Annotated in this window: 200 protein-coding genes, 1 other RNA gene and 4 pseudogenes (2 of these 205 only partly in view); 100 read left to right on the top strand and 105 right to left on the bottom strand. The window is 66.0% G+C overall.

Annotation, left to right across the window (positions count from 1 at the left end; translation table 11 throughout):
- From QE444_RS03505 to QE444_RS03530, 6 genes are all read left to right on the top strand, one after another.
- Positions 1-862: the 3' portion of an ABC transporter permease subunit gene (locus tag QE444_RS03505; RefSeq protein ID WP_309737360.1), read on the top strand. Its footprint begins 1424 nt before the window's first position; the window shows 862 of its 2286 coding nt (coding positions 1425-2286); its start codon lies beyond the left edge, outside the window; it ends in the stop codon at positions 860-862.
- Positions 849-2561: a phosphate ABC transporter permease PstA gene (gene pstA / locus QE444_RS03510; RefSeq protein WP_309737361.1), complete on the top strand. Its 1713-nt coding sequence runs from the start codon at positions 849-851 to the stop codon at positions 2559-2561. The genes QE444_RS03505 and pstA overlap by 14 nt, the downstream gene beginning before the upstream one ends.
- Positions 2562-2761: 200 nt before the next feature.
- A complete protein-coding gene (gene pstB, locus QE444_RS03515) occupies positions 2762-3589 on the top strand; it encodes a phosphate ABC transporter ATP-binding protein PstB (RefSeq protein ID WP_133860362.1) in 828 nt (275 codons plus the stop codon).
- A gap of 58 nt (positions 3590-3647) precedes the next feature.
- Positions 3648-4373: a phosphate signaling complex protein PhoU gene (gene phoU, locus QE444_RS03520; protein ID WP_007161478.1), complete on the top strand. Its 726-nt coding sequence runs from the start codon at positions 3648-3650 to the stop codon at positions 4371-4373.
- Between the two features lie 72 nt (positions 4374-4445).
- Positions 4446-5366, top strand: a complete 921-nt coding sequence (locus QE444_RS03525) for a response regulator (protein WP_309737364.1) — start codon at positions 4446-4448, stop codon at positions 5364-5366.
- Positions 5367-5443: 77 nt separating this feature from the next.
- Positions 5444-6343, top strand: a complete 900-nt coding sequence (locus QE444_RS03530; RefSeq protein ID WP_273862596.1) for a M23 family metallopeptidase — start codon at positions 5444-5446, stop codon at positions 6341-6343.
- Between the two features lie 9 nt (positions 6344-6352).
- Here the strand turns inward: QE444_RS03530 and QE444_RS03535 are convergent, their stop codons facing one another.
- Positions 6353-7153: an AraC family transcriptional regulator gene (locus tag QE444_RS03535; RefSeq protein WP_133860365.1), complete on the bottom strand. Its 801-nt coding sequence runs from the start codon at positions 7151-7153 to the stop codon at positions 6353-6355.
- A gap of 348 nt (positions 7154-7501) precedes the next feature.
- Here QE444_RS03535 and QE444_RS03540 point away from each other — a divergent pair, with 348 nt between their 5' ends.
- Entirely contained in the window at positions 7502-8389 is an 888-nt protein-coding gene (locus QE444_RS03540) for a M23 family metallopeptidase (RefSeq protein WP_263259655.1), read from the top strand.
- A 188-nt stretch (positions 8390-8577) separates the two neighbouring features.
- Positions 8578-10479, top strand: a complete 1902-nt coding sequence (locus QE444_RS03545) for a diguanylate cyclase (protein ID WP_309737365.1) — start codon at positions 8578-8580, stop codon at positions 10477-10479.
- 12 nt (positions 10480-10491) lie between these two features.
- On the opposite strand, the gene QE444_RS03550 is transcribed toward QE444_RS03545, so the two are convergent.
- Both QE444_RS03550 and glcC read right to left on the bottom strand, forming a co-directional pair.
- The gene (locus QE444_RS03550) at positions 10492-11856 is read right to left on the bottom strand and encodes a hemolysin family protein (protein WP_133860368.1); all 1365 of its coding nucleotides are present in this window, start codon (positions 11854-11856) and stop codon (positions 10492-10494) included.
- Positions 11857-12002: 146 nt separating this feature from the next.
- Positions 12003-12770, bottom strand: coding sequence for a transcriptional regulator GlcC (gene glcC / locus QE444_RS03555; RefSeq protein ID WP_183631932.1), 768 nt, complete (start codon positions 12768-12770; stop codon positions 12003-12005).
- A gap of 208 nt (positions 12771-12978) precedes the next feature.
- Between glcC and glcD the strand changes: the two genes are divergently transcribed.
- The 8 genes from glcD (at position 12979) to QE444_RS03595 (ending at position 22573) form a co-directional block, all read left to right on the top strand.
- Positions 12979-14478, top strand: coding sequence for a glycolate oxidase subunit GlcD (gene glcD, locus QE444_RS03560; RefSeq protein ID WP_133860601.1), 1500 nt, complete (start codon positions 12979-12981; stop codon positions 14476-14478).
- Positions 14478-15524: a glycolate oxidase subunit GlcE gene (gene glcE / locus QE444_RS03565; protein WP_187980846.1), complete on the top strand. Its 1047-nt coding sequence runs from the start codon at positions 14478-14480 to the stop codon at positions 15522-15524. The genes glcD and glcE overlap by 1 nt, the downstream gene beginning before the upstream one ends.
- A 12-nt stretch (positions 15525-15536) precedes the next feature.
- The gene (gene glcF, locus QE444_RS03570; RefSeq protein ID WP_187980847.1) at positions 15537-16787 is read left to right on the top strand and encodes a glycolate oxidase subunit GlcF; all 1251 of its coding nucleotides are present in this window, start codon (positions 15537-15539) and stop codon (positions 16785-16787) included.
- Complete coding sequence (locus QE444_RS03575; protein ID WP_133860372.1) at positions 16784-17188, top strand: heme-binding protein; 405 nt, start codon at positions 16784-16786, stop codon at positions 17186-17188. The genes glcF and QE444_RS03575 overlap by 4 nt, the downstream gene beginning before the upstream one ends.
- Before the next feature lie 37 nt (positions 17189-17225).
- Positions 17226-19400: a malate synthase G gene (locus tag QE444_RS03580; protein ID WP_309737366.1), complete on the top strand. Its 2175-nt coding sequence runs from the start codon at positions 17226-17228 to the stop codon at positions 19398-19400.
- A gap of 154 nt (positions 19401-19554) precedes the next feature.
- Entirely contained in the window at positions 19555-19827 is a 273-nt protein-coding gene (gene rpoZ, locus QE444_RS03585) for a DNA-directed RNA polymerase subunit omega (protein ID WP_007161465.1), read from the top strand.
- Between the two features lie 3 nt (positions 19828-19830).
- A complete protein-coding gene (spoT, locus tag QE444_RS03590) occupies positions 19831-21990 on the top strand; it encodes a bifunctional GTP diphosphokinase/guanosine-3',5'-bis pyrophosphate 3'-pyrophosphohydrolase (protein ID WP_187980850.1) in 2160 nt (719 codons plus the stop codon).
- A gap of 202 nt (positions 21991-22192) precedes the next feature.
- Complete coding sequence (locus QE444_RS03595; protein ID WP_309737367.1) at positions 22193-22573, top strand: RidA family protein; 381 nt, start codon at positions 22193-22195, stop codon at positions 22571-22573.
- 189 nt (positions 22574-22762) lie between these two features.
- On the opposite strand, the gene katE is transcribed toward QE444_RS03595, so the two are convergent.
- Positions 22763-24892: a catalase HPII gene (katE, locus tag QE444_RS03600; RefSeq protein WP_133860375.1), complete on the bottom strand. Its 2130-nt coding sequence runs from the start codon at positions 24890-24892 to the stop codon at positions 22763-22765.
- Between the two features lie 285 nt (positions 24893-25177).
- Here katE and QE444_RS03605 point away from each other — a divergent pair, with 285 nt between their 5' ends.
- From QE444_RS03605 to QE444_RS03620, 4 genes are all read left to right on the top strand, one after another.
- Positions 25178-26185, top strand: a complete 1008-nt coding sequence (locus QE444_RS03605; protein WP_309737368.1) for a methionine ABC transporter ATP-binding protein — start codon at positions 25178-25180, stop codon at positions 26183-26185.
- Complete coding sequence (locus tag QE444_RS03610) at positions 26185-26850, top strand: methionine ABC transporter permease (protein WP_017639302.1); 666 nt, start codon at positions 26185-26187, stop codon at positions 26848-26850. The genes QE444_RS03605 and QE444_RS03610 overlap by 1 nt, the downstream gene beginning before the upstream one ends.
- Before the next feature lie 51 nt (positions 26851-26901).
- A complete protein-coding gene (locus QE444_RS03615) occupies positions 26902-27684 on the top strand; it encodes a MetQ/NlpA family ABC transporter substrate-binding protein (RefSeq protein WP_371913873.1) in 783 nt (260 codons plus the stop codon).
- Positions 27685-27752: 68 nt separating this feature from the next.
- Complete coding sequence (locus tag QE444_RS03620; protein ID WP_068384577.1) at positions 27753-28529, top strand: MetQ/NlpA family ABC transporter substrate-binding protein; 777 nt, start codon at positions 27753-27755, stop codon at positions 28527-28529.
- Positions 28530-28594: 65 nt separating this feature from the next.
- On the opposite strand, the gene QE444_RS03625 is transcribed toward QE444_RS03620, so the two are convergent.
- Entirely contained in the window at positions 28595-29743 is a 1149-nt protein-coding gene (locus QE444_RS03625) for an MFS transporter (protein WP_280309988.1), read from the bottom strand.
- A gap of 173 nt (positions 29744-29916) precedes the next feature.
- Here QE444_RS03625 and QE444_RS03630 point away from each other — a divergent pair, with 173 nt between their 5' ends.
- Positions 29917-30084: a rubredoxin gene (locus tag QE444_RS03630; protein ID WP_007161456.1), complete on the top strand. Its 168-nt coding sequence runs from the start codon at positions 29917-29919 to the stop codon at positions 30082-30084.
- A gap of 92 nt (positions 30085-30176) precedes the next feature.
- Here QE444_RS03630 and QE444_RS03635 read toward each other — a convergent pair whose 3' ends face one another.
- From QE444_RS03635 to QE444_RS03645, 3 genes are all read right to left on the bottom strand, one after another.
- The gene (locus QE444_RS03635; RefSeq protein ID WP_017639309.1) at positions 30177-30452 is read right to left on the bottom strand and encodes an HU family DNA-binding protein; all 276 of its coding nucleotides are present in this window, start codon (positions 30450-30452) and stop codon (positions 30177-30179) included.
- A 412-nt stretch (positions 30453-30864) separates the two neighbouring features.
- Positions 30865-32424, bottom strand: coding sequence for a SulP family inorganic anion transporter (locus QE444_RS03640; protein WP_273862593.1), 1560 nt, complete (start codon positions 32422-32424; stop codon positions 30865-30867).
- Positions 32425-32635: 211 nt separating this feature from the next.
- On the bottom strand, positions 32636-33343 hold the full coding sequence (locus tag QE444_RS03645; RefSeq protein ID WP_133860378.1) for a carbonic anhydrase: 708 nt from the start codon (positions 33341-33343) through the stop codon (positions 32636-32638).
- 660 nt (positions 33344-34003) lie between these two features.
- Here QE444_RS03645 and QE444_RS23505 point away from each other — a divergent pair.
- Positions 34004-34774: pseudogene (locus QE444_RS23505) on the top strand (MCP four helix bundle domain-containing protein); the annotation flags it as partial.
- On the top strand, positions 34766-35629 hold the full coding sequence (locus tag QE444_RS23510; protein WP_405046458.1) for a methyl-accepting chemotaxis protein: 864 nt from the start codon (positions 34766-34768) through the stop codon (positions 35627-35629). The pseudogene QE444_RS23505 and the gene QE444_RS23510, both read left to right, overlap by 9 nt.
- A gap of 42 nt (positions 35630-35671) precedes the next feature.
- On the opposite strand, the gene QE444_RS03655 is transcribed toward QE444_RS23510, so the two are convergent.
- The 3 genes from QE444_RS03655 to gloA all read right to left on the bottom strand — a co-directional run bounded on the left by QE444_RS03655 (position 35672) and on the right by gloA (position 38299).
- Positions 35672-35794, bottom strand: coding sequence for a hypothetical protein (locus QE444_RS03655; protein ID WP_007161451.1), 123 nt, complete (start codon positions 35792-35794; stop codon positions 35672-35674).
- A 155-nt stretch (positions 35795-35949) separates the two neighbouring features.
- The gene (locus QE444_RS03660) at positions 35950-37578 is read right to left on the bottom strand and encodes a methyl-accepting chemotaxis protein (protein WP_309737369.1); all 1629 of its coding nucleotides are present in this window, start codon (positions 37576-37578) and stop codon (positions 35950-35952) included.
- 196 nt (positions 37579-37774) lie between these two features.
- Positions 37775-38299, bottom strand: coding sequence for a lactoylglutathione lyase (gloA, locus tag QE444_RS03665; protein WP_133860381.1), 525 nt, complete (start codon positions 38297-38299; stop codon positions 37775-37777).
- A 246-nt stretch (positions 38300-38545) separates the two neighbouring features.
- Between gloA and QE444_RS03670 the strand changes: the two genes are divergently transcribed.
- Positions 38546-38737, top strand: a complete 192-nt coding sequence (locus tag QE444_RS03670) for a CsbD family protein (protein ID WP_026083651.1) — start codon at positions 38546-38548, stop codon at positions 38735-38737.
- 51 nt (positions 38738-38788) lie between these two features.
- On the opposite strand, the gene QE444_RS03675 is transcribed toward QE444_RS03670, so the two are convergent.
- Positions 38789-39520, bottom strand: coding sequence for a glutathione S-transferase (locus QE444_RS03675; protein ID WP_273862592.1), 732 nt, complete (start codon positions 39518-39520; stop codon positions 38789-38791).
- 187 nt (positions 39521-39707) lie between these two features.
- On the opposite strand from QE444_RS03675, the gene QE444_RS03680 reads away from it, so the two are divergent.
- From QE444_RS03680 to QE444_RS03695, 4 genes are all read left to right on the top strand, one after another.
- Positions 39708-40784, top strand: coding sequence for a glycosyltransferase (locus QE444_RS03680; RefSeq protein WP_309737370.1), 1077 nt, complete (start codon positions 39708-39710; stop codon positions 40782-40784).
- 7 nt (positions 40785-40791) lie between these two features.
- The gene (locus QE444_RS03685) at positions 40792-41829 is read left to right on the top strand and encodes a hypothetical protein (protein ID WP_273862590.1); all 1038 of its coding nucleotides are present in this window, start codon (positions 40792-40794) and stop codon (positions 41827-41829) included.
- Positions 41826-42668 (top strand): galactosyltransferase-related protein, encoded by an 843-nt coding sequence (locus QE444_RS03690; protein ID WP_309737371.1) that lies wholly within the window; start codon positions 41826-41828, stop codon positions 42666-42668. Before QE444_RS03685 ends, QE444_RS03690 begins: the two co-directional genes overlap by 4 nt.
- A gap of 126 nt (positions 42669-42794) precedes the next feature.
- A complete protein-coding gene (locus QE444_RS03695) occupies positions 42795-43784 on the top strand; it encodes a YihY/virulence factor BrkB family protein (protein WP_273862588.1) in 990 nt (329 codons plus the stop codon).
- Positions 43785-43928: 144 nt separating this feature from the next.
- Here QE444_RS03695 and gpmA read toward each other — a convergent pair whose 3' ends face one another.
- The 3 genes from gpmA to QE444_RS03710 all read right to left on the bottom strand — a co-directional run bounded on the left by gpmA (position 43929) and on the right by QE444_RS03710 (position 46382).
- Entirely contained in the window at positions 43929-44675 is a 747-nt protein-coding gene (gene gpmA, locus QE444_RS03700; RefSeq protein WP_309737372.1) for a 2,3-diphosphoglycerate-dependent phosphoglycerate mutase, read from the bottom strand.
- A 128-nt stretch (positions 44676-44803) separates the two neighbouring features.
- Positions 44804-45031 (bottom strand): hypothetical protein, encoded by a 228-nt coding sequence (locus QE444_RS03705; RefSeq protein WP_059316634.1) that lies wholly within the window; start codon positions 45029-45031, stop codon positions 44804-44806.
- Positions 45032-45392: 361 nt separating this feature from the next.
- Positions 45393-46382, bottom strand: a complete 990-nt coding sequence (locus QE444_RS03710) for an aldo/keto reductase (protein ID WP_309737373.1) — start codon at positions 46380-46382, stop codon at positions 45393-45395.
- 102 nt (positions 46383-46484) lie between these two features.
- On the opposite strand from QE444_RS03710, the gene QE444_RS03715 reads away from it, so the two are divergent.
- Positions 46485-47399: a LysR family transcriptional regulator gene (locus QE444_RS03715; RefSeq protein ID WP_309737374.1), complete on the top strand. Its 915-nt coding sequence runs from the start codon at positions 46485-46487 to the stop codon at positions 47397-47399.
- 8 nt (positions 47400-47407) lie between these two features.
- Here the strand turns inward: QE444_RS03715 and QE444_RS03720 are convergent, their stop codons facing one another.
- Genes QE444_RS03720 through QE444_RS03730 form a run of 3 tightly spaced genes read right to left on the bottom strand, consistent with a single transcriptional unit; the run spans position 47408 to position 51281 of the window.
- Positions 47408-48751 (bottom strand): cytochrome c, encoded by a 1344-nt coding sequence (locus QE444_RS03720; protein WP_309737375.1) that lies wholly within the window; start codon positions 48749-48751, stop codon positions 47408-47410.
- A gap of 11 nt (positions 48752-48762) precedes the next feature.
- Positions 48763-50550 (bottom strand): GMC family oxidoreductase, encoded by a 1788-nt coding sequence (locus QE444_RS03725; RefSeq protein WP_309737376.1) that lies wholly within the window; start codon positions 50548-50550, stop codon positions 48763-48765.
- Complete coding sequence (locus QE444_RS03730; RefSeq protein ID WP_187980865.1) at positions 50550-51281, bottom strand: gluconate 2-dehydrogenase subunit 3 family protein; 732 nt, start codon at positions 51279-51281, stop codon at positions 50550-50552. Before QE444_RS03730 ends, QE444_RS03725 begins: the two co-directional genes overlap by 1 nt.
- Before the next feature lie 564 nt (positions 51282-51845).
- Here QE444_RS03730 and gabP point away from each other — a divergent pair.
- Both gabP and QE444_RS03740 read left to right on the top strand, forming a co-directional pair.
- Positions 51846-53234, top strand: coding sequence for a GABA permease (gabP, locus tag QE444_RS03735; RefSeq protein ID WP_187980866.1), 1389 nt, complete (start codon positions 51846-51848; stop codon positions 53232-53234).
- A 354-nt stretch (positions 53235-53588) separates the two neighbouring features.
- The gene (locus tag QE444_RS03740) at positions 53589-53798 is read left to right on the top strand and encodes a DUF1127 domain-containing protein (protein ID WP_133860393.1); all 210 of its coding nucleotides are present in this window, start codon (positions 53589-53591) and stop codon (positions 53796-53798) included.
- A gap of 124 nt (positions 53799-53922) precedes the next feature.
- Here QE444_RS03740 and QE444_RS03745 read toward each other — a convergent pair whose 3' ends face one another.
- The gene (locus QE444_RS03745; protein ID WP_133860394.1) at positions 53923-54150 is read right to left on the bottom strand and encodes a hypothetical protein; all 228 of its coding nucleotides are present in this window, start codon (positions 54148-54150) and stop codon (positions 53923-53925) included.
- A 307-nt stretch (positions 54151-54457) separates the two neighbouring features.
- Here QE444_RS03745 and QE444_RS03750 point away from each other — a divergent pair, with 307 nt between their 5' ends.
- From QE444_RS03750 to garD, 10 genes and pseudogenes are all read left to right on the top strand, one after another.
- The gene (locus QE444_RS03750) at positions 54458-55561 is read left to right on the top strand and encodes an efflux RND transporter periplasmic adaptor subunit (RefSeq protein WP_133860395.1); all 1104 of its coding nucleotides are present in this window, start codon (positions 54458-54460) and stop codon (positions 55559-55561) included.
- A pseudogene (locus QE444_RS03755) lies at positions 55558-56630 on the top strand (efflux RND transporter periplasmic adaptor subunit). Before QE444_RS03750 ends, QE444_RS03755 begins: the two are co-directional and overlap by 4 nt.
- On the top strand, positions 56627-59680 hold the full coding sequence (locus QE444_RS03760) for an efflux RND transporter permease subunit (RefSeq protein WP_309737377.1): 3054 nt from the start codon (positions 56627-56629) through the stop codon (positions 59678-59680). The pseudogene QE444_RS03755 and the gene QE444_RS03760 overlap by 4 nt, the downstream one beginning before the upstream one ends.
- Positions 59681-59899: 219 nt before the next feature.
- Complete coding sequence (locus QE444_RS03765; RefSeq protein ID WP_218568699.1) at positions 59900-60841, top strand: LysR family transcriptional regulator; 942 nt, start codon at positions 59900-59902, stop codon at positions 60839-60841.
- 118 nt (positions 60842-60959) lie between these two features.
- Entirely contained in the window at positions 60960-61130 is a 171-nt protein-coding gene (locus tag QE444_RS03770) for a hypothetical protein (RefSeq protein ID WP_309737378.1), read from the top strand.
- Positions 61131-61250: 120 nt separating this feature from the next.
- On the top strand, positions 61251-63062 hold the full coding sequence (locus QE444_RS03775; protein WP_309737379.1) for an aminopeptidase P family protein: 1812 nt from the start codon (positions 61251-61253) through the stop codon (positions 63060-63062).
- Entirely contained in the window at positions 63059-64099 is a 1041-nt protein-coding gene (locus QE444_RS03780; protein ID WP_309737380.1) for a low specificity L-threonine aldolase, read from the top strand. Before QE444_RS03775 ends, QE444_RS03780 begins: the two co-directional genes overlap by 4 nt.
- 485 nt (positions 64100-64584) lie before the next feature.
- Positions 64585-65622, top strand: a complete 1038-nt coding sequence (locus tag QE444_RS03785) for a LacI family DNA-binding transcriptional regulator (RefSeq protein ID WP_309737381.1) — start codon at positions 64585-64587, stop codon at positions 65620-65622.
- 166 nt (positions 65623-65788) lie between these two features.
- Positions 65789-67147, top strand: coding sequence for an MFS transporter (locus QE444_RS03790; protein ID WP_133860401.1), 1359 nt, complete (start codon positions 65789-65791; stop codon positions 67145-67147).
- A gap of 21 nt (positions 67148-67168) precedes the next feature.
- Positions 67169-68725: a galactarate dehydratase gene (gene garD / locus QE444_RS03795; RefSeq protein WP_309737382.1), complete on the top strand. Its 1557-nt coding sequence runs from the start codon at positions 67169-67171 to the stop codon at positions 68723-68725.
- Between the two features lie 69 nt (positions 68726-68794).
- Here the strand turns inward: garD and QE444_RS03800 are convergent, their stop codons facing one another.
- The 3 genes from QE444_RS03800 to rph form a co-directional block, all read right to left on the bottom strand.
- Positions 68795-70087 (bottom strand): hypothetical protein, encoded by a 1293-nt coding sequence (locus QE444_RS03800; RefSeq protein WP_273862578.1) that lies wholly within the window; start codon positions 70085-70087, stop codon positions 68795-68797.
- Positions 70088-70371: 284 nt separating this feature from the next.
- A complete protein-coding gene (locus QE444_RS03805; RefSeq protein ID WP_187980873.1) occupies positions 70372-70734 on the bottom strand; it encodes a DUF4870 domain-containing protein in 363 nt (120 codons plus the stop codon).
- Positions 70735-70744: 10 nt separating this feature from the next.
- Positions 70745-71467 (bottom strand): ribonuclease PH, encoded by a 723-nt coding sequence (rph, locus tag QE444_RS03810; RefSeq protein ID WP_133860404.1) that lies wholly within the window; start codon positions 71465-71467, stop codon positions 70745-70747.
- Positions 71468-71639: 172 nt separating this feature from the next.
- Here rph and QE444_RS03815 point away from each other — a divergent pair, with 172 nt between their 5' ends.
- From QE444_RS03815 to QE444_RS03835, 5 genes are all read left to right on the top strand, one after another.
- Complete coding sequence (locus tag QE444_RS03815; protein ID WP_133860405.1) at positions 71640-72500, top strand: YicC/YloC family endoribonuclease; 861 nt, start codon at positions 71640-71642, stop codon at positions 72498-72500.
- 10 nt (positions 72501-72510) lie between these two features.
- On the top strand, positions 72511-73131 hold the full coding sequence (gene gmk / locus QE444_RS03820; protein ID WP_133860406.1) for a guanylate kinase: 621 nt from the start codon (positions 72511-72513) through the stop codon (positions 73129-73131).
- Between the two features lie 598 nt (positions 73132-73729).
- On the top strand, positions 73730-74224 hold the full coding sequence (locus QE444_RS03825; RefSeq protein WP_273862575.1) for a hypothetical protein: 495 nt from the start codon (positions 73730-73732) through the stop codon (positions 74222-74224).
- A gap of 12 nt (positions 74225-74236) precedes the next feature.
- Entirely contained in the window at positions 74237-74842 is a 606-nt protein-coding gene (locus QE444_RS03830; protein WP_309737383.1) for a hypothetical protein, read from the top strand.
- 262 nt (positions 74843-75104) lie between these two features.
- A complete protein-coding gene (locus tag QE444_RS03835) occupies positions 75105-76157 on the top strand; it encodes a hypothetical protein (RefSeq protein ID WP_309737384.1) in 1053 nt (350 codons plus the stop codon).
- A gap of 42 nt (positions 76158-76199) precedes the next feature.
- Here the strand turns inward: QE444_RS03835 and QE444_RS03840 are convergent, their stop codons facing one another.
- From QE444_RS03840 to QE444_RS03940, 21 genes and pseudogenes are all read right to left on the bottom strand, one after another.
- The gene (locus QE444_RS03840) at positions 76200-77693 is read right to left on the bottom strand and encodes an aldehyde dehydrogenase (protein ID WP_309737385.1); all 1494 of its coding nucleotides are present in this window, start codon (positions 77691-77693) and stop codon (positions 76200-76202) included.
- 103 nt (positions 77694-77796) lie between these two features.
- On the bottom strand, positions 77797-78408 hold the full coding sequence (locus QE444_RS03845; protein WP_133860411.1) for a hypothetical protein: 612 nt from the start codon (positions 78406-78408) through the stop codon (positions 77797-77799).
- Between the two features lie 80 nt (positions 78409-78488).
- Positions 78489-79859 (bottom strand): exopolysaccharide Pel transporter PelG, encoded by a 1371-nt coding sequence (pelG, locus tag QE444_RS03850; RefSeq protein ID WP_273862571.1) that lies wholly within the window; start codon positions 79857-79859, stop codon positions 78489-78491.
- Position 79860: 1 nt separating this feature from the next.
- Positions 79861-81384: a GT4 family glycosyltransferase PelF gene (pelF, locus tag QE444_RS03855; RefSeq protein ID WP_133860413.1), complete on the bottom strand. Its 1524-nt coding sequence runs from the start codon at positions 81382-81384 to the stop codon at positions 79861-79863.
- The gene (locus QE444_RS03860) at positions 81381-82370 is read right to left on the bottom strand and encodes a HEAT repeat domain-containing protein (protein ID WP_133860414.1); all 990 of its coding nucleotides are present in this window, start codon (positions 82368-82370) and stop codon (positions 81381-81383) included. The genes pelF and QE444_RS03860 overlap by 4 nt, the downstream gene beginning before the upstream one ends.
- Positions 82348-83721 carry a PelD GGDEF domain-containing protein gene (locus QE444_RS03865; protein WP_309737386.1) on the bottom strand — a complete coding sequence of 458 codons (1374 nt, stop codon included), beginning with the start codon at positions 83719-83721 and terminating at the stop codon, positions 82348-82350. The genes QE444_RS03860 and QE444_RS03865 overlap by 23 nt, the downstream gene beginning before the upstream one ends.
- Positions 83721-84236: a penicillin-binding protein activator LpoB gene (locus tag QE444_RS03870; RefSeq protein ID WP_133860416.1), complete on the bottom strand. Its 516-nt coding sequence runs from the start codon at positions 84234-84236 to the stop codon at positions 83721-83723. Before QE444_RS03870 ends, QE444_RS03865 begins: the two co-directional genes overlap by 1 nt.
- A gap of 22 nt (positions 84237-84258) precedes the next feature.
- On the bottom strand, positions 84259-87855 hold the full coding sequence (locus QE444_RS03875; protein WP_309737387.1) for a tetratricopeptide repeat protein: 3597 nt from the start codon (positions 87853-87855) through the stop codon (positions 84259-84261).
- A complete protein-coding gene (locus QE444_RS03880; RefSeq protein WP_309741916.1) occupies positions 87836-90592 on the bottom strand; it encodes a bifunctional glycoside hydrolase 114/ polysaccharide deacetylase family protein in 2757 nt (918 codons plus the stop codon). Before QE444_RS03880 ends, QE444_RS03875 begins: the two co-directional genes overlap by 20 nt.
- Before the next feature lie 330 nt (positions 90593-90922).
- Complete coding sequence (locus QE444_RS03885; RefSeq protein ID WP_133860417.1) at positions 90923-92035, bottom strand: polysaccharide biosynthesis/export family protein; 1113 nt, start codon at positions 92033-92035, stop codon at positions 90923-90925.
- Positions 92036-92320: 285 nt separating this feature from the next.
- Entirely contained in the window at positions 92321-93355 is a 1035-nt protein-coding gene (locus tag QE444_RS03890) for a glycoside hydrolase family 5 protein (protein WP_133860606.1), read from the bottom strand.
- Positions 93356-93412: 57 nt separating this feature from the next.
- Complete coding sequence (locus QE444_RS03895; protein WP_309737388.1) at positions 93413-94372, bottom strand: flippase; 960 nt, start codon at positions 94370-94372, stop codon at positions 93413-93415.
- A gap of 142 nt (positions 94373-94514) precedes the next feature.
- Positions 94515-94685: pseudogene (locus QE444_RS03900) on the bottom strand (oligosaccharide flippase family protein); the annotation flags it as partial.
- Between the two features lie 55 nt (positions 94686-94740).
- Positions 94741-96018 (bottom strand): hypothetical protein, encoded by a 1278-nt coding sequence (locus QE444_RS03905; RefSeq protein WP_133860418.1) that lies wholly within the window; start codon positions 96016-96018, stop codon positions 94741-94743.
- Positions 96019-96102: 84 nt separating this feature from the next.
- The gene (locus QE444_RS03910) at positions 96103-96843 is read right to left on the bottom strand and encodes a WecB/TagA/CpsF family glycosyltransferase (protein WP_158889710.1); all 741 of its coding nucleotides are present in this window, start codon (positions 96841-96843) and stop codon (positions 96103-96105) included.
- On the bottom strand, positions 96836-97711 hold the full coding sequence (locus tag QE444_RS03915) for a glycosyltransferase family 2 protein (protein ID WP_133860420.1): 876 nt from the start codon (positions 97709-97711) through the stop codon (positions 96836-96838). Before QE444_RS03915 ends, QE444_RS03910 begins: the two co-directional genes overlap by 8 nt.
- A gap of 201 nt (positions 97712-97912) precedes the next feature.
- Complete coding sequence (locus QE444_RS03920) at positions 97913-100129, bottom strand: polysaccharide biosynthesis tyrosine autokinase (protein WP_133860421.1); 2217 nt, start codon at positions 100127-100129, stop codon at positions 97913-97915.
- 15 nt (positions 100130-100144) lie between these two features.
- Positions 100145-100585: a low molecular weight protein-tyrosine-phosphatase gene (locus QE444_RS03925; protein WP_133860422.1), complete on the bottom strand. Its 441-nt coding sequence runs from the start codon at positions 100583-100585 to the stop codon at positions 100145-100147.
- 154 nt (positions 100586-100739) lie between these two features.
- On the bottom strand, positions 100740-102149 hold the full coding sequence (locus QE444_RS03930; RefSeq protein WP_133860423.1) for an undecaprenyl-phosphate glucose phosphotransferase: 1410 nt from the start codon (positions 102147-102149) through the stop codon (positions 100740-100742).
- Positions 102150-102619: 470 nt separating this feature from the next.
- Positions 102620-102832 carry a hypothetical protein gene (locus QE444_RS03935; RefSeq protein ID WP_133860424.1) on the bottom strand — a complete coding sequence of 71 codons (213 nt, stop codon included), beginning with the start codon at positions 102830-102832 and terminating at the stop codon, positions 102620-102622.
- Between the two features lie 138 nt (positions 102833-102970).
- Complete coding sequence (locus tag QE444_RS03940) at positions 102971-104179, bottom strand: methyltransferase (protein WP_309737389.1); 1209 nt, start codon at positions 104177-104179, stop codon at positions 102971-102973.
- Positions 104180-104467: 288 nt separating this feature from the next.
- Between QE444_RS03940 and QE444_RS03945 the strand changes: the two genes are divergently transcribed.
- Positions 104468-105331 (top strand): oxaloacetate decarboxylase, encoded by an 864-nt coding sequence (locus QE444_RS03945; RefSeq protein ID WP_133860426.1) that lies wholly within the window; start codon positions 104468-104470, stop codon positions 105329-105331.
- Between the two features lie 3 nt (positions 105332-105334).
- On the opposite strand, the gene QE444_RS03950 is transcribed toward QE444_RS03945, so the two are convergent.
- The 17 genes from QE444_RS03950 to QE444_RS04030 form a co-directional block, all read right to left on the bottom strand.
- Positions 105335-106534 (bottom strand): glycosyltransferase family 4 protein, encoded by a 1200-nt coding sequence (locus QE444_RS03950; RefSeq protein WP_309737390.1) that lies wholly within the window; start codon positions 106532-106534, stop codon positions 105335-105337.
- Between the two features lie 45 nt (positions 106535-106579).
- A complete protein-coding gene (locus QE444_RS03955) occupies positions 106580-106897 on the bottom strand; it encodes a hypothetical protein (RefSeq protein WP_133860428.1) in 318 nt (105 codons plus the stop codon).
- Positions 106898-106934: 37 nt separating this feature from the next.
- A complete protein-coding gene (locus QE444_RS03960; RefSeq protein ID WP_309737391.1) occupies positions 106935-108023 on the bottom strand; it encodes a glycosyltransferase family 1 protein in 1089 nt (362 codons plus the stop codon).
- Between the two features lie 31 nt (positions 108024-108054).
- The gene (locus QE444_RS03965; protein ID WP_133860430.1) at positions 108055-109302 is read right to left on the bottom strand and encodes a glycosyltransferase family 4 protein; all 1248 of its coding nucleotides are present in this window, start codon (positions 109300-109302) and stop codon (positions 108055-108057) included.
- A complete protein-coding gene (locus QE444_RS03970) occupies positions 109299-110297 on the bottom strand; it encodes a glycosyltransferase (RefSeq protein WP_282284339.1) in 999 nt (332 codons plus the stop codon). The genes QE444_RS03965 and QE444_RS03970 overlap by 4 nt, the downstream gene beginning before the upstream one ends.
- 35 nt (positions 110298-110332) lie before the next feature.
- On the bottom strand, positions 110333-110863 hold the full coding sequence (gene rfaH / locus QE444_RS03975) for a transcription/translation regulatory transformer protein RfaH (protein ID WP_133860432.1): 531 nt from the start codon (positions 110861-110863) through the stop codon (positions 110333-110335).
- A 47-nt stretch (positions 110864-110910) separates the two neighbouring features.
- On the bottom strand, positions 110911-113124 hold the full coding sequence (locus QE444_RS03980) for a polysaccharide biosynthesis tyrosine autokinase (RefSeq protein WP_158889728.1): 2214 nt from the start codon (positions 113122-113124) through the stop codon (positions 110911-110913).
- Positions 113125-113181: 57 nt separating this feature from the next.
- Positions 113182-114117, bottom strand: a complete 936-nt coding sequence (locus tag QE444_RS03985) for a glycosyltransferase (RefSeq protein WP_133860434.1) — start codon at positions 114115-114117, stop codon at positions 113182-113184.
- A gap of 1 nt (position 114118) precedes the next feature.
- Entirely contained in the window at positions 114119-115654 is a 1536-nt protein-coding gene (locus tag QE444_RS03990) for an oligosaccharide flippase family protein (protein ID WP_309737392.1), read from the bottom strand.
- Positions 115655-115673: 19 nt separating this feature from the next.
- Complete coding sequence (locus QE444_RS03995; protein WP_133860436.1) at positions 115674-116846, bottom strand: DegT/DnrJ/EryC1/StrS aminotransferase family protein; 1173 nt, start codon at positions 116844-116846, stop codon at positions 115674-115676.
- A gap of 44 nt (positions 116847-116890) precedes the next feature.
- Entirely contained in the window at positions 116891-118270 is a 1380-nt protein-coding gene (locus QE444_RS04000; RefSeq protein ID WP_280309853.1) for a pyridine nucleotide-disulfide oxidoreductase, read from the bottom strand.
- Between the two features lie 963 nt (positions 118271-119233).
- Positions 119234-119938 (bottom strand): HAD family hydrolase, encoded by a 705-nt coding sequence (locus QE444_RS04005; RefSeq protein ID WP_187980888.1) that lies wholly within the window; start codon positions 119936-119938, stop codon positions 119234-119236.
- Positions 119935-120828 carry a tyrosine recombinase XerC gene (gene xerC, locus QE444_RS04010; RefSeq protein ID WP_133860439.1) on the bottom strand — a complete coding sequence of 298 codons (894 nt, stop codon included), beginning with the start codon at positions 120826-120828 and terminating at the stop codon, positions 119935-119937. The genes QE444_RS04005 and xerC overlap by 4 nt, the downstream gene beginning before the upstream one ends.
- 15 nt (positions 120829-120843) lie before the next feature.
- Positions 120844-121530 carry a DUF484 family protein gene (locus QE444_RS04015; RefSeq protein WP_007161381.1) on the bottom strand — a complete coding sequence of 229 codons (687 nt, stop codon included), beginning with the start codon at positions 121528-121530 and terminating at the stop codon, positions 120844-120846.
- A complete protein-coding gene (gene dapF, locus QE444_RS04020) occupies positions 121527-122357 on the bottom strand; it encodes a diaminopimelate epimerase (protein WP_309737393.1) in 831 nt (276 codons plus the stop codon). The genes QE444_RS04015 and dapF overlap by 4 nt, the downstream gene beginning before the upstream one ends.
- A gap of 10 nt (positions 122358-122367) precedes the next feature.
- Complete coding sequence (gene lysA, locus QE444_RS04025; protein ID WP_309737394.1) at positions 122368-123615, bottom strand: diaminopimelate decarboxylase; 1248 nt, start codon at positions 123613-123615, stop codon at positions 122368-122370.
- Positions 123616-123624: 9 nt separating this feature from the next.
- Entirely contained in the window at positions 123625-123750 is a 126-nt protein-coding gene (locus QE444_RS04030) for an LPS translocon maturation chaperone LptM (RefSeq protein ID WP_007161378.1), read from the bottom strand.
- A 169-nt stretch (positions 123751-123919) separates the two neighbouring features.
- Here QE444_RS04030 and cyaY point away from each other — a divergent pair, with 169 nt between their 5' ends.
- Together cyaY and rnk are read left to right on the top strand one after the other, a co-directional pair.
- Complete coding sequence (cyaY, locus tag QE444_RS04035; protein WP_309737395.1) at positions 123920-124249, top strand: iron donor protein CyaY; 330 nt, start codon at positions 123920-123922, stop codon at positions 124247-124249.
- 351 nt (positions 124250-124600) lie between these two features.
- On the top strand, positions 124601-124984 hold the full coding sequence (rnk, locus tag QE444_RS04040; protein ID WP_007161376.1) for a nucleoside diphosphate kinase regulator: 384 nt from the start codon (positions 124601-124603) through the stop codon (positions 124982-124984).
- Here the strand turns inward: rnk and QE444_RS04045 are convergent.
- Positions 124981-125259 carry a hypothetical protein gene (locus tag QE444_RS04045; protein ID WP_187980891.1) on the bottom strand — a complete coding sequence of 93 codons (279 nt, stop codon included), beginning with the start codon at positions 125257-125259 and terminating at the stop codon, positions 124981-124983. The two genes, rnk and QE444_RS04045, sit on opposite strands and share 4 nt — an antisense overlap.
- A gap of 55 nt (positions 125260-125314) precedes the next feature.
- On the opposite strand from QE444_RS04045, the gene QE444_RS04050 reads away from it, so the two are divergent.
- Positions 125315-126298: a magnesium transporter CorA family protein gene (locus tag QE444_RS04050; protein ID WP_133860443.1), complete on the top strand. Its 984-nt coding sequence runs from the start codon at positions 125315-125317 to the stop codon at positions 126296-126298.
- A 36-nt stretch (positions 126299-126334) separates the two neighbouring features.
- Positions 126335-127210, top strand: a complete 876-nt coding sequence (locus QE444_RS04055; protein ID WP_309737396.1) for an NAD(P)-dependent oxidoreductase — start codon at positions 126335-126337, stop codon at positions 127208-127210.
- A gap of 8 nt (positions 127211-127218) precedes the next feature.
- Here the strand turns inward: QE444_RS04055 and QE444_RS04060 are convergent, their stop codons facing one another.
- Positions 127219-127983: an endo alpha-1,4 polygalactosaminidase gene (locus tag QE444_RS04060; RefSeq protein WP_280309842.1), complete on the bottom strand. Its 765-nt coding sequence runs from the start codon at positions 127981-127983 to the stop codon at positions 127219-127221.
- A 294-nt stretch (positions 127984-128277) separates the two neighbouring features.
- Positions 128278-129672: an argininosuccinate lyase gene (argH, locus tag QE444_RS04065; protein WP_273862559.1), complete on the bottom strand. Its 1395-nt coding sequence runs from the start codon at positions 129670-129672 to the stop codon at positions 128278-128280.
- A gap of 128 nt (positions 129673-129800) precedes the next feature.
- Here argH and QE444_RS04070 point away from each other — a divergent pair, with 128 nt between their 5' ends.
- From QE444_RS04070 to rsd, 8 genes are all read left to right on the top strand, one after another.
- Complete coding sequence (locus QE444_RS04070) at positions 129801-130877, top strand: sensor histidine kinase (protein ID WP_133860446.1); 1077 nt, start codon at positions 129801-129803, stop codon at positions 130875-130877.
- Between the two features lie 4 nt (positions 130878-130881).
- A complete protein-coding gene (locus QE444_RS04075; protein WP_007161369.1) occupies positions 130882-131628 on the top strand; it encodes a LytTR family DNA-binding domain-containing protein in 747 nt (248 codons plus the stop codon).
- 100 nt (positions 131629-131728) lie between these two features.
- A complete protein-coding gene (hemC, locus tag QE444_RS04080) occupies positions 131729-132667 on the top strand; it encodes a hydroxymethylbilane synthase (RefSeq protein WP_133860447.1) in 939 nt (312 codons plus the stop codon).
- A complete protein-coding gene (locus QE444_RS04085) occupies positions 132664-133422 on the top strand; it encodes a uroporphyrinogen-III synthase (RefSeq protein WP_309737397.1) in 759 nt (252 codons plus the stop codon). The genes hemC and QE444_RS04085 overlap by 4 nt, the downstream gene beginning before the upstream one ends.
- Positions 133423-133439: 17 nt before the next feature.
- Positions 133440-134606, top strand: coding sequence for a uroporphyrinogen-III C-methyltransferase (locus tag QE444_RS04090; protein ID WP_273862556.1), 1167 nt, complete (start codon positions 133440-133442; stop codon positions 134604-134606).
- Positions 134603-135811, top strand: coding sequence for a heme biosynthesis HemY N-terminal domain-containing protein (locus QE444_RS04095; protein WP_133860450.1), 1209 nt, complete (start codon positions 134603-134605; stop codon positions 135809-135811). The genes QE444_RS04090 and QE444_RS04095 overlap by 4 nt, the downstream gene beginning before the upstream one ends.
- A gap of 88 nt (positions 135812-135899) precedes the next feature.
- Complete coding sequence (locus tag QE444_RS04100) at positions 135900-136385, top strand: disulfide bond formation protein B (protein ID WP_133860451.1); 486 nt, start codon at positions 135900-135902, stop codon at positions 136383-136385.
- Positions 136386-136686: 301 nt separating this feature from the next.
- On the top strand, positions 136687-137163 hold the full coding sequence (gene rsd, locus QE444_RS04105) for a sigma D regulator (RefSeq protein WP_133860452.1): 477 nt from the start codon (positions 136687-136689) through the stop codon (positions 137161-137163).
- Here rsd and QE444_RS04110 read toward each other — a convergent pair.
- Complete coding sequence (locus QE444_RS04110) at positions 137160-137624, bottom strand: TIGR02444 family protein (RefSeq protein ID WP_309737398.1); 465 nt, start codon at positions 137622-137624, stop codon at positions 137160-137162. The genes rsd and QE444_RS04110 overlap by 4 nt on opposite strands.
- Before the next feature lie 47 nt (positions 137625-137671).
- Here QE444_RS04110 and QE444_RS04115 point away from each other — a divergent pair, with 47 nt between their 5' ends.
- The 3 genes from QE444_RS04115 to rhtB are packed head-to-tail and all read left to right on the top strand — an operon-like array spanning position 137672 to position 140797.
- Positions 137672-139579, top strand: a complete 1908-nt coding sequence (locus tag QE444_RS04115; protein ID WP_309737399.1) for an ATP-binding cassette domain-containing protein — start codon at positions 137672-137674, stop codon at positions 139577-139579.
- Positions 139579-140157: a mechanosensitive ion channel family protein gene (locus tag QE444_RS04120; RefSeq protein WP_133860455.1), complete on the top strand. Its 579-nt coding sequence runs from the start codon at positions 139579-139581 to the stop codon at positions 140155-140157. The genes QE444_RS04115 and QE444_RS04120 overlap by 1 nt, the downstream gene beginning before the upstream one ends.
- Positions 140158-140161: 4 nt before the next feature.
- Positions 140162-140797 carry a homoserine/homoserine lactone efflux protein gene (gene rhtB / locus QE444_RS04125; protein WP_184289770.1) on the top strand — a complete coding sequence of 212 codons (636 nt, stop codon included), beginning with the start codon at positions 140162-140164 and terminating at the stop codon, positions 140795-140797.
- A 9-nt stretch (positions 140798-140806) separates the two neighbouring features.
- Here rhtB and QE444_RS04130 read toward each other — a convergent pair whose 3' ends face one another.
- Positions 140807-141571 carry an SDR family NAD(P)-dependent oxidoreductase gene (locus QE444_RS04130; protein WP_309737400.1) on the bottom strand — a complete coding sequence of 255 codons (765 nt, stop codon included), beginning with the start codon at positions 141569-141571 and terminating at the stop codon, positions 140807-140809.
- Positions 141572-141672: 101 nt separating this feature from the next.
- Between QE444_RS04130 and QE444_RS04135 the strand changes: the two genes are divergently transcribed.
- Positions 141673-142134, top strand: a complete 462-nt coding sequence (locus tag QE444_RS04135) for a YaiI/YqxD family protein (RefSeq protein ID WP_158889768.1) — start codon at positions 141673-141675, stop codon at positions 142132-142134.
- A 14-nt stretch (positions 142135-142148) separates the two neighbouring features.
- Here QE444_RS04135 and QE444_RS04140 read toward each other — a convergent pair whose 3' ends face one another.
- Both QE444_RS04140 and QE444_RS04145 read right to left on the bottom strand, forming a co-directional pair.
- Complete coding sequence (locus QE444_RS04140; protein WP_309737401.1) at positions 142149-144269, bottom strand: EAL domain-containing protein; 2121 nt, start codon at positions 144267-144269, stop codon at positions 142149-142151.
- Positions 144270-144386: 117 nt separating this feature from the next.
- Entirely contained in the window at positions 144387-144941 is a 555-nt protein-coding gene (locus QE444_RS04145) for a DedA family protein (protein WP_133860460.1), read from the bottom strand.
- Between the two features lie 263 nt (positions 144942-145204).
- On the opposite strand from QE444_RS04145, the gene hemB reads away from it, so the two are divergent.
- Together hemB and ppk1 are read left to right on the top strand one after the other, a co-directional pair.
- The gene (hemB, locus tag QE444_RS04150; protein WP_158889772.1) at positions 145205-146227 is read left to right on the top strand and encodes a porphobilinogen synthase; all 1023 of its coding nucleotides are present in this window, start codon (positions 145205-145207) and stop codon (positions 146225-146227) included.
- A 9-nt stretch (positions 146228-146236) separates the two neighbouring features.
- Positions 146237-148465: a polyphosphate kinase 1 gene (gene ppk1, locus QE444_RS04155; RefSeq protein ID WP_309737402.1), complete on the top strand. Its 2229-nt coding sequence runs from the start codon at positions 146237-146239 to the stop codon at positions 148463-148465.
- A 946-nt stretch (positions 148466-149411) separates the two neighbouring features.
- Here ppk1 and ppx read toward each other — a convergent pair.
- From ppx to QE444_RS04180, 5 genes are all read right to left on the bottom strand, one after another.
- On the bottom strand, positions 149412-150911 hold the full coding sequence (gene ppx / locus QE444_RS04160) for an exopolyphosphatase (RefSeq protein WP_133860463.1): 1500 nt from the start codon (positions 150909-150911) through the stop codon (positions 149412-149414).
- Between the two features lie 112 nt (positions 150912-151023).
- Positions 151024-151755 (bottom strand): amino acid ABC transporter ATP-binding protein, encoded by a 732-nt coding sequence (locus QE444_RS04165; RefSeq protein ID WP_309737403.1) that lies wholly within the window; start codon positions 151753-151755, stop codon positions 151024-151026.
- Entirely contained in the window at positions 151742-152392 is a 651-nt protein-coding gene (locus QE444_RS04170; RefSeq protein ID WP_178083884.1) for an amino acid ABC transporter permease, read from the bottom strand. The genes QE444_RS04165 and QE444_RS04170 overlap by 14 nt, the downstream gene beginning before the upstream one ends.
- Positions 152389-153054, bottom strand: coding sequence for an amino acid ABC transporter permease (locus tag QE444_RS04175; RefSeq protein ID WP_133860466.1), 666 nt, complete (start codon positions 153052-153054; stop codon positions 152389-152391). Before QE444_RS04175 ends, QE444_RS04170 begins: the two co-directional genes overlap by 4 nt.
- 13 nt (positions 153055-153067) lie before the next feature.
- A complete protein-coding gene (locus QE444_RS04180; RefSeq protein WP_133860467.1) occupies positions 153068-153850 on the bottom strand; it encodes a transporter substrate-binding domain-containing protein in 783 nt (260 codons plus the stop codon).
- Positions 153851-154117: 267 nt separating this feature from the next.
- On the opposite strand from QE444_RS04180, the gene QE444_RS04185 reads away from it, so the two are divergent.
- The 5 genes from QE444_RS04185 to QE444_RS04205 all read left to right on the top strand — a co-directional run bounded on the left by QE444_RS04185 (position 154118) and on the right by QE444_RS04205 (position 159421).
- Positions 154118-154813, top strand: coding sequence for a FadR/GntR family transcriptional regulator (locus tag QE444_RS04185; RefSeq protein ID WP_309737404.1), 696 nt, complete (start codon positions 154118-154120; stop codon positions 154811-154813).
- A gap of 227 nt (positions 154814-155040) precedes the next feature.
- A complete protein-coding gene (gene trxA, locus QE444_RS04190; protein WP_017639417.1) occupies positions 155041-155367 on the top strand; it encodes a thioredoxin TrxA in 327 nt (108 codons plus the stop codon).
- A 226-nt stretch (positions 155368-155593) separates the two neighbouring features.
- Positions 155594-156856, top strand: coding sequence for a transcription termination factor Rho (gene rho / locus QE444_RS04195; protein ID WP_133860469.1), 1263 nt, complete (start codon positions 155594-155596; stop codon positions 156854-156856).
- Between the two features lie 118 nt (positions 156857-156974).
- Positions 156975-158441: a 4-hydroxy-3-polyprenylbenzoate decarboxylase gene (ubiD, locus tag QE444_RS04200; RefSeq protein WP_187980904.1), complete on the top strand. Its 1467-nt coding sequence runs from the start codon at positions 156975-156977 to the stop codon at positions 158439-158441.
- A gap of 11 nt (positions 158442-158452) precedes the next feature.
- Positions 158453-159421: a CDP-6-deoxy-delta-3,4-glucoseen reductase gene (locus QE444_RS04205; RefSeq protein WP_309737405.1), complete on the top strand. Its 969-nt coding sequence runs from the start codon at positions 158453-158455 to the stop codon at positions 159419-159421.
- A gap of 147 nt (positions 159422-159568) precedes the next feature.
- Here the strand turns inward: QE444_RS04205 and glpT are convergent, their stop codons facing one another.
- Positions 159569-160909 carry a glycerol-3-phosphate transporter gene (gene glpT, locus QE444_RS04210; protein WP_133860472.1) on the bottom strand — a complete coding sequence of 447 codons (1341 nt, stop codon included), beginning with the start codon at positions 160907-160909 and terminating at the stop codon, positions 159569-159571.
- A gap of 190 nt (positions 160910-161099) precedes the next feature.
- On the opposite strand from glpT, the gene QE444_RS04215 reads away from it, so the two are divergent.
- Both QE444_RS04215 and QE444_RS04220 read left to right on the top strand, forming a co-directional pair.
- Entirely contained in the window at positions 161100-162125 is a 1026-nt protein-coding gene (locus QE444_RS04215) for a DUF5924 family protein (RefSeq protein ID WP_133860473.1), read from the top strand.
- A 45-nt stretch (positions 162126-162170) separates the two neighbouring features.
- Positions 162171-162578, top strand: coding sequence for a flagellar basal body-associated protein FliL (locus QE444_RS04220; protein WP_309737407.1), 408 nt, complete (start codon positions 162171-162173; stop codon positions 162576-162578).
- 9 nt (positions 162579-162587) lie between these two features.
- Here the strand turns inward: QE444_RS04220 and QE444_RS04225 are convergent, their stop codons facing one another.
- On the bottom strand, positions 162588-163043 hold the full coding sequence (locus tag QE444_RS04225) for an EVE domain-containing protein (protein ID WP_309737408.1): 456 nt from the start codon (positions 163041-163043) through the stop codon (positions 162588-162590).
- A gap of 182 nt (positions 163044-163225) precedes the next feature.
- Here QE444_RS04225 and QE444_RS04230 point away from each other — a divergent pair, with 182 nt between their 5' ends.
- Positions 163226-163393, top strand: a complete 168-nt coding sequence (locus QE444_RS04230) for a hypothetical protein (RefSeq protein WP_166655883.1) — start codon at positions 163226-163228, stop codon at positions 163391-163393.
- On the opposite strand, the gene QE444_RS04235 is transcribed toward QE444_RS04230, so the two are convergent.
- The 4 genes from QE444_RS04235 to QE444_RS04250 all read right to left on the bottom strand — a co-directional run bounded on the left by QE444_RS04235 (position 163360) and on the right by QE444_RS04250 (position 164779).
- Positions 163360-163989, bottom strand: coding sequence for a 5-formyltetrahydrofolate cyclo-ligase (locus tag QE444_RS04235; protein ID WP_309741918.1), 630 nt, complete (start codon positions 163987-163989; stop codon positions 163360-163362). The genes QE444_RS04230 and QE444_RS04235 overlap by 34 nt on opposite strands.
- Positions 163990-164005: 16 nt before the next feature.
- Positions 164006-164183, bottom strand: a non-coding RNA gene (ssrS, locus tag QE444_RS04240) — 6S RNA.
- A gap of 60 nt (positions 164184-164243) precedes the next feature.
- Positions 164244-164552 (bottom strand): cell division protein ZapA, encoded by a 309-nt coding sequence (locus tag QE444_RS04245; protein ID WP_133860477.1) that lies wholly within the window; start codon positions 164550-164552, stop codon positions 164244-164246.
- Positions 164549-164779, bottom strand: a complete 231-nt coding sequence (locus QE444_RS04250; protein WP_007161334.1) for a TIGR02449 family protein — start codon at positions 164777-164779, stop codon at positions 164549-164551. The genes QE444_RS04245 and QE444_RS04250 overlap by 4 nt, the downstream gene beginning before the upstream one ends.
- Before the next feature lie 98 nt (positions 164780-164877).
- On the opposite strand from QE444_RS04250, the gene QE444_RS04255 reads away from it, so the two are divergent.
- The 4 genes from QE444_RS04255 to QE444_RS04270 are packed head-to-tail and all read left to right on the top strand — an operon-like array spanning position 164878 to position 169205.
- Entirely contained in the window at positions 164878-165432 is a 555-nt protein-coding gene (locus tag QE444_RS04255; RefSeq protein WP_309737409.1) for a UPF0149 family protein, read from the top strand.
- 6 nt (positions 165433-165438) lie between these two features.
- Positions 165439-166788, top strand: a complete 1350-nt coding sequence (gene pepP, locus QE444_RS04260) for a Xaa-Pro aminopeptidase (protein ID WP_263259093.1) — start codon at positions 165439-165441, stop codon at positions 166786-166788.
- A complete protein-coding gene (gene ubiH / locus QE444_RS04265; protein WP_309737410.1) occupies positions 166775-167956 on the top strand; it encodes a 2-octaprenyl-6-methoxyphenyl hydroxylase in 1182 nt (393 codons plus the stop codon). The genes pepP and ubiH overlap by 14 nt, the downstream gene beginning before the upstream one ends.
- A 19-nt stretch (positions 167957-167975) precedes the next feature.
- Positions 167976-169205, top strand: coding sequence for a 2-octaprenyl-3-methyl-6-methoxy-1,4-benzoquinol hydroxylase (locus QE444_RS04270; protein WP_309737411.1), 1230 nt, complete (start codon positions 167976-167978; stop codon positions 169203-169205).
- Between the two features lie 4 nt (positions 169206-169209).
- Here QE444_RS04270 and cysQ read toward each other — a convergent pair whose 3' ends face one another.
- Complete coding sequence (gene cysQ, locus QE444_RS04275) at positions 169210-170052, bottom strand: 3'(2'),5'-bisphosphate nucleotidase CysQ (RefSeq protein ID WP_309737412.1); 843 nt, start codon at positions 170050-170052, stop codon at positions 169210-169212.
- Positions 170049-170615, bottom strand: coding sequence for an ADP compounds hydrolase NudE (gene nudE / locus QE444_RS04280; RefSeq protein ID WP_309737413.1), 567 nt, complete (start codon positions 170613-170615; stop codon positions 170049-170051). The genes cysQ and nudE overlap by 4 nt, the downstream gene beginning before the upstream one ends.
- Before the next feature lie 63 nt (positions 170616-170678).
- On the opposite strand from nudE, the gene yrfG reads away from it, so the two are divergent.
- From yrfG to QE444_RS04300, 4 genes are all read left to right on the top strand, one after another.
- Complete coding sequence (gene yrfG, locus QE444_RS04285; protein ID WP_187980916.1) at positions 170679-171338, top strand: GMP/IMP nucleotidase; 660 nt, start codon at positions 170679-170681, stop codon at positions 171336-171338.
- A 72-nt stretch (positions 171339-171410) separates the two neighbouring features.
- A complete protein-coding gene (locus QE444_RS04290) occupies positions 171411-172304 on the top strand; it encodes a LysR family transcriptional regulator (RefSeq protein WP_309737414.1) in 894 nt (297 codons plus the stop codon).
- A gap of 94 nt (positions 172305-172398) precedes the next feature.
- Complete coding sequence (fdhD, locus tag QE444_RS04295; protein ID WP_093253409.1) at positions 172399-173214, top strand: formate dehydrogenase accessory sulfurtransferase FdhD; 816 nt, start codon at positions 172399-172401, stop codon at positions 173212-173214.
- 16 nt (positions 173215-173230) lie between these two features.
- The gene (locus tag QE444_RS04300) at positions 173231-175555 is read left to right on the top strand and encodes an FdhF/YdeP family oxidoreductase (protein WP_309737415.1); all 2325 of its coding nucleotides are present in this window, start codon (positions 173231-173233) and stop codon (positions 175553-175555) included.
- 57 nt (positions 175556-175612) lie between these two features.
- Here QE444_RS04300 and QE444_RS04305 read toward each other — a convergent pair whose 3' ends face one another.
- Genes QE444_RS04305 through QE444_RS04315 form a run of 3 tightly spaced genes read right to left on the bottom strand, consistent with a single transcriptional unit; the run spans position 175613 to position 178821 of the window.
- Positions 175613-176014, bottom strand: a complete 402-nt coding sequence (locus QE444_RS04305; RefSeq protein WP_133860491.1) for a phosphate ABC transporter substrate-binding protein — start codon at positions 176012-176014, stop codon at positions 175613-175615.
- Between the two features lie 11 nt (positions 176015-176025).
- Entirely contained in the window at positions 176026-177147 is a 1122-nt protein-coding gene (locus QE444_RS04310) for a hypothetical protein (protein ID WP_133860492.1), read from the bottom strand.
- Positions 177148-177198: 51 nt separating this feature from the next.
- Positions 177199-178821, bottom strand: coding sequence for a methyl-accepting chemotaxis protein (locus QE444_RS04315; RefSeq protein ID WP_309737417.1), 1623 nt, complete (start codon positions 178819-178821; stop codon positions 177199-177201).
- Positions 178822-179082: 261 nt separating this feature from the next.
- Between QE444_RS04315 and QE444_RS04320 the strand changes: the two genes are divergently transcribed.
- On the top strand, positions 179083-179658 hold the full coding sequence (locus QE444_RS04320; protein ID WP_309737418.1) for a nucleotidyltransferase family protein: 576 nt from the start codon (positions 179083-179085) through the stop codon (positions 179656-179658).
- A gap of 482 nt (positions 179659-180140) precedes the next feature.
- On the opposite strand, the gene QE444_RS04325 is transcribed toward QE444_RS04320, so the two are convergent.
- Entirely contained in the window at positions 180141-180404 is a 264-nt protein-coding gene (locus tag QE444_RS04325; RefSeq protein ID WP_309737419.1) for a hypothetical protein, read from the bottom strand.
- A gap of 490 nt (positions 180405-180894) precedes the next feature.
- On the opposite strand from QE444_RS04325, the gene QE444_RS04330 reads away from it, so the two are divergent.
- Both QE444_RS04330 and putA read left to right on the top strand, forming a co-directional pair.
- Positions 180895-181884 carry an LLM class oxidoreductase gene (locus QE444_RS04330; protein WP_187980921.1) on the top strand — a complete coding sequence of 330 codons (990 nt, stop codon included), beginning with the start codon at positions 180895-180897 and terminating at the stop codon, positions 181882-181884.
- A 259-nt stretch (positions 181885-182143) separates the two neighbouring features.
- Positions 182144-186113, top strand: a pseudogene (gene putA / locus QE444_RS04335) (trifunctional transcriptional regulator/proline dehydrogenase/L-glutamate gamma-semialdehyde dehydrogenase).
- A 173-nt stretch (positions 186114-186286) separates the two neighbouring features.
- On the opposite strand, the gene QE444_RS04340 reads toward putA, so the two are convergent.
- Both QE444_RS04340 and QE444_RS04345 read right to left on the bottom strand, forming a co-directional pair.
- Positions 186287-188635 carry an FdhF/YdeP family oxidoreductase gene (locus QE444_RS04340; protein ID WP_405046403.1) on the bottom strand — a complete coding sequence of 783 codons (2349 nt, stop codon included), beginning with the start codon at positions 188633-188635 and terminating at the stop codon, positions 186287-186289.
- Positions 188636-188711: 76 nt separating this feature from the next.
- Positions 188712-189179, bottom strand: a complete 468-nt coding sequence (locus QE444_RS04345; RefSeq protein WP_133860498.1) for a tRNA (cytidine(34)-2'-O)-methyltransferase — start codon at positions 189177-189179, stop codon at positions 188712-188714.
- A gap of 72 nt (positions 189180-189251) precedes the next feature.
- Between QE444_RS04345 and QE444_RS04350 the strand changes: the two genes are divergently transcribed.
- Positions 189252-189809, top strand: coding sequence for a hypothetical protein (locus tag QE444_RS04350; protein ID WP_309737420.1), 558 nt, complete (start codon positions 189252-189254; stop codon positions 189807-189809).
- Positions 189810-191011: 1202 nt separating this feature from the next.
- Here QE444_RS04350 and ntrC read toward each other — a convergent pair.
- The 5 genes from ntrC to glnA form a co-directional block, all read right to left on the bottom strand.
- Positions 191012-192442, bottom strand: a complete 1431-nt coding sequence (gene ntrC / locus QE444_RS04355) for a nitrogen regulation protein NR(I) (RefSeq protein WP_017639445.1) — start codon at positions 192440-192442, stop codon at positions 191012-191014.
- A gap of 12 nt (positions 192443-192454) precedes the next feature.
- The gene (gene glnL, locus QE444_RS04360; protein WP_133860500.1) at positions 192455-193519 is read right to left on the bottom strand and encodes a nitrogen regulation protein NR(II); all 1065 of its coding nucleotides are present in this window, start codon (positions 193517-193519) and stop codon (positions 192455-192457) included.
- A gap of 171 nt (positions 193520-193690) precedes the next feature.
- Positions 193691-194329 (bottom strand): DUF4124 domain-containing protein, encoded by a 639-nt coding sequence (locus QE444_RS04365; protein WP_309737421.1) that lies wholly within the window; start codon positions 194327-194329, stop codon positions 193691-193693.
- The gene (locus tag QE444_RS04370; RefSeq protein ID WP_158890157.1) at positions 194329-194847 is read right to left on the bottom strand and encodes a DUF4124 domain-containing protein; all 519 of its coding nucleotides are present in this window, start codon (positions 194845-194847) and stop codon (positions 194329-194331) included. Before QE444_RS04370 ends, QE444_RS04365 begins: the two co-directional genes overlap by 1 nt.
- 160 nt (positions 194848-195007) lie before the next feature.
- The gene (glnA, locus tag QE444_RS04375; protein ID WP_017639449.1) at positions 195008-196414 is read right to left on the bottom strand and encodes a glutamate--ammonia ligase; all 1407 of its coding nucleotides are present in this window, start codon (positions 196412-196414) and stop codon (positions 195008-195010) included.
- Between the two features lie 385 nt (positions 196415-196799).
- Here glnA and thiI point away from each other — a divergent pair, with 385 nt between their 5' ends.
- The 4 genes from thiI to QE444_RS04395 all read left to right on the top strand — a co-directional run bounded on the left by thiI (position 196800) and on the right by QE444_RS04395 (position 203397).
- Positions 196800-198254 (top strand): tRNA uracil 4-sulfurtransferase ThiI, encoded by a 1455-nt coding sequence (thiI, locus tag QE444_RS04380; protein WP_309737423.1) that lies wholly within the window; start codon positions 196800-196802, stop codon positions 198252-198254.
- Positions 198255-198411: 157 nt separating this feature from the next.
- Positions 198412-200229: a translational GTPase TypA gene (gene typA, locus QE444_RS04385; protein ID WP_133860504.1), complete on the top strand. Its 1818-nt coding sequence runs from the start codon at positions 198412-198414 to the stop codon at positions 200227-200229.
- A 146-nt stretch (positions 200230-200375) separates the two neighbouring features.
- Complete coding sequence (locus QE444_RS04390; RefSeq protein ID WP_309737424.1) at positions 200376-200765, top strand: lysozyme inhibitor LprI family protein; 390 nt, start codon at positions 200376-200378, stop codon at positions 200763-200765.
- Between the two features lie 694 nt (positions 200766-201459).
- Entirely contained in the window at positions 201460-203397 is a 1938-nt protein-coding gene (locus tag QE444_RS04395) for an autotransporter domain-containing protein (RefSeq protein ID WP_309737425.1), read from the top strand.
- 52 nt (positions 203398-203449) lie between these two features.
- On the opposite strand, the gene QE444_RS04400 is transcribed toward QE444_RS04395, so the two are convergent.
- From QE444_RS04400 to QE444_RS04420, 5 genes are all read right to left on the bottom strand, one after another.
- Positions 203450-205774: an EAL domain-containing protein gene (locus QE444_RS04400; RefSeq protein WP_309737427.1), complete on the bottom strand. Its 2325-nt coding sequence runs from the start codon at positions 205772-205774 to the stop codon at positions 203450-203452.
- Positions 205761-206810, bottom strand: coding sequence for a spermidine/putrescine ABC transporter substrate-binding protein (locus tag QE444_RS04405; RefSeq protein WP_309737428.1), 1050 nt, complete (start codon positions 206808-206810; stop codon positions 205761-205763). Before QE444_RS04405 ends, QE444_RS04400 begins: the two co-directional genes overlap by 14 nt.
- Before the next feature lie 149 nt (positions 206811-206959).
- A complete protein-coding gene (locus QE444_RS04410) occupies positions 206960-207589 on the bottom strand; it encodes a phosphatase PAP2 family protein (protein ID WP_263259101.1) in 630 nt (209 codons plus the stop codon).
- 170 nt (positions 207590-207759) lie between these two features.
- A complete protein-coding gene (gene metK / locus QE444_RS04415; protein WP_064307819.1) occupies positions 207760-208950 on the bottom strand; it encodes a methionine adenosyltransferase in 1191 nt (396 codons plus the stop codon).
- A gap of 116 nt (positions 208951-209066) precedes the next feature.
- Positions 209067-210065: a metalloregulator ArsR/SmtB family transcription factor gene (locus tag QE444_RS04420; protein WP_133860510.1), complete on the bottom strand. Its 999-nt coding sequence runs from the start codon at positions 210063-210065 to the stop codon at positions 209067-209069.
- A gap of 213 nt (positions 210066-210278) precedes the next feature.
- Here QE444_RS04420 and QE444_RS04425 point away from each other — a divergent pair, with 213 nt between their 5' ends.
- The 5 genes from QE444_RS04425 (at position 210279) to tkt (ending at position 215862) form a co-directional block, all read left to right on the top strand.
- Positions 210279-210920 (top strand): paraquat-inducible protein A, encoded by a 642-nt coding sequence (locus QE444_RS04425; RefSeq protein WP_133860511.1) that lies wholly within the window; start codon positions 210279-210281, stop codon positions 210918-210920.
- A complete protein-coding gene (locus tag QE444_RS04430) occupies positions 210917-211555 on the top strand; it encodes a paraquat-inducible protein A (protein WP_187980928.1) in 639 nt (212 codons plus the stop codon). The genes QE444_RS04425 and QE444_RS04430 overlap by 4 nt, the downstream gene beginning before the upstream one ends.
- A complete protein-coding gene (locus tag QE444_RS04435; protein ID WP_133860513.1) occupies positions 211539-213185 on the top strand; it encodes an intermembrane transport protein PqiB in 1647 nt (548 codons plus the stop codon). Before QE444_RS04430 ends, QE444_RS04435 begins: the two co-directional genes overlap by 17 nt.
- A complete protein-coding gene (locus QE444_RS04440) occupies positions 213182-213781 on the top strand; it encodes a membrane integrity-associated transporter subunit PqiC (protein ID WP_273861654.1) in 600 nt (199 codons plus the stop codon). Before QE444_RS04435 ends, QE444_RS04440 begins: the two co-directional genes overlap by 4 nt.
- 83 nt (positions 213782-213864) lie before the next feature.
- Positions 213865-215862: a transketolase gene (tkt, locus tag QE444_RS04445; RefSeq protein ID WP_187980929.1), complete on the top strand. Its 1998-nt coding sequence runs from the start codon at positions 213865-213867 to the stop codon at positions 215860-215862.
- 69 nt (positions 215863-215931) lie between these two features.
- Here the strand turns inward: tkt and tssI are convergent, their stop codons facing one another.
- The 7 genes from tssI to nrdH form a co-directional block, all read right to left on the bottom strand.
- The gene (tssI, locus tag QE444_RS04450; RefSeq protein ID WP_309737433.1) at positions 215932-217797 is read right to left on the bottom strand and encodes a type VI secretion system tip protein TssI/VgrG; all 1866 of its coding nucleotides are present in this window, start codon (positions 217795-217797) and stop codon (positions 215932-215934) included.
- Between the two features lie 117 nt (positions 217798-217914).
- Positions 217915-218421 carry a methylated-DNA--[protein]-cysteine S-methyltransferase gene (locus QE444_RS04455; protein WP_187980931.1) on the bottom strand — a complete coding sequence of 169 codons (507 nt, stop codon included), beginning with the start codon at positions 218419-218421 and terminating at the stop codon, positions 217915-217917.
- The gene (locus QE444_RS04460) at positions 218418-219956 is read right to left on the bottom strand and encodes an AlkA N-terminal domain-containing protein (protein WP_309737434.1); all 1539 of its coding nucleotides are present in this window, start codon (positions 219954-219956) and stop codon (positions 218418-218420) included. The genes QE444_RS04455 and QE444_RS04460 overlap by 4 nt, the downstream gene beginning before the upstream one ends.
- A gap of 413 nt (positions 219957-220369) precedes the next feature.
- The gene (gene nrdF, locus QE444_RS04465) at positions 220370-221350 is read right to left on the bottom strand and encodes a class 1b ribonucleoside-diphosphate reductase subunit beta (protein WP_309737435.1); all 981 of its coding nucleotides are present in this window, start codon (positions 221348-221350) and stop codon (positions 220370-220372) included.
- A 10-nt stretch (positions 221351-221360) separates the two neighbouring features.
- On the bottom strand, positions 221361-223502 hold the full coding sequence (nrdE, locus tag QE444_RS04470; RefSeq protein ID WP_309737436.1) for a class 1b ribonucleoside-diphosphate reductase subunit alpha: 2142 nt from the start codon (positions 223500-223502) through the stop codon (positions 221361-221363).
- On the bottom strand, positions 223484-223888 hold the full coding sequence (nrdI, locus tag QE444_RS04475; RefSeq protein ID WP_027598230.1) for a class Ib ribonucleoside-diphosphate reductase assembly flavoprotein NrdI: 405 nt from the start codon (positions 223886-223888) through the stop codon (positions 223484-223486). Before nrdI ends, nrdE begins: the two co-directional genes overlap by 19 nt.
- 10 nt (positions 223889-223898) lie before the next feature.
- Positions 223899-224123 carry a glutaredoxin-like protein NrdH gene (gene nrdH, locus QE444_RS04480; protein WP_133860521.1) on the bottom strand — a complete coding sequence of 75 codons (225 nt, stop codon included), beginning with the start codon at positions 224121-224123 and terminating at the stop codon, positions 223899-223901.
- A 461-nt stretch (positions 224124-224584) separates the two neighbouring features.
- Between nrdH and epd the strand changes: the two genes are divergently transcribed.
- The 5 genes from epd (at position 224585) to fba (ending at position 228525) form a co-directional block, all read left to right on the top strand.
- Positions 224585-225628 carry an erythrose-4-phosphate dehydrogenase gene (epd, locus tag QE444_RS04485; RefSeq protein WP_187980934.1) on the top strand — a complete coding sequence of 348 codons (1044 nt, stop codon included), beginning with the start codon at positions 224585-224587 and terminating at the stop codon, positions 225626-225628.
- A 27-nt stretch (positions 225629-225655) separates the two neighbouring features.
- Positions 225656-226819, top strand: coding sequence for a phosphoglycerate kinase (locus tag QE444_RS04490; RefSeq protein ID WP_133860523.1), 1164 nt, complete (start codon positions 225656-225658; stop codon positions 226817-226819).
- Positions 226820-226824: 5 nt separating this feature from the next.
- Positions 226825-227016, top strand: a complete 192-nt coding sequence (locus tag QE444_RS04495; RefSeq protein ID WP_133860524.1) for a hypothetical protein — start codon at positions 226825-226827, stop codon at positions 227014-227016.
- A complete protein-coding gene (locus QE444_RS04500) occupies positions 227013-227342 on the top strand; it encodes an MliC family protein (RefSeq protein WP_187980937.1) in 330 nt (109 codons plus the stop codon). The genes QE444_RS04495 and QE444_RS04500 overlap by 4 nt, the downstream gene beginning before the upstream one ends.
- A gap of 118 nt (positions 227343-227460) precedes the next feature.
- Entirely contained in the window at positions 227461-228525 is a 1065-nt protein-coding gene (fba, locus tag QE444_RS04505) for a class II fructose-bisphosphate aldolase (protein ID WP_059316498.1), read from the top strand.
- Between the two features lie 83 nt (positions 228526-228608).
- Here the strand turns inward: fba and QE444_RS04510 are convergent, their stop codons facing one another.
- Together QE444_RS04510 and QE444_RS04515 are read right to left on the bottom strand one after the other, a co-directional pair.
- Positions 228609-229562, bottom strand: a complete 954-nt coding sequence (locus QE444_RS04510) for a nucleoside hydrolase (protein ID WP_208693104.1) — start codon at positions 229560-229562, stop codon at positions 228609-228611.
- Positions 229563-229618: 56 nt separating this feature from the next.
- Complete coding sequence (locus QE444_RS04515) at positions 229619-229873, bottom strand: YebG family protein (RefSeq protein WP_007161283.1); 255 nt, start codon at positions 229871-229873, stop codon at positions 229619-229621.
- Positions 229874-230189: 316 nt separating this feature from the next.
- Between QE444_RS04515 and QE444_RS04520 the strand changes: the two genes are divergently transcribed.
- A protein-coding gene (locus tag QE444_RS04520) for a lipid II flippase MurJ (RefSeq protein WP_309737437.1) crosses the window boundary here: on the top strand, positions 230190-230686 show its 5' portion. It continues 997 nt past the right edge of the window; 497 of the gene's 1494 nt are visible here — the first part of the coding sequence; the start codon lies at positions 230190-230192; its stop codon lies off the right edge, out of view.

The raw sequence follows: 230686 nt of genomic DNA on the forward strand, positions 1-230686 counted from the left end.
CCTGGCCATCGCCGCGGCGGTCTATACCGCCTATTTCATGGCGCCGCGCATGAGGCGTACGGTCAAGCCGGTCATCGAGCTGATGGAGGCGCTGCCCACGGTGATCCTCGGCTTCTTCGCCGGGCTGTTCCTCGCGCCCTTCGTGGAAAATCACCTGCCGGGGCTGTTCAGCCTGCTGCTGCTCCTGCCGCTGGCCATCCTCGCCGCGGGTTTTGGCTGGTCGCGCCTGCCGCTGAGTCTGCGCGAGCGGATCCCGGAAGGCTGGGAAAGCCTGCTGCTGTTGCCGGTGGTGCTGCTGACCACCGCCCTGGCGCTGTGGCTCAGTCCCTGGCTGGAAACCCTGCTGTTCGCCGGCGACCTGCGCCTCTGGCTGAGCCAGACCCTGGGCATCGCCTACGATCAGCGCAACGCCCTGATCATCGGCCTGGCCATGGGCTTCGCGGTCATCCCCAACATCTTCTCCATTGCCGAAGACGCCATCTACAGCGTGCCGCGCAGCCTGACCCTGGGCTCCCTGGCGCTGGGCGCCACCCCCTGGCAGACCCTGGTGCGGGTGGTGCTGCTGACCGCCAGCCCGGGGATCTTCTCGGCGCTGATGATCGGCCTGGGCCGCGCCGTCGGCGAGACCATGATCGTGCTCATGGCCACCGGCAACACCCCGATCATGGATGCCAACCTGTTCGAGGGCATGCGCACCCTGGCGGCCAACATCGCCGTGGAGATGCCCGAATCCGAGGTGGGCGGCACCCATTACCGGCTGCTGTTCCTGGCCGCGCTGGTGCTGCTCAGCTTCACCTTCCTGATGAACACCCTGGCCGAACTGATCCGCCAGCGGCTGAGGAAAAAATATGCGGCCCTCTAGCGCCGGCGCGCCGCAACAGCGGGGCATCGGGCAGCGGCGCTCCCTGGGCGCCTGGCTGGGGAGCGGCGCGCCCGGGATCTGGCTCAGCGCCGGCGCCGTGGCCATCGCCGTGCTCATGACCCTGGGCCTGATCGGCATCCTCGCCGTGCGCGGCCTGGCGCATTTCTGGCCGGCCGAGGTGGTGCAGGCGCGCTACACGCCGCCGGGCCTGGAATCGCGCCTGGTGCTCGGCCAGGTGGTGGAGCAGGAGACGATACCGGCCGAGCGGCTGCGCAGCGCCGGGGTGACCCTGCCGCCGGACAGCGGCGAAACCCTGACCCGCGAACTCTTCAAGCTGGGCAATCGCGACCTCTATGGCAGCGATTTCGTCTGGCTGGTCGGCGACTGGCTGCGCGATCGCCAGACCCCGACCGACGCCCTGGTGCTGGAGCGCCGCGAATGGGGCAACTTCTACGGCTATGCACTGGAGGTGCGCGAAGCGGGGCGCCAGGTGGCCAAGGGCGCCGCGGCGGTGCCCGAACTGCAGCGTCGCCTGCTGCGCACCCGCGACCTGAGCGAGCAGCTGGAGCGTCTGGAGAAACAGGACATCGGCAGCGTCAACTACGCCCTGGAGCGGCTGCGCCTGGGGGGCCGCGGCCTGGAGCTGGACGGCCGTCTCGACGCCACCGCCCAGGCCGATCTCGCCGCCCGCCGCGCCGAGCTCGAAGCCCGTTACGGCGAGCTGGAGGACCAGCTGGCCAGCCTGCGCCAGGAGCGTCGCCGTGACAGCGTGGTGCTGCGCGACGTCGAGGGCCGCACCCTGGAACTCAATCTCGCGCGCATCGTGCGCGCCTACCAGCCCAACGCCATGGGCCTGGGTGCCAAGCTCGGCTTCTATGGCAGCAAGCTGTGGGAATTTCTCAGTGCCGATCCGCGCGAGGCCAACACCGAGGGTGGCGTCTTCCCGGCCATCTTCGGCACCGTGATGATGACCCTGCTGATGGCGGTGATCGTCACCCCCTTCGGCGTCATCGCCGCCATCTACCTGCGCGAATACGCCCGCCAGGGTCCGCTGACCCGCACCATCCGCATCGCCGTCAACAACCTCGCCGGGGTACCGGCCATCGTCTATGGCGTCTTCGGCCTGGGCTTCTTCGTCTATGTGCTCGGCGGTTCCCTGGACCAGCTGTTCTTCCAGGCCAGCCTGCCGACGCCGACCTTTGGCACCCCGGGGCTGCTGTGGGCTTCGCTGACCCTGGCGATCCTCGCCGTGCCGGTGGTGATCGTCGCCACCGAAGAGGGCCTGGCGCGCATCCCCCGTAGCATCCGCGAGGGCTCCCTGGCGCTGGGCGCGACCCAGGCCGAAACGCTGTGGAAGGTGGTGCTGCCGCTGGCCAGCCCGGCGCTGATGACCGGGCTCATCCTCGCCGTAGCCCGCGCCGCCGGCGAGGTGGCGCCGCTGATGCTGGTGGGGGTGGTCAAGCTGGCGCCCGCGCTGCCGCTGGACGGCAACTACCCCTATCTGCACCTGGATCAGAAGATCATGCACCTGGGCTTCCACATCTATGACGTCGGCTTCCAGAGCCCCAACGTGGAAGCCGCGCGCCCGCTGGTCTATGCCACCGCGCTGCTGCTGGTGCTGGTGATCGCCGGGCTGAACCTGTCCGCCGTGTTCCTGCGCAACCGGCTGCGCGAAAAATACCGGCTGCTGGAAGAATAGTATGGTCCTTCAGAAGTTGACTACACGATTTTGGCGGCGCTTTTTCGGCGTGGACGGCGTTGCCACTCCTCGCCATAGCCCTGCTATGACTCGTCACGGCGCCTGGCCCCCATCGGAGCGCCGAACCGCCAAAAATCACTCGCCAAATCTCGTGCGAACTTCTGAAGCGCCACACTAGCGCCCGCGGCCGAGGAGACCCCATGCCTTCCGATTCCTCCATCTTCAGAACTGCCGCCGCCTACGCGGCCAGCGCCCAGCCTGCGGCGAGCGAAGGTGGCGTGGCCCTGTCGGTGCCGCGGCTCAATCTGTTCTACGGCAAGAAGCAGGTCTTGCAGGACATCGCCCTGGAGATCCCGCGCCAGCGGGTCACCGCCTTCATCGGCCCCAGCGGTTGCGGCAAGTCGACCCTGCTGCGCTGCTTCAATCGCCTGAACGACCTGGTGGAAGACTGCCGCATCGACGGCGAGATCCTGCTCGACGGCCAGAACATCTATGCCCGCGGCACCGAGATCGCCGAGTTGCGGCGGCGGGTGGGCATGGTGTTCCAGAAGCCCAATCCCTTTCCCAAGAGCATCTACGAGAACGTGGTCTACGGCCTGCGCATCCAGGGCATCAAACAGAAGCGGGTGCTCGACGAGGCGGTGGAGTGGGCGCTGCACGGCGCGGCACTGTGGGAAGAGGTCAAGGACCGCCTGCACGAGTCGGCCCTGGGGCTCTCCGGCGGCCAGCAGCAGCGCCTGGTGATCGCCCGCACCATCGCCGTGCAGCCCGATGTGCTGCTGCTCGACGAACCCTGCTCGGCGCTGGACCCCATCTCCACCCTCAAGGTGGAAGAGCTGATCCACGAACTGAAACAGCGCTACACCATCGTCATCGTCACCCACAACATGCAGCAGGCAGCGCGGGTGTCCGACTACACCGCCTTCATGTACATGGGCCAGCTGGTCGAACACGGCGATACCGACACCCTCTTCACCAATCCGGCAAAGCGGCAGACCGAAGACTACATCACCGGCCGCTACGGCTAGTTCCAGGCAGGCCGGTGCCCCACCCGGCGACTCGCTCCTCTCAGGCAGGACTGACAGCATGATCAACAAAGAAGGCCACACGCAGCACATCTCCCAGCAATACAACGTCGAACTGGAAGAGGTCCGCAGCCACCTGCTGGCCATGGGCGGTCTGGTGGAAAAGCAGGTCAGCGACGCCGTGCGCGCGGTGATCGACGCCGATGCCGGCCTGGCGCGCCAGGTGCGCACCATCGACGACCAGATCGACATCATGGAACGCGGCATCGACGAGGAATGCTTGCGCATCCTGGCCCGCCGGCAGCCCGCGGCCTCCGACCTGCGCCTGATCATCAGCATCTCCAAGTCGGTGATCGACCTGGAGCGCATTGGCGACGAGGCCTCCAAGATCGCCCGCCGCGCCATCGAGCTGACCGAGGACGGTGAGGCCCCGCGCGGCTACGTCGAAGTCCGCCACATCGGCGAACAGGTGCGCAAGATGGTCCATCAGGCGCTGGACGCCTTCGCTCGCTTCGACGCCGAACTGGCGCTCTCGGTGGCCCAGTACGACAAGCTGATCGATCGTGAATACAAGTCCGCGCTGCGCGAATTGGCCACCTATATGATGGAAGACCCGCGCTCGATCTCGCGGGTGCTGAGCATCATCTGGGTGCTGCGCTCCCTGGAGCGGGTCGGCGACCACGCGCGCAACATCGCCGAACTGGTGATCTACCTGGTGCAGGGCACCGACGTACGGCACATGGGCCTCAAGCGCATGGCCGAAGAGGTCAATCGGTCGCGCGAATGATCCGCCCGGTCACTCCCCCGGTGGCGTCCCGGACCTGCCTGCTATGCTGGAAGACTTGGCATGGAGTGACCGATGAGCAAGTTGAACGTACTGGTGGTGGATGATGCGCCCTTCATTCGCGATCTGATCAAGAAGGGCCTGCGCAACCTGTTTCCCGGGCTGGTGGTGGACGAGGCGGCCGATGGTCGCCGCGCCCAGACGCTGCTCGGCAAGCAGCGCTTCGACCTCATCCTCTGCGACTGGGAAATGCCCGGCATGACCGGTCTGGAACTGCTGAGCTGGTTTCGTGCCCAGCCGGACCACAAGGGCGTGCCCTTCATCATGGTCACCAGCCGCGGCGACAAGGAAAACGTCGTCCAGGCCATCCAGGCCGGGGTGTCCGACTACATGGGCAAACCCTTCTCCAACGAACAGCTGGCGGCCAAGGTCAAGAAGGCCCTGCAGCGCACCGGCAAGCTCGCCGAGTTGCAGGCCGGCGCCCAGCCACGCCCTGCCACCGGCTTCGCCAATGACTCCCTCGGCGCCCTGACCGCCGGCCGCAGCGACGTGGTCCAGCCGGTCGCCGCCCCGGTGGCGGCCCCGGCTGCCACCTCCAGTGCCGCCCTGCTCACCGGCGGCGCGCCGCCGCCACCCACCCGCGGCAAGCCCGCCGCCAATTTCGGCCAGGGCCAGCTGCGCCTGCCCAACGCCAGCATGGCCTGCCTGATCAAGGCCATCAGCATCAAGGAGGCCCTGCTGGTGGTCCGCCGTGGCGATCCGCTGCCGCAGATCCTGGAAACCGCCGTGCTCGACCTGGAGCAGGGCGAAGATGGAGGCGACGTGGCGCGCCTCAATGGCTATCTGCATTCCCTCAGCGCGGTGGAAGCGACCCCGGCCAGCGAGTGGGTGCAGGTCAACTTCCGCTTCATCGACCGTGACCCGGCCAAGCTCGACTACCTGTCGCGACTGATCGCCAAGGGCACCGCCCAGCGGCACTACGTGCCGGGCGCCTAGAGCAGGGCGGCGCTATGCAGAGGCTGGCACGGAGACTGCTTCGCACTGCGACACCGCGGATTTCTGACGCCTTGCCCATGCCCCTTGCCTGTCGCCTGCTGCTGCTGTCGCTCGTCCTTTCGGGTCCCGCCCTGGCGGCGCCCATCTACAAGTACGTGGATGCCAACGGCGTGGTCACCTACACCGACAAGGCGCAGAAGGGCGCCAAGGTGATGACCTTCAGTGACGACCCCATCGAGCGGCTCGACCAGCGGGTCAAGCTGCAGCCGCGGCACTATGCCGGCGGTACGGTGCTGGAGGTGCGCAACGACAGCTTCCTGCCAGTGACCGTCACCCTGCGCCTCTCGGCGCTGCAGAATGTCAGCGGGGTGGGCGAGGCGCCCATCCGCAAGGTCCTGCCGGCGCGCAGCCTGACGCGCCTGGCGACCCTGATCGCGCCCGATCCGGGCCGTCCGCAACGCTATACCCCGCAGCTCACCACCCTGATGGGCAGTGCCACCCCGGTCTTCGCCTCCGGTTTCGCCTATCCGCTGCCCTGGCTGGGCGGACCCTTCAACGTCAGCCAGGGCGCCGGCGGTGGTTTCAGCCACAACACGCCCAAGAGTCGCTATGCGGTGGACATCGCCATGCCCGAGGGCACGCCCATCGTGGTCTCGCGCGCCGGTCAGGTGGTGGAGGTGGAGAACGACCAGGATGGGCGCGGCAATCACCCCTCCGGCAACTTCGTGCGCATCCTCCACGACGACGGCACCATGAGTGTCTACCTGCACCTGCAGCGCGGTTCGATCAAGGTCGCCGAAGGCCAGTGGGTGCGCCCGGGCCAGGCGCTGGCGTCTTCCGGCAACACCGGACGCAGCACCGGGCCGCACCTGCACTTCGTGGTCCAGCGCAACACCGGCGAAGCGATCGAATCCATCCCCTTCCGCTTCGCCCAGGCGGTGGACAGCCTGCCGAACTTCGCCGTCGGCGGACCTTGAGCGCCGGGGTCAGCCCTGGGCGTCGAGGTACTCGCTGGGCGAGACGCCCAGTACCCGGCGAAACATCCGGGTAAAGGCCGAGGGCGAAGCATAGCCCAGGTCCAGGGCCACCCGGGTCACCGGCTCGCCGGCGGCCAGTCGCGGCAGGGCCAGCATCAGCCGGGTGTGCTGGCGCCAGGTGGAAAAGCTGGTGCCGGTTTCCTTGAGGAACAGCCGCGCCAGACTGCGCGAGCAGAGGTGCAGCTGCTGCGCCCAAGTCGCCAGTGCCGTGTCGTCGGCGGGATCGGCGTGCAGACTGGTCTGGATGGCCCGCAGGCGCCGGTCGGCCAGCGCCGGCAGGTGCAGGGCGGTCTCTTCGAGAAACACCAGCTCCGCCAGCATCAGCGCCCGTACGTGGCTGCCCAGCTCGGCCTCGCCGTAGGAAGCGCCGCCGCGTCTCAGGCAGCGCAGCAATTCGCGCAGCAGCGGCGAGATGAGCACCATGCGGGTGGCCGCCTGGGGACAGGGCAGGCCGCTCGGCAATTCGATGATCACCACCTGCAGGGTGGCCTCGCCATTGGCCCGCGCCTGGTGCTCGATGCGCGGCGGAATCCAGATCGCCTGCTTGGGCGGTACGTACCAGACCCCTTCGTGGGTGGTGACCTCCAGCACGCCGTTGACCGTGTACATCAGGTGCGCCTGATCGTGCACATGCGGCGGCCACACCTGGCCATGGGCGAAGGTGCTGAGCTGGGACACCAGGGGACCGGCAGGCGGGATGGGGGCATCCGCCACTACGCTCCGCGCTCGGTCGATTGTCTGTTCCTGCATAACAGCTGTCCGTTTCGGTTGGGCCGGGTCCAGGTGCCAGGGCCTAACCTGCAGCACTATGGCCGGAGCATCGGGCGCGCCCAGGGGTGACCCCTCTGCACGCCGCAAACCTGCCTCTCGCGGGAGTGTCGCACAGAACACCCGCCGCTTGGCTGACCTGCCTGAACCATCAGGCCTGTATTGAACTACCGTCCGATCGGTGGCAGCGTGGCACAGGGATTTGAGTGCCACGCTTTTTTATTTGCGTCGATGCTTTGCCAGCGGCTTCACAAAGCCGGGGTTTGGCCGTCGCCCAGTCTGCATGGCTTTGTTAGGTTCTGTCCTTACCCATCATGGTGGCCCTATGCCATGGACCGACGCCTGACCGCCCTGATCTCCTGCCTGACCCTCGCCCTGGCCATGCCCGCCCTCGCGCCGGCTGCCGAAAAGGCGACCCTGACCAAGACCTCCGCCAAGAGCCCGGCCCGCAAGGGGCAGGTCAAGCTCAAGGTACGCAATGCCAGTGAAGGCCGCATCTTCGAGGTTCGCAACGATTTCGACGTACCCGTGCGGGTCGAGCTGCGCCTGCAGCGCACCGTCAACGTGGCCGGTGCCGAGCGCCCGATCCGCCAGGTCATCGAGCCGCGCTCCACGGTGCAGCTGGCGGTGATCCGCAAGCGCCAGCAGGGCTTTCCCATGCACTTCGAACAGGCCTTCAGCTACAGTCCGCAGCTGCCGGTCGGCACCCTGCCGCCGCTGGCGACGGATGTCGCGGGTGCTGCCGACAACGGCATCGGCTATGGTTACGCCTGGCCCTGGCGCCAGGGTGTCTACTATGTGACCCAGGGCGCGGGCGGCGATTTCAGTCACCACACGCCCAAGGGCCGCTATGCCGTGGACATCGCCATGCCCGAGGGCACGCCGATCAGCGCCGCCCGGGCCGGCACGGTCATCGACGTCGAAAACGGCCAGTTCGGCCATGGTCCCAACCCCTCCGGCAACTTCGTGCGCATCGCCCACGAGGACGGCAGCCAGAGCGCCTACCTGCACCTGCGCCGCGGTTCGGTCAAGGTGCGACCCGGCGAGCGGGTGGAGATCGGCACGCCCCTGGCGGAGTCGGGCAACACCGGTCGCAGCACTGGTCCCCATCTGCATTTCGTCGTCCAGGCCCACACTGGCGGTGAAATGGTCTCCATTCCCTTCCGTTTCGTGCGACCGCTGGCGGCCCTGCCCAACATGGCGCTGGGCGACCGCTGAGTCCGCGCTTAAGGGCGTTCCAGACCGGCTGACGCCACCGGGCCCATCCAGGGCCCAGGCACCCTGTCGCCGGTAGAAATCCCTTGGCAGAAACAGGCCTGGTGGCGTTATGCTATCACCACGCTATTTCCTCCAGGGCGCGGGCTCTACCGCGGCCTTTCCTTCCTTCAGGCTACGGATGCCGCCCCATGAAAGGATTCCTGGCCGCCCTGTGCGCCGGTGGGCGCAATCGGGCTTTGCACCTGCTGGTCCTGCTGCTGATCGCCCTCGACGGCCAGGCGCAGGTGCTGCGGCTCGACGATCCGGCGCGCAGCTACGATCCCCGCCCGGCACTGGAGATTCTCAAGGCGCCCGCCAGTCTGACCTTTGCCGAGGCCGCCGCGCGCCCAAGCGGTGGCGAGGACGGCTGGCATGCGCCGGATGAGCTGGAAATGCTGCTCCATGACGGTCGCCAGGGCCTCTGGCTGCGCTTCGCCATCCAGGGCCGCGACGACCAGGCCTGGTGGCTGATTCCGACCTGGCCGGTGCTGGATCGCCTGGACCTGCGCACCCGCGCTGCCGATGGTCGCTGGAGTCCGCTGCAGCGCAGCGGCCTGGCGCTGCCGGCGACGCAACGGGCGCTGCCCGGGCGCCAGCTGATGTTCGCCCTGGCGCCGACCGCGGGCGCCGTGGAGGAGGTCTACCTGCGGCTGGATTCGCGGGAGACCTTCGTCCTGCCGCTGCGCCTGGTCACCCCGGCCACCTATCTGCGCGAGGCCCAGCAGGATGCCTGGCTGGTCGGCAGCTTCTTTGGCTGCCTGATCACCATCCTGCTGCTGACCCTCACGCTGTGGGGTTTCGGCCGCCGCTCGGGCTTTGGCTGGTACGCCCTCTATCTGCTCAGCGTCATCGGCTATCAGGCGGTCACCAGCGGCTATGGCGCCTGGCAACTCTGGCCGGAGAGCCCGGCCTTCGCCCTGCGCGCGCACCTGGCCTTCGCCGCCCTGTGCTTTCTGAGTGGCGGGGTGTTCGTGCGCTATCTGCTCAGTCTCTATCACGGCGGTCGCTGGATCGATTTCGGCAATCGTCTGCTGATCGGCTACTGGAATGTGGCGCTGGTCGTCACGCTGATCTGGCCGGACCTGCTGAGCTTCCAGGAAATGCTCGGCATGATGGCGCTGAGTTGCCTGGGCCTGCTGGGCACCACCACCTACCTGGCGCTGCGCGGCAGCCGCATGGCGCTGTGGTTCAGTGCCGCCTGGGCCCTGCTGTTGCTGGGCAGCGCCATCCAGCTGCTGGCTGTGGCCGGCTGGCTGGCCGCCGACAGTCCGGCCTTCCATGGGCAGATGGCCGGTTTCGCCCTGGGCTTCGTGATGCTGTCGCTGGGGCTCACCGAGGGCCTGAGTCTGCAGCGGCGGGCGCGAATCGAGGCCCAACGGCAGGCCCTGGAAGCCTCCACCGCGCTGGCCCGGGAGCGCGAGGCCTCCTTTGTCGAACTGGAGTTGCGGGTGGCGCTGCGCACCGTGGAGTTGCAGCAGGCCAAGGCTTCCCTGGAACGACTGAATCGCGAATTGCTGCACCAGAGCCAGACCGATCCCCTGACCGGACTCGGCAACCGCCGGCATTTCGAGCGCCTCTTCCAGCAGGAGATCCGCCGCGCCATCCGTGCCGAACTGCCACTGGCGGTGCTGCTGGTGGACATCGATCACTTTAAGGCGGTCAACGACACCCATGGCCACACCCTGGGCGACGAATGCCTGAGGTGTGTGGCCGAGGTGTTGCGCCAGCACGTCCAGCGGGCGGGGGAGGTGGCGGCGCGCTATGGCGGCGAGGAGTTCGTCATCGCCCTGCCCGGGAGCGACCAGGTCGCGGCCCGGACGCTGGCGGAGCGCATCCGCAAGGACGTGGCGGCGCTGGAATTGCAGACCGAGCACGGACGCCTGCGGCCGTCGATCAGCATCGGGGTCGCGGTGACCGTGCCGAGCAATCTCGAACACGGCCTGGGGCTCCTGGAAGACGCCGATCGGGCGCTCTATGCGGCCAAGCGCGGCGGGCGCAATCGTGTCTGCCTGAGCGATAACCTGCCGGCGCTGGGCAGCGGACGCGGCTGAGGCCGCGCGTCCTCAGCGCTCTTCCGGCGGGCGCCGGCGGACGTCCTTGGGATCCAGCTTGATGACCTTGGCCAGGACGATCTTGGGGCCCTTCATCTTCTTGACGATGATGCGCAGCCCTTCGGCCTCCAGCACCGTCTCCTCTTCCGGAACGCGCTTCAGGCTGTCGTAGATCAGCCCGGCCAGGGTCTCGGCCTCGACGTGATCCAGGTCGATGCCCAGCAGCCGCTCGACCTTGAACAGCGGGGTGTCGCCACGCACCAGCAGCTTGCCCGGCTGGTAGGCGACCACGCCGCGCTCGGTCTTGCGGTGTTCGTCCTGGATGTCGCCCACCAGCACCTCGAGCACGTCTTCCATGGTCAGGAAGCCGATGACCTTGTGGTCGGCTTCCTCCACCAGCACGAAGTGCGCGCCGCCGCGGCGGAACTGCTCCAGCAGGTCGGACAGCGGCATGTGCTTGGTCACCCGCTCCAGCGGATGCACCAGGTCGTCGAGGTCGAAGGAGGCGGCTTCACTGTCCAGGCCGGCGATGGCCAGGAGCAGGTCCTTGATGTGCAGCACCCCGGTAAAGGTCTGGCTGTCTTCGTCATAGACCGGGTAGCGACTGTACTTGGAGCGGCGGATCTGGGTGAGGATCTCGTCCAGGCTGGCCTTGCTGTCCAGGTAGATGAGGTCTTCGCGGGAATTGGCCCAGTCCACCACCTCCAGCTCGCCCAGCTCCACCGCCGAGGCCAGCACCCGGGCGTCCGGGTCGGTGGCGCGGTTGGAGTGCAGGATCAGCTTGAGTTCGTCGCGGCTGTAGTGGTGCTCGTGGTGCGCGCCCGGCTCGCCCTGGCCGGCGATGCGCAGGATGCCGTTGGCGCTGGCGTTGAGCAGCCAGATGGCCGGGTACATCAGCCAGTAGAACAGGTACAGCGGCACCGCCGTCCACAGCGAGAGCAGGTCGGGCTTGCGGATCGCCCAGGACTTGGGCGCCAGCTCGCCGACCACGATGTGCAGGTAGGAGATGATGAAGAACGCCGAGAAGAAGGCGATGCCGTGGATCACCTCGGGACTGCTGACGCCGACGGCGCCGAGCAGGGGTTCGAGCAATTCGGCGAAGGCCGGCTCGCCGACCCAGCCCAGGCCCAGGGAGGCCAGGGTGATGCCGAGCTGGCAGGCGGAGAGGTAGGCGTCGAGCTGGTTGTGCACCTTCTTGAGGATGCGCCCGCGCCAGCCATGCTTCTTGGCGATGGCTTCCACGCGGGTGGCGCGCAGCTTGACCATGGCGAACTCGGCGGCGACGAAGAAGCCGTTGAGCAGCACGAGGAAGAAGGCGAAGAACACGAGGCCGAGATCGGCGAACAACGTCGAGGCGAGACTGGTGGAAGGGTCCATTAGGGCCGAGAGCTGCAGAAAGGTCGGCTAAGCATGGGGGCGGGGCAGGGCAGTTGCAAGATGTTGCGCCCGCTGGAGGGACGGGGCGCACCCTGGGCTGACGGACAGTGGCTCTGGCGCCGATGTTTGCCGGCGGGCCTTTTTCGCTAGGTCCAGCCTTCCAGACGCATGGTGGCCCGCACCAGGCGCTGCTCTTCCTGCTCGATCTCGCGCAGGCTGTCCCTGACACTGTGGATGTGCTCGCGGGCGGCGGCATGGGCTTCGTCGGGCAGGCGCTGGCTCACGGCGGCATAGAGGCGGGCATGCTGGGCGTCGATTTCGCGGCGCTGCGGTGGCCGATGATAGAGATTGGCGATGCAGGCGAACACCGAGCCCAGCAGCAGCTCGTTGAGCGATTGCAGGGTGTGCACCAGCACCGGGTTGTGCGAGGCCTCGCTGATCGCCAGGTGGAAGGCGTGGTCGAGGCGGGCGTGGGTTTCCGCCGGCAGGCTGGCCGGATCCTGGCAGGCGGCGCACAGCTCGTCGTAGCGGCGGCCGATGAGCACCAGGTCGGCGGTGGTGGCGCGCAGCGCGGCCAGGCGCGCGGCTTCGCCTTCCAGCAGGGCGCGGACTTCCAGCAGGTCATAGAGGGTGCGCGGCTGGCTGCTGAACAGGTGCAGCAACGGATTCTCCGCCGCCGGCGCCGCCAGGCGGGCGACGAAGCTGCCCTGGCCGTGGCGGGTCTCGATGATGCCACGGGCGCGCAGCAGCCCCAGGCCCTCGCGCAGGGCGGTGCGGGAGACGCCGAGCTTGTCGCACAGGCGGCGCTCGGAGGGCAGCGGCTGGCCGACCTTGAGCACCCCGTCCACCACCAGCCGTTCGATCTGCTGGCTGACGTTCTCGGCGACGGGAAGGCGGGCGACGGGTGCGGACATAAGGATTTCCTGCTGGTATGACCACGAGGTTTCATCCTAGTGAGCCATCGGCCGTATTTGCCGTCAAGCAGGCTGAAACCTGCTAATCCTTTGGTCGAAGAGGGCGTAAAAACTGGTATGACCAGTGCGCTGGGTCATGGACGCCCTGGTTGCAGTCGGGGTACAACAAAGCCTCTCCAGCCAGAACAACAACAAGGGTGGTTACCCGATGAGCCTGGTCTACGACGAACGTCTCGACGGCGCCTTGCCCCGCCCGGACAAGGCGCAACTGCTGCAGCGGTTGCGTGTCGAACTGCCCGAGCACTGCCTGCTGCACGACAGGGAAGACCTCAAGCCCTACGAATGCGATGGCCTGGCGGCCTATCGCACCACGCCGCTGCTGGTGGTGCTGCCGGAAACGGTGGAGCAGGTGCAGGCGACCCTGCGCCTCTGCCATGAGCTGAACGTGCCCCTGGTGGCACGCGGTGCCGGCACCGGTCTCTCCGGTGGCGCCCTGCCACTGGAGCAGGGCGTGCTGCTGGTGATGGCGCGCTTCAATCGCATCCTCGACGTGGACCCCGATGGCCGCCGTGCCCGGGTCCAGCCCGGGGTGCGCAACCTGGCCATCTCCCAGGCCGCGGCGCCCCACGACCTCTACTACGCCCCCGATCCCTCGTCGCAGATCGCCTGTTCCATCGGTGGCAACGTGGCCGAGAACGCCGGCGGCGTGCACTGCCTGAAATACGGCCTGACCGTGCACAACGTGCTGGCGGTGGAGATCGTTACCCTGGAGGGCGAGCGCCTGACCCTGGGCAGCGCCGCCCTGGACAGTCCCGGCTTCGACCTGCTGGCGCTGTTCACCGGCTCCGAGGGCCTGCTCGGCGTCGTGGTGGAGGTGACCGTCAAGCTCCTGCCCAAGCCGCCCTGTGCCCGGGTGGTGATGGCCAGCTTCGCCGACATCGAACGCGCCGGAGCGGCGGTGGCCGACATCATCGCTGCCGGCATCATCCCCGGTGGGCTGGAGATGATGGACAACCTGACCCTGAGAGCCGCCGAGGACTTCATCCACGCCGGCTACCCGGTGGACGCCGCGGCCATCCTGCTCTGCGAGCTGGACGGGGTGGAAGCCGACGTGGCCGCCGACATCGAGCGCGTCAGCAGCCTGCTGGCCGCCGCCGGCGCCACCGAGATCCGCCTGGCCCGCGACGAGGCCGAGCGGCAGAAATTCTGGGCCGGGCGCAAGAATGCCTTTCCCGCGGTGGGGCGGCTGTCGCCCGACTACTACTGCATGGACGGCACCATTCCACGCCGAGCCCTGCCCGAGGTACTGCGCGGCATCGAGGCGCTGTCCGCGGAATACGGCCTGGCGGTGGGCAATGTCTTCCATGCCGGCGACGGCAACCTGCATCCGCTGATTCTCTTCGATGCCAATAGGCCCGGCGAGCTGGAGCAGGCCGAGGCCCTGGGTGGTCGCATCCTCGACCTCTGCGTGGCGGTGGGCGGCACCATCACCGGCGAACACGGCGTGGGTCGGGAAAAGATCAATGCCATGTGCACCCAGTTCCAGTCCGGCGAACTGCTCTTCTTCCACGCGGTGAAGGCCGCCTTCGATGCCCCCGGGCTGCTCAATCCCGGCAAGAACGTGCCGACCCTGCACCGCTGCGCCGAATTCGGTGGCCTGCACGTGCATCGTGGCCAGCTGCCCCACCCCGAACTGGAGCGCTTCTGATGGACAGCCTGGAACTGCTCCTCGACCAGGTCCGCGAGGCCCTGGTCCGTCGCCAGCCGCTGCGCATCCATGGCGGCGACACCAAGGCCCACCTGGGGCGTGCGGTCGAGGGCGAGCCGCTGGACGTCAGCGGCCACCGCGGCCTGGTGCACTACGACCCCACCGAACTGGTGGCCACGGTCCGTACCGGCACGCCGCTGGCCGAACTCGATGCCGCCCTGGCCGAGCGGGGGCAGATGCTGCCCTGCGAGCCGCCACGGCTGGGGGAGGGCGCCACGGTGGGCGGTACCCTGGCCTGCGGCCTCTCCGGTCCGCGCCGGCCCTGGGCCGGCAGCCTGCGGGATTTCGTCCTGGGCACCCGCTTGATCACCGGCACCGGCGAGCACCTGAGATTCGGTGGCGAGGTGATGAAGAATGTCGCCGGCTACGACGTCTCTCGCCTGCTGGCCGGTAGCCAGGGTTGCCTGGGGGTGATCACCGAGGTGTCCTTCAAGGTGCTGCCCAGGCCGCGTTGCAGCCAGAGTCTGAGCCTGGAACTGGACGCCGCGCGCGCCCTGCAGCGCCTCGCCGTCTGGGGCCGCGAAGCCCTGCCGATCTCGGCGGCCTGTCATGACGGGCAGCGGCTGCAGCTGCGCCTGGAGGGCGGCGAGGGCTCGGTGCGCTCGGCCGTTGATCGCCTGGGCGGTGAAGCCCTGGGCGAGGCCTTCTGGGACGAGCTCAACGAACAGCGGCTGGCCTTTTTCGACGACCCCAGGCCGCTGTGGCGGCTGTCGGTACCGGTCAATACCCCGCTGCTGGAGTTGCCCGGCAGCCTCTTGCTGGACTGGGGCGGTGCCCAGTACTGGCTCAAGAGCGATGCCCCGGCCACGGTCCTGCGCGCGATCGCCGAGCGGGCCGGTGGCCATGCGCTGTGCTACACGCCGGACGCCGAGCGCGAGGCCCAGCACCCGCTGCCCGCCGCGCTGCTCGACTATCACCGTCGCCTCAAGGCGCGCCTGGACCCCCAGGGGATCTTCAATCCGGGTCGGCTGTACGCCGGGCTGTAGGGGAAAGACATCATGCAAACCAATCTGAGTCCCGCCGCCCGTGAACTGCCCCGTGCCGCCGATGCCGAGCGGGTGCTGCGCAGCTGCGTGCACTGCGGCTTCTGCAACGCCACCTGCCCGACCTACCAGTTGCTCGGCGACGAGCTGGACGGGCCGCGTGGGCGCATCTATCTGATCAAGGGCATGCTCGAAGGCGGCGAGGTCAGCGAGAAGACCCGCGAGCACCTCGACCGCTGCCTGACCTGCCGCAACTGCGAGACCACCTGTCCCTCGGGCGTCTCCTATCACGAATTGCTCGACATCGGCCGCGCCGAGGTGGAGCGCCGGGTGCCGCGGCCGCTGGGCCAACGCCTGCTACGCGCCGGGCTGCGCCAGGTGCTGCCGCAGCCCTGGCTGTTCGGCGCCCTGCTGAAAGGCGGCCAGGCGCTGAAGCCGCTGCTGCCGGCCGGCGTCCAGGCCAAGCTGCCGGCGCGCATCGCCGCCCCGGGCATGCGCCCGGCACCGCGCCATGCCAGGCGCATGCTGATCCTCGAAGGCTGCGTGCAGCCGGGGCTGTCGCCCAATACTAATGCCGCCACCGCGCGGGTGCTGGATCGCTTCGGCATCAGCCTGGACGCCGCGCCCCGCGCCGGTTGCTGTGGCGCGGTGGACTATCACCTCAATGCCCAGGAAGCCGGCCTCGATCGCGCCCGGCGCAATATCGATGCCTGGTGGCCGGCGCTGCAGGGCGGCGCCGAAGCCATCATCCAGACCGCCAGCGGCTGCGGCGCCTTCGTCAAGGAATACGCCAGCCTGTTGAAGGACGACCCGGCCTATGCCGCCAAGGCGCGGGAAGTCTCGGCGCGCACCCGCGACCTGGTGGAGGTGCTGCGCGAGCTGCCGCTGGAAGAGCTGCAGCTGCAGGACACCCCGCGGCTGGCCTTCCATTGCCCCTGCACCCTGCAGCACGCCCAGCGCCTCGGTGGCGCCGTGGAAGACGTCCTGCAGCGCCTCGGCTTTCCGTTGGCGCCGGTGCCGGACGGTCACCTCTGCTGCGGTTCGGCCGGCACCTATTCGCTGACCCAGCCGGACTTGTCGCGGCGGCTGCGCGACGCCAAGCTCGATGCCCTGGAGAGTGGTCACCCCGAGGTGATCGCCACCGCCAACATCGGTTGCCAGAGCCATCTCGACGGCGCCGGGCGCACCCCGGTACGCCACTGGATCGAAATCCTCGACGCGGCCCTGGCCGCTCCGACCCAACCCTTAACCCTGGAGGCCCCATGAACACCAAAGCCGTGCTCACCCTTGCCGAGATCAACACCCTGCTGGCCGCCGGTCGCGCCGAAGCCGAACGCCAGGGCTGGGCCGTGTGCATCGCCGTGGCCGATGACGGCGGCCATCCGCTGGCGCTGTTGCGCCTCGACGGCGCCGCGCCGAACAGCGCCTACATCGCTCCGGAAAAGGCCCGCAGCGCCGCCCTGGCGCGCAAGGAGTCCAAGGTGCTGGAAGAGATGATCAACAACGGCCGCACCGCCTTTCTCAGCGCTCCGCTGATGCAGGGCATGCTCGAAGGCGGGGTACCCATCCTGGTGGACGGCCAGGTGGTGGGCGCGGTTGGCGTCTCCGGCGTCAAGGCGCCGGAAGATGCGCAGGTCGCCAAGGCCGCCATCGCGGCACTGGGTTAACCCTCTCTCGACAGTTTCGTTATCAAGGAAAGCCATCATGACCGACCGCACTACCCTGGGCCGCCTGCAGGTGGCCACCGAACTGCAGCGTTTCATCAACGAGGAAGTGCTGCCCGGCACCGGGCTCGACACCGCCGCCTTCTGGTCGGGCGTGGACACCCTGGTGCACGAGTTGGCGCCGCGCAATCGCGAACTGCTGGCCGAGCGTGATCGCCTGCAGGTGGAGCTGGACACCTGGCACAGCACCCATCCCGGTCCGGTCACCGATCTGCCCGCCTACCAGGCCTTCCTCGAAGGCATCGGCTATCTGCAACCGGTCCCCGGCCAGGTGCAGGCCTCGACGGCCGGCGTCGACCGCGAGATCGCCGAGCAGGCCGGTCCGCAGCTGGTGGTGCCGGTGCTCAACGCCCGCTACGCCCTGAACGCCGCCAACGCGCGCTGGGGTTCGCTGTACGATGCCCTCTATGGCACCGACGCCCTGCCCGAGAGCGAGGGCGCCGAACGCGGCAAGGGCTACAACCCCACCCGCGGTGCCAAGGTGGTGGCCTTCGCCCGCCAGGTGCTGGACGGCGTGGCGCCCCTGGCCAGTGGCTCGCACCGGGACGCCACCGCCTACCGCATCCAGGACGGTCGCCTGGTGGTGGACCTCAGGAGCGGCACCAGCGAACTGGCCGATCCGGCCGCCTTCGTCGGCTACCAGGGCGATGCCGCCGCGCCGTCCGCGGTGCTCTTGCGCCACAACGGCCTGCACCTGGAGATCCAGATCGACCGCGCCAGCACCATCGGCAAGACCGACGCCGCCGGGGTCAAGGACCTGCTCATGGAAGCCGCGGTCAGCACCATCATGGACCTGGAAGACTCCATCGCCGCGGTGGACGCCGCCGACAAGGTCTTGGCCTATCGCAACTGGCTGGGCCTGATGAAGGGCGACCTGGCCGAAGAGGTCAGCAAGGGTGGCGAGACCTTTACCCGGCGCCTCAACCCCGATCGCGAGTACCAGGGCGCAGACGGCCAGCCGCTGAGCCTGCACGGGCGCTCGCTGCTGTTCATCCGCAACGTCGGCCACCTGATGACCAATCCGGCGGTGCTGCTGGAGGACGGTCGCGAGATCCCCGAAGGCATCCTCGACGCCCTGGTCACCGTGACCATCGCCATGCACGACCTCAAGCGCCAGGGCAACTCCCGCAGCGGCTCGGTGTACATCGTCAAACCGAAGATGCACGGCCCGGCCGAGGTGGCCTTCGCCGTGCAGCTGTTCGACCGCGTCGAGGCCCTGCTGGGGCTGCCGGCCAACACCGTCAAGCTGGGCATCATGGACGAGGAGCGCCGCACCAGCGTCAACCTCAAGGCCTGCATTGCCGCCGCCGCCGCGCGGGTGGCCTTCATCAACACCGGCTTCCTCGACCGCACCGGTGACGAGATGCACACCGCCATGCTGGCCGGGCCCATGCTGCGCAAGGGCGACATGAAGACCTCGAAGTGGATCACCGCCTACGAGCGCAACAACGTGCTGGTCGGCCTGGCCTGTGGCCTGCGCGGCAAGGCGCAGATCGGCAAGGGCATGTGGGCCATGCCTGACCTGATGGCCGCCATGCTGGAACAGAAGATCGGTCATCCCAAGGCCGGCGCCAACACCGCCTGGGTACCGTCGCCCACCGCCGCCGTGCTGCACGCCCTGCATTACCACCAGGTCAACGTCCAGCAGGTGCAGCAGGAACTGGAACGCAGCGACGTCGACGCCGCCCGTGGCGAATTGCTCGCCGGGCTGCTCAGTGTGCCGGTGGCCGAGTCGCCGGACTGGTCCGCCGAAGCCATCCAGCAAGAACTGGACAACAACTGCCAGGGCATCCTCGGTTACGTGGTGCGCTGGGTCGACCAGGGCGTGGGCTGCTCCAAGGTGCCCGACATCCATGACGTCGGCCTGATGGAAGACCGCGCCACCCTGCGCATCTCCAGCCAGCACATTGCCAACTGGCTGCACCACGGCGTGGTCACGGCCGCACAGGTGGACGAGACCCTGCAGCGCATGGCCAGGGTGGTCGATGGCCAGAACGCCGGCGATGCGCTCTACGAACCCATGGCCGGCCACTTCGACAGCTCCTACGCCTACCGCGCCGCCCGCGACCTCATCTTCAAGGGCCGCGAGCAGCCCAGCGGCTACACCGAGCCGTTGCTGCACGCCTGGCGCCTGAAGAAGAAGGCGGGCGCCTGATCCGGCCAGGGCTCCCGTCCGGCGCGGGCGGGAGCCGCTTCTGCACGGAGCGGTGCCGGTGGTCCTCCGACCACCGCCTCTTCCCTTGCCACTGGCGAATTTTTATACTATTGGGTCCCCCGTTCCCGGGATCATCATCGCCACGAGGAAGACCATGGCCCGCGTTACTGTCGAAGACTGCCTGGACAACGTAGACAACCGATTCGAGCTGGTCATGCTCGCCACCAAGCGCTCGCGCCAGCTGGCCACCGGCGGCAAGGAGCCCAAGGTACCGTGGGACAACGACAAGCCCACCGTTGTCGCCCTGCGCGAAATCGCCGAAGGCCTGGTCGACGAGGAAGTCATCCGTCTGGACGACATCGTCGAAGAAGAGCCGCTGTTTGCCGCTTTCGAAGTCAACGAAGAAGCGGACGGCGAGGCCCTCTAAGCCATGGCCGCCGAGCCTGCGTATGGTGACGCCCGCCCGACCGGCATCGACTTGCTGGCCGAGCGTCTGGCGGACTACCTGACCCCCGACCAGGTCAATCTGGTCAGGCGGGCCTACTACTACGCCGAGCAGGCTCACGATGGGCAGCGCCGCCGCAGCGGCGAGCCCTATGTCACCCATCCGCTGGCCGTCGCCAACATCCTCGCCGACATGCACATGGACCATCAGAGCCTGATGGCGGCCATGCTGCACGACGTGATCGAGGACACTGGTATCGCCAAGGAAGCCCTGGTCGCCCAGTTCGGCGAAACGGTGGCGGAGCTGGTGGACGGGGTCAGCAAGCTGACCCAGATGAAGTTCGAGACCAAGGCCGAGGCCCAGGCGGAGAACTTCCAGAAGATGACCATGGCGATGTCCAAGGACATCCGCGTCATCCTGGTCAAGCTGGCCGACCGGCTGCACAACATGCGCACCCTGGACGCCATGCCGCCGGACAAGAGTCGGCGCATCGCCAAGGAAACCCTGGAAATCTACGCGCCCATCGCCAACCGGCTGGGCATGCACGATTTCTACGTGGAATTCGAGGACCTGGGCTTCCGCGCCATGCACCCGATGCGCGCCGAACGCATCCAGCGGGCGGTCAAGACCGCGCGGGGCAATCGCCGCGAGATCCTCGGCAAGATCCAGGAATCCCTGGCCAACTGCCTGGCCCGCGACGGCCTGGACGGCGAGGTGGTCGGCCGCGAAAAGCACCTGCACAGCATCTACCAGAAGATGCGCGGCAAGCGTAAGTCGTTCAACGAGATCATGGACGTCTACGGCTTCCGCATCATCGTCGACAAGGTCGACACCTGCTACCGGGTACTCGGTGCGGTCCACAACCTCTACAAGCCGTTCCCGGGGCGCTTCAAGGACTACATCGCCATCCCCAAGGCGAACGGCTACCAGTCCCTGCACACCACCCTGTTCGGCATGCACGGCGTGCCCATCGAGATCCAGATCCGCACCCGCGAGATGGAAGAGATGGCCAACAACGGCATCGCCGCCCATGGCCTGTACAAGGCCGGCGGCGACGAGCCGCGCGCCAGCCACCTGCGCGCGCGCCAGTGGGTGAAGGGCATCCTCGAGTTGCAGCAACGCGCGGGCAACTCCCTGGAGTTCATCGAGAACGTGAAGATCGACCTCTTCCCCGACGAGGTCTACGTCTTCACCCCCAAGGGTCGCATCATGGAGCTGCCCAAGGGCTCCACGGCCGTGGACTTCGCCTATGCGGTGCACACCGACGTGGGCAACAGCTGCATCGCCTGCCGCATCAATCGCCGCCTGGCGCCGCTGTCGCAGCCGCTGGGCAGCGGCGAGACGGTGGAGATCGTCACCGCGCCCGGTGCCCGGCCCAATCCGGCCTGGCTCAACTTCGTGGTCACCGGCAAGGCGCGCACCAACATCCGCCACGCGCTCAAGCAGCAGCGGCGTTCCGAGTCCATCAGCCTTGGCGAGCGCCTGCTGAACAAGGCGCTGTCGGGCTTTGGCACCCAGCTGTCGAAGATCTCGCCGATGCGCATCCTCTCGGTACTGGGCGAGTACAAGGGCGTGGTGCTGGAAGACCTGCTCGAAGAGATCGGCCTGGGCAATCGCATGGCCTACGTGGTGGCGCGGCGCCTGGTGTCCGGCAGCGAGCAGGAAGAGCCGCTGGAGCCGCAGCCCGGCACCACGCCGCAGGGTCCGCTGGCCATCCGCGGCTCCGAAGGCCTGGTGATCAGCTACGCCAAGTGCTGCACGCCGATTCCGGGCGATCCCATCGTCGGCCACCTGTCGGCCGGCAAGGGCATGGTGATCCACCTGGAAAACTGTCGGAACATCGCCGAATTCCGGCACAACAGCGAAAAATGCATCGTGCTCAACTGGGCCAAGGACGTCACCGGCGAATTCAGCGTCGAGTTGCGTGTCCAGCTGGAGCACCAGCGCGGCCTGATCGCCGTGCTGGCCAACAACGTCACTGCGGTGGACGCCAACGTCGAGAAGATCGGCATGAACGAGCGCGACGGCCGGGTCAGCGTGGTCCAGCTGGTGGTCAGCGTGCGCGATCGCGTGCACCTGGCGCGGGTGATCAAGAAGCTGCGCACGCTCAAGGGCGTGGCCGGTATCACTCGGGTTCGCAGCTGAGAACCTGCTCACGATCTGCTGCGCGTCGGCCAAACGGCGTTGAAAATGCCTTCGGAATGCTCATTTACCCCTCGTAAACTCCGCTTCCTCAGGCATTTTCGCCTTGTTTGCCTCTAGCTCGCACGATTGTGAACAGGTTCTGAGGTTGCAGCGGGTCGCCACCGGCTTGCAGAATCGGTCCTTTCCCGCACAGGAGCGACCCATGAGCAAGCAAGTGATCCACACCGACAAGGCGCCCGCCGCCATTGGCACCTATTCCCAGGCGATCAAGGTCGGTGACACCGTCTATCTCTCCGGGCAGATCCCGCTCAACCCGACCAGCATGGAGCTGGTGGACGGCTTCGAAGCCCAGGTGGTCCAGGTGTTCGAGAATCTCAAGTCCGTCGCCGAAGCCGCCGGTGGTTCCCTGGCCGACATCGTCAAGCTGAACATCTTCCTGATCGACCTTTCGCATTTCGCCACCGTCAACGAAATCATGGGCCGCTACTTCCAGCAGCCGTATCCGGCGCGCGCTGCCATCGGCGTTGCCGCGCTGCCCAAGGGCTCCCAGGTGGAAATGGACGGGGTGCTGGTGCTGGATTGATGGGTATCGCTGATCGCGGCCATGCCGGTGCGCCGTAGCGACCGCTCCTACAGGAGCATCGGCCTCTGTAGGAGCGGCCCATGGCCGCGATTAGGCCAATGCCAGAGCGGCTTCGTCCAGGGCCGCGATAGCCCCAAAACGAAAAAAGCCGACCGTCTCGCGACGGTCGGCTTTTTTATGCCCGAGTGATCAGGCCGGGATGGACTTGATCTTCGGCATCCGCGCCCAGCAACGGTGCTTGGCGATGGCGGCGAAGAAGTCCTGCTGCACCGCCTTGAAGTCGCCGCCGGTGAGCAGCGCCTCGTCGGGGCTCAGATAGACCGCCTTGAGCAGCTGTTCGGCTTCGCCGGTGAGGGCGATGGCCTTGAGGTGTTTGTAGGCTTCCAGCAGGTAGTGCTTGATCACGCCGTCGTCGAGCATGGCCTTGACGCTCTCGGCGCCGCCCGGCACATAGACCGCATCCAGCGCTACCGAAGGCATGCCCTCGGCCGAGCCGTCCACGGCCACTTCGCTGCCGTCGGCCGCCTTGACCGGACCGGCGGTGGGGCCGAGCACCTTCACGTGGGCACCTTCGGCCTTGAGCGCCTGCTTGATGGCCGCCACTTCGCTGGCGATGACGCCGTCACCCACCAGTACCGCCACCTTGAAGCCCTTGATGTTGCCGGACAGCAGGTTGAGCTGGCTCAGCGCTGGCGACTTGTCGATGGACACCTTGCGCGGCTGTACGGTGGGTGCGGTGGGCGGAGTCACGCCGATCTTCTTGGCGACCTTCTGTGCCAGTTCCAGATCGATGTTGGCGAGGATCTCGTTGACCTGCCGTTCGCGGATCCACATCCGCTCGACCTTGCCCAACTCGAAGCTGTAGGCATCGGCGACGTGCGATTGTTCGGCTTCCGACAGGCTGTTGTAGAACAGCGTGGCCTGGGAGAAGTGGTCGCCGAAGGTCTCGCTGCGCTCGCGCACCTTGTGACCGTCGATACGCTCGTAATAGCTCTCGAAACCGCCATCCTGGGGCGCCGGCGGCGTCTCCTTGGGCCAGCCGCCATCGATGGAGTTGGGCTCGTAAGAGGCACGACCCTTGTCGATGGTCATGCGGTACTTGGCGTCGCGCTGGCCGTTATGGTTCGGCACCACCGGGCGATTGACCGGCAGCTCGTGGAAGTTCGGTCCGCCGAGGCGGCTGATCTGGGTGTCGGTGTAGGAGAACAGGCGACCCTGTAGCAGGGGGTCGTTGCTGAAATCGATGCCGGGCACGACGTGGCCGGGGCAGAAGGCGACCTGCTCGGTCTCGGCGAAGTAGTTATCCGGGTTGCGGTTGAGCACCAGCTTGCCCAGGGGCGTGATGGGCACCAGCTCCTCGGGAATGATCTTGGTGGCGTCGAGGATGTCCCAGTCGAACTTGTGCTCGTCTTCCTCGGGGATGATCTGCACGCCGAATTCCCACTCGGGATAGTCACCGGCCTCGATGGCTTCCCAGAGGTCGCGGCGGTGGGCATCGGTGTCCTTGCCGGCCAGCTTCTGGGCTTCGTCCCACACCAGGGAGCGCACGCCACCGGCGGGTTTCAGGTGGATCTTGACGAAGACGCCCTTGCCCGCGGTGTTGATCATGCGGAAGGTGTGGATACCGAAGCCCTGCATGCTGCGCAGGTTCACCGGGATGGCCCGGTCGGTCATGGTCCAGAGCACCATGTGCGCCGACTCCGGCACCAGGGAGACGAAGTCCCAGAAGGTGTCGTGGGCACTGCCGCCGGTGGGGATCTCGTTGTGCGGCTCGGGTTTCACCGCATGGACGAAGTCGGGAAACTTGATGGCGTCCTGGATGAAGAAGACCGGCATGTTGTTGCCGACCATGTCCCAGTTGCCTTCCTCGGTGTAGAACTTGATGGCGAAGCCGCGCACGTCGCGCACGGTGTCACCGGAGCCACGCGGGCCCTGCACGGTGGAAAAGCGCACGAACACCGGGGTCTGGTGGTTGGGGTCGCGGAAGAGGGCGGCCTTGGTCAGGTCGGACCAGTCCTGGTAGGGCTGGAAGTAGCCATAGGCACCGGTGCCACGGGCATGGACGATGCGTTCCGGGATGCGCTCGTGGTCGAAGTGGGTGATCTTCTCCCGCATGATGAAGTCTTCGAGCAGGGAAGGTCCGCGAGTGCCGGCGCGCAGCGAATTCTGGTTGTCGGCGATCTTCACGCCGTGATTGGTACGCAGTGCCTGGCCGGTGGCATCGGAACGGAATTGCTCCAGTTGCTCGATCTTCTTCGAGGTGTTCTGGCGATCCTGGGTGTCGGTACCGGCGAGTTCACTCTTGGGGGGCGTAGCCATGGAAAGTCCTCATCAGGCGCCTGGAGGGCGCTCTTTGCGTCCCCTACGGAATGTGGGGCGAATTCAGGCAGTCTTCTAATGACTCGCGGTCCAGAGCCGGTGTTCCGCTTGGCTGAGACGAGGCGACGGGCTGTTCACCTGGCGCTCGGCCAGGGTCTCGGCTGGCCATATGCCTTTATTGGCGTAATACCCGACAACAAGTGCTAAGCAGATATAAGCGCGCACGTTAAACTGCGCGGCTGGATCACCATCCTGTTGTCTGACGATACCCACAAGGTTTTTCCATTGATCGAATTCCACGCTGTCCACAAGACGTACCGCACGCGCGGTCGCGAGGTCGCGGCGCTCCAGCCGGTCGACCTGAGGATCGAAGCCGGCGAGATCTTCGGCCTGATCGGCCATTCGGGTGCCGGCAAGAGCACCCTGCTGCGCCTGATCAACCGCCTCGAAGCTCCCAGTGGCGGTCGCCTCCAGGTCGATGGCGCCGAGGTCACCACCCTGGGCTCGACCGAGCTGCGCGATTTCCGCCGCCGCATTGGCATGATCTTCCAGCACTTCAACCTGCTTTCGTCCAAGACCGTGGCGGCCAACGTGGCCCTGCCGCTGGAACTGGCCGGCGGCCGCTCGCGGGCGCAGATCGCCCAGCGGGTCGAGGAACTGCTGGCGCGGGTCGGCCTGTCCGACCAGGCGCGCAAGTACCCGGCGCAACTCTCCGGCGGTCAGAAGCAGCGCGTCGGCATCGCCCGCGCCCTGGCCACCGAGCCGAAGATCCTGCTCTGCGACGAGGCCACCAGCGCCCTCGATCCCCAGACCACCGCCCAGGTGCTGCAACTGCTCGCCGAACTCAATCGCGAGCTGGGTCTGACCATCGTGCTGATCACCCACGAGATGGACGTGATCCGCCGCGTCTGCGATCGCGTCGCCGTGCTCGATGGCGGCGCCGTGGTGGAGCAGGGCACCGTCGCCGATGTCTTCCTGCACCCGCAGCACTCCACCACCCGCCGCTTCGTGTTCGAGGCCGAGCATCAGGACGAGACCGAACTGGCCGACGCCTATGCCCATGTCGAAGGCCGCATCCTGCGGCTGACCTTCCGCGGCGAAGCCACCTATGCACCGCTGCTGGGCCACGTCGCCCGGGAGACCGGTGTGGACTACAGCATTCTCGGCGGGCGCATCGACCGCATCCGGGACGAGCCCTATGGCCAGCTTACCATCGCCCTGGTGGGCGGTGACCTGGACGCCGCCCTGGCTCGCTTCCAGGCCGCCGACGTCACCGTGGAGGTCCTGCGCTGATGGACGAACTCTTCAGCAACATCGACTGGGCCGAGATCTGGCAGGCGACCCAGGACACCCTGGCCATGCTTGGCTGGTCCATGCTCTTCACCCTGATCCTCGGCCTGCCGCTGGGCGTGCTGCTGTTCCTTACCAGCCGCCGCCAGCTGCTGGAGCAGCCGCTGGTCTACGGCATCCTCTCCTTCGTGGTCAACGTGCTGCGCTCGGTGCCCTTCATCATCCTGCTGATCCTGATGATCCCCATCACGGTCTGGCTGATCGGTACCTCCCTGGGCGTCGAGGGCGCCATTCCGCCGCTGGTGGTGGGCGCCGCGCCCTTCTTTGCCCGGCTGGTGGAGACCGCCCTGCGCGAGGTCGACCGCGGCATCATCGAGGCGACCCAGGCCATGGGCGCCAGTCTCTGGCAGATCGTCACCCGCACCCTGTTGCCCGAGGCCCTGCCCGGGCTGATCGCGGCCACCACCGTCACCGCCATCGCTCTGGTGTCCTACACCGCCATGGCCGGGGTGATCGGCGGCGGCGGCCTCGGCGATCTGGCCATCCGTTTCGGCTACCAGCGCTTCCAGACCGACGTCATGGTGGTCACGGTGCTCTTGCTGCTGGTGCTGGTCCAGGTACTGCAGATGGTCGGCGATCGCCTCGTCGCCCATTTCAGTCGTCGTTGATTCAGGCCTCATCCACTCGAAGGTTTTGCACAAGGAAAATCCCCGATGTCGCTGAAACGTACCCTGCTGTCCCTGGCCTTCGGCCTGGGTGTCGCCACCGCCGCCCAGGCCGCCGAGACCCTGACCGTCGCGGTCAATCCGGTTCCCCATGCGGAGATCCTGGAATTCATCAAGCCGCAGCTGGCCAAGGAAGGCGTGGACCTCAAGATCAAGGTCTTCACCGACTACATCCAGCCCGATCGCCAGACCGATCAGAAGCAGGTGGATGCCAACTACTTCCAGACCAAGCCCTATTACGCCAGCTACCAGAAGAGCAACCCGAGCAGCGACCAGGTGCCGGTGGTGGCGGTGCACGTCGAGCCCTTCGGTGCCTACTCGCAGAAGATCAAGGACATCAAGGAACTCAAGGACGGCGCCACCGTGGCCATCCCCAACGATCCGAGCAACTCCGGTCGCGCGCTCCTGCTGATCGCCAAGCAGGGCCTGATCACCCTGAAGGATCCGAGCAACGTCACCGCCACCCCGCGTGACGTCGTCGAGAATCCCAAGCACCTCAAGTTCAAGGAGCTGGAAGCCGCGACCCTGCCGCGGGTGCTGAACCAGGTCGACCTGGCGCTGATCAACGCCAACTACGCCCTGGAAGCCAAGCTGGTGCCGACCAAGGACGCCCTCTTCATCGAGAGCGGCGAGTCGCCCTACGCCAACCTGCTCTATACCCGCGCCGACAAGGCCAATGACCCGGCCATCCAGAAGCTGGCCAAGGCCCTGACCACCCCCGAGGTGAAGCAATTCATCGAGAAGAAGTACCAGGGCGCCGTCGTTCCCGCCTTCTGAGCCTCAGCTCCACCGCCGTCGATGCCCGCAGAGGCGCCGACGGTTCTACCCCGCTTTAGGAAACTGCCATGAAGAAATTGCTCGCCACCGCCGCCCTGCTGGCCGCCAGCCTGACCGCCCACGCCGCCGAGACCCTCAGCGTCGCCGCCACCCCGGTGCCCCACGCCGAGATCCTCGAATTCGTCAAACCCCAGCTGGCCAAGGAAGGGGTGGACCTGCAGATCAAGGTCTTCACCGACTACGTGCAGCCCAACCTGCAGGTGGCCCAGAAGCGCCTGGACGCCAATTTCTTCCAGCACCAGCCCTACCTGGACGAATTCAACAAGAGCCGTGGCACCGACCTGGTGACCGTCGCCCAGGTGCACGTCGAGCCCTTCGGCATCTACTCGCAGAAGATCAAGAAGCTCGACGAAGTCCGCGAAGGCGCCGTCGTGGCCATCCCCAGCGATGCCACCAATGGCGGCCGCGCCCTGCTGCTGCTGGAGAAGGCCGGGCTGATCAAGCTCAAGGACAGCGCCAACATCCTCGCCACGCCCAAGGACATTGCCGAGAATCCCAAGCAGCTCAAGTTCAAGGAGCTGGAAGCCGCGACCCTGCCGCGCGTGCTGAATCAGGTCGACCTGGCGCTGATCAACACCAACTACGCCCTGGAAGCCAAGCTCAACCCGACCCAGGACGCCCTGCTGCTGGAAGGCAAGGAATCGCCCTACGCCAACATCCTGGTCGCCCGCCCGGACAACAAGGACAGCGACGCCGTGCAGAAGCTGGCCAAGGCGCTGAACACCCCGGCGGTGAAGCAGTTCATCGAAGAGAAGTACAAGGGTGCCGTGGTGCCGGCGTTCTGAGCACCGCCTGACACTGCCTGACATGAAAAACGCCGGCCCAGTGCCGGCGTTTTTCATGGGGCTCGTCAGGCTGCTTGCTCGGCTGTAACCGGCACGCTGCCCCGGCGGCTGACGATCACCAGCAGCACGGCGGCGCCGACGGCCATCAGCAGCGGCACGGCATGGCCGGTGAGCCACTGGCTGGCGGCGCCGGTGACCAGCGGACCGACCAGGCAGCCGAGTCCCCAGAGCTGGGCGATGCAGGCATTGGCGCTGACCAGTTCGGCATCGCGATAGCGCTCGCCGACCAGGATCAGCGCCAGGGTGAAGAGACCGCCGGCGGTGGCGCCGAACAGCACCAGCAGCGGCCAGACGCCCGGGGTGTGCAGCAGCAGTGGCAGGGCCAGGCTGACCGCCAGCAGGCCCAGGGTGCAGCCGAGAAACAGACCCTGGCGTGAGAGGCGGTCGGCGAGCAGCCCCAGCGGCAGTTGCAGCAGGGCATCGCCCACTACCACGGCGCTGACCATGTACAAGGCCAGCTGCTGGCCGAAGCCCTGGTTGAGGGCATAGACCGGCAGCAGGGTAAGGATCATCGCCTCGAAGCAGGCGAACAGCGCCACCGCCCAGGCGATGGCCGGAGCGCCGCGGCAGAAGTCCAGCAGCGCCCGCCAGGCCGCGGTATGGCCGCCGGCCGCCGGCGCACCCCGGCGACCGAGCAGCAGGGTGGCGCCGCCGAGCATGAGCAGGGCGCCCAGCCAGAAGCCCTGGTCGCCTTCGGTACCCAGCACCCCCAGCAGCAGCGGGCCGGCCAGCTGGCTCAGGGCATAGCTGCTGCCATAGAGGGCCACCAGGCGGCCGCGCCAGCGATCGGTGATGACCTGGTTCATCCAGCTTTCACCGAGCACGAAGATCAGCGTGAGGATGGCGCCCAGGGCCAGGCGCAGCAGCAGCCACAGCAGATAGCTGGGCAGCAGCGACAGCAGGATCAGCGAGGCGGCGCCCGTCACCAGGCACAGCTGCATCAGCCGCGGTGTGCCGACTCGCGCGGCCAGGCGTCCGGCCAGGCTGGCGCCGGTGAGGATGCCGAGGGCCGGCGAGGCGGCCATGACGCCGATGGCGAAGCTGCCATAGCCCCAGCCCTCCAGCCGCAGCGAGACCAGCGGCATCGACAGGCCGATGGCCAGGCCGACGCTGATGACGCTGCCCAGCACGGCGAAATAGATGGCCCAGGGCATGGGCGCTGATGAGGAATTCATGGGCGCAGCCTAGCTGATGGAGACAGGGGGTGGACAGTCGCCAGGCGCAATCATGGCGCTCCGGGTATCAGTCGGGCTCCAGCACGGTTGGCCTTTGCCAGGCTTTCGCGTAGCGTTCGCGCTACCTGAAGCCGGTTGGGAGATAACAGAACATGCGGAAATGGCAGTGCATCGTGTGCGGCTATATCTATGACGAAGCCCTGGGCTGGCCGGACGACGGCATCGCGCCGGGGACGCGCTGGGAGGATGTGCCCGAGGATTGGCTATGCCCGGATTGCGGCGTGGGCAAGGGCGACTTCGAGATGATCGCCATCGGCTGATCACCCCGCTCCGCGTCCTCCACGCGGACACAAAAAAGGCATCGCAGAGGCGATGCCTTTTGGCTGCAGCGGCGATCCGTGCCGCCTCATGTTCAGCCTTCGATGCTGTCCTTCAGCGCCTTGCCGGGCTTGAACGCCACCGTGTTGCTCGCACGAATCTTGACCGGCTCGCCAGTCTGGGGATTCTTCCCCATGCGGGCACCGCGGTGACGCGGCAGGAAGGTGCCGAAGCCGACCAGGGTAACGCTGTCCTTGCGGTGCAGCGCATTCGCGATCTCGTCCAACAGCGTGTTGAGCACGACGTTGGCCTGTTCCTTTGGAAGTCCGACTTTTTCAGCGATCACCGTCGCCAATTCAGGCTTGCGCATAGCTACCTCTCGTGGGGTCATTTTTAGCCGTGTGGGCGTCGCATGGCTTTCCTGGCAAAGCGATTACCCCCGAGATAGAGGGTGGCCCGACACAAAGATCGTTGGTGCGACAAAAGTCGAACCAGATAGCGTTATAAGGCAAACCCGAGAAGAGCGAAAGTTAATTAGCAGACTATTAGCCGTTGGTAGGATGACCGACGCCAACTTGGGCATTTATCAGTCAATTCAGGCGCTTTTTGTGGACAGAATGTCCACTTTATGGAGTGGCCTTTGCATGTCACTGGGACGCTGCGAGGCTCTGGCAAGCCAGTATCGCGATCAGCGATCGCGCTGGCGGTCCGGCCCTCCGTCGGCGGACCCTGGCGCTGGATGAAGCGTGGCGGAGCGCCGCCTGGCTGCTCCGCCACCCGGATCAGGCCGGTGCCTGGGTCGGCATGACCGGTTGACCCGCCGGTGCCTGGCCTTCCAGGCGCCGCTCCAGTGCCTTGGGCTCGATCACCAGGCGCATGCCATTGCTGGCCTGGGTCCGTCCCCAGTCTTCCAGCAGCTCCATGCAGGCGTGATCGATATAGGAGACGCGCTCCAGGGGCACGTGCAGGGTAGTGCCCGGCTTGACCTGCTCCAGCACCTTGGTCAGCTGGGGCACGCGCAGGAAGGTCGCGGCGCCCACCAGGCGCAGATCGGCCTGGTCCGGCTGGTCTTCGCGATAGGTCAGGCTGACCTTGAGCTGGGCCGCCTTGACCGCCAGGAAGGCGATCGACAGGCCAAAGCCCACCAGCACCCCGGTCAGCAGATCGGTGGCGACGATCATCAGGGCGGTCAGGGCATAGATGACCATGGGCGTCCGGCCATAGCGCTTGAGTCCGGTCAGCGACTTGGGATCGGCCAGCTTGACGCCGGTGAACACCAGCACGCCGGCCAGGCTCGCCACCGGCACCAGCTTGAGCACGAAGGGCAAGGCGGCGACGAAGGCCAGTAGCCAGAGGCCATGCAGGATGGCGGAGGCGCGACTGGTGGCGCCGGCCTGGACATTGGCCGAGCTGCGCACGATGACCCCGGTCATGGGCAGCGCGCCGACGGCGCCGCAGAGCAGATTGCCGATCCCCTGGGCACCCAGTTCGCGGTCGAAGTGCGAGCGCGGTCCGTTGTGCATGCGGTCCACCGCGGCGGCCGAGAGCAGGGTCTCGGCACTGGCAATGAAGGCCAGGGCCAGGGCGGCCACCACCAGTTCGGCGTTGGCCAGCATGCCGAGGTCGGCGAAGGTCACCCAGTCGATGGCGTCGGCCAGGTTGTTGGGCACTTCCACCCGGCGGATGTCCAGCGCCAGCCAGAGACTGGCCAGGGTCGCCAAGGTCACGCCGATCAGGGCGCCGGGCAGGAAGCGCAGCGTCTGTGGGCGGAATTTCTCCCACAGCCACATGCTGGCGATGGTCAGTAGCCCGATCAGCGCCGCCTGGGCGCCGCTGCCACTGCCGTTCCACTGGCCCGCCGCGGTGAGGGCGGCGCCCGGGAAGGCCAGCAGGTTGGAAAGACCCGAGGCCGCCGGTTTGGCGTCCAGCATCACATGCAGCTGCGAGAGCACGATGAGGATGCCGATGCCGGCGAGCATGCCGTAGACCACCGCCGGTGAAGTGACGCGGAACCAGGCGCCCAGCCGGGTGAAGCCGGCGATGAGTTGCAGCAGGCCGGCGAGCAGCAGTACCGGGCCCAGCGCCTCGATGCCATGGCGGTTGATCAGGTCGAACACCAGCACCACCAGGCCGGCGGCCGGACCGCTGACCTGCAGCGGCGAGCCGGCGAGAAAGCCGACCACCAGGCCACCGATGATGCCGGTGATGATGCCCTTGGCCGGCGGCATGCCGGAGGCGATGGCGATCCCCATGCACAGCGGCAGGGCGACCAGAAACACTACCAGTGAGGCCAGGGCGTCGCGCGACAGGTTGCGCCCCGGGGTCTGTTGATTGCCAAGCATGGTCCTGGTCCTCCAGCGACTAGGAAAAAGGGTGCCCGCGCGTCATATCACGTCATATGACACGGTTCGGGATTCAGGCGGCTAGCGGCTAGGGTAGGCGATCCCCATGGAGCCCCAAGGTGGGATCGTCCGGCGCAGTGCGCTGTTATGGAGGCGGGCCGAGCGACCCGTCTCGGGGCGGCCAGCCGGCGAACCGGCTGGCCGCGGTGGATCAGGCCGGTTGCAGGCGCGGACGCGGGGTGGCGACCGGCATGTTTTCGCCATCCAGGGGCAGGAAGCGCTCCTGCTGGGCGTCGTACGCCTTGATCTCGCTGGTCTCGATGGAATAGACCCAGCCGTGGATCTGCAGCTGACCGCTGGCCAGACGCGACGCCACCGAGGGGTGGGTGCGCAGGTGGACCAGCTGGGCCACCACGTTTTCCTCGGTGAGGAAGCCCAGGGTGCCGCCGTGGCCGCAGTCGCAATGGCCATGGTCTTCGACCACGGTACGGGCGACCTCGGCATGGCGCAGCCAGACCTTTACCGTCGGCATCTTTTCCAGCGGATCGGGATTGAGTACGGCTTTCATGGCGCCGCAGTCGGAGTGGCCGCAGATGATGATGTGCTTAACGCCCAGGGCCACGACCGCGTACTCGATGGCAGTGGACACGCCGCCGTTCATCTGGCCATAGGGGGGTACCACGTTGCCGACGTTACGGGTCACGAACAGATCGCCTGGCGAACTCTGGGTGATCAGTTCCGGGACGATGCGCGAGTCGGCGCAGGTGATGAACATGGCCTTGGGCGACTGCGCACTGGCGAGTTTCTTGAACAGCGCTTCCTGTTCGGGAAAGACATCCTGGCGGAAACGCTTGAAACCATCGACCAGCTGCAGGAGGGCCTCGTCGGGTGCGCCGAAGGTATCCGTGTTGTCGCTCATCTGTTTCTGACCTCTTCTCAAGTACGCAATGGCAGCGGCAAGCGCTGGTTAGTGGCTAGACGCCCCCTGGCATCGCCTCGATACGCCCCGGCCCTCTGGGGTGCCGGTGGCTTCATTGTCTGGCGGTCCATCGCGTATCCGGGCAGCGTCCTGGCACCCGGCAGGTCATCTTGGTGGCCTCAACCTTAATCCACGCTGAAACAATAGCTCGTGACGGACAACGCAGAAGATATTTCAAACTTATACTGAGATCATCCAGCCATTATCGCTGCACGATCAGCGCTTTTAGACCTTTTATCGGCACGAAGCCGGAATATAGGCGCCGAATCGCGCTTTTCCCCGTGAAGAAAACGTGAATCGCGATAGCCGAACAGATTTCCTTGGCGATCAGTGGCTTGCGAGAGATGTGCAAAAATGTGAACGCAATGCCGCTGGGGGAAATCGAGCGTCTTTCGCCCACTTTGCCTCCGGCCTGTGATCTGCGGCACAGTGCCGCAGCCTAGACCTTTCGCCAGCCTTTCAATAGCTCCGATGCCCTATAGGACAAGGGTTTGCGGCCTTTGCTCGACAGGGGTGGAGAAATCCGGTCCGACAACGGACCTCAGGATTTGCACGGTGCGGTCGATAGCGGGTGCTTTCCAGGCTCAACGGAAACTCTCCATGTCCTTTCGCAATCTCTCTATCGCGCGGCGTGCCACCCTTGGTTTCGCCTTTATCGGTCTGCTCCTGCTGCTGCTCGGCGGCACCGCCCTGGTCAAGATGAACGACATCCGCGCCTCGGGCCTGGCCATCGAAGACCGCGCCATGCCGCGCGTGGCCGCGCTCGACGAGCTGACCGCCCTGACCCTGCGCCTGCGGGTACTTTCCTATCGCTTGCTGCTCAATCGCGAGCCGGAGATCATCGCCAAGACCCAGGCGCTGTTCCAGCAGCGCAATGGCCAGATGCGCGCCGCCCAGCAGCGCTACGAGGCGCTGATCCAGTCTGACGAAGAGCGCACCGCCTACAGCCGCTACGGTCAGTTGATCGCCCAGTACGACGGTCTGCAGCAGCGCATGCTGGCATTTTCCGCCGCCGATCAGCTGGAGCCCCTGCGCCGCCTGCTCAACGAAGACCTGCTGGCCAACTCCGATGCGGTCAATGGCGTGCTCAAGCAACTCACCGACCTGGTGGATCAGCAGACCGCCGCGGCCAACGCCCAGTCCGCTGCCGACTATAGCCATGCCATCCAGTGGCTGGTGCTGCTGCTGGCGGCCACTGCGCTGCTGACCGTGGTCTTCGCCTGGCTGCTGATCCGCAGCATCACCCAGCCCATCGCCCGCGCCGTGCAGGCCGCCGAGGTGATCGCCACCGGCGACCTCAGCCAGGAGATCCACAGCGAAGGCCGCGACGAGGCCGCGCGCCTGCTGCAGGCCATGAAAACCATGCAGGGCCAGCTGCGCCAGACCCTGCAGGGCATCCTTGGCTCGGCCACCCAGCTCGCTTCGGCGGCGGAAGAACTCAATGCCGTGACCGATGAATCCAGTCGCGGCCTGCAACGCCAGAACGCCGAGATCGAACAGGCCGCCACCGCGGTGAACCAGATGTCGTCGGCGGTGGACGAGGTGGCGCGCAATGCCGTCAATACCTCCCAGGCCTCCCAGGAATCGGCCGGCGTGGCCCGTGACGGCCGCGATCTGGTGCAGGAAACCGTGGGCGCCATCGCCACCATGAGCGACGACGTCCAGCACGGTGCCACCCTGGTGGGCGATCTGGCGGTACAGGTCAACGACATCGGCAAGGTGCTCGACGTGATCCGCAGCGTCGCCGAACAGACCAATCTGCTGGCGCTCAATGCCGCCATCGAGGCGGCGCGCGCCGGTGAAGCGGGTCGCGGCTTCGCCGTGGTGGCCGACGAGGTGCGGGCCCTGGCCCATCGCACCCAGGAGTCGACCCGCGAGATCGAGACCTCCATCGGCACCATCCAGCAGGGCACCGAGCAGGCGGTGGCGGCCATGCGCAGCAGCACCGAGCGGGCCCAGTCGACCCTGGAGGTGGCGCGCGGCGCAGGCCATGCCCTGGAGCGCATCCATGGCGCCATCGGCGGCATCAACGAGCGCAATCTGGTGATCGCCAGCGCGGCGGAAGAGCAGGCCCAGGTGGCCCGCGAAGTGGATCGCAACCTGGTGAACATCCGCGAGTTGTCGGTCCAGACCGCCGCGGGTGCCGAGCAGTCCAGCGCCGCCAGCGCCGAGCTGTCGCGCCTGGCCGTGGACCTCAATGGCCTGGTCACGCGCTTCCGCCTGTGAGCCAGGCGGTTCCGGCCGCTTCGGTGGCCGGACGCTGCGGCCCTAGCCGGGGCCGAGCAGTTGCAGCACGCCGGTTAGCACCACCAGCAGACCCAGGGGCGAGGCGAGAAAGGACAGCAGCAGGCACCTCAGGCGAGGGCCGCGCGGGGTAGGGCAGGTCGTCATGACGTCAGGCAGCTCCGTGGCGAGAACGGGCGCCACGCCTGGCGCCCGGGCCAATTTTCTCCTGTAGCGGCGGCGACGTCATGCCAAGAAAACGTAAAGTTGGGTAAAGCCGCGGCTACCCCGGGACGCCTGTTCCCGGGTAGTCGCCTGGCCGGTCAGACGTGGAAGCGCGCCGCCAGGCCGTGGATCTCGCGGGTCAGTGCGACCAGCTGGCGACTGGAGGTCTCGATCTGGTCGGCGCCGCGCTTGGACACGCCCGCCAGTTCGCGGATGTTGATCAGGTTGCGATCCACCTCCCGCGCCACCTGGGCCTGTTCCTCGGCGGCGCTGGCGATGACCAGGTTGCGTTCGTTGATGTCGCCGATGGCGACGAAGATGTGCTCCAGACTCTGGCCGGTCCGCTCGGTGGTTTCTAGGGTGGTGCCGGCCAGGGTGTTGCTGCGCTGGATGGCGGTCACCGCCTGACCGGTGCCGGCCTGGATGTTGCCGATCATCTGCTCGATCTCCAGGGTCGACTGGCGGGTGCGCTGGGCCAGGCTGCGCACCTCGTCGGCCACCACGGCGAAGCCACGGCCGGCGTCGCCGGCGCGCGCGGCCTCGATGGCGGCATTGAGCGCCAGCAGGTTGGTCTGCTCGGAGACCGCGCGGATCACGTCCAGCACCTTGCCGATCTGGTCGGCCTGCTGCGCCAGGCTGGCGATCACGGTTTCGCTTTCGTTGACCGTGGTCTGCATGCTCTGCAATTCACTGAGCACCTGGGCTACCTGACCGCGACTGCCGGTGGCCAGGCGATCGGATTCGCGGGCGGTATCCGAGGTGGAGGCGGCATTGCGGGCCACCTCTTCCACGGCGGTGGTCATCTCGGTCACCGCCGTCACGGCCTGTTCCAGTTCCTGCTGTTGCTGATTCAGGGTGCGGTTGCTCTGGGCCGTCACCTCGCCCAGTTCCTGGGCGGCGCTGTCGAGTTGCTCGGCGGTGCGATTGAGCTGGGCCAGGGTGTCGCGCTGGCGGCTCTGCAGGGTGGCGAGGCCGGCGAACAGCTGGCCGATCTCGTCATGGCTGCGCACCTCGATACGGCGGGTCAGATCGCCTTCGCTCATGGCGGCGAAGTGCTCGCCGGCTTCGTTGAGCGGGGCCAGCACCCGGCGGGCGATGAACCAGCCGGAGAGCACTGCCAGCAGCAGGGTCAGACCGACCAGCAGCAGGCTGCCGATCTGGGCCTGGGACACGCGACTGTCGGAGGCGGCGAGGGTGGCCGCGATACGGCCGGTGATCTCGTCGGTGAAGGCCTGACGGGTGTCGGCGAAGGCCGTGCTGGCCCCCTTGGCCCCGTCGCTGATACGGATGTAGCCGGGCAGGTCGCCGGCCCGGCAGGCGGCGATCTGTCCTTCGACGATGACCTTGTAGGCGTCGAAGGCCTTGAGCATGGCTTCGATCTGGCCGCTCAGCTTGGGATCGCTGACGCTGGCCTGCATGTCGGTAATCAGCTTGCGGGCGATGTCCAACCGCTCCAGCGCCAGCTTCACGCCTTTCTCGGCCTTGGCCGCATCGCCGTTGACCCGGTCGAGCATGGCGGTATGGGAGTTGGCGCTGGCGCGGCTGATCCAGGTGGCGGCGTTGTTGACCTTGTCCAGCTGTTCCATGGTCAGACTATCCAGGTCGCGGATCTGCTGGGCACTGGTCCGGGCGCTGAGCCACCCATACAGGCAAGCCAGCAGCAGGCAGGCGACGAACAGGCTGAGCACGCTGTACATCCCGGTACGGATTCTTGTTGTTTTGTTCATGTTGGGCTCTCTGACGACGTCGCTGGCTGGGGTGCGCAATACGACTTTGGTAAGGCTTTTCGCCAGCAGTACGCCAAAGGCATGAGCAGGCGTCGATGGCCTGGAGCCAGTCGGTATCAGTTAAGCGCCGAAAAGTCGTCGGATGTCTTCAGAAGGACAGGCAGGGTGGGCCCGACGGACGCCGGGCCCGGAGGGATCAGGACAGCGGGGTGAACTGGATGACTTCGACCCAGTAACCATCGGGGTCCTTGATGAAGGCGATTTCCTTCATGCTGCCGTCGGTCAGGCGCTTCTGGAAGGCCACGCCCAGTTGCTCGAAGCGCTCGCAGGCGGCGCGGATGTCCGGGACCGCCACGCAGGTGTGGCCGAAGCCGCGCGGATCGCTGTTGCCATTGTGGTAGCTGAAGCCGGCATCGTCTTCGGTACCGTGGTTATGGGTCAGTTCGAGAATGCCCGGGGTGGACTTGCGCCAGTGCTGGCGGGCCTGCGGATCTTCCGGTACCTGGTTGCGATCGACCAGGGCAAGAAAGGTCAGGCTGAACTTGGCGTCCGGGAAGTCCTTGTGATCGACTACGGTGAAACCCAGCACGCGGGTGTAGAAGTCCAGCGAGGTCTCCAGGTTCTTGACCCGCAGCATGGTGTGGTTGAAGACGAACTCGCGGGTGGCGGCGTCGGGCTGGGCGGTCACGCCCGGCAGGTTGTCGAATTGGCTCAGCGACATCAGAAGTCTCCGGTGAAGGGGTGTGAAAATTGGAGAGGCGGCCCCGCGCAACGTTCCCGGCGGGAAAGGCGCCTGGGTGGTCGCTCACGAAAAAGGGCAGGAAGTCTAAAGGCTTCCGGAACCGCTGCCCAAAGCTTCCTGATGCTTTTGGCCGCTGCGCTGTGCGACGAATGGTCGAAACCTCCCGGTTAGAGCCGCAGTCGGATTTTACAAGCGCACTGCCTGTGCGATCCCAAGGAGACTGATATGAGCAGCACCAGCGACAAGATCAAGGGTACCGCCAAAGAAGTGGCCGGCAAGGTCAAGCAAGGCGTCGGCGATGCCACCGACAACTCGCGCATGAAAGGCGAGGGTCGTGCCCAGGAAGCCGAAGGCAAACTGCAAAAGAACGTCGGCAAGGGCAAGGAAGCGGTCAAGAACACCATCGACCGCGCCTGAGCCCAGGCTGTACGGAAAAGGCCGCCCCAGGGCGGCCTTTTCTTTTGCCCGTCAGGCCGGATCCAGCTCTGGATAATGGCGGAAGATGCCGTTCTCGCTGAAGGCCAGGCGGCGTGGCGAGGCCAGGTAGGCGGCGATGTTGGGTAGCGCGGCCACCCGCTCGGCCACGGCCAGCACCCGCGGTATCTCCGGCGCCAGCCGCCGCATGGCGTTGGGGAAGGCGTAGGTCAGGCCGGCCACCACCTGGAACAGCGACAGGTCGACATAGGAGCGACGCTCGCCCACCAGCCAGCTGTCGCCTGCCGGGTTGAAGCCCAGCACCCGCTCGAAATAGCTCAGGTAGGTACGGATCCGCTCGCCGGCAAAGGCCTTGGCCCGCCGCCGGGCTTCGTCCTGCTGCTCTTCATAGGTCAGGGAGATGGCCACCGGATGATGGACGTCGTGGGCCTCGGCGGTGAGGTCAGTGATGGTCAGCTGCAGGCCGTGGACCCAGAAACGGGATTCTTCATCGGCCGGTACCAGGTCCAGCCGTGGCCCGAGGAACTGGAGGATGTTGGCGACATGGGAGACGACCTCGTCGCCGGCCTTGAGAAAGGGTGGGGCGAAGGGCGGCCGACGGGTCTTCTGGCCTTGCAGGTAGTCCTCCATGGCGGGTATGCCCAGACCTTCGTCCTCCGGGGCATTGCCGACATCCAGATAGCGTGCGCCGGCCTCTTCGAGCGCCAGGCGGACGAATTCGCCGCGGCCCTGGATGCTGGGCCAGTAGTGCAATTCATAACGCATGGAAACCTCCGTCGTCTGCTGGGAATACGGGTCCAGGAGAGCTGACCCCTGGTCCGCTTCGGAGGTTTGCCCGCCGCGCGGCTTTCACGACGAAGCGCACAACCAATTCCCGTCGCTGAGACTCCTATCAACCAGCGGCTCGCGATAAGGACGGTGGGATGACAGGCAACAGCAGGCGGACGGTTCCATGCGCATAGGCATTCTCACCCACGTGAAACACCCGGTACGCCAGCCCTTCGCCGGTGGTCTCGAAGCCTTCACCTACGACATCACCCTGCAACTGCGCGGGCGTGGCCACGCGGTGACGCTGTTCGCCAGTTCGGCCTCGGCGCCAGAGCTGGAGGTGGTGCCCATCCTCGACGACGGCAACTACGGCACGGACGGCTGCCGGCGCAAGCGCAACGTGCTCAGCTCCGAGTACCTCGACGAGCACCACGGCTATCTCGACTGCCTGCAGCGCATCGATGGCCATGGCTTCGACGTCATCTTCAACAATGCCCTGCACTATGTCCCGGTGACCATGTCAGGGCTGATCCGCACGCCCATGCTCACGGTGCTGCACACCCCGCCGTTCTTCGAACTGATCAACGCCATCGGCGAATTGCACAAGCGCGGTGGCGGCCACTACTGCACCGTCTCCCAGGCCAATGCCGACAACTGGGCGCATCTGGCGCCGGCCTGCCACGTGATTCCCAACGGCATCGACCTCGACGCCTGGCGCCCGCGCGCTACGCCGATCGGCGACCATGCCCTCTGGTTCGGCCGCCTGGTGCCGGACAAGGGGCCGCACCTGGCGCTGGATGCCGCGCGCGAGGCCGGCGTACCCCTGCGCCTGGCCGGCCAGGCCACCGACGAGCGCTATTTCCGCCAGGAGATCGCGCCGCGCTTGGGCGAGCAGGCCGTCTACCTCGGGCACCTGGACCGTACCGCCCTGGCGGTCGAAGTCGCCCAGGCCCGTGCGTGCCTGGTCACGCCCTGCTGGGACGAACCCTTCGGCCTGATCGTCGCCGAGGCCCTGGCCTGCGGCACGCCGGTCGCCGCCTTTGCCCGCGGTGCCCTGCCGGAACTGCTCACCGCCGAGACCGGTGCCCTGGCCCCGCCGGGCGATGTGCCGGCCCTGGCGGCGGCCCTGCGCGAAGCCCTGTCGCTGTCCCGTGACGCCTGCCGGGCGCGGGCCGAGGCGCAGTGGAGCCACCGGCTGATGATCGACCGCTACGAGCGCCTGCTCGCCGATGTCGCCGCCGGCCGGGTGGCCCGTGGCTAGACCGCCCGTGACTGAGCTGAACATCGGTTACTACGCCCACCATCATGGCGCCGGCCACGTGACCCGCGCCCTGGCCATCGCCGCTGCTTTCGACGGCCCTTTGACCCTGTTCGGCAGTCGCCTGCCCGAGCAGGTGGCGCTGCCCAACGTCCGGCTCTGTCCGCTGCCGCCCGACGTGGCCCCTGGCGTCGAAGGCGAAGCCTTCGCCTGCCTGCACTATGCGCCACTCGGCGTGGCAGGGTTGCGCGAGCGCATGGGCCTGCTGGTGGACTGGTTCCGCCGCGCCTGGCCCTGCCTGCTGGTGGTCGACGTCTCGGTGGAGGTGGCCCTGCTGGCCCGGCTGTGCGGCGTGCCGACAATCTACCTGCGCCAGCGCGGCAGTCGCTTCGATGCCGCCCACGAACTGGCCTACGCCAGTGCCAGTCGCCTGCTGGCGCCCTATCCGCAATGCCTGGAAGAGCCTGCCACCCCGGCTTCCTGGCGGGCCAAGACCTGCTATGCCGGCAGCCTGTCGCGCTATGCCGGGCCGCAACCCGACCGCCTCCGCGAGCCCGGCACGGTCACCGTCATCGCCGGCCATGGCGGCACCGCTTTCGGTCGCGCGCGGCTGGTCGCGGCGGCCCGGGCCTGTCCCGACTGGCGCTGGACGGTACTGGGTCCGGTGCTGGACGACGCGACCGAGGCGCCGGCCAATCTGAGCTTCCTGGGCAGCGTCGCCGATCCCGCACCCTGGCTGACCCGCGCCGAGCTGGTGGTCGGCTCGGCGGGTGACAGCCTGGTGGCGGAACTGGCCGACCTGCGCTGTCGTTTCCTCTGTCTGCCGGATGCCCGGCCCTTCGACGAGCAACTGTCCACCGGGCGCCTGCTGGCCGCGCAGGGCCTGGCGATCACCTGCGAAAGCTGGCCCGCCGACGACGCCTGGCCGGAACTGCTGGCCAGGACCCGCGGGCTCGATCCCGAGGGCTGGATGGCAGTAAGCGACGGCGCGGGTGCCCAGCGCGCCGCTGCCTGTATTCGGCAGGTCGCCCAAGAGGTGCTGGCATGATCGTCCTGACCCTGGTCAAAGGTCGCGAGCGGCAACTGGCCAATCTCATCCGTGGGCTGGAATTTGCGCCGACGCCTCCGGCGGCCCTGGTGGTGGTGCAGATGAACGAGCCGCCGCGTGCGCTGCACAGCCCAGGCTTTCCAATTCAGGTGCTTGGCGTGGCAGGCGACGGCATCCTGCCCCTGGCCGCCGCGCGCAATGCCGCCGTAGCCGCCGCACCAGGCGAGGACTTGGTGTTTCTCGACGTGGACTGCATCCCCGCGCCCGGATTGCTCGATGCCTATCGCCAGGCGCTGACCACGCGCCCCGAGGCCCTGCACCAGGGCTTCGTCCACTACCTGCCGGCTGGAATCGCGGAAGGCGACTGGACGCCGGAGGAGCTGCTCGCCAGCGGTGTCGTCCATCCCCTGCACCGGGAGCGTCCACCGGGCGAGGCGATTCCCCATCCGCTGTTCTGGTCGCTCAACTTCGCCTGTACCCGCGCCACCTTCGGTCGCATCGGCGGCTTCGACGAGGGTTATCGCGGCTATGGCGGCGAGGACACCGACTTCGCCTTTCGCGCCCGCGAGGCGGGGGTGCCCGTCTATCAGGTCGAGGCGCGCGCTTTCCATCAGTACCATCCGACCTATCACCCACCGCTCAATCATTTCGCCAGCATCCTGGAGAACGCCCGGCGCTTCCAGGCGCGCTGGGGGCTGTGGCCCATGGATGGCTGGCTACGCGAATTCGCCGCCGCCGGCTTCATCCGTTTCGATGAAAGCCGCGGGATAGAGGAACTCAGGATGCCCACGGCCGCCGAGATCGCCGCCTGCCGGGATGCCTCGGGTTCCGGCTTCTGACGTCAGGGCGCAACCAACCCGGCTGCTGCCACTCTGAAGGTAGGGCGGACCTGCAAAGCCGCCGGGTGCGGGCCGGGCAGGTCCGCCCCAGGAATCCTTCGTGAGGAACGTTCGTCAGGAGCCGTCATGTCCTTGTTTGCCTTCAGCCTGCGCGGCGTTTCGCCGTTCACCCTCATCAAGCGTGCCGTCCAGGAATTCGTGGCCGACGACATGCCCACCTATGCAGCGGCACTGGCCTACCAGATGCTGTTTTCGCTGTTTCCCTTCCTGCTGTTCCTGATCGCCCTGATCGGTTTCCTGCACCTGCCGGACTTCTTCACCTTCCTGCGCGAACAGGCCGCCTACCTGCTGCCGCCCACCGCCCTGGATACGGTCAATCCCATCATCGACCAGTTGCAGACGCAGAAGGGCGGCCTGCTGTCCTTCAGTATCATTGTCGCGCTCTGGTCCGCGTCCGGTGGCTTCCGCTCGCTGATGACCGCCATGAACAGCGCCTATGACGTGGTGGAAAGCCGTCCGGCCTGGAAGCGCATTCCGCTGTCGGTGCTGCACACCATCGGCCTCGCCGGAATCCTGCTCAGCGCTGCGGCGTTGATGGTGCTCGGGCCCCAGGTGATGAACTGGCTAGCTGCCTACGTGGGGCTGGAGGACTACATGGTGACCCTCTGGGCGCTGATCCGCTGGCCACTGGCGGTGGCCCTGCTGATGATCGCCGTGGCGGCGCTCTACTACGTCACCCCGGACGTGAAGCAGAGCTTCCGCTTCATCACCCCCGGCTCGGTGCTGGCGGTGGTGGTCTGGATCCTGGCATCCCTGGGCTTTGGCTACTATGTGCAGAACTTCGCCAACTACAACGCCACCTACGGCAGCATCGGCGCCATCATCGTGCTGTTGCTGTACTTCTATCTGTCTTCAGCGGTGCTGCTGTTCGGCGCGGAGATCAATGCGGTGATCGAACACCACAGCGACGACGGCAAGGAAAAGGGCGAGAAGACGCCAGGCGATGGGGGCGTGGAAGCCGACGAAGAGATTCAGGCGGGGCAGGACGAGGGCGCCCAGCATGAAGGCGTCCTGGGTGAAGCCCGGGTGGTGCAACGACCGAACGGTCGCACCTGAGGTACGGTGGATATCGGCGCCAGCCTTGTCCACCGTTCACCAGCGACCCTGCTTGTGGAAAACGCCAAGCGATTTTCCACGCTACGGGTCTGGGTTTTCGGACTATCGCGGCCATGGCCGCGATCGAAGCAGGACGAAAACGCCTTACTTCGCCTTGCCCTGATTGGCCACCGCGGCCATTTTGGCAGCGACCTCGTCCGGGTCGGCCAGGTAGTAGTGCCTGGTGGGCTTGAGATTCTCGTCGAACTCGTACACCAGCGGCACGCCGTTGGGGATGTTGAGGCTGACGATGTCGCTGTCGGAGATATTGTCCAGGTACTTGATCAGGGCACGCATGGAGTTGCCATGGGCGACCACCAGCACGCGCTGGCCACTGCGGATGGCCGGGGCCAGGACTTCGTTCCAGTAGGGCAGCACGCGCTCGACGCAATCCTTGAGGCATTCGGTGCGCGGCACCTGATCCAGCGACAGACCGGCATAGCGCGGATCGGCGGCCAGGGCCTGCTGCTCCTCGACGCTCTGCTCGGGCGGCGGCACGTCGTAGCTGCGGCGCCAGACCAGTACCTGCTCTTCGCCGTACTTGGCCGCGGTCTCTGACTTGTTGAGGCCGGTCAGGCCACCATAGTGACGCTCATTGAGGCGCCAGTCGCTCACCACCGGCAGCCACATCTGGTCCATGCCTTCCTGCACGTGCCAGAGGGTCCGCACGGCGCGCTTGAGCACCGAGACATGGGCCACGTCAAAGAGGAAGCCGGCGTCCTTGAGCGCCTGGCCGCCTTCGTGGGCCTCGCGGATCCCCTGTTCGGTCAGATCCACATCCGCCCAGCCACTGAAGCGGTTTTCCAGGTTCCACGCCGACTGGCCATGGCGGATGAATACGACTTGCGACATGCGACCTCCATCTTGGGATTCATTGTTTGGCTCACGCCTACGCGAAGCTGTGCCAAACATACCGCAGATGGAGGCTGCCGGCATGGGCATCACGGAAACCGTGATGCGTCCGGCACTCGTGTGGCGCTTCAGGCCACCAGGGCGCGACGGGTACGTTCGATGACGCGTTCCAGCCCGGCCGCAGCGTTGTACTGCTCGGGATAGAGACGCTCGCTGCGACAGGCGACACCGCGCTCGTCGACCACGGTAAAGCTGAAACCGCCCTTGCGCGAAGCCGGGGTGGTGATGCATTGGAACGGTGCAAAGGCCGCTTGAAGGTGTTGCATGGCCGCGATGGCCTGATTTTGAATGTTCATCTGTCTATCCTTGGGACCCACGCTCAGTCGGCGCGGTGAAATAACTCCAGCAACCTCGTACCCATAACGGCCGACGGCTGAATCTCTGGCTGGAGGAAGGCAGCGTGTGGACAAGATGCCCAGGCATGCAGGTAAGTACTTGGGAAGGCAGGCAACCGGCCGGGCACGAGATTCAGAGGCCAGGGCGGCAGATCCTGAGCAATCGAGGGATCGGTTTGATCTGGGTGACGCTTGTTTCACGCTGCTACAACGAGCGGAAAGGCGTCCAGCGATTGGGGTCAGCTTGGTACTAACCCGATCAAGCTAGCAGGATCGATGCCAGCCGTGCAAGCCCGTCGGTCGGCGACGGGCTTGATGGTCACTAGCGCTCGACGAGCTGCATCCAGGCGGCGGGATAGCGCGTACCGGCCACCTGTTCCGGGGTAAACAGCCGAGCCAATTCGGCGCCCTCGGCTGCGCTCAACTGCACGTCGAGCGCGGCAAGATTCTCCTGCAGATAACGCCGCTGGCGCGTGCCGGGGATAGGGATGATGTCCTCGCCCTGGGCCAGCACCCAGGCCAGGGCCAGCTGGCCGGGCGTGACGCCCTTGGCGCCGGCCAGGGCGCGTACCTGTTCCACCAACGCCAGATTGCGCTGGAAATTCTCGCCCTGGAAGCGCGGACTCAGGCGGCGATAGTCATCCGCGGCGAAATCCTCCGGTGATTTCAGGGCGCCGGTGAGAAAACCGCGGCCGAGCGGGCTGTAGGCCACCAGGGCGACTCCCAGTTCGCGGCAGGTGGCGAGCACGCCGTGTTCCTGGGGATCGCGTGACCAGAGCGAAAACTCGCTCTGCAGGGCCGCGATGGGATGGACATGCTGGGCGCGGATCAGGGTCGCGCTGGAGGCCTCGCTCAGCCCCAGGTAGCGCACCTTGCCGGCCTGCACCAGCTCGGCCATGGCGCCCACCGTGTCTTCGATCGGCACCTCGGGATCGACCCGGTGCTGGTAGTAGAGATCGAGATGCTCGATGCCCAGCCGGCGCAGACTGCCCTCCACCGCCTGACGCACGTAGTCGGGCCGGCCATTCACCCCACGGGTATCAGGATCTTCGCTGCGCACCAGACCGAACTTGCTGGCCAGGAATACCTGCTCGCGGCGTCCGCGCAGGGCTCGGCCCAGCAATTCCTCGTTGTGATGAGGGCCATAGGCATCGGCGGTATCCAGCAGGGTCACGCCGCGTTCCAGGGCCAGGTCCAGGGTGGCCAGGGCCTCGCTCTCGTCGGTGGCGCCATAGAACTCGCTCATGCCCATGCAGCCCAGCCCCATTGCGGATACCTGCGGGCCATCGCGGCCCAGTTGTCGTTGCAGCATGACGTACGCTCCGTTCGTGAAAGACCGGCTCAGTCTCGCTATTGAAAGGGCGTCAACAAAGCTGCTATCGAGACAGGCAGTATTCGATGGGATTGAAGAATCTTGGACCGATTGGCAGCCATGCGCGGCTTCGTGCGGATCGTCGAGCGCCGCTCCTTCAGCCGGGCGGCCGCCGATCTTGGCCTGTCACCCGCAATGGCGACCCTGCTGGTGCAGCAGCTGGAAGCCCATCTGGGCGTGACGCTGCTGCATCGCACCACCCGGCGGGTCAGTCCGACCCTGGACGGCGCCGCCTACTACGAGCGCTGCGTCGGCTGGCTGGCCGAGCTGGATGACATCGAAGGCGCCTTCAGCCAGCGGCGGCGTCAGCCACGCGGTCGGCTGCGCGTCGATCTGCCCGGGGCCCTGGGGCGGGCGCTAGTGATACCGGCGCTGCCGGACTTCTGTCGCCGCTATCCCGAACTGGAGCTGGTCGTCAGCGCCGACGATCGACCGGTGGACGTGATCGGCGAGGGCATCGACTGCGTGCTGCGCAGCGGACCCCTGCTCGACGAAGGCCTGGCCGCCCAGGCGCTGGGCGAGTTGGTGCAGGTGACCTGTGCCAGTCCGGACTACCTGGCGCACCAGGGCCTGCCGGACAGCCTCGCGGATCTCGCCCAGCACCAGCTGGTGCACTACCGCTCCCAGCGCAGCGGTCGTCGGCTGCCCTTCGAATTCCGGCACGAGGGTGAGCTGCACTGTCTGGATCAGCCCGGACGGTTGACCCTCAGCGGCGCCGACGTCTATGTCGGTGCCGCCCTGGCCGGGCTGGGCCTGATCCAGGCGCCGCGCTATCACGTGGCGGCGGATCTGGCGGCCGGCCGGCTGTGCGAAGTCCTGCCCGACCAGCCACCGCCGGACTTGCCGCTGGCGGCGGTCTACCCCCTGGCCAGCCAGACCTCGCCGCGGGTACGCGCCTGGGTCGAGTGGCTGCAGGAGGTGTTCGCCGCCGTGGATCCGGCCTGGCTGCGCCGCTGAAGCGAACGCTATTTACCCGCTTCGCGCGGCTCTGGCTGGGCATGACCGAAGGCCTGGCCGAGATCGTCCCCGGAGGTGGTGCGCGTATCGTCGGTACGCCACTTGGCGACCTCGGCGGCGCTGACCGGGGCGGCGTCGTTGCCCCAGCTGGCGCGGATGAAGCTGACCACGTCGGCCACCTGGGCATCGTTCAGGCGCCAGCCGAAGGGCGGCATGACGATCATCGACGGCGTGGTGTGCAGGCCGGGCAGGGTGCCGCCCTTGAGCACGATGTTGATCAGCGAACTGGCATCGGCCGTACGCAGCACCGGATTGCCGGCCAGCGCCGGGAATACCCGGTCGTAACCCTGGCCATCGGTGCGGTGGCAGGCGGCGCAGTTGTCCACATAGACCTGGGCGCCCCGGGCACTGTCATCGCCGCGCCAGAGCGCCGCGGCGGCACGCCCGTCGGCCTGGAAGGGCGCATCGTGCGGATCCCTGGCTGGCAAGGTCTTGAGGTACCGGGCGATGGCCTGCAGGTCGGCGTCGCTCAGGTACTGCAGGCTGTGCTGCACCACCTCGGTCATGCCGCCGAACACGGCGCTGTCGGCGGAGCGCCCGGTCTTGAGGAATTGCACCAGCTGCGCTTCGCTCCAGCGACCCAGGCCGTCGCGCTGGTCGCCGCGCAGATTCTTGGCGATCCAGCCTTCCAGGGGTGCGCTGCCGGCCAGGAAATCCTTGCCATCGGCAGGGGAGAGGGCCTTTTCCTGCATGGTGAAGGCGCGTGGCGTGTGGCAGGCGCCACAGTGGCCGAGGCCTTCCACCAGATAGGCACCACGCGCCACCACCGGATCCTGGTCCGGCGCGGGCTGGAATTGCACCACCTCGGGCGCGAACAGCTGGCGCCAGATCGCCAGGGGCCAGCGCATGGACAGAGGCCAGGGGATATCGCTATCGCGATTGGCCTGCTCGACCGGCGTCACGCCGTGCATGAAGTAGGCATAGAGGGCGCGCATGTCGCCCTCGCTGACCCGGGCATAGGAGGGGTAGGGCATGGCCGGATAGAGGGTATGACCCTCCTTGGCTATACCCTCGCGAATGGCTGCATCGAAGTCGGCATAGCTGTAGGCGCCGATGCCGGTCTGCCGATCCGGGGTGATGTTGGTGGAATAGAGGGTGCCGATGGGCGTCTGCATGGGCAGACCACCGGCGAAGGGCTGGCCGCCCGGCGCCGTGTGGCAGGCCACGCAGTCGCCAGCCCGGGCCAGGTATTCGCCTTTCTTGACCAGCGCCGGGTCAGTCTCTTCGGCGGCCTGGGCCGTCATGGCCAGACCGGCGCCCAGCAGCAGGGTCGCGAGGGTACGGAGGATCATGGGCGCGCCTCTCATGCCTGCACCAGGGGGCCAGGGTTCTTCAGGTATTGCTCGCGGATGGCCCGCGCCGACCAGTAGGTCAGGGCCGCCACCAGGCCGGTGGGGTTGTAGCCCAAGCCCTGGGGAAAGGCCGAGGCGCCCGGCACGAAGACGTTGTGCACGTCCCAGCTCTGCAGGTAGCGATTGACCGCGCTGGTCTTGGGATCGGTACCCATGATGGCGCCGCCGTTGAGGTGGGTGGTCTGGTAGCTGGCGGTGTTGAAGTGCCCGCCGAACTCCTTGACCGAGACGCTGATGTGCTCGGGGCTCATGGCCTCGGCGATCTTCTTCATCTTGGCCGCCATGAAGCGGGTCATGCGGATGTCGTTGTCCTTCCAGTCGAAGGTCATGCGCAGCAGCGGCTGGCCATAGGCGTCACGGTAGGTGGGGTCCAGGTCCAGGTAGTTGTCGCGATAGGACTGGTGCGCACCGTGGGCGTCCATCGACAGCTGATGGTTGTAGTAGCCGGCCTGGGCCTTTTTCCAGGCACTGCCCCACTGGGGCGTGCCGGGCGGATTGGCTGCCCCGGCGATGGGCCGGGTGCCGGCCTGGTTGACCCACATAGGCGAGCCGCCGACGAAGCCGTGGGGGCCGTGGTCGAAGTTGTCGGCGTTGAAGTCGTCCACCGCCACGCCATTGCCGCCGGCGCCGATGAAGGGATTGGTGTGGTGCTGGTCCTGGCGGAAGAAGGCCTTGATGGTGGCCATGTTCTGGTAGGCGAAGTTGCGCCCGACCACGCCCTCGCCGGTCCTGGGATCATAGGGCTGGCCAATGCCCGACAGCAGCATGAGGCGCACGTTGTTGAACTGGAAGGCGGCGAGGATGACGATGTCGGCCGGCTGTTCCAGCTCCTGGCCCTGGGCGTCCAGGTAGGTCACCCCGGTGGCCTTCTTGCCGGTGCTGTCCAGGTTCACCCGCAGCACATGGGCCTGGCTGCGCAACTCGAAGCGCGGCTCCTGCTTGAGCGCCGGCAGGATGTTGAGATTCGGCGAGGCCTTGGAATACATGTAGCAGACGTAGCCGCTGCAGTAGCCGCAGAAGTTGCAGGGCCCCATCTGGCACCCATAGGGGTTGGTGTAAGGCCCCGAGGTGTTGGCCGAGGGCAGGTTGTAGGGGTGATAACCCACGTCCCGCGCGGCCTTCTCGAACAGTTGCGCCGAGACGGTGTTCTTTTGCGCCGGCAGCGGGAAGTCGCTGGAGCGATCCGCGGCATAGGGGTTGCCGCCCTTGCCGTCGCCTACGACCTGGCCCTTGACGCTCCAGGCGGTGCCCGAGGTGCCAAAGACCTTTTCGGCGAAGTCGAAGTAGGGCTCCAGCTCGCCGTAGCTGACGCCGAAGTCCTGGATGGTCATGCCGTCGGGGATGAATTTCTTGCCGTAGCGTTCTTCATAGTGACTGCGCAGGCGCAGTTCCACCGGATCGACGCGGAAGTGCACCCCCGACCAGTGCAGGCCGGCGCCGCCCACCCCATCGCCGGGCAGGAAGACACCGAGCTGGCGGTTGGGCAGGGCGACATCGTTGACGCTGTGGCGGATGGTGACGGTTTCCTTGGAGACATCGACGAACAGCTTCTTGCGGATGCTGTAGGTGAGTTCGTCGATCACCTGGGGGTAGGAGCCGTCGGGATAGGTGTCGCGGTAGCTGCCGCGCTCCAGGGCTACCACGTCCAGACCGGCCTCGGTCAGTTCCTTGGCCATGATGGCGCCGGTCCAGCCGAAGCCGACGATCACTACCTGCTTGCTGGGCAATACCTTGGCCATCAACCGCGCTCCCCGCGAATGGAGACCGGCGGCAGCGGATAGCGCTCGTCGCGCTCCACCCAGTCCATGAAGTCGGCGCGGGCGCCGGGGAAATTCACCAGCTTCCAGCCGACCAGCTGCTTGTTGCCGCCATGCAGCGGATCGCAATAGAAGCCTTCCTTGGTGTTCTGCAGCAGCTGGGCGAAGAACAGCTTGGCCGGCACGCCCTCGAGCGCGGCGTCACCGCTTTCCAGGGCCTTGAGGGCCACGTCCTGGTAGGCGGGTGCCAGCTCGGCGAAGACCTTGCCGTACTGCTGACGGGTCCAGCGATCCACCGCGGCGATGCCCAGGCGATAGAGGTCCTGGGGTACCAGGCGACTCTGGTAGCCCATCTCCGGTGCAGCATCTATGGCGAAGGGACCCTGCATGTACCAGAGGCCGCCGCGGGCATAGGCGGTCTGCATCTGCCGGTCGATGAATTCCGGCGCCCCGGCCTCCAGCGCGCCCGGGCCGAGTTCGTCCGCCGGAATCAGCCGGGCCACCGCGGCCTGCACGAAGGCCCATTCCTCGGCGTTGAAGAACACCGGTTGATAGTGGTCGGCGCGCGGACTGCTGCCCGGCTTGGCGTCTGTCGTGGATGCGGCCAGGGCCAGGCCCGAGGGGGCACCGCCCGCCAGAGCGACCACGGGAATCAGGCTCAGGGACTTGCGCAGGAAGTCGCGGCGGGCCGGGACGGAATCGTCTGCGGACATGGTCAGGGGTCTCATCAGGTGCCCGACATAAAAACTCAGGGCTTATGGTTAGCTAGCTAATATGTTGGAATATTACCAATATCCACTGGTCGCGGTTACATTTTGTCGCAGCTGTGCAGAGGCCACGCGGCCCGGCAAGTTCCCTCGCTCCCGTCGCGAAGGGAAAAGCGCCTGGGGCGCGGCCTCGGGTGAGCTTGGTGTGGCGAGAACCGGTCGCGACGCTCCAGGCATGGCGATCTCGCCGTCGTGGGTGGCATTTCCGACCGTGTGGACCAGGTTGCTGGCGCTCAGATCTTGCCTGAGTTACCTAAGGTTCCACCTTTGCAAGCACCATAAGGGTGCAAGTTGCACAAGGTGATACCTAACGAAGCAAGCCAAACGGTCTTGTGCACTTAAAAGAAATCACTTTGCACATCAGATGGTTAGCGCGATAGCTCGCTGGAGCGCCGCTTTTTCGCCGCTTTCCGCGAGGCATTGCACTCTTTGAGTTCGATTTGTGCCGATTTCAGCAGGGATGGCGCGCAAGTTGCACTTGGGAGGCTTTCCGTTGTCAGGTAACACCTTATGTCCAACGTAGAATGCAGCCTCTCTCCGGCGCTCAAACCGCGCCATGTGACCATGTTGTCCATCGCCGGGGTGATCGGTGCCGGCCTGTTCGTCGGCTCCGGTCATGCCATCGCCGCGGCCGGCCCGGCTGTACTGCTGGCCTATGCCCTGGCCGGTACCCTGGTGGTGCTGGTCATGCGCATGCTGGGTGAAATGGCCGTCGCCTCGCCCGATACCGGTTCCTTTTCGTCTTATGCGCAGCAGGGCATCGGTCGCTGGGCCGGCTTCACCATCGGCTGGCTGTACTGGTGGTTCTGGGTGCTCGTGATTCCGCTGGAGGCGGTGGCCGCCGCGGCCATCCTCAGTGCCTGGTTCCCGGCGATCGCCACCTGGCAGTTCGCCCTGATCATCACCGGCATCCTGACCGTGACCAACCTGTTCAGCGTCGCCAAGTACGGCGAGTTCGAATTCTGGTTCGCCCTGCTCAAGGTCATCGCCATCGTCGCCTTCATCGCCCTGGGCGCGGCGGCCCTGGTCGGGGCCCTGCCGGGTCGCGAGGTCAGTGGCCTGAGCAACCTGATGGCCCATACCGGCGGCTTCATGCCCAATGGCTTCGGCGCGGTGCTGGGTGCCCTGCTGACCACCATGTTTAGCTTCATGGGGACCGAGATCGTCACCATCGCCGCCGCCGAGTCCAAGGACCCGTCGCGGCAGATCAGCAGGGCCACCAACTCGGTGATCTGGCGGATCGCGCTGTTCTATCTGGTCTCCATCTTCCTGGTGGTGTCCATGGTGCCCTGGAACGATGCCCAGCTGCCGCTGGTGGGTTCCTATCAGCGTGCCCTGGAGATCCTGTCGATCCCCAACGCCAAGCTGATCGTCGACTGCGTGGTGCTGGTCGCCGTGGCCAGCTGCCTGAACTCGGCGCTCTATACCGCGTCGCGCATGCTCTATTCGCTGGCTCGCCGTGGCGATGCCCCGGCCAAGCTGGGTCGGGCCTCCAGCAGCGGTGTACCGCGAGCTGCGGTGCTGGCCAGTACCGCCGTGGGCTTCCTCACCACCATTGCCAACTACACCATGCCCGAGGCGGTGTTCAGCTTCCTGCTGTCCACCTCCGGTGCCGTCGCCCTGCTGGTTTACCTGGTGATCGCCGTGACCCAGCTGCGCCTGAGACGCAAGCTGATGGCCCGCGGCGAGCAGCTGGAATTTCGCATGTGGCTGTTCCCCTGGCTGACCTGGGCGGTGATCGTCTTCATCGTCGGCGCCCTGACCGTGATGCTGTTCAGCGAAGCCCATCGCTTCGAGATCCTGGCGACCGGTCTGCTGGCACTGGTGGTCGTGGCCATCGGCACCTGGGTCGGCCGTCGCCAGCCTGCCACGCCGAGCCTGGCTGCTGCCGTACGTTGATCACAAGAGGCTTCCGACGTCGCCAGGCGTCGGGAGCGCTCCTTTCTGGAGCACTGAGGCCTTTCCAGGCTGGACAGCGGGTGCGGTAACAGGTAGAACAGCACTCCTGTTTTGTTGGCTAAAGGCCAACTGTACAGCTCAGATTTCCGCGATGTTCCCTCTGGTAACCAAATTTTGCACTGCAATGGTGCAGTACGTTACAGAATGACCCAAATTGCAGCAGTACAGTTGCAATTGTGTGCGAGGTGATCCGCGAACCTTTCCCTGTACTGTTACTGGCGGTAGCACTCGTCCGGCGAGACAATGGCGCCATTCGATGACCAGTACCCGTCACAAGCGGGAAGGAAAGCCACCATGGAACGCACCTTCAGTTCCTCGCTGTACAACGCCAAGCCCAGCACCCGTGTTCCCGCTGCCCTGCGCGTTATCTCCACCCTGTCCACCTGGCAGCGTCGCATCGCCAGCCGCAATGAACTGGCCCGCCTGGATACCCGTATGCTGGCTGACGCCGGTATCACCGAGGCCCAGCGCTACCAGGAAATGCACAAGCCGTTCTGGCGCTAAGCCCGGCCGCTGCACAGTTTCCACAAACCCCGCTCCGGCGGGGTTTGTTTTGTCCGCCGTCTGTACGGCAGACAACGAAAAGCCCCGGCATGCCGGGGCTTTTCGTTACCGCCGGGGTGGGCGGTTACTGCATGTTGTTCTGGTTGCGGGCGTCGACCTTGTTGGGCTTGTCACTCTTGAAGGGCACCTCGGCAGCGCCGTCGGCACCCCCTTTGACGGTAGTCTTGCCCGGCACCTCGGTGGTGGCGGCGCCATTGACGGCCGTGGCGCTCTTGGAAGCATCGGCCGCGAAGACACCCGTGGCCATCGACAGCATCACAGCAGCGGTAGAGGTGATCAGCAGCTTTTTCATGAGTTCGGCCTCGTCGAAATGAACCTGTGAATCTGATAGGGCCCGCACCGCAAGGGCGTCGGGCATCAGCTGCAGACGGACAGGTCCACAGCGCACATATCAGTTGACTGCCGCCCGGAATGCCGGGTTCCAGGGCATTTGTGAACATTTGTGGGCGAGTGGCCGCTCCGGTAGCGGGCGTTTGCACCTGACCGTCGGTGTAGCGCTTCCCAAGTGGCCTCAGGCACCTGACAATTCGTCAGACGAACCCCCTGCGACGCGCGTGGTCAGTTCGCAGATCGCGCCTCTTCCACCAACAAGGACAATCATGAGGGCTCTCCGCCTTGCTCGCCTCTGCCAGGTAACGGCTGCTCTGACCCTGGTAACGCTGTTACCGGGCTGCTCCCAGGAGCAACCTCCCACCGAGGAACGGGCACGGGTGGTGGTGGCGCAGCTGAGTCCGATACGGGACAGCCAGCGCATCCCCTTTACCGGAGATATCCAGGCGCGCGTCCAGGCGCCGCTCGGTTTTCGGGTGAGTGGCAAGATCAGCGAGCGGCTGGCGGACGTCGGTGATCGCGTGCGCGAGGGCCAGGTGCTGGCCCGGCTGGACCCCCAGGATCTGCGCAACAACCTGGCCGCCGCCCAGGCCCAGGTGGAGGCCCAGGAAGCCCGCACGCGCCTGGCCCGCGTCGATTTCGAGCGCCAGGCCGCGCTGCTGCCCAAGGGCTACACCAGTCGCAGCCAGTACGACCAGGCCCAGGCCACCCTCGACGGTGCGCGCAGCGCCCTGCAGACCGCCATGGCCCAGCGCGACGATGCGCGCAAGCAGCTCGGCTATACCGAGCTGCGCGCCAGTGCCGCCGGAGTACTGACCGCCCGCCATGCCGAAGCCGGGCAGGTCGTCCAGGCCGGGGCGGCGATCTTCGATCTGGCAGTGAGTGGCGAGCTCGACGCCGTCTTCGATCTCTACGAATCCCTGGCCCGCGAACTCAAGGTCGGTCAGACCCTGCCCGTCGTCCTGCAGGCGCAACCGGCGATCACGACCCAGGGCACCCTGCGCGAGATCGCGCCGACGGTGGCCAGCAGCGGCACGGTGCGCATCAAGGTGCAACTCGATCGACCGCCAGCGGCCATGACCCTGGGCGCGGTGGTCAACGCCCAGCTGGAGGGCGTGGCCGAGCAGGGCTTCGCCCTGCCCTGGACGGCGCTGAATGGCACCACCGATCAACCCGCCGCCTGGCGCCTCAATGACGATGGCCGGGTCAGCCTGCAGCCGCTGCGCATCGAGCGCTATACCCGTGACAGCATCATCGTCAGCGACGGGCTCAAGGCCGGTGACCGCATCGTGGTCGCCGGTGGCCAGGCGCTCAGTCCCGGGCAGAAGGTCGAGCTTGCCGAGCGCTCCGCCTTCAACGAGGTGCGGCCATGAAGCCGCTGCTGCCGCTCTGCCTGCTGCTGGTCCTGGCCGGCTGTTCCGACGACGAGGCCCCGCCGCCGCCGATCCGGCCGGTGGCGACCCTGACCCTCAGTGCCCCGCCGCCCGGGCGCGAGGTCTTCGCCGGCAGCATCCAGGCGCGCTACGAGAGCGTGCTGGGCTTTCGCGTCGGCGGCCGCATGACCCGCCGGCTGCTGGACGTGGGTCAGCCGGTGCGGCGTGGCCAGTTGCTGGCGGCGCTGGATCCCACCGATCAGGACAACGCCCTGCGCAGTCGCCAGGGCCAGACCGCCGATGCCGAAGCCCAGTGGCGTGATGCGCGCAACGATGCGCGGCGCCAGCAGCAGCTGTTCGACCAGGGGGTCGGCTCGCGCTCTCCCAGCTGGACCAGGCGCTGACCCGGCTGCACACCCTGGAAGCCTCCCGCGAGCAGGCCCAGAGTGCCGAGCGCCAGGCCCGCGACCAGCGCAACTATGCCGAACTCCAGAGTGATTTCGACGGGGTGATCACCGCCTGGCAGGCCGAGGTCGGCCAGGTGGTCTCCGCCGGTCAGCCGGTGGTGCGGGTCGCCCGGCCGGACGTCCGCGAGGCGGTCCTGGATCTGCCGGCCCAGGCCATCGGCCAGCTGACCCCGGGACGTGTCCTGACCGTGCGCATGGCCCTGGATCCCGAGGTGGCGGTGCAGGGCCGGGTGCGCGAGATCGAGCCCCAGGCCGATGCCACCACCCGCACCCGGCGGGTACGCCTGACCCTGGACGAGCCGCCGGCCGCGCTGCGCATCGGCAGCCTGGTGCAGGGCGAGCTGGAGTCGCCACCCGCCGCGGGCCTGCCGCTGCCGACCCAGGCGCTGCGGCGTCAGGATGGCCGGGCCTCGGTGTGGGTGGTGGAAGGCCAGGGCGAGCAGGCGCAGGTACGCCAGCGTCCGGTCGAGGTGCTGCGCGAGGCCGCTGGTCTGGCGTGGATCGGCAAGGGCCTGAAGGTGGGTGAGCGGGTGGTGACGGCAGGGGTGAACAGTCTCGAGGAGGGACAGCGGGTGAAGGATCAGGAGGGCGCTCGGCCATGAAAGGCTTCAACCTGTCGGACTGGGCGCTGCGCCACCAATCCTTCGTCTGGTACCTGATGTTCGTCGCCCTGCTGATGGGCGTCTTCTCCTACATGAAGCTGGGGCGCGAGGAAGATCCGTCCTTTGCCATCAAGACCATGGTCATCCAGACCCGCTGGCCGGGGGCGACCACCGAGGAGACCCTGCGCCAGGTCACCGAGCGGGTGGAAAAGAAGCTCGAAGAGCTGGATTCCCTCGACTACACCAAGAGCTTTACCCGGCCGGGGCAGTCCACGGTGTTCGTCTATCTGCGCGACACCACGCCGGCCAAGGCGATTCCCGACATCTGGTACCAGGTGCGCAAGAAGGTCTCGGACATCCAGGGCGAATTCCCCCAGGGCATCCAGGGACCGGCCTTCAACGACGAATTCGGCGACGTCTTCGGCAGCATCTATGCCTTCACCGGCGACGGCTTCAGCATGCGCCAGCTGCGCGACCAGGTGGAGCAGGTGCGCCGCGAGATTCGCAGCGTGCCCGGCATCGGCAAGGTGCAGCTGATCGGCGCGGAGAACGAGGTCATCTATCTGGACTTCTCCACCCGCAAGCTGGCGGCCCTGGGCATCGACCAGCGCCAGGTGATGCAGAGTCTGCAACAGCAGAATGCGGTGACCCCCTCGGGCACCATCGAATCCGGCGCCGAGCGCATCAGCGTGCGCACCAGTGGCGAATTCCGCTCCACCGCCGATCTGGCCGCCGTCAATCTGCGCATCGACGACCGCTTCTATCGGCTCACCGACCTGGCCGACATCCGCAGCGGCTACGCCGATCCGCCCAGTTCGCTGTTTCGCTACAACGGCCAGCCGGCCATCGGCCTGGCCATCGCCATGAGCAGCGGCGGCAATATCCAGACCTTTGGCAAGGTGCTTACCGAGAAGATGCAGGAGCTGACGGCCGACCTGCCGGTGGGCATCGGCGTGCACGTGGTCTCCAACCAGGCGCAGGTGGTGGAAAAGGCCGTCGGCGGCTTTACCCGGGCGCTGTTCGAGGCGGTCATCATCGTACTGGTGGTGAGCTTCATCAGTCTCGGCGTGCGCGCCGGCCTGGTGGTGGCGCTGTCGATCCCCCTGACCCTGGCGCTGGTGTTCGTCTTCATGGAGTACAGCGGTATCACCATGCAGCGGATTTCCCTGGGCGCCCTGATCATTGCCCTCGGTCTGCTGGTGGACGACGCCATGATCACCGTGGAGATGATGGTGACCAAGCGCGAGGAGGGCGAGTCGCTGCACCGCTCGGCGACCTTCGCCTACGAGTCGACCGCCTTTCCCATGCTCACCGGCACCCTGGTGACGGTAGCCGGCTTCGTGCCCATCGGGCTCAATTCCAGCAGCGCCGGCCAGTACACCTTCACTCTGTTCGCGGTGATCGCGGTGGCGCTGCTCCTGTCCTGGATCGTCGCGGTGTTCTTTTCGCCGGTGATCGGCGTGCACATCCTGCCGAAGAAGGTGAAGCAGAAGGACCACGACCAGCCCGGCCGCCTGGCACGCTGGTCCGACGGCCTGCTGCTGGGCGCCATGCGCCACCGCTGGCTGACCATCCTCCTCACGGTGCTGCTGTTCGCCGCGGCGCTGTTCTCGATGAAGTTCGTGCAGAACCAGTTCTTCCCGTCTTCGGATCGACCCGAGCTGCTGATCGACTTCAACCTGCCGCAGAACGCCTCCCTCGACGCCACCCGCGCGCAGATGGACAGATTCGAGAAGACCCTGGCCGATGATCCGGACGTGGCCCACTGGAGTTCCTATGTCGGCCAGGGCGCGGTGCGCTTCTATCTGCCGCTGGACCAGCAGCTGGAGAATCCCTTCTACGGCCAGGTGATCCTGGTGGCCAAGGACCTGGAGGCGCGCAATCGCCTGCTGCCCAAGCTCAAGCAGCGGCTGCGCCAGGACTTCGTCGGCCTGTCCGGTTACGTCCAGCCCCTGGAGATGGGTCCGCCGGTGGGCCGGCCGATCCAGTACCGCATCAGTGGCCCCGACGTCGCCGAGGTACGCCGCCAGGCCCTGGCGCTGGCCAGCGTGCTGGGCAAGAGTCCGCAACTGGGGGACTTCCTCTACGACTGGAACGAGCCGGCGCGGATGCTCAAGGTCGAGGTCAACCAGGACAAGGCGCGGCAGCTGGGCTTCTCGTCCCAGGACGTGGCGCAGATCCTCAATGGCGTGGTGACCGGTACCCCGGTGACCCAGGTACGCGACGACATCTACCTGGTCAACGTGGTGGCGCGGGCCAGCGAGGCCGAGCGGCGCTCGGTGGAAACCCTGGAGAATCTGCAGATCATGACGCCTCAGGGCGTCGCGGTGCCGCTCAAGGCCTTCGCCCGTATCGACTACGCCCTGGAGCAGCCGCTGGTATGGCGCCGCGATCGGCTGCCCACCATCACCCTCAAGGCCTCGATCCTCAGCGAGATCCAGGCGCCGGATCTGGTCAAGCAGCTGCAGCCGGACGTGGATGCCTTCATCGCCAAGCTGCCGCCGCGTTATCAGGTGGCGGTAGGCGGCACGGTGGAGGAGAGCAGCAAGGCCCAGGGCCCGATCGCCGAGGTGGTGCCACTGATGCTGTTCCTCATGGCCACCTTCCTGATGATCCAGCTGCACAGCATCCGCAAGCTGTTCCTGGTGGCGAGCGTGGCGCCCCTCGGGCTGATCGGCGTGGTGCTGGGCTTGATCCCCTTCGGCCAGCCGCTGGGTTTCGTCGCCATCCTCGGGGTACTGGCGCTGATCGGCATCATCATCCGCAACTCGGTGATCCTGGTGACCCAGATCGACGCCTTCGAGCGTGACGGTCGCTCGCCCTGGGACGCCGTGGTGGAAGCCACCCGACACCGCCGCCGGCCGATCCTGCTGACCGCCGCGGCGGCCAGCCTGGGCATGATTCCCATCGCCCGCGAGGTGTTCTGGGGGCCGATGGCCTACGCCATGATCGGCGGCATCGTCGCGGCGACCCTGTTGACGCTGCTGTTCCTGCCGGCGCTGTACATCGCCAGCTATCGCATTCGCGAGCCGGGGCGTGAGGAACGATGAGCGAAACGGTAGGGCAAAAAAAACGGCCCTCTGGCGGAGGTCTCCAGAGGAGACATCTGCCAGAAGGCCGCAAGGAGCTATCCAAGGAGCCACTGCCGGAGGGAAGGATTCGCGCGGTCAGAATGTCGAATCCACAGCGGCTCACCGCACCACTATCGTGCGTGCGACTTTTTCAATAAAGTGACGGCTTGACGAAACTCCATTGCGAAAAAGGCAATAATGGATATCTTCCAAGGCATGCGCATCTTCGTCCGGGTGGTGGATCTGGGCAGTCTCACGGCTGCCGCCCACACCCTCGCCCTGTCTACCGCCCAGGTGTCGCGCCTACTGGCGGAACTGGAAAGCCACCTGCAGACCCGCCTGCTGCACCGCACCACCCGGCGCCTGGCGCTGACCGAGGCGGGCGAGCGCTACCTCGAACGCTGCCGACGCATCCTGCAGGATGTCGGCGAGGCCGAGGCCGAAGCCAGCGGCGCCCATCTCAAACCTCATGGCCATCTGCGCCTGCATTCCATGACCGGCCTCGGCACTCAACTGCTGGCGCCCCTGGTGTCACGCTTCTGCGCGCGCTATCCCCATGTCGAGATCGTCATGACGCTCTCGCAGAACCATCCGGCGCTGCTGGAGGATGGGCATGACATCGCCATCACCCTGGACACCGAACTGGCCGATTCGGATTTCGTCGCCCAGCGTCTCGGCGGTGTCTACAGCGTGGTCTGCGCGGCGCCCAGCTACCTGGCGCAGCGTCCGGCACCCAAGGTGCCCGCCGATCTCGCCGAGCACGACTGCCTGCGCCTGATGGATCCGAACTTCTCCGAACGCTGGGTCTTCGCCGGCGAAGACGGCGAGCAGCAGGTCGCGCCGCGCTATGTCTTCCAGGTCAACGTCGCCGAGGCCCTGGCCAGCGTGGCCCGCCAGGGCATGGGCATCTGCCTGCTGCCCAGCTACATCGCGGTCAACTACCTGCGCGATGGCAGTCTGGTACGGCTGCTGCCCAACTTCCGCCTGCGCGAGCGCAATATCCATGCGCTCTATCCCTCGCGGCGCTTTCTCGACGCCAAGATCAAGACCTGGATCGACTTCCTCAAGGAAGAATTGCCCGAGCGCCTGCAGCTGGAGAACCGGGTGCTGGAAGATCAGCGCTACTGGGCCAAGGACTAGGGCCAAGCTTGTTGCAGGTTTTGTAACAGTGATTTAGTTAGCATGCTATTTATTAGGCTGCGTTCTTTGCCTAGAATGGTCCTGTACCCCGATGAACACGACCTTTTAGGAGTTCGCCATGAAACGTTCTCTGTCCGCCCTGGTGCTGACCCTTGCCACCCTGACCGCCGCCCAGTTCGCCGCTGCCGACGACAATCCCAGCCTGAGATACAAGCTGGTCGATCAGAATCATGCCGCCATGCAGCATTATAGTTATCAAGCCGCTCCCGCCGCCGACGCGCGTCGCTGAGCCGCTCCGTTTTCGAAAGACCACCCCTCTTTGCTCCTTTGGTCTTTCTCCGCCGCACCCTTCGGGTGCGGCTTTTTTATATCTGCGGCACACTGAGCCTCTGACCTTGTCGAGGTGCTCATGACCGCCATTTCCGCTCAACGACTTGCCGACCTGCGGGCCTTCCTGGCCGAACAGGGCGCCGATGCCTGCCTGATTCCCAGCGCCGATCCCCATCTGTCCGAATACCTGCCGGAACACTGGCAGGGCCGTGCCTGGCTGTCCGGTTTCACCGGCTCCGCCGGGCTGCTGCTGGTGACGCGCCAGGCCGCTGGCGTCTGGACCGACAGCCGCTACTGGGAGCAGGCCACCCAGGAGTTGGCGGACAGCGGCATCGACCTGATGAAGCAGGTCGCCAGCCAGCCCCAGGCCCACCTGCAGTGGCTGGCCGAGCAGGTGCCCGCGGGTGGCACGGTACTGGTGGACGGCCAGGTGCTGTCGCTCGGCGCCGCGGCGGCCCTGCGCCGGGCACTGGAACCCAAGGGTATCCAGCTACGAACCGACCTCGATCCGCTGGCGACGATCTGGACCGGGCGCCCCGCGCTGCCGGCCGCGCCTATCTACGCCCATGCGGCGCCCCATGCGCCCCAGCCGCGCAGCGCCAAGCTCGCCCAGGTGCGCCAGGCAATGGTCGAGGCAGACACCGCCTGGCATTTCATCTCTTCGCTGGACGACATCGCCTGGCTGCTCAACCTGCGCGGTGCGGATGTGCCCTACAACCCGGTGTTCCTCGCCCATCTGCTGCTGAGTCAGGACAGCTGCCAGCTGTTCATCGATCCGGCCAAGGTCCCGGCCGAGCTCCGCGCGGCCCTGGAGGCGGACGGCGTGACCCTGGCCGACTACCACCAGGCCGCCACCGAGCTGGCCAGCCTGCCGGCTGGTAGTCGCCTGCTGGTGGACCCGGCGCGGGTTACCCTGGGGCTGGCCGAGGCCGCGCCCCAGGGCGTCGAGCGGCGCGAGCAGATCAATCCCTCGACCCTGCTCAAGGCCTGCAAGACCGCCGCGGAAGTGGCCCAGGTGCGGACCGCCATGGAAGAGGATGGCGCGGCGCTGTGCGTCTTCTTTGCCCGCTTCGAGGCGGCCCTGGCCCGCGGCGAGCGCCTCACCGAGCTGACCGTGGACGACTGGCTGAGCGAAGCCCGCGCCGCCCGGCCGAATTTCGTCTCCCTGAGCTTCGCCACCATCGCCGGCTTCAATGCCGGCGGCGCCCTGCCGCATTACCGCGCCACCGAGGAGGCCCATGCCGAGCTCCAGGGCGACGGCCTGCTGCTGATCGACAGCGGCGGCCAGTACCTGGGCGGCACCACCGACATCACCCGGGTGGTGCCCATCGGCACCCCCAGCGCCGCCCAGCGCCGCGACTTCACCCTGGTGCTCAAGGGCATGCTGGCGCTGTCGCGGGCGCGCTTCCCGGCCGGCGTCGCCGCGCCCATGCTCGATGCCCTGGCGCGCGAGCCGATCTGGGCCGCCGGCATCGACTACGGCCATGGCACCGGGCATGGCGTGGGCTATTTCCTCAATGTGCACGAGGGGCCGCAGTCGATTTCCTTCTATGCCACGGTCACCCCGCACCATGTCCTGCGCGAGGGCATGATCACCTCCAACGAACCGGGCATCTATCGGCCCGGGCAGTGGGGCGTGCGGCTGGAAAACCTGCTGCTGTGCACCCGCGCGGAAACCACCGAATTCGGCGATTTCCTGGCCTTCGAGACCCTGACCCTCTGTCCGCTGGACACCCGCTGCCTGGATCTGGCGCTGCTGCGCAGCGACGAGCTGGACTGGCTGGATGGCTATCACGCCGAGGTCCGCCGTCGCGTGCTGCCGCTGGTCGAAGGCGCCGCGCGCGACTGGCTGCTGACCCGTACCGAACCCGTCGCGAGGACTGCCCGATGAGCAGCAACGCCCAGCAATTCGCCAGTGACAACTATTCCGGCATCTGCCCGGAAGCCTGGGCCGCCATGGCCGCGGCCAACGTCGGCCACGAGACCGCCTACGGCAACGACACCTGGACGGCGCGCGCCGCCGATCGCTTTCGCCAGCTGTTCGAGACCGACTGCGAGGTGTTCTTCGCCTTCAACGGCACCGCGGCCAACTCCCTGGCCCTGGCGGCGCTGTGCCAGAGCTACCACAGCGTGATCTGCTCCGACACCGCCCACGTCGAGACCGACGAATGCGGCGCGCCGGAGTTCTTTTCCAACGGCTCCAAGCTGCTGCTGGCGCCGGCCCATCAGGGCAAGCTAACGCCGGGCGCCATCCAGCAGATCGCCACCAAGCGCGCCGACATCCACTTTCCCAAGCCGCGCGCGGTGACCGTCACCCAGGCCACCGAGGTGGGCACCCTCTATGGCCTCAACGAACTGCAGGCCATCAGCGCCACCTGCCGCGACCTCGGCCTGCACCTGCACATGGACGGCTCGCGCTTTTCCAACGCCGTGGCCGGCCTGGGCTGCACGCCGGCCGAGGTGACCTGGAAGGCCGGCGTCGACGTGCTCTGCTTTGGCGGCACCAAGAGCGGCATGGCGGTGGGGGAGGCCATCCTCTTCTTCAATCGCGACCTGGCCGAGGACTTCGAGTACCGCTGCAAGCAGGCCGGCCAGTTGGCGTCCAAGATGAGATTCCTCTCCGCGCCCTGGCTCGGCGTGCTGGAGAACGACACCTGGTTGCGCCACGCCCGCCATGCCAACGCCATGGCCCAGCTGCTCGCCGAGCGCGTGCGCGGGGTGCCCGGCGTGGACTTCATGTTCCCGGTGGAAGCCAACTCGGTATTCCTGCAGCTCTCGGAAATGGCGCTGGAGTTCCTGCGCGACCGCGGCTGGCGCTTCTACACCTTCATCGGCAGCGGCGGGGCGCGTTTCATGTGCTCCTGGGACACCGAGGAAGCTCGGGTGCTGGAGCTGGCGGCGGACATTCGTACGGCGATGGGCGGGTAGGGCGTATCGCGGCCGCTTCTACAGCAGCCAGATAGCCTGTAGGAGCGGCCGCATCGGCGGACCGCCATGGCCGCGATCAGCTCTGGCACGGGGATTGTCGCAGCCGTGGCGGTGCGCCGATGGGACGGGCCCCGACGATCGATCGCGCTCTGGCCAGGGCGGATGGCGCTGAACGCCTGCTCGGCTGACGCCCTCTCCCCCTGGGAGAGGGCTGGGGTGAGGGTGTCCCTCGCCACCCTGTTCCAGTGGAAAAGGCTACGCCGTTTTCCACGCTACTTGCCGTAGGTTGGGTTGAGACGGCGCTATCGTCGAAGCCCGACATGGGCGGCTCCCCGAAGTCATGTTGGGCTTCGCTGCGCTCAACCCAACCTACGGCGGCTCGCGGTGGAAAGCGCTGCGCGGTTTTCCACGCTACGGTGTTCTCCAGGGACGCCGCCCGCCCCAACCGTTACCATGGCCGATCTCTTTCCCGTCTCCAGCGATCCATGGCCAAGAAGTCCAGCAAAGTCCTTACTGCCGCGGTCAATCCCGCCGCCCCCACGCTGATCGACGTGGCCCGGGTCGCCGGGGTGTCGCCGATCACCGTCTCGCGTGCGCTGAATCGACCGGAGATCGTCAGCGAGGCGGCGCGCGAGAAGGTGCTGGCGGCGGTGCAGGCTACCGGCTACGTGCCCAATCTGCTGGCCGGCGGTCTGGCCTCCAATCGCAGTCGCCTGGTGGCGCTGTTCGTGCCGACCATTGTCCACTCCATCTTCGCCGAGACCGTCCAGGCGCTGATGGCGCGGTTGTCCCAGGCCGGTTACCAGACCCTGCTGGGCCTGACCGGCTACAGCGCCGAACAGGAAGAGCAGCTGCTGGCCGCGGTGCTGGGGCGCAAGCCCGATGGCATCGTCTTGACCGGTACCCTGCATACCGCCGCCAGTCGCCAGCGCCTGGCCCAGGCCGGCATCCCGGTGGTGGAGTCCTGGGACCTGGGCGAAGACCCGCTGGACATGCAGGTGGGCTTTTCCCATGAAGCCGTTGGTCGGGCCCAGGCCGAGCATCTGCACGTCCGCGGCTATCGGCGTTTCGCCGTGGTCTCGGTGGATGACCCCCGCGCCCTGCGCCGCTGTCGCAGCCTGGTGGCACGGCTGGCCGAGCTGGGCGTGGCGGAGCCGCCGCTGGAGATCCTGCCAGCCCCCGCGCTGGTGGAGTCCGGGCGGGCTGGCCTGCGCCAGTTGCTGGCCCGTGACGAGGCCTTCGACGTGGTGGTCTGCAGTTCGGATACCGTCGCCCAGGGCGTCATGGCGGAAGCCGCCAGTCGCGGGCTGCGCCTGCCCGAGGACCTGGCGGTGCTGGGCTTCGGCAATCTTTCCAGCGCCGCCCAGATGCACCCGGCGCTGTCGTCGGTGAGTGTCGAGGGCGATCGCATGGGCACCCTGGCGGCCGAGGCACTGCTGCAGCGTTTCAACGAGGGCGACCAGGGCCGGGAGGCAGTGCGCATCGACACCGGTTTCCATATCATCGACCGCGCCACGACCTGACCGCCGGTCCTGATCTTGTTAGACGTCGTACTTGTATGGTTGCGCAATCATGGCTTAGTCTTGGGCAAACGCAAGGTCTGAGACCGATTGTCGCATCAAGATATGATTGCGCAATCATCCTAGGGTCTGCGCCTTCAATAAAAACAATCACGCAAGAGGGATCCCCATGGATGCCACAAGACCGACCCGGGTGCGCTACCTGATCCTGTTGATGCTGTTCGTCGTGACCACCATCAACTACGCCGATCGCGCCACCATCGCCATCGCCGGCTCCAGCCTGCAGAAAGACCTCGGCATCAGCGCCGTGACCCTCGGCTATATCTTCTCCGCCTTCGGCTGGGCCTATGTGGCCGGGCAGATTCCCGGCGGCTGGCTGCTGGATCGCTTCGGTTCGAAGAAGGTCTATGCCGGCAGCATCTTCTTCTGGTCGTTCTTCACCCTGTTGCAGGGGCTGGTCGGCGGCCTGCCGGTGGCTTGGGCGGTCACCACCCTGTTCATGCTGAGATTCCTGGTCGGGCTGGCCGAGGCGCCGTCCTTCCCGGGCAACGCGCGCATCGTCGCCGCCTGGTTCCCCACCGCCGAGCGCGGTACCGCCTCGGCGATCTTCAACTCGGCGCAGTATTTCGCCACCGCGCTGTTCGCGCCGATCATGGGCGGCATCGTCTTTCACTTCGGCTGGGAGCACGTCTTCGTCATCATGGGCGTCCTGGGCATCCTCTTCTCCGGGGTCTGGCTGAAGTACATCCACAATCCCAAGGAGCATCCGCGCATCAACGCCGCGGAGCTGGCGCACATCCGCGACAACGGCGGCCTGGTGGACATGGATAACAGCGCCCGCCAGCGCGATGGCGGGCCCAAGTGGCACTACATCACCCAGTTGCTGACCAACCGCATGATGCTGGGCGTCTACCTCGGCCAGTACTGCATCAACGCCATCACCTATTTCTTCCTGACCTGGTTCCCGGTGTACCTGGTGCAGGAGCGCGGCATGACCATCCTCAAGGCCGGTTTCATCGCCTCGCTGCCGGCGATCTGCGGCTTCATCGGCGGGGTGCTCGGCGGGGTGATCTCCGACTACCTGCTACGCCGCGGCCACTCCCTGACCTTCGCCCGCAAGCTGCCCATCGTCTGCGGCCTGCTGCTCTCCACCAGCATGATCTTCTGCAACTATGTCGACGCCGACTGGATGGTGGTGGGCTTCATGACCCTGGCCTTCTTCGGCAAGGGCATCGGCGCCTTGGGCTGGGCGGTGGTGGCGGATACCTCGCCCAAGCAGATCGCCGGGCTCTCCGGTGGCCTGTTCAATACCTTCGGCAACCTGGCTTCCATCACCACCCCCATCGTCATCGGCTACCTCATCGCCGCCACCGGCTCCTTCAAGTGGGCGCTGGTCTATGTCGGGGCCAATGCCCTGGTGGCCGTGTTCAGCTACCTGTTCATCGTCGGTCGCATCCAGCGCGTCGAGCTGCGGACCACCGACGGCGAGATCCTGGGCGCGACCCAGCCTGACCCGGCCCGGGCCTGAGCCCCGGCAGAGGATAAGAATATGAACCTGATCGATCACCGTGATTCGCCGCGCTACATCAAGCTCCACCCCCAGGACAACGTCGGGGTGGTGGTCAACGAACCCGGCGTGGCCGCCGGCACCGCCTTCGCCGATGGCCTGACCACCGTCGAGGCCATTCCCCAGAGCCACAAGGTCTCCCTGGTGGATCTTGCGGAGGGCGCCGAGGTGGTGCGCTACGGCGAGGTCATCGGCTACGCCCTGCAGGACGTTCCCGCCGGCAGCTGGATCACCGAGGCCCTGCTGCGCATGCCGGAGCCACCGGCGCTGGACAACCTGCCCAAGGCCACCGCGCCCGGCCAGGTCGGCGAACCCCTGGAAGGCTACACCTTCGAGGGTTTCCGCAATCCGGACGGCAGCGTCGGCACCCGCAACATCCTGGCGGTGACCACCACCGTGCAGTGTGTGGTGGGGGTACTGGACCACTGCGTGGAGCGGGTACGCAAGGAGCTCCTGCCGCGCTACCCCAACGTCGACGACGTGGTGCCGCTGTCCCACAGCTACGGCTGCGGGGTGGCCATCAACGCCCCGGAGGCGGTGATCCCCATCCGCACTCTGCACAACATCAGCCGCAACCCCAACTTCGGCGGCCAGGCGCTGGTCATCGGCCTGGGCTGCGAGAAGCTGCAAGCCAGCCAGCTGATGCCGGGCGATGAGCTCACCGCCGGGCAGAACGAAGAGGAGTGGCTGTTCCGCCTGCAGGATTCGGCCAATGGCTTCGCCGGCATGGTCGAGCAGATCCTGGGGCTGATCGAGGCACGTCTGGAGGTGCTCAATGGGCGCTGCCGCGAGACGGTGCCGGCTTCCGAGCTGGTGGTGGGCATGCAGTGCGGCGGCAGCGACGCCTTCTCCGGCATCACCGCCAACCCGGCCCTGGGCGTGGCCGCCGATCTGCTAGTGCGCGCCGGCGCCACCGTGATGTTTTCCGAGAACACCGAGGTGCGCGACGGCATCCACCTGCTGACCCCGCGCGCCGCCACCCCCGAGGTGGCCGATGCCCTGATCCGCGAGATGGACTGGTACGACCGCTACCTGGAACGGGGCATGGCCGATCGCAGTGCCAATACCACCCCTGGTAACAAGAGGGGCGGGCTGAACAATATCGTCGAAAAGGCCATGGGGTCGATCGCCAAGTCGGGTACCAGCCCCATCGCCGGGGTCATCGCACCCGGCGAGAAGATCCGCGGCAAGGGCCTGTACTTCGCTGCCACCCCGGCCAGTGACTTCATCTGCGGCACCCTGCAACTGGCCGCGGGCATGAACCTGCACATCTTCACCACCGGTCGCGGCACCCCCTACGGGCTGTCCATGGTGCCGGTGATCAAGGTCTCGACCCGCACCCAGCTGGCCGAGCGCTGGCCGGACCTGATCGATATCGATGCCGGTCGCGTGGTGAGTGGGCGGCTGTCGCTGGAGGAGATGGGCTGGGAGATCTTCCAGTGCTATCTGGACGTGGCCAGCGGCCGCCGCCAGACCTGGGCCGAGCGCCATCGTCTGCACAACGACCTGGCGCTGTTCAATCCGGCTCCGGTGACCTGATCTATGCGGCAATGAAAAAGGGCCGATCCCTCGCGGGGTCGGCCCTTTTTCATTGCCGCGCGGCGCGGCTCAATCGGTCAGGGCGCTGCCGCTGATCGGTCGCAGGCTTGGCTGGTTTTCGTCTTCCGGATCACGCATCAGCACGTAGCCGAGGATGATGCCGACGAAGAGATTGCCGACGCCGATATCGAAGAGGTCGGTGGTCCAGCCGATCAGGCAGAGGCAGAAGGCGATGGCCAGCAGGGTGTGGCTGAGGCGGTCGGGCGCGGTGTGCAGGCGGATGAACACCGGCAGCTGCATGGCATAGCCGAGGATGCCGACCACGCCGAACACGCACCAGAGATAGACCACGCTGCTGTCGCTGGTGACGAAGAGGTCGATCCCCGGCACGGGGAAGGCGGCCATGGAGCTGCCGAACAGGCCGAAGCCGGCACCTTCCACGGTCCAGCCATGGCGGCTCATTTCCGCGACGACATTCGGCCAGGTGTTGACCAGGCGATCGTAGAAGGAGGCCAGGCCGCTGTCGCTCATCACCACCAGGGGATCGAAGTCGCGGATCAGGCTCAGCACCGGCAGCAGCATGCCACCCACCACCGCCAGCAGGATCAGCGCATAGGTCGGCCACTGGAAGCGGCGGGTCATCATCAGCGCCAGGGTAAAGGCGAAGGCCGCTGCCGGCGCCTTGCTGGTGGTGAGCAGGATGCCGAAGAAGCCGACCAGGGCGACCACCAGCCAGAGCGTCCTGGAGCGGGCGAATTGCGCGAGGAACAGGCAGTAGACCGCGATCAGCGCCGCCAGCACGTTGGAGACCCGGGCGAAGCCGGCGATCCGGTCCTCTTCACCGGCGACCCACTGGGTATTGCCGGCGATGTCGTTGCCGCCGAGGTTGTAGCTGTAGCCTTTCCAGGGCACCGAGGTGTACTTGTCCAGGGCGATGCCGACCAGGCTGGCGAGCAGCAGCAGGAACATGGCGCGGCCCAGCAGGCGGCGCTGCTTGAGCAATTCGCGGCCGCAGACCAGACCGAACAGCAGCGGGCTGTAGACGAACAGCGAGAACAGCACGTTGTTGAAGGTCCCGCCATGCAGCAGGGCGAGGGCGGCATAGGCCAGCCCGGCGAACAGGCCGACCCAGATCACCCGGGGCAGCTTGACCGTCGCCACCTGCAGGGCGAACAGCGCCAGACAGGCGATCTTGGGCAGATAGACCAGCGCCGAGGCGCCGACCATGTCCAGGGCATAGCGCAGAAAGCCGGAAAAGGTCTCGACCACCAGCAGACCGATGGCCGTCCACACCATGAGGGTGGAATAGCGCCATTCGAGCACACGCTGGAAGGGGGAGGGGGTGGCGGTTGCAACCGACATGATGATCATCCCTGTCTTGATGCCGATGGCGCCGGAGGCCACCAGTCCTGACGTAAGAAGCGAGGACCGTCGAGGCACGCCACCTTGGCGTTATCGACGGACTGCTGACGCAAAAGCGCATAGGCGGGCACGCTACCGCCAGCGACTACCGAAGCCGGTCGCGGCGAGGGCGTGAGAAGTAAGCCGAAGGGATGATAGCGGAGGGCTTCCGGCGCCTGTCAAACGACGCCGGGCCGACTGGAAATCCTCAACGCGGATATCAGAAGCAGGCCACAAAAAGCCCGCTAATTGACCATCCGCCAGGTCAGGGGGTAGCGGTAGTCGCGGCCCTGATTGGCCTTGATGCCGGCGATCACCGTCAGCACGAAGGCCACGCAGGCCACCAGCAGCATCAGCGGAAAACCGATCAGCACCCACACCAGCAGCCAGCAGATCATGTGCAGCAGGGTGACGGTGAGCTGGAAGTTCAGCGCCTCCTTGCCCTGCCGGTCGATGAAGGGGTCGTCCTCGCGCTTGAACTGCCAGACCACCAGCGGACCTATCACGTTACCGACGAAGGGCACCACGAAGCCCAGGAAGGCGGCGTAGTGGCAGAGCATGGCCCAGCGCCGGGCTTCGGCGCTGGGGGCGGGGACGAGATCGTGCATGAGGGCTTCCTTACTCGCTGCGCAGGGCGGCTTGCTGGAGCTCGAACAGGTCGCGCAGGCCACCCTGGGCCAGTTCGAGCATGGCGTTGAGTTCGGCCGGCTGGAAGGGCGCGCCTTCGGCGGTGCCCTGAACCTCGATGAAGCCACCGGCATCGGTCATGATCACGTTGAGATCGGTCTCGGCGGCGGAGTCTTCCAGGTAATCCAGGTCGAGCACCGGGGTGCCCTGATAGATGCCCACGGAGATGGCGGCCACCATCTGCTTGAGCGGATTGCCCTTGAGGCTGCCACGGCGCTTGAGTGCGCCCAGGGCGTCGACCAGGGCCACGCAGGCACCGGTCACCGAGGCGGTGCGGGTACCGCCGTCGGCCTGGATGACGTCGCAGTCGATGTAGATGGTGTTCTCGCCCAGCTTGGACAGGTCGACGGCGGCGCGCAGCGACCGACCGATCAGCCGCTGGATCTCCAGGGTCCGACCGCCCTGCTTGCCCTTGGCGGCTTCACGCTGATTCCGCTCGCCGGTCGCGCGCGGCAGCATGCCGTATTCGGCGGTGAGCCAGCCCTGGCCCTTGCCCTTGAGAAAGCGCGGCACCCCGGCCTCGACGCTGGCGGTGCAGATCACCTTGGTATCGCCGAACTCCACCAGAACCGAACCCTCGGCGTGCTTGGTGTACTGACGGGTGATGCGGATGGGGCGCAGCTGATCGGCGGCGCGGCCACTGGGACGCTTCATTGCGGGCTTCCTGTAAGGCGTAGATATCAGACCCATAGTATAGAGAGCGTCCGGCTCATGCGACACGGATGCATTGGGTCGCTCCGATCAGGTGCGCTAGAATCGTGCGTTTTACATGCGTGGTCGCTCGGGATCGCCCCAGATCCGCGCATCGTCAGACGAGGATCCTGCCATGGTGCACAGCATGACGGCGTTCGCCCGGGTCGAGCGGCCAGGACCCCAGGGCACCCTGAGCTGGGAGTTGCGCTCGGTCAATCACCGCTACCTGGAGCCCCACCTGCGGCTGCCGGAGACCTTTCGCGATCTGGAGTCCGGCGTGCGCGAGGCGCTGCGCCGACGCCTGTCGCGGGGCAAGCTGGAGTGCGTGCTGCGCGAGGAACGCGACGAGAGCGTGGCCCTGCGCATCGATGCCCGCCGGGCCGCGCAGCTGGTGGCCGCTGCCGAAGACATCGCCGCGCTGATCGCGCGTCCGGCCAAGCTCGACCCCCTGGCCGTGCTGGCCTGGCCCGGAGTGCTGGCGGGCGCCGAGGTGGATGGCGCCGAACTCAAGGCCCAGACCCTGGCGCTGTTCGAGGCGGCGCTGGATGAATTGCTCGACGGCCGGCAGCGCGAGGGGCGCGAACTGGCGCGACTGATCGAGGAGCGCCTGGCCCAGGTGCTGGCGGAGGTGGCGACGCTGCGCGCGCTGCTGCCCGAGCTGCTGGCCCTGCAGCGGCGCCGTATCCTCGAGCGCTGCGCCGAGGCAGGCGTCGAGTTCGAACCGTCACGGCTGGAGCAGGAACTGGTGCTGCTGGCGCAGAAGAGCGACGTGGCCGAGGAGCTGGATCGGCTGGAGACCCATGTGGCCGAGGTGCGGCGGGTCCTGGCGGGCAGCGGCGCGGCCGGACGGCGGCTGGATTTCCTCATGCAGGAGCTCAATCGCGAGGCCAATACCCTGGGTTCCAAGGCCATCGACGCCCGTGCCTCTCAGGCGGCCATCAATCTCAAGGTGCTCATCGAACAGATGCGTGAGCAAGTGCAGAACATCGAATAGGCGGACCTTCATGACAGCCCTTCCCGGCACCCTCTACATCGTTTCCGCGCCCTCCGGCGCCGGCAAGACCAGCCTGGTCAAGGCCTTGCTGGACGCCCTGCCCGACATCCGCTTGTCGGTCTCCCACACCACCCGCGCCATGCGCCCGGGTGAAACCGACGGGGTGAACTACCACTTCGTCGATTGCGCGACCTTTACCAACCTGCTCGAGCACGGCGACTTCCTCGAACACGCCGAGGTGTTCGGCAACTATTACGGCACCTCCCAGGCTGCCCTGGAACGTGACCTCGCCGAAGGTCACGACCTGATCCTGGAAATCGACTGGCAGGGCGCCCAGCAGGTCCGCCGCAAGCTGCCCCACGCCCAGTCGATCTTCATCCTGCCGCCGAGCCAGGCCGCGCTGCGCCAGCGCCTGGACAATCGCGGCCAGGACAGCGCCGAAATCATCGAGCGCCGCATGCGCGAGGCGGTGAGCGAGATGAGCCACTATGTCGAGTACGACTACCTGATCATCAACGACGATTTCGCCAGCGCCCTGGAGGACCTCAAGTCGATCTTCCGCACCCGCCAGCTGCGCCTGGATCGCCAGCAGCGCCGCCACGATGACCTGCTGGTGGATCTGCTGGGCTGATACCCGCCTCGCGGCCCGCGCGCTCAGGGCGTGGGCCTGGCTGCTCCGGGTGGCCTCCGGACCGGGCATTCGACTGGTCCTCTAGCAATGAAATATCTGGTTACATTTTTCCTGGGCGTCGCCTCGGGCCGGCGACGGCTGTCGATGTTTTGGCAGTCGCGTTATTTATCTGGTTTTACACAAACAAGATTGACCACTCTTTGACGATCACTGGCTCTAATTAAAGGTAAGGTCGCTTTTTATATGCCTATATAAAAAGATTAAAACAACAGCCTGCTACTTTTGGCTGATCTCTTTCGCTGGATCGCCAATCGTTGCTATTTGTTTAAAGAAACTTTGGCTAGGCTTTTTCTGGACGGCTAGCGAATTTGCCCGCGGGCTAAAGGCGGGCATTTAGCTATCAAGGTCGTTGCTGTTAGCGGTTGTATGATTACCTGAGCACTGTCAGGGGAACAATTATCGGAGCTGACTTCGGTAAACGGCTTCCTGCTGTCCGCGCAAGCTGCCGGGGCCGCGTGGTTGAGCGTTTCGCGGGGGCTTTCGGTATTTCAATAGGACTTTCAGTTGTGACATGACTGTCGTAATAGGAGCGTTCGACATGAACTTTAAACCTGTGGCCACGCTAATGTTAGCAACGCTGTTGGGTACTACCGCCCAGGCAGCAGAGTCTTTGAGTACGGGTCCTTACTTGCGGCTCAAGGTGCTGGGCAATACCGGATTCGTCCTCAATAGATTGAAGGCGGAAGACACCAAGATCGTCACGGGTGGTGAATACGACTATCTGGTGGTCGGGCCCAATGTGCAGGTCGACGGCAACGTCAAGAAGGAGATCAACAACGCCCTCGATCAAGGCAAGCGCGTGATCTTCGACAATCAGCCCGGTCAGCACCTCGCCAGTGAGAACGCGGCCCTGGCGCTGGGCATGACCGTCGAGGCGGATGCCCTGATGGTGAAGAAGCCGGAGAAGGACACTGGCCTGCTGATAACCCCCGTCGATCGGCCCGCGCGCGCCGATGCCCTGTCCGCGAGCAAGGCCCAGAGCAACAAGCAGGACCAGGCGAGCAACACCATCGAAAACGTCTTCGGACTTTGAGGGACCAAAGCCATGAACACCTTCGTGAAATCCACCCTGGTCGGGGCGCTCGGCTTCATTCTTTCGACCGGTCTGGTGCAGGCGGGCGAGTGTTTCACCGATCACACCGAGCCCGTCATCCTGGGTGACGGTTTGCGGGCCTTTTCCACCCAGCAGGCCGCCAAGACCTGGGAGGACTGGATCTGGCGTGGACCGATCTTCCGCTGCTCGAGCACCGGGACCATCGACTGTACCTATACCTGGGGCGAGACCAAGACCTCCAGCTACGGCTGGTCGGTGGGGGTCAAGCTCAACGGGGAAAAGCTGCCCTTCATCGGCAAGTACCTGAGCATCCTCGGCGTCGATGGCAGCTACAAGCAGGATCGCTCTATGAGTACCGCCTTCACCTGGGGCGTGAGGATAGAACCGGGCTATCGGGCGCAACCCATCCAGGTGGTGGAACGGCGCTGGAAGAGCGGCAAGTTCCGCGGTGCCTGGGTACGGACCGGCAGCTGTTCACGAGGCATCTCCAACCCACCCGGGATGCATTGGTACGACTGGGATTCCAAGCGGGTGGTCAGCAGCTGGAGCGGCAGCGTGGAGGTGAGCAAATACGCCACCTACCACGTCTATCGCTAGATCCGGCCCGCGCCAGTGCCGGGTCATGGCGACCCGGCACTGGCTGTGGAAGGGGCGCACGGCCGAACGCTCAGGCAGGCGGCTGCCTACGCTCGTCGAAACCGCTCTTTGGATGGATGGCAGAGGGGGCCTGGCTGACCACACTCAGCACGGGCCGCTCGTGGGCGGCGCCGCCCTTGCAGTACGGTCGATTCCGGCATCTGGCCGGACTCGCGGCTAGTCGTCCTGCCCCCGGTAGCTGTCACTGGAGCGGAAGACCGTCATGAAGACCCCTACCTTGCTGGCGGCCCTGCTCGCCGGCCTCGCGGCGCCGGCCTTCGCCGTCGAGCAGAGCATCAGCCTGACCCAGGCCGGCAATGACAACCAGGCCACCCTGAATCAGAGCGACGGGCGCGCCAACACCGTCGAGCAACTGCAGCGCGGCGACGGCAATCGCACGACGCTGGAACAGCGCCAGGCCTTCGGTGCCCAGGCGCGGATCGAGCAGACGTCCAGCGGCAACGGCCTGCAGATCGTCCAGCAAGGCAGTAATCAGCAGATCGCCGTGACCCAGCTGGAAAACGGCAACCACTTCGCCGACCTCACCCAGATCGGCGGCGGCGCGGGCAACAGCCTGGAGCTGGAGCAGCGCGGCAATGCGGCTTCCGCCTATCTGCACCAGGCGGGCGATCTCAACGTCTACAGCGTGCGCCAGGCGGGTTTCGGCGGAAACGAGCTGCGGGCGACCGCGACCGGCTATGGTAACCGGCTGACGGTGGAGCAGCGCAGCGGTGGGGTGGCCGAGGTGGTGCAGACCGGCAACGGCAACGCCGTGCAGCTGACGCAGAACGTGTCCTTCGCCGGCGGCAGCGCCACCTTGCGCCAGCAAGGCGCTGACAACAGTGTGCAGGCGGATCAGCTGACCAGTCGTTATCGCAGTGCCCTGGCGCTGACGCAGACGGGCAATGCGAACCAGGCGACGCTGTCGCAGCGTGCCGGCTTCAGCGACATCACCTTTAGCCAGCAGGGTAACGCCAACGAGCTGAGCGCCACCCAGACCGGGTTGGAAGCCCGGATCACCGGCACCAGCGCGGGCGATGCCAACCAGGCGAGCTTCGTCCAGAGCGGCGTGCGGGTGGAGGCGGAGATCCAGCAGCAGGGCAATGGCAACCTGGCGTCCATCACCCAGGACACGGTGCCGGACAGCTTCAGCGGCGCCAGTGCCATGATCAGCCAGACCGGCGACGCCCATTCGGCGGTGATCGACCAGATCGGTTCCACGGCGCGCATCACGCAGAGCGGCTTCGGTAACCAGGCGACGATCCAGCAGCGCTGAAGGGTTGCAGGCTGATCCCGGCCGGGATCAGCCTGATGGGGCTTACAGCTTGATCCAGGTGGCCTTGAGCTCGGTGTACTTGTCGAAGGCGTGCAGGGACTTGTCGCGACCGTTGCCGGACTGCTTGAAGCCGCCGAAGGGCGCGGTCATGTCGCCGCCGTCGTACTGGTTGACCCAGACGCTGCCGGCGCGCAGGGCGCGGGCGGTCTTGTGGGCCTTGGAGATGTCGCGAGTCCAGACCGCGGCGGCCAGGCCGTATTGGGTGTCGTTGGCGATCTGCACGGCTTCTTCGGCGGTGTCGAAGGTGATCACCGAAAGCACCGGGCCGAAGATCTCTTCGCGGGCGATCTTCATGGCGTTGCTCACGCCGTCGAAGATGGTCGGCTCGACATAGACCCCGCCGGTTTCTTCCAGGGTGCGCTTGCCACCGGCCACCAGGGTGGCGCCTTCGGCATGGCCGGCCTCGATGTAGCGCAGCACGGTGTCCAGCTGGGTGGTGTCCACCAGGGCGCCGACGTTGGTCTCGGGGTCCAGCGCATGGCCGGGCTTCCAGCCCTTGAGGGCCTCGACCACCAGCGGCAGGAATTCCTCCTTGATGGAGCGCTCCACCAGCAGGCGCGAACCGGCGGTGCAGACCTCGCCCTGGTTGAAGGCGATGCCGCTGGCGGCCGCCGCGGCGGCGCCCTTGAGGTCGGGGGTATCGGCGAAGACGATGTTGGGGCTCTTGCCGCCGGCTTCCAGCCAGACGCGCTTCATGTTGGATTCCCCGGAGTAGGCCAGCAGTTGCTTGGCGACCCGGGTGGAACCGGTGAAGACGATGGTGTCGACGTCCGCATGCAGGCCCAGGGCCTTGCCGACGCTGTGGCCGTAGCCCGGCAGCACGTTGAACACCCCGGCCGGGATGCCCGCCTGCTGGGCCAGCTGGGCGACGCGGATGGCGGTCAGCGGCGACTTCTCCGAGGGCTTGAGCACCACCGAGTTGCCGGTGGCCAGCGCCGGGCCGAGTTTCCAGCAGGCCATCATCAGCGGGAAATTCCAGGGCACCACGGCGGCGACCACGCCGACCGGCTCGCGGGTGACCAGGCCGAGCTGGTCATGGGGCGTGGGGGCGACCTCGTCGTAGAGCTTGTCGATGGCCTCGGCGCTCCAGCGGATGGCATTGGCCGATGCCGGTACGTCGATCCTGAGGGAGTCGCCGATGGGCTTGCCCATGTCCAGGGTTTCCAGCAGCGCCAGCTCTTCGGCGTTGGCCAGCAGCAGGTCGGCGAAGCGGATCAGCACGCGCTTGCGCTGGGCCGGCGCCAGGTGCGCCCAGGTGCCCTTCTGGAAGGCGGCGCGGGCGGCGGCGACGGCCAGGTCGGCGTCGGCGGCGTCACAGCTGGCGACCTTGGCGAGGAAGCGTCCGTCCACCGGACTCAGGCAATCGAAGGTGGCGCCGGCGGCGGCGTCGACATAGGCGCCGTCGATGAAGGCGCGACCTTCCAGGGTGAGACCTTGGAAGCGCTGCTCCCACTCGGCGCGGCTGGGCAAGCTCATGGGTGACTCCTCGCTAATGGCGGTGAGCAGCCACCCTAAACCGGCCCGGAAGGGTTATCAATATATTTGACAGTTAGCCGCCAAGGGCGCCGAAACGTGCGTTTTATCGAACGCTGCGCTGGCGTTGGCGACTCAAGGTCAGGGCCGGGCGGGCCGTGGCCAGGGCGCCGCGCCGTTGCCGGGGCTGGAAGCACTGCTGGGTGAACGGCGCCTCGACGCTGGCGTCCAGGTCATCGAGCCAGCCTTCCACAGCGTCTTCCAGGGCCGCCACGGTGAGCTGCCCCAGCACCTGGTGGGCGATGAGATTGCCCAGGCTGGGCGCCGTTGATTCGCCAGTGGCGCCCCACCAGGCGGCCAGGCGCTGCTGGAGGCCTTCGAGCAGACGATGGAGACGATAGGCCGCGGCCAGCAGCGCCAGGCTGGCGGAAGGCGCCTGGGCCAGTGCCGCCGGGGCGAAACCGGCCAGGGCGCGCTCGAGCACCCCGGCCAGGGGCGCCTCGAAGGCCACCGCCCGCGCCTGCAGCAGCAGGGCTTCGAGGGCATCGGGCACCTTGTCGACATAGGCGCTGGCGAAGCGCTCCAGGGCCGCGCCGCGGGTGGCATCGGCGCTGGTCGTACGCGCCGCCTGGTCGGCAAAGGTGCGGCTGGCCTCGCCACTGTCCCGAGCGCGCACCTGGGTGGTCTGGATCACGAGGCGCAAGGCGGCGGTATTCATGGCAGGGTCCTGCAGGGCTGAGCTGTGTTGGACGCCTCCCGGGTGGGCGGGTCACACCGTTCGTCCGGTGCCGGCGGCCGTCAGTGCCGGAGCATGAAGGTGTCGTATTCCAGGTCGTCCAGCACCCGGTCCAGGCGGTGCAGACCCAGCAGCACGCAGCAGGCCAGGGAGACGGTGAAGCCGTAGCCGAAGAAACTCGGACCCAGCTCGATGCTGAGCAGGGTCAGCGCCAGGTTGAGGCCGAGAAACAGGGTGCAGAGCATCAGCACGGTGTCGCGCCGGTCCAGGTAGAAGAAGACGTTGAGCAGGGCCATGAACACCACCTGGATGCTCACGCCCACCACGTCGATGTAGAACAGCGGCAGGTAGTAGTGCGACATGCCGAGCCAGGCCAGCAGCTGCGGCGCCAGCAGGAACACCAGCACCAGGGTCAGGCCCTGGACCTTGCAGATCTCCAGCAGGCCCTGGCGGATGGCCAGGATCATCTGTTCCTTGAGCTGGCTGATGTGCTGCAGGGTCTCGCCGCCGCGCACGGCGTTGAACACCCGCTCGTACCATTCGGCGAAGTCGGTCTCGATGCGCACCAGGAACACCGCCATGCCGGGGATGATGGCGAGGTAGGCGAGAAAGATCGGCAGGTCATAGAGGATGGAGGCGCGCAGGGGACCGATGACGGCGTCGGAGGTCAGCGGATTGAACCAGAAGACGAATTTGTCGACCCAGATACCCAGGTTGTAGAACAGTCCGGTGACCAGCAGGCTGAGGAAGATCTGCTTGCGGTCGAGGAAGTCGAAGGCCACCAGGCGATCGGCCGGGTACTCGCGGATGATGTCGTAGAGAAACATGAACAGCAGCGCGGCGTGGCCCAGCAGCAGCGCCATCAGCAGGCCGTTCATGCCGAGAAAGCGCAGCATGAAGGCGGCGGCGATCATGATGGCGTAGCCCAGGGTCATCACCACCAGGATGCGGTTGTAGGCCTTCATCCCCGACAGGAAGATGATCACCAGCCAGAGGTCGCAGAGGGTGACGAAGTTGGCCAGCACCAGCAGCCGGTAGGCGAAGGGCTGGTCGAACAGGGTCGCCAGCAGCAGGAAGCCCAGGCCACCGGCGACCAGGGTCACCAGGAGCAGGATGCCCACCAGATTGGGCAGGATGCTGGTCTGCTTCTCCTCGAACAGCCGGTCCGAGACGAAGCGGGTGAAATACAGCTGCAGACCGCCGGTGAGGATCAGCGAGCTGGCCATGAGGTAGGTCACCGTGACCAGGAATTGCCGGATCAGCACGTTGGGGGTGACGATGCCGGTGGCCAGCACGCCGATCAGCATGACGCTGATGATCGACAGCACCCAGGGCCCCGAACTGATCAGGCCGGCGTAGACATAGGCGCGCAGGGTGGCGGTGTAGGAGTCGCGCGCGAGGATCTTGCGCAGTTCGAAGCCGATACCGGCCATGTCAGAGGCTCCTCCCGATGGCGTCCTGGTAGAGCTCGCGATAGCGTTCCAGCATCAGCGGCTCGGTGTAGTAGCGATTGACCCGGGCCAGCCCGGTGCGCTGCGCGGCCTGCCAGCGCCCCGGATTGCGCAGCAGGGCGAGGATGGCGCGGGCGGTGGCCTGGGGATCGGCGATGGCGACCACGCTGCCACCGGTACCCAGGGCGCGGTCCTCGGGGATGGAGCCCTCGATCAGCTCGCGGCAGGAGCCGACGTCGCTGCTCACCACCGGCACGCCGGCGGCCCAGCCTTCGAGGATCACCAGCGGCTGGGCCTCGCTGATGGAGGTCAGCACCATGAGGCCGAGCTTAGGCAGGATGTCGCCGATCTTCTGGAAACCGAGGAATTTCACCTTGCCCTCCAGGCCCAGGCTGGTGACCAGGCTGTGGCATTCGGCGGCGTATTCCTCGTCTTCGTCTTCCGGACCGACCACCCAGGCCTCGGCCTCGGGCATGGCGCTGATCACTCCGCGCATGGCGCGGATGAAGGTCTTGACGTCCTTGATCGGCACCACCCGGCCGAGCAGCCCGACCACCGGCGGCACGCCCTCGGGGCGACGCTCCAGGGCGTCCTGCCACTGGGTGAGGCTGATGCCGTTGGGGATCACCCGGCAGCGTGCGGGATCTGCGCCGTCCTGGATCTGCCGGCGGCGGTTGCCGTCATAGAGCGAGATGATCGGATCGGCGGCCTTGTAGGTGAGCAGACCGATGCGCTCGAAGAAGCGGATCCACAGCCGGCGGATGTAGCTGACGTCCACGTCCAGCCCGGTGCGCAGGGCCTCGTCCGGGCCTTCGGCGATCCACTTCGCCTGGGCCAGGTCGATCTTGCGCTCCTTGGTGTAGATGCCGTGCTCGCTGAGCAGGAAGTTGCAGCCCCAGCGCCGCTGCAGGATGGCGCCGAGCATGCCGGCATAGCCGGTGGAGATGGAATGGATCATCCGCGGCCGTGGCAGCCGCCGCGCGGCCTCGGCCAGCATCAGCAGCGGCGCCTGCATGGCGCGCAGGGTCCAGAGGTAGTCGACGAAGGACGGGTCGGTGCAATAGCGCTCGTAGCCCTCGGTGATGGCTTCCCAGCTGGCGCGGCTATACATGAAGTCGTCCAGGGTCACGCTGCCCTGGGCGAAGGCGTCCACCAGGGCATCGCCCTGGGCGGCGCTGGGTTCGTCGGGGTGGTGCAGGAAGGCGTGCAGATCGCGCAGCAGCTGCACCGGCGCCTGACGGCGCGGACTGATGGGCGCGCCCTTGGGCACCCAGGAGCCGGCGAGGAAGTGCTCCTCGATGTGCACCACGTTGGGCGGGATGGCGTAGTGGCGCTTCTCGTAGTTCTCGCGCTGACCGCCGATGAAGAACACCGAGAAGGTCAGCTCCGGCAGGCCGAGGATCAGCTGGTTGACCCAGCTCGACACCCCGCCGCGCACATAGGGCCAGGTGCCCTCCAGGAGCAGGCAGACATCGGGCGTCACGGTCGCGGCGGGAGCGTCTTTCATAACCAGTACTTCACCAGGGCGGCGAACGGCGGCCGCTTCTTCAGATCCGCCGGCAGGCTGTCGAGCAGCGCCGGGATGACCGCGTAATCGCGGCGCAGAAAGGCGATTTCGGCGCGGAAGGGCGCCAGCTGGGCCAGGGGCACGCCCGCCGCCTCGGCGGCCTGGAAGAATTCCAGGGCGCGCTCGGGCTCGCCCTGTTCCAGGGCAATGCGCCCGGCGAGGATGCGCAGCTCTTCGTTTTCTTCACCGGCCAGGGCCAGTTCGATATGTTCCCGCGCCTGGCCGAGCACGTGGCGCAGGACGCTGCCCTGGGCCAGGCCCAGATAGGCCAGCTCCCAGTAGCCGCGGGCCAGGGTGCCGTGCAGCGCCGGCTGGCGTTCCGCAGGGGTGCTGGCCAGTTCGCCGAGCTGGGTCTCGATGCGCTGGTTGATCTGGCTTTCCTGCTGGTCGAGCATCGAATAGGCGAGCAGGCGCACGTCGTCGGCCGGATCGCGCAGGGCCAGCTTGAGGATGGGAATGGCGTCGCGCCCGGGCATGCGGCGGGTGGCGAAGAGGGCGGTCAGGCGCTTGTCGGTACTGGGTGCATGGCGCAGCACGTCCTGCAGGCCGCCATCGCTGAACAGCATCTCCTCGCGACGCTCCAGCGGGCGGAACGGCAGATTGGGCACGCTGCGCGCTTCCCAGGCGATCTCGCGGCGCTTGCGCGGCAGATAGAGCGCCGGAAAGACCGCGGCGATTACCCCGGCCGCGCCCACCAGCGGAATGAAGAAGGCCAGGGCAAAGAGAAACAGCGGACTCCAGGGCAGCGGGCGCTGATAGCGCCTGGGCAGCAACAGCCAGACGCCACCCGCCAGTAGGGCACTGCCGGCGGCATGGGCGGTGACGAAGGCCAGGGCCGCCGCCGCCACCGGCAGGTTGGCGAACAGCAGCGCCCAGCTGCTGGCCTCGAAGGCGAAGGCGCCGCTAAACAGCCACTTGCTGTTCATGCAGGCCACACTCGTTGAACAGGAAGACGCGCAACTCCTGGGCGCGGGTCTTGGGCAGCAGCTCATGTTCATGGCTGCGCACGCCCAGGCTTTCCAGGGTGCTGTCCTGGCCATGGCGCTCGGCCAGCAGCTGGCGCAGCCGGCGGCGATAGCCTTCCAGGCCATCGGAAGAGGTCAGCGGCAGGAGCACCAGCAGGCAGGGGTGGCCCGCCTGGTTGGTCAGGCGCAGTTGCAGGTCGAGGCCGCGGCGACTGCCTTCCAGCAGCGCCAGGGCGCGCTCGCCACCATCGGCCTCGGTCATCTCGAAGCAGAACAGACAGGCGGGCAGGGCGTGCTGCTGGGCATCGCGCAGCGAACGCTTGAGATGCTGGGAGAATTGTTGGGCGTCGTCGTCGGCCAGGGCCAGCGCCTGGTGATCGCTGCCGAGCAGGTCGGCGATGTGGCCGGCGAGGATGGTGAGCAGATTGAGGGTGCGTTCGTTGAAGGAAAAGAACGGCATCTGTTCGATGGCCAGCACCGCCAGCAGCCGCTCCTCGGTGTCCAGCAGGGGCACGCAGGCCTGCAATGCCGAATGCTGGGTCTCGCCGCGCTCCAGCAGCGCCTGGCGGATGCTCAGGGTCTCGCCGCGCTCCAGGGTCAGGCGCACCAGCAGGTCATCGGGATCGATGCCGGGCATCTCGCCCTGGCTAGCGAGGGCGCGACGATCCACCCGGCCATTGCCGTCGACCCGGTACAGCCCCGCCACCCGCAGCGAGCCGTACTGGGTCAGCAGGCCGACGATGGGTTCGGCCAGGGCCTGCAGGGCGTCCTGCTCGCGGGGCACCTCGCGCAGCTGGCGGCGCAGGTCCAGCAGGGAGCTGCGCAGGCTGAGGTCGTTGCCGGCGACGCGCTGTTCCAGACGGTCGTGGGAGATGCGCAGGAGGTGGTGGGCGCGGGTGAATTCGTCCAGGCGCAGCTGGCGATAGTCGTTGGCCAGGTCCAGACGTTCCAGGCGGCGATTCCAGAGATCGCGGAATTCACCCACCAGCATGGCGCTGAGCAGCACGCCGACGATAAAGGACGGCGGGATCTCCTCGTAGGCCGGATAGCCCTGGCGGTGCAGATAGAGCAGCGCCACCACCAGCAGGCTGGCGCTCGCCAGGCCGCGCATGAAGCCATAGCGCACGCCCATCAGGATGGGCGCGAAGACCACCCAGGGAAAGGCCAGACCGACCATCAGCGGGTCTTCCGGCACCAGCCAGAATCCCAGTCCCAGGGCGGCCGCCGTGACCAGCAGGGTTTCCAGCCAGGACAGGCGGCCACTGGCGCGGGGCGCCAGGGTGTAGTCCTTGTGGACGGATTGCAGGGCCATCAGCGCAACTGCAGCTCTTGCGCAGTGCCGCGCAGGACCTTCTGCGCGGTGGCTGCCAGGCTCTCGCGGGACCAGCCGGAGCGGGCGCCGCTGTTGCTCCAGACCACCCGGCCGCTGGCCGGCTCGATCACCTGGAGGGTCACACCCACCGCCGGTTCGCCGTCCAGGCCGTTCTTGTACTGCCACTCGTCGACGCTGCCGGTGAGCACGTATTGCAGATTCTGCTGCCGCGCCCAGTCCAGGGCCGCGCGCTGGCGGGCCTTCTCGTCGTCGCTGGGATTGCCGCCCTGGCTGTCGTCGTAGACCTGCGGACGGATGCCGCGCTCGCCGAGCACGCTGACTAGGATCTGCGCGGCGCGGTCGCCGGCCATGGGCGCCTGGGCATAGTTGGCCAGGGGCACCAGGCCCCAGCGCGCATCCTTGGGCAGGGCCTCGCCGCTGGGACGGGTAAAGCTCGAGCAGCCGGCCAGGAGCACGGTGGCGACACTGGCGACGAGCAGACGCGTGATGTTCATGAGGTCTCTCCCTTGAAGCGGCCTAGCGACCGATTCGATTGCTGTATTGAATGCCCAGGGTGCTGCCGGCCTGACCGCCGCTGCCCTGGGGCGCGGACTGGTAGCCGGCGGTGAACGCCAGTTCGTCGTCGCCGAGCACTACCATGCCCAGGCCGACATTCAAACCGTAGTTGAATTCGCGCTCGGTCCACTGCCAGCCGACCAGGGTGTCCACCAGCCAGCTGTACTGGGGGTGGGTGCGGTTGAGCGAACCGGGAATGCCGCGGCGCCAGCTGCTGCCGACATAGAGCTGGCCATAGCGATCCTGCAACAGCTGGGTGCCGCCCAGGGCCTCCAGGTCGGCCACGGTGACCTCGCCGTTCTCGCCACTGCCGGCCAGCGGCTGCAGGTAGCGGGTGACGCTGGCGGGCAGGGTGCTGCGCGCACTGTTCTGCTGGTAGGTGATGCCGCTGCGCACCTGCCAGGTGGGACCTTCGAAGAAGATCATGTGGCTCAGCTCCAGGTTGAAGGCGAAGCCGCTGCCCAGGGCATCGCCGTCCCGACTGGAATAGCGATTGTGCGCCGCCCGCCAGCTCAGCTGGTCGCGTGGCGTGAGGTTGTGGCGACCCGCCAGGCTGACGCTGTCGCGGCGGCCCAGGGCGCGCAGATAGCCGCTCTCGTCGGGTTGCCGGTGCCAGTCCAGGGCCGCCTCGATCTCGGTGTTGCCATCGATGCGCCAAGTGCGGGCGACGCCCAGGCCCAGGCGATTGCTGTCCGACCGCTGGCTGGCGTCGACGGTGGTTTCCAGACCGCCGTCGGCCAGGTTCTTCAGCACCTTGAGCAGCATCTGGTGTTCGTTGCCCAGGGCGTCGGACTTGAGGCCGCTGCTCTCCACGCGATTCTGCTTGAGCTGGACATCGGCATAGACGTCATCGCTGAGTCGCCGGGCGGCGCGCACCTCGCTGCCCTGTTCGATCAGGCCGCCATAGTCGCGGCGCTCCCAGCCGGCCTGGACGCCATTGGGCGTGCGCTCGGCCTGTTCGGTGGCCTGGCGCAGCAGCTGCCGCTGGATGACCTCCGGTGGCTCGTCGCCGGCCGCCGTCAGGGCCGCGGCCTGGGCGTCGCCGGCATGGCCGAGGCGCTGCAGCACCTCGACGCGCTGCGCCGGATCCAGATCGCCGGCCGCCAGCAGCTTCTCCAGCTCGCCACGATTCTGCCGGCGCAGGACCTCCTGCAACTGCTCGTACTGGCGCACCTTCAGGCCACGACTCTTGGCCCAGGCCAGCCACTCGCTCTTGAGGCCGTCGTCGTTGTTCTGGCTGAGCGCGTCGAGCCACTGGTCGAACCAGAGTTGCAGCATGCTCGGCGAGCCATCCTGCCAGGCGCGCGCCTGGGCCAGCGCCGCCTGGGGGCCGCGCAGGCTGGAGAGCAGCCGCAGGTAGGTGGCATAGCGCTCGGGTGTGGCCGGCACCTCGTCGTTGGCCAGGTGCGGCGTGACGGCCTTGCGCAGTCGCAGCGCCGCGTCCTGGTGACCGGCGGCGTCCAGGGCATCGGCGTAGGCGGCCTGCACCAGCCAGTCCTGGGGGTGGGCTTCCAGGTAGCGGCGATACCAGCCGAGCGCCTCTTCCGCCTGGCCCAGCAGCACCAGGCCGCTGCCGAAGGGTAGCCAGAGCACGTCGCTGTCGCGGGCCCGGCCCTTCCAGTCGCGCAGCAGCGTCGCCAGCTCGGTCTGGCGATTCTGGTCGATGAGCAGCCACAGCAGCCGCTCGCGGAAGCGGTCGTCGTCCGGGAAGCGCTGCAAGGCCTTTCGATAGCCTTCTTCGGCCTGGACGACGCGACCACGCTGGAAGTCCAGCCCCGACCGCGCCAGCCAGACGGCGGGATTGTCGGCCGAGGCCGGCTCGCGCGCGGCACTGGCCAGCAGCCGCTCCAGCGCCGCCGTGTCCTTGAGTTGCTCGGCCCATTGCAGGGCGTCGGTCAGGCGCTTCTGGCTCTTGCTCTTTTCCCAGCTCTTTTCCAGCAGGGCCAGGGCCTTGCGCGGCGCGGTGCGCAGATAGATCGCCAGCAGCCGGTCCTCGTCGTTGGCGGCCAGGCCCTTGTCGCTCGCGGCCAGGCGTTCGAAGGCCAGCTGGGCCTCGCCGTCGCGCTCCAGCTCCCAGGCCAGCTCCGCCCGCAGGCGCCAGTAGTCGTCGCCCTGCCGCTGCTTGGCCGGCATGCCCTCGAGCACCTTCCAGGCCTCTTCGGGCTTGAACAGCTCCCAGAGGGTGCCGGCCCAGCTCAGATACTCGGCGTTGGTCAGCGGGAATCTCTTGCCGAACGCTGTCCAGCCTGCGGCTTCGGCATCGCCCTGCTCGGTACGGGCCAGCAGTTGCTGCAGACGCTCCCAGGCCAGGCGCTGCTTGGGCTGACGCCTGATGTAGTCGCGCAGCCAGCGCTCCTCGGCAGCGGGATCGCCCAGGGACTCGTAGGCGAAGATCAGCGCGTCCAGTTCGGTCTTGTCCAGCTGGCGCCGCCGCGACGCCTCGGCCAGCAACTCGACCACCGCATCGAAGCGAAACGCCCGGGCGGCCAGCTTCCAGGCGTGGTCGCGGCGGGCCGGATCGTCCTGGCGTGCCAGCAGGCGCAACCAGAGGTCGAGGGCTTCGTCCATATGCCCGGTCCATTCGCCCAGCTGGGCCAGTTCCGCGAGCAATTTCTCATCGTCCGGACGCAGGGCCAGCAGCTGATGACCTTCGTCCCAGGCCCGTTCGGTGTCGCCGCGGCCCAGGGCCAGTCGGTAGGCGGCCTCCAGGGCGGCGGGATCGTCCGGTTGCCACTCGCGCCAGCGATCGATCAGCCGCTGGGCCAGATCCAAGCGCCCGCTGCCCTGGGCGGCGGCCACCCCGGCCTGCAGCCAGGCCAGACCGCTGGCATCGGCTTGCAGACGCGGCAGTTCCTGCTCCAGCAGGGCGGCGGCTTCGGCGCCCTGGCCGGCGGCGAGCCAAGCATCGAAGGCCTGGTGCCGGTAGCCCTGGCGCTGTTCGGCAGAATCGGCGAGATCGGCCAGGCGCAGATAGAGACGCGCGGCCTCCTGCTGACGGCCACCGGCCAGGCTCCAGCGGGCCGCCTGTTCCAGCCACTGCTGGCGCCGCGGCGGATCACGCCGGGCCAGTTCGACGTAACGCTGCGCCGCCGTGGCCGGATCCGCCAGTTGCAGGGCGCGCTCGGCCACCCGTTGCAGCTGGGGCGTGCTCAGGGTCGCCATGTCCAGGGCGCTCAGGCGTTGCGCCAGGCGTTCGCGATCGGCGTCGGCCAGGCCTTGCGGCTGGGCTTCCGCCTGCAGGATGTCCATTTCCAGGGCGTAGAAGGGCGTCGAGGCCAGGGGCTCGGGCAGCAGTTGCAACTGACGCCGCGCCTCGTCGATGCGCCCCAGGGCGATCAACTGGTCGATCAGCTTCATGCGCAGCCCGGTATCGTCCGGCGTCGCCTTGAGCAGCACCTGCGCGTAGCTGATGGAGACCTGGTCGGCCGGCTCCTCGCCGGGCAGGAAGACCTGCTTGCCGTGAAAGGTCAGCACCAGCACCAGCGCGGTGAGGAGCGCGACCCCCAGCAGTGTCCAACCGCTCAGGAGCCGGGTTTTCTTAGCCGCAGACGATCTCACCGTCACTCACTTGTGTTAGCGGAAGTTTGAACGTCAGCAGTCCGGCCTGTCCTGACTGGCCCTTGTAGCGCTCGCGACCGACCCGTACCTCGCAGGCCGAGGCCGCGCGCAGGGTCAGCTCCAGCGGAAATTGCCCGGCGAAGGCGAAGCGGATCCGCGTCGGCGACAGGTAGTCCCATTGCTGCAGCGGGATGTTGGCCTCTTCGAGAGCGGGGGTGGGATCGCGGCTGTCACGCAGGACCAGCCGCGCCTGATCGCCGGCCAGGTGGACATAGCGTCCCTGCGGCAGGTCGCGGACCCCGGCGATGCCCTTCGAGCGCTGCAGATCCGGCCAGCCCAGGCGCGGATCCAGGCGCAGGGTGCGCAGGCCGTCGAGGGCCTTGATCGACCAGCTGCCGTCGTCTTCCCGGGCCAGACTGGCGGTATAGAAGCCCCGCAGGCGACTCAGGTAGTCGCTCATCCACAGTGACAGCGGATGCTCGGCGGCCATGCCCTGGTAGATCTCTTCCATGACCTTGAGCGAAGCCTGCTTGGTGCCCGAGTAGAAGTGGTAGTAGAGATTCAGCCCGCGCAGTCGGCGGGGATGCTCGGTGCGCTCGAAGGTATAGAGCAGATCGCGAAAGCCGTAATAGGGACCGCGCCAGAGATTGGTGTAGACGTTCTCGTTGATGATGGGCGCATAGAACTGCAGACCGCCCGGGGTGGGGCGGATGAAGGGATACAGACCGCTCACCGAGGGCTGCGAGCGGGTGATGTGCGAGTTGCCGCCGTTCACGTTGAGCAGGCCGTTGTCGTAGGCGAGCTTGAGGGTCGCCGCATCGGGTTGGGCGTCACCGGACCAGAACACCATCTTCACCGGCTTCTGCGGGGTGGTCAGGCGTTCATTGATATAGCGCGTCGAGCCCACGATCTCCCGGGTGAAATCCACCTTGTCGTAGCCGGGAATCTGCATCATGTAGCCGTACTGGGCTTCGAAGTTCTCGCTCTGCTCGGAGACCGCCGGTTGCCAGAAGAACGGATGGCTGAAGGTGTGGGTGGCCACCTCCACCTTGGGGTCGGCGAACAGGCGGCGGGCGATGGGCTCCAGTTGCGCGGTCAGCTCCGGATAGCGGCCCTTGGGGCCGACCTCGCCTTCGATGATCGAGGCCGAGGTCAGAAAGGGGTGCGGCTGGATGAACCGCTCCAGCACCACCTGGCCGGAAAAGGGCCCGCCCGGAATCTCCGCCTTGGACGCGAAGGCGTCGCCGTCGATGTGCACGGTGGCGATGCGCCGGCCGTTCTCCGTCGTCGGATCGGGTACCGGCAGGGGTGGCAGTTGCAGTGTCTTCGCCGTGAAGGCGAAGGGGTCGATGATCCAGCGACTGGCTTCGGGACCGTCTTCCATGACATAGGGGCCGAAGGCGAAGCCGCCCCAGGAGGCCACGCCCATGGGCACGAAGGTCCCGCCCGGACCGCTCAGGCTGACCACCGGTGTCGGCCCGCCGGGTAGCGTCTGCACGGCGGGCAGATCACGCGTCCGCAACTTGACCGGTGCCTCGAAGTTGCCGGCGAGGGCAGGGTCCGCCACCTTGAGGGTCAGGTTGTCGGGCAGCGGTTTGCGACTGACGCCCAGACCCAGCCGCTTGAGCAGGGCTTCGTTGTCCAGCGGCAGACCGCCGAGGATCAGCAGCGGCGTCTTTTCCTCCAGGCGCTGGCCGATCCAGTCGCTGAAATCCCGCGAATTGGGTGGCGGGCCACTGGTCATCCAGACCACCACCCCGGCATAAAGGGCGCCGGGCCAGGCCGCGGGCAGCGGCTTGGAGGCATCGAAATAGTCCAGGCGATAGCCCTGGTACTCCAGGGCGCTGCCCAGGAAGCGGTGCACCGCCGACTGGCGCAGGGCGCCTTCGCGACCATCGTAGAGCAGCGCCAGCCGGCGTGGCTGCAGGGCCACCGAACTGATGCCCAGGGTGTTGAGATCGGGGGCGGTGATATAGGGCACGTAGCCTTCGTCGCGCAGCCGCTTGGCCAGGCGCCGGGCTTCGTCGCGCTGCTCCGGCGGCAGGTACTCGATGGCGATGACCGGGATGCCGGCACTGCGCGCCGCCTCGATTCGCGGCTTCAGCCAGGCGCGGTCCTGCTCGCTGACCGGGCGATAGGTCTTCTTGCCGGCATCCCAGCCGGCATAGATGGATTCGACCGCCATGGCGGCGGCGACCCCGGGCAATTCGGGTTGCACCTCGAAGCCGCGATTGAAAAACAGCTTGAGCGACGGCTGGCGGCGGTGCAGGTCGGCCAGCAGGCTCTTGAGCGCCAGGCGCTGGCTTTCCCGCTGGTCTTCGGCCACCAGCTGGAAACTGTCGAGGGTATCGAGGAACAGCCCGGTGTAACCGGCCTTGGCCAGTTGGGCGGCGCGTTCGAGCAGATGGGCTCGCCAGACCGGCGACGCCAGGTTCATCACCTGGCTGCCCCAGGCCTTGTTGGCCACCGGGCTGGCACCGGCACTGAGGCCGGCCTTTTCCAGGGCCGCCGCATCGCCGGCGAATTCGCCAATGGACACATAGGCGAAGGGTTGGGCTCCGGCCTCGTGCAGGGCGCGGACATCGGCGGCGCTGGCATGTCCGGGTTCGAGCACCACCCAGTCGAACTGCGCGAGTTCGGCTACCGGCGGTTTTTCCGCGTACCAGAACGCCACGCTGGCGGGCGCCGCCAGGGCCGTCCCCAAGAGAGACAGATAGCCCAGCAGCCCTACCGTCAGCCTGCGCCACCAACCGAAGCGGGACCTTGCTCTTGTTGCCTTGCCTGACGCCACACCCAGTCCTTAAACGTGCCCAACTTCGGTATCAGGTTAGCTACATTACGCAAAAGCGTGACGAAAAACTGCCTGTGCCAGGCCGAGCGGCAGCAATTATGGGGCTAATAGGTATCGAAATAATTAATCGGCGACGGGCGAGGCCGTCTAGGCAGCGGATTTCAGATTTTTTTGGCGGGGAAAATAGTGCAGAGATGCAGAGGGAGGGTGTAGCAGAACGTCAGAGGAATTACCGTCATGCGCGGCGGTAACCGGCATGACGGCAAGCGAGCGCTATTACTTGAAGCTGCTGTTCAGGCTGGCGCTGGAGGACAGGATGTTGGTGGAACCCAGCAGTTGGCTGACGAAGCGGTTCCAGCGGGTGATACCGGCCGGGCCAACGAAGACCACGTCCTGCGGCTGCAGATGGAAGTTCTGCGCCAGCACATAGGCGGTCGGGTTCTTGGCCGCCAGGTGGAAGACCTGGGCAGTGGCACCCGGCGCCTTCAGATCTTCCGGGCCACGGATGACGTAGACGGCATCGGCGTTGGCGGTTTCCTGCTGGATGCCGCCGGCCTGGCTCAGGGCTTCCATCAGGTTCAGGTTGGTGATCTTGTAGCTGACCGCTGCGGGCGAGCGGACTTCACCGACCACATAGACCTTGCGGGCATCGTTGTAGGGCAGGTGAATGCTGTCACCGTCCTTCAGGTAGATGCCGTACAGCTTGGAATCCTTGCGGTTCAGGCTGTCGGTATCCAGGCGGTATTCCTTGCCGTCGCGGACCAGGGTCACGCCGGTCAGATCGGCACCACCGGTGTTGGCCACGCCAACCTGGCCCAGGGCTTCCACCAGGGTGATGGGCTTGGTGGTCAGAGGAATGGCATCGCCCTTGTTCACCGCACCGGAGACGGTGACCTTCTGGCTGCCGAACTTCAGCACGCTGACGTCGATCTGGGGATTGTCGATGAAGGTGGCCAGACGGCGGGAGATATCGGTGCGGATCTCTTCTAGGGTCTTGCCGGCGGCGCGCACGGTGCCGACGTAGGGGTAGAACAGGGTGCCATCCGGACGTACCAGGCGACCGTTGGCTTCCAGCTGCTGCTGGGCGCCGGACGGAGCGGTCAGTTCGGGGTGATCCCAGACGGTGATGTAGAGCAGGTCGCTCGCACCGACGCGGTAAGCCTGCGGCTTGTAGTCCAGCAGGGGCTTGAGGTCGGGAGCCTTGGACAGGGCCGCGGAATCCTGGCTCATCAGCAGCGAGCTGGTGATCGGGATCAGCTGGACCTTGGTGCCCTGGATGCTCGGATCGCTCTTCAGGTCGTCCTGGTCCAGGTACTGACCCGGGGAGTAGGCACAACCCTGCAGGACGATGCCGGACAGCAAGGCCAGAGCGGTAAATTTGGTTTTCATGTCATTCGTCCTTGATTGCTGATTGAGTGTGAGCAAGAGGAATAAATCGGAAGGTAGAAGCAACGAGCCGGTTATTCATGGTGTTCCTTCGCAAGACGCGGCGAGCCTCGACGGTGGACCAGGTTCCAGGTGACCCGTCTGTCCAGCGTACGAGAGAACTCGAGGTCTCAGCTTTTAGTTGTATGAGCACCTGAGTCTGCTGGTCTAGGACTGGCCTTTAGCCATCGAGTTCAGCGCCCCGGGAGCGGAAAAAGGTGACGCCGTTCGAAATCTGTCACATCTCCGCTAACGAGGTCCTATGACTTGGCAGTCATGTTTGTTCAGGTGTTTTTGCAGCAGGGCCGTCTGCGGCTTCTCCGTGCCGTTCTTGGGTTCGATGGCCAGAGGATAGTCGCCCCAGCCCGGACCGGCCGCCCAATAGGCGCTGGGTACGCACTGCTCGCCCAGATAGCTCAGCAGATTGTCCATGGCTTCCAGCCACTGTGGGTGTGCAGGTATCCCATATTCGCCAACGAAGCCGCGCAAATTGTGCTGTTTCAGCCATTCGATGAAGGGGCGGGTTCTTTCCACGCCGATCATGGGATGGACGCCCTTCATGCCCGAGGCGTAATTGCCGCTGGAATCGTCGTCGAAGTAGATATGGGCCTCATAGATGAGGTTGTCCGCCGGATCCTTGATCAGCAGGTCGCCATTCACCTGGGGCCAGCGCTGGGCACTGGACCAGCTGTCGCCGGCGATGAAGATCGGCGTCTTCATGTCGACGCTGCGGATGCTGTCCACGGCCGTCTGGGCCGCGCGGGGCCAGAGACCCTGGGTGTCATGGGGCTCGTTCATGACATCGTAGCCGTACAGCGCCGGATGCTTCTGGAAGGTCAGGGCCAGGCGTTTCCAGGCATCGGCGTAGCTGGCGTAGGGCACCTGGGAAGAGCCGATCAGCTGACCGCGATAGCGCGCGTAGTTGTGCATGTCCAGGATCACGCGGATCCCGTACTTGTCGGCGAAATCCAGGGTGCGCTGCAGCAGCGCGACCTGGGCCTGGTCCAGTTCACCGCCCAGCTGGGGTTGCACCCGCTCCCAGAGGAAGGGAAAGCGGATGAAGCGGATGCCCTTGGCCGCGTAGCGGCGGAAGTAATCTTCGGTGGGGTAGAAGTAGTTGGTGCCTTCCACGCCCGGCAGGACCTGGCCGGCGAAGCCGGCGGCCGACATGTTGATGCCGATGAGGTCCACCTTGGCCGTCGCCGACTCGGGCTGAGCCTGGCCATAAAGCGCCGCGGACAACAAGACGGTGGCCAGCAGGCCACCACCGATACGACGTTTCACTCGTGACACGGACAGCACCTCTCGTGTATTGCGGAAATTCGTCTGGGCAGGGCTCCCTCAGGAGCTCTGCTGATAGACCGGCGCGGGTTGCAGCGGCGGTGTGCGCCGGGCGAAGTATTCCAGCGCCAGATAGTCCACGGTCACCCGGATGGTCCAGGCGATGGCGGCGCCCATGATGGAGAAATGCTGGATGCAGACCACCAGCAGACCCAGGTAGGGCAGCAGTTCGGCGAGATGGATCATCGCGGTGGTCCGCGAATGACCGCGGGCCTGGATCTTGGCGAAGGGAATCTGTGCCAGGGCGTTGAAGATGAAGCCCACCACCAGGATGCGCAGGATCTGCGCGGCATCGCCGCCGTACTCAGGGCCCATCCATACGGTCATGATCCAGGGCGCCAGCGCCAGGATCGGCAGCACCATCGCCAGGCTGATCAGCAACAGGCCCCAGAAGGCCTTGTTGGCCTGGCGCGTAGCGTCCTCACTGCTCTTGCTCAGCAGCGGGAACACCACCCGGGCCACGGCATTGGGGATGATCAGCATCCGCGAGACCGCCTCGGCCGGGGCGGTGTAGAAGGACACGCGGCTGGCACCGACCATGTGCGACAGCACGAAGCGGTCGAAATAGACCATCAGCGGACTGATGATGTTGCTCACCGTCATCCAGCTGCCGAATTTCAACAGCTCCTTGAACACCTCGGCCTTGAAGGTCCGAATGCCTTCCGGGAAATCCTTGTGCAACGGCCAGTAGGCCAGCGCCATGGAGACCACCCGGGCCAGCACCAGGCCGATCACGGTGGCGGAAAAGCTCGGTTCGATCAGTACCGCGATCAGCGGCGCGATCGCCAGCAGACTGTTGGAGAAGGTCCGCAGGATGTTGAATTCGCCGAAGCGCTCGTTGCCTTCCAGGTAGGCGAACCAGACCGTCGCCAGCAGGAAGGGCGGGACGCACAGGCTCAGCCAGCGAAAGCCGGCCACGGCATTGTCGAAATGCTCGGGCGAGACGTGCAGCAGACTCACCACCTTGCCCGCGCCGAACCACAGCAGCAGTGTCGCCAGCAGACTCAGGCCGATGACGGCGCCGGTGGCCGGTACCCATGACCAGCCGATTGCGCTCCTTGTCGCCGTGGTGCATGGCGACGGCGCGGATCACCGCGCGCGACAGGCCGGCATCGAACAGGGTGGCATAGCCGACAATGGCGAAGGCCAGGGTGAACAGGCCGAATTGCTCGACACCGAGCAGGCGCGACAGCACACCCATGGTGGGCAGCGCGATGGCACTGGGAATGACGACACCCAGGATGTTCCAGGTGCTGTTTTTGATCATCGACATCGTGGGGGTGAAAACTCCTTGGGGCCGCCCGGCGGACACCGGGCGGCACGAGGGATCAGACCGGGCGAGCCAGCTGGCTGCTCGGGCGCGGGTAGGGACTGCTGACGTAGGTCTCCGGGGCGGACGCGGAGCTGTAGTGGTGCAGCGCGCGCAGGGCCTGGATCACCATCAGGTAGCAGATGGTGGCCTGGAGGTACTCGAAGAAGCCGGCCAGCGGCCAGATCACCAGCTGGGCCAGGGTGGCGGTCACCACGAAGCCGGTATCGGGGTGCAGCATCTTGGCCCAGCGATAGTAGAGGAACAGCGACACCGGGATGATGATGAAGGCCAGGAAGCCGAAGCGGAACAGGGTGCCGAACACCCCGACGTCGGAGAGGAAGAAGTACTCGCCGAAATAGGGGATGAAGCCGTTGTTCCACATCAGCGACAGCGAGCCACTCGGCAACCAGTGGTTCTGGCTGAGGTGGGAGAAGATGTAGCCGATGGTCTGCTCACGCACGCCATCGGTGGGACCGTCCTCCACCGACTGGGCATAGAAGTCCAGATTCAGCCCCAGCACCTTCATCAGGTCCGGGAAGATGAAGAAGGGCGACAGCAGCAGCGTAGAGACGCAGATCCAGACGATGGACTTGCTCTTCAGGCAGAACACGGTGAAAACCAGCGCCAGCACGATCAGCTGCCGGGTCTGGGTACCAAACACCAGGGTCAGCAGGAAGACCATGGCCAGCACGATGTGGACGGTCTTGCTGCGCGTCGAGCCATCGATCGGCGAGATGCCCTTGTTCCAGGTCTGGATGCAGTAGAAGTAGGCCAGGCACAGCGCCGGCGCACCGATGGAGGAACGGTCCGGGCGGTCGAAGGAGGACTGCTTGTCACGCAGGTCCGGCAGCACGCCGAACTTGAACATCCAGGCCATCACGGCGGCCAGCAGCGCGGTGATCAGCAGAGCCTTCTCGAATTGCGAGGCGGTCATGTTGCGACCGAGGAACATCAGGGTGGCGAAGCCGAAGCAGAACAGGATCCGCCGCTCCTCGATCAGGCCATAGATCAGCGGCTGACCGTAGAACAGGAAGGAAAAGACCGCTGGCAACCCGATGAAGACCACCGACGAATAGACGGCGTAGGTCATCAGGATCTTGAATTCGCGCTGCTGGGTGCCAATGCTGGTCAGCAGGTAGAAGAAGGTGAAGGCCATGCAGATGGCCAGATACAGCTCGTTCAGATAGAGGATGCCGACCGGGTTGTGCGGGCTTTCGCCGAACACGTCCAGGTGCAGGATCAGCAACGGGATCAGGAGAACGAAGGAAACGGTACTTTTACGGAGAATGCTCATAGACCTACCCATCCAGACAGGACCACCGGACGGCTTGTCCGGTGGTCATCTTCCTTGCGGCTGAGAACGCTGCGAGGCAGCCACTCAGGTGCGTCGACTGCTGCGTTCCTTGAGATAGATGGGCAGGATGCTCAACGCATCGTGCACGTAACGCTTGGCCAGCCGTTTGGGCTCCGAGCACAGCCGGTGCAGCCATTCCAGCCTGGCTTTCTGCATCCAGCGCGGTGCGCGCTTGACGGTGCCCACGGCGAACAGGATGGACGCGCCGATGCACAGGCCGACACCGGTACGCTTGCTGCTGTCGATCTGCCGCGCGAGCTTTTCCTGACGCGGCGCCCCTACGGCATAGAGGATGAATTCCGACGGATTCTGCATCACGAAGTCGACGCATTTCTGCGTCTCCAGCGGATCGTTGATGAAGCCCATCGGCGGGTTGTAGTGCGCCAGCTGGATGTGCGGATACATCCGGCGCAACTTGCCGACGTCGTTCTCGCTGGAGCCGATCAGCACCACCGACAGGCGCTCGTCGTTGGCCTTGCGCAGGATGCTCAGGGTCAGATCGCTGCCGGTGATGACCTCGGGCACGGCGACGCCCAGCGACTTGAGGATGGGCATCAGGATCCGGCTGTCGCAGATGCGCTTGCCGGCGCGCTGATAGGACTCGCGCATGTCGGCATTGCTCTGCAGCTGCACGACATGGTCGATGTTCGGCGTGACGATGTAGCTGTAGGGCCGATGGATGTCCTGGCTGATCGAGTTCAGCAACTCGTCCTTGGTACCGGTGAAGAAGTCGATACCAAAGGCTTGGGTGCGTAGGTTAGACATGCATCGTCGCTCCCTTGAAGGCGCCCTTGACGCCGGACCAGGCCAGTTTCGGATTCTTGAATTCCTTGAGCACGGTGATGCCGGACAGCAACACGGCGGAGACCAGTGCGTAGGGGGTACCGTGGAACTTGCGATTGAAACGGGTGGCCGCGCGGTTGCGGAAGTAGTGATAGAAGGCGCTACGTCCACCCGAGCTCATGGAGCCGTAATGATAGAGCTGGCTCTCGGGCGAAACCTTAAGGGCGACGCCCTTGCGCTTGGCCTGGTGCTGCCAGTCCACCTCTTCGGAGTACATGAAGTAGGCTTCGTCCATGAATCCGATCTCGGTCAGCAGGCTGGCGCAGAAAGCCATGCTGCACCCCATGATGTAGTCGGGTTCGCGGTCCAGCTTGGAGATCTCGCTGACCTCGATGTCCTTGCCCAGCAGCTTGGACTTGCCCAGCAGCGGATAGAGGATGCCGCCGCCGTAGCACTCCAGGCGACCGGTCTGGGAGCTCAGGATCACTGAGCCGACGATGGTCTTGGGCGCGCGCTGCAGTTCGGCCAGCAAGGGCGCGAAGGCATCGTCCTTGACGTAGGCGTCGTTGTTGACGACCCAGAAATGCTTGACCGCCAGATTGTCCAGCGCCCAGCGCATGCCGTAGTTGTTGCCACCGGCATAGCCGTCGTTGCGGGGACTGGCGAGCACGGTGACCTGGCTCAGGCCGTTTTCGGCCTGCCAGCGTTGCAGGACGTCGATGGAGCCGTCCTGGGAATCATTGTCCACCACCACCGTGTGATCGATGGACGGGCAGTGCTTGAGGATGCTCTCCACACAACTGATGGTTTCGTTGGGGGCCTTGTAGTTGAGCACCATGACTACGTTCATTGGCGTGTTCCTATTCTTCAGAATCATCAATCCGGTACAGCGTCGAGATCCAAGGCTGCCAAGCGTGGCCGGGTTCAGGAGCGAACCCTTCGAAATCGCTGTGTGAGGTAGTTTCTTGTTCGATGCGCCTGTACGAATACTGCCGCGATCCCTGAAGGGATTGGCTGGACGGCGCTCAGGCCGTCCAGCCGGGGTCGTGCATCAGCTCTTGGCGTCCTGCTCGTAGGAGTAGTGGTAGTTGCCATAGGAGCCGTAGTTACTGGCCTTGCGTTCGACGGCGTTGAAGATCACGCCCTTGAGCGGAATGCCGTTGAGGTCGAAGCGGCGCTTGGTCGCCTCAAGCTCCTTGACACTGTTCACGCCGAAACGTGCGACGATCAGGCTGGTACCGGCATGACTGCCGATGATGCCGGCCTCGGTCACCGCCAGGATCGGCGGGGTGTCGATGATCACGATGTCGTACAGCTCGCTGAATTTCTTCAGCACGGTGGTGAAGCGGAGGCTCATCAGCAGTTCCGACGGATTCGGCGGGAACTGGCCGCAGGAGACGAAATCCAGGCTGCCGACTTCGGTCTTCTTGATGGCGTCGTTCAGGGCGATGCGGCCGCTCAGCAGATCGGACAGACCGTCCTGCTGCTTGGTGTTCATCAGCTTGTGCAGATAGCCCTTGCGCATGTCGCCGTCGATCAGCAGGACGCGCTGGCCGGACTCGGCGATCACCGCGGCCAGGTTCGAGGACACGAAGGACTTGCCGACGCCCGGGCTGGGACCGGAGATCATCAGGATGTTGTTCTTGGCCTCGATCATGGCGAAGTGCAGGCTGGTACGCAGGCTGCGCAGCGCCTCGGTGCTCAGATCGGTCGGATGGGTGATGGCGGTCAGCGAGGATTCGCCCGGCTGCTTGGTGCCCAGTACCTTGGTGGTGTCCGCCTGGTTCTTGCTGTAGGGGATCGAGGCGTAGACCGGCAGACCGATCTGCTCGATGGCTTCCGGGGTCTCGACACCGCGACGCAGGGTATGACGGGTGTAGACGATGGCCAGGCCGACGATGCCGCCGAGGATGATGGCGACGGCGATGATCAGCGGCTTGTTGGGCGCGGACGGATCGTCGACGTTGGCGTTGGCGTTGTCGATGATGCGGACGCTACCCACGGTACCGGCGCGAATGACTTCCAGTTCCTGAGCCTTGTTCAGCATCAGCGCATAGGTCTGGCCGGTCACCTCGATGTCGCGGTTCAGACGCAGCAGTTCCTGCTGGGTTTCCGGCAGCACTTCGACGCGCTTCTGCAGCTTGGCGCGCTCGGCCTGGAGTTGGCCCAGCTGGCTCATCAGCGCCTGGTAGGCCGGGTGCTGGCGAGTGAACTTGCGATCCATCTCGGTGCGCTTCAGGTTCAGCTCGGAGATCTGGTTGTCCAGGGCAACGGTCTGTTCCAGGACACCCTTGGTCTCGCTGTCGATATCGACCGACTTCTTGTTGGTCTGGTAGTAGTTCAGCGCGGACTGGGCCTTTTCCAGGTCGGATTTCACGACCGGGATCTGGGCACGCAGGAATTCCAGACTCTGGGTGGACTCGGCGGCGTTGCGATCGATGTTCTGCTGAACGTAGATGTCCGCGACTTCCTGGACGATGGCCTGGGCCTTCAGCGGATCCGCGTCCTGCAGACCGACACCGATGATGCCCGACATCTTGCCGCGCTCACCGGCGACGATGCGACCCTGGTATTCCTGGATGGTCTTGGAGAAACGCTTCTTCATGATGGTGAATTCGGTGCCAGGGCGAGCCTGCAGCGTAGTCACCTTGATCTGGTACCCGGCATTGCTCACCGGCTGGCCGAGGCCACCGTGCAGTACCACTTCGTCGTCGGCATTGAAGACGGTGAAGTTCTGGTTGTCCTCGACCTTCAGCTTCATCGGCTTGTCGAGATTGCTGTCCGGTACTTCCAGTTGGTCGATGACCAGCTTCTCGCCGCCCCAGGCAAAGCTGTTCAGGCCGAGCAGGGGAGAGGCGACGTCGGTTTCATTCTGCGGATCGAAACGACGCGCGACGAAGTTGCCGATCAGCGGGAAGTAGCGCGGCTTGACCTCGATATCCAGCTTGAGGTTCTCGATCGCCTTGCCGATCACGGAGCGCGACTTGAGCAGCTCGATCTCGGTCACCGCCTCGGGCATGGGCGGCGGCATGCCGGTGGACTGATCGGTCAGTCGGGTAACGCCCTTCTTCTCCATTTCGATCTGGATCATGGCGTTGGACGAATACATCGGCGTGGCCAGGATGGCATAGCCGATACCGAGCGCAGCGAAAATGCCGATTACCGACAGGAGTTGCCATTTGTAATCGATCAACATACCGAAGAGTGCGGAGAAGTTGATATCCGACTCATTCTTAACTTCGGGAGTAAAGCGAGGCATCGTGGTCATGAAATTCCTTCTTCCCTATTTGATGTATGGAAGCCAACTGTCTACACAGCGCGTCAAAAGTATTTGGACATTTTGAAACATCTCTTTAGAAAGGCGATAAGGGTCTGGTACTTCTTGATTGCTCAACCATTTCCCGATCAGAAAAACCTTACCCCTGACTTCAGGAGCAATACTTTCGACGGAGCGTGAGTGGAACTCTTCCATGGTCAAAATCAAATCCGCCTTGCGCAGCATCTCTGCATCCGCCTGGCGAGCTTTGTGGGTCGTGAAATCGATGCCGTTCTCCCGTAGTAGTACCTCCTGAGCGGTCTTCTCGATGCCGTGGCCGACCAGCGCCCTGATGCCGGCCGAGCCGACCTGGACGTCACGGCCTTCCAGGGCCTTGGCCAGTAGTGCTTCTGCGACCGGGCTACGGCAGATGTTCCCTTCGCATACAACCAATATCGACTTGATCATTCTTCAAAACCTTCCTGTTGTCCGGACAACAGGTATCGACGGCAGATAGCCCAGCAATCCCCTTGGGAGTTGCTCGCTGCCGATGTAATTAGAGTCAGGAGTCGAGGCTCCAGATCGTCGTGCTGAGCAGTGGGGCCAGCGGCCCCGGCCAGACTCAGTATGCGTTCTTATTGATGAAGCCTTTGAACAGCGTGAGGAAGATGATCTTGACGTCCCACCAGAAGGACCAGTGGTGGATGTAGTCCAGATCGAACTCGACGCGTTTCTGCATCTTGTCCAGGGTGTCGGTCTCGCCGCGCCAGCCGTTGACCTGAGCCCAGCCGGTAATGCCGGGCTTCATCTTGTGGCGGAGCATGTAGCCCTGCACCAGCTTGCGGTACTGCTCGTTGTGAGCGACGGCATGGGGGCGGGGACCGACGATGGACATTTCGCCGCGGAGTACATTAATGAATTGAGGTAATTCATCGAGAGACGTACGTCGTAAAAATGCACCAAACGGGGTGATCCGGGAGTCATTCTTGGTGGCCTGGGTGACCTTGGCGCCGTTTTCCATGACCTTCATGCTGCGGAATTTCCACACTTCGATCGGCTTGCCGTCCATGCCGTAGCGCTTCTGCTTGAAGAAGATCGGACCGGGCGAGGTGATCTTGATGCCGATGGCGATGGCCAGCATGGGCAGGGAGATCATGGCGAGGATGATCGAAGCCAGCACGATATCCTCGATACGTTTGACGATATGGCTGGCGCCATCCATCGGGGTATCGAAGATGCTGATGCTGGGCAGGCCGTCCAGGCTTTCGCTGCGGGCGTGCAGCAGGTGGAACATGAAGATGTCCGGGATGATGTACACCGAAGCCGTGGTATCGCTCAGCTCCTGGACCAGCCAGTTGATCTTGCTCTGATCGGCCATGCCCAGGGTGATGTAGACCTTGTCGACCAGGCCGGAGCGGACGTCCTGCATGAGCTGGTCGAGGCCGCCATTCAGCGCCGGGCTGGGCACGCCTTCCTCACCGGTATCCTGGTTGTCGCTATAGAAGCCGGCAATGCGCAGGCCCATCCAGGGCGCCGTGCTGATGGTGTGCGCCAGGCGCTGGGCAACCATGCCGTTGCCGGCGATGGCGACGTTGCGGGTATTGATGCCAGCCTTGCGCAGGGAGTGCATGATCGAGCGCAGCAGCACGCGATAGCCGCACAGGGTACCCAGCGTCAGACCCAGCCAGCCCTGCATCACGCCAGGCGTCAGATAGGACTGATCGAAGAAGAAGTAGTCCACCATGAACACGGTCGCGAAGGTCAGCACCCAGTAGGTGGCGATCTTGAGCAGTTCATCGGTGATGCGCTCGCCGCGCCAGGAACCATAGACGTGGTTCAGCTCGGTGAGGAAGTGGAAGATCAGCAAGGACAGGAAGATGACGACCCAATGCTCGGGACGCATGCCGGTGTCCGACGCCCAGGTGCCTGCCACGTAGGCGCTCAGCGTGATCACGGCGAGATCGAGCAGGCGGTGTGCGAGCGAGATTGCCGAGGAATTCGTATGCAAAATGCCGCGTTCTTTCAAATTCATGGTTCCATCCTTGTGCGTATACCGTGCACGAACTTTCAACTGGGCGAGGCAGCTACCAGCGTATGAAATGTTCACTATGGCGCTCTAGGACCGATGACTGACCACCGATCGCTAAATGCCATGATGGCTGTAGCGACGTTAGGACTCGGCACTGATTAAGAGGTTCACACGGTAGAAAGGCCGGACGACGCTGTCGAGTTGCCCCAAATCAGGGCAAATAGCACGCCAGTCGGTCTGCGACGGGGGGAGGGAAGTGAAGAAGGGCGGAGTGCGTCACAACGCGGGCGGACGGCTGGCACACTTCTCTCGCATCAGGGTGCGATGAGTGGCTTGCCCGGGCAGCGGGAGAGGGTAAAACGTTCCGTCGGACTTTAATGTGGGATGCGGAAGTTGTGAGCTGGTTCGCCAAACAATGAGACAGCCAGACCGGTCAAGTCGGGTGTAGGCCAGTCCCTGGCCTGAAACGCGCCTCAATGGCGATGGTGGGACTGAAAACTCAGGGGGGAATTGACGGGGAGGCTGGAGATCTTGGAATGCCAGGCTGAGTTTCTCGTGTTGTCGTGCGAGAACAGCAGGAACGACCAGCTGACAAGGAGGGAGGCCACCGCAAGCCAGGGCAGCTGGGCTTGGGCGAAGACGAGGCAACCGGCAACGCCGGTCCAAACGGGCAGGTAGTAGCGCATTTTTGTTATTCCTGCTTTTTTTGCGAGATTGCAACCTAACTATTGTGCAGACTTTGTGAGAAGTCCATCACCAAAAGGTATTTTTTACACTCCTCCGCTCAGATTCCGACAAACGTGCAGGGTAGAGCGGCTGTAGGCCTATACCAAGCGGCGTTTTTCCGCGGTCAGCAGCAGGTTTCGCGGTGTCAGACTGGCGGGACAGAAGGTCCCCAACCTCACACTGTAACCTTGCTCCTGTAGGAACAGCGCCTGGTCCAGCACCAGCCAGAGCTCCAGAGGACGCCGAAACAGACCGGGCAGCAGTTCGAGATTACGAACTTCTGCCAGCCGCTGGAAGCCCCGGTGTTCCCAGAGGGGCCAGTCGATCCCGGTGGGCAGCCGCAATCCCTTGCGCCGCGCCAGTTCCGCACCGAAGGCCGAGAAGGGCTGGCGCAGCCAGTGGCTGGGCAGCGGCGGCGTACTCAGATAGGTATCGCAGCCCCTGATCTCGCGCTGCAGGAGATCGAATCCCAGCCGGCGGGCCATGGACAGGTCTCTGTCCCGCCGCACCCGCTGCCCGCCGGTGACGGTTTCACAGAGGGCCAGGCGCAGGGCTTCCCGGTCCAGCCGCAGCGCCGAGGCCTTGGCCGGCACCGACAGCGGACCATATGCCGCGGCGGCGATGCGGTCATAGCAGCAGGGCGCCAGGGCCAGCTGCTGGCAGCCACGTTCCGCGGCCACCCTGAGCAGTTGGACGTGCAGGTCGCCGCAGGCGTGCAGGGCGACGGGGGTGTCGCGACTGCCGAGCGGTGCTCCTGCCAGCGGCTGGAGCACATCGGCCTGATAATGGTGCACCGGGGTTCGAGCCCGGTGGCTGAGCCGTTCGCCTTCCTCGACGAGAGCCGCATCGACCTCCAGGCAGAAGGCCGGCGCACCCTGATGGGTCAGGTGCCTGGCGAGGTGGCCCTTGCCCGCACACCAGTCGACCCAGCGCTGTACGGGTTGCTGAAAGTCCAGCGTGCGGGCGAAGGCTTCTATCTGCAGCCATTTGCGTCCGGGCACGTCGACTTCCTGCCTGCCAGGCCGATCGCGACCGGGCTGCGCCTGGCGCTCCTCGACCTGACCCAGCGCCAGCGAGGTGGCGGCCAGCGAGCGGAAGGGTTCAGGTGCTTCCAGCAGCTGGGGAGTATTATGGGCCGCCTCGGCCGCTTCCAGACTGCGGGCCCGCAGCCAGCGGGCCAGATCCGGATGGCTCGATTCCCAGGCCAGTTCGCGTTCGACGAAGGGTCTGGGCCGCCACAGGTGCTGATGCCGGGTCAGAAAGAGATCCAGGGCGGTGAAGCGGTCTAGCAAGTCGGCGGCAAGCATGATGGCATTAGGCAATGACGGGATTGGCAGGAAGGCAGGGTCTGGCCACTATTGTCACTTCGCCCAGGCAGACTTGGGTATCGAAATTTCCGGCGCCCGGCTGCGCCAGCTGAGCCTTGCTCGACGACATTCGGACCCTGGCTTCCGGTAGCTGAAGCGCGCTAGGCCGAGCGGTGACCGTGAGTCAGCTTGATGAATCGATTTATCTCAAAGCCGGACATCTGGTCGTGTCACCACTACTTGTCGCGCTAACATTGTCTGTTCGGTATATCCCAGAAGGAAAATCCTATGAAGCCAACCTCCCCGCACAAGCTGCGTCTAGCGTTCAGATCCCTGCTGAAATCGGACAGTTGCTACCACACGGCGTCCGTCTTCGATCCCATGTCGGCGCGCATCGCCAATGATCTCGGTTTCGAAATGGGCATCCTCGGCGGGTCGGTGGCTTCCCTGCAGGTGCTGGCCGCGCCGGACTTCGCCCTGATCACCCTGAGCGAGTTCGTCGAGCAGGCCACGCGCATCGGTCGGGTCGCCCGGCTGCCCATCATCGCCGACGCCGATCATGGCTACGGCAATGCGCTGAATGTGATGCGCACCATCACCGAGCTCGAACGCGCCGGGGTGGCTGCCCTGACCATCGAGGACACCGTGCTGCCGGCCGGCTATGGCCGCAAGTCCACCGACCTGGTGAGCGTCGAAGAAGGCATCGGCAAGATCAAGGGCGCGCTGGAAGCCCGTATCGACGAAGCCCTGAGCATCTTTGCCCGGACCAATGCCACCGAATTGAGCACCGCGGAAGTCATCTCCCGCACCAAGGCCTACGAGGCCGCAGGCGCGGACGGTATCTGCATGGTCGGCATTCGCGATTTCGCGCACCTGGAAGAGATCACCCAGCACCTGAGCGTGCCGGTGATGCTGGTGACCTACGGCAATCCCCAGTTGCGTGACAACGCCCGCCTGGCCAAGGCCGGGGTGCGGGTCGTGGTGAACGGGCATGCCGCCTACTTCGCGGCGATCAAGGCGACCTATGATTGCCTCAGGGAGCAGCGCGACATCACCGCGTCGGACCTGTCCGCGTCGGAACTCTCCACCAAGTACTCGACACTGCAGGAGTATCGAGTCTGGGCGCGGGAATTCATGGACGTGAAGGAGTAACCATCAGGCCGTGCTCAGCGAACTCGGCTGCAGGCCCTTGCTGGGAAAGGGCGTCACGATGTCCAGATCCAGATCGGCGGGCAGGTGCAGGGCGGCGACCCGGGCTTCGACGAAGGCGCGCATTTCCTGACGGAAGCGCTTGGTGGCGAAGCGCTCGGCATTCTGCCGGCACGCCTGCTGGCTGATCGGTGTTTCCAGGGCCTCGAACTGGCGCACGGCGGCGCATAGCGAGGCAGCGGTCTGCTCCGGATAGAAGACGCCGGTCGGCTGTTGCGTATCCAGGCCGCGCACGGTTTCCAAGACGCCACCCCGGCCATAGGCGATGACGGGGGTACCGCAGGCCTGGGCTTCGATGGGGGTGATGCCGAAATCTTCCTCGGCGGCAAAGACGAAGGCCCGCGCCCGGCGCATGTGATCCAGCAGGCATTCGAAATCCTGGTAGCCCAGCATGGTGACGTTGGGGCCGGCGACTTCCTTGGCCTTCTCGAATTCGGGGCCGGCGCCGATCACCACCAGCTTCTTGTCGGGCATCGAGCTGAAGGCTTCGACGATCATGGGCATGCGCTTGTAGGGCACCATGCGCGAGGCCGTGAGATAGAAGTCCTCCTTGCCGCCGCTGGGCGTGAAGCGACTGATGTCGACCGGCGGATAGATGACCTTGGCTTCGCGGCGATAGGCCTTGCTGATGCGCCGGGCGATGAAGTGGGAATTGGCGACGAAGGCGTCCACGCCAGCGGCGGTGCGCTGATCCCAGATGCGGACGTAGTGCAGGATGACGCGCGCCAGCTTGCCCTTGAGGCCACGGTCGAGACCGGCTTCCTTGAGGTACTGGTGCTGCAGGTCCCAGGCGTAGCGGATGGGCGAGTGGACGTAGCTGATGTGCAGCTGGTCCGGACCGGTCAGGACGCCCTTGGCCACCGCATGGCTGCTGGAAATGATCAGGTCGTAGCCGGACAGGTCGAGTTGCTCGATGGCGTGCGGCATCAGCGGCAGGTAGGTCTGATAGCGCTTCTTGGCCTGAGGCAGGCGCTGGATGAAGGTGGTGGTCGCCTGCTTGCCCTGCAATTGCGCCCGATCCTCGTCCGAGAGGAAGTCGATCACGCTGAACAGGTCCGCCTCCGGCCAGATGTCGAGCAGTTCGGCAAGCACGCGTTCGGCGCCAGCAAAGGTTACCAACCAATCGTGAACGATGGCGATTTTCATGTCGTCTTCCTTAAGCGTGAAATGAAATCAAGTGCTGGTGCTGATTCATGGAGTGCGGGTCTTTCTGGTCACTGCATATCCCCAGGGCAGCCGGGTGATCTCGATGCTGTCCGAAGGGCTGTCGAGCTCGTGCAACTTGATGGTTGGGCTTTGTGCAAAGACGGTGTCTGTTGCAGGCGTTTCGCAAGCAGCGGCGTTATCCGGACATTCCGCGGTCGCTGCCGCGGTGTCGTCCGAGCCGCCTTGCAGTAGGTGGCATTCAGCGACCTGAAGGACGCGCCCGGACGTTCTCGTGTCGTTGTCGAGCGTCAGGGGTACCGAGGAGCGGCTCTGGCCTGCCATGGCGTTGCTTGTCTCTTCCATGAGTTCTTGATCGCTGAATTATTGTTCCGTGGTCGTTTCAGGCGGCCCTGGCCGTGGTCTTCGAGGAGCTCGCCAGGGCGCTGTCCAGCAGGTCGGAGACCTTGCTGGCCGAGGTCTGCCAGTTGAAGCGCTGGATGTTGGCCAGGCCCTTGGCGCGGAGCGCCTCCCTGAGCGGTGCGTCCTGCAGGATGGTGCGCATCGCCTGGGTGATGCTGGCCGTCTCGTAGGGGTCGAAATAGAGGACGCTGTCCTGCAGCACTTCCGGCATGGAGGCGGTATTGGCCGAGATCACCGGGCAGCCGCAGGCCTGGGCTTCGAGGGGCGGGATGCCGAACCCCTCGTAGAGCGACGGAAAGACGAAGGCGGTGGCCTGGCGATACTGGCGCGCCAGTTCGGCATCGTCGATGCGGCCGAGCAGCTTGACCCGCGGATCCCTGGCGGCCAGGGTCGCCAGATCGCTCTGGCCGAACACGGCGTGGCTGTCGCCGACGATACGCAATTCGACCTTGAGGTCCCGCGGCAGGGCGGCGAAGGCTTCCAGCATCCGCGAGAAGTTCTTGTGGTAGCTGGGCGAGGACACCGCCAGCAGATAGGGGGTATCGGCGCTGTCGAGCCGCGGCGCCAGGGTGAAGGCGTCGGCGACGGCATTGGGTACGACCGTGATCGAGTCGCTCGGGTAGCGATAGAAGCGCGAGATCTCGTCCCGGGAGAATTCACTCACGGTGATCAGGGCATTCGAGCGCTTGAGCAGCATGGGGATCAGGCAGCGGTACGAGGTGCGGAATTTCCACGAGTAACTCTCGGGAAAGCGCACGTAGTTGATGTCGTGGTGGGTGGCGATCTGGTTGGTATAGAGCAGCGGCGCCGTGCTGCACAGCGACAGCAGCAGGGGGCTGCCCTGGCTCTTCAGCCAGTTCGGCAGGTCCCATTGCTCCCAGCGCTGGCCCTGGCGGGTGCCGATGATCTCGATGTTCAGCCGCTTGGCCACGTCGGGCCTGACGACGCCGGGCGGCGCGACGAAGCGCAGGTCGGATCGCAGCTTCGCCAGCTCCAGCGAGATGCATTCCGCGAAGCGCTGGACGCCGCGAAGATCCTGGGTGATGAAGCGGGAATTGACGATGATCATGATTCTGCCCGTTGCCGTGACCTGGGGTGGATCAGTTGGAAAGCTGTGTGTGAGGTACGTGAAGCTGCTTGGCGGAGCCGTGTTGCGCCTTGCCCAGGACGTCTTCGAAGAGCGCCAGGTACTGGTCGAGCATGGTGTCCATGCTCAGCAGGTCGGCCACCGCGGTGCGACTCAGCAGACTCAGTCGCTTGCGCAGCTCGGCATCGTCATGCAGGCACTGCAGGGCGCGGCCCAGGGAGTCGCGGTCGTCAGGGTTGCAGAGCAGGCCGTTGACGCCATCGCGGACGATCTCCGGCAGCCCGCCCATGCGGCTGGCGATGACCGGCTTCTGGAAGGCGCAGGCCTCGACGGCGACCATGCCGAAGGGCTCGGCCCACAGCGACGGCGCGACGAAGACGTCGATGTTCTGGTAGAAGGCCTCGGGCTTCTGGTAGCCGACGAAGCTAACCTTTTGCGGATCGGCCATGGCCTTGAGCTGGGTTTCGTAATCCAGCTGGCCCTTGCCGGCGATGGTCAGGGTCGCGTTGAGCGACAGCCGCTGGAACTGCTCGATCAGCCAGCCCACGCCCTTGTTCTCCGACAGGGTGCCCATGTAGCCGAAGCGGACGACGCCGTCCGGCCTGGGGGTCGCGGTCTCGGCATTGCTGCCGGCGATCAGGCTGGCGTTATGGATGACCTGGCGCGGAACGCCGCCGAAGTAGCCCTTGTTGACGATGGTATCCAGCAGGTAGCGACTGACGCCGACGACGGCATCCACCTTGGCGGACTGCTCGGCGTGGGGCCGGCGCAGGGCCGCGCAGCTGCCACAGAGTTTCTGGCAGCTCTGGCCCTTCTTGAACAGGGTGTTCTTCGGGCACAGCAGGTACATGTCGTGCAGCACCTGCACGATGGGGACGCCGCTGGCGCGGATCTCGTCCCAGGCCGCGACCGACCAGCCGGACAGGTTGTGGCACACCACCAGGTCCGGCTTTTCCTGTTGCAGTACCTGGCGCAGGGGCGCCCGCATCGCGCTGTTGTACTGGTCGCGAAAGTGCCAGCCGAAGCGCGCCAGCGGACCGGGGCGCTGCTGGGTCAGGGGCCAGTAGAAATTCTTCAGCCCGGCGCGATAGACGCGCACGTCGTTCACCGTCTCCTGCCGCACACCCTGCTCGGGACCGGTCACCAGCACGGCCACGTCGTGACCGCGCTGCTGGAAGCCTTCCACGCTGCGTTGCAGGATGAGCTCCGCGCCACCGCCCACATGGGGCGGATAGAAGCTGTTGAGAAAGAGCAGTTTCATAGCGGATAGCTGCGGTTTATCCCCAGCGCGCCGGTTTCGCCGTCCTGGACCGCCTGCCGGATCAGTGCCAGGCGCTGACGGCTCTTGTCGTCACGGGCGAACCACTTGAGCAGGGTGTGGAAGACGTAGCGGTTGAGGCTGTACATCGGCCGGGAGCTGGCCCAGACGTTCTTGTCGAACCAGGCCTGGTTGCGCGCGGCGTAGTAGGCACGGAAGTCCGAGCCGGCCTGCAGGTAGTTCTGGTAGACGTTGCTGGTGCCTTCCTTGATGTTCCAGGAGTGCTCCAGTTCTTCGAGTTCCGCCTCGGTGACCATGAACAGCTTTCCGCCGGCCTGGGTGATGCGATAGGTGTACTCGGTGTCGTCGGAGTAGAGCACCAGCTCGCGCAGGGGCAGGCCGATGCGCTCGTAGAGGCTGCGGTGGGCGAGCATGCCGCCATAGGGGGCGAAGGGCAGCTCGACCAGGGCTTCCGGCTGACCACCGCGCGGACGGCCCCAGGGCAGGCGGCGCCAGATCTTGTAGGGGATGCGGGCCACGTGGAAGCCGAAGTAGCTCGAACGCGGCTGGGTGATCATCCGGGTCGGGATGCACTGGGCGATATCGGCCTGCTGGGTCGGCCGGTAGCCGAGCACGGCGACCTTGTCGCGACCGTGGACGGCGCCGAGTTCGTCGAGGCGACGGTGCAGCACGTCGAGGGCATCGCCCAGGGGCGCGTTGTCGTCGTCCATCATCCAGATATGGGTGGTATCGGTGGCCAGGGCGGCTTCCAGGGCCACGGCATAGCCGTTGGCGGAACCGGTGTTCTCGCTCAGGTTGATCACCTTGACCTGACCGGGCCAGCGGGTTTCGAGGCTATCCAGCGACACCGTGGCCGCATTGCTCACCACGACGACCTGGTGAATGGTGCGTTCGGCCAGGGCGCGGGTGACCAGCTGCTCCAGATAGCCGAGGCGATTGCCGTAGGTGACGGTAACGACCGTGGTCTTGCATTGCATGAACAGATTCCTCCAAAGGGCCTTACAGTTCTTGGTCAGGCGCGCAGCCGCTGGTTGACGGTGGCGACTGCCGACAGTTGATCAAGAGCGACGCTGACCCGTTGTTCGCGTTGCAGGATGCGCAGCAGGATGATGGCCCGCTCGTTGCCATCGGCACTCAGGAACACGGCGTCCATTTCCAGCTCCTGGCTGTACTGCACCCGCACGGTCTCACCGGGCTGATGGCTGGGTGCAGGTTCCGCCAGCGCGGCGAGGCGCTGGCGGATGTCGTCGATGATGCCTTCGCTCACGGCCGTCGGCTGGGTGCCGAAGCTGACGATCCGATTGACGCCGCGCGTCGAGCGGATGGGGTACCAGTTGTCGTTCACGTCGTTGAGCTGAATGAACAGATACCCCGGGAACAGCGACTCGCTGCCGCTCGCGCGACTTCTGCCGGAGGCCTTGCGCTCGCGCTGGGGCCGGAAGCAGACGTAACCCTGTCTGCTCAGGTTTTCTTCGGCGCGGACTTCCTGATTGGGCTTGGTCTGCACCAGATACCAGTGACCGGCGGGATGGGCGAGCGTCATGGGCGAGTTCCTTCTCTAGGGGCAGTCAGGTGCGGCGGAGCGGCGTATCAGGTACGGGGGCCGTATTCGTAGTAGCCGTAGACGCCATCGTCTTCCATGGACGTCGAGGCCTTGCGCTGCACGCCGTTGAGGATGGCGCCCTTGATGGTGATGCCGTTCTGGGCGAAGCGACGACGGGAGTTCTCCACCGCCTTGAGGGTGCTCTGACCGAAACGGGTGACCAGCAGGGTGGTGCCGGCGAGGCGACCCACCAGGGCGGCATCGGTCACCGCCAGGATCGGCGGGGTATCGATGATCACCAGGTCGTAGAGGCTGCCCACTTCGTCCAGCAGACGGGAGAAGTTGGCGTGCATCAGCAGCTCCGAGGGGTTCGGCGCGGCCTGGCCACAGCTGATGATGTCCAGTTGGGCGATACCGCTCGGCACGATGGTTTCACGCAGCTTGCTGCGACCGGTCAGCAGCTCGGACAGGCCGGCTTGCGGTTGCAGGCCGAACACGCGATGCAGATAGCCCTTGCGCATGTCGGCGTCGATCAGCAGCACGCGCTGACCCGACTGGGCGACCACGGTGGCGAGGTTGCTGGAGACGAAGGATTTGCCGACGCCCGGGGTCGGGCTGGAAATCATGATCACCCGGTTCTTGGCTTCCAGCATGGCGAAGTGCAGGCTGGATCTCAGGCTGCGCAGGGATTCCACCGCCAGGTTGGCCGGTTGCACCACGCTCAGCAGGTTGGGTTCGCCGGTACGGGTCTTCTTCTTCAGGCGACGATTCAGGCGCTCCTGGTCCTTGGTGAAGGGCAGGGTGGAATAGACCGGCAGGCCAATCTGTTCGACGGTGTCGGGATTCTCGATGCCCTTCTGGAAGGCCTGGCGGACGAAGACCACCACCACGGAGGTCACCAGACCCAGCAGCAGCGACAGGATCAGCGCGATCTTGCGATTGGTGGCCGGCTCGTCGAGGTTGACGTCGGCGTTGTCGACCAGGCGCACGTTGCCGATGGTGCCGGCGCGGATGATGTCCTGTTCCTGGGCCTGGTTCAGCAGCAGCTGATAGGTCTGGTTGGTGACCTTCATGTCGCGGTTCAGGCGCAGCAGTTCCTGCTGGGTGCTGGGCAGGGCTTCCACCTTGCGCTGCAGGCTGCGTTTTTCCACTTCCAGCTGGGCAAGCTGGTTCAGCAGGGTCTTGTAGCTGGGGTGATCGCGGGTATAGAGGCGATCGTATTCGGCCTGCTTGAGCTTGAGCTGGGAGATGGAGGTGTCGAGGGTGACGATCTTGTCCAGGACGGCCTTGGTTTCCAGGCTGATGTCCACGGAGCGGCTGTTGGTCTGATAGCTGTTCAGGGCCGCTTCGGCGCTTTCCAGATCCTTGCGCACCGCCGGCAGCTGGCCGCGCAGGAAGTCCAGGCGCTGGGCGGCTTCCGCCGAGCTGCGCTCGACGTTCTGCATGACGTACAGGCGGCTGATCTCGGACAGGACGCTCTTGGCCAGGTCGGGATTCTCGTCCGCCAGGGACAGGTAGATGATCCCCGACTCCTTGCCGGCTTCGCTGGTCTTGATGCGATTCTGATAGAGCTGCGCGGTGGTGATGACGCGATTGCGGGTCACCTTGAATTCGGTGCCGGGGCGCGCGGTCAGGGTCTTGATCTGCATGCGATAGCCGTTACCGGCGGCCATCTGGCCGACCTGGCCGTCGAGCAGCGGCTGCTTGTCCTTGTCCAGCAGGCGATAGCGGCCGTTGCTGCCGGCGACCACCGTCAGGGTCTCGCCGTACATGTCGTCCGGGACGTCGAACTGGAAGACGTCGATCTGCTCGCCGCCCCAGGCGAAGCCGCGCAGTTGCGGCCAGCTGTCCGCCAGCTGACCCGGCTTCTCGGCTTCGTAGTGGCGCCACAGGTAGTGGCCGATCAGCGGGAAGAAGCGCGGCTTGGCCTCGATGTCCAGGCGCAGATTCTCCACGGTCTTGGTCAGCACCGCGCGCGACTTCAGCAGCTCGATCTCGGCCACGGCCGGCGAGGCCGAATTGGGTCGCACCACGGTCTCGGCAACCGCCGTGAGCGCATTCTTCTTGGGTTCGATCTGGATCATCGCCCCGGCGACGTACTGCGGGGTGGACAGCACGGCGTAGGCGATACCCACGGCCAGAAAGCCCGCGGTGATGCCCGCGATCAGCTTCTTGTGGTCAAGAAGCGTGAGGGCCATCGTCTTGAGATCCAGATGTTGTTCTTCGTGTTGTTCGAACGAAGAGCGCTGCATGACGGTCATTGGGGTCCCTTCCTTTTAGCTGGATACCTGGCAGCCGGAAAACTGCTCTGTGTAAGTTCAGTAGGTGACGCGTTTGGGGGCGAAGCGTCGGCCGATGTTGAGGGTGATGTTGCTTACCGCCCGTAGAAGCGCCTTGACCTTCTGCGTCGGTGGAATCGAAGACAGCGAAAGACTCAGGACCTGGCGCAGGAAAAAGACATGCAGGTCGCGCTCGCCCAGCCGGTAGTAGTAGTTGGCCAGGCAGTACTGGGTGTGGAGATCCATCTGCAGGCGCTTCTGGCTGGCACGCATGGAAAAGATCCCGCCCTCGTGCACGCGGTAGGCGGCGGGGCGGATCTCGTCCATGAACTTGCCCTTGCCGTGGGCACCGAGCAGCGACCACCAGACGATGTCCATGAGCGCAGCGGTTTCCAGCTCCGGCGGCAGTTCCCGCAGGACATTGCGGAAGCAGGCGGTCAGGGTGGACAGCGGCAGCGCCTTCTTCAGGTCGGTTTCGCTGCGGTCGTAGTGATCCTGGCCACCGAACCGCTGCGGATTGACGATCCCCTTGCTGTTGAAGGCATAGGACGCATGGAAGGTCAGGGCGTAGTCCCGGTTGTTCTCCAGGAAGTCCACCTGCAGCTGCAGCTTGCGCGGATCGTTCCAGTAGTCGTCGCCTTCGCAGTAGGCGATGTAGTCGCCGCGGGCGTGCTGGAACACCGGCATGCCATAGGGCTTGCCCTGGCTGTACTGGTTTTCCTTTTGCAGGATCAGGCGGATCAGCCGGGGATAGCGACTCTCGTAGTCCTTGAGAATTTCCCGGGTGCCATCGGTCGAGGCGTCGTCGTTGACGATGATCTCGAAAGGAAAATCGGTCTGCTGGCGCAGGAAGCCGTCGATGGCCTGGCCGATGTACTCGCGATGGTTGAAGGTCAGGCAGACGATGCTGGCGACCGGCCGACTGCAATTCGTCGGCCAGTTCTTCATGATCTCTGCTTCGGTCCGAGCGTCCATGTCAGATACCTGCTTTGTAGAGTTGGGAAAACAGGCGCGAGCGGGTCTGTTTCGGAGAACAGAGCACGTAGCTCAGCGCCATCAGCACCAGGGTCAGGCCACCGCCCAGGGCGAGGGTGGCCAGGATGGCGAACCGCTCCTGCGGTTGAATCTCTTGGTACAGCAGCTTGCTCAGGCCCACGCCGATGGCGGTCACCACCACGGCCACCAGCAGGTCCTGGTTCCAGTAGCGCTGCAGATTCGGCGCGAAGCGGCCGTGGACGATCATCGGCCAGATCACGAAGGGGATCAGGCGCATGAAGAACCAGGCCAGCGCTGCGCCATAGGCGCCGTAGTGCAGGACCACCAGGATCACGATGGGCACCGAGATGGCCGCGGATACCAGGCTGTACCAGACGTGCAGGCGCAACTTGCCGTAGGCGTACTGCAGATAGAACTGGAACTGGCTCAGGGCGAGCAGCGCCGAGCCCAGGGCGTACCAGAACAGGATCGGCTCGCTCCAGTGGGCGGAGACCTTGTCGCCGGTCCAGGCAAAGACCAGCGCCTCGCCATGGAAGGCCACCATGGCCGCCAGCGGCAGCAGGATGGCGAAGGCGAAGCGCGCCGCGTTGCGATAGAGCCGTTCCAGTTCGAGCGGTTTGTCCTGGGACACCAGCACCGTCATGCGCGGCAGCAGGGCCTGTACCAGCGGGTTGGTCAGGGTGACGATGCCGGTGGAGATCAGCGCCACCAGGCTGAAGTAGCCGTACTCGGCCAGGGGCAGCGCCTTGGACAGCACCAGCTTGTCGAGCTGGGTCAGGGCGATCCACAGGATCGAGGTGAAGGACATGCTCAGGGCGAAGGGCACGATGGGCTTGACCCGCTGCCAGTCGAAGCCGCTCCACCAGGTGGGGTTGGGCAGCAGGCGATAGGCCTTGAGCGCATAGACCAGCATCTCGAACACGGCGACGAAGGCCTGGAACACGAAGAAGTCCAGCGGCTCCTGGGAAATCCACATCACCAGGATCAGGCCGCCGAAGTAGCGGACGGTGGCGATCAGCACATTGACCAGATTCAGCCAGCCGTGCAGCTCGACCCCCTGGACGCCGCTCTTGTACAGCGTCGACAGCAGGCGGAAGGCGATCATCAGCCCCATCAGGCCGATGCAGTGGGCCACGGTCTCGGTGGGCAGCCCCTGGACGTTGAGCCAGTGACCCGCCATCCACTCCGAGTTCAGCTCGATGGCGACAAAGGCCAGGGTCGCCAGGGGGATGAAGATGAATTCCAGCGAGCGCAGCAGCTGGCCGCGGGTGCGCCCGGCGCTGGCCTGGCCACGGCCATGGGCGACATCGCGCACCAGGGACGCGGAAATGCCGACGTCGAGGAGTTGCAGCCAGGTCTGCAGCACGGCGAAGAAGCCGATCAGACCATAGGTTTCGGCACCCAGATGACCGAGATACATCGGCTGGATCAAGATGCCGATCAGCAGCGCATAGGCTTGGCCGGCATAGTTGATCAGGGTGTTGCGCAACACCGACACTTTCGCGGGACTGGTCATGGGAGATAGCGGGCCAGGGTCAAGTTAGAGCAGGAGAGGAGTCGCCGGGAAAATCCCAGCTCGGCAGCAGCTGTGCCGGGGTGATGAGTGCCCGCAGGGATTCCATGCTGGTCTTTTTCTGCTGCGCGAGGAGCAGGGTGTCGATCAGCAGGTCTTGGGTCGCCTGCGGCAGGTCCGGGTAGAGTGGCACGCAGAGGATGCGGTGACTCAGCTTGCGCGAGACCGGCTTGATCGCCTGGGGCTGCAGGTAGTCCAGGGTTTCCAGCGACGGATAGAAGTAGCGGCGCGGATTGATGCCGACGGCGTTCAGCGCCTTCTTGGTATCCAGCAGACTCGGCTCGTCGCGCAGGGCCACCGGGAAGTAGCTGTAGTTCAGCTGGGTGCCGTAGGTGGGCCGCTGCAGGTCGAAGGCGCCTTGCAGGCGTCTCTCATAGTGCTGACCGATGACGGCGCGGCGGGCCAGGATGTCTTCCAGCTCGTCGAGGATGCACAGCCCCATGGCCGCGGAGACCTCGTTGAGCTTGGCGTTGATGCCCACGCCTTCGATGCGTTCAGCATCGACGATGCCGAAGTTGATCATGCGGCGGACGCGCTCGGCGAGCTCGTCGTCTTCGGTGATGATCGCGCCGCCTTCAATGGTGTGGAACAGCTTGGTGGCGTGGAAGCTTACGGTGGTGATGTCGCCCCACTGCAGGACCGAGCGGCCTTCGAACAGGGTGCCGAAGGCATGGGCGCCGTCGTAGACGACCTTCAGGCCGTGGCGGTTGGCGACCTGCTGCAGGCCGCGCACATCGCAGGGATTGCCGAACACGTGGGTGGCGACGATGGCCGAGGTGTCGTGCTCGATGGCGGCTTCGACGTTGGCCGGATCCAGGTTCCAGGTTTCCGGATGGATGTCGGCGAACACCGGCCGGATCCCCTCCCAGTGCAGGGTGCTGGTGGTGGCGACGAAGCTGAACGGCGTGGTGATGGCGCTACCGGTCAGGCCCAGGGCGCGATAGGCGACCTGCAGGGCCAGGGTACCGTTGTTGACCAGGATGATGTTTCTGACGCCCAGATAGTCGCGCAGACGCTCTTCGAGCTGAGCGTGCAGAGGGCCCTGGTTGGTGATCCAGTTGTTGGCGTAGATCTTGTCGATATACGCCTTGAAGCGTTCCTTATCGCCAAGGTAGGGCTTGGTCACATTGATCATGATCCGGTACCTGCTTATCGAGTCCTTGATACGTGTCGGTTCGGTCAAGCGTGTTCGGCGACCGGACTGGCCGGTTGCCGGAAGGCGGCGCCGGGCTTGTCCAGACGTTCCAGAACCGACTCCAGGGCCTCGCGACTGGCATCGTTGTGGAACTGCCAGACCCCGTAGATGCGTCCGGAAAAGGACGCCTCGCTCCCCAGGCGGGGATCCACTGCCAATCCCGAGCCCAGGCCGAACAGGTGCAGGCCCTTGAGGCGCTGGCCGTGCTGGTCCAGTGGGCTGCCGGCGGCATCGGAGTCCAGCCCGCCGCGCAGGGTGCGCAGGGTCAGCGGACGGCCGTCCTGGCAGCGCAGCTCGGGCACGACGGGCTGGTAACCCATGCCCTGCACCAGCAAGGCGGCGCTGTCGAACAGCGTCTGGGCGTTGGCCAGTTGTTCGGCGCTGCCATCCAGTTGCAGCGTCTTGACCTTGACCGGGGTACCGCCGATGCCCTGACCGGCAAGGACCTGGCGGCCGATCTCGTGGGCGCGGTAGCGCAGTCCGCCGGAGCGGTTGACCCGCTTGGAGATGGGGCAGATGTCCTGCAGCGGGTCGAAGGGGTAGCCGGCGGCCAGGGCTTCGGCGGCGGTCTCGTAGAACAGCCGGATCGGTGAGCGATGGACCAGGGTCAGTTCGCGCAGACCATCGTGGTGCAGGGCGCTGGCCAGGTTGTCGAGGGCGGAGAAGGCGCTGTGAGAACCCCCGACCACGCAGATCGGACCGCCATCCTTGAGACGAGCCCGATAGCGCTGGCGCAGTGCTTCGGGTTGCAGTCGCAGCAGATTGTCGGAGCTGTCGATCGAGGCACTCTGGGGCAGCTGCAGGCCCATGGCCTGGATGCTTTCTTCGAAGCTGTGGCGGGTCTGCTTGCCGCCCAGGTTCAGCACCAGGCTGGAGGTGCGGACGCGGCGGATGGCGCCGGCCTGTTCCAGCCAGACGACATAGCTCGAACCTTCGCAGGTCACTTCGGTGATGCGGGTCTGGCGCCAGGTGGGGATGCCGTACTGGCGTTCGAGCCAGGGCAGGACCAGGCCGGCGGCCTGCTGGAAGAGCTGGCCGACGATGGGCAGCGCCGGTGCTTCCTGGGAATTCAGCTTGAGGTGGCGAAAGGTCGGGGATGCTTGCAGCGGGGCCAGGATGGGCGCCAGCAGCGGATCGCGCAGGCAGTCCAGAAAGACGTCGCTCACCGAGTTGGCGATGATCTGATAGTCACCCAGCTTGCCGGCACCGAGTTCGGTCCCGGCATCGACGATGATGGTGCCGGCCTGGGCAAGTTGCTCCAGAGCACCGCGCTTGATGGCATTGAACAGGAATCCCAGGCCTGCCGGACCGGCACCGCCAATTAGACATCCTAATGTCGATTCCGATAGATCATTCCTTGCCATCGGGGCATCCTCTCTGTGCGCCTTCAAGGCGCAATTAACGTGATTGAAACTGGCTTTCACAGTGCCCGGCAGTCAGCAAAAAATGCAGCGGATCGTTTTAATCTTTATTGACTTAATGACCGTCTGATGAATGTCGGTCAGTACCTGTTTTAACCCTTGCCAATAATTAATCCGCCCGTGTCGGCAGCAGAAGTAAGAGAACTTGCTCGAAGCTGTCTGCCAAGCACTTTCCAAACTAAACAGGGCCAGGCCGTCGATGACGGGGGCAGGCCGAAGTTGGCCTGGCTGAGCCACTTGCCGGCCTGCTGTGGGCAGGGTTGAAGTTGCCTGGGTAAAAAGAATTAAGTCCCGCTCGGGTGACATCCCTGTAGTCCTGCAGGTGCTCGCTGGCACGGTGATCGTCCCCTTCTGTCCAGCACCGGGCATGGCTACCGCACAGGTTTGCCGTGACTTGGGTGGTAACCAGTCCGCTTGGGACATGGCTACCGCACGGGTTTGCACCTGGACGGGATGAACAGAGGGTTATTTACCGATATCAAGACCTGACAATGTTTGAGCAGGAACTTGAGAAGCCATCGGCGAGACGCAGAGGAGGGGGGAGGTAATGCTGTCTTCCCTGACCTGAACGGCGGCTGGTTCAGCGCGCAATCCCAGCGCTACTTCGAACTTGTCGCAATGATTGTCAAAAGGGTTAGCACTGTCAACGCGAGGTCCGGAGGGGAAATCCGGCCAGCGAGACGGCTATCGGCGCTGTTGTTATCAAGGAATCGGCGGCCAAATGAGGTGTGCTTGGCAAAAAATCGCCCAGCCCCGCGGCTTTTGGTGAAGGGGGTCGCAAAGCTTCTGCTGTCGAGGTCGATAAGTGTGACGAATATTTTGGCGATTGGTTAACAAAACCCAGGGGCCTAGTAGACGACCGGCGAGCACGAAAAATCAGCCGTTCAGCATTTGGTATTACTGACTTTACGGCCGGCCTGACCAACCTTCCAACAGGGAGGGAAGTTCGCTCAGACTGCGGATCTCCGCATCCGGCTTGCCAGGACCCTGCCAGGGGTTCTGCAAGGGGTTGAACCAGACGGCGCGGATACCGGCGCGCTGGGCGCCGGCGACATCGTCCACGGGGTTGTCGCCCACGTGCACGGTGGCGTCGGCCGCGATGCCGGTGAGACGCAGGGCCTCGCGGAAAGGCGTGGGGTCGGGTTTGCCGACGCCCAGCTGCTCGGCATTCAGGGCAAAGCGGAAATAGTCGGCCAGGCCGATGGTCTGCACATCCGCATTGCCATTGGTCAGCACCCCCAGGGTATAGCGATCGGCGAGGCGCTCCAGGGTGGGGTGGACGTCGTCGAACAGGGTGACCTGCTGACGAGCGGCCAGATAGACCGCGAAGCCCGCCTCGGCCAGCTGGGCAGCCTCGGGCTCGACATAGCCGGCATCGAGCAGCGCCTGATGGATGACCCGGCGGCGCATCTCGCTGACCCGGTGCTTGAGACCGGCGTCCTGCTGCAGCAGGTGATCGCGGATCGCCCAGAGATGCTCGACCGGAACGCTGCCCAGCCGCGGTGCGGAGGCGGCGAACCAGTCACGCAGAAGGGCTTCGGCGGAATGGATGACCGGCGCGATTTCCCAGAGGGTATCGTCGAGGTCGAAGGTCACGAGGCGAATCGTCATCGGCTGGCCTTGCGCTTGGCGCGGGGGTGCGCCTTGTCATAGACCTCGGCGAGCTGGCCGAAGTCCAGGTGGGTGTAGATCTGGGTGGTGGCGATGTCGGCGTGGCCGAGCAATTCCTGCACCGCGCGCAGATCGCCGGAGGCGCTGAGCATGTGGCTGGCGAAGCTGTGCCTGAGCATGTGCGGATGCAGGTGCTGACCCAGTTCGCGCACGCCGGCCTCGCGCACCCGCAACTGTACCGCGCGGGGCGTCAGGCGCAGGCCGCGCTGGCCGATGAACAGGGCGTCGTCGCGCGGTGCGGCCTGCAGTCGGACCTTGAGCCAGGCCTCCAGGGCGTCCCGGGCCTTGCTGCCGATGGGCAGCACCCGCTCCTTGTTCCCCTTGCCGCGCACCTGGACCAGCCCCTGGGCCAGATCCACGTCCGCGAGATCCAGTCCGACCAGCTCGGAGAGGCGCAGTCCGGAGCTGTAGAAGAGCTCCAGCAGCGCCTGATCACGCAGGCCGAGGAAGTCGTCCTCCACGGCGCCATCGAGCAGCTGCATGGAGCGGTCGACGTCGAGCACCTTGGGCAGGGCCTTCTGTGCCTTGGGGGGCGTGAGTCCATGGGCCGGATCCTGGCTGCAGTGGCCTTCGCGGATCAGGTAGAGATAGAAGCCGCGGCAGGCCGACAGCAGCCGCGCCAGGCTGCGACTGGAGGCGCCGGCCCGGTGCAGCTGGGCGATCAGGGCGCGCAGGCGGCGACTGTCCAGGCCGCCCCAGTCGCTCAGGCCTTCGGCTTCGACGAAGGTCAGCAGCTTGCGCAGGTCGCGCCGGTAGCCGTCAAGCGTGTGGGGCGAAACCTGACGCTCCAGCCGCAGGTGGTCGAGATAGGCATCGAGCTGGACCTGCATGCTCCGCTCCCGGGCTCAGCGCACCGTACGCAAGGGGACGGGAAAGCGCGGCAGTACCCGCGCCAGGACTTCCGCCACGTGGCTCAGGAACAGCGTGCCCAGGCTACTGCGATAGTGCTGGGGATCGGGGCTGCCGATCGCCAGGACGCCATGCAGACCCTGATGGGAGAGAGCGGCGACAGCCGCGGAGCCGACCTCTTCCTTGGCCGAATCGCCGAACAAAAAGGCCAGTTCGTGGGCGCGCAGGACACCGCTGGTGGTCTTCTCGCCGCCCAGCAGGCCGCCGATCACCTTTTGTGCTTCGGCGGGCGTGACGCTGCGGCCGACCGGCAGGGGATGCTCGTGGAACAGGATGAGGCCGACGTAGGGCACCTTGAATTCATGGCGCAGGCTGTCCTCGACGGTGCCTATCACCTCTTCGAGGCTGTTGGCGTCGAGCAGGCCGATGATCAGCCGCCGGGTCTTGTCGAACAGCCGGTCGTTGTCCCGCGCCACGTCCATCAGGTGGGTGAGGCGGTGGCGCATCTCGCCATTGCGATCGCGCAGCAGACCCAGTTGCCGCTCGACCAGGGAGATGGCGGTGCCCCGCTGGTGGGGGACGCGCATCTCCGCCAGCAGCTCTTCGCGATCGGCGAAGAAGTGCGGATGATCCAGCAGCCAGTCGGCGACTTGGTCCGCAGTCAGTTCGGGGGTGTCGCTCATACTCTTACCTGGCCTTCGTAGACACGGGTGGCCGGACCGGTCATGAGCACCGATTGACCGACGCCGTCCCACTCGATGTTGAGCAGACCGCCCGGCAATTCGATGCTGACCGGCGATTTCAGCCAGCCCTGGCGGATCCCGGCCACGGCGGCGGCGCAGGCGCCGGTGCCGCAGGCACGGGTTTCGCCGACGCCCCGTTCCCAGACCCGCAGGCGGGCGCGCTGGGCGTCGATGATCTGCAGGAAGCCGATGTTGGCCTTTTGCGGAAAGCGCGGATGGCACTCCAGCTTGGGACCGAGGGTGAGCACCGGTGCCTGGTCGACGTCGGCGACCCGCAGCACGCCATGGGGATTGCCCATGGAGACCACCGCCAGCTCGACCGTCTCGCCCTCGACCTGGATGGCATGACTCAGCATCTCCGCCTCGGCGATGAAGGGAATCTCGGCTGCCTGCAGGCGCGGTGCCCCCATGTCGACGCGCACCATGCCATCGCCCTTGAGGTGCAACTCGATGATGCCGTTCTTGGTTTCGACGCGGATCTGCTTCTTGACCGTCAGGCGCTTGTCGAAGACGAAGCGGGCGAAGCAGCGGGCACCATTGCCACACTGTTCGACCTCGGAGCCATCGGCGTTGAAGATGCGATAGCGAAAGTCCACGTCCGGGGTGCTGGGGGTCTCGACGATCAGCAGCTGGTCGAAGCCGACACCGGTCTTGCGGTCACCCCACAGACGAACGTGCTTGGGCTGGATGTGCGCGTGCTGGCTGATCAGGTCGAGGACCATGAAGTCGTTGCCCAGACCGTGCATCTTGGTGAAGCGCAGTTGCATGGAACTCCCCTCAGGCCGGCAGCCGGCTCTCGCCTGCGAAGAGTTCTTCCAGCGTCTCGCGCCGACGGACCAGGTGCGCCTGGTCGCCATCCACCATCACCTCGGCCGCACGGCCACGGGTGTTGTAGTTGGAACTCATGGTGAAGCCATAGGCCCCGGCGGAGCGGATGGCCAGCAGATCGCCTTCGGCCAGGACCAGCTCGCGGTCCTTGGCGAGGAAGTCGCCGGTCTCGCAGATGGGACCGACCAGGTCGTAGCGGCGGGCGTCGCCCTGGCGCGCGGTCACCGGCTCCACCGCCATCCAGGCCTGGTACAGCGCCGGACGGATGAGGTCGTTCATCGCCGCGTCGACGATGGCGAAATCCTTGTGGGCGGTGTGCTTGAGGTATTCCACGCGGGTCAGCAGGATGCCGGCGTTGGCGACGATGAAGCGGCCGGGTTCGAACACCAGGGTCAGGTTGCGCCCGACGATGCGTTCGCGGATGGCCTGGATGTAGTCGCCGGCCAGCGGCGGCTGCTCGTCGCGATAGCGCACGCCCAGGCCACCACCGAGGTCCAGGTGGCGCAGGACGATACCGCGCTCGGCGAGGCGATCGATCAGCGCCAGCAGGCGGTCGAGGGCATCGAGGAAGGGCGGCAGGGTGGTGAGCTGGGAGCCGATGTGGCAATCCACCCCGAGAATCTGCAGATTCGGCAGCTCGGCGGCGCGGGCGTAGACCGCCTCGGCGTCGGCGATGTCGATGCCGAACTTGTTTTCCTTGAGACCGGTGGAGATGTAGGGGTGGGTACCGGCGTCGACATCGGGATTGACCCGCAACGAGATCGGCGCGACCACACCCAGCTCCGCGGCCACCTGTTGCAGCCGTTCCAGCTCGTCGGTGGATTCGACGTTGAAGCAGTGCACGCCCACTTCCAGGGCGCGGCGCATGTCGTCACGGGTCTTGCCGACCCCGGAGAACACCACCCGGCGCGGATCGCCACCGGCGGCCAGGACGCGTTCCAGTTCGCCACGGGAAACGATGTCGAAGCCGGCGCCGAGGCGGGCCAGGACATTGAGCACGCCGAGGTTGGAGTTGGCCTTGACCGCAAAGCAGACCAGGTGCGGCAGACCGGCCAGCGCATCGGTATAGGCACGGTACTGCCCCTCGATGTGCGCTCGCGAATAGACGTAGGCGGGGGTGCCGAATTCCTGCGCCACAGCGCTCAGGGCTACCCCTTCCGCATGCAGTTCACCTGCACGGACAGCGAAGACTTCCATGGTGGCTCCCTAGAACACGTCGTGGCGGTGTTCTTTGGCGGCTTTCTGGTCGTCGGGCAGGTACAGCGGGCCTTTCTGACCGCAGCCGGCCAGCAGGCAGGCGCAGGCGATGAAGAGGAGAGACAGGCGCTTCATGACGCTAAACCTTTATTCAGGCGAATATTGCCCGGAGTATAACGGGGTTGAGCGACTCTTTGACACGCCCGGATGGCTGAAGCGCAGCTGCCGGCAACAGCCGCGACTGGACGCCATCTGGGCGGCCCGCTACCGTGCGGCGATTGTTTCCCTTCTTTCGAGGATCGTCATGAGCCGGCTCAGCGAAGCGCAATTCCATCACCTCGTCGACCAGACCCAGCGCCAGGTCGAAGACGCCTATGACGACAGCGGGCTGGACCTCGATCTGGAAAATGCCGGTGGCGTGCTGACGATCAAGTTCGACAACGGCAGCCAGGTCATTCTCAGCCGCCAGCCCCCGCTGGTGCAGCTCTGGGTGGCGGCGCGATCGGGTGGCTATCACTTCGACTGGGATGGCCAGAGCTGGATCTGCGACACCTCGTCCGAGACCCTCGGTGCGCTGCTGGTGCGGGTGACCCTGGAGCAGACCGGCGAGAGCGTTGCTTTGCCCAGGCTCTGACGACCTGCGGTCGGTGCGGCTTGACCGCTGCCAAGACCCCTGTGCTAGCGTGACCTAAGAGCCTGTTCAAAGTCTGCTGCGCGTCGGCCAAACGGCGTTGAAAATGTCCTGGGTCGCCAGCCCGGTCGGAATGCTCATTTACTACTCGTAAACTGCGCTTCCTCGGCCATTTTCGCCTTGTTTGTCGCTAGCTCGCGAGCCTTTGAACAGGCTCTATCGGCGCCTTTCGAGCGCCGTTTTCTTTTGCCGCCCCTGTCGCGGCTTCTCACTGGGCGTCCGTTGCCCGTCATCCCGTTGGTCCGTCGCTGCTCGCGGCAGGGGCCGCGTCGTCTTGTCCTCCAGGAGTCCGCCATGCGCCATGCATCGCCCATTACCGTTTCCGCCGTCGATCTGCCCCGTCTCGAAAGGCTGCTCGACGCCCTGCCCGAATTCGGGCCCGTGGCCGAGGCCCTGGACGAGGAACTGGCCCAGGCGCGGGTAGTGGCGCCCGAGGAGATCGGTGCGGTGGTCACCATGAATTCGCGGGTGCGTTGCCGCGAGACCGATACCGGCAAGGAGTACCAGGTGGTGCTGGTCTATCCGGAGGACGCTGGTGGCGAGGGACGGGTCTCGGTGCTGGCGCCGGCCGGCAGCGCGCTGCTCGGCGCGACGCCCGGCGAGCACCTCAGCTGGCCGGTACCCGGCGGCAAGGAGCAGCAGGTGGAACTGCTGGCGCTGGAGCCGGCCGAGGCCTAGTCGTCCGCGACCTCGGGCAGTTCCGGTAGAGCCCGTAGCAGGCGCTCGTAGTGGGCGCCGTCGAAGGGGCGATCGGCGTCGAGCATGGCGGCGATCTCGTAGGACAGCGCCTGGGCCATCAGCAGCACGGCCTCTTCGCGCTCGTAGCCGACCAGGGTCAGCTTGTTGAGCACGGCCTGGACATAATCCGGCTGGCCAGCGGCGAGCTGGTTCTCCACCGCTTCGATCAGATGGGAGGACACGAAGGATTCTTCGTCATCGGCGTGGTCAATCATGTCTGGATACCTTTTGTTACAGTGCGACCCCTGATTCTGGCCTGGAGTCTTCTCGATGATCACCTGCTATCGCCTGTCCGCCGACGAGCTGGTCGCGCAGCCCTTGTCGCCGGGAGACCCGCTGCCCGCGGATCTGCTCTGGGTCGATCTGCTCGATCCCAGTGAGGCGGAAGAGCGCTATCTGGAGCAGGCACTGGCGATGGACATCCCCACCCGGGAAGAAATCGCCGAGATCGAGGAATCCTCGCGACTCTATCAGACCGACCAGGCCCTGCACCTGACCACCACCGTGGTCAGCGGCTTCAGCGAGCATCAGCCGCAGGCCTCGGTGGTCAATTTCGTGCTGACGCCCGAGTGGCTGGTGACGGTGCGCTACGCCGAACTGGCCGCCTTCAAGACCTTTCTCGGCAAGGCCCAGCAGCAGGCGAGCCAGCACTGCCGCAGCGATGTCATCTTCGCCTCGCTGCTGGACAGCCTGGTGGACCGCGTGGCCGACATCCTCGAATCGGTACAGGCGCATCTCAATCGCCTGGCCAAGGCGGTGTTTCGCGAACCCCTGGACCCCCATCAGGCCAAGCAGCCGAAGACCGACCTGCAATCCATCGTCAAGCAGCTCGGTCGCAGCAACCAGCTGCTGGCCCAGCTCAGCGAGAGTCTGCTGGGAATCAATCGCATCGTCTCCTACCTGCGGCGCGCGGGTGCCACCTGGATCTCCGGCACGGCCAAGACCTGGTTCAAGACGCTGGAACGCGACGTCCGCTCGCTGAGCGATTACCAGGCCAAGATGAACGGCGAGATCGGCTTTCTGCTCGACGCCACCCTGGGCCTGATCAGCGTGGAGCAGAACAACATCGTCAAGGTGTTCACCATCGCCTCGGTGCTGTTCCTGCCACCGACCCTGGTGGGCACCATCTACGGCATGAACTTCAAGGTCATGCCGGAGCTGGACTGGCATTTCGGCTATCCGCTGGCGCTGGGCGCCATGGTGGTCTCGGCGCTGATTCCCTATGCCTGGTTCAAGTTTCGCCGCTGGCTGTAGCCGGCGGCATCCATCGCACCTCGAGGAGGCAAAGCTATGCGTATCGGATTCATCGGTCTGGGTGGCATGGGCCAGGGCATGGCCGCCAATCTGCTCAAGGCGGGCCATGAGGTGGTGGTCTGGAATCGCTCCTCGGAGCCGGTCCAGGCGCTGGTCGGGCAGGGTGCCCGCGCGGCAGCGACGCCGGCGGACGCCTTCGACGTGGAGGTGGTCTTCAGCATCCTGGCCAATGACGCCGCTACCCGCGAGGTGATCCTCGACAGCGGCGCCCTGCAGCAGGCACGGGCCGGACTGGTCCACGTCAGCATGGCCACCCTGTCGGTGGCCCTGGTCGACGAACTGGTCGCGCGCCATGCCGAGGCGGGCGTGGGTTATGTGGCGGCGCCGGTGTTCGGGCGCACCGACGTGGCCGCCAGTGGCCAACTCAACATCGTGGTGGCGGGCGAGCCCGAAGCGATCCAGCGCGTCCAACCACTGCTCGACGTCCTGGGGCGCAAGACCTGGCCGGTGGGCACGGAGCCGCGGCAGGCCAATGTGGTCAAGATCGCCGGCAACTTTATGATCGCCAGCGCCATCGAGACCATGGGCGAAAGTACCGCCCTGGCGCGCAGCTATGGCGTAGAGCCCGCGGCGCTGCTGGATATCCTCACCAGCACCCTGTTCGCCGCGCCGGTGTACCAGAACTACGGCCGCCTGCTGACCGAGCGAAAGTTCTCGCCGGCGGCCTTCAAGCTCAGCCTGGGACTCAAGGACGTCGGCCTGGCCCTGGCGGCCGGTCAGGAAAAGGCGGTACCGCTACCCTTCGCTAGCGTCCTGAGAGACAACTTGCTGGAGGCCGTTGCCCAAGGCGAGGGCGATCTGGACTGGATCGCGCTGGGACAGAGGTCGCACAAGAAGGCCGGGCTCGACTGAGCGCCTGCCTACTTGCAGGCGGTGCCCAGCGCCGCCAGCGACAGCGGGTAGAACTGCAGGTTGTAGCCCGAGGTCTTGGCCTGGCTGCAGCGCTTGGTGCTGTAGAGGCCATAGTCGATGATCATCACCGGTTTCTTCTGGGTGCGGAAGTAGCTGTAGGCGTTGCACTCGGCGTAGTCGTAGCAGCTCTCGTTGAGGGCGAAGTCGAACTTGCCGTAGAGGCTCGGCACCAGGTCCACGGCGTTCTTCAGACCCACCAGCAGACTGCGCCTGTGCGCCTCGTCAGCCAGCCAGTTGAGGAAGTCCAGCTGCTGGGCCTTGGTCAGCTTGAGACCGTTGGGATTGCTGAAGCCGTCGACGTTGTCCGGATCCACGCCCTGGCAACCCTTCTGCACCGCCAGGTCCAGCCGCTTGGCCAGCAAGGCGCGGACGTCGGCACGGCGGATATCCAGCCAGCGTTCGCCCGGCCAGGCGTCCAGCGCCTTGCCCAGGGCGGCCTTGGGATAGAGCGCGGCGTCGGGCCGCCAGTCCTCCCAGGTACCGGCGCTGAAATAGCAGATCACCGTCTTCCCATTGCCCTTCAGGTTGGCGATCACCGTCTTGCTGGTGTCATAGAGATCGATGTCGTAGAGGGTGCGATTGGGCTTTTGCAGCACGCCGTTCAGCTGGACATGCCAGGTGAGCGTCTGTGGCAGCGGTGGTGGCAGGGCGGCCTGGCTGGAAGCCGCGGCGAACATTCCGCAAAGCAGGATGGAACAGGCTGAAAGGCGCATGAGACTTGACTCGAACGGCTGGTCAAGTCTCCAGTATCGGCTGCCGGGTCGCAGTCCTGAGCGCCAGTCGTCGTACCTATCAACGGCTGGTCGGCCGTCGTCTGACCGGCTTTCCGGCCCCCTTGCGCAGAGAGCCCTGGCCTAGAGCCCTTGTCTTCGGCTCAGGCGCCTGCTCGACGGTGGAGTGAGCCCTTACACCCGTTCGCCCTGCCGATGAGCGGCAGGGGCGGGGTCTTCGGCCGGCGGCTTGCACGCCCGCCCGCGGAGCTGCGAGCGAGCAGCGCAGTGGCCGGATCAGCGCTGGGCCAGCAGCGCGCGACCGCGTTGCACGGCGGCGCGGACCTGGGCCGGGGCGGTACCGCCGATATGGTCGCGAGCATTGACCGAACCTTCCAGGGTCAGAACGGCGAAGACGTCCTGCTCGATCTGGTCGCTGAAGCGCCGCAGTTCGTCCAGGCTCATCTCGGCCAGGTCCTTGCCGCTGTCCACGCCGTACTTGACCGCGTGGCCGACGATCTCGTGGCAGTCACGGAAGGGCAGGCCCTTGCGCACCAGGTAGTCGGCGAGGTCGGTGGCGGTGGAGAAGCCACGGCGGGCCGCCTCGCGCATGATCTCGCGCCTGGGCTTGATGGCCGGGACCATGTCGGCGAAGGCCCGCAGGGAGTCGCGCAGGGTGTCGGCGGCGTCGAACAGCGGTTCCTTGTCTTCCTGGTTGTCCTTGTTGTAGGCCAGCGGCTGGCCCTTCATCAGGGTCAGCAGGCCGGTGAGGGCGCCGAACACCCGGCCGGTCTTGCCGCGCACCAGCTCGGGGACGTCCGGGTTCTTCTTCTGCGGCATGATCGAGGAGCCGGTGCAGAAGCGGTCGGGCAGGTCGATGAACTGGAACTGGGCGCTGGTCCAGAGCACCAGTTCTTCGGAGCAGCGCGACAGGTGCATCATCGCCAGGGAGGCCGCGGCGCAGAATTCGATGGCGAAGTCGCGATCCGAGACCCCGTCCAGGGAATTGCCGCCAATGGCCTCGAAGCCCAGCAGTTCGCAGGTGACCTGGCGCTGGATGGGGTAGGTGGTGCCGGCCAGCGCGGCGCTGCCCAGGGGCATGCGGTTGACACGCTTGCGGCAGTCGACCAGGCGCTCGTGGTCGCGGGAAAGCATCTCGAACCAGGCCAGCAGGTGGTGGCCGAAGGTCACCGGTTGTGCGGTCTGCAGGTGGGTGAAGCCGGGCATGATGGTATCGGCTTCGGTCTCGGCCAGTTGCAGCAGGCCTTCCTGCAGACGGTTGAGCTCGACGAGGATGGCGTCGATCTCGTCACGCAGCCACAGGCGGATGTCGGTGGCCACCTGGTCGTTGCGGCTGCGTCCGGTGTGCAGCTTCTTGCCGACCACGCCCAGGCGCTCGGTCAGGCGCGCCTCGATGTTCATGTGCACGTCTTCCAGGTCGACGCGCCACTCGAAGGTGCCGGCCTCGATCTCGCCGCGGATCTCGTCCAGCCCGGCGATGATGGCGTCGCGCTCGGCTTCGCTGAGCACCCCGGCCTGGGTCAGCATGCGGGCATGGGCCTGGCTGCCGAGGATATCGTGGCGATAGAGGCGCTTGTCGAAGTCCACCGAGGCGGTGAAGCGGGCGACGAAGGCGTCGACGGGTTCGCTGAAGCGTCCGCCCCAGGACTGGTTGGTTTTTTCGCTGCTCATGGATCGGCCTGCTGCTGGGCTTGTCGGTAAGGATGAGAAGGGGCCGATGATAGCAGTCCCGAGCGGGCGCCGGCCCGATTCAACGGAGCCGACTTGCCGACGAGTGGTATCTGACCCACACTGCCTCCATGATACTCGAACGCCGCAAAACTCCCCGACCGGTCAAGGTCGACGACTTCTTCGTCCCGGCGCTCTGCGAACCGGAAGCCCTGCTCGTGCTGGTGGTGCTGGCCGAGCTGCTGGTCCTCGTCCTGGTGCTGGCAGAGCCCTTCACCCTGCAGTTCAACTGGATCCGCCTGGCGCTGGTGTCGCTGTTCGTGCAGTGGATCGTGCTGCTGTCGGCGGCGCTGCTCTGTCGCCTGCGGCCCTGGCTGGCACGCCATCGACCGGTGGTGGCGGGCGGCTTCTGCTGCGCCATCGTGGTGGCCCTGACGCTGCTCTGCACCCTGGTGGCCGACTGGCTGCAGCTGGCCGGACCGCTGCAGCGGGTCGGCGAGGTGCGGCTGTACATGAGACACGCGCTGATCGCCCTGATCATGTCCATGCTGCTGCTGCGCTACTTCTGGCTGCAGAGCCAGTGGCGCCGCCAGCAGCAGGCCGAATTGCAGGCGCGCATCGAGTCGCTGCAGGCACGCATCCGCCCGCATTTCCTGTTCAACAGCCTGAACAGCATCGCCAGCCTGGTCGCCCTGGACGCCGACAAGGCCGAGCGTGCGGTGCTGGACCTGTCGGCGCTGTTTCGCGCCAGCCTGGCCCAGCCGGGCAGCCGGGTACGCTGGTCCGAGGAGCTGGAACTGTCGCGGCGTTATCTGGAGATCGAGCGCCTGCGCCTGGGCGATCGCCTGCAGCTGCAGTGGGACGTGGACGGGGTGCCGGCGGACCTGCCGATTCCCCAGCTGACGCTGCAGCCGCTGCTGGAAAACGCCCTGATCTATGGCGTCGCGCCGCGCATCGAAGGCGGCCTGGTGACCATCTTCGCCACCTACCGGGACGGGGTCTTCGAACTGGTCATCAGCAATCCCTATGACCCGGAGGTGGAGCAGCAGCCACGCCCACCCAAGGGCACCCGTCAAGCTTTAAGCAATATCGAGGCGCGATTGACGGCACTTTTCGGACCAGCTGCGAGTCTCAAAATCGAACGCCGCGACCAGCGGCATACAACGTCTCTTCGCTATCCATGCGAGCGACTCATGCGGGAAGCCTGAGCTTATGAATGTCCTGATCGTCGATGACGAACCCTTGGCGCGCGAGCGTCTGGCCCGTCTGGTGGGGCAACTGGACGGTTATACCGCCCTGGAGCCAACAGCCACCAACGGTGAGGAAGCCCTCGCTTTGGTCGAAAACCTCAAGCCTGACATCGTCCTGCTCGACATCCGCATGCCGGGTCTGGACGGCCTGCAGGTGGCCGCGCGACTCTGCGAGCGCGAATCGCCGCCCGCGGTGATCTTCGTGACCGCCCACGACGAATACGCGCTCGACGCCTTCCAGGTCAGCGCCGTGGGCTATCTGGTCAAGCCGGTGCGGCAGGAAGACCTGGCCGCTGCGCTGAGCAAGGCCCAGCGTCCCAACCGGATGCAGCTGGCTGCCCTGACCAAGCCGCCGGCCAGTGGAGGCCCGGGTCCGCGCAGCCACATCAGCGCGCGCACCCGCAAGGGCATCGAGCTGATCCCGCTGGACGACGTGGTCTACTTCATCGCCGATCACAAGTACGTGACCCTCAGGCATTCCGGCGGCGAAGTGCTGCTGGACGAGCCGCTCAAGGCGCTGGAAGACGAATTCGGCGAGCGCTTCGTGCGCATCCATCGCAATGCGCTGGTTTCCCGCGAGCGCATCGAGCGGTTGCAGCGGACGCCCCTGGGTCACTTCCAGCTGTTCCTCAAGGGCATGAACGGCGACGCCCTGACCGTCAGCCGCCGCCACGTGGCCGGTGTGCGCCGCCTGATGCACAGCATCTGACACGTTCATGGGCCGACGACCGGTGCGCAGCGCAAAAGCGGCGCCGGTCGATTTGCTATCATGGCCGGCAATCTGACGTCCTGACGTGCCGGTAATGCCCATGCCCCGCGAAATTCGTATCGCCACGCGCCAGAGTGCCCTGGCGCTCTGGCAAGCCAACTTTGTCAAAGACCGCCTCGAAGCGGCGCATCCGGGTCTGCGGGTAAGCCTGCTGCCGATGATAAGTCGTGGAGACAAGCTGCTTGATGCGCCGCTGGCCAAGATCGGTGGCAAGGGCCTGTTCGTCAAGGAACTGGAAAACGCCCTGCTCGACGGCAGCGCCGACATCGCCGTGCACTCCATGAAGGATGTCCCCATGGAGTTTCCTGCAGGCCTCGGCCTGTACGCCATCTGCGAGCGGGAAGACCCGCGCGATGCCTTTGTCTCCAATCGCTACAGCGGTCTTGCCGAATTGCCCCGGGGCAGCGTGGTGGGGACGTCCAGCCTGAGGCGCCAGGCCCAGTTGCTGGCCTTGCGCCCGGATCTCGAGATCCGCTTCCTGCGCGGCAACGTCAATACCCGGCTGGCCAAGCTCGATGCCGACAACTACGACGCCATCATCCTGGCCGCCGCCGGACTGATCCGCCTGGGCTTCGCCGCGCGCATCCGTGAATACCTGACTGTCGAGGACAGCCTGCCGGCAGGTGGCCAGGGCGCCGTGGGCATCGAGTGCCGGACCGACGATGCCGAGGTCCATGCGCTGCTCGAACCCCTGCACCATTTCGACACCGAACGCCGGGTCGCTGCCGAGCGCGCCCTGAATCGCCGTCTCAATGGCGGCTGCCAGGTGCCTATCGCCTGCTATGCCGTGCAGCAGGGCGAGTTGCTCTGGCTGCGCGGTCTGGTCGGCCAGCCCGATGGCGGCCTGCTGCTGCGCGCCGAGGCCCGCGGCCCGCTGAACGATCCCGCCACCCTTGGCGTGGCGGTGGCCGAGGACCTGCTCGCCCAGGGCGCCCAGGACATCCTCGATGCCGTCTACGGGACCAGCGGCGCATCATGAGCGGCTGGCGGCTGCTGCTGACCCGGCCGGCGGAGGAGAATCCACCGCTCGCCGCCGCCCTGGCCCAGGCGGGCATCGCCACTGCCAGCCTGCCCTTGCTGGACTTGCAGCCGCTGGCGGAAACGCCCGCACAGCGCTCGCTCTGGCTCAATCTCGATCGCTATGCCGCCGTACTGGTGGTGAGCAAGCCGGCGGCTCGTCTGGGTCTCGCCGCCCTCGATCAGTACTGGCCGCAACCGCCGCTGCAGGCCTGGTTCGCCGTAGGTGCGGCCACCGCCGCCGTGCTCGAAGACTATGGGCTGCTGGTGCACCACCCCCAGCGTGAGGACAGCGAAGGCCTGCTGGCGCTGCCGGCCTTGCAGGAAGCCCTGCAGCGCCCGGAGCCCGAGGTGCTGCTGCTGCGCGGCGAGGGCGGCCGCGACCTGCTGGTCGAAACCCTCACCGCCCGCGGCACCCGCGTCGAGGTGCTCGAACTCTATCGCCGCCAGTGCCCGCAGTACCCCGCAGGGCAGGTCCTAGAGACCCTGGCAGCGGAACGCCTGAATGCCATCATGGTCAGCAGTGGGCAGGGTTTCGCGCATCTGCAGGCCTGTGCGGGTGCGGATTGGCCCGCGGTGCGCCGTTATCCCCTGCTGGTACCCAGCGCCCGTGTTGCCGAACTGGCTCGCGCCAGCGGCTGCGAACTCATCATCGAGTGCCAGGGCGCCAGCGCCAGTGCCTTGATCGCCGCGCTTGCCCATCACCATCCGGATTGACCCTACAAGGAATTCCCGTGAGCGAAACTCAAGCCCCCCGCGCCGACGACGTCTCTCCCGATCCAGTCGTGACCCCTGCCTCGCCGCCGCCACCACCGCCACCGGCAGGCGTGCGCCGCAAGGGCTCGGGCAAGGCGTCCGGCCTGGCGCTGCTGGCCCTGCTGGTAGCCGCCGGTGGCCTGGGCGTCGGCGGCTGGAGCGTCTGGCAACTGCAGCAGGTGCGTCAGGCCGAGCAGAGCCAGGCCGCCCAGGCCGAGGATCTGCGCAGCCAGCTGCGCCAGCTGGAAAACCGCAACCAGGCGTTGAGTGCCGATCTGGGCCGCCTGCCCTCGGCCAACGAGCTGGAAGAGCGCCGCCGTCAGCTGGCCGAGCTGCAGGGTGACCAGCAGCACCTCGCCGAGCAGTTCAAGGAGGTGGTCGGCCAGAGTCGCCAGGCCTGGCGACTGACCGAAGCCGAGCACCTGCTGCGCATGGCGACCCTGCGCATGACCGCGCTACAGGATGTGCCCAGTGCCCAGAATCTGCTGCAGGGCGTCGATGACATCCTCAAGGCGCAAAACGATCCGGCCGCCTTCAACGCGCGTCAGCAGGTGGCCAATGCCCAGCAGACCCTGCGCCAGTTGCCCGATCTGGATCGTACCGGGCAGTTCGTCCAGCTGGCCTCGCTGCGTAACCAGGTGCAGAGCCTGGAGCCCCTGCCGCCACGCTTCTCCACCACGGTGGCCGACCAGCCCGGCGTGGAAAAGGCCGCGGTCCCGCCGAGCAATGCGTTGCAGCAATGGTGGCAGGATTTCCGCCAGCGCATCTCCAGCTACTTCCGCATCGACTTTTCCGCCGATCAGCCGATCCGTCCGCTGCTGGCCGAGGAGTCCCTCGCCCAGGTGCGCCTGGCCATGAGCCTGGCGCTGGAGCAGGCGCAGTGGGCCGTGCTCAACGGCAATCAGGAGGTCTATCGGCTCTCCATCGAGCAGGCCGAAGACGTCCTCGCCGCGCACTTCAACAACCAGAATCCCGACAGCCGTGCGGTCAAGCTGCGTCTGCAGGAGCTGGCCGAGCGTCCGGTCACCTTCGAAGCGCCTGACCTGACCCCGGCCCTGACCGCGCTGCAGGCCTACATCGCTCAGCGTCAGCAAATCCAGCCGAACAATGCCGCCGCCGGCGCGGCTCAGGAGAATCGCCCATGAAGCGCCTGTACCTGCTGTTCCTGTTCGCCCTGCTTGTCGGCCTGGGCGTCGCCGTGGTGCTGGCCAAGGAGCCGGGCTACGTCCTGCTGTCCTACAGCAACTTCCGCTACGAATCGAGTCTCTGGGCCTTCCTGGCCATGCTGGTGGCCGCCTGGCTGGCGCTCTACATCCTCAAGCTGGTGCTGGGCGCCCTGGGTCTGACCGGCAAGGTGCTCAATCCCTGGTCGCGGCACAATCGCCAGCGCCGCCTGGAGCAGGCTCGCCACAAGGGGCAGCTGGAACTGGCCGAAGGCAACTGGAGCGGTGCCCTCAAGCATCTGAAAGGCGCCGCCGAGCACGCCGACCAGCCGCTGTTCGTGCTGCTGGGTGCTGCCCGCGCCGCCAACGAGCTGGGTGACCTGGAAGAACGGGATCGCCTGCTGCGCCAGGCCCGCGAGCGCGAGCCCCAGGCCGAACTGGCCATCGGCCTGCAACAGGCGCGACTGCAGATCGACCGGGGCCAATACCTGGAAGCCCGCGACAGCCTGGCGCCGTTGCAGGCCAAGTATCCGAAGAATGGCGAGGTGCTGCTGCAGCTGCAGCGCCTGCAGGTGACCCTGCGCGACTGGCCGGCGCTGATCGCCCTGCTGCCGCAACTGCGCAAGCAGCAGGTGCTGCGGCCCCAGGAGCAGGATGACCTGGAACGCAAGGTCTGGATCGCCACCCTCGACGAGGTTCCCGCCCAGGGCGCGGAATCGGCGGTGGATGCCCAGTGGCAACAGGTGCCCACGGCGCTCAAGGGCGATGCCGCGGTGGTACTGGCCTATGCACGTCAGCTGCGCGCCATCGGCCGCGACGATCTGGCCGAGGAGGTGCTGCACATTACTCTCAATCGCCAGTGGGACGAGCGCCTGGTGGAGCTCTATGGCCAGCTGCGTCCGCGCGACGCCAGTCGCCCGCTGCACCATGCCGAGGGCTGGCTCAAGGACCGACCCCAGGACGCGGTGCTACTGCTGGCCCTGGGCCGGCTGTGCATGAACAACCAGCTGTGGGGCAAGGCGCGCGAATATCTGGAGCGCAGCCTGGCGCAGCGGCCGTCCGCGGTCACCGCCGGTGAACTGGCCCGGGTGGCCATCCAGCTGGGCGATGTGAACCGCAGCCAGCAGCTCCTGCAGAGCCAATGGCGCGAGTCCGACGCCTCTTCGCTGCCGACGCCCAGGGTCTGACGGCACGCCTCGTCTGCCCGGGTCCTTGAAAGGTGCCCGGGCTTTCACTACCGTAACGTCCCAATTCCCTGTTGGAGACGGCGCGTCCGTGACTAGTCCCCGCTTCATCTTCCTGTTCATGGCCGCCACCTGCGCGGTGCTCATGGGCGTCGGTCTCTATCTCGAACACGTGGTCGGCCTCGAGCCATGCCCGCTGTGCGTCATGCAACGGATCTTCTTCATCCTGGTCGGGGTGGTGGCGCTGATCGCCGGCATCCAGGCACCGGGCAAGCGTGGGCGGCGCATCTATGGCGTGGTCCTGCTGCTGCTGGCCGCGGCCGGTGCCGCCACCGCCGGCCGCCAGGTCTATCTGCAGACGGTCCCGGCGGAGGAGCTGGCAGCCTGTCTGCCGAGCCTGGACTACATGATGCAGGCGCTGCCTTTCCAGGAGATCATCCGCCTGGTCCTGCACGGCACCGCCGACTGCGCCGAGGTCAACTGGACGCTGTTTGGCCTGAGCATCCCGGAATGGAGCCTGCTGGCCTTCGTGCTGCTCATGGCCCTGAGCCTGGTCAAGGTCTTTCGCCGTCGCTAGTGTGGTGTTTCTGACGTTCGCGCAAGAATTGGCGAGTGAGTTTCGTGCGGTTCGGCACCCCGAGTGGGCCAGATGCCGGACGAGTCATGGCAGGGCTGTGGCGGGAGGGGCAACGACGTCCAAGACGGTCCGCCGCTGCGGACAAGAAGCGCCGCCAAAACTGTGTGGTTAACTTCTGAAACGCCACTTTGGCCTTTCTCCGAGCAACGGCACTCGCCTGGCGAGACGATGTCGGTATAGTTCCTGATAACCCCCGGGCGCCTGCGCCCGGACCGTATCGCCCGTATAGAGAGCTGCCGTCATGCTAGAAACCTGCCGCAATGCCCAGGAACGCTGGGGTGGGGTCCACCAGCTGATCGACCGCTGGCTGATTGCCCGCCGCGAGCTGGTGACCGCCTACGAAACCCTGGACATGGAGCCCCTGCTGGGTCCGGTGCGCGAGGTCGGTGAACTGGAGCGACTCTGCGACATGCTGGTCGACTACATGTCCACCGCGCATTTCGAGATATACGAGCAACTGGTGGCCGAAGCCCGCGAATTCCAGGACGAGCGCGCCATCGAGTTCGCCGACAGCGTCTATCCGCGCCTGCAGGCCCTGACCGACGCCGCCCTGAACTTCAACGACAGATTCGAGCGCGGGGCCTACCGGGACCCGGGTCTGCTGACCATCGAACTCAAGCTGCTGGGCGAAACCCTGCGCGAGCGCTTCGAGCTGGAAGACTGCCTCATCGAGGTGCTGCACACCTCGCACCAGCAACCGCGTCTGGCTTCGGTCTAGACGCGGATCATCCGCGCCGCCTCGGCCAGCAGGTCGAGGTCCGCGGCGGCTGCCTCACGCGGTGTCAGCGCGTGCAGCCAGGTCTCCGAGTCCTGAGCAGCGCGACATGGCCAGTGCGCGGCCAGGTGGGCCAGGCGAGCGAGCTGTTCACGTTCCGCCGCCAATTCCAGTCCCTTGAGCTGCTCGCGCAGTGCCGCCAGGCTTTCGTCCGCGCCGGACGCGGCCTTCCAGGCCTGCCGTAGCTGGCGCAGTGGACGCACCACCGTGTCCTGCCAGTGCTGCGAGGCGCGCTGCAGCCGCGCCAGTCCTTCGCTGTCGCGGGCGCAGGCGCGCCGATCCAGCCAGAGCGCCGTCAGCACCAGGCAGACATCGGCGCCAGCCTCCTGCAGACGCAAACAGGCGCCTTCCACGCCGGGCCGGGCGTATACTGCCAACGCGAATTCCCACAGGTCCTCTTGCATGTCCGCCTCCCCGTTCGTGGGTGGTGGAGCTGCTACACTCCGCCGCCATGATCCGACTACAGAACCTTACTCTACAGCGTGGCCCCCAGCGTCTGCTCGAAAGCGCAGAGCTGACCCTGCATCCCGGCCAGAAAGCCGGTCTTATCGGTGCCAATGGTGCCGGAAAATCCAGTCTCTTCGCCCTCCTGCGCGGCCAGCTCGGTGCCGACGCGGGCGACTGCCACATCCCGGCGGCCTGGCGCATCGCCCACATGCGCCAGGAGGTGGACACCCTGGAGCGGCTGGCGGTGGACTATGTGCTGGATGGCGACATCGACTTGCGCCGCATCCAGCGCGAGCTGGCAGCCGCCGAAGCGGCCCAAGACGGTAACGCCCTGGGTCGGCTGCACGCCGACTTCGAGGCCGCCGACGGCTATACCGCCGATGCCCGGGCGCGCAAGCTGCTGGCCGGTCTGGGCTTCACCGCCGCGCAGATGGAACGCCAGGTCGGCGATTTCTCCGGTGGCTGGCGGATGCGCCTGAACCTGGCCCAGGCGCTGATGTGCCCTTCGGACCTGCTGCTGCTCGACGAACCCACCAACCACCTGGATCTGGACGCCATCCTCTGGCTGGAAGACTGGCTCAAGGGCTATCCCGGCACCCTGATCCTGATCTCCCACGACCGCGACTTCCTCGATGCCGTGGTCGATCACGTGGTGCACCTGGACCAGCAGAAGTTGGTGCTCTATCGCGGCGGCTATTCCAGCTTCGAGCGCACCCGCGCCGAACGCCTGGCGCAGCAGCAGCAGGCCTATGACAAGCAGCAGGCCCAGCGCGCCCACATGGAGAAGTACATCGCCCGCTTCAAGGCCCAGGCCACCAAGGCGCGCCAGGCACAGAGCCGGATCAAGGCCCTGGAACGCCTGGAAGAGCTGGCGCCGGCCCATGTCGACTCGCCCTTCGAATTCGTCTTCCGCGAGGCGGACAAGCTGTCCAGCCCGCTGCTCGATCTCGCCGAAGGCCGGCTCGGCTATGGCGAGACCACCGTCCTGCACCCGGTCAAGCTGCAGCTGACGCCGGGTGCGCGCATCGGTCTGCTCGGCCCCAACGGCGCCGGCAAGTCGACCCTGATCAAGACCCTGGCCGCCGAGCTGGAACCCCTTGGCGGCCGCCTGCAGCGCGGCGAGAACCTGGCCATCGGCTACTTCGCCCAGCACCAGCTCGATTCCCTGGACGCCAAGGCCAGTCCGCTGCTGCACCTGCAGCGCATCGCCCTCGGCGAGCGCGAGCAGGGTCTGCGTGACTTCCTCGGCGGCTTCGACTTCCGCGGTCCGCGCTGCGACGAGGTGGTGCTGAATTTCTCCGGTGGCGAGAAGGCCCGGCTGGCGCTGGCGCTGATCGCCTGGCAGAAGCCCAACCTGCTGCTGCTGGACGAACCCACCAACCACCTGGACCTGGACATGCGCCTGGCGCTGACCCTGGCGCTGCAGGAATTCGCCGGGGCGGTGCTGGTGGTCTCCCACGATCGCCATCTGCTCAAGAGCACCACCGACGAATTCCTGCTGGTGGCCGATGGCAAGGTGCAGGCCTTCGACGGCGACCTGGACGACTACAGTCGCTGGCTGGTGGATTTCCGCGCCCGGCAGGAGCCCGTGTCGGACGGCGACGCGGCGGTCGACAAGACCGATCGCAAGGCCCAGCGCCAGGCCGCCGCCGCCCTGCGCCAGCAGCTGGCACCGCTGAAAAAGGCCGCCGACAAGCTGGAAGTCGAGCTGGGCAAGCTGCAGGAAAGGCTCGCCACCCTGGAAGCCCGCCTGGGTGACAGCGGACTCTACGACGCCTCCCGCAAGGAGGAGCTGCGCCAGGCGCTGGCCGACCAGGCCACGGCCAAGACCCGCGAAGCCGAGCTGGAAGAGCAGTGGCTGGAGGCCCTGGAGCGGCTGGAAGGTCTGCAAGCCGAACTCGAGGGGGCCTGATGACGCAGTGGCTGTACACCTGGCTGCCGGGTTGGGGCGACTACCTGCTGGTGGCCGGTCAGGTGGCCCTGGTGCTGCTGCTCGGCTACGTGCTGCAGCGCATCGTGGCCCGCGCCGTCACCGGCCTGGGCGAACGCTATCCGCTGCCGCCGCAGATCGTCCTCGGGCTGCGCGGCGTCCTGCGCTGGCTGATCATGGGCAGTGCCATCCTGATGGCGCTGGAGCGCTTCGGCGTCTCCGCAGCGGTGCTCTGGACGGCCATTTCCGGTTTCGTCGCGGTGGCCGCGGTGGCCTTCTTCGCCATCTGGAGCGTGCTCTCCAACCTGTTCTGCGCGGTACTGATCTTTACCGTCGGCCCCTTTCGCCTGGGCGATCGCATCGAGGTGCTGGACGCGTCGGACAAGCCGGGCATCAAGGGTCGGGTGGTGGCCATCAACATGCTCTTCGTGACCCTGCAGGAACTGGACGACAACCAGGAAGCCACCCTGGTGCAGATCCCCAATACCCAGTTCTTCCAGAAGTCGGTCCGCCGCTGGCGCGATGCCGATGGCTCCTTCGATTTCCATCTCGACAGGTGAATTCATGAGTCTGCAGGTCTGGACCGGTTTCTTCATTGCCTGCTGGATGATCAGCCTCTCGCCGGGGGCGGGCGCCGTTGCCTCCATGAGCGCAGGCGTCAACCACGGTTTCCGGCGTGGCTACTGGACGGCGCTGGGCCTGCAGCTGGGCCTGGCGCTGCAGATCGCCGTGGTCGCCGTGGGCGTCGGCGCCTTGCTGGCGACCTCGCAGCTGGCCTTTACCCTGATCAAGTGGTTCGGCGTGGCCTATCTCGCCTACCTGGCCATCCGCCAATGGCGCGCCGCGCCGCTGGACCTGGGTGAGCAGCTGGTCGGCGAACGTCTGCCGCCGCGAATCGGCGCCCTGGTCATGCGCGGCTTCCTGGTCAACGTGAGCAATCCCAAGGCACTGATCTTCCTGCTCGCGGTGTTGCCGCAATTCGTCGATCCCCACGCGCCCCTGGCTGCGCAGTATCTGCTCATCGGGGTGACCATGGTCACCGTCGACCTGATCGTGATGGCCGGCTACACCGGTCTGGCCGCGCGGGTGCTGACCCTGCTGCGCACGCCAAGACAGCAGCGCATCACCAACCGGGTATTCGCCAGCCTGTTCCTCGCCGCGGCGGCGTTGCTGTCCACGGTGCGCCGCGCCGCGGTCTGAAGCCGGGCGCTACCAGACCACCGACTGGCCCTGCCAGTCCCAGAAGCTGCCGGTCTCGGCCGGCGTTCGTGCGGCCAGCACCTCCAGCAGCCGTGCTGCCGCATAGGCTGGGGTGAACAGCTTGTCGGCCGGTACCCGGGCCTGGAAGGGCCGGGACAGCGCCGTGTCGGTGGTGCCAGGGTGCAGGGCCAGCACGCAGCTCTGCGGATTGAGCCGGGCAAGTTCGATGCTGGCGCAGCGCAGGCCCTGGTTGAGTGCGGCCTTGGCCATCCGGTAGCCATACCAGCCGCCCAGCTGGTTGTCGCCGATGGAGCCGACCCGCGCCGAGAGCGCGGCGATCTGACAGGGGTGCTGGCCCTTGAGCAGCGGCGTCAGCTGGCGGATCAGCAGCAGCGGCAGCACGGCATTGGCCAGATAGCTTTCCAGCAGTCCGGCCTGGTCCACCTGCGCCAGACTCTTTTCGGCGCGCGCCCGTGTGCCCTGCAACAGACCCGAGGCGCACAGCAGCAGGTCCAGGCGGGGCGTCTCGTCAGCCAGGCGGGCCGCCAGCTCGGGCTCGGCCAGCGGATCGACATCGAGGCGGCGCAGCCGCGGGCCATGGCGCCGCTCCATCGCGGCCAGACCGGCATGCCCCTCGGCCTGACGGGCGCAGGCCCAGACCCGCGCGACGTCGTCGCGGGCCAGCAACTGGTCGCACAGGGCCAGACCGAGGCCGCCGGTGGCGCCATACACCAGGACCTGGGCGGGCTGTTCCAGGCGTTGCCAGAAGGTCATGGGAGACTCCAGTCAGATCGCTATCCCTGTCGGACCGCGCCGCCACGCTGGGGTGCGCCGCCGCGGCGCGGTATCCTGGGCTTTTGCCGGAGAAATCCCCCGTGATCCTGTGGATCGATGCCGATGCCTGTCCGCGCGCCGCCAAGGAGCTGGTCTGCAAATTCGCCCTCAAGCGCAAGCTGGAGGTGGTGCTGGTGGCTGGCCAGCCACAGATCAAGCCGCCCTTCGCCTGTGTGCGCCTGGTGGTGGTGCCCAGTGGCCCCGACGCCGCCGACGACCATCTGGTCGAGCAGGCGCAGCCCGGTGACCTGGTGATCTGCAGCGACATTCCCCTGGCCGACCGGCTGGTGAAGAAGGGCGTGGTCGCCCTCGATCCGCGTGGTCAGGAATTCGACGAGCGCAACATGGGCCAGCGCCTGGCCATGCGCAATCTGATGACTGATCTACGCGACCAGGGCCAGATGGGCGGCGGCCAGGCCGGCTACGGCGAACGTGATCGCCAGGCCTTCGCCAATGCCCTGGATCGGCTGCTCACTCGCCTCCAGCGCAGCGCTGCTGGCTAGGCACGGAGCCTCGCCTAGGCCGGGACGGCCGCGAGGGCGGGTTGCTGCAGCCAGGTGCGCAGTTGCGGCAACGGCATGGGCCGGCCGAACAGATAGCCCTGCATGAAGTTGCAGCCGTTGGCCTGCAGGAACTGGCGTTGCTCGCTGGTTTCCACCCCTTCGGCGACCACGTTGAGGCCCAGCTTGTGCGCCATGGCGATGATCGCCGCGGCGATGGCCATGTCGTTGCTCTGCTTGGGAATGGTGCGGACGAAGGCGCGATCGACCTTGAGCGAATCCACCGGCAGCCGGCTCAGATAGGCCAGCGATGAATAGCCGCTGCCGAAGTCGTCGATGGATACCCGCACACCCAGGGTACGGATCTCGCCGAGTACCTCGACGGCCACGTTGAGACTGTGCATCAGGGCGTTCTCGGTCACCTCGAGGATCAGCGCCGACGCCGGCAGGTCCTCGGCCTGCAAGGCCCGGGCGATGGCTTGGGGCAGCAGGCGATCGCTCAGATTCAGTGCCGAGCAATTCACCGAAACGCGCAGCTCCGCATGACCCTCACGGTGCAGCTGGGCGAGATCGGCGCAGGCCTGGCGCATGACCCAGCCATCCAGGTCGGCGATCAGTCCGGTTTCCTCGGCGACGCGCACGAAGCGTTCGGGGCTCAGTGGGCCCAGGACCGGATGCTGCCAGCGCACCAGCGCTTCCAGGGCCACCGCAGCACCGTCCGGATCGACGATTGGCTGATAGGCCACATGCAGGCCACCCTGGGCCAGCGCATGGCGCAGGTCCATCTCCAGGCTGAGCAGGTCGTCGGCATCGCGTTGGAAGTCGGTGGTGAATCTCTGGCTGCGATTGCGTCCGCTGCGCTTGCAGTGGCCGACCGCCAGGCCCGCACTGCGCAGCAACTGGCCGGCATTGGCGCCGTCCTGGGGATAGTGGGCGATACCCAGGCTGAAGGTCATGGCGATGCGCTGCCCGGCCAGCTCGAAGGGCGGGCGCAACTGCTCCAGCAGGCGCATGGCCAGGGGCTGGCTGTCGCCGCGCTGGCCGAGCGGAAGCAACAGGCTGAATTCGTCGCCGGCATAGCGGGCCAGCGGCAGGTCGTTGTCGAGCACCGCACGGATCCGCTGCGCCATCTGGATCAGCAATTCATCGCCGAGGGCGTGGCCGAGGCTGTCGTTGATGCGCTTGAAGTGATCGATGTCCAGCATCAGCAGGGCGAACTGCTCTCCGGTGCGTGCCTGGCCGATGGCGCGGTCGACGGTCTGGATGAAACTGCCGCCGTTGAGCAGGTGGGTGAGGGGATCGTGCAGGGTGATCTGATCGAGGGTGGTCGAGACCCGCTCCAGCCGCAGGCGCTGGGCATTGAAGCGTTCGCCGGCCCAGGCGGCGAGCAGGCCGACCATGATGATGAACAGGGTGCCGAGGGCGATGCCCATGCCCAGCTCCAGGTGCTGATTCACTTCCGCCAGGCCGTCGGGTTCGAAGCCGATGGGCACGGCGAGGGTGAGGGCGGCCATGCCGGTGAAGTGCATGGAGACGATGGCGAAACCCAGGACCAGGCTCCCCAGCAGGCGCAGCCAGAGGGTCCTGAGGCCGGTCCTGCCGCGCAGGCGGAAGGCCAGCAGCAGGGCGCCCAGGGAGGCCAGGCTGGCGACCACCACCGAGACCACCACCAGCAGCGGATCATAGAGCTGTATGGCGACCGACTGCATGGCCAGCATGCCGGTGTAGTGCATGGTCGCGATGCCCAGGCCGGCGGCCAGGGCCGCGAGCAGGTACTGCGGTGCGGTCAGGGACTCGCGCCCGATCAGGTGCATGACCGTATAGGACACCACGATGGCGATCAGCAGCGAGGCCAGGGTCTGCAGCGGCGCATAGTGCACATGGATGCCGATCTTGAACGACAGCATGGCCAGGAAGTGCATCGACCAGATGCCCCCGCCCAGGGCGACGGCGCCGATCAGCTTGGCCAGCTCGCTGCCGCGGCGGGAGCGACTGTTGGTCACCCAGTCGGCCATGGCCAGGGCGGTGTAGCCGGCGGCGCTGGCGATCAGGTACGCCAGGACCACGAGCAGGCTTTCGTACTCGTTGGCGGCCAGGATCTGATGGCCGGGAGGCAGCAGGGTGGAGAAGTTCAGCATGCTCTATCGCCAGCGTGCACACGAGGTTTCGGGAGAGGTTGATGCTCAGGGCATCGGCAGCGGTAGCCGGGCCTTTAATTCGTTCGATGGACGTACCGGGTAGGGGGCTGCCTGCCGTCAGGCCTTGGGCGTGCGGCTGCGGCGCCACAGCCAGAGCAACAGGCCGATCACCACCAGACCGCCCAGCACCATCAGTTCATACCGCTTGAGATTGCCCAGCACTCCTTCGAGGACGGCGCCGAAGTGAAAGGCGGCATAACCCAGCACCGTGGCCCAGACGATGGCGCCGATGCCGTTGAGGATCAGGTAGCGCGCCGGCGGATAGCCCGACAGGCCGATCGCCACCGGCATCACCGTGCGCAGGCCGTAGACGAAGCGAAAGCTCAGCACCCAGAGATCCGGATGGCGCCGGATGTGCGCCAGCGCCTTTTCGCCGGCGGCTTCCCACTTGGGTTTGCGCGCCAGCAGCTTGCGCCCATGGCGCCGGCCGAGGAAGTACCAGAGCTGATCGCCGGCATAGCTGCCGCAGAAGGCGACCAGGATGACGGTCTGGATGTTCATGTAGTCGCGGAAGGCCAGGAAACCGGCCAGTACCAGAATGGTTTCGCCCTCGAAAAAGGTGCCGAGAAAAAGGGCGAAATAGCCGAAATCGTGGAGGAATTGTTGGAGCATTCGGCGCTACACGAGGTGAATAAAGATGGCGCAGCCTACCCCGGTTGGCGTCTGGAAAGAAAGTGTGACGGACTTCCGTCCGCCGGGTGCCAGGCGGTCAGGCAGGGATTTCACTGCGACCCTGTGTCACGCCGGGTCCAGCCGGCGTCTGCCTTGGATAGCACCTATAAGCACTCCATATTGTCATCTGCTGTTACCAATCGGTCATGATTGTGGCCTATAACCCATCACACTGACCCGTGATCCGGGTCTGGGAGTCGATCGTGAGTTTTACCCCCATCAACCGTAGCTACCCTGCCACTCGCATGCGCCGTCAGCGCCGCGACGAGTTTTCCCGTCGTCTGATGCGCGAGCATGTGCTGACGGTGGATGACCTGATCCTGCCGGTCTTCGTGCTCGATGGCGAAGGCCGTCGCGAGGCCATTCCCTCGATGCCCGGCGTGGAGCGGCTGTCCATCGACCTGCTGCTGGAAGAGGCGGCCGAACTGGTGGCGCTGGGGATTCCCGCGGTCGCGCTGTTCCCGGTCACGCCCACCGAGCGCAAGTCGCTGGACGGCGCCGAGGCCTACAACCCCGACGGTATCGCCCAGCGCGCCACCCGTGCCCTGCGCGAGCATTTCCCGGAACTGGGGGTGATCACCGACGTGGCCCTGGATCCCTTCACCACCCACGGCCAGGACGGCATCCTCGACGAGCGCGGCTACGTGCTCAACGACATCTCGGTCGAGGTGCTGGTCAAGCAGGCGCTGTCCCATGCCGCTGCCGGGGCCCAGGTGATCGCCCCGTCGGACATGATGGACGGTCGCATCGGCGCCATCCGCGCCGCCCTGGAAGACGCCGGCTATCACAACGTGCAGATCATGGCCTACTCGGCCAAGTACGCCAGCGCCTACTATGGACCTTTCCGTGACGCCGTCGGCTCGGCCGCCAACCTGGGCAAGGGCAACAAGGCTACCTATCAAATGGATCCGGGCAACAGCGACGAGGCCCTGCACGAGATCGCCGGCGACCTGGCCGAGGGCGCCGACTCGGTGATGGTCAAGCCGGGCATGCCCTACCTGGACATCGTCCGCCGGGTCCGCGAGGAATTCCGCGTGCCGACCTTCGTGTACCAGGTGAGCGGCGAGTACGCCATGCACATGGCCGCGATCCAGAACGGCTGGCTGTCCGACGCCGTGATCCTCGAATCGCTCCTGGCCTTCAAGCGGGCCGGGGCCAACGGCATCCTCACCTATTTCGCCAAACGCGCCGCCCAACAACTTCGCCAGGGGCCTTCGCGTTCCTAAGGAGCTTCAATGAGTAGCCAGGGTTTCGTCGAAACCGATCTGCAACAGCCCGTCACTGCCGAGTCTCTGGAGACGCCGGAGGAGGCGATCGCGACAGACGTCGAGGCGCAGCCGTCCGCGCCCGTGCTCGAGGTGCCTGCCGCGCCCAGCGTGCCGGCGGCCAACGTGGACGACAGCAGCCTCTACATCCATCGCGAGCTGTCGCAGCTGCAGTTCAACATCCGCGTGCTGGAGCAGGCTCTCGACGAATCCTATCCGCTACTCGAGCGCCTCAAGTTCCTGCTGATCTTTTCCAGCAACCTGGACGAGTTCTTCGAGATCCGCGTGGCGGGCTTGAAGAAGCAGATCGCCTTCGCCCGCGAGCAGGCCGGGGCCGATGGCCTGCTGCCGCACCAGGCGCTGGCGCGCATCAGCGACATCGTCCACGGCCAGGTGGACCGGCAGTACGCCATCCTCAACGATGTCCTCTTGCCGGCCCTGGCCGAGCAGCGGATTCGCTTCATCCGCCGTCGTTACTGGGACGTCAAGATCAAGGCCTGGGTGCGCAAGTTCTTCCGCGACGAGATCGCGCCCATCATCACCCCCATCGGCCTGGACCCGACCCATCCCTTCCCGCTGCTGGTGAACAAGAGCCTCAACTTCATCGTCGAGCTGGAGGGCATGGACGCCTTTGGTCGCGACTCGGGTCTGGCCATCATCCCGGCGCCACGCCTGCTGCCGCGGATCATCCGGGTGCCGGAGGAAGTCGCGGGCCCCGGAGACAACTACGTCTTCCTGTCCTCGATGATCCACGCCCACGCCGACGATCTCTTCCCCGGCATGAAGGTCAAGGGCTGCTTCCAGTTCCGCCTGACCCGCAACGCCGATCTCTCGGTGGACACCGAGGATGTCGAAGACCTGGCGCGTGCCCTGCGCGGCGAGCTGTTCTCCCGTCGCTACGGCGATGCGGTGCGGGTCGAGGTGGTGGACATCTGCCCGAAACACCTCACCGACTACCTGCTCAAGCAGTTCAATCTGGGCGAGAGCGAGCTGTACAAGGTCAACGGCCCGGTCAACTTGACCCGGTTGTTCTCCATCACCGGGCTGGACAGCCATCCGGAATTGCAGAGCGCTCCCTTCACGCCGACCATTCCCAAGCTGCTGCAGAAGAAGGACAACCTCTTCAACGTGCTGGGCAAACTCGATGTGCTGCTGCTGCACCCCTTCGAGTCCTTCACTCCGGTGATCGACCTGATGCGCCAGGCCGCCAAGGACCCCAACGTCCTGGCGATCAAGCAGACGCTCTACCGCAGCGGCGCCAACTCCGAGATCGTCGACGCCCTGGTGGACGCGGCACGCAGTGGCAAGGAGGTGACCGCGGTCATCGAATTGCGCGCGCGCTTCGACGAGGAGTCCAACCTGCAGCTGGCCAGCCGCCTGCAGCAGGCCGGCGCCGTGGTCATCTATGGCGTGGTGGGCTTCAAGACCCACGCCAAGATGATGCTGATCCTGCGCCGCGAGAACGGCGAGCTGCGCCGCTATGCCCACCTGGGCACCGGCAACTATCACGCCGGCAACGCCAAGCTGTACACCGACTACAGCCTGCTGACCGCCGATGTGGCCCTCACCGAGGACGTGCACAAGCTGTTCAACCAGCTGATCGGCATGGGCAAGACCCTGCGCATGAAGAAGCTGTTGCACGCGCCCTTCACCCTGAAGAAGAACCTGCTGGAGATGATCAACCGCGAAGCGTTGGCGGCCAGCGAAGGACGGCCGGCGCAGATCATGGCCAAGGTCAACGGCCTCACCGATGCCAAGGTCATCCGCGCCCTCTACAAGGCCAGCCAGGCCGGGGTGAAGATCGACCTGGTGGTGCGCGGCATGTGCTGCCTGCGCCCCGGTGTCCCGGGTGTGTCCCACAACATCCAGGTGCGCTCCATCATCGGCCGCTTCCTGGAGCACAGCCGCATCTACTACTTCCTCAACGGTGGCGACGAGAAGCTCTATCTCTCCAGCGCCGACTGGATGGAGCGCAACCTCGACATGCGCGTCGAGACCTGCTTCCCCGTGGAAGGCAAGAAGCTCATCACCCGGGTCAAGAAGGAGCTGGAAGGCTACCTCACCGACAACACCCAGGCCTGGGTACTGCAGGAAGATGGCAGCTACGTGCGGCAATCGCCGACCGGCAACCAGAATGCCCGCAGTGTGCAGGCGACGCTGTTGGAGCGGTTGGCCAGTCCGGTGGTGAATACGCGCTGAGACAGTCCGGGCTCATGCCGACGTGGGCCCTGGTCGGTTTCGTAGGTTGGGTTGAGCGGGAGCGAAGCCCAAAGGTGCGGGGCGCTTAATTCTGCGCCTTGAGTATTACGGTGCCTTGGCTACTTATCGCGCTTTGCCGGTACCTCTTGTTTCGCCCACCCGGGCGACTCACTTTTCTTTGTTTGCGCAAAGAAAAGTAAGCAAAAGAAAGCGCACCCCAACGTTTGGGCCCTCCGCTACGCTCCGGATACTCTCGTCCCGGCGCCGTGGCAGGGGCACGGCGCGAAGGGGGCTTCCTGTCCCTCGCGCCTTGCTCGGCGTCCTGCCTCGCAACCCCCGCCACGACACCGGAACTCGGCCTCACTGACGGGGACGGAGCACAAGCCTGAGGCTTGGGTGTTCACAGGTGTAGCGTGGAAAACCGCGTAGCGTTTTCCATTGGCGTGTGACGCAGATATCTGTGGACAAGGTTTCTCCGTTGTCCACGCTACGGGCTACGGGCTACGGCTTTTTGTGGCTATTCAACCGACACTTTCAGGCTGGCGAATCGCCCCGTTCAGGAGGGCGAACGCCAGTGTCGTGGAGCGGGTCGAGCCGCATGGATGCGGCGAGAGGCCTAACGGGCCATGGACGGCCCGTGCAGGCCGACCCCGGAACGACGCTGGCGTGAGCGAAACGTAGCATAGCGGAGTAACAGCCGCAGGCTGGCCCGAAGGGCGAGCAACGCGAGTCACCCGCAGCGCAGCGGAGGGCCGGATGTCCGGGGCAAGCGGTTTTGGTTACTTTTGTCCGGGGGCGCGTAGTCCGGGGCGCGCAGCCGCGACTGGCAAAAGTGACTCGCTCGGGAGAGCGAAACAAGAAGTGCCAGCAAGACTTGGTAACCGGCTAGGGCACCAATAGCCCAAAGCGTTGGGCTTCGCTCCCGCTCAGCCCAACCTACGAAAAATCAGCGCACGCTCAACCTGTATCCCACCCGCTCCAGCCACTGCGCCTCCTGCTCGAAGTCGGCCTGGGTCAGGGGGTTCTCCGCCAGCCAGCCATCGGGGAATTGCACGTCCAGACTGCGCTCGCCGGCGCTGAGCTGGACATCCGGAATGCTCTTGTGGCGGATGTGGTGGAAGAGGATGGCATAGCGCAGCAGCAGCGTCAGGCGCAGCAGCGGCTCGCCTTCCGCGCCCAGCTCCTGAAGGCGCTCCAAGGGAATGTTGCGGCGATGGCCGCGTACCAGCAGCGCCAGGGCCTGCTGGTCGCGGCGGGAGAAGCCGGGCAGGTCCGAGTGCTCGATCAGGTAGGCGCCATGCTTGTGGTACTGGTAGTGGGCGATGTCCAGGCCGACGCCGTGCAGGCGCGCCGCCCAGCGCAGCAGTTCGGCATGATTCTCGTCGGTCAGGGCCCAGGCCTCGGCGACCTGTGCCAGCGACTTCAGGGCGCGCTTTTCCACCCGTTCGGCATGGCGCTGATCGACGTGGTAGCGCTCGGCCAGGGCGTTGAGGGTACGCTCGCGGACGTCCTCGTGGCTGTGCCGGCCGATCATGTCGTAGAGCACCCCTTCGCGCAGGGCGCCTTCGGAGAGGTGCATCTCCTGCAGCTCCAGGGCCTTGAACAGAGCTTCGAGGATGGCCAGGCCGCCCGGCAGGATGGCGCGTCGATCCGGCTTCACGCCGTCGATGTTGAGCAGGTTGATGTCGCCCTGCTTGAGCAGCTTGCGCTTGAGCCACTCGATGCCATCCGGGGTGATCTCGCCATTGCCGCGGCCGGCGGCCTGGATCGCCAGGGCCACCGCGCGGATGGTGCCGGAAGCGCCCAGGGCCTGGTGCCAGCCCATCTCGCGCAGGCCCTGGTCGATGTTCATCAGTTCCAGGCGGGCAGCGGTGTAGGCGCGCGCGTACTGGGCGGCAGTGATCTTGCCGTCGGCGAAGAATCTCTTGGTGAAGCTGACGCAACCCATCTGCAGGCTCTCGCGCTGCAGGGTCTCGAAGCGCTGGCCGATGATGAATTCGGTGCTGCCCCCGCCGATGTCGGTCACCAGGCGGCGTCCGGGCACATCGGGCATGGAGTGGGACACGCCAAGATAGATGAGGCGGGCTTCTTCGCGACCGGAGATGACCTCGACCGCATGGCCGAGCACGGCTTCGGCACGCTGGATGAATTCGCCGCGGTTGCGCGCTTCGCGCAGGGCGTTGGTGCCCACCACCCGCACGGCGCCGCGCGGCATGCCGGCGATCAGCTGGGCGAAGCGGCGCAGGCAGTCCAGGCCGCGCTGGATGGCCTCTTCGCTGAGCAGACGCGACTCGTCCAGGCCGGCGGCCAGCTGGATCTTTTCGCCCAGTCGCTCAAGGATGCGGATCTCCCCGTGGGAATGGCGCGCCCGGACGATGTGAAAGCTGTTCGAGCCCAGGTCGATGGCGGCGATCAGTTCGTGGGGTTCGGCTGGCGAAGGCTGCATCTGGAGGCTCTCGGCGATAAACCGCGCCATCGTGCCAGCTAGCCGGTGACGGCTTCAAGCGCACAGCGGTTACGGTTGCGCAAAGTGGCAGAAAAAATAGGGTTTTTCCGCCTCAGGAAGCCACCTGGCCGATGAACTGGGCCAGTTCCGGTGTCTGCGGGCGGGCGAACAGCTCCTGGGGAGGACCGCTTTCGTGGACCTTGCCCTGGTGCATGAACACCAGCTTGTCGCCGACCTCGCGGGCGAATCTCATCTCGTGGGTGACCATGATCAGCGTCATGCCCTCGCGGGCCAGCTGCTTGACCACCGCCAGCACCTCGTTGACCAGCTCAGGATCCAGCGCCGAGGTGATTTCGTCGCACAGCAGCACCTTGGGCGACATGGCCAGGGCGCGGGCGATGGCTACCCGCTGCTGCTGACCGCCGGAGAGGCGGTCCGGATAGCTGTCGAATTTCTCCGCCAGGCCGACCCGGTCGAGCATCTGCCGCGCCAGGGCGCGGGCCTCGTCCTTGCTGGTCTTCTTGACCACCTGGGGCGCCAGCATCACGTTCTCGCCCACGGTCAGGTGCGGAAAGAGGTTGAACTGCTGGAAGACCATGCCGACCTTCTGCCGCAGCGCGCGGAGATTGACCCGGGCGGCGTCCAAGTATTCGCCGTCCACCTCGATGACGCCGTCGTTGATGGATTCCAGGCCGTTCAGGGTGCGCAGCAGGGTGCTCTTGCCCGAACCGCTCTTGCCGATGATGGCCACTACCTGGCCTTCCTCGACGGTCAGGTCGATGCCCTTGAGCACATGGTGGTTGCCATAGTGTTTGTGCAGGGCGGTCACTCTAAGCAGCGGCATGCAGTCTCCTTTCCAGCCAGCGTGCGGCCAGCGACAGCGGATAACAGAGGATGAAATAGCCCAGGGCCGCGAGGCCGTAGACGGTGAAGGGCTGGAAGGTGGCATTGGCGAGCATGCCGCCGATCTTGGTCAGCTCGGTGAAGCCGATGATGGAGGTCACCGCGGTACCCTTGACCACCTGCACCGAGAAGCCCACGGTGGGCGCCACGGCGATGCGCAGGGCCTGCGGCAGGATCACGTGGCGCAACTGCTCGAAGCGGCTCATCGCCAGGCTTTCCGAGGCTTCCCACTGACCGTGGGGAATGGCTTCGACGCAGCCCCGCCAGATCTCGGCGAGATAGGCACTGGTGAACAGGGTCAGGGCCAGGCCGGCGGCCAGCCAGGCGGGGACTTCCAGACCCAGCAGCGACAGGCCGAAGAAGGTTAGGAACAGTTGCATCAGCAGCGGGGTGCCCTGGAACAGCTCGATGTAGCCGCGCGCCAGCAGGCGTAGCGGCCGGAGCGTCGAGTTGCGCGCCAGCAGGACCAGTGCGCTGGCCAGGCCGCCGAAGAGGAAGGCCGCCAGCGACAGCACCAGGGTCAGGCCGAGGCCGCTGGCCAGGCTGCGCAGGATGTCGGCGAGAGTGAAGTCCATCAACGCCTCCTGACGATGAAGAAGACGCCCAGCCAATGCAGCGCCTGACGCACGCCGATGGCCATGAGCAGATAGATGAGGGTGGTCAGCAGATAGGTTTCGAAGGCGCGGAAGTTGCGCGACTGGATGAAGTTGGCGGCAAAGGTCAGCTCCTCGGTGGAAATCTGCGAGCACACCGCCGAGCCCAGCATCACGATCACCAGCTGGCTCGACAGCGCCGGCCAGACCTTGGCCAGGGCCGGACGCAGGATCACGTAGCGCAGGGTTTCGAAGCGGGTCATGGCCAGGGCCGCCGCCGCCTCCAGCTGGCCACGCGGTATCGCCTGGATGCCGGCGCGGATGATCTCGGTGGAGTAGGCGCCGAGGTTGATGACCATGGCCAGCACCGCCGCCTGGCCGGCTTCGATCCGCACCCCGATGGAGGGCAGGCCGAAGAAGATGAAGAACAGCTGGATCAGGAAGGGCGTATTGCGGATCAGCTCGACGTAGACCCCGAAGGCCTGGGCGAAGGGTTTCAGGCGCCAGGCGCGGCAGGTGGCGCCGACGATGCCGATGAGGATGCCGAAGAAGCCACCGATCACCGTCAGCTCAAGGGTGTAGAGCGCCCCCTTGAGCAGCAGGTCGCTCTGCGCGAGCACGGGCTGGAAGTCGAACTGATACGCCATGGCGCGTCGATCCTCAGAGAGCGGCCGGCAGGGGATCGCCCAGCCATTTTTCGGAGTTCTTGCTCAGGGTGCCGTCGGCGCGGGCTGCATCGATAATGGCATCGACCTTGTCCTTGAGCGCCGGCTCGTTCTTGTTGATGCCCACGTACACCGGCGAGTCCTTGAGCTTGACCTTGAGCACCGGTTCCTTGGCCGGGTTGCGCGCGCCGATCACCTTCATCACCACGCTGCCGCTGGCGATCAGCTCGGACTGCCCGGCCAGGTAGGCGGCGATGGTGGAATTGTTGTCCTCGAAGCGCTTGATCACGCTGTCCTTCGGCGCCACGTCGGTGAGCGCCAGGTCTTCGATGGAGCCGCGGGTGACCGAGATCACCTTGCCGGCCAGCTGCTCGGGTGTGCTGATGGCGGCATCCTTGGGACCGAAGACGCCGAGATAGAAGGGCGCATAGGGCTTGCTGAAGTCGATGACCTTTTCCCGGTCGGGATTCTTGCCCAGGCTGGAGATGACCAGGTCCACCTTGCCGGTGGTCAGGAAGGGAATGCGGTTGGTGCTGTTGACCGGGGTGACTTCCAGCTTCACGTTCAGCTTGTCCGCCATCAGTTGCGCGGTGTCGATATCCAGGCCGCGCGGTTTGAGATCGGGTCCGATTGAACCGAAGGGCGGGAAGTCCTGTGGTACGGCGACCTTGAGCACGCCGCGCTGCTGGATATCGGCCAGTTGATCGGCCTGGGCGGAGGTGTGCAGGGCGGTCAGGCCCAGGGCGAGCAGGGAGAGGGCGGTCCAGCGCTTGAGCATGACGAGACTCCGGAAGCAGGTTGGGATGGTTCTGCCCAGTGCATTTCATGTGCCAGCCGCCTGCCAGAGGGGCGCAAGGGCCGTCAGGCTTGAGGATTGGTCTTACTGGTCTGAACAGTTGCTCACCACAGCCGCCTGCGCTGGCGCTTGCCGTGAGCCGCTTTGGTGCGCGGTTATAGCGGCGTGCTCCGCCTTGGGGCCGCACTTGAAGTCCCTGGAAATTGGGCATAAAAGGCAAGCTTCTGGACTGACTGGCCTGACCACGCCATGCCCCTCGCTGCCACCCGCGCCGTACCCCAATATGCCGTCGACGCCATTCGCCGACTGATCGAGACCGAAGGCTATGCCCCCGGCGCGGCCCTGCCCGCGCAGCGGGAGCTGGCCGAGCGGCTGGGGGTGAGTCGCGCCTCCCTGCGCGAGGCGCTGTCCACCCTGAGCGCCCTGGGCCTGGTCAGCGTCCAGCCCGGGCGCGGCGTCTATGTGCAGGCGGCGACGGGTACGGTGGACGGACACTGGCCCTTCGCCGACGAGGTGACGGCCGCCCATGTCTTCCAGCTGAGATTCGCCCTGGAAGGCTTCGCCGCCGGGCTGGCCGCCGTCACCCTGGGGCCCACCGACCTGGATCGCCTGGAGGTCAATCTGGCCGCCCTGCACCGGGCGCTGCGGGCCAACGAGCTGGAAGAGGCGGCCGTGCTGGACTTCGACTTCCATCGCCAGCTGCTGCTGGCCGCGGACAACCCGGCCATGCTGGCGGTGATCACCAGCAGCCCCGAACGCTTCCACGAGAGCCAGAAGCTGCCCTTCGTGCGCCCCGAGCGGGCCCTGGAAACCTGGCAGGAACACCGGCGCATCCTCAGGGCCCTGAGCCGCCGCTCGCCCGCGGCGGCGCAAAAGGCCATGCGCGAACATATCCGCAATGCGGCCCTGCGCAGTGGAACCCCTTTCACGGTTCCTGCTGTCTAAACAGCGATCCACGATCGGTGGAACGGTGATCGACCAGGGTTGCAAAGGCTTCGAAAATGCAGCTCAACTCCGCTTTCTCAGGCCTTGTCGCCCGTTTGCCGGATCGTGAACCACCTCTGCCATCAATGCCGGTCATAGCCACCATCAATGTTCGAATGCTTTCGAAGTGACGGCGGCAGGGCTATCATGGCCATACTTCAAGTCGCACCCGAATTCGGAGAGAGTCAATGAGCGAATACATCACCAACGTCAGCGACGCCAGCTTCGAGCAGGACGTGCTGAAGTCCGACAGCCCCGTGCTGGTCGACTACTGGGCCGAATGGTGCGGTCCGTGCAAGATGATTGCGCCGGTTCTGGACGAGATCGCCAAGGACTACCAGGGCAAGCTCAAGGTCTGCAAACTGAACATCGATGAAAACCAGGATACCCCGCCGAAGTACGGCGTGCGTGGCATCCCGACCCTGATGCTGTTCAAGAACGGCGCGGTCGAGGCCACCAAGGTCGGCGCCCTGTCCAAGTCGCAACTGGCCGCCTTCCTCGACGCCAACGTCTGAGGCAGCCAGTCGAAAGCCCCGCCATGCGGGGCTTTTTTATGCCCGGACGGCTGGACGAGTACCCATGCAGGTGCTAGATTCCAGCCACGACCCCATCAGCGGGCCGTCTTCTCATCTGCTGTAGCCGTCAGTTCTCCTCTTCAGAACGCATCCCGCGAAGCTAATCTCGCATCCGGCCGCTCAGCTCGAATCCCTCCTTCGCCTCTTCTCACGTCAACATACGTCTATGAATCTGACCGAACTCAAGCAAAAGCCCATCACGGAACTGTTGGAAATGGCGGATGCCGCGGGCTTGGAAAACATGGCCCGGTCCCGCAAGCAGGACATCATCTTTGCGCTGCTTAAAAAGCACGCCAAGGGTGGCGACGAGATTTCCGGGGATGGCGTGCTGGAGATCCTGCAGGACGGCTTCGGCTTCCTGCGTAGCGCCGACTCCTCCTACCTGGCCGGTCCCGACGACATCTATGTCTCCCCCAGCCAGATCCGCCGCTTCAACCTGCGTACCGGCGACACCATCATCGGCAAGATTCGTCCGCCGAAAGAGGGCGAGCGCTATTTCGCGCTGCTCAAGGTCGACACCATCAACTTCGACCGTCCGGAAAACGCCAAGAACAAGGTGCTGTTCGAGAACCTCACGCCCCTGTTCCCCACCAAGCGCCTGACCATGGAAGCCGGCAACGGCTCCACCGAAGACCTCACCGGTCGGGTCATCGACCTCTGCGCCCCCATCGGCAAGGGTCAGCGCGGGCTGATCGTCGCGCCGCCCAAGGCCGGCAAGACCATCATGCTGCAGAACATCGCGGCCAACATCACCCGCAACAATCCCGAGTGCTACCTCATCGTGCTGCTCATCGACGAGCGTCCCGAGGAAGTGACCGAGATGCAGCGCACCGTGCGCGGTGAAGTGGTGGCCTCCACCTTCGACGAGCCGCCGACCCGCCACGTGCAGGTCGCCGACATGGTGATCGAAAAGGCCAAGCGCCTGGTCGAGCACAAGAAGGACGTGGTCATCCTGCTGGATTCCATCACCCGTCTGGCGCGGGCCTTCAACACCGTGATCCCCAGCTCCGGCAAGGTGCTCACCGGTGGTGTCGACGCCCATGCCCTGGAGAAGCCCAAGCGCTTCTTCGGCGCCGCCCGTAATATCGAGGAAGGCGGCAGCCTGACCATCATCGCTACCGCGCTGGTGGAAACCGGCTCGAAGATGGACGAGGTGATCTACGAGGAATTCAAGGGCACCGGCAACATGGAACTGCCCCTGGAGCGTCGGATCGCCGAGAAGCGCGTCTTCCCGGCCATCAACATCAACAAGTCCGGCACCCGCCGCGAAGAGTTGCTGACCGACGAGGAAGAGCTGTCGCGCATGTGGATCCTGCGCAAGATCCTGCATCCGATGGACGAGATCGCCGGCATCGAATTCCTCCTCGACAAGTTGCGTCAGACCAAGACCAACAGCGAGTTCTTCGATTCGATGAGGCGCAGCAAGTAAGGCGCAGTCGCATGCAAAGGCCGGGAAATCCCGGCCTTTGGCGTTTCTGGGCCAGTGCTTTCTCGATGCGCGACTCAGGCGGTAGACTGCCAGACTTTCCCCAGCGCCAAGAGGCCGCATGCAATACCGAGATCTGCGTGACTTCATCCGCAGCCTGGAGCAGCGTGGTGAACTGAAGCGCGTGACCGCCCCGGTCTCGCCGATCCTCGAGATGACCGAAATCTGCGACCGGACTCTGCGCAAGCAGGGCCCGGCGTTGCTGTTCGAGAATCCCGTGGGCTTCTCCATGCCCGTGCTGGGCAACCTGTTCGGTACGCCCCAGCGTGTGGCGCTGGGCATGGGCGCCGAGGACGTCGGCGCCTTGCGCGAGATCGGCAAGCTGCTGGCCTTCCTCAAGGAGCCCGAGCCGCCCAAGGGCCTCAAGGACGCCTGGTCGAAGCTGCCGATCTACAAGAAGGTCATCAGCATGGCGCCCAAGGTGGTCAAGGATGCGCCCTGCCAGGAGGTGATCGAGGAGGGCGAGGCGGTCGATCTGGGCAAGTTGCCGATCCAGCACTGCTGGCCGGGCGACGTGGCGCCGCTGATCACCTGGGGCCTGACGGTCACCCGCGGGCCCAACAAGGAACGCCAGAACCTCGGCATCTATCGCCAGCAGGTCATCGGCCGCAACAAGCTGATCATGCGCTGGCTGAGTCACCGGGGCGGTGCCCTGGATTTCCGCGAGTGGTGCCAGAAGCATCCCGGCCAGCCCTATCCGGTGGCCGTGGCTCTGGGCGCCGATCCGGCCACCATCCTCGGCGCGGTCACTCCGGTACCCGACACCCTGTCCGAATATGCCTTTGCCGGCCTGCTGCGCGGCAGTCGCAGCGAACTGATCAAGTGCGTGGGCAACGACCTGCAGGTGCCGGCCAGTGCCGAGATCGTGCTGGAAGGGGTCATCCATCCGGGCGAGACCGCGCCGGAAGGGCCCTATGGCGATCACACCGGCTACTACAACGAGGTCGATACCTTCCCGGTCTTTACCGTGGAGCGTATCACCCGGCGCCGCGATCCCATCTATCACAGTACCTACACCGGGCGTCCGCCGGACGAGCCTGCCATCCTCGGCGTGGCGCTCAACGAAGTCTTCGTGCCCATCCTGCAAAAGCAGTTCCCGGAGATCGTCGACTTCTACCTGCCGCCGGAAGGCTGCTCCTACCGCATGGCGGTGGTGACCATCAAGAAGCAGTACCCCGGCCACGCCAAGCGGGTGATGCTGGGCGTCTGGTCGTTCCTGCGGCAGTTCATGTACACCAAGTTCGTGATCGTCACCGACGACGACATCAATGCCCGCGACTGGAACGACGTCATCTGGGCCGTGACCACGCGCATGGATCCCAAGCGCGACACCGTGATGATCGACAACACCCCCATCGACTACCTGGACTTCGCCTCGCCGATCTCCGGCCTGGGCTCGAAGATGGGCCTGGATGCCACCCACAAGTGGCCGGGTGAAACCACTCGCGAGTGGGGGCGGGCGATCGTCAAGGACGAAGCGGTGGTCAAACGGGTGGACGAGATGTGGTCCAGTCTCGGGATCGACTAACGGAGACGACGATGAAGGTCACCCTGCAGCCCTCGGGTGCGGTACTGCAAACCCAGCCCGGCGAGGCCATCCTGGCCGCCGCGCAGCGCCTCGGCTACAGCGGGCCGCACAGCTGCCGCAACGGCAATTGCCAGCTCTGCGCCGCGCTGCTGGTGGAGGGCCAGGTCGCCCAGCACGGCCAGACCGTCGATCATGGCGAGATCTATGTCTGCGTGGCCGTACCCCTGAGCGACTGCCTGCTGCAGTGGGACGGCGTCCTGGCGCCTGGCGAATTGCCGGTGCGCCGGCTGGCCTGCCAGGTGGTGGCCCTGGACGACGTGGGTGGCGATGTCCGCCGGGTGCGCCTGCGTGCTCCAGCCGGGCGGCCGCCGCGCTATCATGCCGGTCAGTACCTGCTGATCCAGCGCGACGACGGCAAGCAGTCGGCCTTTTCCCTGGCCTCGGCGCCCCATCAGGGGCGTGAGCTGGAATTGCACGTGCTGGCGCGCGAGGCCAGCAGCCAGGCGCTGCTGGCGCAACTGGAAAGCAAGGGTATGGCGCAGGTCGAGTTGCCCTATGGCGACGCCCATCTGGCCGAACTGCCTGAAGGCCCCCTGGTACTAATCGCCGCCGGGACCGGCATGGCCCAGATGCACAGCTTGATCGAAGATGCCCGTACCCGGGGCTTCGCCCATCCGGTGCACCTCTACTGGGGCGTGCGCACGCCGGACGACTTCTATGCCATCGAGGCCTGGGACGCCTGGGCGGAACTGCCCAATCTCACTCTGAACCGGGTGGTGAGCGATGCCTGTGGCTGGGAAGGGCGCTGCGGTCTGCTGCACGAGGTGGTGCGTGCGGATTTCGCCGATCTGAGCGGCCTGCACGTCTATGCCAGCGGCTCGCCGGCGATGGTCTATGCCACCCTGGACGCCCTGGTGGAAGCCGGCATGGACGCGCACCAGATGCGCGCCGACGTCTTCGCCTACGCGCCGCGGGGGTGAGCCTATCGCGGCCATGGGCCGCTCCTACGGGTAAGCTCTACCTGTAGGAGCGGCCCATGGCCGCGATTGATCGAAAAGCACAAAGCGTTTTCGACCAGGACCCAGGGTGGATGAGGCTGTGCCGTCATCCACCCTGGGCAATCGGCGCTACTGCGCCGACTTGGCCACCATGCCGGTGTGTCTCAGGGTCATCGCCAGGAAGACGATGGCCAGGACACAGGAGCCGATCAGCAGCATGAAGCCGCCATCCCAGCCGAAGTGGTCCACGGTGTAGCCGACCAGGGCGTTGGCCGCGACCGAGCCACCCAGGTAGCCGAACAGCCCGGTAAAGCCCGCGGCGGTGCCGGCGGCCTTCTTGGGTACCAGTTCCAGCGCCTGCAGGCCGATCAGCATCACCGGTCCGTAGATCAGGAAGCCGATGGATACCAGGGCCGCCAGGTCGATGCCGGGATTGCCTTCCGGGTTGAGCCAGTAGACCAGGGTGGCGACCAGCACGCCGAGCATGAACACCACCCCGGTGGCGCCGCGGTTGCCGCGGAACAGCTTGTCCGAGAGCCAGCCGCAGAGCAGGGTGCCGGGGATGCCGGCCCACTCGTAGAAGAAGTAGGCCCAGGAGGTCTTGTCCACCGAGAAGTGCTTGGCTTCCTTGAGGTAGGTGGGGGCCCAGTCCAGCACGCCATAGCGCAGCAGATAGACGAAGACGTTGGCCAGGGCGATGTACCAGAGCAGGCGATTCTTCAGCACGTACTCGACGAAGATCTCCTTGGTGGAGAATTCGCGTTCGTGACCTTCGCTGTAGCCCTCGGGGAAGTCCTGTTTCCAGTGTTCCACCGATGGCAGGCCGCAGGACTGCGGGGTGTCGCGCATGGCGATGAAGGCGAAGACCGCCACCGCCAGGGCCACCACAGCCGGGACATAGAAGGCGGCGTGCCAGTCGTTGAACCAGGCCAGGCCGAGCAGGAACAGCGGGCCGATCAGGCCGCCGCCGACGTTGTGGGCGACGTTCCACACCGAGACCACCCCGCCACGCTCCTTCTGCGACCACCAGTGCACCATGGTGCGACCGCTGGGCGGCCAGCCCATGCCCTGGAACCAGCCGTTGAGGAACAGCAGGACGAACATGATGCTGACACTGGAGGTGGCCCAGGGTGCGAATCCGAACAGCAGCATTACCAGCGCCGACATTACCAGCCCGAAGGGCAGGAAGTAGCGCGGATTGGAGCGGTCCGAGACCAGGCCCATGAGGAACTTGGACAGGCCGTAGGCGATGGCCACCGCGGACAGCGCCACGCCCAGTTCACCCCGGCTGTAGCCTTGCTCCACCAGGTAGGGCATGGCCAGCGAGAAGTTCTTGCGCAGCAGGTAGTAGCCGGCATAGCCGATAAAGATCCCGGCGAAGATCTGCCAGCGGAGACGGCGGTAGACGGGATCGATGCGATCGGCGGGCAGCGGCGTGCGATGGGCCGCAGGGGCGAAGATTCCAAGCATGGGAGCCTCGGTATTGTTATAGGTATTAATCGAAAGCGAACATTCCAGGTTCGTTTTCGAATATTACAATGATATTACAGCCTGCATAGGCTTTTCCGCCCTATGGCAACGAGCGCCAGGATTCCCCCTTGATCTGTGCGGGTTGCGCGCCTAGGGTGGCGCGTCTTTGCTGCCGTTTTCACGAGTCGTCATGCCTGCCTGGAAAGTCCTGTCCTCCCGCGCCCTGAACCTGGCCACCGCCCTGTTCGAACGCTATCCGCGGCTGATCGCCCTGGCCGGCTTCATTTCAGGGATCTGCAGTTTCCTGCTGGTGGACCGGCAGAAGGGCTTCGCCCCGGTGATGGCGGTGATCATGCTGGCGAGCTGGGTCTGGCTGATGCTGGAAAACGTGCTGCGGGGCTGGGTCAGCCGGCGCTTCGGCTGGGAATTGCCGCCACCGCTGCTGCGCTACGCCACCCAATTGATCCACCAGGAAAGCCTGTTCTTCTGCCTGCCGTTCTTTGCCATCACCACGGCCTGGAACAGCGGCCAGGCGCTGTTCACCGGGCTGATCGGCGCGGCCGCGCTGGTCTCCATCATCGATCCGCTCTACTACAAGGCCCTGGCGCCGCGACGCTGGGTGTTCCTCAGCTACCACACCCTGACGCTGTTCGCGGTGCTGCTCACCGCCCTGCCGATCATCCTGCACCTGACCACCACCCAGAGCTACGAACTGGCCCTGGGCGTCGCCGTGCTGCTGTCCTTTCCCAGTCTGGCGGTGGCCTTCCGGGTACGCCTGGGCTGGCGCTGGCTGGGATTGCTGGGTCTGTGCCTGGCCATCGGCGCCTTCGGCTGGCTGGGCCGCGCCTGGGTGCCGCCGGCCACCCTGTGGCTGACCGACATGGGCATGAGCACCAACTTCGACAGCCTCAAGCGCCAGCCCGGCGATGCGGTGAAGAGCCTGAGCAGTGCCCAGCTGCGCGCCCAGGGGCTCTATGCCTTCACCGCCATCAACGCGCCGCGCGGCCTGAACGAGCGCATCTACCATGTCTGGCGCCATGCCGGTCAGGAGGTGGATCGGATTCCGCTGGATATCAGCGGCGGTCGCGAGGCCGGTTATCGCGCCTGGACCCACAAGCAGAACTTCCCCGGCGACGTGACCGGCCGTTGGCAGGTGCAAGTGGTGACGGACGTCGGCCAGGTGATCGGAACCCTCAGGTTCGAGGTGACCCCTTGAATCCCGCTGGCTATGCTGCAGCCATTCACCTCTAGAGGATTCGCCGTGAAAGCCGTCGCTGCCGTTTTGCTGTCCTTCTGCCTGGCCTTCAATGTCTGGGCGAGCGAAGAGAAGAAGGAAGGGGAGGCACCCAAGACCGAATTTTACAACCTGACCCCGGCGCTGGTCGGCAACTATGGCAGCGGGCCCAAGCTCAAGTACTACAAGGCCGACATCGCCCTGATGATGACCGGCAAGGAAGCCAAGGATAAGGTGGAGTTCCACGAGCCGCTGATCCGCAATCAGCTGGTGATGCTCTTCGCCCAGCAGACCGACGAAACCCTGGCCGGCGTGGAAGCCCGCGAGAAACTGCGCCAGGAGGCGCTCAAGCAGGTGCAGAGCGTGCTCACCCAGGAGGAGGGCAAGCCGCTGGTGGAAGACCTGCTGTTCAACAACCTGATCATCCAGCCCTGAGGCCGGCGGTCAGCCGCGCGCCGCGGCGACGATCGCTGTCCACTCCGCCGGGCTGACCGGCATCACCGAGAGACGGTTGCCCTTGCGCAGCAGGGCGAAGTCGGCGAGCGCCGGCAACTGGCGCAGGCGCGGCAGGGTCAGCACCCGCGGAAAGGCCTCGACGAAGGCGACCTGGCGCGCCGTCCAGGGGTTGTTTTCGGCGCTGGCCTTGGGCGCATGGTAGGGGCTTTCAGGGTCCAGGGCGGTAGGGTCCGCGAAGGCCGCGCCGACGATGCGGCCGATGCCGGCGATGCCCGGTTCGGCGCAACTCGAATGATGAAAGAAGAACAGTTCGTCGGATGCCATGGCGCGCAGGAAGTTACGCGCCTGGTAATTGCGCACCCCGTCCCAGCGCGCCTGGCCCAGGCGTTCCAGGTCGATTAGCGAGAATTCATCGGGCTCGGATTTCAACAGCCAGCAGGCCACGGTTCGTCTCCTGACGAATGGAGGCTCGGGAGCTTCCAGGAAAGGGTCTGGTCGATTGCAAGGGGCGACCGCTTGTCGCAGAATGCCGCCCATTCCGGATGTAGTCTGATCGTACGCGCTGAGCATAACAGGGCGACGTCCTGTCCTGCCCAAAGGTGCCAGCAAGGGGGTGGCCCAGCTCGATGAAACGCAAACCTGATCTGTTATGGGTGCTGGTCCTGATCTTTACCCTGGGCGTGGTCACCACCGGGTACACCCAGAGTTTCTGGGAACAGCACCAGAGCCAGCAGCAGTACGCCCGCTATGCCAGCGACGTTCAGCCGACGCGGGAAGTCTCTCCCATCCGCTGAGCGTACCAGTCGCCATCGCTCACCACGGCCGCCATGGGCACGTCCCAGGCTGCCAGTGCCAGTCGCTCCACCTTCTGACATTCATGGGCGCAGCCGATCAGCTTCGGACTGTGCCATTGCCGCCGGCACGCCAGGTAGGCCAGGTTGCGGTCATAGAAGCCCTTGCCCATGCCCAGGCGTCCGCCCTGGGGATCAAAGCCCACCAGCGGCATCAGGATCAGCTCCAGGGCCCAGGTCGGCCGACCCAGGCGCCGATCCGGGCGCGGCTCGGCGATGCCGAAGCGATTGCGCACCCAGGATTCGCCGCGACCGACCCGCTGAAAGATCATCGCCGTCCGCGGCCAGCGCGAGAGCACTGGCAGATAGGTGGCCTTGCCGCGGCGCTGAGCTTCTTCGAGCAGTGGACGCGGATCGATCTCGCCATCGCTGGGCAGATAGAAGGCGATATGTCGGGCACGGCGAAACAGCGGATGCTGGGCGAGTTGCCGATAGAGCTGGCGGGCGGCCTGGCGTTGTTGGACAGGGGTAAGGGCGCGACGTCGCTGGCGAAGAAGCTTGCGCAGCGCGGGCCTGCTGAGATCGGGAGAAGGCGGGATGGTCATGGAAAAAAATGAGCTCTCCGGAATGCCGCTGCCGGTGTAGCCCTTGAACCCTTGGTTCAAGGTGGGAGAAGTCGTAGACCTTTAGGCTTTCCGCCGTAGCGGACATGCACACCAGCCTTACGAGCAACCCCCGGGGTGTTGCTTATCGGCTCGGGGACATGACCGACTGGCGCACACACCAGAGAGTGACCTCCAGTATACGCCCCTGAGCCGGGATGCAAACCCCCCTGCCGATCCTCGGCTGGCGGTCAGGCAGTGGTGTCGTGTTCGGTGATCAGCGCCCGGTCGACGCGATCCAGCAGGTCGCGGACCCGCTCGCGAGTGCTGCTGACTTCCAGGCTGACGTCGTCCTGGCGGTGCAGCAGTTCGTGGGTGATGTTGAGGGCGGCCATCACGGCCACGCGGTCGGCGCCGATGACCTTGCCGCTGCCGCGGATCTCGCGCATCTTGCCGTCCAGGTAGCGAGCGGTGCTCTCCAGGTTGGCGCGCTCGTCAGCCGGGCAGCTGATGCGATATTCCTTTTCCATTATCTGGACGGTCACGGTCTCGATGCTCATGAGTCCTGCTCCAAAGCTTTCAGGCGTAAAATCATCGCTTCGACCTTCGATCTGGCCAATTCGTTCTTTTCGATCAACTCGGCGCGCTCCTGGCGCCAGTTGCGCTCGCCCTGGCGCAGTTGTCGATTCTGCCGCTGCAATTCCTCAAGACGCAGGAGCAGGCGCTCCACACGGTCACCGAGGGCTTCCAGATCGGCGTCGAGGGGCGTGTCGCGAGACTCGCGCATGAGGGCTACAGCTCCAGAAGGGTGCAACGAGATTGGCCGCCGGCGGGGTCAGCGCGTAGGATAAGGCTTCATTCTAGCCAGCGCCTCCCCTCGACGCCATGTCCAGCTCAGCATCCGCCTACGCCGCCTTCTCCACCTTGCTCGCCGAGGCCGCTTTGCCGGTCTCGCCTGCCGAACTCCACGGTCACCTGCTCGGGCGGGTCTGTGGGGGCGCGGGCTTCGACGAGAACGACTGGCTGGCCGCGGCCAGCGAGCTGCTCGGTGGCGCGCCGGGCGAGCGTCTGCAGGCGGCACTGTCGGGGCTGCTGGGCATGGTGCAGCAGGAATTCGCCGGCCAGCAGGTGGCCCTGGTGCTGATGCTGCCGCCGGACGAGATGCCGCTCGCCGAGCGCACCGCTGCCCTGGGCCAGTGGTGCCAGGGCTTCCTGGCCGGTTTCGGACTGTCCGGGCGCACCGGCGAGGTCTCGGGCGAGGCGCGCGAGGTGCTCGAGGACCTGGCGGCCATTGCACAGATCCAGGAACCCGCCGAGGAAGGCGAAGAGGGCGAGAACGACTTCATGGAAGTCACCGAATACCTGCGTGTGGCGCCGCTGCTGCTGTACGGTGAATACGGGCGCGGCCCCCTCCCCGAACCTGCGCCCGTGGTGCACTGAGCGGCCATGCCGCGGATCCACAAGGCCGAATTCGCCCGGCGCCGCCGTGCCCTGATGGCCGAGATCGGCCACGGCGGCATCGCTTTGCTGCCCGCCGCGCCGGTGTGCCTGCGCAATCGCGACATCGAGCAGCCCTATCGCCAGGACAGCGACTTCCAGTACCTCACCGGTTTTCCCGAGCCCGAGGCCCTGGCCGTGCTGATTCCCGGCCGGGCCCACGGTGAATACCTGCTGTTCTGCCGCGAGCGGGACGCGGAGCTGGAACGCTGGGAGGGTCGGCGCGCCGGTCAGGAAGGGGCGCTGGCCGACTATGGCGCGGACGATGCCTTTCCCATCGGCGATCTGGACGACATCCTGCCCGGCCTGCTGGAAGGGCGCGAGCGGGTCTACTACGCCATGGGCGCCCATCCGGAATTCGAGCGGCAACTGCTCAACTGGATCGAGCTGATCCGCGCCAAGGCCGACCAGGGCGCCTCGCCGCCGCGGGAGCTGCTGGCGCTGGATACCCTGCTGCACGACAGCCGGCTGTACAAGTCGGCCGCCGAGGTGCGCCTGCTCAAGGCCGCCGCCGAATTGACCTGTGCGGCCCACCTGCGTGCCATGCAGGCCTGCCAACCGGGGCTGCGCGAGTATCACCTGGAGGCCGAGCTGGACTACTGCTTCCGCCAGGGCGGGGCCCGACTGGCGGCCTATGGCTCCATCGTTGCCGCCGGGGCCAATGCCTGCGTCATGCACTACCAGGCCAACGATGCGCCCCTGCGCGACGGCGACCTGGTGCTGATCGATGCCGGGTGCGAACTGGAGTGCTATGCCAGCGACGTGACCCGTACCTTTCCGGTCAATGGCCGCTTCTCGCCGGAGCAGCGGCAGCTGTACGACATCGTGCTGGCCGCCAACCAGGCCGCCATTGCCTGCGTGGCGCCCGGGCGGCACTGGAACGAACCCCACGAAGCCACGGTCAGGGTGATCACCGAAGGGCTGTTGGCGCTGGGTCTGCTCCAGGGTGAACTGGACGACCTGATCGAGACGGGCGCCTGTCGGCAGTTCTACATGCACCGCGCCGGTCACTGGCTGGGGCTGGATGTCCATGACGTCGGCGAATACCGCATCGGCGATCAGTGGCGGATGCTGGAGCCGGGCATGGCGCTGACCGTGGAGCCCGGACTGTATATCCCGGTGGAGGCCGAGGTGCCGCGCAAATGGCGCGGCCTGGGTATCCGCATCGAGGACGAGGTGCTGGTGACGCGCAGTGGTTGCGAGGTGCTGACCGCCGGCCTGCCCAAGGCGGCCGCGGAGATCGAAGGCTTGATGGCGGCCGCGCGCGACCGCCGGGAGAACGCTCATGCAACGTCCTGATATCGCCATCATCGGTGGCGGCCTGGTGGGTGCCAGTCTGGCCCTGGCCCTGCAGGCCGGCGCCAAGGCGCGCGGCTGGCGCATCCTGCTGGTGGAGCCCTTCGCCCCCGGCGACACCTATCAGCCCAGCTACGATGCCCGCTCCTCGGCGCTGTCCTACGGCTCGCGGCTGATCTACCAGCGCCTCGGCGTCTGGGATGCCCTGGCCGAACACGCTGAAGCGATCCGCGAGATCCAGGTTTCCGACCAGGGCCGTTTCGGCGTGACCCAGCTGCTCGCCCGCGACGAGAATCTGCCGGCGCTGGGCTATGTGGTGGAGAACGCCTGGATCGGCCAGGTGCTCTGGCAGGCGCTGGATCACGAGGTCGTGGAATGGCGCTGCCCGGCCGAGGTGCGCACGCTCACCGCCGTTGCCGATGGCTATCGCCTGGAGCTGGATGATGGCGACATCCTCGAATGCGGCCTGGCGGTACTGGCCGACGGCGGCCGCTCGGCGCTGCGCGAATCCCTCGGCATCGAGGTGCGGCGGACGGTCTACGAGCAGACCGCGCTGATTGCCAACGTCTCGACCAATCTGGGTCATGGTGGTCGCGCCTTCGAACGCTTCACCCCCCACGGCCCCCTGGCGCTGCTGCCCCTGCCGGGTCAGCGCAGCGCCCTGGTCTGGACCCAGCCGGATGCCGAGGCGTTGCGCCTGCAACAGGCGCCCGACGCCGTCTTTCTCGCCGAATTGCAGCAGGCGGTGGGCTATCGCCTGGGCAGCTTCACCCAGGTCGGCACCCGCCATGCCTATCCCCTGACCCTGCTGGAAGCCAACGAACAGGTCCGCTCGCACCTGGTGGTCCTGGGCAATGCCGCCCACAGCCTGCACCCCATCGCCGGCCAGGGCTTCAACCTGTCCCTGCGCGATGTCGACAGCCTGGCCGAGTGCCTGCTGGAGAGCGCCGCGGCGCCCGGCGACTTCGCTACCCTGCAGGACTACCTGCAGCGCCAGCGCCTGGACCAGCAGCTGACCATCGGCTTTTCCGATCGCATCACCCGGCTGTTCTCCAACAGTCGGCCCTGGCTCAGTGCCGGACGCAACCTGGGCCTGGTCGGCCTGGAGCTGTGCCCGCCGGCCAAGAGTGCCTTCGCCCGCCAGGCCATGGGCCTGGGTACCCGTCCCTGACCTGCGAGGAGAAACGAGCATGCTGACCCATGCGGATCTGGTGATCGTCGGTGCCGGCATGGTCGGCAGCGCCCTGGCCCTGGCTCTGGCCGACAGCGGCCTGTCGGTGGTGCTGCTCGACCGCGGCCCGCTCACCGCTGGCGCGGTCGAAAGCGACCTGCCTTTCGAACCCCGGGTCAGCGCCCTGTCGCTGGCCAGTCAACGCATCCTGCAACGCCTCGGCGCCTGGGACGGCATCCTCGCGCGCCGCGTCAGTCCCTACCAGGCCATGCACGTCTGGGACGGCTCCGGCACCGGCGCCGTGCATTTCGATGCCGCCAGCGTGCATGCCGAGGTGCTCGGCCATATCGTCGAGAATCGCGTGGTGCAGGATGCCCTGCTCGAACGCCTGGCCGAGGCCAACGTCCTGCTCCTGCCCGAGGCGCGCCTGGAGTTGCTGCGTCGCTCCGGCGACCAGTGGCTGGTGCAACTGGCTGGTGACCGCCAGATCCGCGCCCCCCTGGTGGTGGCCGCCGATGGTGCCACCTCCGCCGTACGCCGCCTGGCCGGGCTGGAAACCCGCGAGTGGGACTATCTGCACCATGCCATCGTCACCAGCGTGCGCTGCGCCGAATCGCACCAGCGCACCGCCTGGCAGAGATTCACCGACGACGGCCCGCTGGCCTTCCTGCCTCTGGACCGCGGTGGCGATACCCGCTGGTGCTCCATCGTCTGGTCCTGCACGCCCAAGCAGGGCGAGCGACTGATGGCCCTGGACGACGCGGCCTTCTGCCAGGCCTTGGGCGAGGCCTTCGAGCAGCGTCTGGGCAAGGTGGAATGCAGCGACACGCGACTGTGTATCCCGCTGCGCCAGCGCCATGCCAAGCGCTATGTGGAACCTGGCCTGGCGCTGATCGGCGATGCCGCCCACGTTATCCACCCGCTGGCCGGGCAGGGCGTCAACCTGGGCTTTCTCGATGCCGCGGTACTGGCCGAGGAACTGCGCCATGCCCAGGCGCGCGGTGAATCCATCGCCGAACAGCGGGTGCTGGAACGCTACGAGCGCCGCCGCATGCCGCACAACCTGGCGATGATGGCGGCGATGGAAGGCTTCCAGCGCCTGTTCCAAGACGGCCGCCTGCCGCTGCGCTGGTTGCGCAACGCCGCGCTCAAGCAGGTCGATCGCCACTTCGAGGCCAAGGCGCTGTTCGTCCGCCGCGCCCTGGGCCTGTCCGGCGATGTGCCGGAACTGGCCAAGGTCGTGGCCTGACGGTTCAGGCGTCGCCCAACGACCCGGCCAGCTCCAGCACCTGTTGCCGCCAGGCGGCCTCGCGGGGCAGGGCGAGGAAGTGCGGGTTGAGGAAGGACTCGCGCATCTCGTAGGTGAGGGGCTGGCCGTCCAGGGTCACGACCTCGCCGCCGGCGCCTTCCAGCACGCCCTGGGCGGCGGCGGTATCCCACTGGGAAGTGGGGGCGAGTCGGGGATAGAAGTCGGCCAGGCCTTCGGCCAGCAGGCAGAACTTGAGCGAGCTGCCGACGCTTACCAGTTTGGGTTCGCCGAAGGTATCGCCCAACCCGTCCATCAGGCGCTGCTGGGCCGGACTGCCGTGGCGGCGGCTGGCGACTACGGTGAAGGCGTCTTCCGGCTGGACGCGCACGCCGATCTCGATGCCGTCTTCGCCCTGGATGCGGAAGGCGCCCAGTTCGCGGCCGCCGCTGAAGCAGACGTCCCGGGTGGGGATGCCGACCACGCCGAAGATCACCTGGCCGCGTTCGACCAGGGCCACGTTGACGGTGAATTCCTCGCTGCCGTCGATGAATTCCTTGGTGCCGTCCAGGGGGTCGACCACCCACCAGACGTCCCAGACGCTGCGCGCCGCGAAGGGGATGTCACAGGCTTCCTCCGACAGCACCGGCACGTCCGGGGTCAGCCGGGCGAGGCCGTCGGCCAGCACCCGGTGGGCGGCGAGGTCGGCGGCGGTCACCGGCGAGTCGTCGCTTTTCTGCCGCACCGCCACGCCCTGGCGCCAGTGGGGCAGGATGGCCGCGCCGGCCTGGCGCACCAGGTCGATGACGTTGAGTACCAGCGGAGCGGTAATGGAAACGGGCGCCATCATGCCGGCAGTTCTCCGCGTTGGGTGAGCAGGTCGCGCACCAGGTAGAGGGCGGCCAGGGCCCGGCCTTCGGAAAAGCGCGGATTCTGCACCAGCTGCGACAGCTCGCGCAGGTCGACGCTGCTGACTTCGATGGGCTCGGGTTCATCGCCGGGCAGGCGCTCCGGATAGAGGTCGCGGGCCAGCACCACATGGATGCGCTGACTCATGTAGCCGGGGCTCAGCGACAGCGCGGTGAGGTATTCCAACTGGTGGGCGCCGAACCCCGCCTCTTCCTTGAGTTCGCGATTGGCGGCGTCGAGGATCTCTTCGCCCGGCTCCACTAGGCCCTTGGGCAGCGACAGTTCGTAGTCTTCCACGCCGCCGCAGTATTCCTCGATGAGCAGGGCGCGGGTGGCGTCCTGCAGGGCCACCACCATCACCGCACCGTGACCGGTGCCCTTGTTGGCCAGGCGCTCATAGGTGCGTTCCTCGCCGTTGGCGAAGCGCAACTGCATCTCCTCGACGGTGAACAGGCGGCTCTTGGCCACGATCTGTCGGGCGAGAACAGTGGGTTTCTGGCGCATGGACGGCTCCTGGGCTGGGCGGACGGGTATGATAACCCGCCTGTTACATGATCCGGAGTCACCATGACCCCTCTCGACTGGAGCCGTATCGATACCGTGTTGCTGGACATGGACGGCACCCTGCTCGATCTGCATTTCGACAACCATTTCTGGCTGGAGTACCTGCCGCAGCGCTATGCCGAGCGCCACGGCCAGTCCCTGGCGCTGGCCAAGGCCGAGCTGGAGCCGCTGTTTTTCAGCCACCAGGGCAAGCTGACCTGGTATTGCCTGGACTTCTGGAGCGCCGAGCTGGGTTTTTCCATGCGCGAACTCAAGGAGGAGATCGCCCACCTGATCGCCCTGCGTCCGGATGCCGATACCTTCCTGGCCGCCCTGCAGCGCGCCGGCAAGCGGGTGGCGCTGATCACCAACGCCCACCGCGACTCCCTGTCGCTGAAGCTGGAGCGCATCGAGCTGGCGCCCTATTTCGATCGGCTGATCAGCTCCCACGACTATGGCTTCCCCAAGGAAGAACAGCAGTTCTGGCACGCCCTGCAGGCCGACTTCGCCTTCGATCCGGCGCGCACCCTGTTCATCGACGACAACCTGCCGATCCTGCGCAGCGCCCGCGACTACGGGGTCGCCCACCTGCTGGCGATCCACGAGCCGGACAGCCGGCGCGGACCCAAGGACAGCGAGGAATTCGAGGCGGTGCGGGACTATCGGGAGTTGCTGCCAGCCTGAACAAAAGACCCTCACCCCAACCCTCTCCCAGGGGGAGAGGGGGCCAAGCAGGCCAGATCGCGGAGTAGACCGGTGGATATCAAGCAACTGCGCTTTCTCATCGCCCTGGACGAGACGCGGCACTTCGGCCAGGCCGCGGCGCGCTGTCACGTTACCCAGCCGACCCTGTCGATGCGCCTGCGCGGCCTGGAAGACGAGCTGGGGGTGGAGCTGGTGCGTCGCGGGCAGCGCTTCGAGGGCTTCACCGAGGCCGGTCAGCGCATCCTCGCCTGGGCGCGCACCCTGATGGCCGCCCATGACGGGCTCTATGCCGAGGCCCAGGCTTTCCAGGGGCAACTGGTGGGCACCCTGCGGGTCGGCCTGGTGCCGTTGGCCAGCTTCGATCCCATGCCGCTGCTGCAGCACCTGCGCCTGCTGCACCCCAAGCTGCACTTCCAGCTGCAGGTGCTGAGCACCGAGCGCATCCTCGAAGCCGTAGCCAGCAATCGCCTGGAGCTGGGCATCTCCTACCTGGAACACCTGGATCCGGCGCGCTTCGACAGCCTGACCCTGACCGAGACGCGCATGGGCCTGCTCTATGACGAGCGGCATTTCAGCTTCGACCAGGTCGCGCTGGACTGGCAGGCTGTGGCCGGATTGCCGCTCGGCCTGCTGACCGGCGCCATGCATTTTCGCCAGTCGGTGGACCACGGCTTTCGCAGCCTGGGCCTGACGCCGCAGCCGGTGCTGGAGACCGATGCGGTCTATCTGCTCTTGCAGGGGGTCAATGCCGGACTTTGCTGCGCCGTGGTGCCCCTGGCCGGCGGCTTCGATCGCCTTACTCCCCACGCCCGGCTGATTCCCATCGACACGGCCCGCACCCTGACGCCGCTGGGCCTGCTCATTCGTCGGACCGAACCCCGACTGGCGGTCGCCGATGCCTGCTTCCAGGCGGTCAAGGCGCTCTACGCCGAGAGTGATAGATAGCGTTTATCAAGGCATCGGTCATAGCGATTAGACGCCTCGGGATGTGCTGGTTAATCTTTGATCTGTGTCAAACCGCCGCAGGTCGTTTTCGCCCATGTCCCAGCAATCGCCAGACCTCGTTGCCGCGCCCCCCGCCGGCTATGCCTTCGCCGAGCTGGAGCAGCCTGCCGTACGGGGCGAACAGCCGCTGGCCGAAGAGGTGGCGCTGGCCATCGCCTACAATGGCATCAGCCATGCGGTGATGATGGCAACCCCGGCCGACGTGGAAGACTACGTGGTCGGTTTCAGCCTCAGCGCCGGCATCGTCGATGCCATCGACGACATCTATGGCATCCAGGTGCGGCGCGTGGGCGAGGCGCTCAATGTCGACGTCGAGATCAGCAGCCGCACCTTCTGGGCGCTCAAGCAGCAGCGCCGCCAGCTGGCCGGGACCAGTGGTTGCGGCCTGTGCGGGGTCGAGGCGCTGGAACAGGCGCTGCCGCAGCTGGATCGACTGCGCAAGGTGCGGCTGCCCCCGGCCGCCCATCTGCATGACCTGCGCCAGCGGATCGATGCTGCCCAGGATCTCGGTCAACGCAGCGGGGCGGTCCATGCCGCGCTGTTCATCGACGCTCAGGGTGAACTGACCCTGTGCCGCGAAGACATCGGCCGCCACAACGCCCTGGACAAGCTGATCGGCGCCCTGCTGCGCCAGCGCCAGCCGGTGCGCGAGGGCTGCGTGGTGGTCACCAGTCGCTGCAGTCTCGAACTCATCCACAAGGCGGTGCGTGCCGGGCTCGCCACCCTCATCACCCTGTCGGCGCCCACCGGGCTCGCCGTGGAATGGGCGCGCCGCCATCGTCTCAATCTGATCCACCTGCCGCACCGGTCGCCACCGCGGGTCTATGCCCCGGCGCCCGTTGCCCCTTGATCCCACAGGTATCGCCATGAACAAACCTCAGCAGTCCTTCAAACCCTATCAAGGCCCCGCCGCCGGCTGGGGCGCCCTGAAGAGCGTGGTGCACTTCTGGCTCGACAGCGGCAACGCCTTCAAGAATCTGCGGACGCTGCTCAAGACCAACCAGGACCACGGCTTCGACTGCCCGGGCTGTGCCTGGGGCGAGGCGCCGGAAAACGGCCTGGTGAAGTTCTGCGAGAACGGCGCCAAGGCGGTCAACTGGGAAGCCACCAAGCGCCGTGTCGATGCGGCCTTCTTCGCTCGCCACAGCGTGACCTCGCTGCAGGAGCAGAGCGACTACTGGCTCGAATACCAGGGCCGGCTGACCGAGCCGCTGCGCTATGACGCCGCCACCGATCGCTATGTGCCCATCGCCTGGGATGCCGCCTTCGCGCTGATCGCTAAGGAGCTCAAGGCCCTGGCCAGCCCCGACGAAGCCGAGTTCTATACCTCGGGTCGCGCCAGCAACGAGGCGGCCTTCCTCTACCAGCTGTTCGTGCGCGCCTATGGCACCAACAATTTCCCCGACTGCTCGAACATGTGCCACGAGGCCAGCGGCGTCGGCCTGGGCCGCAGCATCGGCGTCGGCAAGGGCACCGTGACCTATCACGACCTGGACGAGGCCGATGCCATCTTCGTCATCGGCCAGAATCCCGGCACCAACCACCCGCGCATGATCGAGACCCTGCGCAACGCGGTGAAGCGCGGTGCCCAGGTGGTCTGCTTCAACCCGCTCAAGGAGCGTGGCCTGGAGCGCTTCCAGCATCCGCAGAATCCGCTGGAGATGCTCACCAACGACTCGCGGCCGACCAACACCGCCTATTTCCGTCCGGCTCTGGGCGGTGACATGGCGGCGCTGCGCGGTATCGCCAAGTACCTCCTGCAGTGGGAGCGCGAAGCCGCCGCCAAGGGTGGCAAGCGCATCTTCGACCACGATTTCATCGCCGCCCATACCCTCGGCATGGACGACTACCTGGCCCAGGTCGACGCCACCTCCTGGGAGCTGATCGAGCGCCAGTCGGGGCTGTCGCTGCGCGAGATCGAGCAGGCCGCGCGCATGTATGCCCGGGCCGAGAAGGTCATCATCTGCTGGGCCATGGGCATCACCCAGCACCGCCACTCAGTGGCCACGGTGCAGGAGATCGCCAACCTGCAGCTGCTCTGCGGCCAGATCGGCAAGCCTGGCGCCGGTCTCTGTCCGGTGCGCGGCCACAGCAACGTCCAGGGCGACCGCACCATGGGCATCGACGAGAAGGCCCCGGCCTGGCTCAGCGACGCCCTGGCCAAGCGCTTCGCCTTCGAGCCGCCGCGCAACCGTGGTCACAACACCGTGGAGGCCATCGCCGCCATGGAGCAGGGGCAGGCCAAGGTGTTCATCGCCCTGGGCGGCAACTTCGCCCAGGCCACCCCGGACACCTCGCGCACCCACAAGGCGCTGCGCAAGTGCCGGCTGACCGTGCACATCGCCACCAAGCTCAACCGCAGCCACCTGGTGACCGGTCGGCAGGCGCTGATCCTGCCCTGCCTGGGTCGTACCGAGACGGACGTGCAGAAGGGCGGCAAGCAGGCCATCACCGTGGAAGACAGCTTCAGCATGGTGCATGCCTCGGCCGGCATCCTGCGGCCGCTGTCGTCGCAGATGAAGTCCGAGCCGGCCATCGTCGCCGGGCTGGCCAAGGCCACCCTGGGCAACCATCCGGTGGACTGGGACTGGCTGATCGAGGACTACGACCGCATCCGCGACCTGATCGCCGACGTCATCCCCGGTTTCCAGGACTTCAATGCCCGGCTGGCCGCGCCCGGTGGCTTCTACCTGGGCAACAAGGCCGGGCGCCGGGAGTGGAACACCGCCACCGGCAAGGCCAATTTCGCCGCCAATGCGCTGCTGCATGACCTGCTGCCGGACGCGGTCCGCCGCCAGGGCATCAAGCCGGATCTGATCCTGCAGACCATGAGATCCCACGACCAGTACAACACCACCATCTACAGCCTCGACGACCGCTATCGCGGCGTGAAGGGCCAGCGCGACGTGGTCTTCGTCAACCAGGCCGATCTGGATCGGCTGGGCGTGGCCGCCGGCGAGAAGGTGGATCTGGTCGCCCTGTGGGACGACGGCATCGAGCGCCGAGTCCGCGGCTTCACCGCGCTGCCGTTCGACATCCCGGTCGGCCAGGCCGCCGGCTACTACCCGGAGACCAATCCGCTGGTGCCCCTGGAGAGCTACGGCGAGGGCAGCTTCACGCCCACTTCCAAGTTCGTCGCCATCAAGGTCGAGAAGGCCAGCGCCGGCAACCGCATCGCCTCGGTGGCTTGAGGCCTTCCCGGAAATGAAAAAAGCCGTCGCGAGACGGCTTTTTTCATGGTGCGACTATCACTGCAGGGTGAAGAGGACCTTCACCTTGTCGGTGACCGCGGCCTTGTCCACGTAGCCGATGGCGTCGGCTTCGCCGGCTACCTGGGCGACCACGGCGGCGTCGCCGGCCACGCTGGGCAGCGGCTGCCCCTTGCCGGTGAACACCAGGCCCGACCAGTAGGACTTCAGCTGGGCTTCGTTCTTGTTGGCGACCTTGGCATAGAAGGTCTCCTTGGTGGCCGACCAATCCTTCTGGTCGACGCCCTTCAGCGACTTGTCCTTGCCGAGGAAGATGTTGGCCACTTCATCCTGGCCGGGTGTCTTGGCCGCGGCCGGGTTGACGATCACGGCGACTTCGGCGTGGACCAGACCGACGCTGAACAGCAGGGCGGCGCCGGTGAGCAGGCGGAGAGAACTCATGGGCGGATTCCTTAGAAGATGAAGTCGAGGCCGATGCTGACGATGTCGCCGTCGAAGTTGCGCGCCGGCGCGCCGAAGCGACCACCGCTGCGGTCGTAGACGGCGTTGGCGATGCTCTCGCTGTCGGTTTTGACGAAGGTGCCGTTGTAGCCGCCGGTGGTGTCGACGCGCTTGTATTCGCTCTTGAGCACCAGGCTGGGGGTGATGTTGTAGTTCAGGCCATAGGTCCAGGAGCTCTGGCGACCGGCGCGTTCTTCGTCCAGCTGGGCGTAGGTCACGTGGGCCAGGAAGTCACCGAAGCGGCGACCGGCCATCAGGTAGAAGGCGTTGCTGCTGCCCTGGTTGTCGCCCTCGATGACGCGACGGGTCCATTCGTTGCTGGTCAGCCAGGTACCGTTGTCGTACTGGTAGCCGAGCGAGGTGAACTTGCCCTTCTGGTCGTCCAGGGTCAGCAACGGGTAGTGCAGGTCGATGCTCGATTCGGTGTAGGCCAGGCGCACGGTGCCGTACTCGTTGGTCGCCAGGCTGACGTTGGCGGCGGCGATGCGCTTGTAGTCGATGTCGTAGAGATCATCGTTGACGAAGTAGTTGCGATTGACCGCCTGGCCCCCGCTCACCTGGACGTTCAGGGTGCCGAAGGCGACCGGCAGACTCCAGAGGGCGTCGGCGCCTTCGTAGTTGGAGACCTGCACCTGGCTGTAGACCTCGTCGGGCAGGCGCAGCCAGGGGTAGGTGATACCCACGTCCAGGGTCTCGGAATACATGAACACCGGCGTGCGCAGGCGGCCGGCGCGGAAGGTCAGGTTGTCGGTGGCATGGAAGGCCAGATAGGCCCATTCCAGGTTGGCCTTCCACTGGTCCTGCTCGGCCTTGGCGGTGACCTGCACCGTGGCGTCCAGCTTGTCGGTCAGGCCGTACTGGAACTGGCCGCCCAGCTTGCTCAGCTGATCGCCACGCCAGTGATCGTTGGTCTGGCCGTTGATGCCGAAGCTGCGGCCGTCGTCTTCCCCGCCCAGGTGGGTGATGCCGGCGGTGCCGAAGCCGTTGAAGCGGTAGTCGCCCTGATCGAGGGCGAGCGCGGATCCCGCGCAGGTGAGGGCCGCGCCGAAGGCGAGCAGACGTGCAAAAGCCATGGAAATGCTCCTAGAGGTTTCTCGGTATAGGGAAAGTCGGTAGCGGGCTAGCTAGATGCGGAAGCGCGAGGTCGCCTGCCGGAGATCGGTGTCGACCACCACCAGTTGCTCGCCCATGCGGGCGGTGGCGGTGGTGCTGTCCGCACTGGACTGGGTATCGGTCTGCAGGCGGCGGGTGTCGCTGCTGATCGAATCGGAAAGACTCAGCTGCTCGCCGGTGAGCAGGGCGATCTGAGCGTTGTAGTCGTTGATGCGCGCCACGGCCTGGGCGATGCCTTCGAGCATCGCGGTGGCGGCCTGGGAGCTGCTGGCGCTGACCTGCGCCTGGGTATGGCTGCCCTGCATGGCCTGCAGCACGCGCTGGGCGTTGCCCTGCAGGCGTTCGATGATCTGCTGGATCTCGGCGGTGGAGCGCGCGGTCTTCTGCGCCAGATTGCGCACCTCGTCGGCCACCACGGCAAAGCCGCGGCCCTGTTCGCCGGCGCGCGCGGCCTCGATGGCGGCGTTGAGCGCCAGCAGATTGGTCTGCTCGGCGATGGACTTGATCACGTCCAGCACCAGCCCGACCTGGCGGGTTTCCTGTTCCAGCTGCTGCATGGACTCGGCCGACTGGCGCACGCTGTCGTCGAGTTCGCCCATGTTGCGCGACAGCTGGCCGATGCTGGTACGGGCGGCGGCGGACTGCTCGGCCGCGGCGGAGGCCTGGTCAGCGGCCTCGCGCGAGCGGTCGGCCACCTCATGCAGGTTGGTGTTCATGGTCTGGATGTCACGGCCGATGGACTCGGTGTGACCCTGCTGGGAACGAGCGTTGTTCTCCACCGTCTGGGTGAGTCTGTAGAGCTCGCCGGACACCTGGCCCAGCGGGTGGGCGGCATCGACGATGGCCTTGATGGTGCCCTGCAGCTGATCGAGAAAGACGTTGAACAGTGCGGTCATCTGGCCGATCTCGTCCCGCGAGCCGACCTGCAGGCGACGGGTGAGGTCGCCGTCGCCCTCGGCGATGGCGCGCAGCGAGGTGATCACCTCGCGCACGCTGCCGAGCACGCTGCGGATGGTCAGCACGGCGGCGCCGGCCAGGATCACCACCAGCAGCAGACTCAGCCAGATGCCGACCCGGGTGGTGTCGGCATTCTGGTCGCGGGCCTGGGCCAGGGTCTGCTGGAAGTCGGTATAGGCATGGCTGCGCAGGGTGGTGCCCAGCTGCTGGGCAGCGGCGAGATCCGTGGCCATGCGGTCCAGATTGGGCCGCAGGGAATCGAAGGAGCCGCTGCCCTTGATCAGTTGCTCGGAGGCGCTCAGGGCGTTGTCCGCATAGCGATGGATACCCTGGCGCCAGCCGGAGATCTCGTCGTTGCGCGCCGAGGTCTGGCGGGTGAGGTCGCCCATTTCCTGCAGGCGGCTGTCGATGTCGTCGACCACCTTGCGGGCCTCGCCCAGGGTTTCCAGTTCACTGGCGGTCACGGCGCTGTTGAACAGTCCGGGCAGGCGGGAAAACTGGAAGAGCACCGCGTCGGCCTTTTCCAGCAGCGGATAGCTGTGATTTTCCAGCTGGTCGAGACGTTGATCGTTGCCAGCCAGCTGGGCGGAGGTATAGGCCACGTAGAGCAGCAGGCCCAGCAGAGCGGCAGCCGGCAGCAGCGACAGCTTGAGCGTCAGCGACAGGTTACGAAACATCTACACCTCGGGAAGCATGGGCAGTAGCAAGCAGCGAGGTGCGGCACCCTCTTTTCGAGCGAGGGCTTGCCAAGGGTCATGTCCTGACCGGTCACCACGTCCTGTTGGCCTCGCAAACGTGATTTAGCGAAGCCGTCACATTTTCGACATCTGCTGGTAAAACTTAAGACGACCAAACGTTATCGCGATTATTGGCGATGGGCGTTGCGAAAGGCGGTGCAGGCGGTCATCTTCGGGATTTCCAGACTGACCAGTCCTGCCATGACCCCCGTGTTCTCCCAGATCGAGTCCTGGTTGAAGGCCGATGCCGAGCATCTGCGCCTGCTGCGCGTCCTCGCCGACCTGCAGCTGCCAGATGCCTGGCTGGCTGCAGGCTTCGTGCGCAACCTGGTCTGGGATCGACTGCATGGCCATGCCGAATCGACGCCGCTGGCGGATCTGGATGTCATCCATTTCGACGCGACCGACTGTCGACCCGAGCGGGACAGGTCCATCGAGATGACGCTGGCGGAGCGGGCGCCGGGTCGGCCCTGGTCGGTGAAGAATCAGGCGCGGATGCATCTGCGCAATGACGATCGCCCTTATCGCGACTGCCGGGATGCCATGGCCCATTGGCCTGAGATGCAAACGGCCCTGGCCGCGCGCCTGACCGCCGAAGGTGAGCTCGAAGTCGTCAGTCCCTTCGCCCAGGAAGGGCTCCTGGCCCTGCATCTCACGCCCAATCCCTGGCGGCCCCGGCCGGAAGCCTTTCGCCAGCGGCTCGCGACCAAGGGCTGGCTGGAGCGCTGGCCGCGATTGCAGGTACGACCGGATCGCCTGAACGACGACCAGGGTTGAGCAGCAGCGGCGCTGGGAAAGCGTTCATTGCCAGGAACTCGGCAACACGCCAGGCCTTGCCGCCGTAGTGATATCGAAAGGCCTGTGCAGAAATTATCGAGCGATTCGGTGATAAATACCGGAGTGCCAGGTAGAACTATATGTTGAGATAAGAGATATCGTTCAACCGATAACAACAGAGAGCAGGTTGTGGAATCCTTGTTTCAAGTTTATGACTGTTGAGGATTCTCTTCGTCCAAAGGCTGACGAACTTCGGTCAGGATGAAGGCTTTATTATTCCCATAACTTCGTAGTTGGTTTTCACTCGATAACCGGGCTTCTTCCGCTGCAGGCTTCTGGCTGGTTGAAGTGTCGCCGAAGTGCATGGACAAGACGCCCCCTGGGCGTCAGGCCTGAACGAGCCCCCGATCATCAATGCCCGAGGTCTTCCGTCCGCGACGAGAGCAGGCCGGGAGTTCGGCGGAACGGGAGCCGAACAGGTATCAGACCCTGAAGCGCGACGTCAGCTCTTGCAGCTGCAGGCTCAGGTTGGCCAGCTCGGTGCTGGAACCGGCGGTTTCTCGGTGGCGGCTGCGGTCTGGTCGGCGACTTCGTGGACCTTGACCACGCTGCGGCTGGTTGAACTGTTCGATCAGGTTGCCGCGTCGGCCCAGGGCCTGGATGCCGTTCCAACCGGCATAGGCGATAGCCAGGGTCAGGATGATCAGGACGGTAAAGCCGGAAAACAGCTTCGTACGAACACTCATGTTGCTCATTTTCATGGGGCTATTTCCCAACGTTCGGCGGAAAGTTCCGGGGTTCGAGGAGTGCTGAGGGCGTCGGATTCTAGCCGAGGGTCATGGGGAAAAGTTTGGTATTTACAACATTTAAATAATGGTAAGTCTAATCTTTATGTAAAGGCTTAAAGAGGGATTCCGCTGTTTGCTGGTCCTCAGTATCGGGACTATTGAAGAAGTAGATTCTTGGCCACGAAGTTCAGGTGAAACGAGTGGTGCCGTTTTAATGGGCTATTTTTTATTAGTCATGCTTTAGTGATACAGCCAAAGGGTGGGGATCGAGAGGTCCTGGCCTGGACTCGGCAGGGAAGGGCGGCTGGAGGCTTCGTCGCCAGCAGGTGCGGCCCCCTTGGCGGAGATGAGCGACGCCTCGCGCTCTCATCGGTTGTCTGGCGAACCCTGGAATGCCGTTAGACTCCATAGAAAGGTCATCCGCTTTCCCTCTCCGGCAAGGAATCCCATGTCCACCACGGAGCGTCGCCGCGCCTTTCTGCAGCATCCGGGCTTTTCGCGACTTTTCGCGCCGGGTCGTCTGACCCTGGGTTTTCTGCTGCCGCTGGAAGGCTATCCTGACGATCCCATGCCGACCCTGCGCGACCATGCCCGCCTGGCGCGGCTGGCCGACCAGCTGGGCTTCGCGGCACTCTGGGCGCGCGACGTGCCCTTCTACGATCCCGGTTTCAACGACGCCGGCCAGGTGTTCGAGCCCTTCACCTATCTCGGCTACCTGGCGGGCATCACCCAGCACCTGACCCTGGCCACCGGCAGCGCCGTCATCACCCTGCGCCATCCGCTGCACCTGGCCAAGATGGCGGCCTCGGTCGACCAGTTGAGCGATGGTCGGCTGGTGCTGGGGGTGGCCTCCGGCGATCGTCCGGTGGAGTACCCGGCCTTTGGCCTGGAGAGCGAATTCGAGCGGCGAGGCGAGCGCTTCCGCGATGCCTTCGAGATGTTTCGCCTGGCCGGCGAGACCAATTTTCCCCGGGGTGAATTTCGCCGTTTCGGCGATCTGCAGGGATTGGCCGATCTGGTGCCCAAACCGGTGCACGGCCGCATCCCGGCGCTGGTGACCGGGCGCAGTCGGCAGACGGTGGACTGGATCGCCGCCAAGGCCGATGGCTGGTTCTACTACTTCGTGCCCGCCGAGCACGTCCCGGCCCTGACGCGGGTCTGGCGCGAGGCGCTGGACGAGATCGGCGGGCGCGAGCTGTTCAAGCCCTTCGCCCAGGGGCTGTTCTTCGAACTGGCCAGCGATCCGGCCCAGCCGCCTCGGCCCATCCATGCCGGACTGTCCTGCGGGCGGCGAGCGCTGGTGGACTACCTTGCCCAGTTGCAGGAGGCGGGGGTCAATCACCTGGCGCTCAACCTGCGGCCCTCGCGGCGTCCGGCCAGCGAAGTGGTCCAGGAACTGGGCGAATTCGTCCTGCCGCATTTCCCTTCCCTGGCCTGAAGCCAGCGCCTTGGTGTGAAGCCAGGTAACACTTGCCAGGCTAACGATCGCTCTTCGTCCGGCAGGCTCTCCTCTGCCGGGGGTTCAACCTGGTCGCACCCCTTGGCCTGATCTCTGCATAGCCTTGCGATCTGTTACCTACCTGTTGGTGCAACCAGATCGACGGTAGAACCTCATGGGTTGCACTTGGTTGCACTTTTATTTCGAGCAGCGCTAAGCTGCGCCGAATTTCGACGCCTTCTTGCTTGAGGACCTGCGCATGGCCACTACCACTACCCTGGGCGTAAAGCTCGACGAAGCCACCCGCGATCGCCTCAAGGAAGCGGCGCGCCGCATTGATCGGACGCCTCACTGGCTGATCAAGCAGGCCATCTATACCTATCTGGAGACCCTGGAAAGCGGCGCGACCCTGGCCGATCTGCAGGGTATTGCCCAGCGTCTGGCCGAGGGCGACAACGAAGCCGTCGAGGCCCTGGCCGATCCGGTCTACCAGCCGTTCCTGGAGTTCGCCGAGAGCATCCTGCCGCAATCCGTGCTGCGCTCGGCCATCACCGCCGCCTATCGCCGGCCGGAAGAAGAGCTGCTACCGCTGCTGCTGGAGCAGGCGCGCCTGCCCGCGGCCCAGGCCAAGGCTACCCACGAACTGGCCCATCGCATCGCCGAGAAGCTGCGCAATGCCAAGGGTGCAACCGGGCGCTCCGGAATGGTGCAGAGTCTGCTCCGCGAGTTCTCGCTGTCCTCCCAGGAGGGCGTGGCCCTGATGTGCCTGGCCGAAGCCCTGTTGCGCATCCCGGACAAGGGCACCCGTGATGCCCTGATCCGCGACAAGATCAGCACCGGCAACTGGCAGCCGCACCTGGGCAACAGCCCGTCGCTGTTCGTCAATGCCGCCACCTGGGGTCTGCTGCTGACCGGTCGCCTGGTGTCGACCCACAACGAGGCCGGCCTCACCAGCTCGCTCAATCGCCTCATCGGCAAGAGCGGCGAGCCGGTGATCCGCAAGGGCGTGGACATGGCCATGCGCCTGATGGGCGAGCAGTTCGTCACCGGCGAGACCATCGCCGAGGCCCTGGCCAACGCCAGCAAGTTCGAGGCGAAGGGCTTCCGCTACAGCTACGACATGCTGGGTGAAGCGGCCCTGACCGAGGCCGACGCGCGCCGCTACCTGGCCTCCTACGAGCAGGCCATCCACTCCATCGGCAAGGCCTCCCACGGTCGCGGCATCTACGAAGGCCCGGGCATCTCCATCAAGCTCTCGGCGCTGCATCCGCGCTACAGCCGCGCCCAGTACGACCGGGTGATGAGCGAACTCTACCCGCGCCTGCTGGAACTGACCCTGCTGGCCAAGCGCTACGACATCGGCCTGAACATCGACGCTGAGGAAGCCGATCGCCTGGAGATCTCCCTGGATCTGCTGGAGCGCTTGTCCTTCGAACCGCAACTGGCCGGCTGGAACGGCATCGGCTTCGTCATCCAGGCCTACCAGAAGCGCTGCCCGCTGGTGATCGACTACCTGATCGACCTGGCCCGGCGCAGTCGTCGCCGCCTGATGATCCGCCTGGTCAAGGGCGCCTACTGGGACAGCGAGATCAAGCGCGCTCAGGTGGAGGGCCTGGAGGGTTATCCGGTCTATACCCGCAAGGTCTACACCGACGTGGCCTACCTGGCCTGCGCCCGCAAGCTGCTGGCCGCGCCGGAAGCCATCTACCCGCAATTCGCCACCCACAACGCCCACACCCTGGCCGCCATCTACCAGCTCGGCGGGCAGAACTATTACCCCGGCCAGTACGAATTCCAGTGCCTGCACGGCATGGGTGAGCCGCTGTACGAGCAGGTGGTGGGCAGCGTCAAGGACGGCAAGCTGGCGCGGCCCTGCCGCATCTATGCCCCGGTGGGCACCCACGAGACGCTGCTGGCCTACCTGGTCCGCCGCCTCCTGGAAAACGGCGCCAACACCTCCTTCGTCAACCGCATCGCCGACCACTCCATCTCCCTCGACGAGCTGGTGGCCGATCCGGTGGTACAGATCGAGCAGCAGTCCACCAGCGAAGGCGCCATCGGCCTGCCGCATCCGCGCATTCCCCACCCGAGCGCCCTGTACGGTGCCGAGCGTTGCAATTCCAGCGGCCTGGACCTGTCCAGCGAGCACCGCCTGGGTTCGCTGTCGGCCGCGCTGCTGGCCAGTGGCAACACCGCCTGGGAAGCCCGTCCGCTGCTGGGTCGCGCCAGCGAGCCGTCGATTCCGCAGCCGGTGCTCAATCCGGCCGATCGCCGCGACCGTGTCGGCCAGGTCAGCAACGCCACTCGCGCCGATGTCGACATCGCCCTGGAAGAGGCCCTGGCCGCCGCGCCCATCTGGCAATCCACCCCGCCCGAGCAGCGCGCCGCGGCCCTGGATCGCGCCGCCGAACTGATGGAGGCGCAGCTGCAGCCATTGATGGGCCTCCTGGTGCGCGAGGCTGGCAAGACCTACGCCAACGCCATCGCCGAGGTACGCGAGGCAGTGGATTTCCTGCGCTACTACGCCGCCTTGGTGCGCCGTGACTTCGCCAATGACAGCCACCGCCCGCTGGGCCCGGTGGTCTGCATCAGCCCCTGGAACTTCCCCCTGGCCATCTTCAGCGGCCAGATCGCCGCAGCCCTGGCCGCCGGCAACACCGTGCTGGCCAAGCCGGCCGAGCAGACCCCGCTGATCGCCGCCCAGGCCGTGCGTCTGTTGCTGGAAGCCGGCATCCCCGAGGGCGTGCTGCAGTTGCTGCCAGGCGAGGGCTCCACCATCGGCGCCGCCCTGGTCAACGATGTGCGGGTCAAGGGCGTGATGTTCACCGGCTCCACCGAGGTGGCCCAGATCCTGGCGCGCAACATCGCCGGACGCCTGGACGCCCAGGGCCGGCCGATCCCGCTGATCGCCGAGACCGGTGGCCAGAACGCCATGATCGTCGACTCCTCGGCGCTGGCCGAGCAGGTGGTGACCGACGTGGTCGCCTCCGCCTTCGACAGCGCCGGCCAGCGCTGCTCGGCCCTGCGCGTGCTCTGCGTGCAGGACGACGTGGCCGATCGCGTGCTGGAAATGCTCAAGGGTGCCATGGCGGAGTGCCGCCTGGGCAACCCGGAGAACCTGGCCATCGACATCGGCCCGGTGATCGACGGCGAGGCCAAGACCACCATCGACAAGCACATCCAGACCCTGAGAGGCAAAGGCCGCCGGGTGCACCAGGGCGGTCGCGTCGAAGGCGACGCTATCCACCGTGGCACCTTCGTCATGCCCACTCTGATCGAGCTGGAAAGCCTGGCCGAATTGGGTCGCGAGGTCTTCGGGCCGGTGTTGCACGTGGTGCGCTATGGCCGCAAGGACCTGGACAAGGTCATCGACCAGATCAATGCCACCGGCTACGGCCTGACCTTTGGCGTCCACACCCGCATCGACGAGACCATCGCCAAGGTGATCGAGCGTGCCCATGCCGGCAACCTCTACGTCAACCGCAACATGGTCGGCGCGGTGGTCGGGGTGCAGCCCTTCGGCGGCGAAGGCCTCTCGGGCACCGGTCCCAAGGCGGGGCGGTCCGCTCTACCTCTATCGCCTGCTCAGCACCCGTCCGGATGGCGATCCCGCCGTGGCCCTGGCCAAGGGCAGCACCGGCGAGACCGAATGGCAGGTGCGTGATGCCCTGCGTCAGCAGGCCGGCAATCCGCTGGGCGCCCTGCACGACTGGGCCAGGCAGCAGGGCCTGGGCGAGCTGGAGCAGGCCTGCCTGAGATTCGCCGAAGAATCCCTGAGCGGCCTGACCCGCCTGCTGCCGGGTCCGACCGGCGAGCGCAACAGCTACAGCCTGCTGCCACGTAGCCGGGTGCTGTGCCTGGCGGCCGACGACAGCGATCTGCTGCTGCAACTGGCAGCGGTCATGGCGGTGGGCAGCACGGCGCTGATCGAGGAGGCCCACAAGGCCACCCAGAATCGCCTGCCGCAGGCTGTACGCTCGCGGGTGCAGGTGGCGGCCGACTGGCGCAAGGACGAGGTCGCCTTCGAAGCGGTCCTGCACCATGGCGATTCCGATCAACTGCGCCAGGTCTGCCAGCAGGTGGCCAAGCGCAATGGTCCCATCGTCGGCGTCCAGGGCCTGGCCCGTGGCGAAACCGCCATCCCGCTGGAGCGCCTGCTCATCGAGCGCGCCCTGAGCGTGAACACGGCAGCGGCCGGCGGCAATGCCAGTCTGATGACCATCGGCTAAGGGATGGTCGGGCTGAGCTGAATGCAGCGAAGTCCGACATTCGTGTAGCCGTTGGGCTTCGCCGATGGAGCTGTCTCAACCCAACCTACGGAAATTCATTCGTAGGTTGGGTTGAGCGCAGCCAAGTCCGACAGGCAGGCCATGGCCTCGCTCAGGCGAGACTCCAGCAGGACCTAATACTGCGCCCCATACCCCTCCGGCTCCACTGGAAAGCTGCCATCGTTGGCGGCGATCAGCTTGTTCAGGCGAACCGGGATGGCCTTGGCCGCCGGTACCTTGCTGCCTTCGGCATGGTGCCAAAGCGGGATCAGGGCATTGCATTCCGGGTAGTAGCCGCCACAGGTGCCTTCCGGAATGTTGTAGGGCGTGACCCGCAGCGGTCCCACTTCGCGGCGCACGCCATCGTCGGCCACCGTCGACACCTGCACCTTGTCACCCTCGGCCAGGCCCAGGCGTTCGATGTCGTTGCGATTCATGAAGAGCACCGCCCGGGTGCCCTTCACGCCGCGGAAACGATCGTGATAGCCGTAGATGGTGGTGTTGAACTGGTCGTTGCTGCGCAGCGTCATCAGGGTCAGGACGTCACGCCCGCTCGCGGGCATGTCCGGGTCTTCTTCCAGGCTGCGTGGCACGATGAGATTGGCCTTGCCGGTTTCGGTCTTCCACTCGCGCTTGGCCGCTGGCAGCGGACGATGGAAGCCACCTACCTCCCACATCCGCGCATTGAAGTCGTGGAAGATCTCCGGAAAGGAGAGGGCGATTTCGTCGCGGATCAGGCCATAGTCGGCCACCCAGGCATCCCAGGTGACCTTGGGGTTGTCCGGCAGGGTAGCCTTCGCCAACCCGGCGACGATGGCTGGCTCGGACAGCAACTCACCCTCGGGCGGCTCGGCCGCGCCGCGCCAGCCGTGGATGCAGCCGGTGCTGTCCTCGGTGCTATGGGCCTGTTCCACCTCGTTCTGGCGATCGATCTCGGTCCGCCCCAAGCAGGGCAGCAGATAGGCTTTGTCCGCCGGCACCAGATGATTGCGATTGAGCTTGGTGGCGATCTGTACCGACAGGCGCAGGGTGCGCCAGGCGGGCTCCATCAGGCTGGTCTCGGGAATGGCGCGCAGGAAGTTGCCGCCCAGGCCGATGAAGGCCTTTACCGAGCCGTCGAGGATGCCTTCGCAGGCCTCTACGGTATTGCGGCCCTTGTCTTGCGGCGGGGCGAAGCCGAAACGCTCGCCCAACTGCTTCAATGGCGCCAGTTCCGGTTTTTCGGTGATACCCACGGTGCGCTGACCCTGGACATTGGAATGCCCTCTGACCGGACAGATACCGGCACCAGGCTTGCCGAGGTTGCCGCGCAGCAGCAGCAGGTTGGCCAGCATCTGGATGGTTTCCACCCCGTAGCGATGCTGGGTCAGCCCCATGCCATAGATACCGATGACCTTCTGGCAGCGGGCATAGACAGTGGCGGCCGCTTCCAGCGCGCTGCGGGTAAGGCCCGACTGGCGCTCCAGCTGCGGCCACTCCTGGCGTTGCAGCCATTCGCAGAAGTCGGCGAAGCCATGGCAGTGCTCGGCGATGAAGGCATGGTCGAGCACCGCGGCCTGGCCCTGTTCACGAGCCTGGTCATCGGCGGTCAGCAGCGCCTTGCACATGCCGGTAAGGGCCGCGAGGTCGCCACCCGGCTTGAGCTGATGGTACTGGGTGCTGATCTGGGTGGGATGGTCGGTCAGCATCTCCACTGGCGATTGTGGATTGACGAAAGTCTCCAGGCCACGTTCGCGCAGGGGATTGAAGGTGATGATAGGCGCGCCACGTTTGCGTGCTTCCTGCAGGTCATGCAGCATCCGCGGGCTGTTGCTGCCCGGATTCTGACCAAAGAACAGCAGGCAGTCGGTCTGATCGAAGTCGTCGAGGGTCACGGTGCCCACGGTCACGCCGATGCTCTTGGGCAGGGCCACCGAGGTGCTTTCGTGGCACATGTTGGAACTGTCCGGCAGGTTGTTGGTGCCGTACAGGCGGGCATAGAGCTGATAGAGGTAAGAGGTTTCCAGCGCGGCCCGACCCGAGGCGTAGAAGATCACCGAGTCCGGATCCAGCGCCTTGAGTTCGGCGCCGATGTCGGCGAAGGCCTCGGCCCAGCTCACCGGCCGATAACGGTCGCTGGCGGCGTCGTAGCGCAGGGGGTGGGTCAGGCGTCCGACCTCTTCCAGGTCGTAGTCGCGCCAGCCGCGCAGTTCGGTGAGGGAATGGCCGGCAAAGAATTCCGGTCCGCACCTCTTGCTGGTGACCTCCCAGGCAGTGGCCTTGGCGCCGTTCTCGCAGAATTCCAGCGGGTGGGGCTTGCCCGGCTTGGCCCAGGCGCAACTCACGCAGGCGAAACCGCCGTGCTTGTTCTGCCTGGCCAGCAGGGCGCCGGACTTGAGCGGCACCCGTTCGCGCAGGACGATCTCGGTCACCGAGCGCGCCGAGCCCCAGCCACCGGAGGGCGCATCGTAGCGTTCAACCTTGGGTTTGCCGATCTTGCTCATGGTGCGCCTCGTGTGACGGTCTGGCGATGTGCCTGTAGGTCATGGGACGGCGCGTCTGGCGGGAAGGTTCTGACGGTCAGCCCGGCGGTGCGGCGAAGTCCAGTTGCCGCCAGCCTTCGTAGACCGCCACGGCCACGGTGTTGGACAGATTGAGGCTGCGGCGATTGGGCAGCATGGGCAGGCGCAGCCGCTGCTCGGGCGGCAGGGACTCCAGCACCTCGGCCGGCAGGCCGCGACTTTCCGGGCCGAACAGCAGCGCATCGCCCGGCGCATAGGCGATCTCGGTGAAGGGATGGCTGGCCTTGGTGGTGAAGGCCAGCAGTCGGGGTGGCTGCAAATCTGCTATACAGGCCGCGAGGCTGGCATGGGTCCGCACGCTGGACCACTCGTGGTAGTCCAAGCCGGCGCGGCGCAATTTCTTGTCGTCCAGCGCAAAGCCCAGTGGCTCGATCAGATGCAGGCGGCAGCCGGTGATGGCGCACAGGCGAATGACGTTGCCGGTATTGGGCGGAATTTCCGGTTGGTAGAGGATGATGTCGAACATGAAGGGCAGGGCGCCTGGCAAAGCGCCTATGGTACTGCGCCACCGTCGCGCCGTCGCGAGCGGGGTAGGGCGATGAACCTCTGGCGCCGGCTGGTCGACTGGCTGTTGCGCGAACAGCGCGCCCGCCGGGAAGAACTGGCGCGGGTGGAGGATCCCGACCTGCTCAAGGCCGAATGGCGCAGCCAGCGCCAGCGCCTGACCCTCTGGCTGGCCTCGGTGGCGCTGGGCGCCGGTCTGTTCGGCATGATCATCGGCCAGCTGGTGTACCAGCGTACCCATCCCGATCCCTGGTCGTCCGAGGCCCGCCGCCCGGTCATCCTGGGGGTGGACAGTCGCCAGGAAGCCGGCCGCTTCGAATTGCTGATCACCGCCGATCGCTCGCTGTTCTACGAACGCTATCGCCCCGACGGCGCCCTCAGCCTGCGCCTGCCCCGCGCCCGCTGGGACGGCGGCGAACGCCAGGGGCGGGTGGCGCGGCCGGGCGGCAGCTTTTCCTGGACGGTACGCCAGGACGGACAGGACCTGAAGATTTTGCTGGTAGGCGTTGGCGGCGCCCTGCAGGCCAGTGATCGTATTGCCGAGGAAGGCGAGGACTGGGTGCTCCACGTCGAGGTCCCGCTGACCCCCTGAAATGCCCCGTTATCAGGCAAAGGGCCGCTGGTTTGCACCAGGGCGGAACGGGATGTGGCGCCGAGTTGCCTAGGTGCTTCATCTGCCACGGCCAATCCCATGGGCTTGGCCGTGGGGTGAAAAGCGCTCTAGCCTGGGGTTCGCGACTTTTCACGGACGAAAAAAAGAGGCCATCACAGTGAGTGATGGCCTCGGGAAGAAAAGAGGGGATTCCCCAGCCTGCCTGTACCGAGGTCCCCAAAAGGGTAGTTACCTAGGATATTGCAGGAGGTGTGCCAAGTTTTGGTTTGGGTGTTTTGGGGGGCTTTGTTACCTGGGTTGAGCGTTAGCGAAGCCCAAACGTCTCGGGTTCGGGCTTAAGGCTGCCTCAGCTGATTATCGCAGTTTGCTGATCGTTTTATTTTCGCCCCCCTCGGGCGAGTCACTTTTGCCAGTCGCGGCTGCGCGCCCCGGACAAAAGTAACCAAAAACGCTGTCCCCACGTTTCGGCCCTCCGCTGCGCTCCGGGTCCCCTCACTCCGGCGCCGATCCGGGGGGCACGGCACGAAGGGGCCTCCTGCCCCTCGTGCCTTGCTCGGCGTCCTGCCTCGCAACCCCCGCCACGACACCGGAACTCGGCCTCACTGACGGGGACGGGGCGCCAGCCTGAGAGTTCGGAGTTCAGGGGGGCGTAGCGTGGAAAACCGCGCAGCGTTTTCCACTGTTGGGCACCGACATCATCAGTGGACAAGGCTTCGCCCTTGTCCACGCTATGAGTCGCTTCCGTTTCTTCAGCCAACACCTTCAGTCTGGCGAGTCTCCCCGTTCAGGAGGGCGAACGCCAGTGTCGTGGAGTGGGTCGAGCCGCATGGATGCGGCGAGAGGCCTACACGGGCCATGGACGGCCCGTGTAGGCCGACCCCGGAACGGCGCTGGTGTGAGCGAAACGTAGCGCAGCGAAGTAACAGCCGTAGGCTGGCCCGAAGGGCGAGCAACGCGAGTCATCCGGAGCGCAGCGGAGGGCCGGATGGTCGGGGCAAGCGTTTTTGCTTACTTTTGTCCGGGGCGCGCAGCCGCGACTGAAAAAAGTGAGTCGCCCGAGTGGGCGAAAAAAGAGCTACCAGCAAAACACGATAAGCAGCTAAGGCACCGATATGAAGTTCAAGCCTGGCAATGTTGGGCTTCGCTTACGCTCAACCCAACCTACGGCACCGTCGAGAGCTTCAGTCCTCCCCCTCCTCATCCGGCCCGTCCACCTTCATGCCCAGCTCCTTGATCTTGCGGGTCAGGGTGTTGCGACCCCAGCCCAGCAGGACGGCGGCATCGCGGCGGCGGCCGGCGGTGTGCTTGAGGGCCGTCTCGATCATGATGCGTTCGAAGGCCGGTACGGCGTTGTCCAGCAGGCTGGACTGACCGCGGGTGAGAGCCTGGTCGGCCCACTGGCGCAGCGCCTGTTCCCAGTTGGCGGCCGGAGCGGCGTCCTGGGGCTGGTTGAGCAGCTCCGGCGGCAGGTCGTCGATCAGCACCTCGCGGCTGGAGGCCATCACCGTGATCCAGCGGCAGGTGTTCTCCAGCTGGCGCACGTTACCCTGCCAGGGCAGGCCTTTCATGTACTCCTCGGTCTCGCTGCGCAGGGTCTTGGGTTCCACGGCCAGTTCCTGGGCGGCGCGGGCGAGGAAGTGGCGGGCGAGTGCGGGGATGTCCTCGCGGCGATCGGCCAGGCGCGGGATGTGGATGCGGATGACATTGAGACGATGGAACAGGTCTTCGCGGAACTTGCCCTCGCGCACCAGGCCTTCGAGATTCTGGTGGGTGGCGGCGATGATGCGCACGTCCACCTTGACCGGAGTGTGGCCGCCGACGCGATAGAACTCGCCATCGGCCAGTACGCGCAGCAGGCGGGTCTGGGTGTCGGCCGGCATGTCGCCGATCTCGTCGAGGAACAGGGTGCCGCCATCGGCCTGCTCGAAGCGGCCGCGACGCTGGGCGGCGGCGCCGGTGAAGGCGCCTTTCTCGTGGCCGAACAGCTCGGATTCCATCAGGTCCTTGGGGATGGCGGCCATGTTCAGGGCGATGAAGGGCGCCGCGGCGCGCGGACTGTGGCGGTGCAGGGCGTGGGCGACCAGCTCCTTGCCGGTACCGGATTCGCCATTGATCAGCACCGTGATGTTGGAGTGCGAGAGGCGGCCAATCGCGCGGAACACCTCCTGCATCGCCGGCGCCTCGCCGATGATCTCGGGGGTGCGGGTGAGGTGCGCCGGTTCGGCGAATCCCTGCTGCTCCTGGGCGTGCTGCCCGGCGCGCTTGACCAGGGCCACGGCCTCGTCGACGTCGAAGGGCTTGGGTAGGTATTCGAAGGCGCCGCCCTGGTAGGAGGCCACGGCACTGTCCAGGTCGGAATGGGCGGTCATGATGATGACCGGCAGGCGCGGGTGCATCTCGCGGATGCGCGACAGCAGGTCCAGGCCACTGGTCCCCGGCATGCGGATGTCCGAGATCACCACGTCCGGCTGCTGGCGGCCGAGGCGGGTCATGACGCTGTCGGCGCTGTCGAAGGCAACGGTGGTCATGCCCTCCTGTTGCAGGGCTTTTTCCAGGACCCAGCGGATGGAACGGTCGTCGTCGACGATCCAGACGGTCTCCTGACGGCTCATGCGTACTCCTCGTTATTCCAGCGGCAGGAAGATGCTGAAGGCGGTGTGGCCAGGATGGCTTTCACACTCGATCAGCCCCTGGTGCTGGGTGATGATGTTCTGGGTGATGGCGAGCCCGAGGCCGGTGCCGTCGGGGCGACCGCTGACCATGGGATAGAAGATGGTTTCCTGCAGATCCTGGGGGATGCCCGGACCGTTGTCGGTGATCTCCACCTTGCACACCAGGCGATGGCGGTGGTGGCCGATGGTGAACTGACGCAGGGTACGGGTTCTCAGGGTCACCCGGCCCAGGCGCAGTTCGTTCTGCTGGGAGATGGCCTGCATGGCGTTGCGCACGATGTTGAGCACCGCCTGGATCATCTGCTCCCGATCGATCAGCAGGTCGGGAATGCTCGGATCGTAGTCGCGCACCAGGTTGATCAGGCCCTGGCTTTCCGCTTCCACCAGGCTGCAGACCCGTTCGAGCACCTCGTGGACGTTGGTGATGGCGAGTTTCGGCAGCTTATTGGAGCCGAGCATGCGATCGACCAGATTCCGCAGCCGGTCGGCTTCCTCGATGATGACGTTGGTGTAGTCCTTGAGTGCCTCTTCCGGCAGCTCGCGCGCCAGCAGCTGGGCCGCGCCGCGGATGCCGCCGAGGGGATTCTTGATCTCGTGGGCCAGGCCGCGCACCAGCAGCTTGGTGGTCTCCTGCTTGGAGATCTGCGCCTCTTCCTTGGTGATGCGCAGCAGGCGGTCGCGCGGATGGACTTCCAGCAGCAGCAGGGTGTTATGGCGATCTAGGATCGGGGTCACCGCATAGTCCACCGTGAGGCTGTTGCCCGAGGTGGAGATCAGCAGCGCCTCGCGCTTGGTGAAGGGGTGGGCATGGTCCACCGCCTGACGCAGTGCCTGCAGGGCCTCGGGCGATTCGGTGAACAGCTCGCTGATGAACTGGCCATGGCTGCGCTGGCCGCTGATGGCCAGTAGCATCTCGGCCGCCGGATTCATGTACTCCAGGCGCAACTCCGCATCGAGCAGGATGACCGCGGTGGTGAGGTTGTCGAGCAGGAGTCGGTGGATGACGTCGGTAGGCATGAGGGGCCACAGCGCTATAGGGACGATAGGAAAATGCAAGAAGCAAACCAAGACGCCCCGAGTTAGGGCAGATGGCTGTAACGTGCACTAACAGCCGTCGCACGACAGGCGGAACGAAACCGTATTTGTATCAAGATGGTGCACAATGAAAAAGCGCACCAAATAGGTGCTCTAGAGGAAGGGTAGCCAGGAATTCCTGGTTTCGGGCGGTTTCAGGTCCAGTGGGCATTCCGGGCGCTTGCCCCAATCCTTGTCGCCACAGGGATGGGCCAGACGCTTCTGCTCCAGCGAGGGGCGGCGCAGGTGGAAGGGCTGCGCTGGCGTCCGCTCCAGCACGTTGCCATCGGCGGCGAGGATCTCCGCCACCAGACTGTGGCTGCCGCGATCCAGATTGCCCAGGGGAAACACCGGACTGTGCCCGACACCGGCTTCCTTGTCGTCCAGCAGCAGCCGGTAGCTGTGCCCCGGCTGCAACGCCGGCTCGCTGACCAGGCTGACGATGAGTTGCCCTTCCTGACCGATCACCGTGGCATCGGGCTCGGGTACCAGGATGCGCAGCATCTGGTAGCGGAAGGGCGCTGTCTTGGCGGGCCTGGCCGCCGGGGCGGCGGGTGTCGGACTCAGCTTGCGGGTCGGCTGGCCCTGCTGGTTGAGATTGTTGGGCACCGTGAGCGGCACCTGGGTCGCCTTGACGCCCTTGGGTGGCTGGTCGGTGTAGACCCGATTGCCTTCCTTGTCGACATAGCTGTAGACCGCCGCCTGGACAGGCGGCAGCAGGCAGAGCAGCAGCAGGATCAGCAGCGGACGCATCAGCGGGCCGGGCTGTTGACGCTGATGCGCTGCACGGTCACGGTCTTCTCGGCACTGGTCTGGATCACCTCGCCGTTGCCGGACAGCACCTGGGCCGCGAAGCGGTGCTCGCCGCGCTCCAGATTGGCCACGCCGAAGCGGGTGCTCTGACCGGGGCTGCCATAGGGTGCGCCGTCCACCAGCAATTGCAGCGACTGCCCCGGGCCCAGGGCCGGTTCCACGGCTACCCCCACCGAGAAGGTGCCGTTGTTGGCGCGGATGGCCTCATCGTCGGGCACATTGACTTCCAGACGGCTGAAGGCCGGGCCGGCAGGGGTCGCCGCCGCAGGCGCACTGGGGATGGGCGGTGCCGGTCGTGGATTGTCCACGGTGTTGGTGGGCGCCACCTGCACCGGCTTGGCATTGGCCGAGGGCTGGTCGCTGAATACCGTGTTGCCTTCGGCATCCACCGACTTGTAGATCGCGGCCTGGGCGGAGCAGGCGAGGCAGAGCAGACAGCAGGCAAGCAGGCGAGGCATGGCGGAATCTCGGCCGGGCGATGGAGATCAAGGGTAGCAGGCGCGTCATGTGGGCAGGTAGGCAGCTCGGCCGCTCCGCGCTGGCGTCGGTCGCGGCAATTTTTCCAGGGCAAAAGAAAAGGCCTCCCGAAGGAGGCCTCTTTCAATTACCGCAGCGGGTTCAGACGCTGTAGTACAGGTCGTATTCCAGCGGGTGCACGAAGGTACGCACCTTGATCTCTTCCTCGGACTTCAGCTCGATGTAGGCATCGATGAACTCGTCGGTGAAGACGCCGCCCTTGGTCAGGAACGCGCGACCGGCGTCCAGGGCTTCCAGGGCTTCCTTCAGGCTGCCGCAGACCTGCGGGATCTTCTTGCCTTCTTCCGGCGGCAGATCGTACAGGTTCTTGTCGGCGGCATCGCCGGGGTGGATCTTGTTCTGGATACCGTCCAGGCCGGCCATCAGCAGGGCGGCGAAGCACAGGTAGGGGTTGGCGGCCGGATCCGGGAAGCGGGCTTCGATGCGACGGGCTTTCGGGCTCGACACATAGGGGATACGGATGGAGGCGGAGCGGTTACGGGCCGAGTAGGCCAGCATGACCGGAGCTTCGAAGCCGGGCACCAGACGCTTGTAGCTGTTGGTGGACGGGTTGGTGAAGCCGTTCAGCGCCTTGCCGTGCTTGATGATGCCGCCGATGAAGTACAGGGCGGTATCGGACAGGCCGGCATAGCCTTCGCCGGCGAAGGTGTTCTTGCCATCCTTGGAGATGGACATGTGCACGTGCATGCCGGAGCCGTTGTCGCCGTACAGGGGCTTGGGCATGAAGGTGGCGGTCTTGCCGTAGGCATCGGCCACGTTGTGCACGACGTACTTCAGGGTCTGGGTCTCGTCGGCCTTCTTGACCAGGGTGTTGAACTGCACACCGATCTCGTTCTGGCCAGCGGTCGCCACTTCGTGGTGGTGGACTTCCACGACCAGGCCCATCTCTTCCAGAGCGTTGCACATGGCGGTACGGATTTCGTGGTCGTGATCGACCGGCGGCACCGGGAAGTAGCCGCCCTTGACGCCCGGACGGTGGCCCTTGTTGCCGGACTCGAAGTCGGCATCGGTATTCCAGGAAGCCTGCTCGGAGAAGATCTTGAACATGGAGCCGGAGATGTCCGACTTGAACTTCACTTCGTCGAAGATGAAGAACTCGGGCTCCGGACCGACGAACACGGTGTCGCCGATGCCGGTGGACTTCAGGTATTCCTCGGCAGCGCGGGCGATACCACGGGGGTCGCGCTCATAGGGCTGCATGGTGGAGGGTTCGATGATGTCGCAGACCAGGATCAGGGTCGGCTCTTCGGTGAAGGGATCCAGAACGGCGGTGCTGTCGTCGGGCAGCAGGATCATGTCGGAGGCTTCGATGCCTTTCCAGCCGGCGATGGAGGAGCCGTCGAACATCTTGCCATGGGCGAAGAAGTCTTCGTCCAGCGCGTCACGCGCCGGCATGGTGACGTGTTGCTGCTTGCCTTTGGTGTCGGTGAAGCGCAGGTCTACCCACTTCACGTCGTTTTCTTTGATCAGTTGAACAGCCTTCGACATGGTTTCCTCCAGAGGAATTTCGGCCGGGAGCGGTTGGCGGTACTCCCGGTATCAGCTGTGCCCTTGAGGGGCGCTTCCGTACTGCCTGGTCAGCGACCGGCGTTCCACGAAAAGCGCCCTATGCTGGCCCAGGGGCGGCTGCCTCACAAGAGAGCAAGTTGTATGCCAGTGCCCTCAAATGGGCTGGAAGCCCTTCCTGACGCCAGTCGTGCCGTTTTCAGGCCAATCGGCGACGTATCTGCGCACCAAGTTGGTGCTTAAAAATTCATCACTGCACTCAAATGGCGCCTGAGGTGATTTTGTCGGCTGAATTCGAGTGCGTGATGGTTTTCAGGTATGATATTCGCCCTTTTCTTTCGCGTTACCCGCCCCCCGTTTCCCGCTCATGAAGCTCATCATCAAGGTCTTTCCGGAAATAACCATCAAGAGTCGCCCGGTGCGCAAGAATTTCATTCGCCAGCTGGTGAAGAACATTCGTGTCGTGCTGCGCGATCTGGATCCGGATGTCCGCGTGGAAGGGGTCTGGGACAACATCACCCTGGAGACCGCGCTCGCCGAGCCGCGGCTGCTGGGGGAGCTGAAGCAGCGGCTGGCCTGCACCCCTGGCATCGGCCAGTTTCTCGAGGTGCACGAGTATCCGCTGGGCGATTTCGACTCGATTCTCGAGTTGTGCGTCCGCCACTTCGGCGAGCGGGTGCGCGGCAAGGTGTTCTCGGTGCGCTGCAAGCGTGCCGGTCGCCATGACTTCTCCTCGATGGACGTCGAGCGCCATGTCGGCGGTGGCCTGCGCGAACGCTGCGGCGGCGCCGGCATCGCCCTGAAGAATCCCGAGGTGAACGTCCGCCTGGAGATCCGTGACCAGCGGCTGTTCATCATCGACGAGCACCACGAAGGGCTGGGCGGTTATCCGCTGGGCGCCCTGGAGCAGGTGCTGGTGCTGATGTCCGGTGGTTTCGACTCCACCGTGGCCGCCTATCAGATGATGAGACGCGGGATGGTCAGCCATTTCTGCTTCTTCAATCTCGGCGGGCGCGCCCACGAACTGGGCGTGATGGAAGTGGCCCACTATCTCTGGGAGAAGTACGGCCGCTCCCAGCGCGTGCTGTTCATCAGCGTGCCCTTCGAGGAAGTGGTGGGGCAGATCCTCACCCAGTGCGACGACAGCCACATGGGCGTGATCCTCAAGCGCATGATGCTGCGTGCGGCCAGTCGTATCGCCGAGCAGCTGCAGATCGAGGCGCTGGTGACCGGCGAAGCCGTCTCCCAGGTCTCCAGCCAGACCCTGACCAACCTGGCGGTGATCGACAAGGCCACCGATACCCTGGTGCTGCGCCCGCTGCTGGCCAGCCACAAGCAGGACATCATCGACACCGCCCAGCGCATCGGCACCGCCGACTTCGCCAAGCACATGCCCGAGTACTGCGGCATCATCTCGGTGAATCCCACCACCAAGGCCAAGGCCCTGCGGGTGGAGCACGAGGAAGGCAAGTTCGATATGGCGGTGCTCGACGCCGCCCTGGAACGCGCGCGCTTCATCACCGTCGACAAGGTGATCGAGGAACTGGGCAAGGACGTGCAGGTGGAAGAGGTGGACCAGCCGCTGCCCGGGCAGGTCGTGGTGGACATTCGCCATCCCGACGCCCAGGAAGACCTGCCGCTGGAGCTGCCCGGCATCGAGGTGCAGACCCTGCCGTTCTTCGCGCTGAACAGCCGTTTCAAGGAACTGGACGAGAATCGCCAGTACCTTCTCTATTGCGACCGCGGGGTGATGAGCCGGCTGCACGCCCATCACCTGCTCACCGAAGGGCACGCCAATGTGCGCGTTTATCGTCCGGCCTAAGCAGCCGGGCCTGCTGGGTGGCAGTATCCGCCACCGCCCTCCCGACCCCTTCTAGCCCTCCGGCCACGTACCGGTCGGCCGCGTTTCGCGCCTTTGCAATCTCCGGCTGTCAGCCTGCTGGCTGAAGCTCCTTCATTTCTATACCGAGAACACCACTGTGATCGAGAATCTCCGCAACATCGCCATCATCGCGCACGTCGACCATGGCAAGACCACCCTCGTCGACAAGCTGCTGCGCCTGTCCGGCACCCTGGACCGCAAAGAAGCGGAAAACGAGCGGGTGATGGACAGCAACGACCAGGAAAAGGAACGTGGCATCACCATCCTGGCCAAGAACACCGCGCTGAAGTGGGGCGACTACAACATCAACATCGTCGACACCCCCGGCCACGCCGACTTCGGTGGCGAGGTGGAGCGCGTGATGTCCATGGTCGACTCCGTGCTGCTGGTGGTCGACGCCCAGGACGGCCCCATGCCGCAGACCCGCTTCGTGACCCAGAAGGCCTTCAAGGCCGGCCTGCGTCCGATCGTGGTGGTCAACAAGATCGACCGTCCCGGCGCGCGTCCGGACTGGGTCATCGACCAGATCTTCGACCTGTTCGACAACCTCGGCGCCACCGATGAGCAGCTGGACTTCCCGATCGTCTACGCCAGCGCCCTGAACGGCATCGCCGGTCTGGACCACGAGAAGATGGACGACAACATGGATGCCCTGTTCCAGGCCATCGTCGACCACGTGCCGGCCCCCCAGGTCGATCTGGAAGGTCCCTTCCAGATGCAGATCTCCCAGCTGGACTACAACAGCTTCCTCGGCGTGATCGGCATCGGCCGCATCGCCCGTGGCCGCATCAAGGCCAACACCCCGGTCGTCGCCATCAGCGATGACGGCAGCAAGCGCAACGGTCGTATCCTCAAGATCATGGGCCACTCCGGCCTGCAGCGCGTGGAAGTGGCCGAAGCCGAAGCCGGCGACATCGTCTGCGTCTCGGGCATGGACGAGCTGTTCATCTCCGACACCCTGTGCGATCCGCAGAACGTCGAAGCCCGTCCGCCGCTGACCGTCGACCAGCCCACCGTGAGCATGACCTTCCAGGTCAACGACTCGCCGTTCGCCGGTCGTGAAGGCAAGTTCGTCACCAGCCGCAACATCAAGGACCGGCTGGAGAAGGAACTGCTGCACAACGTGGCCCTGCGCGTCGAGCCGGGCGAGTCGGCCGAGAAGTTCAAGGTCTCCGGCCGTGGCGAGCTGCACCTGTCGGTACTGATCGAGAACATGCGCCGCGAAGGCTTCGAGATGGCCGTGGGCCGTCCGGAAGTGGTGATCATCGAGAAGGACGGCGTGAAGCAGGAGCCCTACGAGAACGTCTCCATCGACATCGAAGAGCAGCACCAGGGCTCGGTGATGGAGCAGATGGGTCTGCGCAAGGGCGATCTGACCAACATGATCCCCGATGGCAAGGGCCGTATCCGCCTGGAATACACCATCCCGGCGCGTGGCCTGATCGGCTTCCGTAACAACTTCCTGACCCTGACCTCGGGCAGCGGCATCCTGACCTCGACCTTCAGCCACTACGGCCCGATCAAGGCCGGCGAAGTGACTAACCGTCAGAACGGCGTGCTGGTGTCCATGGCCACCGGTACCGCCCTGACCTACTCGCTGGAAACCCTGCAGAGCCGCGGCAAGCTGTTCCTGGCGCCGGGCGACGAGATCTACGAAGGCCAGCTGTGCGGCATCAACAGCCGTGACAACGACTTGGTGCTCAACCCCACCAAGGGCAAGAAGCTGGACAACATGCGCGCCTCGGGCAAGGACGAAGTCATCGCCCTGGTGCCGCCGATCAAGTTCACCCTCGAGCAGGCACTGGAATTCATCGCCGACGACGAGCTGGTGGAAGTGACGCCGAAGTCCATCCGTCTGCGCAAGAAGTACCTGAACGAGAACGACCGCAAGCGCTTCGAGCGTTCCAAGGTCTGATCCCGCCCGGGTAGTACAGGAAAGCGCCTTCGGGCGCTTTTTTGTTGGCTGTTTTTTCAGCGAGCGCGACGCGCGGAGCCGGTGGCTCTGCTAGGTTTGGTCTCATGGCCGCGCCACCCCGGACGGCCTCCTTGCAGGATGCTGCCATGCTCAAGACCACCCTCGTCGCCACCTTCACCCTGACCGGTATCTTCGGTTTCGCCACGGCTCAGGCCGCCGGTTGCGGCACGCCGCGCAATGCCTTCGATACCGTCTACTGCGCCAGCAACCTGTTCGCCCAGAGCGACAAGTCGCTGAACCAGACCTATGGCGAGCTGCGCAAGCAGCTGCCGGCCGATCAGCAGGCCGTGCTCAAGCAGAGCCAGCTGGCCTGGATCAAGCAGCGCGACAGCCAGTGCGCCCGCGAGGAGGCCGATGGCTACTTCGTCAATCTGGACTGCGCCGTCACCCTGACCGTCAGCCGCCTGGAGGTGCTCAAGGAACGCCTGCGCGAGTGCGCCAGCACCGGCTGCGAGGCGGGCAAGCTGGGGCAGTGAGGTAGCTGGCGGGACAGGGATCTCGCCGCTCCCTCACCCCAGCCCTCTCCCAGAGGGAGAGGGGGCTATTCGAACGGGTGCTCAGCATCATTGCCCCGGAGAAAATCGTAGCGTGGAAAACGGCGCAGCCTTTTCCACTGGGGAGTCGCCGCCAGAGAGCCCTCACCCCAACCATCTCCCCGTGGGAGAGGGGGCTATTCGAGCGGGCGCTCAGCATCATTGCCCCGGAGAAAATCGTAGCGTGGAAAACGGCGTTAGCCTTTTCCACTGGGGGTTCGCCGCCAGAGCGCCCTCACCCCAACCCTCTCCCAGAGGGAGAGGGGGCTATCCGAGCGGGCGCTCAGCGTCATTGCCCCGGAGAAAATCGTAGCGTGGAAAACGGCGCAGCCTTTTCCACTGGGGATTCGCCGCCAGAGAGCCCTCAGCCCAACCCTCTCCCCGGGGGAGAGGGGGCTATTCGAACGGATGCTCAGCGTCGTCGCCCCCACGAGCGCTGCCGCTGGTTAGCAGCAGACTCGACGGTCATGGCGGGCCGCCTTGGTCGAACTATCGACAGCCGTCTGGCATGCCGTCCAGACGGCATGAACGTCCTGCAAGTTTTTGTTCACACTCAGATACAACGTCACAAAAACCGTCTAGCGTGGGGCTACACGCCCTGACGCGTGCTCCGATAACAACAATCAAGGATGCAGGCATGACATCTTTTCTCCGGCAACGCCTGCCGCTGGCCATCGCCCTGGCCACGGCGCTCGCGGCAACCGCCCAGGCGGCTCCCAATCCCTACAGTGGCTTCACCGTGTTCGGCGACAGCCTGCTCGATGCCGGGCAGTTTCCCGACACCGGGGTCAATGGCGCCAGCCTCAGATTCACCAACCGCGTCGGGCCGGGCTACAGCCCGGCCAGCGGCGCGGTGACCGGACCGGTGTCCTCGATGCTGCTCGGCCAGCAACTGGGCTTCGATGTCCGTACCCTGGACGCCTCCACCTCGCTGATCAATCAGCGGATCGGCCTGAGCGATGGCGACAACTGGGCCACGGGCGGCTACACCACGGCGCAGATCCGCGACTCCATCACCGCTCGCAACGGCTCGGTGGTGGCGGTGGGTGGCCTGACCCTGCGCAGCCGGGACGGCTACCTGCCCGGACTCGCCAGCCAGGGACTGAGCCTGGATCCCAACACCCTGTTCTACATCAGCGGCGGGGGTAACGACTTCCTCCAGGGACTGGTCACCTCGCCGGCCACCGCGGCGGCCGCGGCCAATCGCCTGGGCGACGGCGTCGCTGCCCTGCAGCAGGCCGGCGCCCGCTACATGGTGGTCTGGCTGCTGCCCGATATCGGCCAGACCCCGGCCCTGGCCGGTTCGCCGCAACAGGCGGCCAGCTCGGCCCTGAGCCGGGTCTACAACCAGGCGCTGGTGGCGCGCCTGGCCGGCATCGACGCCCAGATCATCGGCCTCAACGTGCCCCAGCTGCTGGCCGAGGTGGTGGCCGAACCGGGACGCTATGGCCTGGCCAGCGGGCAGAATCTGACCGGCACCTGCTTCAGCGGCGACAGCTGCACCCGCAATGCAACCTATGGCCTGGGCGCGGCGGCGGCCGATCCCAGCCAGCTGCTGTTCAACGATCGCGTCCACCCGACCATCACCGGGCAGCGGCTGATCGCCGACTACGCCTATTCGCTGCTGGCCGCACCCTGGGAGGTCACCCTGCTGCCGGAGATGGCCCAGTCCACCCTCAGGGCGCATCAGGACGGCCTGCACCAGCGCTGGCTGGGCGACTGGCATGCCTGGCAGCCGGTGGGACGCTGGCAGGGCTATGTGGATACCAGCGCGCGGCGCCTGGACGTCGACGACCAGCGCAGCACTGCCGGCGGCGATGGCAACGGCTACAGCCTGGACCTGGGCGGCAGCTATCGACTCAGCGAGGAATGGCGCCTCGGTGTCGCCGCCGGGGTCGCGCGGCAACACCTGGAACCCGGTGCGGCCGATTCCGACTATCGCCTCAACAGCTATCTGCTCAGCGCCTTCGCCCAGTACCAGGGCGAGCGCCTCTGGGGCGATCTCACCGCCACCGGCGGGCGGCTGGACTACGACAACCTGAGCCGGCGCTTCGCGCTTGGCCCGACCACCCGCAGCGAGCAGGGCGATACCGACGGCGATCTGCGCGCCCTCTCGGCGCGCCTGGGGTACGACCTGGCAGCGGCCGGCAGTCCCTGGCACCTGAGTCCCTATCTCAGCGCCGACTATGCCCGTGTCCAGGTGGACGGCTACCGGGAGCGCGGCAACGACGCCACGGCGCTGGAATTCGACGACCAGTCGAGCACCTCGCGGCGACTGGGGCTGGGCCTGCAGGGCCGCTGGCAACTCGCACCGGCCACGGCGCTGTTCGCCGATCTGGGCCGTGAGCGGGAATTCGCCGATGGCACTCGCGATGTGACCATGCGCCTGAACAGCGTGCCGGGTCTGGACTACACCCTGGACGGCTACCAGCCCGACAGCGACCGCACCCGCCTGAGTCTGGGCGTGGTCCAGCGGCTGACGCCGGAGCTGACCCTGCGCGGCGGCTACAGCTATGCCGGTGCGGGCGATACCCACCAGCAGGGCGTGGGACTGGGCCTGTCGCTGGACTTCTAAGCGCAGCTCCACCTGGTAGCGCTCGCTGACCTTGCGCCAGTGAGCGTCATCCCTAGACCCGGCTGGGATCGCCCAGCCGTTGGCGCTGCCAGTCGCGCAATTCGTCCAGGCGCCGTGGCGGGCACACCAGAAAGCCCTGCAGGAGATCGCACCCGGCCTGTTGCAGGCAGAGCTGCTTGAGTTCGGTGTCCACGCCCTCGGCGATCACCTGGGCATCGCGGGCGTGGCAGAAGGCGATGAGCGCAACCAGGCTGGCCTGGTTGCCGGGTTGGCTGAGGCGCTCGACGATGAGCCGGTCAAACTTGATGGTGTCGGCGGGATAGTCGGTGACCTGCTGGATGGAGGTGTAGCCCACACCGAAATCGTCGATGGCCACGCGAAAGCCCTCGGCGCGCAATTCGTGCAGCAGTCCCAGGGTCCGCTCGTTCAACTCGGCGGCGAAGGTCTCGGTGAATTCCAATTCCAGGTGGGCCGGATCGACGCCGTGGTGGCGCACCCGCTCGCGCAGGTAGGGCACGATGTCGGCCTGATCCAGTTGCGCGGAAGACAGGTTGACGGACAGCACCAGGTCGGTGCCCAGTACCTCTTGCAGCGCGGGATACTCGCGGCAGGCCTGGTCCACGACCCAGCGATCGATCCAGCGGAAATGTCCCTGGCGCTCGGCGATGGGGATGAACTCCGCAGGCGACACGGCGCCGAGGCGGGGCGAATTCCAGCGCAGCAGGGTCTCGGCGGAGCGTACCTGGCCGGCACTGTCGACCGCCGGCATGTAGACCAGGTGAAACTCCTCGTCCGGGTTGAGGTGCCGCAGGTATTCGTCCAGCAGATCCTGGCGGCGCTGGCGCGCGGCCAGCTCCGGAGTGAAATGCACCAGGCGATTGCCGCCTTCGTTCTTGGCCCGCTCCAGGGCCAGATCGGCCTGGGCCAGCAGGTCGGCCAGGTCCAGCGGCGCCTCGGGGGTCGCCAGGCCGATGCTCAGGGTCACCGCATAGCGGCGTTCGCCCACCAGGGTGCCGTTGTCATGGTTCTGCTGCAGCTGCTGGCCCAGGGCGAGGGCATCGGTCGCCGCTGCCGGGCCACGTAGCAGGATGGCGAATTCATCGCCCGCCAGGCGGGTAAACACCAGCTCGTTGTCTGCCTGATAGGCCTCAAACTGTTGCTGGGTCTGCCGGGCGACGGCCTGCAGCAGTTCATCGCCCACCTCGTGGCTGAATCTGTCGTTCACCGACTTGAAATGGTCCAGGCCGAAATAGAGCAGGGCGATACGACGACCGTCCGGCTTGCCCGCCAGCCAGGATTCGCCCATGAGCTGGAAATAGCGGCGGTTGCCGATCTGGGTGAGGACGTCGGTGCGCAAGGCCGTGCGCAATTGCGCCAGGATGGCCAGGTTGTTGTCGTGCAGGCGCTTCATGTTGGCACCCAGGTGACCGATCTCGCCGGGTTCGTCGCCGGTTTCGAGCGCCTGGCGCTGGCCTTCCAGCACCTCCGTGAGCTGGCTGTCCAGGCGGGCGATGGGGCGGGTGATGTAGCGGCGGATCAGCACGATCAGCACCAGGATGCAGGCCAGGGTCACCAGCAGGCCGCCACTAAAGTAGGCGATCGCCAGGCGGCGCAGTTCCTTGTCCAGGCGTCCCGGGTCCGGGGTCAGGCGTACATAGAGATCAGGCGACAGCCGCTCGATGGCACTGAAGTCGCGGGTGCGGGTGAGCGGTGTCCGGCTGAATTCCAGGGGGGCGCCATAGCTCTGTTCCAGGCTGCGGCGCAGGGCCTCCATCCGGTCCGGGCTGACCGCCAGCTGCAGCGTCATCGCCAGGCCGCGCTGCCCCGGCAGGGGTGGTCCGGCGGTGCTCGGCAGCAGCGAGGTGGTCGCCACCAGCAACGAACGCCCCTGCTCGTCGAGCAGATAGTCGCGCCGCTCCAGTGGGCCGTTCGGCTCCCGGGCCAGGCGTGCGAGCAACTGGCGCTGGACGCCGCTCAGCTGGGCGAAGGGATCGCCGCTGCGCTCGTAGTAGTAGGCCAGGCTGAGATCGGGGCGGGCGATCGCCAGGGAGATGTGGCTGGGTGCATCGTCGCCGGCCAGCTGGCGCACCGCCAGTTGCAGCTGGGTACCCAGGGCTTCGTTGCGATAGGGCACCTCGGTCTGCCGCAGGAAGTTGCCCAGCGCGGCGCTGTTGGACAGGGCATAGAGCAGGTTGCGGCTGAAGTGGTCGTACTCGCGATAGGTGGTTTCCAGCGCCGCCAGGTCGTGGTTGAGCCGCGCGCGCTCGAGGCCGATCACCGCCTCGCGCTGCACCGTGTAGCCCAGCCCCACCAGGGTCAGGCTGCAGAGCAGGGCGACCGGCAGGATCAGCAGCAGGGCGCGCCTATTGAGCGTCATGGCGACCTACCAGAGCGCTGCCGATGCGTTGCCGGGTCTGGAAGGTGTCGGGTGGACCTTCACGAAAGACCTGGCTGCGAGCAAGCACGTCGTCGGGGGGGAACAGGCTGGGATCCTGGCGCAGGTCTGCCGGCAGCAGGCGCAGGGCGCCGGCGTTGGGGGTCGCCAGGTACAGTTCCTCGGTCGCCAGCACGGCATTGCGCGGCTCGTTGAGGAAATCGATGAAGCGCCAGGCGGCCGCCTGGTGCCGGGAGTTGCTGAGCAGGGCCACGCAGTCCACCCATAGCAGGCTGCCTTCGCGGGGCGTGACGAAGCGCCAGGGCTGTCCGGGGGTCGCGGCATTGAGCAGGTGCTGGTCGCCGCTGTAGCCCAGGGCCAGCTCGATGCGATCGCTGTAGGCCGGATTGTGCAGGGCGCTGACCACGTACTGATAGGTCAGCACCGCCGGGGCCTGGGCCTTGAGCAGGGCGAAGCTGCGTCGGAGCAGCTCGGGATCGTCGCTGTTGATGGCGGCGCCCAGGGTGATCAGGGGGGCGACCAGCAGATCGTCGTGGTCTTCGAGCATGGCGATACGACCGTGCAGGGCCGGCTCCGGCTGCAGCAGCGGCTGCCAGGAAGAAGGCGCCTGGGCCAGGCGATCGCTGCGATAGAGCAGACCCAGGGTGCCCCAGACGTAGGGCACGGCATAGTCGCCGCAACTCTGGCGCCAGCGCGGATCGAGCTCGCGCAGATGCGGCAGGCGCTGAGGGTCGATGCGGGTCAGCAGGCCGTCCTGACCGAGGCGGGTGGCGCTGACCTCGTTGATCACCACCAGGTCGAGATCGACATCGCCGCGCGCCAGGGTCGCGTCGCGCACGTCACTGCTGTCGAAATGGATTTCCTGCACGGTGGGATGGGCCTTGGCCCAGCGCTGCAGCAGGGTGTCGCTGAAGTAGCCTTCCCAGGTATAGAGCCGCAAGGACTCGGCAGCCGCCACGGGTGACGCGGGCAGCCCGGTAAGCACCAGGCTGCAGACAAGGGGGAGGCAGTAGCGCATGCGGACGACTCGGCGGCAAGGACTGACTTAACTAGGAGGGGCCGAAAGGCCCTGGCGTTCACCCCGGGAACGTCGGGGCTTCTGCCAGTCTAGGAGTCCGCTGGGTATTCGCCAGCCGCGGGCCGTCTATTTCAGGTGCTGGGCCTTGCTCAGTTCTGCAACGGTGCCACGCCGGCACGCTGATGGGCGCGGGTCCAGGGCTTCTGCTCGTCGGCGAATTTCACCGCCAACCGCTCCAGCACCCGTTGCGTCGGGGCGTTGGTGCCATGCAGCAGCAACAGGGGCAACAGCAGCAGGCTGGCGCCCAATGCGGCCTGGCGCGGTCTGAGGTTGACCTCCTGGCCCCGCAGCAGCCACAGCAGGCCGCCGCTGGCGGCATAGCCGATGGGCAGGCCGGTCACCACTTCCGAGATCGAGTGATAGCCCAGCACCACCCGCGAGACGGCGATGAGCAGGGCACAGAGCGCGCCGAGGGCGGCTGCGCTCAGCCGCAGCGACGGCCGCGCCCGGCTGGCCAGCAGCCAGCCGAGGACCGGCAGCACGCTGCCAACCAGCATGGAGTGGCCGCTGAAGCCGGTGAAGTCCAGGCGGGGGATGCCCAGGCCCCAGCCGAAGAAGGCGATCTTCGACAGGGCAACGCTGAGCCCGGCGGCACCAAACAGCAGCAGCCAGAGCAGTGCCGCCCGTGCGGACAGACCGGCCAGCAGCCAGAGCGCGATCAGCACGGCGCAGGGAAGCATCACCGAAGAATCGCCGAAGTTGGTGATGAACAGCCACATGGATAAGCAGACTCCTGGGGAAGACGAGGCATTCTGACCATCAGATGCCCAGAGGTTGCATCGCGCGTGCCAGGCTGTGGACTGGCGCAAGAAAGCGCTGGGATCCCGCGTGCAGACCCAGAAAAAAGCCCCGGCACCAGCGGTGGCGGGGCTGTTTGCCGGGAGGCGTGTTACAGGCCGGCGGCGGCGCGCAGGGCGGCGGCGCGGTCGGTGCGTTCCCAGGTGAAGGTGGTGAAGGTGTCGTCGCCCACGGTGACTTCCTGCGGGTGGCGGCCGAAGTGACCATAGGCCGCGGTGGCCTGGTACATCGGGTGCAGCAGGTCGAGCATGGTGGTGATGGCGTAGGGGCGCAGGTCGAAATGCTCGCGCACCAGCTGCACGATCTTCTCGTCGCTGATCTTGGCGGTGCCGAAGGTGTTGATCGAGATGGAGGTGGGCTGGGCCACGCCGATGGCGTAGGACACCTGGATCTCGCAACGATCGGCCAGGCCGGCGGCGACGATGTTCTTGGCCACATAGCGACCGGCGTAGGCGGCGCTGCGGTCGACCTTGGACGGGTCCTTGCCGGAGAAGGCGCCACCGCCGTGACGGGCCATGCCGCCGTAGCTGTCGACGATGATCTTGCGGCCGGTCAGACCGCAGTCACCCACCGGGCCGCCGATGATGAACTGGCCGGTCGGGTTGATGTGGAACTGGGTGTCCTTGTGCAGCAGCTCGGCGGGGATGACGTGCTTGACGATCAGCTCCATCACGGCTTCGCGCAGGTCGGCGTACTTGACCTCGGGATTGTGCTGGGTGGAAAGCACGATGGCGTCGATGCCGACCACCTTGCCGCCTTCGTAGCGGCAGGTCACCTGGGACTTGGCGTCCGGACGCAGCCAGGGCAGCAGGCCCGACTTGCGTGCCTCGGCCTGACGTTCCACCAGGCGGTGGGAGAAGGTGATGGGCGCGGGCATCAGCACATCGGTCTCGTTGCAGGCATAGCCGAACATCAGGCCCTGATCGCCGGCGCCCTGGTCTTCCGGCTTGCTGCGATCGACGCCCTGGGCGATATCCACCGACTGCTTGCCGATGATGTTGACGATGCCGCAGGTGGCACCGTCGAAGCCCACGTCCGAGCTGTCGTAGCCGATGTCGACGATGACGTCGCGCACCAGTTGCTCCAGGTCGACCCAGGCGGAGGTGGTGACCTCACCGGCGACGATGGCCACACCGGTCTTGACCAGGGTCTCGCAGGCCACGCGGGCGTGCTTGTCCTGGGTGATGATGGCGTCGAGCACGGCATCGGAGATTTGGTCGGCGATCTTGTCCGGATGGCCTTCGGACACGGACTCGGAGGTGAACAGGGAATATTCGCTCATCGAATGGTTCCTAAATTACCAGGGGGTAGGGGCCCGCAGGCCGGTCGAGACAGCAGTTTCCTTGCTGGACATGACGCCCTTGAGCGTCGGGTCCGCCCGCCACTGGCCAGTTGGCCTCATGACGGGGTGTTTCCCTGATCCGGGCGCGCGAACTGGCGCACCTGGATCTGAAAGCCGTTGCGCAGGCCCAGGTAGAGGCTTTCGCCCGCCTGCAGGCCGGCGGCCTGGGCCCAGCGCGCCAGTTCGTCCTGGTCGAAGCCGAGCCAGAGATCGCCACAGGCCGCGCGCGCCCAGGTCTGGTCGTGGGGGCAGAGGTCGGTGATCACCAGGCTGCCACCCGGCGCCACGCGCCGGGCCAGTTGCTGCAGGGCTTCCGCCGGTGCGGCCAGATGGTGCAGGACCATGTTGAGGACTACGCAGTCGGCGGCGGGCAGCGGCTCGGCGAGGGCGTCGGCCAGTTGCAGTTCGACATGGGCGAGACCGTCGCGCTGGCAGCGCTGACGCGCCAGTTCGAGCATGGCCGGGCTGTTGTCCACCGCCACCACCCGGGCGAAGCGCCGCGCTAGGTCCGGCAGGAAGGCGCCGTCGCCCGGGCCCACTTCCAGGGCGCAGCCGCGCGGATCCAGGGCCAGGGCGTCCAGCAGGCTGAGCAGGCCGTCGCGATACTGCGGCAGACTGGCGATGAGGTCCTGCTGGGCCTGGAATTTTTCCGCCACCCGGGCGAAGAAGTCGCGACTCACCGCCGCGCGCTGGGCATGCACCTCGCCGATCCGCGTCTGCACGGCGCCGGGCAGGGCCAGGCTGTCCACCTCTTCGAGCAGGGCGGCGTGCAGGGCGCCTCCCAGGCTGCCGGGACGCGGCAGGGCGCGGCGATAGAAGATGGCATTGCCCTCGCGGCGGGTGGCCACCAGCTGCGCCTGGGCCAGCACCTTGAGGTGGTGGCTGATGCCGGACTGGCCGGTGGCGAAGATCTGTGCCAGTTCCAGCACGCCGAAGGAGGCGCTGTGCAGGGCGCGCAGGACGTTCAGGCGCAGGGGATCGCCACCGGCCTTGCACAGGGCGGCGAGGGTGTCTCCTGGTTCCTGGCCGAGCGCCGGCACGCGTAGGGGATTCATGGGGCGCTAGTCTAGAGACCCGTCCCGGGCCTCGCAAGAAAAGCATCAAAAAGTTTTGATACTTGTCCGCAGCGGCTGGCCGCGCATACCTTCGCCGAGGAAGGTAAGATGCCCGGGCCTTTTGCTCAGCGGTCTTCGCGGCGTTGCGGTAACGACCGCGAGCCTCGCGCGTCCAACCTGCAGCCCCCTTCCAGGAGCGTCACCGGGTAACCCATGTCTGTCCAGCCACCATCTCCTTCCGCGCCTGCTGCCGGCACGCGCCTGGTGATCTGCGAGCACTGCGATTCGGTGCATCGCCTCGAACCCCTCGCGGTGGGTGAGCGGGCGCATTGTCTGCGCTGTGGCGCCTTGCTCTATCGCGCCAGCCGGCTGGATATCCAGGGTCTGCTGGCGCTGGCGATCGCTGCGGCGGTGCTGTTCGTGATCGCCAATGTCGGGCCGATCCTGCAACTCAGCTTTCGCGGCCTGCACAGCGAGGCGACCCTGCTGGAATCGGTGGTCGCCATGAGTCGCGGCTTCGCCGGCCCCATGGCGCTGGTGGTGGCCATGACCCTGTTCGTGGTGCCGCTGCTGCAGATCGTCCTGCTGCTCTGGGTGCTCGGCTTCGCCCAGCTCGGCCGCCGCGCGCCCGGCTTCGCCACGGCCATGGTCACCCTGCATTACCTGCGGCCCTGGAGCATGATCGAGGTCTTCGTGCTCGGCGCCCTGGTGGCGGTGATCAAGCTCGCCGGGCTGCTGCACGTGGTGGTGGGCCTGGGGCTGTTCGGCATGGTCGGGCTGATGGTGGTCCTGCTGATCATCGCCAAGCGCGACCTGCACCCGCTGTGGGACGCCGTCGGGGAGCGCGAGCCGTGACCGCGCCCCAGCTGCCGCGCGCCGACGAACTCGGCCTGTGCCTCTGCCACGTCTGCGGCAAGGTCTGCAGCGCGCCACGCCGGCACAAGGCCGGCTGCCCGCGCTGCGGCTCGGCGCTGCACCGGCGCAAGCCGAACGTCTATGCCAAGACCTGGGCCTATCTGCTCGCCGCGCTGATCCTCTATATCCCGGCCAATACCCTGCCGGTGATGTTCACCGGTACCCTGGGCCGCGGCACGGAAAGCACCATCCTCGAAGGGGTGATCGAATTCTGGGAGAACGGCTCCTGGGGCGTCGCCCTGGTGATCTTCATCGCCAGCGTGGCGGTGCCCTCCATCAAGTTTCTGGTGCTCGGCACCCTGCTGGTGACCTGCCAGCGCCGCAGCGACTGGGCCACCGCCCAGCGTGCCCGGCTCTATCGCTTCGTCGAGCTGATCGGCTACTGGTCGATGCTCGACGTGATCGTGGTGGCCCTGGTCTCGGCGCTGGTGCACTTCGGTGCCCTGAGTTCGGCGGCGCCGCGCCTGGGTATCGTGTTCTTTGGTTTCGTGGTGGTGCTGACGATGCTCGCCGCGATGAGTTTCGATCCCCGCTTGATCTGGGATGCAGAGGTGAACGATGACGGACAGGCATGAACCCGACGCCCTGGCGCCTACCCCCGAGGTACGCCGCAGTCGCTGGAGCGTATCGCTGATCTGGCTGGTGCCCATCGTGGCGGCCCTGATCGGGCTGTCCATGGTGATCCACAGCTGGGCCTCGCGCGGTCCGACCATCACGGTGACCTTTCTCACCGCCGAGGGCCTGGAAGCCGGCAAGACCCAGGTCAAGTACAAGAACGTGGTGATCGGCACCGTCAGCGACATCCAGCTGGCGCCGGATCGCAACCGGGTGATCACCACCATCGAGCTGGAAAAGTCCGCCGAGGGCTTCGCCACCAAGGACGCCCGCTTCTGGGTGGTGCGTCCGCGCTTCGGCGTCAATGGCGTCTCGGGGGTCGACACCCTGGTGTCGGGCGCCTTCATCGGTGCCGACATCGGCGATTCCAGCGAATCCCATCGCGACTTCCGCGGTCTGGAGCAGCCGCCGGCGCTGATCCACGGGGCCTCGGGCAAAAGATTCATCGTCACCGCCGACGACATCGGCTCGCTGGACGTCGGCTCACCGGTCTATTACCGGCGCATCCAGGTCGGCCGGGTGGTGTCCTTCCACCTCAATCCGGATGGCAAGGGTGTCAGCGCCCAGGTCTTCATCGATTCGCCCTACGACCGCTTCGTCACCGCCAACAGCCGCTTCTGGAACGCCAGCGGGGTCGATGTCTCGCTCAGCGCCTCCGGGCTCAAGCTCAATACCCAGTCGCTGGCCACGGTGGTGGCGGGCGGCATCGCCTTCGTCACCCCCGAATGGCCGAAGGATCCGCAGGAGGCCCAGGAAGACCAGAGTTTCACCCTGTTCGACGACCAGACCAGCGCCCTGGCCCCGCCGGATGGCGAGCCCTTCTATGTGCGGATGAGATTCCAGCAGTCGCTGCGCGGGCTGTCGACCGGAGCACCGGTGGAATTCCTCGGCATGAACGTCGGCCGGGTGGTGTCCCTGACCCCCGACTACGAGGACAGCCAGGATCGCTTCTCGCTGATCGTCGGCGCGGTCATCTATCCCCAGCGGCTGGGTGACGTCGGCAAGCGCATCGAGACCAAGGACCGCGACGGCAAGCTGTTCGCCGGCTGGGTGGCCCGTGGTCTGCGCGCCCAGGCCCGCACCGGCAACCTGCTGACCGGTCAGCTCTACATTTCCGTCGACTTCGTGCCCAATGCGCCCAAGGTGGCCTTCGATCCCCAGGCCAAGCCGCTGTCGATTCCCACCGTCACCGGCAGCTTCGATCGCCTGCAGGAGCAGATGGCCGGCATCGTCAACAAGATCGACAAGATCCCCTTCGATTCCATCGGCAAGAATCTCGACACCAGCCTGGCGCAGCTCAGCGGCACCCTCAAGCAGCTCAACGCTGGCGTCCTGCCGCAACTGACCACCACCCTGATGGGCGTGCAGCAGCTCACCGGTAGCGCCAGCCAGAGCCTGGGCGCCGATTCGCCGGTGCAGCAGAATCTGACCCAGACCCTCGAAGAGATGCAGCGCATGGCGCGTTCCCTGCGCGTGTTCGGCGACTACCTCGGCCGCCATCCGGAATCCCTGATCCGCGGTCTGGTGACCGATCCGCCGCCCAAGTTCGAGCCGGGCTCCCGCGATCCCGCCAAAGGAAAACTGCAATGAAGCGCCTGACCTGCCTGGCTCTGCCCCTGCTGCTGGCCGCCTGTTCATCCAAGGCGCCGCTCAACTACCACACCCTGACCAGCGCCGCGGAACCCGCGTCCCAGGCGCGCACCGCGAATTTCCGCTTCGCCCTGCAAGGCGTCTCGGTCCCGCCGCAGGTGGATCAGCCGCAACTGGTGGTCCGCCAGGGCGACGGCATCGCCCTGCTGGAGAACGAACGCTGGATCGCGCCCCTGGCCGACGAGGTGCGCAGCGCCCTGTCCGCCGACCTGTCCCGGGACCTCGGTACCCTGGACCTGGGCGATGCCCCGCGCGGCAGTGGTGCCCCGGTGCTGCGCATCAAGGTGGATCTGCAGCGCTTCGATTCGCAGCCCGGGCGTGGCGTGCAGCAGGACGCGCTCTGGACCCTGCGCCTGGCCGAACCGGGCGGGGAGCGGGTGCTCACCTGTGGCAGCCGGATCAGCCAGCCCGCCGGCGGCTCCTATGCCGAGGTCGTGGCGGCGCACCGCCAGGCCCTGGCGACCCTGGCCAGGCGCATCGAACCGGTGGCACGCGCCTTCGTGGTCGACGGCGCCACGGTCTGCCCGGCGGGCTGAGGCGACCGCGCCGATTGCTGGAAGTGCCCTGGCTGGGCCAGAATAACGGCCCCTTCGCTCTGCCTCTGCCAGGAGACACCGCAATGCCCAGCCGTCGTGATCGAGCCAACGCCATCCGCGCCCTCAGCATGGATGCCGTGCAAAAGGCCAACAGTGGCCACCCCGGCGCCCCCATGGGCATGGCCGACATCGCCGAGGTGCTCTGGCACGATCAGCTCAAGCACAACCCTGGCAATCCCCTGTGGGCCGACCGCGACCGCTTCGTGCTGTCCAACGGCCACGGCTCCATGCTCATCTATTCGCTGCTGCACCTGTCCGGCTACGACCTGTCCATCGACGACCTGAAGAATTTCCGGCAGCTGCACAGCAAGACCCCGGGCCACCCCGAATACGGCTACGCCCCGGGTATCGAGACCACCACCGGCCCCCTGGGTCAGGGCATCGCCAACGCCGTGGGCTTCGCCCTGGCGGAAAAGGTCATGGCCGCCCAGTTCAACCGTGACGGCCACCGGATCGTCGACCACCACACCTACGCCTTCCTCGGCGATGGCTGCATGATGGAAGGCATCTCCCACGAGGTCTGCTCCCTGGCCGGCACCCTGGGCCTGTCCAAGCTGATCGCCTTCTACGACGACAACGGCATCTCCATCGATGGCGAGGTCGAAGGCTGGTTCACCGACGACACCCCCAAGCGCTTCGAGAGCTACGGCTGGCAGGTGATCCGCAACGTCGACGGCCATGACGCCGACGAGATCCGGACCGCCCTGGACACCGCGCGCAAGAGCGACAAGCCCACCCTGATCTGCTGCAAGACCGTGATCGGCTACGGCGCACCGCACAAGCAGGGCAAGGAAGAGTGCCACGGCGCGCCGCTGGGCAACGACGAGATCCAGGCCGCGCGCGAGCTGCTCGGCTGGGCCCATGCGCCCTTCGAGATTCCCGCCGACATCTATGCCGAGTGGAGCGCCAAGGAGCGCGGCGCCGCCGCCGAGGCCGAGTGGAACGAGCGGTTCGCCGCCTACGCCCAGGCCCATCCGCAATTGGCCGCCGAGTTCAAGCGCCGCATGGCCGGTGACCTGCCCGCCGATTTCGCCGAGCGCGCCGCCGCCTTCATCCAGGACGTCGCCAGCAAGGGCGAGACCATCGCCAGCCGCAAGGCCAGCCAGAACGCCCTGCAGTTCTTTGGTCCGCTGCTGCCCGAACTGCTCGGCGGTTCCGCCGACCTGGCCGGCTCCAACCTGACCCTGTGGAAGGGCGCCCAGGGCGTCACCGCCGAAGACGCCAGCGGCAACTATGTCCACTACGGCGTGCGTGAATTCGGCATGAGCGCCATCATGAACGGCGTCGCCCTGCACGGCGGCCTGGTGCCCTACGGCGCCACCTTCCTGATGTTCATGGAATACGCCCGCAACGCGGTGCGCATGTCGGCGCTGATGAAGCAGCGGGTGCTCTATGTCTTCACCCACGACTCCATCGGTCTCGGCGAAGACGGCCCCACCCACCAGCCGGTGGAACAGCTGGCCTCGCTGCGCTACACCCCCAACCTGGACACCTGGCGTCCGGCCGATGCTGTGGAATCCGCCATCGCCTGGACCTCGGCCCTGGAGCGTCGCGACGGTCCCAGCGCGCTGATCTTCTCGCGCCAGAACCTGACCCACAGCGTGCGCGACGCCGCCACCCTGGGCAACGCCGCCCGTGGCGGCTACGTGCTCAAGGATTGCAACGGCGAACCCGAGCTGATCCTCATCGCCACCGGCTCCGAAGTCGGCCTGGCGGTGCAGGCCTATGACCGCCTGACCGCCGAAGGTCGCCAGGTGCGCGTGGTCTCCATGCCCAGCACCAGCGTCTTCGACCGCCAGAGCCCCGAGTACCGTCAGCAGGTCCTGCCGGTGGAAGTCGGCGCGCGCATCGCCATCGAGGCCGGCATCGCCGACTTCTGGTACAAGTACGTCGGTCTCGACGGTCGTATCATCGGCATGCACACCTACGGCGAATCCGCTCCGGCGGCGGCGCTGTTCGAGCACTTCGGCTTCACCCTGGACAATGTCCTGGCGGTGGCCGGCGAGTTGCTGGAAGACTGAGTCCTGTTGCGGTAATCCGAAAAGCCACGCCCAGGCGTGGCTTTTTTGTGTCCGCGATTCGGCACGCGCTCAGGGATTCACCCGGATGCTCGGGCCAGCCAGGGTGACCCCGCCGGCATCCAGCTGCACAAAGCTGCCGCCGGTCCTGAGGGTGAGGCGGGCGCCGGCTTCCAGGACGATCTTCTGGCCACTGTGCAGCCGGATCTCGCTACCGGCCTCGACCAGCAGGCTGCCGTCCAGCCGCAGATGCTGACTCGTGTTTATGTCCAGGTGATCGTCGGCGCGCACCTCGGTGCGGCGTTCGCCCCGGGTGATGCGGTGTTCCTCGGCGTGGAAGGTGCTGTAGCTGTTGCCCCGGATGCGCTGATGGCGCTTGTGGCCGATCTCGCTGCGGTGGTCGTGGCCGATGCGTTCGTCCCAGTCGCGCTGGGCATGCACATGGATTTCCTCCTGGCCCTGGCGATCCTCGCTGCGAATTTCGTTGTAGCCGTGGCCCCCGGGGCTGCTCAGCGTCTTGAAGGTGCTGCGGGTCTGGTCCCTGGGCAGTTCCAGCGGCGGACGCTGCTCGGCGTGGTACAGGCAGCCGATCACCAGCGGCTGATCGGGATCGTCTTCGAGAAAGCCGACCAGTACCTCCATGCCGGTCCGCGGCAGGCTCAGGGCGCCGTGGCCGTTACCGGCCCAGCCGCTGGCGACCCGCAGCCAGCAACTGCTGTGCTCATCCGCCTGGCCTTCGCGATCCCAGTGGAATTGCACCTTGATCCGGCCCAGGGCATCGCAGTGGATTTCCTCGCCGGCCGGTCCGGTGACCACGGCGCTCTGGGCGCCCAGCAGCCGGGGTTTGGGATGGCGCAGGGGCAGGCGGAAGGGCAGCGCCCACGGCCGCGCGACAAAGCTGTTGCGATAGCCCTGGGCGAAGCCGTCGGCCGGGATCCGGTCGGTAACGTCTTCCTCCAGGACCTGCAGCTGGCGGCCCTGGTGCTGGATCTCGGTCAACAGCCAGAGCTGATTCCAGTCGGCGCGCGGATGCTGTTCCAGCGGCAGGAAGTGCCCGCTCACCAGGCTGGGCTGGTCGCTCGTGCCCTGGGCCTGGAGGGCGTCGCCCCGCAGACGCTCCAGGCGCCGGCTGCTCAGGCGCTGCCCGCGTGCGCGATCGGTGAAGCGACCGGGAAAGCCATAGTCCTCCAGCGCGGGCTGGGCCGCAGCGTCCGTACTGCTCTGCAGGCGCAGCCGAGGTTGCAGCGGATCGTGATCGCGCAGGAGGCTGGCGCTGCTGCGGATCTGCAGCGCGACCGCCAGGTGACTGATCGCGGGCTCGTCCGCCACCAGGCCGCTGCCGGCTAGATAGCGGGTGGCGCCCAGCTGCGCAAAGCTGGTGGCGTCATCGCCAAAGACCAGCACATGACCGTCGCGACGATGCTGGTGGTGAAAGTGCAGGCCCTCTTCCTCGCAGAGCCGGGTGAGAAAGGCCAGATCGCTCTCTCCGTACTGTACGCAGTAGGCGCGCGGCGGATAGCGCGTCGGTCCCAGGGCGAAGCGATAGTCGCCATCGAGGATGCCGTGCTCCTCGAGGAGCTGCGCGAGGATCTCGGGGACGCTGCGCCCCTGGAAGAGGCGGGAATTGACGCGGTGAGCCAACTGGGCCAGGCGTGGCACCAGCTCGGCGCGATAGCGGGTTAGGCGTCGACCGGAATCGCCCTGGGCCACGGCGGCGAGCTGGCCGTGGATGCCCCGGTCACCTGCACCCAGGGCGAGAAAGGCGGAGCGCTGCAACAGTGACTCCAGCGGCCAGTCCGGGCGCTCGCTGACCAGTTCGAGCTGGAAGCGATAGGGCTGGCCGATGGCTTCGTGGCCGTCGAAGGCGAGCACCTGGAAATCGTGGGCGACGCCATCCAGCGTCAGGGTGAAGGTCGGGGCGTTGGCTGAGCTGGACATCGCATCGCATCCTTGCGAATGGAAAATTCCAGTTTGCGCTACAGGAGTGCACCGGCTCAAGCGCTGGAAGGCGCATGCTAGAGCCTTTTAGCAGGCAGGTTCTGGCGCGGTGGCGGGCTAGGACGCCGCGAAGAGATCCCGCGGCGGTGGCAACGCGCCTTCCAGCTCCAGCAGGAATTGCTTGGTCGGCAGGCCGCCACCAAAGCCGGTCAGGGCGCCGGACGCCCCTATCACCCGGTGGCAGGGCAGCACGATGGGCAGCGGATTGCGCCCATTGGCGGCGCCCACCGCGCGCATCGCCTGGGGTCGACCGAGGTGGCTGGCGAGCTGACCATAGCTCCAGGTCTGGCCGTGAGGGATCTCCGCCAGGGCCTGCCAGACCGCCAGCTGGAAGGGGGTGCCGCGCGGTGCCAGCGGCAGCTCGAACGTCTGGCGCTGGCCGGCGAAATACTCGCCGAGCTGCGCGCGGGCCAGGTCGAGGATCGGATGGTCGGCGGCGCTCCAGCTGGCATCGCGCTTGGCCAGGTAGCGATTCTCGGGAAATTCCACCACGCGCAGGCCACTGTCGTCGGCGGCCAGGGTGAGCGTTCCTATGGGGCTGTCCAGCAGGCAGTAGGCGATCATCGGGGCGACTCCTTGGCGAGACGGGTGGGTACGGGTTCGGCGGGGGCGTCGGCAGGCGCCTTCCAAGTGGCCTCGCGCCAGACCTGCATCACTCCGTAGGCGCGCCAGGGTCGCCAGGCTTCGGCGCGGGCGTAGAGGGCCTTGGCGGTCAGGCGTTCGCCGGGCGGCGCCAGGCGTTTCTGCAACACCAGGTCTTCCACCGGACAGGCATCGGGATGGGCGAGGGCGCGCAGGGCGATGTACTGGGCGGTCCAGGGACCTATGCCCTTGAGCGCGATCCAGCGCCGGGCAAAGTCGTCCAGGGTGCGCCCGGTGTCGAAGTCCACCTCGCCGGTACGCAAGGCCCGGGACACCGTGCCGAGGGTACCGGCGCGGGCGCGGATCAGGCCGAGGCCGGTGAGTTCTTCCAGGGCGGCATCGGCCAGGGCCTCCACCGTGGGAAAGAAGTGGTGCAGACCGGCTGGCGGACGACTGGCCTCGTGGCCGGGCTCGCCCCAGGGCCGCCCGAAGCGCTGCACCACCCGGGCGGTCATGGTGGTGGCCGCCACCACGCTGACCTGCTGGCCGATGACGGCGCGCACGGCGATCTCGAAGCCATCCCAGCCGCTGGGCAGGCGCAGGCCGGGCCGGCGCGCCACCAGTTCGGCCAGGGTCGGGTCGACGGAAAGGCCCTGGGCGATGGCTTCGGGATCGGCGTCCAGATCGAACATGCGGCGGATGCGTGCCACTGCCGCCTGCAGTTCGCCGGGTGCGGCACCGTGCAATTCCAGGCGCAGCGCCGGCGTGTCGGCATCCCAGACCGAGACGCGCAGCCAGCCCGGCTGTTCGGGCGTGCCAATCACCCGGGCGTAGCTGGTGTCGTCCAGCACCTCCACTCCGGGCAGGGCGTGACCGCGAAGGAAATCCAGCTGGGCGGCAAAATCATAGGGCGGACGATAGGCCAGGCGCAGGACCAGCACCGGCGAAGCCGCGGCCTGGCCCTTGCGCACCTGGCTGGGGGCCAGGTCGTAGGCATCGCGAAAGGCGGTGTTGAAGCGTCTAAGACTGCCGAAGCCGGCGGCCAGGGCCACCTCGGTGATCGGCAGCCGGGTCTCGCTGAGCAATTGCTTGGCGAACAGCAGCCGGCGGGTGGTGAGCACCGCCAGGGGCGCGGCGCCCAGGCGCTCGACGAACAGCCGGCGCAACTGGCGTTCGCTGAGATCGAGGCGGGCGGCGAGGGCGGGCAGACCGCCTTCCTCCAGGCCTTCGTCCATCAGTCGCAGGGCACGCGCCAGGGTGGCGTCACCGCGTTGCCATTGGCCGCCGGCAGGGGAGAGTTCCGGGCGGCATCTCAGGCAGGGGCGATAGCCGGCGGCCTCGGCGGCCGCGGCGCTGGGGTAGTAGCTGACGTTTTCCGGGCGTGGCGGTTGCGCCGGGCACACCGGTCGGCAGTAGATGCCGGTGGTGAGCACCGCGGTGTAGAACAGGCCATCGAAACGCGGGTCCCGCGCCAGGCGGGCGCGTTCGAAGGCGGGTATATCGGGGAAGGCGTTCATGGCGGCAGGTTAGCACCGCCAGGTAGGGGCGACTGGCCGTTTTCGGACGGGGCCGCTGAGGTAGAGAGCTATCGCGGCCATGGGCGGGCGTCTGATAGAGCAGCTGTGCTATCGCGGCCATGGGCCGCTCCTACAAAAGCAGCGCTGCCCTGTAGGAGCGGCCCATGGCCGCGATAAGCCGTACTACTTATTAGCGTCGTAGCGTGGAAAACGGCGCAGCCTTTTCCACTGGGGCTTCATCGCAAAGTGGGCCCTCACCCCAACCCTCTCCCAGAGGGAGAGGGAGTTTTCGGAGCGGGCGGGCGGCTCAGCGCCGTAGCGTGGAAAACGGCGCAGCCTTTTCCACTGGGACTTTGTCGCGAGGGACGCCCTCTCCCCAAGGGAGAGGGGGCTTGCCGGAGCAGCGGGTTGGCTCAGAAATTCCAATCCTCGTCTTCGGTACTCACCGCCTTGCCGATGACATAGGACGAGCCCGAGCCGGAGAAGAAGTCGTGGTTCTCGTCGGCGCTGGGCGACAGGGCGGCGAGGATCGCCGGGCTGACGTCGGTCATGCTGCTGGGGAACAGCGCTTCGAAGCCCAGATTCATAAGCGCCTTGTTGGCGTTGTAGTGGAGGAATTTCTTCACGTCCTCGCTCCAGCCCACGCTGTCGTAGAGGTCCTCGGTGTAGGCCACCTCGTTGTCGTAGAGGTCCTGCAGCAGCTCGTAGGCGAAGTCCTTGACCTGCTGGCGGCGCTCCGGACTTTCCCTGGCCAGGGCCTGCTGGAATTTGTAGCCGATGTAATAGCCGTGCACCGCCTCGTCGCGAATGATCAGGCGGATCAGGTCGGCGGTATTGGTCAGCTTGGCGCGGCTGGACCAGTACATCGGCAGGTAGAAGCCCGAATAGAAGAGGAAGGACTCCAGGAAGACGCTGGCCACCTTGCGCAGCAGCGGGTCCTCGGCGTGGTAGCGCGCCAGGATCAGGTCGGCCTTGGTCTGCAGATAGGGATTCTCCTCGCTCCAGCGATAGGCCTCGTCCACATCCGGCGTCGAGCAGAGGGTGGAAAAGATCGAGCTGTAGGAGCGCGCATGGACCGCCTCCATGAAGCCGATGTTGGCGATCACCGCTTCCTCGTGGGGGGTGACGGCATCGGCCAGCAGGGTTGGCGCGCCCACGGCGTTCTGGATGGTGTCCAGCAGAGTCAGGCCGGTGAAGACGCGGATGGTCAGCTGCTGCTCCTTGGGCGTCAGGGTCGCCCAGGAGGGGATGTCGTTGGACAGCGGGATCTTTTCCGGCAGCCAGAAGTTGCCGGTCAGGCGGTTCCACACCTCCAGGTCCTTGTCGTCCTGCAGGCGGTTCCAGTTGATGGCGTTGATGCGATTCAGGCGCGGCGCGTTGACGGGTGCGTTCATGGCAATTTCCTCACAGGCTGCAGGACACGCAGCCCTGCACCTCGGTGCCTTCCAGGGCGGCCTGGCGCAGGCGGATGTAATAGAGCGTCTTGATGCCCTTCTTCCAGGCATGGATCTGCGCCCGGTTGATGTCGCGGGTGGTGGCGGTGTCGCGGAAGAACAGCGTCAGCGACAGCCCCTGGTCGACATGGCGGGTGGCCTCGGCATAGGTGTCGATGATCCTTTCCGGGCCGATCTCGTAGGCGTCCTGGTAATACTCCTGGTTATCGTCGGCCAGGTAGGGCGCCGGGTAGTAGACGCGGCCCAGCTTGCCTTCCTTGCGGATCTCCACCTTGGCGACGATGGGATGGATGCTCGAGGTGGAGTGGTTGATGTAGGAGATCGAGCCGGTGGGCGGGATGGCCTGGAGGTTGCGGTTGAACAGCCCGTGCTGCATCACCGAGGCCTTGAGTTCCTGCCAGTCGGCGCGGGTCGGCAGGCGGATTCCGGCGACCTCGAACAACTCGGCCACCCGTGAGGTACGGGGGGTGAAGTCGCCCTCGGTGTACTGGTCGAAATAGGCGCCGCTGGCGTACTTGGAGTCGGCGAAGCCCTGGAAGCTCTGGCCGCGTTCGATGGCCAGGTGATTGGAGGCACGCACCGCGTGGTAGGTGACGGTGTAGAAGTACAGATTGGTGAAATCCAGGCCTTCCGGCGAGCCGTAGTGGATGTGTTCGCGGGCCAGGTAGCCGTGCAGGTTCATCTGGCCCAGGCCGATGGCGTGGGAGGCGGCGTTGCCGGCGGCCACCGAGGGCACGCAGCGGATGTCGCTCATTTCCGAGACCGCGGTGAGGCCGCGGATGGCGGTCTCCACGGTGCGGCCCAGGTCCGGTGAATCCATGGTGCGGGCGATGTTCAGCGAACCCAGGTTGCAGGAGATGTCCTGGCCGATGTGCTCATAACCCAGGTCTTCGTCGAAGCGGCTGGGAGTGTTGACCTGGAGGATCTCCGAGCAGAGGTTGCTCATGTTGATGCGTCCGGCGATTGGGTTGGCGCGATTCACCGTGTCTTCGAACATCAGGTAGGGATAGCCGGACTCGAACTGGATTTCCGCCAGGGTCTGGAAGAATTCCCGGGCGTTGATCTTGCGCTTGCGAATGCGCGCGTCGGCCACCATCTCGGCGTATTTCTCGCTGACGCTGATGTCGGCGAAGGGCACGCCATAGACCCGCTCCACGTCGTAGGGCGAGAACAGGTACATGTCGGCATTGCGCTTGGCCAGTTCGAAGGTGATGTCCGGGATGACCACGCCGAGGGACAGGGTCTTGATGCGGATCTTCTCGTCGGCGTTCTCGCGCTTGGTGTCGAGGAATCTCAGGATGTCCGGGTGGTGGGCATTGAGATAGACGGCGCCGGCGCCCTGGCGCGATCCCAGCTGGTTGGCATAGGAGAAGGCGTCCTCCAGCAGCTTCATGATCGGAATGATGCCCGAGGACTGGTTCTCGATGCGCTTGATCGGCGCCCCGACCTCGCGCACGTTGCTCAGCAGGAAGGCCACGCCACCGCCACGCTTGGACAGCTGCAGCGCTGAATTCACCGCGCGGCCGATGGACTCCATGTTGTCTTCGATGCGCAGGAGGAAGCAGGACACCAGCTCGCCGCGCTGGCGCTTGCCGGCGTTGAGAAAGGTCGGGGTGGCCGGCTGGAAACGGCCGCTGATCATCTCGTCCACCAGGGACTCGGCCAGCTGTTCGTCACCGCGCGCCAGACTCAGGGCAACCATGCACACCCGGTCTTCGTAGCGTTCCAGGTAGCGCTGGCCGTCGAAGGTCTTGAGGGTGTAACTGGTGTAGTACTTGAAGGCGCCGAGAAAGCTCTGGAAGCGGAATTTGTAGGCATAGGCGCGCTCGAACAGCGCCTTCACGAAGGCCGGCGCATATTGCTCCAGCACCGCCGCCTCGTAGTAGCCCTTGTCCACCAGATAGCCGAGTTTCTCGTCCAGGTTATGGAAGAACACCGTGTTCTGGTTGACGTGCTGCAGGAAGTACTGCCGCGCCGCCTGGCGGTCCTTGTCGAGTTGCAGCTCGCCGTTGGGACCATAGAGATTGAGCATGGCATTGAGTGCGTGATAGTCCGCGTCGCTGCCGGTCGGGGTCAGGCCTGCCGTTGCCAAAAGTCGTTCACTCCCGTGCGCACCCGGTCGACATCCTCCGTCGTGCCGAGCAATTCGAATTGGTAGAGCAGGGGCACCGCGCATTTCTGGGCGACGATGCGTCCACCCAGGCAGTAGCCCTCGCCGAAGTTGGTGTTGCCGGCGGCAATGACGCCGCGGATCAGGGCGCGATTGTGCGGATCGTTGAGAAAATGAATCACCGGCTTGGGCACCGCGCCCTTGCTGCCCCCACCGCCATAGGTCGGCAAGACCAGGATGTAGGGCTCGCGGGCCTTGAGCGGTTCGGCGGCGGGATCTTGGGGAATGCGCCGCGCCGGCAGCCCGAGTTTCTCGACGAATCTGTGGGTGTTCTCCGAGGTGCTGGAGAAATACAGCAGCTCGCCCATGGCCCGGGCCTCAGGCCACCAGCTGGCCGAGCTTGTCCGGGCGGAAGCCGGCCCAGTGGTCGTTACCGGCCACTACCACCGGCACCTGGCGATAGCCCAGGGATTCCACGGTCTGGCGCGCCTGGGCGTCCTGCTCGATATCCACCACCTGGTAGGTGATGCCCTGACGGTCCAGGGCACGATAGGTGGCGTTGCACTGCACGCAGGCGGGCTTGCTGTAGATGGTGATGGTCATGGCTGACTCCTGTCCGTAGTGGGGCGAATTCAAAGGAAAAAGCCTGTCGCCAGCCGGCGTTTGCCAGAGCGGCGCGGGTCTTTTCCTTCGAGCGCGGCTTGGGCCTCAAGTTCGGTCCAGATACTACATATGGTGTTTTGTAATTTCTACAACACAACAAGTGGGGTTTTTGATCTGGGTCATGCCTTTGATCTATCGCCCTCGGATGACGGTTTTCGCCAGGCCATGGGCGAAGCGTCAGGTAGCCCCGCAACCCCTGGCACTACCTGCATGGCTTCCCTGCAGACCGCGATCCGTTGTCGCTGCGGCAGGCATGTCGGGCCACGCGGCGGATTTCTTTCCTGTCTGCCAAGGAGAGCGCCTTTTTGTAGTGCGAAAGTCGACCTGACTACCCTGGCGACTCCCATTCGTCGTCGAACCGCCGCATAATCGGCCTTTCGCTTGCCCGGGTCCGTTCACGCATGAGTTCCGCTCGCTATCGCCTCGCTCTCAACGGCTACGGTCGCATCGGTCGTTGCGTGTTGCGTGCGCTGCACGAGCGTGGCGTGGCCACCCAGCTCGCCATCGTCGCCCTAAACGATCTGGCCGACCGGCCCAGCCTGGAATACCTCACCCGCTTCGACTCCACCCATGGCCGCTTTCCCGGCCGGGTCGTGCTGGAGGGTGAGCGCCTGCGCATCGGCGATCAGGCCCTGGAGATCCGCCGCGAAGCTGAGCCCGAGCGGGTGGACTGGCGGGCGCTCGACGTCGATCTGGTGCTGGAATGCTCCGGCGCCTTCAGCACCCGTGCCGAGGCCGGGCGTTTTCTCGCCGCCGGTGCGCCGCGGGTGCTGTTCTCCCAGCCCATGGTCAGCGAGACCGACGTGGACGCCACCGTGGTCTACGGGGTCAACCAGCAGGCCCTGCGCGGTGACGAGACGCTGGTCTCGAATGCCTCCTGCACCACCAACTGCAGCGTCCCGGTGCTGAAACTTTTGCACGAGACCCTGGGTCTGGAGTACGTCTCCATCACCACGATCCACTCGGCCATGAACGACCAGCCCGTGATCGACGCCTACCATGCCGAAGATCTGCGGCGGACGCGTTCCGCGTTCCAGTCGATCATCCCGGTGGCGACCGGCCTGGCGCGTGGCATCGAACGGCTGCTGCCCGAGCTCGGCGGGCGCATCCAGGCCCGCGCCGTGCGCGTACCCACGGTCAACGTCTCCTGCCTGGACATCACCTGCATCGTCGGCCGCGACACCACGGCGCCCGCCCTCAACACCCTGTTGCGTGACGCCGCCCGGAGCGGTCCCCTGGCCGGGCTGATCGACTACACCGAGTTGCCCCACGCCTCCTGCGATTTCAACCACGATCCCCATTCCGCTATCGTCGATGGCAGCCAGACCCGCGTTTCCGGCCCCCGGCTGGTCAATCTGCTGGTGTGGTTCGACAACGAATGGGGCTTCGCCAACCGCATGCTCGACGTCGCCGGCCATTGGCTGCGCATCGCCAAGCCCACCTGAAACAAGCACAACTAAGGGATTGCCTGTATGTCCGTGTTGAAAATGAGCGACCTCGATCTGAAGGGTAAGCGCGTCCTGATTCGCGAAGACCTCAACGTTCCGGTGAAGGAAGGCCAGATCAAGAGCGATGCCCGCCTGGTCGCCGCCCTACCGACCCTCAAGCTGGCCCTGGAAAAGGGTGCCGCGGTGATCGTCTGCTCGCACCTGGGCCGTCCCACCGAGGGCGAATTCAGCGAGGAAAACAGCCTGGCACCGGTCGCCGCCTATCTGAGCAAGGCCCTGGGTCGTGACGTGCCGCTGGTGAAGGACTATCTGAACGGCGTCCAGGTCGAGCCGGGTCAACTGGTATTGCTGGAGAACGTGCGCTTCAACGTGGGCGAGAAAAAGAACGCCGACGACCTGGCGAAGCACTATGCCGCCCTGTGCGACATCTTCGTCATGGACGCCTTCGGCACCGCCCACCGCGCTGAAGGCTCGACCCACGGCGTGGCCAAGTTCGCCAAGGTTGCCGCGGCCGGTCCGCTGCTGGCCGGCGAGCTGGACGCGCTGGGCAAGGCGCTGGGCAATCCGGCCCGGCCGATGGCAGCCATCGTCGCCGGCTCCAAGGTGTCCACCAAGCTGGACGTGCTCAATTCCCTGGCGCAGATCTGTGACCAGCTGATCGTCGGCGGCGGCATCGCCAACACCTTCCTGGCCGCGGCCGGCTACAAGGTCGGCAAGTCGCTGTACGAAGCCGATCTGGTGGACACCGCCAAGGCCATCGCCGCCAAGGTCAGCGTGCCGCTGCCGGTGGACGTGGTGGTCGCCAAGGAATTCGCCGAGACCGCCGAAGCCGTCACCAAGTCGATCAACGACGTGGCCGACGACGACATGATCCTCGACATCGGCCCGGTCAGCGCCCAGCAATTCGCCGACCTGCTCAAATCGGCCAAGACCATCCTCTGGAACGGTCCGGTCGGCGTCTTCGAATTCGACCAGTTCGGCGAAGGCACCCGCACCCTGGCCCAGGCCATCGCCGACAGCGACGCCTTCTCCATCGCCGGCGGTGGCGACACCCTGGCCGCCATCGACAAATACGGCATCGGCGAGAAGGTCTCCTATATCTCCACCGGTGGTGGCGCCTTCCTCGAATTCGTCGAGGGCAAGGTCCTGCCGGCCGTCGAAGTCCTCCAGCAACGCGCCCAGGAGTAATCGCCATGCGTATGCCGCTGCTCGTCTGTTCCGCTGTCCTGATGCTGGCCGGTTGCGCCGGTGGCAATGCCGACAAGGCCTGCGCGGTGTTCGCGCCGCCGCCCGCGGCGGCCGCCACGCCCACGGCGCAGAACGGCGAGCGCGTCGATACGCTCACCGGCAACGCCAGCCGTCCTGCCAGCGGTTGCGCCCAGTGAAGGGGCGCACGCTCGCCCTCGGGCTGCTGAGTCTCGCCCTGCTGGCCGGTTGCGCCGGTCGCGGCGCGCAGCAGACCGGCGGCTGGACCCACTGGGTCTGCGATTCCAAGGCGGCCTTCGACTGGCGCTATGTGGATCGCAGCCAGTCCATCGTCGACCTCAAGCTGGAAGGCGATGGCCTGATCCGCCATCTCAACCGCGAACCGGCCACCGATGGCCAGTCCTATACCGACGGGCTGGTGGCTTTTCACATCCGCGGCGACCAGGGCCTCGTCTACTGGATCGCCAACAACGACCTCATCGGCCGCGGCTGCCGGACGCCTTGAGCGGGCGAATGTCAGCTGAACCGATTAATCCAGGGCGGCCAGGGGTCGGCCGCTTGAACCCTGCCAGCCGCTCATGCAGGCTGGCGCCACCACCGCCTTTGTAGGGAGATAATCACCAATGGCACTCGTCAGCATGCGTCAGCTGCTGGATCACGCCGCCGAATTCGGCTACGGCGTTCCGGCCTTCAACGTCAACAACCTCGAGCAGATGCGCGCCATCATGGAAGCCGCCGACAAGACCGATTCGCCGGTCATCGTCCAGGCCTCCGCCGGTGCCCGCAAGTACGCCGGCGCTCCCTTCCTGCGTCACCTGATCCTGGCCGCGGTGGAAGAATTCCCGCACATCCCGGTGGTCATGCACCAGGACCACGGCACCACTCCCGACATCTGCCAGCGCTCGATCCAGCTGGGCTTCTCCTCGGTGATGATGGACGGCTCGCTGATGGCCGACGGCAAGACGCCGTCCGACTACGACTACAACGTGCGCGTCACCCAGCAGACCGTGGCCTTCGCCCATGCCTGCGGCGTGTCCGTGGAAGGCGAGCTGGGTTGCCTGGGCAGCCTGGAAACCGGCATGGCCGGTGAAGAAGACGGCGTGGGCGCCGAAGGCACCCTGGATCACAGCCAGCTGCTGACCGATCCGGAAGAAGCCGCCCAGTTCGTCAAGGCCACCAAGGTCGATGCCCTGGCCATCGCCATCGGCACCAGCCACGGCGCCTACAAGTTCACCAAGCCGCCGACCGGGGACACCCTGTCGATCCAGCGCATCAAGGAAATCCATGCGCGCATCCCGGACACCCATCTGGTCATGCACGGCTCCAGCTCGGTGCCCCAGGAGTGGCTGAAGATCATCAACGAGTACGGTGGCGACATCAAGGAAACCTACGGCGTGCCGGTCGAAGAGATCGTCGAAGGCATCAAGTACGGGGTCCGCAAGGTCAACATCGATACCGACCTGCGTCTGGCGTCCACCGGTGCCATCCGCGAGTTCATGGCCAAGAACCGCAGCGAGTTCGATCCGCGCAAGTACCTGGCCAAGACCGTGACCGCCATGCGCGAAGTCTGCATCGCCCGTTACGAAGCCTTCGGCACCGCCGGCCAGGCCTCCAAGATCAAGCCGATCTCCCTGGATGCCATGTTCGAGCGTTATGCGCGCGGCGAACTGGATCCCAAGGTTAACTGATCCCGGATGTAGAAAAGGCCCCGTAAGGGGCCTTTTTTTTCGCCTGCCGATCGCCTGGAGCCCGAACGGCGGCGTGTTACCCCTTACCGCTCGGTTGCGGTCAGGACCTCTTCCATCCAGGCGACCATGGCGGCGCCGTCCATGCCCAGGCAGACCGTTACCAGCGGATTGCCGGACCAGCGCCCGTCCAGGTAGGCGCGACCCTCGGGCGCGAAGAAGGTCTGGCCTTCCGCCAGGCCTTCGGTACCGACGCTGAGATGGCCGCGCGCGGTGTGGAACAGCTCGGGACGGCGCAGGTAGGCGAGGGCGCAGCTGTCGTGGGGATGGCAGCCGTCGATGTCCTTCACGCTGCGGTAGAAGTCCGCATAGAAATCATAGCTGCGCGCGAGCACCTCACCGAGGGCGCCCTGGCGCGCCGCGATGCGCTGCAGGCGGGGCGGGTCGAGGACGGCGCGGTGGGTGGCGTCGAGGCCGACCAGGGTCAGCGGCCAGGGCGCGGCGAAGACCCGCGCCGCGGCATGGGGATCGGAAAAGATATTGGCTTCGGCCACCGGGGTGACATTGCCCGGCTCGACGATGGCGCCGCCCATCACCACCACCTCGCGGACGCGCTCGGCGACCGTGGGATCCAGCGCCAGGGCGAGGGCCAGGTTGCCCAGCGGCCCGACCGCCACCAGGGTGATCTCACCCGGTCGCAGGCGGGTCTGCTCGACGATGAAACGCGCGGCGTCCAGGGCGTGGGGCGCCTGGCTCGGCGCGGGGAGCTGCTGATTGCCCAGGCCATCCTGGCCATGCACATGCAGCGCATGGTTGCCGGCCGGCTTGACCAGGGGTTCGGCGACACCCGCGGCGACGGGCGTGTCCCGGCCAGCCAGCTCGGTGAGCAGCAGGGCGTTGCGGGTCGCCGTGGTGACCGGCACGTTGCCAAAGGTCGTGGTCAGGCCGATCACCTCGAAAGCGGGATCGGCAAACAGCAGGGCGATGGCCTGGGCGTCGTCCACGCCAGGATCGGTATCGAAGATGATGGGAAGGGACAAGAGGCTTTCTCCGGCTCAGATCTCTTCCCAGGCTACCCGAGGGGCGGCGCCCCTTGCTAGCTGGGCAGGTCCAACTCGCCCAATGCATCCGGCTGGTTGCGAAATGCGCGGGCGAAGACCTCGCGATTGCGGGCCATGAACAGCCCCAGGTCTTCGCACTGCTTTTCGGCAAGACCGGGTACGGCCTTGTCCAGCACGCTGGCGAGCGACTCGGCCAGTTCCAACATCTTGTCGTGACGATCGGCTTCGGCTTTATCCATGAACAGGCGCTCCGGATCTCGGCTGCTGCGATACAACACTTCGACGGCCATGCGTCACCTCGTTTCTGTATCTGGTTATATATACAGTATTCGGCTTGCGCGGCGATTGCAAGGACTACCGCTCGGCGGTCAGGCGCCAGCCAGTCATGGCAATTTGCCAATCGTTCGACATTTCTGCGTGTCTCTGGAATTGCTTCGGGAAACTTAAGCGCGGAAGCTGGTCTCTGAGTCTGGACCAAACGGGCAGCCCTGCTCGCCATTCTCCGGATCACCTCCGGCTCACGGAACGAGACCGCTCAATGCACGCCTTCCCTATCCGTCTGCGTATTACTGCGCTTGGCCTGTCGTGGCCGACCGAGGTGCGGGCGTGAGTTCGACGCTTATCATCCTGGCCATCACCGTCGCCAGCTTCCTGCTGGGGTTCCTGCGCGACCTGCTGATCGCCCGGCAATTCGGCGTGAGCTGGGAAGCCGACCTGATCTTTGTCGCGCTCATCCTGCCGGTGTTCTTCGAGAGCTTCTTCGGTCTCGCCCTGCGCGATGCCATGATTCCCTATCTGCAACGCATCCGTGACCGCTGCAACGCCCAGTACGAGCAGGTCGGTCGCTGGCTGTACTGGCGCATCGGCCTGTTCGGCCTGCTGCTGTCGGTGATCGGTGTCCTCGCTAGTCCCTGGCTGATGCATGCCCTGGCCCCGGGCTGGAGCGATGAGCAGGTCGAGACCGGCAAGCTGGTCTTCGCCGTCGGCACCCTGCTGATCTGCGTGCAGGCCATCCTCTATTGCCAGGGCGCGCTGCTCAACTTGGATCGCATCTTCATCCTGCCGATGACCCGCACCCTGATGCTCAATCTGGGCGCCATCCT

Source organism: Pseudomonas sp. SORGH_AS_0199 (assembly GCF_031453735.1).
GTDB lineage: Bacteria > Pseudomonadota > Gammaproteobacteria > Pseudomonadales > Pseudomonadaceae > Chryseomonas > Chryseomonas aestiva.

Coding starts and splice junctions, on each gene's coding strand:
- QE444_RS03990 (WP_309737392.1), bottom strand. CDS start 115,654: ATGACCAGTCCCGCGAAAGTGTCGGTGTTGCGCAACACCCTGATCAAC.
- QE444_RS04110 (WP_309737398.1), bottom strand. CDS start 137,624: ATGCAAGAGGACCTGTGGGAATTCGCGTTGGCAGTATACGCCCGGCCC.
- gloA (WP_133860381.1), bottom strand. CDS start 38,299: ATGTCGCTGAGCCAATTCGACAACCTGCCGGGCGTGACCGCCCAGCCC.
- QE444_RS03635 (WP_017639309.1), bottom strand. CDS start 30,452: ATGCGCAAGCCTGAATTGGCGACGGTGATCGCTGAAAAAGTCGGACTT.
- QE444_RS03750 (WP_133860395.1), top strand. CDS start 54,458: ATGAGGGCTCTCCGCCTTGCTCGCCTCTGCCAGGTAACGGCTGCTCTG.
- gpmA (WP_309737372.1), bottom strand. CDS start 44,675: ATGTCGCAAGTCGTATTCATCCGCCATGGCCAGTCGGCGTGGAACCTG.
- pepP (WP_263259093.1), top strand. CDS start 165,439: ATGCCGCGGATCCACAAGGCCGAATTCGCCCGGCGCCGCCGTGCCCTG.
- QE444_RS04130 (WP_309737400.1), bottom strand. CDS start 141,571: ATGACCTTCTGGCAACGCCTGGAACAGCCCGCCCAGGTCCTGGTGTAT.
- QE444_RS04140 (WP_309737401.1), bottom strand. CDS start 144,269: ATGCTGAACTTCTCCACCCTGCTGCCTCCCGGCCATCAGATCCTGGCC.
- argH (WP_273862559.1), bottom strand. CDS start 129,672: ATGAGCAGCGAAAAAACCAACCAGTCCTGGGGCGGACGCTTCAGCGAA.
- QE444_RS03950 (WP_309737390.1), bottom strand. CDS start 106,534: ATGAAAATCGCCATCGTTCACGATTGGTTGGTAACCTTTGCTGGCGCC.
- phoU (WP_007161478.1), top strand. CDS start 3,648: ATGATCAACAAAGAAGGCCACACGCAGCACATCTCCCAGCAATACAAC.
- QE444_RS04390 (WP_309737424.1), top strand. CDS start 200,376: ATGCTCAAGACCACCCTCGTCGCCACCTTCACCCTGACCGGTATCTTC.
- QE444_RS04490 (WP_133860523.1), top strand. CDS start 225,656: ATGTCCGTGTTGAAAATGAGCGACCTCGATCTGAAGGGTAAGCGCGTC.
- QE444_RS04440 (WP_273861654.1), top strand. CDS start 213,182: ATGAAGCGCCTGACCTGCCTGGCTCTGCCCCTGCTGCTGGCCGCCTGT.
- dapF (WP_309737393.1), bottom strand. CDS start 122,357: ATGCAACTGCGCTTCACCAAGATGCACGGTCTGGGCAACGACTTCATG.
- QE444_RS04410 (WP_263259101.1), bottom strand. CDS start 207,589: ATGTGGCTGTTCATCACCAACTTCGGCGATTCTTCGGTGATGCTTCCC.
- QE444_RS04315 (WP_309737417.1), bottom strand. CDS start 178,821: ATGTTTCGTAACCTGTCGCTGACGCTCAAGCTGTCGCTGCTGCCGGCT.
- QE444_RS03745 (WP_133860394.1), bottom strand. CDS start 54,150: ATGAAAAAGCTGCTGATCACCTCTACCGCTGCTGTGATGCTGTCGATG.
- QE444_RS04030 (WP_007161378.1), bottom strand. CDS start 123,750: ATGAAGCGCCTGTCTCTCCTCTTCATCGCCTGCGCCTGCCTGCTGGCC.
- QE444_RS04060 (WP_280309842.1), bottom strand. CDS start 127,983: ATGCGCCTTTCAGCCTGTTCCATCCTGCTTTGCGGAATGTTCGCCGCG.
- QE444_RS03985 (WP_133860434.1), bottom strand. CDS start 114,117: ATGGACGCTCGGACCGAAGCAGAGATCATGAAGAACTGGCCGACGAAT.
- nudE (WP_309737413.1), bottom strand. CDS start 170,615: ATGCGCCAGAAACCCACTGTTCTCGCCCGACAGATCGTGGCCAAGAGC.
- QE444_RS03695 (WP_273862588.1), top strand. CDS start 42,795: ATGTCCTTGTTTGCCTTCAGCCTGCGCGGCGTTTCGCCGTTCACCCTC.
- QE444_RS04215 (WP_133860473.1), top strand. CDS start 161,100: ATGCCTGCCTGGAAAGTCCTGTCCTCCCGCGCCCTGAACCTGGCCACC.
- QE444_RS23510 (WP_405046458.1), top strand. CDS start 34,766: ATGCAGGGCCAGCTGCGCCAGACCCTGCAGGGCATCCTTGGCTCGGCC.
- ubiD (WP_187980904.1), top strand. CDS start 156,975: ATGCAATACCGAGATCTGCGTGACTTCATCCGCAGCCTGGAGCAGCGT.
- QE444_RS03675 (WP_273862592.1), bottom strand. CDS start 39,520: ATGCGTTATGAATTGCACTACTGGCCCAGCATCCAGGGCCGCGGCGAA.
- gmk (WP_133860406.1), top strand. CDS start 72,511: ATGACAGCCCTTCCCGGCACCCTCTACATCGTTTCCGCGCCCTCCGGC.
- QE444_RS03965 (WP_133860430.1), bottom strand. CDS start 109,302: ATGAAACTGCTCTTTCTCAACAGCTTCTATCCGCCCCATGTGGGCGGT.
- QE444_RS03945 (WP_133860426.1), top strand. CDS start 104,468: ATGAAGCCAACCTCCCCGCACAAGCTGCGTCTAGCGTTCAGATCCCTG.
- QE444_RS04250 (WP_007161334.1), bottom strand. CDS start 164,779: ATGCGCGAGTCTCGCGACACGCCCCTCGACGCCGATCTGGAAGCCCTC.
- QE444_RS03620 (WP_068384577.1), top strand. CDS start 27,753: ATGAAGAAATTGCTCGCCACCGCCGCCCTGCTGGCCGCCAGCCTGACC.
- QE444_RS03955 (WP_133860428.1), bottom strand. CDS start 106,897: ATGGAAGAGACAAGCAACGCCATGGCAGGCCAGAGCCGCTCCTCGGTA.
- QE444_RS03800 (WP_273862578.1), bottom strand. CDS start 70,087: ATGTCGGTTGCAACCGCCACCCCCTCCCCCTTCCAGCGTGTGCTCGAA.
- QE444_RS04055 (WP_309737396.1), top strand. CDS start 126,335: ATGCGTATCGGATTCATCGGTCTGGGTGGCATGGGCCAGGGCATGGCC.
- QE444_RS03670 (WP_026083651.1), top strand. CDS start 38,546: ATGAGCAGCACCAGCGACAAGATCAAGGGTACCGCCAAAGAAGTGGCC.
- garD (WP_309737382.1), top strand. CDS start 67,169: ATGAACCTGATCGATCACCGTGATTCGCCGCGCTACATCAAGCTCCAC.
- QE444_RS04165 (WP_309737403.1), bottom strand. CDS start 151,755: ATGCCGCTGCTTAGAGTGACCGCCCTGCACAAACACTATGGCAACCAC.
- QE444_RS04095 (WP_133860450.1), top strand. CDS start 134,603: ATGAAGCGCCTGTACCTGCTGTTCCTGTTCGCCCTGCTTGTCGGCCTG.
- QE444_RS03885 (WP_133860417.1), bottom strand. CDS start 92,035: ATGAAAACCAAATTTACCGCTCTGGCCTTGCTGTCCGGCATCGTCCTG.
- pelF (WP_133860413.1), bottom strand. CDS start 81,384: ATGAAAGACGCTCCCGCCGCGACCGTGACGCCCGATGTCTGCCTGCTC.
- QE444_RS03705 (WP_059316634.1), bottom strand. CDS start 45,031: ATGAACATTCAAAATCAGGCCATCGCGGCCATGCAACACCTTCAAGCG.
- QE444_RS03825 (WP_273862575.1), top strand. CDS start 73,730: ATGAACTTTAAACCTGTGGCCACGCTAATGTTAGCAACGCTGTTGGGT.
- pstB (WP_133860362.1), top strand. CDS start 2,762: ATGCCTTCCGATTCCTCCATCTTCAGAACTGCCGCCGCCTACGCGGCC.
- QE444_RS04405 (WP_309737428.1), bottom strand. CDS start 206,810: ATGCGCTACTGCCTCCCCCTTGTCTGCAGCCTGGTGCTTACCGGGCTG.
- QE444_RS03710 (WP_309737373.1), bottom strand. CDS start 46,382: ATGCTGCAACGACAACTGGGCCGCGATGGCCCGCAGGTATCCGCAATG.
- thiI (WP_309737423.1), top strand. CDS start 196,800: ATGAAGCTCATCATCAAGGTCTTTCCGGAAATAACCATCAAGAGTCGC.
- tssI (WP_309737433.1), bottom strand. CDS start 217,797: ATGTCCAGCTCAGCCAACGCCCCGACCTTCACCCTGACGCTGGATGGC.
- QE444_RS04325 (WP_309737419.1), bottom strand. CDS start 180,404: ATGAGTGTTCGTACGAAGCTGTTTTCCGGCTTTACCGTCCTGATCATC.
- QE444_RS04460 (WP_309737434.1), bottom strand. CDS start 219,956: ATGAACGCCTTCCCCGATATACCCGCCTTCGAACGCGCCCGCCTGGCG.
- glcF (WP_187980847.1), top strand. CDS start 15,537: ATGCAAACCAATCTGAGTCCCGCCGCCCGTGAACTGCCCCGTGCCGCC.
- QE444_RS04075 (WP_007161369.1), top strand. CDS start 130,882: ATGAATGTCCTGATCGTCGATGACGAACCCTTGGCGCGCGAGCGTCTG.
- QE444_RS03830 (WP_309737383.1), top strand. CDS start 74,237: ATGAACACCTTCGTGAAATCCACCCTGGTCGGGGCGCTCGGCTTCATT.
- QE444_RS04395 (WP_309737425.1), top strand. CDS start 201,460: ATGACATCTTTTCTCCGGCAACGCCTGCCGCTGGCCATCGCCCTGGCC.
- QE444_RS03530 (WP_273862596.1), top strand. CDS start 5,444: ATGCCCCTTGCCTGTCGCCTGCTGCTGCTGTCGCTCGTCCTTTCGGGT.
- QE444_RS03630 (WP_007161456.1), top strand. CDS start 29,917: ATGCGGAAATGGCAGTGCATCGTGTGCGGCTATATCTATGACGAAGCC.
- QE444_RS03775 (WP_309737379.1), top strand. CDS start 61,251: ATGACCGCCATTTCCGCTCAACGACTTGCCGACCTGCGGGCCTTCCTG.
- QE444_RS04330 (WP_187980921.1), top strand. CDS start 180,895: ATGTCCACCACGGAGCGTCGCCGCGCCTTTCTGCAGCATCCGGGCTTT.
- rfaH (WP_133860432.1), bottom strand. CDS start 110,863: ATGACGCTCGCCCATCCCGCCGGTCACTGGTATCTGGTGCAGACCAAG.
- QE444_RS03785 (WP_309737381.1), top strand. CDS start 64,585: ATGGCCAAGAAGTCCAGCAAAGTCCTTACTGCCGCGGTCAATCCCGCC.
- QE444_RS03960 (WP_309737391.1), bottom strand. CDS start 108,023: ATGATCATCGTCAATTCCCGCTTCATCACCCAGGATCTTCGCGGCGTC.
- xerC (WP_133860439.1), bottom strand. CDS start 120,828: ATGCAGGTCCAGCTCGATGCCTATCTCGACCACCTGCGGCTGGAGCGT.
- QE444_RS04495 (WP_133860524.1), top strand. CDS start 226,825: ATGCGTATGCCGCTGCTCGTCTGTTCCGCTGTCCTGATGCTGGCCGGT.
- QE444_RS03655 (WP_007161451.1), bottom strand. CDS start 35,794: ATGACGACCTGCCCTACCCCGCGCGGCCCTCGCCTGAGGTGCCTGCTG.
- QE444_RS03865 (WP_309737386.1), bottom strand. CDS start 83,721: ATGGCCCTGCAATCCGTCCACAAGGACTACACCCTGGCGCCCCGCGCC.
- ppk1 (WP_309737402.1), top strand. CDS start 146,237: ATGAGTAGCCAGGGTTTCGTCGAAACCGATCTGCAACAGCCCGTCACT.
- QE444_RS03760 (WP_309737377.1), top strand. CDS start 56,627: ATGAAAGGCTTCAACCTGTCGGACTGGGCGCTGCGCCACCAATCCTTC.
- QE444_RS03540 (WP_263259655.1), top strand. CDS start 7,502: ATGGACCGACGCCTGACCGCCCTGATCTCCTGCCTGACCCTCGCCCTG.
- QE444_RS03920 (WP_133860421.1), bottom strand. CDS start 100,129: ATGACCACGATGCCTCGCTTTACTCCCGAAGTTAAGAATGAGTCGGAT.
- QE444_RS03780 (WP_309737380.1), top strand. CDS start 63,059: ATGAGCAGCAACGCCCAGCAATTCGCCAGTGACAACTATTCCGGCATC.
- metK (WP_064307819.1), bottom strand. CDS start 208,950: ATGAGCGAATATTCCCTGTTCACCTCCGAGTCCGTGTCCGAAGGCCAT.
- QE444_RS03835 (WP_309737384.1), top strand. CDS start 75,105: ATGAAGACCCCTACCTTGCTGGCGGCCCTGCTCGCCGGCCTCGCGGCG.
- QE444_RS03730 (WP_187980865.1), bottom strand. CDS start 51,281: ATGTCCGCAGACGATTCCGTCCCGGCCCGCCGCGACTTCCTGCGCAAG.
- QE444_RS04005 (WP_187980888.1), bottom strand. CDS start 119,938: ATGACGATTCGCCTCGTGACCTTCGACCTCGACGATACCCTCTGGGAA.
- lysA (WP_309737394.1), bottom strand. CDS start 123,615: ATGGAAGTCTTCGCTGTCCGTGCAGGTGAACTGCATGCGGAAGGGGTA.
- QE444_RS03595 (WP_309737367.1), top strand. CDS start 22,193: ATGAGCAAGCAAGTGATCCACACCGACAAGGCGCCCGCCGCCATTGGC.
- epd (WP_187980934.1), top strand. CDS start 224,585: ATGAGTTCCGCTCGCTATCGCCTCGCTCTCAACGGCTACGGTCGCATC.
- QE444_RS03910 (WP_158889710.1), bottom strand. CDS start 96,843: ATGTCTAACCTACGCACCCAAGCCTTTGGTATCGACTTCTTCACCGGT.
- ubiH (WP_309737410.1), top strand. CDS start 166,775: ATGCAACGTCCTGATATCGCCATCATCGGTGGCGGCCTGGTGGGTGCC.
- nrdF (WP_309737435.1), bottom strand. CDS start 221,350: ATGAACGCACCCGTCAACGCGCCGCGCCTGAATCGCATCAACGCCATC.
- tkt (WP_187980929.1), top strand. CDS start 213,865: ATGCCCAGCCGTCGTGATCGAGCCAACGCCATCCGCGCCCTCAGCATG.
- QE444_RS03815 (WP_133860405.1), top strand. CDS start 71,640: ATGGTGCACAGCATGACGGCGTTCGCCCGGGTCGAGCGGCCAGGACCC.
- QE444_RS04145 (WP_133860460.1), bottom strand. CDS start 144,941: ATGCTCCAACAATTCCTCCACGATTTCGGCTATTTCGCCCTTTTTCTC.
- glcE (WP_187980846.1), top strand. CDS start 14,478: ATGGACAGCCTGGAACTGCTCCTCGACCAGGTCCGCGAGGCCCTGGTC.
- pstA (WP_309737361.1), top strand. CDS start 849: ATGCGGCCCTCTAGCGCCGGCGCGCCGCAACAGCGGGGCATCGGGCAG.
- QE444_RS03925 (WP_133860422.1), bottom strand. CDS start 100,585: ATGATCAAGTCGATATTGGTTGTATGCGAAGGGAACATCTGCCGTAGC.
- QE444_RS04230 (WP_166655883.1), top strand. CDS start 163,226: ATGAAACGCAAACCTGATCTGTTATGGGTGCTGGTCCTGATCTTTACC.
- QE444_RS03765 (WP_218568699.1), top strand. CDS start 59,900: ATGGATATCTTCCAAGGCATGCGCATCTTCGTCCGGGTGGTGGATCTG.
- QE444_RS04175 (WP_133860466.1), bottom strand. CDS start 153,054: ATGGCGTATCAGTTCGACTTCCAGCCCGTGCTCGCGCAGAGCGACCTG.
- QE444_RS03625 (WP_280309988.1), bottom strand. CDS start 29,743: ATGCCCTGGGCCATCTATTTCGCCGTGCTGGGCAGCGTCATCAGCGTC.
- ntrC (WP_017639445.1), bottom strand. CDS start 192,442: ATGAGCCGTCAGGAGACCGTCTGGATCGTCGACGACGACCGTTCCATC.
- rsd (WP_133860452.1), top strand. CDS start 136,687: ATGCTAGAAACCTGCCGCAATGCCCAGGAACGCTGGGGTGGGGTCCAC.
- QE444_RS03645 (WP_133860378.1), bottom strand. CDS start 33,343: ATGAGCGACAACACGGATACCTTCGGCGCACCCGACGAGGCCCTCCTG.
- rpoZ (WP_007161465.1), top strand. CDS start 19,555: ATGGCCCGCGTTACTGTCGAAGACTGCCTGGACAACGTAGACAACCGA.
- QE444_RS04425 (WP_133860511.1), top strand. CDS start 210,279: ATGTCTGTCCAGCCACCATCTCCTTCCGCGCCTGCTGCCGGCACGCGC.
- QE444_RS03720 (WP_309737375.1), bottom strand. CDS start 48,751: ATGATCCTCCGTACCCTCGCGACCCTGCTGCTGGGCGCCGGTCTGGCC.
- QE444_RS04435 (WP_133860513.1), top strand. CDS start 211,539: ATGACGGACAGGCATGAACCCGACGCCCTGGCGCCTACCCCCGAGGTA.
- QE444_RS03995 (WP_133860436.1), bottom strand. CDS start 116,846: ATGATCAATGTGACCAAGCCCTACCTTGGCGATAAGGAACGCTTCAAG.
- QE444_RS03610 (WP_017639302.1), top strand. CDS start 26,185: ATGGACGAACTCTTCAGCAACATCGACTGGGCCGAGATCTGGCAGGCG.
- QE444_RS03660 (WP_309737369.1), bottom strand. CDS start 37,578: ATGAACAAAACAACAAGAATCCGTACCGGGATGTACAGCGTGCTCAGC.
- glnA (WP_017639449.1), bottom strand. CDS start 196,414: ATGTCGAAGGCTGTTCAACTGATCAAAGAAAACGACGTGAAGTGGGTA.
- QE444_RS04245 (WP_133860477.1), bottom strand. CDS start 164,552: ATGAGCATCGAGACCGTGACCGTCCAGATAATGGAAAAGGAATATCGC.
- QE444_RS03575 (WP_133860372.1), top strand. CDS start 16,784: ATGAACACCAAAGCCGTGCTCACCCTTGCCGAGATCAACACCCTGCTG.
- trxA (WP_017639417.1), top strand. CDS start 155,041: ATGAGCGAATACATCACCAACGTCAGCGACGCCAGCTTCGAGCAGGAC.
- QE444_RS03680 (WP_309737370.1), top strand. CDS start 39,708: ATGCGCATAGGCATTCTCACCCACGTGAAACACCCGGTACGCCAGCCC.
- QE444_RS04310 (WP_133860492.1), bottom strand. CDS start 177,147: ATGGCTTTTGCACGTCTGCTCGCCTTCGGCGCGGCCCTCACCTGCGCG.
- cyaY (WP_309737395.1), top strand. CDS start 123,920: ATGAGCCGGCTCAGCGAAGCGCAATTCCATCACCTCGTCGACCAGACC.
- QE444_RS04305 (WP_133860491.1), bottom strand. CDS start 176,014: ATGAGTTCTCTCCGCCTGCTCACCGGCGCCGCCCTGCTGTTCAGCGTC.
- rhtB (WP_184289770.1), top strand. CDS start 140,162: ATGAGTCTGCAGGTCTGGACCGGTTTCTTCATTGCCTGCTGGATGATC.
- QE444_RS03860 (WP_133860414.1), bottom strand. CDS start 82,370: ATGAACAGCAAGTGGCTGTTTAGCGGCGCCTTCGCCTTCGAGGCCAGC.
- QE444_RS04050 (WP_133860443.1), top strand. CDS start 125,315: ATGATCACCTGCTATCGCCTGTCCGCCGACGAGCTGGTCGCGCAGCCC.
- QE444_RS03550 (WP_133860368.1), bottom strand. CDS start 11,856: ATGGACCCTTCCACCAGTCTCGCCTCGACGTTGTTCGCCGATCTCGGC.
- QE444_RS03580 (WP_309737366.1), top strand. CDS start 17,226: ATGACCGACCGCACTACCCTGGGCCGCCTGCAGGTGGCCACCGAACTG.
- QE444_RS03930 (WP_133860423.1), bottom strand. CDS start 102,149: ATGAATTTGAAAGAACGCGGCATTTTGCATACGAATTCCTCGGCAATC.
- nrdH (WP_133860521.1), bottom strand. CDS start 224,123: ATGACCATCACCATCTACAGCAAGCCCGCCTGCGTGCAGTGCAACGCC.
- QE444_RS04320 (WP_309737418.1), top strand. CDS start 179,083: ATGACCCCCGTGTTCTCCCAGATCGAGTCCTGGTTGAAGGCCGATGCC.
- glpT (WP_133860472.1), bottom strand. CDS start 160,909: ATGCTTGGAATCTTCGCCCCTGCGGCCCATCGCACGCCGCTGCCCGCC.
- QE444_RS04015 (WP_007161381.1), bottom strand. CDS start 121,530: ATGAGCGACACCCCCGAACTGACTGCGGACCAAGTCGCCGACTGGCTG.
- QE444_RS04085 (WP_309737397.1), top strand. CDS start 132,664: ATGAGCGGCTGGCGGCTGCTGCTGACCCGGCCGGCGGAGGAGAATCCA.
- gabP (WP_187980866.1), top strand. CDS start 51,846: ATGTCCAACGTAGAATGCAGCCTCTCTCCGGCGCTCAAACCGCGCCAT.
- QE444_RS03840 (WP_309737385.1), bottom strand. CDS start 77,693: ATGAGCTTGCCCAGCCGCGCCGAGTGGGAGCAGCGCTTCCAAGGTCTC.
- QE444_RS04345 (WP_133860498.1), bottom strand. CDS start 189,179: ATGTTCGACATCATCCTCTACCAACCGGAAATTCCGCCCAATACCGGC.
- QE444_RS04070 (WP_133860446.1), top strand. CDS start 129,801: ATGATACTCGAACGCCGCAAAACTCCCCGACCGGTCAAGGTCGACGAC.
- QE444_RS03525 (WP_309737364.1), top strand. CDS start 4,446: ATGAGCAAGTTGAACGTACTGGTGGTGGATGATGCGCCCTTCATTCGC.
- QE444_RS03545 (WP_309737365.1), top strand. CDS start 8,578: ATGAAAGGATTCCTGGCCGCCCTGTGCGCCGGTGGGCGCAATCGGGCT.
- QE444_RS04365 (WP_309737421.1), bottom strand. CDS start 194,329: ATGCGTCCGCTGCTGATCCTGCTGCTGCTCTGCCTGCTGCCGCCTGTC.
- QE444_RS04370 (WP_158890157.1), bottom strand. CDS start 194,847: ATGCCTCGCCTGCTTGCCTGCTGTCTGCTCTGCCTCGCCTGCTCCGCC.
- QE444_RS03790 (WP_133860401.1), top strand. CDS start 65,789: ATGGATGCCACAAGACCGACCCGGGTGCGCTACCTGATCCTGTTGATG.
- QE444_RS04300 (WP_309737415.1), top strand. CDS start 173,231: ATGAACAAACCTCAGCAGTCCTTCAAACCCTATCAAGGCCCCGCCGCC.
- QE444_RS04000 (WP_280309853.1), bottom strand. CDS start 118,270: ATGGCAAGGAATGATCTATCGGAATCGACATTAGGATGTCTAATTGGC.
- QE444_RS04185 (WP_309737404.1), top strand. CDS start 154,118: ATGCCCCTCGCTGCCACCCGCGCCGTACCCCAATATGCCGTCGACGCC.
- QE444_RS03940 (WP_309737389.1), bottom strand. CDS start 104,179: ATGCTTGCCGCCGACTTGCTAGACCGCTTCACCGCCCTGGATCTCTTT.
- QE444_RS04120 (WP_133860455.1), top strand. CDS start 139,579: ATGACGCAGTGGCTGTACACCTGGCTGCCGGGTTGGGGCGACTACCTG.
- katE (WP_133860375.1), bottom strand. CDS start 24,892: ATGGCTACGCCCCCCAAGAGTGAACTCGCCGGTACCGACACCCAGGAT.
- QE444_RS03770 (WP_309737378.1), top strand. CDS start 60,960: ATGAAACGTTCTCTGTCCGCCCTGGTGCTGACCCTTGCCACCCTGACC.
- QE444_RS03640 (WP_273862593.1), bottom strand. CDS start 32,424: ATGCTTGGCAATCAACAGACCCCGGGGCGCAACCTGTCGCGCGACGCC.
- QE444_RS04515 (WP_007161283.1), bottom strand. CDS start 229,873: ATGGCCGTCGAAGTGTTGTATCGCAGCAGCCGAGATCCGGAGCGCCTG.
- fdhD (WP_093253409.1), top strand. CDS start 172,399: ATGTCCCAGCAATCGCCAGACCTCGTTGCCGCGCCCCCCGCCGGCTAT.
- QE444_RS03740 (WP_133860393.1), top strand. CDS start 53,589: ATGGAACGCACCTTCAGTTCCTCGCTGTACAACGCCAAGCCCAGCACC.
- QE444_RS03980 (WP_158889728.1), bottom strand. CDS start 113,124: ATGACCGTCATGCAGCGCTCTTCGTTCGAACAACACGAAGAACAACAT.
- fba (WP_059316498.1), top strand. CDS start 227,461: ATGGCACTCGTCAGCATGCGTCAGCTGCTGGATCACGCCGCCGAATTC.
- glnL (WP_133860500.1), bottom strand. CDS start 193,519: ATGCCTACCGACGTCATCCACCGACTCCTGCTCGACAACCTCACCACC.
- QE444_RS04255 (WP_309737409.1), top strand. CDS start 164,878: ATGTCCAGCTCAGCATCCGCCTACGCCGCCTTCTCCACCTTGCTCGCC.
- QE444_RS04205 (WP_309737405.1), top strand. CDS start 158,453: ATGAAGGTCACCCTGCAGCCCTCGGGTGCGGTACTGCAAACCCAGCCC.
- QE444_RS04270 (WP_309737411.1), top strand. CDS start 167,976: ATGCTGACCCATGCGGATCTGGTGATCGTCGGTGCCGGCATGGTCGGC.
- QE444_RS04115 (WP_309737399.1), top strand. CDS start 137,672: ATGATCCGACTACAGAACCTTACTCTACAGCGTGGCCCCCAGCGTCTG.
- QE444_RS03970 (WP_282284339.1), bottom strand. CDS start 110,297: ATGCAATGCAAGACCACGGTCGTTACCGTCACCTACGGCAATCGCCTC.
- glcD (WP_133860601.1), top strand. CDS start 12,979: ATGAGCCTGGTCTACGACGAACGTCTCGACGGCGCCTTGCCCCGCCCG.
- QE444_RS03915 (WP_133860420.1), bottom strand. CDS start 97,711: ATGAACGTAGTCATGGTGCTCAACTACAAGGCCCCCAACGAAACCATC.
- QE444_RS04455 (WP_187980931.1), bottom strand. CDS start 218,421: ATGATCGCCTACTGCCTGCTGGACAGCCCCATAGGAACGCTCACCCTG.
- rph (WP_133860404.1), bottom strand. CDS start 71,467: ATGAAGCGTCCCAGTGGCCGCGCCGCCGATCAGCTGCGCCCCATCCGC.
- QE444_RS03725 (WP_309737376.1), bottom strand. CDS start 50,550: ATGGCCAAGGTATTGCCCAGCAAGCAGGTAGTGATCGTCGGCTTCGGC.
- pelG (WP_273862571.1), bottom strand. CDS start 79,859: ATGGCCGGTATCGGCTTCGAACTGCGCAAGATCCTCGCGCGCGACTCC.
- QE444_RS04180 (WP_133860467.1), bottom strand. CDS start 153,850: ATGCTCAAGCGCTGGACCGCCCTCTCCCTGCTCGCCCTGGGCCTGACC.
- cysQ (WP_309737412.1), bottom strand. CDS start 170,052: ATGATGGCGCCCGTTTCCATTACCGCTCCGCTGGTACTCAACGTCATC.
- ppx (WP_133860463.1), bottom strand. CDS start 150,911: ATGCAGCCTTCGCCAGCCGAACCCCACGAACTGATCGCCGCCATCGAC.
- QE444_RS03805 (WP_187980873.1), bottom strand. CDS start 70,734: ATGCACGATCTCGTCCCCGCCCCCAGCGCCGAAGCCCGGCGCTGGGCC.
- QE444_RS04400 (WP_309737427.1), bottom strand. CDS start 205,774: ATGACGCTCAATAGGCGCGCCCTGCTGCTGATCCTGCCGGTCGCCCTG.
- nrdI (WP_027598230.1), bottom strand. CDS start 223,888: ATGGGCGAGCTGCTGTATTTCTCCAGCACCTCGGAGAACACCCACAGA.
- yrfG (WP_187980916.1), top strand. CDS start 170,679: ATGACCCCTCTCGACTGGAGCCGTATCGATACCGTGTTGCTGGACATG.
- QE444_RS03905 (WP_133860418.1), bottom strand. CDS start 96,018: ATGAGCATTCTCCGTAAAAGTACCGTTTCCTTCGTTCTCCTGATCCCG.
- QE444_RS04045 (WP_187980891.1), bottom strand. CDS start 125,259: ATGATTGACCACGCCGATGACGAAGAATCCTTCGTGTCCTCCCATCTG.
- QE444_RS04420 (WP_133860510.1), bottom strand. CDS start 210,065: ATGAATCCCCTACGCGTGCCGGCGCTCGGCCAGGAACCAGGAGACACC.
- QE444_RS03845 (WP_133860411.1), bottom strand. CDS start 78,408: ATGAATACCGCCGCCTTGCGCCTCGTGATCCAGACCACCCAGGTGCGC.
- rnk (WP_007161376.1), top strand. CDS start 124,601: ATGCGCCATGCATCGCCCATTACCGTTTCCGCCGTCGATCTGCCCCGT.
- glcC (WP_183631932.1), bottom strand. CDS start 12,770: ATGTCCGCACCCGTCGCCCGCCTTCCCGTCGCCGAGAACGTCAGCCAG.
- QE444_RS03935 (WP_133860424.1), bottom strand. CDS start 102,832: ATGCGCTACTACCTGCCCGTTTGGACCGGCGTTGCCGGTTGCCTCGTC.
- QE444_RS04350 (WP_309737420.1), top strand. CDS start 189,252: ATGAACCTCTGGCGCCGGCTGGTCGACTGGCTGTTGCGCGAACAGCGC.
- QE444_RS03870 (WP_133860416.1), bottom strand. CDS start 84,236: ATGAACATCACGCGTCTGCTCGTCGCCAGTGTCGCCACCGTGCTCCTG.
- spoT (WP_187980850.1), top strand. CDS start 19,831: ATGGCCGCCGAGCCTGCGTATGGTGACGCCCGCCCGACCGGCATCGAC.
- hemC (WP_133860447.1), top strand. CDS start 131,729: ATGCCCCGCGAAATTCGTATCGCCACGCGCCAGAGTGCCCTGGCGCTC.
- QE444_RS03535 (WP_133860365.1), bottom strand. CDS start 7,153: ATGCAGGAACAGACAATCGACCGAGCGCGGAGCGTAGTGGCGGATGCC.
- QE444_RS03690 (WP_309737371.1), top strand. CDS start 41,826: ATGATCGTCCTGACCCTGGTCAAAGGTCGCGAGCGGCAACTGGCCAAT.
- rho (WP_133860469.1), top strand. CDS start 155,594: ATGAATCTGACCGAACTCAAGCAAAAGCCCATCACGGAACTGTTGGAA.
- QE444_RS04340 (WP_405046403.1), bottom strand. CDS start 188,635: ATGAGCAAGATCGGCAAACCCAAGGTTGAACGCTACGATGCGCCCTCC.